A 229400-nucleotide genomic window follows, 5' to 3' on the forward strand; every position below is an offset into this window, starting at 1 on the left:
TTCGACGGCCCGGTGGCCATAGCGGCCGGGAACCACCTGATCCCATCCCGAACTCAGAAGTGAAACCTGCCTGCGCCGATGGTACTTTGTCTTAAGGCACGGGAGAGTAGGTCACCGCCGGGCCTTCTAAACACAGCAAGCATATTCCCTAATCACACAAAACATCCAACGCCGCCTCACATCATGATGCGGCGTTATCTATTTAACCCACCGGTTATAATACACCCTGACGCGGGGTGGAGCAGCCCGGTAGCTCGTCAGGCTCATAACCTGAAGGTCGTAGGTTCAAATCCTGCCCCCGCAACCAACTTTAAAAAAGCCTGCCCTCGTGGCGGGCTTTTTTAATGTTCGTTTGCCAGGTGGATGTGGATTGGAAGATCGCAAACAGGCCAATGCCTGTTTGAAAGGTTATTTGCGAAGCTGGCGAAGCCCCAAGGGCGGAGACTGATCCTGCCAACGTAACCAATAAAAAGACCCTGTCACCTTCGGCGACAGGGTTTTTTCTTGCCCGCTGGAACAGTCCTGGGTTTACGCCAGCAGCCGTATTTCGCGTATTTCGTCCTGCGCAGTCTGGGCGCGTAGGCTACCCGCCCGTGGTGGCACGGGCGGATGGATCAGACCTTCATGCCGAACAGTTTTTCCGCATTTCGGAACGCAATTTTTTCCTTGGCTTCACGGGGCAGATCGACTGCGCGAAACCAGTCGGTGCCCTGCTTCATGTCTGCAAACGGATAATCGGTTCCAAACATCACGCGGTCCACGCTGATGTATCTCAGCAAAAGATGAAGCAGTTCATCCTGGAAGAATGCGCTGGTCGTGTACCAGAAATTGTCATTGAAATACTGCCCGATGGGCTTGTTGAGTGAGCGCTCGGTCGTATCGCCCAAATCTCCGACGATACGCTCGTAATAGAACGGAAGGCCTTCTCCCATGTGGCCGATGATCATCTGCAGTTTGGGGAATCTGTCGAACACCCCGGTCATGATCAGTCGAAGGCATTGCGTAAGCACTTCCTGATGCCAGCCATATCCTGAACCACTGAGAATGTAGTCCTGATATTCGTCATTATATCCCGGTTGCATGATGCGGTAATAAATGTCGAAGACTTCCTTGGGCGGGAAACCCGGATGCAGGTATATCGGCACGCCCAGTGCCTCGGCACGGGCCAGAAGGGGCTCGAAATCGGGATGGTCGAGAAACTTTTTGCCAATGAAGCCGTTGGTCATGGCACCGACAAAGCCATCCTCGCGAACGGCGCGTTCCAGTTCGTCTGCTGATGCCGCCGGGTCCTGCAGCGGCAGGGTTGCATAGGCCCGGAACCGCCCCGGATAGGTGACCATCGGGCCCGTGGCAATCATCCTGTTGAGGCGATAGGCAAAATCGATGCCTTCCTGACCCGCAAGATCCTGCACGCCCGGCGTGTGTGCAGAAAGGATCTGAACATTGATCCCCGCCTGATCCATGGCACCGATGCGGCCAGGGCCGAGTTCGGCAAGACCGGTTTCCTTAAGGTATTCCACGTGATCATCGTTAATCGCGTTGAGCGCGATCAGTTCGTCGGTGGTATAGGTCTCTTCGGTGGCGATAAAGGGCAGGTCGTGGTCTCGCAACGCGATGATCGAAGACGTCTCTGTCGCGGCCGCGCGGGTGATAATGGCGGGTGCGGCCAATCCGGTACCAACACCAAGTGCCGCCGCGCCACCCAGAAAGCTGCGGCGTCCGATTGTGAGGCTATGTTGGGGTTTTTCGGTCGGTTTCATGTCAATTTCTAATCCGCTATTGTTGTGGTGAGCAGTTCGGGTATTGCTTTCGTCATCATGGCGGCGGGAAGGGGGGCGTTCGCCCCCGCCCCAGACATCGGATCAGCGGGCAAAAGAGATGCTCCTTCGGGGGATTGGCACAGATCGCAAGGCCGCAAGGTGGATACAGGGCGGGATAAAAGACAGGACATCTATCCGCCGCTATCAACCGCCCAGCCGCCCAGTCGTTTCAGGCCAAACAGGCTAAACCGGGACACCCTGTTGAGGCTCGACAGCTAGGGCAGATAGATCAGCGGTGTCAGCCATCCCTCATCCTGCATCAGCTTGATGCCTTCAAATATCGGTCCGGCCACCAGAAACCACATCGCATCGCGTGTTGTGGATAAAAACAGTGCCGGTTTGCACAGCAGGTTTTCCTCATCCCGCCAGCGAAACCAGGTCGGGCGAAAGCGCGGGACGGTATTCTGATAGCGCCGGAATGCCTTGCCAAAACGTTCCGAGAGCAATGCCTCCTCGTGCGCGACAACATTGCGAAACACCATCCAGCACAGGCCGGCAAACAAACAGCCAAGCACGATGCTGCCGGTCTGTGCCCCGACACCGAACGCGCCGATCATGTTGAAGACATAAAGCGGATTTCGGCAGCTGGAATAAGGCCCGGTAGTGACAAGCTCTGTTTTCTTGCGCCCGCCGATATAAAGCGAGCACCAGCCACGCCCAAAGATGCAGACGCCAATCGCAAACAGCCCGGTGGCTTCGATCATGTCGTGAAGCTCGCTCTGGCGCTCCGCCATCGCCCGGCTTCCGGCCACAAGAACCAGAAGCACGACAACGCCAATGCGAAGAACACGTTTTCGTCGGCGCTGTATGGTGCGCAGAGCCGCGCCATCGGGAAGCACCCCCGGCGTCTGGTCTGATGGGTCTTTACGGGCGGAACGGAGTTCGGCCGAACGCGACATGAAATTCACTCCTGCAAGATCAAGCCACAGAAGTCATATCGTCAGGGGTCTGGTTCTGGCGTCCGATACTGCATATCCGGTCGTTCGGATGGCCCTCCCGGACATATGGCCGCCGACCATATGCCTGGGCGGGTGCCCGCGGCCCTTTCCGGCTGCATACAAATTTTCTTCAAAAAGTTCTTGATTTGTTCTTTTATTTATGGCATAAAAGAAAAGTCAACGGGAGAAAACCGCCCGGACCGAAACCCGCGAGGCCTTGAGCCTCGCGGGTTTTTGCGTTTGGGGCCGAATCAAAGAGGTGATCAGGATGCAGCGGCAAAGACACGGATATAGACACGGGCAGGGCAGCAGGGCACTCCGCAGGGTATTGATCGGCGGATGGCGGAGCCATTACGGTGGCATTCTGTCCGAGGATTAAGGGGATTAACCCGGTCATTTGTCATGACGGGAGAGGTGCGTCTTGTTGAGAAGGGATGAGTTTAAATCTGCCGGGAGCGGCAGCGATGGCAGCAGCGGGCAGCGGTGATCTGTGACCCGTCGATGGTGGAGGCCGTGCGCCCGAAGTGTGTCCGGACCTCGGCGGTTAGCGGAAAGTGCCGCCATTGCCGAAGGTGACCGGAGCGAGGGGTGAGCCCGCAGGCCGTCTGTTGGCAAGACTGGCGGAGGCTTGAGGTTTATCCGGACTTCATCGGTTGCCGGAAGTGTCGACATTGCCGGGAGTGATCGGAGTGGGCCGTAAGACCGAAGGCCGTCTGTTGGTGAAGCTGGCGGAAGCCGGAGGTTTGTTCGGGCTTCAGTGGTTGCGGGAAAGTCCGGTTTTGGGTGGGGGGCTCTGCCGTCCCATCGGTCACGCGGTCCTAACCATTGTCGCTTTGTCAGGGAAAGGCCATCGCGCTCAGGCTGAAGCCTTTGTAAGACCACAGGTGCTGTCATCGAGGAAGGTGGTTATATCCCTTCGACTGATATCACCCGAATGCTAGAACGCCTTGGAGTGGTCACGACCAGCACTGCCGAGGGATTTTACAGCACGCTATGCCATGGAAGAGCTTGTCGTCGAACTCGGCGCTGCCTTCCTGTGCGGCGATCTCGGTCTGTCATCCGAGTCCGGTATCGGTCACGCCTAGTACATCAAGAATTGGCTGGCCGTCTTGAGTTTCGACAAGACGGCGGTCGTCACGGTGGCCGCCAAAGCCAACAGCTGGCTGATATCTCTGGCATCTCGCTATCGTCATATCGCGGATGCACCTTAGGCCTCTTTGCCAGTTACGATAGGCAAAGTCATCAGGTGCTTGTCGATGGTCTGGGCAACGTCCTTGTGCATGGGGAGGTTTGCCTTCTCGGTCTCCCATCGCTCCATAAACAGCGAGACGGTTTCCTTGGCCGTGTCGATGACGAGTTTGCGGGGGAGGGTGGCTTTCGCCGACAGGTGAGCCAGTTCGTCGATTGTAAACCCTGTGAACTCCTTCGTCCGGCTGAATGTCAGCGCAGAGTTGTCGTTCGCGATGTACGGGATGGTCGACACGAAATCATACGCTGGAGACAGGCGGGCGTTTCGGCGATCAGGATAGATCAAAGACCAGTTTTTCAGGTGCATATCGCCATTGCCGATCAGGACGTTGAACGTTAGACGACGAATGAATTCGGCCACATCATCTTGATCAGATTCCGTGGCGACCACCGATATAAGTCTGCGGTAACTGGCCTTCTTGTACTTGTCCTCAGGGTAGACGTCAAAGACCTGAGCAAAATCCTCGATATGCGTCACGTTTCCATCATCATTGCGGTCAAAGCGTTCAATGACGAAGGCCTTTTGCCCGAGCTTCTCAACGCCGTCCGGCAGATTGCTGATCGAGCGGATATCGATAAGCTCGATTGCAGGCACGTCGATCCCGACCATCTTGGCAAGGCTCATCATCGAGAATTCGTTTTCCGGGACATGTGCGAACTCCCGAGAGGGGAGTTTGACGATCCGATTGCCCCCGACACCGCTTGTTGGGATGGTCAGGCCGCCGCTGGCACTTTCTACCGCTGAGAATTTGAGCTGCACGCCAGCCAAGGAAAACCGCATGGCATCCTCTGCAGCTTCTTTCGCGGCTTCGCCTTCAAGGACGTTATGTGCCTCATCTGGCCATTCTTCGTCGTCAGCCGGGGCGACGGTGATCGCACCGGGTAGGTCCTGCCCAAGCACCCACAGGAGAAAGAACTCTCGGTCAATATGTATGTCTGCCTTCTCGGCGAGATACCGGCGCAAATGACCCTCCGGCAGGAGGTTTGAGAAGTAGGGCATCAGCTTGATTTTGTATGGCCTGAAATCCGTAATCAGCTCGCCAAAACCATCCTTGAATCTTAGGCCGAGTGTCGGTCTTTCAGGGTTTTCAGCATAGGCTTCGTTGAAGGCGAAAAGCGTCTTTTCGGCTCCCACATAGGTGATCGTACCGATTTCCTCGCCATGCAGGCGCACGCTTAATACGGAGACATCAGGCATCATCGTCCTCCTCGTCTAATGAGTAGGCTGGACGATTGGCGATGCGTTGCCCGGTTGTCGGCTCGGAATGTGCAATCTGATTGCGGAGCGCCTTTATGCTTTTGGCCGCGTCCAATATTCCCTTCCACTGGCCCGTCATTTTGGCGCGTTCAATGGTTTGGCGTAGGGAGCGGAGATTGTCCAAGAATCGCGTGTCTATCGGCAGGCGCTGGATTGAAGTTATGGCTTTGCGCAGTTCATCCAGTTCCGAGAGCGTCGGCGCATCAATTTGAATTGCCCGGATGGCTTTGTGCAGTTGTTGCATTTCTTTGCCAATGGAGGGCGGTTGAACCACCGTGCGATCAGTCGTTTGGCGGATGATTGATTTGACTGCAGGCACTGCCTTGCGCGGCACCAAAGCAATCTCCAGATCAAGCGTGCTGGCGATTGCAACGAGGCTCGACAGGCGTAGATCGACGCTATTGGATTCGATCCGCGAAATCTGTGCTTGCGGGACGCCAGCCAACTGGCTCAGCTCGCGTTGGCTGAGCTGTCTGGATTCTCTGGCTTCGCGCAGTCGATTCGCGATTTCCCGGGTTTCGTATTTCATCGATGTTCATTTCTGCATCATTTTTATTATTCGATGTTTTTTAAGATATCAAATTTTTGAAGTTGATGCAATTTGATGTCGAAAAAGATATCTAATTTATTTTTTGATGCATTATTCTATATCATTTATTAGTGCTGCAACATGACACGCGGGGCGCTTGGCCTGTCGGACGGTTTGGCATCAGCTATCTGGCGTGCTGCTGCATGGTGCGGATGTCTGTCATTCACTATCGCAGTGAATTAACTGATATGGTGCCCCATAGGGGCAACTACTTTTGTGATCGTCTTCGTTATCCGCCCTTAAGAAAACACCCCCAGCCTCACGACCGGGGGTGTTTCTCGTTCAGAGCCCGAAAGCTCCAATCCAGATCATCTCAAAGGCACGCTGCCCTTACGCGGCGAGGTCGAACCGGTCTGCGTTCATCACCTTGGTCCAGGCTGCGACGAAGTCCTTGACGAACTTCTCGTGGTTGTCGTCCTGGGCGTAGACTTCGGCATAGGCGCGCAGGATGGCGTTTGAGCCGAATACGAGGTCAACGCGGGTTGCTGTCCATTTGGTCTGGCCGGTTTTGCGATCAACGATGTTGTAAAGGTTGTCGCCCGCCGGTTTCCAGCTATAGGCCATGTCGGTCAGGTTGACGAAGAAGTCGGTCGTCAGTTTGCCGACACGGTCGGTAAAGACGCCGTGTTTGGTGCCGCCATGGTTGGTGCCAAGAACGCGCATGCCACCGACCAGTGCGGTCATTTCCGGTGCGGTCAGGCCCATGAGCTGGGTACGGTCCAGCATCATTTCTTCGGGCGAGACCACATAATCGTCTTTCAGCCAGTTGCGATAGCCATCGGCCAGCGGTTCGAGCGGCTCGAAACTTGCGGCATCGGTCATTTCGGCCGTCGCATCGCCGCGGCCCGGTGCGAACGGGACGGTGATGTTGACACCGGCATCCTTCGCGGCCTTTTCAACGGCTGCCGTACCACCGAGCACGATCAGATCGGCAAGGCTGACTTTCTTGGCAAGACCCGCCTGAATGCCTTCAAGGGTTTTGAGAACCTTGGCAAGGCGTTCGGGCTCGTTCCCCGCCCAGTCCTTTTGCGGGGCCAGACGGATGCGCGCCCCATTGGCACCGCCACGCATGTCCGATCCGCGATAGGTCCGCGCACTGTCCCAAGCGGTGTTGATCAGTTCGGCACTGGTCAGGCCGCTATTGAGAAGTTTGGACTTGAGATCGGCGATTTCGGCGTCCGAGAGGGTGTAATCGACGCTTGGGATCGGGTCCTGCCAGATCAGGTCTTCCTTGGGCACGTCCGGGCCGACATAGCGGACCTTCGGGCCCATGTCGCGATGGGTCAGTTTGAACCATGCACGGGCAAAGGTTTCGGAGAAATATTCCGGGTCCTTCATGAATTTCTGGCAGATGGCGTTATAGGTCGGGTCGACCTTCATCGCCATATCGGCATCGGTCATGATCGGTTTGCAGCGGATCGAGGGGTCTTCGACATCGACCGGCATGTCTTCTTCCTTGATGTCGGTCGGTTCCCACTGCCATGCGCCAGCCGGGCTTTTCTTCAGCTCCCACTCGTGGCCGAACAGCATATCGAACCAGCCCATATCCCATTTGGTCGGGTTGGTGGTCCATGCGCCTTCGATGCCCGAAACCATGGTATCGCGGCCAATGCCACGGCCATTGGTTTTCATCCAGCCGATGCCCTGATATTCGACGTCGGCGGCTTCGGGTTCGGGGCTGAGGTCCGACGGCGAGCCATTGCCGTGCGATTTGCCGATGGTGTGGCCGCCTGCGGTCAGGGCCGCGGTTTCCTCGTCATCCATCGCCATGCGGGCGAAGGTTTCGCGGACCTGGGCGGCGGTTTTCATCGGGTCTGGCTGCCCGTTCACGCCTTCCGGGTTCACATAGATCAGGCCCATCTGCACGGCGGCCAGCGGGTTTTGCATGGTGTCGGGGCGGGTGATGTCTTCATAACGGCTGTCGCTTGGTGCCAGCCATTCCTTTTCCGCACCCCAATAGGTGTCCTTTTCCGGGTGCCAGACATCTTCGCGGCCAAAGGCGAAGCCATAGGTTTTAAGGCCGGCGACTTCATAGGCAATCGTGCCGGCCAGGATCATCAGATCGGCCCAGGAGATTTTGTTGCCATATTTGCGCTTGATCGGCCAGAGAAGACGGCGGCCCTTGTCGGTGTTGACGTTATCAGGCCAGGAGTTGAGCGGGGCGAAACGCTGGTTCCCGGTACCACCACCCCCACGGCCATCGGCCAGACGGTAGGAACCGGCGGAATGCCATGCGACACGGGCGAACATGCCAACGTAGCTTCCCCAGTCGGCGGGCCACCATTCCTGGCTTTCATTCATCAGCGCGCGGAGGTCATTTTTAAGACCTTCGACGTCGAGCTTTTTAAGCTCTTCGCGGTAGTTGAAATCCTTGCCCAGCGGGTTGGTTTTGATGTCGTGCTGATGCAGGATGTCGAAGTTAAGAGCGTTCGGCCACCAATCCATAACCGTGGTGCCCAGTGCGGTCATACCGCCATGCATGACCGGGCATTTGCCTGTTGTCTGTTTTCCGTCCATTTCTCTCTCCCGTAATGGCTGGCTGTTCTTGCTTTCCTGATCCGGTCAGGTTTTACCCAAGGCGATATCTGCGGATTGCGGCATGATGGGGCATCCCCAATTCGCGGTCTTGTATCGACTTCTGGTTTCTCTCTCCCGCCGGGTCGTGAGTCGGTCATATTGACCGCAGGAATATTTGAACATTCTGGTGAACATTTCGGCGTGATGCTTCCCTGTTCAAGGTAATGTCGAAACTTGTGATCGCAACAAGACGAGATTGTTAAATCATTGGGCGTCATGTCAGGCGATGCTGTCAAGCAGGCTAACGCGTTTTGAGTACATAGGTTAAATAGTTATTTTTGAATTTTTTGATAGATTTTACCGATTTATGATCGGACCGATCCGGGGGATCGAGGTCACAAAACCGCCATGGCGCATTTGCATGCTTTTCAAGCGCGCGTGATTGGCGTTAGGCTTGCGCGTACAAACATCAAAACATCATTGGGGAAGTTGTGCGACATGGACGGGTCCGATCAGGCGATGCCCGATATCGCCTATAGCCCGATGCCCGACGAAGCAGGCATCCGTGACTTCATAGCCACATGCGACCGGTTTTATCCGCCCGATGCGGTTGCCGCCGATATTGCGCAGCAACGCAAATGGTATGGCGCCCTTTGTGATGCCTTTGCCTATCCCTATCCGCCGGGGCTTCTGACCTGTGATGATCATATTGCCGGGGTGGCGGTCAGGATTTATCGCCCGGCCAAAATCAGAACGACGCGGAAGCTTTTATACCTGCATGGTGGCGGGTTTATCGTCGGGTCGCTGGATAGCCATGATGCGATCTGTGCCGAGATTGCCGAGGCGGCGGGCGCGGAAATGATTTCGGTCGATTACCGGTTGGCCCCCGAACATATCTGGCCGGCCGCGCATCAGGATGCGTTTGCGGTTGCGCGCGATGTGCTGTCGCACGGTGCGGAGGTCGTGCTTGTTGGCGATAGTGCCGGGGCGACATTGGCCGGCGGGCTTGCGATCCGGGCGCGCGATGAGGGGCTTGGTCCGGGTGTTGTGGGGCAGGTCCTGATTTATCCGGCCCTTGGCGGTGATCTTGGCTGGCCATCCTATGGGCAGATGGCATCCGCCCCCGGTTTAAGCACCGATGATGTGATTTATTATCGCGATGTCCTGAAGGCGCCGATGGATGATCCGGTGGCCTATCCGTTATCGGCAGAGGATCTGCGGGGATTGCCGCCGACCTATATCACCGCGGCCTACTTTGATCCGCTGCGCGATGACGGGCGGGAATATACCGCGCGCCTTGCCCGGGCGGGGATTGATGTGACATATCGCGAGGAACCGCAAATGATCCATGGCTGGCTGCGTGCGCGTCATAAGAGCGACGGGGCGGCGGACGGATTTAAATTCCTGTGTGATGCGATAAGGCGCATGGCGGCAGAATAATTCTGCGGCATAATAATGTGCCGGATATTGCCGCGAATTTTTGCACAATATGAAATGATCCGGATTTAATGGGTCCGGTAAATCGCCGGAATTATTTGGCGGTTTCTTTGGGTTGATTGTCGCGGTCTGGTATCTGTATTCATCTGTTGCGGGAAATCCGCCGGTGATGAGTGTTTTGATAATTTCCTGTTCTGGTGATAGTCTTTGTCGCCTCATCTGTTTCGAAGGTGTGTTTTGCCCGTTAGGGCACCCGTAGAACGGAGGCAGGGAATGTATCGCAAGATCATGATACCCGTGGATCTGACGCATATCGACAAGCTGGAAAAGGCGCTTTCGACGGCGGCGGATCTGGCAAAGCATTATGATGCCAAAATCTGCTTTTTCGGGGTTGGAACCAATACCCCATCCCCGATTGCGCATACGCCAGCAGAATATGATCGCAAAATGGCGGCCTTTGCCGAAGAGCAGGCCAAGAAGACCGGTATCGAATGTTCGGGCATGACCCGCATTTCACACGATCCGGCGATTGATCTGAGCGAAATCATTGTTGATGCGGCAACAGAGGCCAAGGCGGATGTGATCGTCATGGCGTCGCATGTGCCGGGTATTGCCGATCATATTTTTGCATCCCACGGCGGATATGTTGCATCGCACTGGGATCATTCCGTGTTTCTGGTGCGTTAATAGCAGGCAAACCGGACAGATGCGGCCAGGGGTGGCCGCAAAATTGCTTTTCAAGGGAGATTTTCATGGGATCGAATGCCGAGACGGGCATTGAAAGCCCGGATGGTGCGGCCAATCCGATCGATACCGAATATGAAATCGGACAGGATAACATCACCACACAGATCGGGCCGTTTGGCCTTGATATTCATAACCCGGTATTCCTGATTTCGGGGTTATCGATTGTTGCATTCGTGTTTTTCACACTGGCCTTTCAGGAAAGTGTCGGGCCGATGTTCAATGACCTTCGGGGCTGGCTGACATCGACCTTTGACTGGTTCTTCCTGTCGGTGGCGAATGTTTTCGTTTTGCTGTGTCTGTTTCTGATTGTCTCGCCGCTGGGCAAGGTCCGGCTGGGCGGGCAGGATGCGACACCGGATTATTCCTATAGCGGCTGGTTTGCCATGCTGTTTGCGGCCGGGATGGGGATCGGCCTTATGTTTTATGGCGTGTCCGAGCCGATTTCGCACTTTACCACATCGATGGGCGGTGCGACGGTCGGTGATGGCGGGGCGCGCACGGACTGGGCACCGCTTGGCGGGGCGATGGGCAATGCGGACGCGGCCTTTGACCTTGGCATGGCGGCGACGATTTTCCACTGGGGACTTCACCCGTGGGCGATCTATGCCACGGTGGCGCTGGCCCTGGCGCTGTTTTCGTTTAACAAGGGCCTGCCGCTTACCATGCGGTCGGTGTTTTATCCGATCTTTGGCGAGCGTGTCTGGGGCTGGACCGGGCATGTGATTGATATTCTGGCGGTGTTTGCCACCCTGTTCGGGCTTGCAACCTCGCTTGGCTTTGGCGCGGAGCAGGCGAATGCCGGGCTTGAATTCCTGTTTGGCATTCCGGTTACGGACGGATCGAAGGTTGTCCTGATTATCGCGATTACCGGGGTTGCGCTGATTTCGGTTCTGGCCGGGCTTGATGCCGGGGTCAAACGGCTTTCGGAAATCAATATGGTTCTGGCGGCATTGCTTTTGCTGTTTGTCGTGCTGGTCGGGCCGACCATGGATATCATCAAGGGCTTTTTCACAAGTCTTGTCGCCTATGTCGAATATCTTCCAGCACTTTCGAACCCGGTCGGGCGTGAGGATACCAATTTCAGCCAGGGCTGGACCTCGTTCTATTGGGCGTGGTGGATTTCCTGGTCACCGTTTGTCGGCATGTTCATTGCGCGCGTGTCGCGTGGCCGGACGGTGCGGGAATTCATTACCTGTGTCCTGATCATTCCGTCGCTGGTTTGCGTGCTGTGGATGACCGCATTTGGCGGCACGGCGGTGCATATGGTCAATGAAGGCGTTCAGGCGATTGCCGATGCGGCGCTTCCGATCAAGCTGTTTAGCATGCTTGAAGCCCTGCCGTTGCATGCGATCACGTCCTTTATCGGGATTGTTCTGGTGATCGTGTTCTTTGTGACCTCGTCCGATTCCGGGTCGCTGGTGATCGATACCATCACCGCGGGCGGCAAGGTTGATGCGCCGGTGCCCCAGCGGGTTTTCTGGTGCACGTTTGAGGGGCTGGTGGCGATTGCGCTGCTGCTGGGTGGGGGGCTTGGCTCCCTGCAGGCGATGGCGGTTTCAACCGGGTTCCCGTTTGCCATCGTGCTTCTTCTGGCGTGTTATTCCATCATTCAGGGATTGCGCAGCGAACCGCGATAATCCGGGCGATAATCCCGCGACAGACCAACGCAAAAGGGGCGCAGTGATCTGCGCCCCTTTTTTACGGGTTCGTGTTATCCCTGTCCTGCCTATGGCTGGATCGGTTCGAACGTCATGATGGATTTGGCGCTGCCATCCACCAGCATCAGGTCGCCGTCCTGTACTTTCCAGCCCTTTACATCTGCCATGGCGGCGATAAAGGCATCCTCGATCTCCATCGCGTCTTCCATGCACATCATTTTGGTGCTGCCGAGCGGGGAGACATCAAGGGCGGTGTCCTTGCGGGTGTAACTGCCGAAATAGCGGTTGCAGCCGGTTGATCCGGCAATTTTCCCGTCATTGGTAAAGTTGACGCTGGCCAGAATCGGGGTCATCGGGGTCAGGCTTTTGTCTTTCGCCTCAATTCGCATCAGCTGCCAGTCGCGACCGGCGATGGCCGACCAGTCGGCGGGTGATTTTTCCTCGGCCGGTTTGGTTGTGGCAGCACAACCGGCAAGCCACAGGCTGCTGGCGATGCCAAATGCCGCGAAGGTTAATGAGGTTACTTTGCGCATTCGAAATATCCTGTGTTTGGAATCTGTCTCGGTCTGACTGCCGCGTTTCGGGCAGCGTGAACCGTGGCGGGATACTCATACGACTTTGCGGCGAAATTTTAGCATATTCGAGCGCCGGTTTTATAGTGCAGTCGTAGGGGTTTTGCCGAATGGTTTTGCAGGGTTGCGGTGCACAAGACCTTTGCGTCGGGGCATTCGCGGGGCTAATGTAGCCGGGCCCGCCACCATTATCTTCCCGCCACTATCTTAAGGTCACCATGATGAAGCTTGCCCTGTCTGACGCACATGCGCTTGTGTGCAATACCCTGCTGCGCTGCAACGTTGATCCCGACAATGCCGGATCGGTTGCGACCGCCCTGGTCACGGCCGAAGCCGCAGGACAGGGCGGGCATGGTTTGCGCCGCGTTCCGGCCTATGCCGCGCAGGCGCGTGCCGGCAAGGTTGACGGGCATGCCAAGCCGGTGGCCGATCAGCCGTTTCCGGCCGTGTTGCGGATTGATGCGCAGTTCGGTTTTGCCTATCCGGCCCTTGATCTGATGATCGAACGATTGCCCGATATTGCGCGTAGCCAAGGGATTGCGGTTGCGGCAATCCATAAATCGCACCATGCCGGGGTGATGGGACTTACGGTGGAAAAGCTGGCCGAGGCGGGGCTGGCTGCGATGATGTTTGCCAATGCGCCAGCCGCAATGGCGCCGTGGGGTGGCCGCCGTCCGATGTTTGGCACCAACCCGATTGCCTTTGCCACCCCGATTGGCGATGGCGATCCGATCGTGATTGATCTGGCACTATCGAAGGTCGCGCGCGGCAAGATCATGGCGGCCAAGCAAAAGGGCGTTCCGATCCCCGATGACTGGGCATTGGATGTTGACGGCAATCCGACGACGGATGCCGTCAGGGCGCTTGAAGGCACGATGGTCCCGGCAGGCGGGGTCAAGGGGGCGGCCCTTGCCATGATGGTTGAAATGCTGGCCGCCGGGTTGACCGGCGCACAATTCGGGCATCAGTCATCGTCGCTGTTTGATGACAAGGGTGCGCCACCGGCATTGGGTCAGATGGTGATTGTGATTGATCCGGTTGCGATCGGCGGGACGGGGATCATTGATCATTTGCGTTATATTGCAGATGAAATCGCGCTTGAGGAAACCGTGCGGTTGCCGGGGCGGCGCGGGCAGAATGCGCGCCGGGATGCGGAAATTCAGGGGCTTGATATCGAAGATGATGTCGTCGCCGCGATTGAGGCGATCAAGTAAATCGATCCGCGATCAGGCGCAATACAAGGCCCCGGCAGTTTCTTTCTGTCGGGGTTTTTCGTTTTTTGGCCCGTCCATATCCATATTTGTGAACGCGGTCACAAGTAATAATTGAATTATTACATTGTTATTTATTGGTGGTTCGATTTTTTATTTGATTGATATCTTGATGTATAGACAAGTTTGATTGTTGTCGGTGAAATGAAGGCGTCGTAATCATCGAACTGTAACATCACCGTCACCATAGAGTCGCGGATTGTGCGTAGCTTCTTGACCAGCGAAACACAAGCAGGCGGACTTTAATGCTGGTCGTAGACATATCCGGACTGAACAAGAGCTTCTCGCGCGATAAGCGGGCATTGAACAATGTCAGTTTACAGGTTCGCGAGGGCGAGATGGTCGCGCTGATCGGTGCGTCCGGTTCGGGCAAATCCACCCTTATCCGTCATATTGCCGGTTTGCTGCGCGGGGATCGCGATGGCGGCAAGATCGAGGTATTCGGTGAAGTCATCCAGCAGAACGGTCGTATTGCCCGGGGTGCGCGCAAGGTGCGTGCCGATATCGGCGTTGTGTTTCAGCAATTCAATCTGGTCAGCCGCCTGACGGTTCTGACCAATGTTCTGACCGGGATGCTGGGCCGGGTGCCTGCGTGGCGCGGATCATTATGCCTGTTTACCAAGGCTGAGCGCATGCGGGCGATGACGGCGTTAAAACGCGTCGGTATCGATAGCCATGCGACAAAGAAGGCCCGCAATCTTTCGGGTGGGCAGCAGCAGCGTGCGGCGATTGCACGCACGATTACGCAGGGCGCACGCCTTATTCTGGCGGACGAGCCGATTGCATCCCTTGACCCGGCGTCATCGCGCAAGGTGATGAATACGCTGGATCGGGTGAACCGCGAAGACAATGTCACCGTGATCGTGTCGCTGCATCAGGTCGATTATGCCCGTGATTATTGCGCACGCACCATTGCGATGCGCGATGGCGCGGTCGTGTTTGACGGGCCATCCACTGAACTTACGCCGGAGTTCCTGCGCGAACTTTACGGCGAATATTCTTCCGAGCTTTTCGCGTCTGCCCCGGATGACGTTCCGGCAAAGAGCAGGGTCGCGGAGAAGGATCTGGCTTTCGTTTCAAGCTAGATCAGGACGATTTCTCTCTGCCTTACATCTCTTTTTATTTCACCTCTACCAACCAACCTGACGGGGGACTTCCCATGATCCGTAAAACAATTGCATCCGCAGCCCTTGCTGCCAGCATGCTGGCTTCGGGCTTTGCCCATGCCGATGTCGAATTCAAGCCGCTTGAAAAAGATCCGGAAACCATCGTGTTCGGCTTTATCTCGACTGAATCCAGCTCGAACCTGAAAGCCCAGTGGCAGCCGTTGATCGAGGATATGGAAGAAGCCCTTGGCAAGGATGTCGAGGCGTTCTTCGCGCCGGATTATGCCGGCATCATCGAAGGCATGCGTTTTGGCAAGGTTCACGTTGGCTGGTTCGGTAACAAGTCGGCCATGGAAGCCGTTGACCGTGCGGGCGGCGAAGTTTTCGTCCAGACGTCCAAAAGCGACGGCACGAACGGCTATTATTCCCACATCATCACCCAGGCCGATAACGACAAGCTCAACACGCTTGCCGACATGCTGAAATGTGATGGTTCGCTTAATTTCGGTATCGGTGATCCGAACTCGACCTCGGGCTTCCTGGTTCCGACCTATTACGTCTTTGCGCAGAACGGCGTTGATCCGAAAAACTGCTTCAAGACCGTTCGCAATGCCAACCACGAAACCAACCTGATGGCGACCGCCAACAATCAGGTTGATGTTGCTGCCAACAACTCCGAACAGCTTGCCCGCACCCAGATGGTCAAGCCGGAAATCACCGACAAGGTCAAGGTTATCTGGACCTCGCCGCTGATCCCGTCTGATCCGATGGTTTATCGCAAGGATATGTCGCGCGAACTGAAATCCGAGATCAAGGCGTTCTTCCTTGGTTACGGTCGTCTGGGCGATGTTGAAGAAGCCAACAAGGTTCTTGGCGGCATTCAGGATGGCATGGGCAAATTCATGGAAAGCAGCAATGCGCAGCTTTACCCGATCCGTCAGCTTGAACTGTATAAAGACAAGCTGAAAATCGAGAACACCGCCGAACTGTCTGCCGACGAGAAAGCAAAACGCGTTTCTGAAATCGACAAGCAGCTCGCAGAACTCGATATCCTGGTTTCTTACGAGTAACCGGCATCCGAACGGGGAGCCCAGTATCAGGGCTCCCCGTTTGTTTTTATTTCCCGGGAAAAGAACATGAACAGCAGCCTTTCGACATCTGCCGTAACCGCCGCAGAACTTCCGCCGCGCGATCTGAAACGTTCAGGCGCAAGTTTCCTTCTTTGGGCGTTCATTCTGGCCATTCTGGCCCTGTCCTGGGAGGGGGCCGACATGCGGCCCATGGCCCTGATTGAAAACAGTGGCAACATGGTCGATTTCGCGGACGGGTTTTTCCCGCCGGATTTCCTGATGTGGAAAACCTATGTCAGCGAAATGTGGATCACCATCCAGATTGCGATCTGGGGTACGGCGCTTGCGATTGTCTGTTCGATCCCGTTTGGCATTCTGTGTTCTGAAAACATTGTTCCGTTCTGGGTTTACCAGCCGGTACGCCGCCTGATGGATTCCTTCCGCGCGATCAATGAAATGGTTTTTGCCATGCTGTTCGTTGTTGCGGTTGGTCTTGGTCCGTTTGCCGGTGTGCTTGCGCTTTGGATTCATACCACCGGCGTTCTGGCAAAGCTGTTTTCAGAAGCCGTCGAGGCGATTGATCCCGAACCGGTCGAAGGCATCCGGGCCACCGGTGCCAACGGGTTGCAGGAGGTCATCTTTGGGGTGATCCCGCAGGTTCTTCCGCTTTGGATTTCCTATTCGCTGTACCGGTTTGAAAGCAATGTGCGGTCGGCTACCGTTCTTGGCATTGTCGGTGCGGGTGGCATTGGCATGGTTTTGTGGGAATATATCCGCGCATTTTATTACGCGGAAACCGCCGCGGTCATGATCATCATCATCCTGTCGGTCAGCCTGCTTGATGTGATTTCGCAGCGTCTGCGCAAATTGGTGACCTGATCCATGACGTTCAAGATTACGCAGGCCAAACCGGCAATGAAACAATTGTCGGAGGCCCCGACGATTGACCCGAGTGCGGTTGTTGTTGATTGCGAGTTTGGTGTCTGGACCGAAATTGGTGCGCGCACCAGCATTCGCGAAAGCGTGATGGGTGATTATTCCTATGTCGTCAATGACAGCGAGATCATCTATTCCGATATCGGCAAATTCGTAAATATCGCGGCCCATACAAGGATCAATCCGGGGCAGCATCCGATGGACCGGGCATCGATGCATCATTTCCAGTACCGGTCGAGTGCCTATGAGCTTGGCGATGATGATCCGGCGTTTTTTGACTGGCGCCGCGAAAAGCGGGTGAAGCTTGATCATGATGTCTGGATCGGGCATGGCGCGATTGTTCAGGGCGGGGTAACCATCGGGATCGGGTCGGTTGTCGGTTCGGGTGCGGTGGTGACCAAGGATGTGCCGCCCTACACCATCGTCACGGGCATTCCGGCCACCCCGCTTCGCCCGCGATTTGATGCGGAAATTATCGATGCGCTGCTTCGTATTTGCTGGTGGGACTGGGATCATGCAACATTGGCAGAACGGCTTGACGATTTTCGGCGTCTGCCGGTACGGGATTTCTGTCTGAAATACGATCTGCGATAAATCGAAAGCCAGTTCGAGGCCACATGACCGACTATCAGCGTTATGCTGTTTACTATGCACCGAAAGCCGACAGTGATCTGGCGGCTTTTGGCAATGCCTGGCTGGGGCGTGATCCGGTCACCGGGCGGGAAATCGCGTGCCCGGATGTTGCGGGACTTGATCGTGACGAGATCGCATCGATCACCGTTTCCCCGTCGCGATACGGGTTTCATGGCACCCTGAAACCGCCCTTCGCCTTAAAGGACGGGCAGACGCGCGTGCAGCTTGAACGTGCGATTGCCGACTATTGTGCGGCAGCTTCTTCGGTGACGTGTGGCCCGCTTTTGCTGAAATCGATTGGCAGTTTTATCGCCTTGATCCCGACTGCGCCGACCGATCAGCTTGGTGCGCTGGCGTCTGGTCTTGTGCAGGCGCTTGACGGTTTTCGGCAGCCCGAAGACGAGGCCGCGATGAACAAACGCCGTGCATCGGGGTTAAGTGATCGACAGGAAGAATATCTGCTCAGATGGGGATATCCCTATGTGATGGAAGAATTCCGTTTTCACCTGACGCTGACAGACAAGCTTGACCCGGACCGGATGATGCGGGTGCGTGATGCGGTGGCCCCGATTGTTGCACCCTTGTGCGAGGCACCATTTACGATCAGCGATGTCTGTCTTTTCGGTGATCCGGGTGATGGAAAGCCGTTTGATTTGTTGGGTCGCTTTGCGCTTCGATGACGGGTGATTGCGCCGTAGGAATTAAAAAAATGCTGCAGTGGTTTGCTGCAGCATTTTTTGTTCAGACTACCCGGTTTCCGGGCGCTTGGTCCGTGTGTGCCGGGCGGTGGAAAATGGCATCAATGAAGCGGCCAATACCGGTTTCAAGGTCATTGTCATTTTCAACGGCGATCACGTTGGGACCATCGACCTGATAGGCCGATGCGCGCCGCAGGCGTTGTTCGATATCGTCGGAACTTTCGCGGCCACGGGCCACAAGGCGTTGGCGAAGGGCATCTTCGTGCGCCCGGATACTGATGACCCGGACATGATCGGAACCCAGAAGATCGCGGGCATCGTCAATCACGCTGCGTGATGCGTTGACGACAACGGTTTTGCCGTTGGCGACGTCGTTCTGGACATGATTGGGAATGCCGTAACAAAGATTGTGCGCCCGCCAGCTCAGCAGGAAGGCACCCTGCTTTGCCATGGATGCGAAATCTTCGGCGCGGACCGGAATATGGATTTCGCCAACCGATCCGGCCGGGCGGGTAATGCAGCGACGGGGAAACAGGATGGTTTCATCGTCATGCAAACGCGCCCGTGCCGCATCCAATAGGGTATCCTTGCCAACCCCGCTGGGGCCGACGACAAGAATCAGTAATCCATTTTCCGAAGCGCCATGATGGATGTCATGGCGCGCGGTCATGACACGCGGCTTCCCAGACGCCACACACCGCGCACAATCGGATGATGCGGTGAATGATGCACACGGATCAGATCGCCGCGTTTGCCGACCGCAATCTCGCCCCGGTCATCAAGGCCGACCTGTTTTGCGGGGGTCAGGGTCGCGGTGCGCACCGCACGCGGAAGATCATAGGCGTCGAAATCATCAAACAGCTTCATGACACCGTGCAGCAGGCTGTGCGGGACATAGTCGCTTGAAATAATGTCGAGATAGCCATGCTTTGCCAGATCGCCCGCCGCGACATTGCCGCTGTGCGAGCCGCCGCGCACAAGGTTTGGCCCGCCCATCATCACGCCAAGACCGCCTTCGTGCGATGCCTTGGCAGCCGCCAGTGTCGTCGGGAATTCGGCCACCGTCATTTTATCGGCGACGGCTTCGGCGACATGGGCTTCGGTTGCGTCATCGTGGCTTGCAAGTGCCAGATTTTTTTGGTGGGCAAGTTCGACGACGTGACGGCGATGTTTGACGGAATAAAGTTCGGAATCACGTTTGCGGCTGGCGACGAATTTGCGCATTTCCTCGTCCGAGAGACCGTATTTGCCCTGATAATAGGTGTAATAGGCATCCAGGCTGACGAATTGGCGTTGGCCCGGCGTGTGATCCATCACCGAGAGCATCTTGACCAGAGGCAGATCAACCAGATTATCGAGTGCCTCGACCAGGCCGCCATAGGACGTTTCACAGCGCAGATGCAGTTTGTGATCTGCACGCAAAAGGTTGTTCTCGAGCGCATGCTGAAGGGCGGTCACCGATTCAACCAGTCGTTCGATCCGTTCTGATCCGTCTGAGACGTCGCCGACAGAGATGGCATCAAAGACCGTTGTGATGCCGGCACTGGCGACCTGATTGTCGTGCGCGATGACGGCGGCGGTGGCGGGCCAGCGGGTTTTGGGGCGCGGGGTCAGGTGCTTTTCGAGATTGTCGGTATGCAGTTCGACCAGTCCGGGCATCAGGTAATCGCCGCCCATGTCTTCTGCACCCGGCAGATTGGACGGGCGGTCCGAGATGTCGGTGATCAGTCCGTCCCTGATCTGAACGGCACCCTCGATGACATCATTGGCGAGGACAATTTTGGCATTGGTAAAAATCTGTTCAGTCATTGGCCCCAACTTTAAACGAAGTCACATCAAATGATCCCGTGCAGACCGCATCGCGGGTTTCGTGATCATGGAAAATACCGGCAATGGCAGCGCCGCGTGCCTTGGCTTCTTCAATCAATGCCAGAACCGTGGCACGATTTTGGGTGTCAAGCGATGCGGTCGGTTCATCAAGCAGCATGATCGGATAATCGGCGATAAAACCGCGCGCGATATTCACGCGCTGCTGTTCGCCCCCGGAAAAGGTCAGGGGTGAAAGTTGCCACAGACGTTCGGGGATGCGCAAGCGGGTCAAAAGGTCGCGGGCCTTTTCCATCGCCGTTTCACGCGCCGTGCCCAGCGCGATCAGCGGTTCGGCGACGATTTCCAGTGTCGGAACACGCGGAATGACGCGCAGGAACTGGCTGACATAGCCCATGGTGCGTTTGCGCATATCAAGGATCGCATGCGGGCTTGCGGTGGTGATATCAAGCCAGTCGCCATCGTGCAGCACGCTGATCGAGCCGCTTGAACAGGTGTAATTGGCATAAAGCATGCGCATGAAGGTACTTTTTCCCGATCCGGATTCACCGGTCAGCGCAATGCATTCACCGGCATTGAGGCGGAATTCGACCCCTTCGAATACCGGGATCGTGACGCTGCCCTGAGTATGGAGGGTAAAGCCCTTGGCGACGTTTTTGGCGTGAAGCATTTCAGACATTTCAATCGCCCTAATTTTGCAGGATGGAAGAAACAAGCAGCTGGGTATAGGCGTGCTGCGGATCGTCCAGCACCTGATCGGTCAGGCCGCTTTCGATCACTTCGCCGCGCTGCATGACCATCAGGCGATGGGATAACAGGCGGGCGACCGCCAGATCGTGGGTGACGATGATCACCGCCAGATTAAGGTCGTGAACCAGCCCGCGCAGCAGATCGAGCAGGCGGGCCTGAACCGAGACGTCCAGACCACCCGTGGGTTCGTCCATGAAAACGAGACGCGGGCTGGTTACGAGGTTACGGGCAATCTGCAGGCGTTGCTGCATGCCACCCGAAAAGGTTGAGGGCAGATCATCAAGGCGTTCGGTGGCAATTTCGACTTTGCCAAGCCAGTTTTCGGCGGCACTTCGGATATTGCCGTAATGACGATCACCGACCGCCATCAGGCGTTCGCCGATATTGGCCCCGGCACTGACATTCATGCGCAATCCATCGCGGGCATTCTGGTGGACAAACGCCCAGTCGGTGCGCATCAGCAATCGACGTTGCGCTTCGGACATCTGATAGACATCGCGGATGCCATCAATGCGGGTATGGTATTCAACCGTGCCCTTGGTCGGTTCCTGCTGGGCGGAAATGCTGCGCAGCAAAGTTGATTTTCCGGAGCCGGATTCACCAACGATGCCAAGCACTTCGCCGGGGCGGAGCTCGAAGCTGACATTGCGGCACCCGACCCGGTCGCCATACATCATGGTCAGGTCGGTAACGCGCAGAAGCGGTTCATTTGAACGGGTCATTATTCTGCGGCCTTTCCGTTGCTGTGGCTGGTGCCAAGGGGTTGATCATGATGTTGCGGGCCGCGATGGCCGGCGTCCTGCCGTTCGCTGCAATAATCGGTGTCCGAGCAGACAAACATCCGATTGCCCCTGTCATCGAGGATGACTTCGTCAAGGTAGCTGTCGGTTGCACCGCACATGCCGCATTCGTCCTTCCAGCTTTGCACCTCGAACGGGTGATCTTCGAAATCGAGGCTTTTGACCTTGGTGTAAGGTGGCAGGGCATAGATGCGCTTTTCACGGCCGGCGCCGAAAAGTTGCAGGGCGGCCATCATGTCCATTTTCGGATTGTCGAATTTCGGTGTCGGCGACGGATCCATGACATAGCGATCATCGACCATCACCGGATAGGCATAGGTGGTGGCGATATGGCCGTGACGCGAAATGTCCTCATAAAGCTTCACATGCATCAGCCCGTATTCTTCGAGCGCGTGCATCTTGCGCGTTTCGGTTTCGCGGGGTTCCAGGAAGCGAAGCGGTTCGGGGATCGGCACCTGATAGACAAGGATCTGATCTTCGCGCAGTTCCTTTTCGGGAATGCGGTGGCGGGTCTGGATGATTGATGCCTCGGCGGTTTTTTCCGTGGTCGCCACATTGGCGGTCTTGGCAAAGAACTGCCGGATCGAAACGGCGTTGGTGGTGTCGTCCGCGCCCTGATCGATGACCTTAAGCGTATCGTCCGGGCCGATGACGGCGGCCGTGACCTGCACCCCGCCGGTGCCCCAGCCATAGGGCATGGGCATTTCGCGACCGGCAAACGGCACCTGATATCCGGGGATGGCAACGGCCTTTAGCAACGCGCGCCGGATCATGCGTTTGGTTTGTTCGTCAAGATAGGCAAAATTATAGGCCGAAGATGCTTCTGGCGGATTATTTACGGTCTGTTCCATATTGGTTACTCCGCGGCTTCGGGTTGTGATCTGGCATTTTTGGCATCGGCTGCATCCGACTTTGCCAGACGTTCCAGCACTTCGGCACGCATGCGTCGGACAAGTTCAAGTTCGCCCTGGAAATCGACATAGTGGGGCAGCTTGATATGTTCGACAAAGCCGGTTGCCTGCACATTGTCGCTATGTTCCATGACGAATTCCTCGTCCTGGGCCGGGCCCATGACCTGTTCGCCCATTTCGCGCGCGCGCATCGCACGATCCACCAGTGCCATCGAAATCGACTTGCGTTCGTTCTGGCCAAAAACAAGCCCGTAGCCACGGGTGAATTGCGGCAGCTTGGTTTTGGAGCCCTTGAACTTGTTGACGGTTTCGCATTCGGTCAGCTCGATATCGCCGATATCGATGGCAAAGCCGAGTTCTTCGGGTTCGATTTCGACCGCGACGCTGCCATAGCGGATTTCACCGACAAAGGCGTGGCTGTTGGCGTAGCCGCGCTGAGTGGAATAACCAAGGGCCAGAACAAAACCCTCGTCCCCGCGGGCGAGGTTTTGCAGGCGAAGATCACGATCCGCCGGGAATTTGACGGCTTCGCGCGTCAGATCTGCGACCGGGGCGTCATCATTGGTCGGGTTCGGTTCGTCCTGTATCAGGCCCTCGTAATTCAGAAGGTCATCAAGAACGCGCGGCATGGTTTCATCCACGGGATGGTCGGCGGTGTGGGCGGTTGCCGGTTCCTCGCCATTGGCCATCAGGGTGAAATCAAGCAGGCGGTGGGTGTAATCAAATGTCGGGCCGAGAATCTGCCCGCCCGGCAAATCCTTGAAGGTTGCCGAAATGCGGCGTGCGATATCCATTTCGGCGGTTTTGACCGGCTTGGAAAAGGCAAAACGCGGCAATGTGGTGCGATAGGCCCGCATCAGGAAGATCGCCTCGATCAGGTCCCCGCGGCCCTGCTTGATGGCAAGGGCGGCCAGATCGCGGTCATAAAGCGATCCTTCGGCCATGACGCGGGTGACCGAAAGCGACAATTGCTGTTCGATCTGGCTGGTCTCGATTTCGGCAACGTCCCGGTCGCCGCGGCGTTTTTCGGCCAGAAGCCGGTGGGCGTTGTTGATGGCGCGTTCGCCACCTTTGACGGCTACATACATTTTATCTGACCTCGATCCGGGTGGTGCGCGGAAGGGCGGCGATTTTGCGATCCGCGGCAAAGATGACATCGACACCGCAGGGGAACAGATGATGGTTTTCCGCGCGCCATGCGTGGAAGGCTGCGGGCAGGCCGGGCACGGAAAGGTTCTGGCTGTCCTTGATGCCCGGGCCTTGCAGGATCATGTCGGCCTTGTCCGATATGTCTTCGACCATCAGGATCAGGGTTGCCGACTGATCAGGATATTCGGCATTGCCGATGGGCAGCTCCTTGATGAAGGCGAGATCGCCATCAAGGCGGGCAACGGCAAAATCGGCGGTGCATGCGTTGCTGCTGATCGGGCTGCCGCAATGGAATTTCAGATGGGCGTTTGCCGCGTCCGATGCGCAATCAGGTGACAGCCAGATTGTCGTATCCATATCGGCCATGGCCAGCAGGAACGCGGTTGCGGACTTGTTCAGGCCGGCCGGTGCGGGGACATCAAGCGGCAGATCGTAAATGCGGCCGGGATGGGCCATGGCATCCAGAAGGGTGCGGAAAACGGCATTGGAATCAAAGGCAGCATTTTCAAAACCGCGCAGCAGGTCGGCTGTCCGGGGTTGCGGGATCATTCGTCTTCTCCTCGGACCAGGGTAAAGAAATCGACCTTGGTGGCGGCGACCTTGCGGGCGTTTTCGCGTTTTGCCTCGGCCTGCTGGTGGGCCAGCATGTCGATGAAATCGGATGCGGTGTCGTCGCGCTGCATGATGGCATCAAACAGGGCGGCATATTGCGCCTGTATGCGGTCGCGACCCTTGACATAGGCATGACCGACCGTGCCATCGGACAGGGTGATCGCGCAGCGTGTGACCGTCATTTCGCCAAGGTTGAAGCGCTGCCCGGCCCCACCGGCACGGCCACGCACCATGACCATGCCGATTTGCGGTTCGCGCAGGTGGCTCCATTGCTCATCGGCAAAATGGTCGTGCCATTCCTGTTCTAGAATTGCGCGGTCTGTGCGTGCCAGTACCGCCATCCAGCGCTGGCGGGCCTGTGTGGCGGGATCGATGATTGATCCCTGGTCTGATCCGGATTGCGGGGCGGGTTGCGCCGTCATCTGTATGATCCTTCTATGCGGGTATCGACAAATTCAAAATTTGTCTAGACGTCTATACATATTCACGTTATAAGACGATTACGCGCGCTTGGCAAAGGTCTTGCGGTGAAAGTTTTGTGAATGGGGATTTCGATGGATTGGGAAGCCGGGCTATCTATCTGGAAGCAAATCGAAAAACAGCTTCTTGCCGATATTGCCAGCGGGGTCTTTGCCCCCGGTGACAAAATGCCGACCGAGATGGAACTGGTTCGCAGATTCGGTGTTAATCGGCATACGGTGCGACGCGCGATGTCAGCCCTTGTCGATGCCAATGTCGTGCGTGTCGAACAGGGGCGGGGGGCGTTTGTGCAGGAACAGATCCTTGATTATCCGCTTGGCAGCAAGACACGTTTTTCCCAGATCGTATCGGGGCGCCATCGTTTGCCCGACAAACGGCTGATTTCATCTGAAATCCTGAAAGCCAGCGCGACCATCGCCCAGTTTCTCGATGTCAAACCGGGCACACGGGTTGTCGAACTGTTTTCAGTATCCGAGGCCGATGGCATTCCGCTGGCGGTGGCGACAAGCTACCTTCCGGTTGCCCGGTTCGAGGGGATTGTCGAGATATTCACCCAGACAAAATCCCTGACCGAGGCGTTCAAGCATTTCGGGATTGATGATTACAGCCGCAAAACCACGCGCATCAGCGCCCAACTGCCATCATCACGGGTTGCCAGCCTGCTGAAACAGGCCAAAAACCGGCCGGTGATATCCACAGAAAGTGTTGACGTGGACGCAGCCGGTGTCCCCATCGAATACGGGATCACCGCCTTTTCCAGCGACCGGGTTCAGTTGATTGTCGAGTAGCCTGCTTAGTTTTTGGGTTTACGGCACCAGAACTGATACATGTTGGTAAAGGTGTTAGGGAACTCGTGTTCGAATTTGTTCCACGGAACAAGGCGTTCATTGCCCTTGAGCTTGCTATTGATCTCGGTGCGCTTCGCGGTGAAATGATGTTGCGGGCGTAGTTCAAAATCGATGAATTCCAGACCCAGCTCATCAAGGCATTCCCGGATTTGCAGTAGGTTGAAACGGTGCTCCTGCACGTGGAATATCAGGTCGCGGCAGGCACTCAGGCTATAGAAATCCGACCGAATACCCGGTTTGAAGGCAAGTTCTTCGTCGCCGGACAGAATATCCTGTCGGCATTGCCGGATGTCGTCCGCACCCGGGCCATAGCCTTTTTGCGCGATATATTCCCGCGCGGCCACGATATCCTCGCGCGCCAGTTCGCTATAAAGGCCGATGCGCATAAGCCCGCCGGGCCGTAAAATACGTTCCAGAACGCGCCAGCCTGCCATCGGGTCATCCATGTGATGGAGCACACCCGAACATTCGACAACATCGAATGTCCTGTTCATGTTTTCCAGTTGCAGGATATCGGCCTGCCCGAATTCGATATTGCGAATGCCAAGATTTTCGGTCTGGCGTTGCGCATACGCAAGGCTGGCAAGGCTGAGATCGACGGCAAGTACGCGAACGTCGGCAAACCGGGTTGCAGTATGCAGGCTGTGCTGTCCGGTGCCGCAACCGGCAACAAGAATTTCCGGCTTTTTAGGTGTGACATAGTCACCCAGATCCATCAGCAACGGATTGCCACGCAGCAAGTCACCAACCGGGCGCCCTGTTTTGCTGATACCGGCGTGAATCCAGCGCGGATAAGGGTTTTCCTCGTATTGGGCGCGGACAATTTGCGAAATCTTGTCGTCGATGCCGGTGAGGTTGGGGATTTTTGTGCGCAGTTCGCGTTCCTGCAGCGGTTCGTCAAGCTGGCGACGGATGACGTCGGCCATTTCGTCGGGCCAGGTTGTCGTTTCAAGGCCCGTGGCCCAGTCATAATCGATCAGTGCGTGATAGCAGCACAGAACGGCAACTTCTTCCGGTGCGGGATTTTTGCCTTCCGCCAGATTGTCCTGAATGGCCTGCTCGCGTTTTGTAAGCGCAGCCCTTTCGTCCTGATCAAGGACATAGACATATTCATTGTTAAAGCATTGTGCTGCCAGTGCCGCGAGGAATGGCAGATAGTCGGCAAGGGCTGTGGGCGGAGGATCAAGCAGCAAGGCCCGCCGGATGGCGGTCAGGGCAAATTCGAACTGCGCATTGGCAATCGGAACAATATGAAGCATGCGCAGGAAAAGTGGTTCGCGCTGCAAAGCCGCAATGTCATCGGCATCAACCTGATCGGGCCGGTTTTGCCAGTCGGCATAGTGCCTGATTACGGCTTGGAACGCTTCCTTTAACATCAGCACGGACAATACCGGTATCGCAAGCCCGCCCGGGGTGATCTCGTCAGAGGCCAGCATCCGCATCAGGATGTCTTCAAACTCGGCGCTGCTGGTTTGAGTCTGGTAGCCCTCAATCGTATTAGCTAGGGCAAAGAAATGCCGGTTCTCGCCTTTTTCCAGCCGCAACGCATTTGTGTGATGCCGGATGGCGTCCTCTACCCGGCCAAGGAGTTTCAGGGCAATCGCGGTGTCGGTCTGCAAATCTGCATCGTGTGGATTAAGCTTCAAGGCAGCCTTATAGTGATTAAGGGCTTCGGTCGGCCTGTTTTGCCCTGCCAATGCATTTCCCAACCCCTTGTGTGCGGCGAAATGCATCGGATTATGTTTCAGGGCAATCTTGTAATGTTCGACTGCCTCGGCAAAACCCTGCCGGTTGCCGAGAAGGGCGGCAAGGTTGCTGTGTGCTTCTGTATAGGACGGATTGATCCGGATTGAGGTGCGATAATGTTCTTCGGCTGCTTTGGGATCGTTTAACGCCGCCAGCGAAACGGCAAGATTGTTATGCACCACCGGATTGTAGGCAGCACCCTTTAACGACTTGCGCATCAATTCGATGGCTTTGCGATAATTGCCCTTCTGATGGTGGCAAAGGCCCATCAGATGCAGGGCTTCGGGCTGGTTGGGGATCATCTTCAGGATTTTTTGATAAAGGATAATCGCATCGGAAATGCGCCCGGCACGCTGATGGTTCAGCCCCATCTGCAAAACCTGCTCCAGCGTTATATTGCCTGTGCCATTACCCTTTGCCATCGTTGCTCCGTTCCCCCGAAATGAATTTCATGCTGATCCTTACCGCATTTTGCGCGGCAAGCGTTTGTATGGCGTTAATATTCCCGCCCCGGGCGGGCCTTGTAAACCGGGAAGCTTAGTTTGAAGCGTATGGCGCTGGCGCGCAGGGCGAAGGAGCACAGGAAGGCGATCAGGGCGACCGGGGCACGCGGAAGCGACAGGATATCGGTGCCGATCACATAGATTGATGCGCCGAGGAGCGCGCAGGTGATGTAAATTTCCGGGCGCAGGATCAGCGGGATTTCGTTACACACCACATCACGCACCATGCCGCCAAATGTTGCGGTGATGGTACCAAGGATGATCGCGACCAGCGGCGATACGCCAAGGTTAAGGCCGATAGCCGCCCCCGTCACGCCAAACATCGCAAGCCCAAGCGCATCAAGCCAGATCAGTGCGACATAGCGCCGTTCGACCAGATGGGCGGTGAAATAGGTGAAGACCGCACTGCCGATACAGGTGATGACCCAGGCCGGATCCCTGATCCAGAAAACCGGAGTGGCGCCGGTGATCACGTCGCGCACCGTGCCGCCGCCAATGCCGGTAAAGGTCGCGATCAGCACGAAGCCGACAATATCCATCTGTCGGCGGGATGCTTCCAGCGCGCCGGTCACGGCAAAAACCGCAACGCCGGTCAGTTCAAGCCAGTAGATGATTTGCGTAATGGTCATAATGTCGTTTCATCACTGTTTCGATTGCGGATCAAGTCTGGTGTAACCTTTGCGTGCCCGGCTTAAAAGAGTTTTGGAACTGCCGATTTTTCAATATGTTGGAAATAACCCGGCCAAACGGAAGGACATCCTGAAAAATGTTTTCATGGTCGGGCTTAAAATGGTCTGTGCGATATCTTATATTTTGCGCAAGACAAGATAAGCCGCATTCCAAAAAACAGCGGCATACAAACAGGGCAACCAACAAACGTGCTGCCCTATGGGAAGTGTGAGGATTGACTGTGAAAAGCCTTTCGCGGGTGGGTATTCGTATCCAGATCGCGCTGGCCACGGCGGTGCTTGTCGCTGCTTTGGCAGGCGTTATGAGTTATGTTGTCGGCAAAAGATCGGCAGAAGATCTGACCAGGCAGATCGGTACCGGTGTTTCCGATCTTGCCCTGCAAATGGCCGACGAACTCGACCGGACGATGTGGACCCATCGCGGTGAAGTTGCGGTTCTGAGCACCCTTCGCGCCCTTCGCAACCTTGACGACATCGAACAGGCCAGCGCGCTGATCAACCGGCTGCAACATGAATTGCCGATTTTCACCTGGATCGGGGTTCTTGACGCGGGAGGTACCGTGGTTGCGGCAACCGGGGATATTCTGGTCGGCAAGGATATTTCCGCGCGTCCCGTCTATGAATTTGGCAGCAAGGGGATGTTCATCGGGGATGTTCATGATGCCAAGCTGCTGGCCGAAAAATTTCCAAGCCCCACGGGCGAGCCAATCCAGTTTGTCGATATCGCTGTTCCCCTGCTGAACGATGCCGGAAATCTCAATGGTGTTCTGGCTACACATCTGAGCTGGGAATGGGCGGACACGGTGCGGCGTAACCTGTTTGCCGGGCAGGGCCTGCATCGCAATGTCGATATTTTTGTCATCGGTGCGAACGGGACGATCCTGCTGGCGCCAGATTTCGCGATGACCGGGCAGAAGCTTGAACTTCAACTGGAGAAAGGGTCGCACAGGTCAGACATTGGATGGGAAATCGCGAAATGGCCGGATGGCCATGATTATCTGACCGGTTTTGCTCCGGCAGACGGGCATTTCGACTATCCGGGGCTTGGCTGGTCGGTGCTGGTCCGTCAGCCGATAGAAGCCGCCCTGATAACCGTTCACGATTTGCAGTCCGATATTCTGGCCCTTGGCCTTAGTCTTGCCGTGCTGTTTAGTGTTTTTGCCTGGTGGGGGGCCGGTTTCATCGTCGGTCCGCTGGTCACGATCGCGAATGCCGCAGGAGAGCTTAAACGTGGCGAGATCGAGAGCCTGCCGCAGGTTTCCGGTGCGCGTGAAATCAACACGCTGTCAAACAGCCTGAACAGTCTGGTCGCCAAGCTGACCGAGAAGGATAGGGCGCTGGGCAAGATGAAGCATATTGCGCATCACGATCCCCTGACCGGGCTTGGCAACCGTCTGGCACTGGACGTTTATTTCGAACATGCCTTGGCACAGGCCAAGCGCCAGCACAGTCAGCTTGGCGTTCTTGCCCTTGATCTGGATGATTTCAAACCGGTTAATGACCGGCTGGGACATGCGGCGGGGGATGAGGTCCTGTGCGAAGTGGCCCGTCGGCTGCGTCGCTGCGTGCGGGGTGGGGATCTGGTTGCCCGCACGGGCGGGGACGAGATGGTCATTGTTTCGCATCTGGGTGAGAACGGTGTGTCCGAAGCCCGCGCATTGGCCGAAAGAATCCTTAATGACATTCTGATGCCGTTCATCACCGGCGGAAAACGGATATCGATCAATATCAGCATCGGTATTGCCGTTTATCCCGATCATGACACCCGCCCGGAGACGCTTCTGGAGCAGGCCGATCAGGCGCTGTATGTGGCCAAAAGCAAGGGCAAGCATCGTTACGTCATTTATGGTGAGGAAAACCGCCAGCAGAATTCCGGCTCACGCGCCTGAAATCGGGTCAGACATGACCATCCAATGGCTTGACTTGGTGGTGATTGCTAAGCATTAAGCAATCCATGACCATTTCATCAGAAACCGAACTTGAACATCTGCGCCGTATTGGACGCATCTGTGCGCGTGCGCGCGACGTGATGGGGGCTGCCGCCGTTGCCGGCATGACCACCGCCGAACTTGATGCCATTGGCCGCAAGGTTCTTGAGGATGCCGGGGCGGTTTCAGCACCCGAAAGCGAATATGATTTTCCCGGTGCGACCTGCATCAGTGTGAATGAAGAAGTCGCGCACGGCATTCCGGGGGACCGGGTTCTGGCGGATGGTGATCTTGTGAATATCGATGTTTCCGCGTCGCTGGATGGCTATTTTTCCGATACCGGTGCCAGCTTTATCGTCGGGACCCCGCGCCCGGAAATCGAAAAGCTGTGTGCGGATGGCAAAAAAGCAATGTGGGCCGGGATCAAGGTCGTGCGCGACAAGGCCCCGATCCGCGAAATCGGCCTTCGGATCGAAAACTTTGCCCGAAAGGGCGGTTACAGCCTGATTAAAAACCTTGCCAGTCACGGGATCGGCAAATCATTGCACGAGGCACCGCAAACCATCCCGACATGGGATGACCCGCGCGAACGCCGGACGCTTAAAAAGGGTCAGGTCATTACCATCGAGCCGTTCCTGTCGCGGGGGGCGAACTGGGCGCTTGACGGGGATGATGGCTGGACGCTCTATGCCGATACCGGTGCACCCACCGTGCAGTATGAACATACGCTGGTGGTGACCCAGAATGGCTATGAAATCATGACGTTGGGCGGATAAGCCCCACGGACTTATATTGCGCAGCATGATGGATATGAAAAGGGCCGCCCGATATGTTTCGGGCGGCCTTTTTAGTGCGGTATTGGCGGCTTTAGGCGCCGTATTTTGCCTTGGCTTCGCGGCGACGTGCATGCAGGACCGGCTCGGTATAGCCATTGGGCTGTTCGCGGCCTTTGAACACCAGATCACAGGCGGCGGCAAAGGCAACACTGTCATCAAAGTTCGGTGCCATGTTGCGATATTCGGGATCGCCTTCGTTCTGTTTATCAACGACGGCGGCCATGCGTTTCATGGTTTCCATCACCTGATCGCTGGTGCAAAGACCGTGATGGAGCCAGTTGGCGATATGCTGGCTGGAGATACGCAATGTTGCGCGGTCTTCCATCAGGCCGACATCATTGATATCGGGCACCTTGGAACAGCCAACCCCGGCATCGATCCAGCGGACAACATAGCCAAGGATACCCTGTGCGTTGTTATCAAGTTCTTCCTGGATTTCGCTGGGCATCGGGTTGATATCGCCAAGGCGCGGGATCGAGAGGATATCATCAAGGCTGGCGCGTTCGCGTTTGCCGACTTCATCCTGTACGGCACGGACATCGATCTGATGATAATGCATGGCATGCAGGGTTGCCGCGGTGGGGGATGGAACCCATGCGCAGTTTGCCCCGGCCTTCGGATGGCCGATTTTTGCGGTCATCATTTCCGCCATGCGATCGGGTTTGGCCCACATGCCCTTGCCGATCTGGGCAATGCCTTTCATGCCGCATTCAAGGCCGACATCGACATTCCAGTTTTCATAGGCCGAAATCCAGTACTGGTCTTTCATCGCTTCCTTGCGAACGACCGGGCCTGCTTCCATGCTGGTGTGGATTTCATCGCCGGTGCGGTCAAGGAAGCCGGTATTGATGAAAACAACACGATCCTGCGCGGCACGAATGCATTCCTTGAGGTTCACCGTCGTGCGGCGTTCCTCGTCCATGATGCCGACCTTAAGGGTGTTTTCCGGCAGGTCGATTTCACGTTCGACGAAGGCAAACAGATCATTGGTCAGGGCCACTTCTTCGGGGCCGTGCATCTTCGGCTTTACGATATAGACACTGCCATGGCGCGAGTTTGAGACGCTGCTGTTGCCATCAATATCGTGTTTGGCGATCAGGCTGGTGAACATCGCATCAAGGAAACCTTCGGGGACTTCGTTGCCATTGGCATCAAGGACCGCGTCGCTGGTCATCAGATGGCCGACATTGCGCACCAGCATCAGGCTGCGACCGGGCAGAACAACGTCATTGCCATCAAAGCCCTGATAGGAACGGTCCGGGTTGAGGCGGCGGGTAACGGTTTTGCCACCCTTTTCGAAGCTTTCTTCCAGCGTGCCTTTCATCAGGCCAAGCCAGTTGCGATAGACAACGACCTTGTCTTCGGCATCGACGGCGGCAACGGAATCCTCGCAATCCTGAATGGTGGTCAGGGCGGATTCCATGATCACATCGCACACGCCCGCAGCATGGGTTTTGCCAATCGGGTGCGTGGGATCAATCCGGATTTCCAGATGCAGACCATGATTGCGCAAAAGGACTTCGGAAAGCGCGCCGTCTTTTTCATTGTAGCCGATGAACTGCGATGGCTGTGCCAGCGATGTTTCGCTGCCGTCTGACAGGGTTATTGCCAAAGTCCACCATCCAGAGCCGTCTTCGCGGACTTCGTATTTGGTGGCGTCGGCATGTTTGCCATTGGCCAGCGGGACGGCCTGATCAAGGAATTTTGCGGCATAGGCAACAACCGCGGCCCCGCGCTTGGCATTGAAGCCCTTGGTCTTTTCCTTGCCATCGGCATCGTCAATGACATCGGTGCCATAGAGCGCGTCATAAAGGCTGCCCCAGCGGGCATTGGCCGCGTTGAGGGCGTAGCGCGCATTCATCACCGGCACGACAAGCTGCGGACCGGCGACGCGCGCGATTTCCGGATCGACATTGGTGGTCGAGATATAGAAATCGTCGCCTTCGGGCAGAAGATAGCCGATTTCCTTGAGGAATTCCTTGTAGGCCAGCGGATCGCGGGCCTGATCCTGACGGGACAGGTGCCATTCGTCGATCTTGGCCTGCAATTCATCGCGCTTGGCCAGAAGCGAACGGTTCCGGGGGCCAAGCTCGTTCACGAGCTTTTCGAACGATGCCCAGAACTGATCGGAGGAGACACCGGTGCCCGGGGTGATTTCGTTGGCAACCAGATCATGCAGAACGGTTGCAATCTTAAGGCCGCCTTTGGTGATACGTTGGGTCATGTTTCCTCTCGACAGGCTTGAAGTCTTGCGCAAGGCCGGATGTGACCGATGCATATGTTTGTCACAACATATGGGCTGTATGCGGGCAGGGTCCACAGCCGGTTTCACTTTCGTGGGATGTTTTCCGTATTGTGGAAACGATACCGAAAGTTGCGAAACAATACCTGTGCGGGCGACTTTGCGGCAAAGCCGCGGGTTTACTGTCTGCCGGTATTCTGATCGGCTTCCGGTGCCGTTTCCGCAGCTGTTTCTTCTGTGCTGCGAGGGGCGACATCCTCGCCCCTGTCTGCGGCGTGTGAACCGCTTCCGTCTTCTTCCTCGACGATGTCATCGGTGATCGGGGAAAGTTCAAGTGCCATGGGCGTGGTGCGCGGTACCGCAACAAACTGGCCCTGTTCCTCGATCGAGATGCGGCGACCGAAACCGGCACGATAGATGGCAAAGCTTGCGACCAGTATGCCGACAATCGCAAACAGAACCGGCATGCCCCAGGGACCAAAATGCCCGATGGCAAGCGATCCGATGATTGGCCCGGTTGCAGCAGACCCACCATAAATGATCAAAAGGCCACCGGATGCCGAAACGATCTGATCGGGTTGCAGATAGTCATTCACATAGGCGACCGACAGGCCATAAACCGGCATGATGAAGATGCCGATGATAGCACCCCAGACAGTCAGATTCCCGCGGACAAGTTCGGGCGCGACCAGCGGGAACAATCCGCAGATTGCAAGCCCGATCAGCACGGCGATCATGACATACTGGCGGGGAACCATGTCCGACAGACGGCCAATCGGCCACTGCATGATCATGCCGCCCAGAATGACAAAGGCCATGAAGTTCGCGACGTCATTGGTTGCAAGGCCCAGATTGGACGCAAAGATCGGGCCGACACCGTAGATCGCACCGGAAAGAACGCCACTGCCGGCTGCGGCGACAAAACCCAGCGGCGAAATGGCGTATAATTCGCGGAATTTCATGCGCGCGCCACTGACCGCGGCGGGCGGGGGTTGCCGGGTCAGGGCAATCGGCACCAGAGAAAGTGACAGCAGGACCGATGCCACGGTGAACAGTTCGAAGCTGCCAATCGGTGACACGTTCAGCAACAACTGCCCGATGGCAAGACCCGCGAGAGATACGGTCATATAGGACGCGATCATGCCGCCGCGCGATGTGTTGTCGACCTGTTCGTTCAGCCAGCTTTCGATCACCAGATACAGGGCCGAAATGCACAGGCCCGTCATGGCGCGGAACAGCGACCAGGTAATCGGATCAACAAACACGGCATGCAAAAGCGTAATCGCCGATCCGGTCGATGCCAGTGCGGCAAAGGTCCGGATATGCCCCACACGGTTGACAAGCCCGGCCCCCCAGATGATCCCGCCGATAAACCCGGCATAATAGGATGCCATGATGATACCGGTATAGATCGGTGCAAAGCCCTCGGACGAGGCGCGCAAAGCCAGCAACGAGGATTGCAGCGAAGCCCCGGTATTGAGCGTGAAGGCTGCAAACAATGTCGCAGACAATGCGATGATCAGTGCGACCGGCGAACGCGGCATCGGATCCTCTGGTGGTAATGGCGCTTGCAGGTGTTACCCTGCGCGATGGTCGGGAACCCTGTCAATCTTTACAAGGCGCTGATCTGAAAGGTCTTGTCGATCCTGTCGGGTGTGTGATGGATCGAACGTTACGGCACATACGATGTTCCGCAGAATTTCACGGATTGCATTAAAGCCGAAGCCCTGCCGCGAACAGTACCGGTTTTGCGCAACTGCCATGTGAAAATGGGGTAAACTTGCACCGGTGAAGGTTACCTTTGACGAATAACCGGCTTGACCTTCGCCCCTTTGATGCGCTCTATGACTTGCAATTGGATACAATTTGCCAAAATCGGCCCGCTTCGGGGCGGGTTTTTGCGTTGATCGCCACTATTGGCCCGATCCGTACCCAAGTTCGGTATTTGCAAACCGACCGGTGCCCGGGTTCTGCAAGGGGAGGAAACCTTGAACATTCTTCGTACAATCGGCGCAATCGCGACCGGTATTGTTGCCCTGTCAGCGGTAAGTGCCGCCCAGGCAGAAACCCGCGTTACGTTCAAATCGGCCAAGGCCGCGTCGTCCTATTATCAGATGGCCGCCCAGTTTGCCGAAGCAATCAAGACCGGTACGGACGGCGAGATCATCGTCACGGTCGAGGAAAGCCAGGGATCGGTTCAGAACGTGATGGAAGCGTCGGTTCGCCCGGGCAATTACGTTTTCACAAGCCCGCCGGCACTTGTTGGCCTTGCACAGGCTGGCAAGGGTGCCTTTGAAGGACGTCCGACCGAGAAGTTCAACGAGGTCCGGGCCCTGTTCCCGATTCCGTCGCTGACCATGCATTTCGTGATGCGTGCTGATGCCGGTGTGACCGACTTTGCCGGGCTTGAAGGCAAGACCATCCTTCTGGGTAAAGGATCGTTCGGGGCGACCGAGGGTGAAAAGTACCTTGAGCTGTTTGGCCTGACTGACAAGGTCAAATTGTCCGAAGCGGAACTTTCGAACGCCGTGGCCGCCCTTAAAAACGGTCAGATTGACGGCTTTGTCACGGCCGGTTCCTGGCCCGCGCCGAACGTGATCGAGGCGGCGGCAGGCACGGATGTCAATATCCTGTCGCTTTCAGATGAGCAGCTTGCGATGACCAAGCGCGATCTGACGGTGATCCCGGCCGGGACCTATAACGGGCAGAAGGATGATATCCGCACCTCTTCGCTGTCGGTGGTTGCCTATGCCACGACCCAGATGGATGACGAAACCGCCTATCAGCTGACCAAGACCTATTGGGATCAGAAATCCGCCATGAGCTCGAACGCGTCATGGTGGAAGGGTGTGACCCAGGAGATGCTGGCCAATATCAAGGGTAAAATCCACCCCGGCGCACTTCGTTATTACGCCGAAGCCGGTTTCCCGGTGCGCGACGATCAGAATTGATCGCCGCATTGAAATAATGTGATGACAGGCCCGGCCGCCAAAGCCGGGCCGTTCTTTATCGGACGTATCAGGATTACGATGTCTGCTGTTTCCCGCCCTTTCTGGATTGCGCTTGGCGCGGTATCCATCTTTTTTCATCTTTGGCTGATTTTTTCGGGGCTTGTCCCCAATCTGGTCAGTCGGCCGTTGCATATGGCTTTGGCCCTGCCCTGGGCGTTAGTGTTTGTTGCCAAAACGCCGTGGCAGAAAATCAGCGGGTTGATCCTGACGGTGGTGGGGCTTGCTGCGTGTTTGTGGGTGGCGTTCAATCACGGCATGCTGGGCGATCAATACGGGTTCCTGGTCGGGAATTTGCAGATCGTCATATCATTTGCCCTGCTGGGTATCGTTCTTGAAATGGCACGTCGGGCGATTGGATGGCCGTTACCGAGTGTGGCGGCGATTGCGCTGCTTTATGGGTTCTTTGGCGAATATATTCCCGGTGAATTTGGCCATGGCGGGCTTCCGATTGAGAGCATGCTGGGCACGCTGACCATTGCCGAGGGCGGCCTTTGGGGCAGCCTGACCGGGGTTTCGGTCAGCATCGTTGCGATATTTGTGATTTTTGGCGCGATCCTGAATGGCGGCGAAGCCGGGCAGGGTTTCATGAATGTTGCCGGTGCGGCAGCCGGGCGGCTGCGCGGTGGGGCAGCCAAGGTTTCGGTGATTTCGTCGGCCCTGTTTGGATCGATTTCGGGGTCGGCGTCGGCCAATGTGGCATCGACGGGGGCGATTACCCTTCCGGCCATGACCAAGCTTGGCTATCCCAAAAGACTGGCCGCCGCGGTCGAGGCGGTGGCATCGTCGGGCGGGCAGATCATGCCGCCATTGATGGGGGCCGGGGCGTTTGTCATGGTCGAACTGACCGGGCGGCCCTATGTCGAGATCATGGTGGCCGCCATTCTGCCGGCAATCCTTTATTTTCTGGCGGTCTGGGTCGGGATCAATGCCTTTGCGCTGCGCTATGATTTGCCCGGCGTGCCGGAAAAAGACCGGCCTGATACGCGGGCGGTGATTGTGACGTCGGCATTCTTCCTTGTGCCGTTTGCGATCCTGCTTTGGGGCATGTTCGGGGGCGGTTACACACCGCAATATGCCGCCTGCCTTGCGATGATTGCCGGTGCGGCGTTGCTGTTTTTGGATGGCAATCTGAAATTCAGCCTGGCCCGTACGGGCGAAAGATTTACCGAGGTTTGCCTGAGTGCCGGGCGGCAGGTATCGATGATTGCCGCGATCATTTTGTGTGCATCGATTGTGATCGGTGTTCTGGGCCTGACCGGGCTTGGCGTGAAGATCACGTCGCTTCTGCTGTCGGGGTCCGGCGGGATGCTTTGGCCTGCCTTGCTTCTGACGGCGATTGCATGTCTGATCCTTGGCATGGAAGTGCCGACCACGGCGGCTTATGTGATCTGCGTTTCGGTGGCGGGACCTGCCCTGACCGAGCTTGGGCTTGATCCGTTGCAGGCGCATCTGTTCGTGTTCTGGTTTGCCCTGCTGTCGACGATTACCCCGCCGGTTTGCGGTGCGGTGTTCATCGCCGCGGGCATGGTCGAGGAAAACTGGCTTAAGGTTGCCGGAACGGCAATGGCGCTGGGGATTGGCCTTTATATCGTACCACTTGCGATGATCGCGAACGGGTCACTGATTGATCTTGCCGCCAATCCGGTTTGGGCGATTGCGGCGGCACTTAAGGTTGCGATTGGCCTGACGGCAATTTCATATGGCATTATTTCGCCGCGACATATTGCGGTGCGCGCAGCGCTTGTCGCGGTTGGATTGCTTGCGATTTTTGTTGTCGGCATATGACGAAAAACGGGCCGACACAAAATGTCGGCCCGTAAAAATTCAAATATCAGGATACGTTTTTAAACCCGGCCACTGCGTGGTCCGGCAAAGAACCATATAATCAGGCCAATAACCGGCAGGACGAGAATCAGGATCGTCCAGATGATTTTCGAACCGGTGCTGGCACCGCTGCCCATGACATTGATGATGGCCCAGATATCGGCAATCAGAATGATCAGTCCGAGAATTCCACCATATTCCATAACCCAACCTCATTTTTCTGTGTCAGCAGACAGGAAGGCTGTCGGCTGTTCTTGAAAATCAAACGATTGGCAAGGGAAGTTGTTCCCGCGGACTATTTTACGACCAAATGGGGAAATTACCTAGACGACTTGTCCAGCCGACCATCCCGATGACCAGGCCCACTGGAAATTGAAGCCGCCCAGATGGCCGGTAACGTCGACGACTTCGCCGATGAAATAAAGACCGGGGACATCGCGACATTCCATGGTTTTCGATGACAGTGCGTTGGTATCGACCCCGCCCAATGTGACCTCGGCCGTGCGGTATCCTTCTGATCCTTGCGGCATGACCGACCATTGATTGACATCGGTTGCAAGCAGACGAAGCGCCTTGTCACCGGTTTCGCCAATCGGGCGATCCAGCCCGTGGCGGGCGGTGATCATCTGGGCCAGACGGTTTGGCAGAATGCGCGACAGCACATTATGCACGGCCTGTTTCGGGCTTTCGGCCTTGGCCGATTTCAGAAGATCAAAGGCGTCTTCTTCGGGGTTCAGATTGACCGTGATGGCATCACCTTCGTCCCAATAGGATGAAATCTGCAGGATGGACGGGCCGCTTAGCCCACGGTGGGTAAACAGCAATCCTTCGCGGAACTGTTTCTTGTTGCACTGGACAATCGCGTCGACCGAAATGCCGGAAAGCTGACCCATATCGGCCCGCATATCCGGATCAAAGGTCAGGGGCACGAGGGCGGCACGGGTCGGAACGATGTCGATGCCAAACTGACGGGCAATCTGATAGCCAAAGCCGGTTGCCCCGATTTTGGGAATGGACAGACCACCACAGGCGACGACAAGCGACTGGCAGGTCCATTGCGCGCCAGTGCGTGTGGTGACATCGAACCCGGCATCATCGCGGCGGATGATGTTGCTGATTTCGGTGTTCAGGCGAAGCTCGACATTGGCGGCATCGCATTCATCGAGCAGCATGTCGATGATCTGGAACGAGGATTCATCGCAGAAAAGCTGACCCAGCGTCTTTTCGTGCCAGGCAATGTCATAACGATTGACCAGATCGATGAAGTCAAACTGGGTATAGCGTTTAAGCGCCGAGACACAGAAACGCTTGTTTTGCGAAATGAAGTTTTCCGGGCTGGCATGCAGATTGGTGAAGTTGCAACGACCGCCCCCAGAAATCCGGATTTTTTCGGCCGGTTTTGCCGAATGATCGACAATTACAACCGAACGGCCGCGTTTCCCGGCTTCGATTGCACACATAAGGCCGGCGGCACCGGCACCAATCACAAGGACATCAATCTTCTTCACGTCGCAGGCCAATCTATCGAAACAAACGACCTGCCTTATACGGGCAAATTGGCACCCTGTCAGTGCCCGTCAGGCGCAACGCTGCTTTTTGGGTTCGGGCGCGGCGATATCCAGTGTCCGGATTACCTTGTTCCCGTCGGTGATCTGGCGTTCGGTCGCGACCCGGTTACGGCCCTTGGCCTTGGCCAGATAAAGCGCCTGATCGGCCCGTTCGATGAAACGGGCAAGCGGTTCGCCAAATTCAAACGTGCTGACGCCGATTGACACCGTGACCTTGCCCAGTTCCTGATGGCGGGTGCGGCTGATGATGGTGCGGGTTTCGACATTGTGGCGGATATGTTCGGCCAACTGGCGCGCGCAGCCAAGCCCGGTCATCGGCAGGATGACGGCAAATTCCTCGCCACCATAGCGCGCGGCGGTGTCGCGGCCCTTGACGTTCTGCTGAAGGGTCTGGGCCATCAGTCGAATGACCTGATCACCGGCCTGATGGCCGTGGGTATCGTTGAATGTCTTGAAATAGTCGATATCGATCAGAAGCAGGCTAAGTGGTTTACCGGTTTCCATCGACTGCATGGCACAATCGCGCAATTGCAGATCAAACGCCTTGCGGTTGGCAATGCCGGTCAGACAATCTGTCATGGCCTCGCGCTTCATGTCTTCGAGGTCGCGGCGCAGTTTGGAAATTTCGGTCGATGTATTATCCAGCCGGGTTTCGAGAATGCGATTTACGCCTTCGATCTCGCGTGTGGCGCCCAGAAGCGTTTTCAGCGCCTGTTCCAGATTGGTGAAATCCTTGTCACCGATATATTCGCAGAAATGATCAAGGGCCTCGCCATAGGCGCGGGTATCAATCCCGGCATTGCGGACGGTTTCGAGAACCGACGTCAACTGATTGCGCAAATCATCGGTAATGCGGGAGACGATTTCACGTTCCCGTACGGTGTCAAAAAAACGGGTGAAAAGATCGCGGCATTGCAATTCATCGAATTCGCGATGATTGCTGCGCAGGATATTGATCGTCTGTTTAAGATCGGGCTCTTCACCGGACAGGTAATTGAAAAAGATCGTATAATTGTTCGGATGCGCGGCAACACCCAGTTCCGCCATCATGGCAAGGGCCGCGTTTGACAATTGCTGTGCCCGATCCGGGTCGGTGTCGTATTCAATCATCGATACCTGCGCGATTTTCCAAAAAATGTATGTTTTGGCAAGGGCAATATACCGTTACAGTCCAAGCATAACGTTGATTTGGATCATGGTCGTAGCCGGGTTACAAAGGCGCATGGACAAAACCGATCCATTAAAAAAGAAACAGGGAAGCAGCAGGAAATGACGTTAAGGTTTGAACGGATTGTCGCGGGTCTCCTCATGACGATGGCGGTGTTTGTGACGTCGCCGGTCCCGGCGCAGGAAGGCATGGGGGCGGCCCCCGCCACATCTGAAACCTCGTCTGGCGAGACTCTGCCGCCTGTTGATTTCCGTCCGCTTGAAGCGGGTGAGCGCACCAATATGCCGCCGCTGATGGAACGCTATGTGCTGGACGAGTTGAAGGCATTGCGGACCGAAATGCAGGGCATGCGTGCCGAATTGCTGCGCGAGGTCGTCAATCGCCAGCTTGAAGCCATCGACAAGGCGATTTCCTATTCTTCGAACACGGTGACCTATTTCTTCTATTTCGTGGCCGCGGTCGGTGCGCTTCTGACCATGCTGGGCTGGCAGTCTTTGCGCGAGCTTAAATCAAGTGTGCGCAACCTTGCCGATACGGAATTGCGCCGCCTGTCGGAGGAATTTGAAACACGTCTGAGCGCGCTTGAAGAAGAACTGCGTCAGAAAAGCATGGTGATCAACGATCATCAGGAAGAAATCGAACGCACCCAGACCATTCATGCCTTCTGGCTGCAGGCCAACAAGGTGACCAATCCGCGCTCCAAGATCGAGATTTACGACAAGATCCTTGAACTGTCGCCGGGTGACCCGGAAGTCATGGCCTATAAGGCTGATGCCGCCCTTCAGCTTGGTGATCGTGACTGGGCGCTTAGCCTGTGCAACCGGCTTCTGGCCGAGGCACCGGATAATGCCAATGGCTATTATCAGCGGGCATGTGCCAATGCCGGGCTGGGGTACAAGGAAGCCGCCCTTGCCGATCTGCAGCGTGCGGTGGCGTTATCCGATGCCATGCGCCAACCGGCCTGGACCGAGGTCGAGTTCGAGCCGCTTCGCGATCTGCCGGAATTCACCGAAATCCTTGGTAATCCGGAACAATCTTCACCCGCCGAGTAGGAAGCTTTCCATCATCCATCATCTCCCGGAGCTGTGCTCTGGGACTATCCCTTGGCGCTTTCCCCTGAGGCTGCCCCTCGGTGATGCCTGTCTGCGATTTTAAAATTGACGAGACGTCTCGTCTCGTTCAAGATTGGTGTTCATCAGCGGGAAGGGGCACCATGCGGCGTTCAGCGACAAAACATCGGGCGATCCTTGATGCAGCGGGCAGACTTGTTGTTGCGCAAGGTTACCATTCGACCAGCATCGATGCGGTTGCCGCCGAAGCGGGCAGTGGCAAACAGACCATCTATCGCTGGTGGCCATCCAAGGCTGATCTGTTTGTCGAGGTCTATGACGATCTGGTCGACCGCGATGTTTTGGCAAAAGCGTTCCATCGTCATGAAGCATCACTTGAAGCCGGTTTGACGGCACTTCTTGAACAGCTTTTCCGTTTTTACGAGACGACACCGGCTGGTCGGATTCTGTCAGGCCTGATTGGTGAAGCCGCACAGAATGAACCGATCCGGAATGCGCTTCGCACCGGACTTGTGATCGGCCGGGCACCAATCTTGGTCGATCTGGTGAGCGCATTCATAGCTGCCAATACCGGGCAGGGAACTGTTTCGGCGGTGGTTGTGAATGAGATGATTGTTGCACTGGTCTGGAAGCGGCTGATGATGCACGAAGTGCTGGACAGCGATGCCGCGCACGAGATCGCATGCCTTGCCGTTGTCGCCGGTCGGGATGGAGGGGGCCGTGAAAGGTGACATCGTTTTTGACGGTTATCGACCGGGTGTGATCGGCCAGATCATTGATCTGCACATGCAATATTATACGCCGCACTGGAATTTCGGGTTGCAGTTCGAAGCTGGCCTGGCCCGTGATATGGGCGCGTTTTTTCCCCGGTTTGATGCAAAACGTGATTTCTTTGTCGCGGCATATGACAGCACGGGCAATCTTGCCGGTGCCATCGCGCTTGACGGTATTGATCTTGCGACATCGGGTGCGCATTTGCAGTGGTTCATCACCTCGGACGCCATGCGTGGGAGGGGGCTGGGCCGTGAGCTTATGAAACGGGCCGACACTTTTCTGAGCGAAAACGGCTATGACAAGGTCTGGCTTACGACCTTTGCCGGACTGGATGCTGCCCGCAAGCTTTATGAGGATTTCGGCTTCAGGCTGACTGTGGAGGAGGCGTCTGATCCCTGGTCCGGTACGGTCGGCCTGCAACGGTTCGAACGCGGCTGATAAAAGAAAAACCCCCGGCAGTCGCACTGCCGGGGGTTTGCATATCCGTTGATTTGTGACCTTAACCGGCCAGTTCATTCCAAAGCGGATGAATCGGCGCGACATCGTTTTCGATTTCGCTGAACCGGGCGTCGCAATCAAAGAAGTAGTTGTCGGCAAGGTCATCATTGACCTGTGATACTTCGCCGACGATCACCGGGCCTTTGCCTTCTTCGCCATAGAAGCGATGCACAAGCGTGCGCGGCAGGGTGACGCTTTGACCGGGTTCCAGAACAACCTTGCCACCGGCCGGAAGGATATTGAGTTTGCCATCGGTGCGGACATGTACGTCATTGACCATGTCCATTTTGCCATCTTCGGTCAGGTTGGTCAGTTCGATCACCAGATTGCCGCCGCCGCGTACAATGATGTCTTCCATTTTGACCTTGTGGTAATGCCACGGGCATTCCTGATTTTCGCCGACAATCATGATTTTTTCGGCATAGGGGACTTCGCCCGGCTGGCGCAGGATGCCATTGCGCAGGCAAAACAGGATCAGGCCGCGACGGGCAAAATCGCCTTCGCCGTAATCGGTTACGTCCCAACCCATCTGATGGGCACGGCACCATTTCGCCAGATCAGGCTCGGCATCCCACTGCGCCGGGGAATAATGGCCCCAGAAGGGCAGCTTGAAGGAAATGGACTCGAACAGTTCCTTGGCATGCGTGATATGAGCATTGATATCGGAACGGCGCATGGACGACCTCGTAAAGCTTTTGCATGTTTGAATGGATTGGCCGCGCGAAGCGCAGGCGTTGCTGGCTTTTAGCATGTTCGGATACGGATTGCGACCCAATTTGAATGCATTCAAATGTCCGGTGTCTGATTTCGCAAACCTGCAAAATGACTGCCCTGATTTTGTCGATTTTGTTCCGTCTGATAAGGTCTTTGAAGCAAAATTTATGCGTCCAGCGGAACAACAATAATCAAGGAAACACGGGCATGTCTTCTTCTTCGGGATTTGCAAAATTCGTTGCCGCAATCGTGGTCAGTGCCGGTATTGCCGGTGCCGGCTGGCTGGTCGGCAAGGGGCTGTCGGACATGCGGTCGCTTGACCGGTTTGTGACCGTCAAGGGGCTGGCAGAACGCGATGTCGTGGCGGATCGCGCGGTGTGGCCGATTACCTATGTTGCGACCGATGATGTTTTGCAAAACGCGCAGGCCAAGATCGAAAGCGATACGACCGCACTTCTGGCGTTTCTTGAAACGCATGGCATCACCAAGGACATGACCGAACTGCAAAGCCTTCAGGTTACCGACCAGCTTGCGCAATCCTATCGTTCCGGCCCGATTGAAAGCCGTTATATCGTCAGTCAGACCATTCAGGTCCGGACCGACAATGTCGATGCCGTCGTGGGGGCAACACAGGATATCGGCAAGCTGCTTCAGGGCGGGATTGTTCTGGGCGGGCAGGGTTATAACCCCGGCCCGAGTTTCATGTTCACCAAGCTTAACGACATCAAACCGGAAATGATTGCGGCTGCAACCGCCAATGCCCGCGATGCGGCACAGCAGTTTGCAACCGATTCCGGTGGCCGTCTGGGCGGTATTCGCCGCGCAACGCAGGGATTGTTCCAAATCCTTCCGGCCGATGGTGCGCCAAACAGCACGGAAAGCCAGCAGATCAACAAAACCGTGCGCGTTGTTACCACCATGGAATATCTGATCGAGGATTGATCACGTTCGGCTAGACTGGTCGACTTGCCCGGTTGACTTGCCCAGTTGACTTGTTTGGCAAAAATGGTTCTATGCGGCGCATGGCGCAGCTGATCCTTTTTAACAAGCCGTATGGCGTTCTGACCCAGTTTACCGATCGTGAAAACGGTCGGGCGACGTTGGCTGATTATATCGATCTGCCCGGTGTCTATGCCGCCGGGCGGCTGGATCGCGATAGCGAAGGGTTGCTGCTGCTGACCGATAACGGGCCATTGAATGCCCAGATCGCCCATCCGAAATTCAAAAAACCGAAAACCTATTGGGTGCAGGTCGAGGGCGAGCCGACCGAGGAAGCCCTTGCGGCCCTTCGTAACGGGGTCGAGTTGAAAGACGGCATGACCCGCCCGGCGGGTGCGCGCCTGATGGGGGAGCCCGAAAATCTTTGGCCGCGTGATCCGCCCGTGCGGTTTCGCAAATCGGTGCCGACAAGCTGGATCGAACTTAGCATCACCGAAGGCCGCAACCGGCAGGTCCGCCGCATGACGGCGGCTGTCGGGTTTCCGACCCTGCGTCTGATCCGCTATGCTATCGGTGACTGGACGCTGGATGATCTTGCGCCCGGTGACTGGCAGGCCATCGAGGTCAGTGCACCGGAAGCGGCCCCGATACAGGTCAAGCCCCTGCCCGGGAAGATGCAGGCCAACCGGCGGCCCCGCACCGAGGGTGACGGCAAAAGCACATTCCGGCCCGCACGACCGCAAAAATCGCGCAACCATAAACAGTCACGCGGCGGCAAGCCGCGCGCACCCAAAGGATAAAGGCAATGCTCAGCTATCTGCACGGCTTTCACGCGGGCAACTTTGCCGATATTCACAAGCATGCCGCGATGCGGATGATCCTTGATTATCTGTGCAAAAAGGAAAAACCGTTTTGCGTGATTGATACCCATGCCGGTTCGGGCTGGTACGATCTTGGCAGTGCCCAGTCGGCGAAAACCGGTGAATGGAAAAACGGCATCGCCGCCGCCCAGCAAAAAGGAAATGCCCCCAAACAGATGCAGCCCTTCCTTGATCAGATCGCGGCATTTGATCCGATTGCCAAGGGGCGCGATTACGGCGTGTTTGAAGATGATGACCTTAAGGGGCCGTTTTATCCGGGATCGCCGTTTATCATGCGCGAATTGCTGCGCGATCATGATGAAATGATCCTGATGGAATTGCATCCACGCGAATATGACCTGCTGGAATACAGTGTTGAACGCGATCCGCGTATTCACCTGCACAAGCGCGATGGGTATGAGGGACTGGTTGGCATGATGCCACCGACTATTCGGCGCGGTCTGGTTCTGATGGATCCCAGTTACGACGTGAAACAGGATTATCAGAAGGCGGCGAGTTCGATCAAACGTGCCTGGGAACGGTGGGAAAACGGCATTTTCATGCTGTGGTATCCAATCCTTGAGGCCGGATTTGATGCTGAACTGCGTGAAAACTTTGCCCGGATCAAAGCCAAGGGTGGCGTGCTTTGTGCGGAGCTTTCGACCAATCAGGGCGGGGCAAAGGGACGCATGCGCGGCACGGGACTTATGATCATCAACCCGCCTTATGGCTTTGATCAGCAGTTTGATGAAATCGGCCAGTGGCTTTGCGATGCGGTCAAATTGCCCGGTCCGGCAACGCACCGGACCCATTGGCTGGTGCCGTCGCAATAGGTCCGCGGGCGAGACGGCGCAGGATTCAAATTAAAAGGCCGCGGACATCGGTGTGTCCGCGGTCTTTCTGCGTTGGGACGCAGTTTGACTTATATGCCGATGAAGGGCTGCAACAGTTTGGGCAGCAGACGGTTGAACTTCATCGGGGCATCCGTGGCAATCAGACAGATGCATTCCTCGGCGGTGTCGGCAATCGGCTGATGATCGACATCGTTGCCAAGATCGGCGACGTCACCGGCACGGAACCGGCCGATTTCATCGATATAGGACCCTTTAAGCAACAGGGTCATTTCATGACCGTGATGCCCGTGATCAGGGATCGAGACGCCCGGTGCGATTTTCATCAAACGCACGGTGCCTTTGCTTTCGATAGATTTAAGCTGGTAATGCTTCACACCCGGTGCCAGCGACTTCCACGGAATGTCTTCGAGGGAAAGAACATTATCAGGCAAAAGATCGGCCAACGGGCGCGGGACGGACGGAATGGCTGATCCGGTGATGCTTTCCCCGACGGCGACGCGCCGGGTGGACGGCATTTCGCGGAAGACGACATTTTCGTTGGCGGTTTCACGTTCGATCATGGCCATGACATGGTCAAGCGCATGGGCATCCATCGACATGACATTTGCCGTTTCAAGCGCCGCACCACCAAGGGTCTCGAATTCCGCGACCTTTTCACGGCATTTCGGGCACAGTGTCATATGCGTTGCCACGAGCAGTTCCATCGCCTGCGACAGCTTGCCACTGGCGTAATCCATCAATGTCTGGTCTGTCGGGTGGTGTTTGATATTCATGCTACACCCTCCAATCCACCACGAAGTTTGGTTAAGGCCAATCGCAACCGCGATTTGACGGTGCCCAGCGGAATATCAAGCTGTTCGGCAATTTCGCTGTGCGAGAGATCTTCAAAAAACGACAATTCAACAACCACTTTCTGATCGGCGGGCAATTCTTCCATCGCGGATTTGACGAGAACGGCATGTTCATCCCGGTCTACGATTTCGTCGGCAAGCGGGCTATCATCAATAATCAGCGTCGGATCGGAATCATCCACCTCGATATGTTTGCGTTGCCGGAAACGATCAATGCGAAGGTTTCGGGCGATTGTAAAAATCCATGTACTGGCGGCGGCCTTTTGCGGATCAAACAGATGCGCCTTGCGCCAGACCTGCATCATGGCTTCCTGTGCGAGTTCTTCGGCATTTTCGGAATTGCCGCCAAACCGGAACATGTAGGCTTTGACGCGGGGGGCAAAATGGGCAAACAGCTGTGCAAATGCCTCACGGTCCTGCGTCGCCGCAACCGCAACAATCCAGCTGGCACATCGCTTGGCCTCGGCGGGGTCAGCCGGTCCGGGCCTTGTTCTTGTCGTGCCGCTCATTTTCGTTTCTGGTCCCCTTCGGGGCCGCGTCATGATGGTGTTCATGGATCATCATACGTCGGCCGGAAAATTTTGGATCAAACGAATTTGTACGTTTTCTGCCAATTACTTACAATTATCAGCATTCGTTGTTATGCAGTGATCCGCAACTTGCTGTCATGCGTAATCATATGTAGTTCAAACAATAACACTGCAAGCAGGCGCGGCACATATGACGCTTCGATCATCGGGGAAACTCAATATAGCTGTTGTTGGTTCGGGTATTTCCGGCCTGTCGGCGGCCTGGTTGCTCAGCCAGTCCCACACTGTCACGCTTTATGAAAAGGATGACCGTCCCGGCGGGCATTCCAATACCGTGGATGCAGGGCAAACACCGGTTGATACCGGTTTCATTGTCTATAACACCCGTTGTTATCCCAATCTTTGCGCGCTTTTTGATCATCTTGGTGTGCAAACGGCTGCGACCGATATGTCCTTTGCCGCGTCGATGGACAGGGGCGGACTGGAATATGGCGGATCTGATCTGGCATCGTTGATCGCGCAGAAACGCAATATTTTCCGTCCGCGCTTCTGGCGGATGGTACGTGATATTCTGCGATTTTATCGTGAAGCGCCGCTTGCGCTTGAAACCGGGCAGGCGGAAACGCAGAGCCTTGGTGATTATCTGACGGCCAATCGTTATTCGAAATCCTTTATCAATGATCATCTGTTGCCGATGGGGGCCGCGATCTGGTCCACCCCTGTCGATACGATGATGGATTATCCGTTGGCGGCGTTTGTCCGGTTCTGTCAGAACCACGGGCTTTTGCAGATCAAGGACCGGCCGCAATGGCGCACGGTTGTTGGTGGATCGCGCCAGTATGTCGGCAGGATGATCAGGGATATTTCCGGTGGTGTTATCCTTGATAGCGCCATTGCCCGGGTCGGACCGAATGGCAAGGGGGGCGTATTCATCGAAAACCGTTACGGTGAGCGGACGGACTACGACCATGTTGTTCTGGCGTGTCATGGTGATCAGGCCCTTTCGCTTCAGGCCAATCCGGCGCCCGCGGTGCGCGATCTTTTGTCGGCGTTTCAGTATGAACGCAACCTGGCGATCCTGCATGATGATGACAGCCTGATGCCCCGGACGCGCAAGGTCTGGTCAAGCTGGAACTACCTTGCCGAGGAGCATGACGGGGAACAGAAAGTCTGTGTGACTTACTGGATGAACCGGTTGCAGCATTTGGACGAAGGGCAACCGCTTTTTGTGACCCTGAACCCGGCACGCCCGCCGCGCGAGGGCAGTGTTATTCGATCCTTCCTGTATGACCACCCGGTTTTTGATGCGGCGGCAATGGATGCCCAGAAACGGCTTTGGTCGATCCAGGGGCAGGATAACATCTGGTATTGCGGCAGTTATTTTGGATATGGCTTCCACGAAGACGGTATTCAGTCGGGCCTTGCGGTGGCAGAAGCACTGGGCAATGTCCGGCGGCCATGGAACGTTGAAAATGAAAGCGGTCGTATTCATCTGGGGCCTATCAATATCGCGCAAAAAGAAGCTGCCGAATGACAGGTACATGGACATCCGCCCTGTTTGAAGGATCGGTGATGCATCATCGCCTTCGCCCGCGCGATCACAAATTGCGCTATCGGGTGTTTTCCTTTTTGTTCGATCTTGATGAAATCGATGGCTTGGCCGGGTCGCTGAAACTGTTCAGCCGCAACCGGTTCAACCTGTTTTCATTTCATGACCGCGATCATGCGGACCGCGATCATGGGGATATCCGCACACGCATCGAAGATATCCTGAATAAGCACGATCTGGGCGATTGTGCGCACAGGATCGAATTGCTGTGTTATCCGCGGATTCTGGGCTTCGTTTTCAATCCGCTGTCGGTTTATTTCTGCCATCGTGCCGATGGGTCGGTGGGGGCGGTCCTGTATGAGGTGTCCAATACATTCGGGGATCGGCACAGTTATCTGATCCCGGTCCGCCCGGATGCCATTGATGAAAAAGGCGTGTTGCGCCAGAGCTGCGCGAAGGGATTTTACGTTTCGCCCTTCATCGATATGCAGGCCGACTATCATTTCCGCATTTGCATGCCAGACGAAAAGGTCGCGGTGGCCATCCGTGAAACCGACAGGGACGGTGCATTTCTGAATGCGGCCTTTGTCGGTGATCGAACCGCGCTTTCTGATCGTAATCTGTTTATGGCCTTTGTTCGCTATCCGCTGATGACGATTAAGGTGGTGGCGGGCATTCATTACGAGGCGCTGCATCTGTGGCGCAAAGGCATGAAGTTCCATAAACGTCCAAAGCCGCCAGCACATGATGTGACTTACGTGTTCGCAGCCAATAGCCAGACGGCCGAAGCCGCAAAAAGGTAATCAGGAAATGCCGGAACGCAATCGATCCTCTTCGACCATTGTTCGCCCGTTTCGTGACCGGTTCCTGCCCGTTATTGGTGGCATGACCGGAAGTCGCAATGTGCTGAAAATCATGCTGAAACGCATTCTGGCGCATTTGCATTATGGCCGGCTGACGATTGTTTTGCCCGATGGGGATACGTTGCAGTTTACCGGCGAGGAACAGACCGAAATCCGGGCCGTTTTGCATATCCATGACTGGAAGGCGATCCGCAGGCTTGCCACGGGTGGCGATGTTGCCTTTGCCGAGGCCTATATGGATGGGGCCTGGAGCAGCCCGGACCTGACCAAGGTGATGCGGGTGGCGATGCTGAACGAAAATATCGTTCGTGCCCGGCTGGCGGGTGGCATGATTTCGCGCGTGATTGCCCGGATCGGGCATCTTCGGAATGCCAATACGGTCGAAGGATCAAAACGCAATATTGCCTATCACTATGACCTTGGGAACCGGTTCTATCAGGAATGGCTTGATCCGGGGATGACCTATTCATCGGGTCTTTATCGTCGCAAGGACATGACACTTGAAGCCGCACAGGATGCCAAGTACCGCCGGATTTGCGACCTTGCATCGCTGCAGCCGGGTGAACGGGTTCTGGAAGTCGGGTGTGGCTGGGGCGGTTTTGCCGAAATGGCGGCAGGCCAGCATCGTTGCCATGTTACGGGGTTGACGCTTTCGCGCGAACAGCATGCCTTTGCACGCAATCGCCTACTGACACTTGGCCTTTCGGATCGCACCCAGATCGAGCTTCGCGATTATCGCCATCAGGACGGGCAGTTCGACAAGATCGTTTCGATTGAAATGTTCGAGGCGGTTGGCGAGGAACACTGGCCGATCTATTTCGATATGATCCGCAAGCGGCTGAAACCCGGCGGCAAGGCGGTTTTGCAAATCATCACCATCGATCATGACCGGTTCGAGGATTATCGCAAGGGTGCCGATTTTATCCAGCGCTATATCTTTCCGGGTGGTTTGCTGCCCTCGCCGGAGGCGCTTGGCAAGGCCATCGACAAGGCCGGTCTTTCGCTGCGGCATTCCGAATTTTTCGGCAAATCCTATGCCCGCACACTGGCCGAATGGCAGCGCCGTTTCCAGCATGGCTGGGACAGCATTGCCGAGCAGGGGTTTGATATCCGTTTCAAACGGATGTGGGAATATTACCTGTCCTATTGCGAAACCGGGTTTGACGAAGGGTCGATCAATGTCGGGTTCTTTGTGATCGAACATCCCGAAAATGCCGCAACCTGATCGCGCCCGCAAAACCGCCATTTACTATGCACTGCCAACGATGGCAGCTGCGGTGCCGACGATTCCCGCCTATGTCCTGTTGCCCAGTTATTATGGCGATGACCTTGGCCTTGGGCTTGCCCTTACGGGGGCGATCCTTCTGGCGGTGCGGATTATCGATATGCTGACCGATCCGTTGGCCGGATGGCTTTCGGATTATACGGGACGGCGCAAAATCTGGGTCGGGTTCGGGGCGGTGATTGCCGGGATCGGGATCTGGCTGCTTTTTGTGCCGCCCGATCAGCCGGGTGGCTGGCATCTTTTCATGTCGGCAAGCATCCTTTTCCTTGGCTGGACGCTGTTTCAGGTGCCCTATCTGGCGTGGGGAGCGGACCTTTCGGGGGATTACCGGGAACGGACATTGATCACGTCCTTGCGCGAGGGGGCGGGGCTGATTGGTATTGTCATTGCCGGGGCGATCCCGGTTGTGATGATGAATGCATCCCGGGCCGATGAAATCCGGTCCCTTGCGGTCATGACCATCATTGCCGGGGCGGTTTTCATTACCCTGCTGATCATCAAGGTCCCCGATAGTGCGACCCGTAACGGGCGGCGCGACATCGCCAACCAAACAGGGATTTCCCTTCGTACCCGGTTTGGCCAGTCACTGCGCAGCCTGCGTCAGAACCGGTTGTTCGTGCGGTTGCTTGCGGCATGGATGATCAATGGCCTTGCCGGTGGATTGCCCGCCGTCTGCTTCCCGCTTTTTGTGCGCTATTACCTGAAGCTTGATACCGATGCCGAAAACGCGCTGATCCTTTTGTATTTTGTTGCCGCGATTGCCGCCATTCCGCTTTGGGTGTTGCTGGCCGGGCGAACCAGCAAGCACCGCGTCTGGTGCATGGCGATGATCATGGCGGTGTCAGCATTCGCGTTCGTGCCGTTTCTGTCGACTGGCGACTGGATCGGGTTTGCGGTGATCTGTGTGGTTACCGGCGCGGCATTGGGGGCGGATCTGGCGATACCACCGGCGATTCAGGCCGATGTCGATGACTGGGACCGGTACCGGTTTCATGCCAGCCGGACCGGTGTTCTGTTTGCGCTTTGGAACATGACCAACAAGCTTGCGATGGCGTTGGCGGCGGGAATTGCCCTGCCGATTTTGGGGGCTTTTGGCCTTACCGATGGGGGCACTGAAAATTCCGCGGCTTTGATCGCACTTGTCATGATCTATGCGGTGCTGCCCATCGTATTGAAAGCAGGAGCAATCGGGATGATGTGGCGTTTTCCGCTGGATCGCGTGCATCAGGTTGCCATTCGTCGGCGTCTGGCTCGCCGCACCTTCTGATCCTTGTATCCTTTGCGGGAGAAAGCTGATGCTGCGATCTTTTACGGCGCTTGTGATGGTTTTGATACTTACCGGGTGTGGGTCAATGAAACCGCAGGATTTTGCGCAAAAAGAGCCCCGCTTCGATGTGTTTGAATACTTCGAAGGCAATAGTCGGGCCTGGGGAATTTTCGAGGACCGGTTCGGAAAACTGCGCCGTCAGTTCACGGTCGATATCACCGGGACCATCAATGATGGCGTTTTGACGCTGGAAGAAGATTTTCTGTATGACGATGGTGAACAGGACCGCCGTGTGTGGACAATCCGAAAAACTGGCGAGCACAGCCTGAGCGGGGAGGCCGATGATATCATCGGCACGGCCGCGGGCGTGCAGTATGGCAATGCACTGAACTGGAGCTATGAAATGGACCTGAAGGTCGGTGATGGTAGCTGGCGGGTCAGTTTCGATGACTGGATGTTTTTGCAGGGCGACGGGGTTCTTGTGAACCGGGCACGTGTGCGCAAATGGGGGTTCGAGATCGGTGAGGTCACCCTGTTCTTTACGAAACAGCCATCCGTGCTGCGAGCCGCCGAATAAACCAGCCCAACACCGGAATGCGCGCATAAAAGGCCATCCCGGAATCCCAGTGATCGACGTGGGATGAAATGCGCGTGCCGTCATCGGAAAATGTCACGGCCGACATGCCGGTGACATCCCAGTTCCCCAGGACCGAAATGCCGGCTGTAAAGCGCCAGCGCAGAAAACCGAGATCGTTATCAACCGCGTGATGGGTGACGATGAATTGCGGATTTTCGGTATCGCGAAACATCTTGTCGAGATAGGCACAGACCCGATCCGGGCCGTTGATGGTGTTGAACGGATCGGTAAAGCTGTAATCCGGTGTGACGTGATGATGCAGGTTATCAACCGTTTCCGGGCCCAGATTGGCAAAATAATCGCCATAGGCTTTCAGCGTTTCAAGTTTGGCTGATTGCACATCATCCATCGGATTTTCCCATCACTTTGCGGATCAGTTTGAAATAAAGCCCATAGGGCAGAATGCGGGCAAGTTTTAGCTGCCGCACAAAGGGCGGCGGAAAGGCGATTTCAAATCCGTTGCCACGCTTCAGGCCGCGATAAACAAAGCCCGCGGCCTGTTCCGGTGTTTGCAGATAGGGCATGTCGAAATCGTTTTTGTCGGTCAGACGCGTTTTCACAAAGCCCGGATTGATCACCCGAAGGCAGACACCGGTTTCCCCCAGTTCGCCGCGCAGGGTTTCGCACAGATTGATCAGGGCGGCCTTGGTCGGGCCATAGGCCCCGGCCTTTGGCAGGCCCCGATATCCGGCGACCGAGGCGACAACCGCGATTTCGCCCGAGCCGCGTTTGCGCATTTTCGGGATCAGGATTTCAAGGCAGTTGACCGTGCCAAAATAGTTGACGTCGAAATGGTCGCGGATGGTTTTGGCGGAAAATTCATCAACCGGCATCGGCGAATAGATCCCGGCGGCCAGAACGACCAGATCAGGCAGACCAAACCGGTCTTCGATCAGGGCAATCGCATCGCGAACCGCGTCGGGTTTGGTCACATCAAGCGGTACGGCATGGATGTTTTTAGACGATGCCGCCAGATCGGAAAGGGCATCGGCGGAACGGGCCGATGCGATAATCGTCGTGCCTGCATCGGTATCGGATTTGGCGAATTTTTCGACAAGTGCCGCCCCGATCCCGGCCGATGCGCCGACGATCCAGATGGTTCTGAAATGTTTGGTCATCCGCGATGGTCCTTTTGGGCATTGTCGGTCTGGCAGCTTGTGCAGCGATAGGTGATTTCCGAGCCATCCCGCGCCTTGAAGCGCAATCCGACCCAGCGACCATCGGCATCGTACCATGCATTGGTTTGAAGCTCGCCGTCATAGGTGAAGTGGGTCGCGTTGATCATGCCGTTGCCGACAGCCAGACGTTCGCCCCCCGCCTGGGATATGGTGACCGCGTTGGGATTGCCGGTCAGCGTATTAAGGACCTGGGTGGTTTGCAAAACACCGCAATGCCAGTGATCGGTGGGGAAAATTCCGGGCGGCAGGGACTTCTGACCATCGGGGCCATCAACGACAAGCTGATCGTTTTCGCGCCGTGCCGAAATGCTGGTCTGATCACCGTCATCATCGACCTTGACCGATAGCGTCGATAATTGACCATCCTGCCAGATGCTTTCGGAGCGGTAGCGGAAGCTATAGGCGTTAAAGCCCAGAAACGAGATATCGATATTGCTTTGGGCGACGACCTGCAGGCCGTCCTGGCCGCGATTGAAGCGCACGATATGCTGCCCGACCGGGGCATCATTGCGGCGGATCTGAAACACCAGTTCATTGCCGTATCGCGCAATCGGATCGAAGTTTCGGCAGGCGCTGCTGCGGTCAAGGCCATCGGATTGAGCGGGGGTAAGGGCCGATAATTCGCCGTTCTCCGCGAAGGCCGAACCGGCATTCTGGGCCGTCAGAATGGCAAGGGTGGCAAGCAGATATTTAAAAGGTTTCGGGCGTGGCATGTGATGGCGTACCCTGCTTTTGGCCCCGGCGAACAAAGCGCGTCAAAGCCAGATTGCGAAGAATGAATTCTGTGTTTCCTTACGCAGATGATTGCCGTCTGGATCAGGTTTGGGGGTGGGGCCGGTTGCTGCGCGATTGCAGCATGTGTGGCTTTGCGGTAAAGCAGGGCCAACAATGAAAGGCCGACCATGCCCCATCCGATAGCCGAAGACCTGATCGCAAGCGTTCTGCATCGCGATTCAAATGTCATCATTCTGAACAAGCCGCCGGGATTGGCGTCGCATGGCGGACCGAAAACCTATTTTCATGTCGATGCCTATCTGCCCGACCTTAAATTCGGTATTCAGCCCGAACCGACCTTGGCCCACAGACTGGACCGCGATACGGCGGGGTGCCTGTTGCTGTGCCGGCATCCGAAATCATCGAAAAAGATCACCCGCCTGTTTACCGAAAAGCTGATCGGGAAAACCTATTGGGCGGTGGTGCGTGGTGCGGTTGCCGATGATCACGGCTTTATCGATGCACCGATTGGCAAGACCAATGATGAAAGCGGCTGGCGGATGCTGGTCCATGAAGACGGGCAGCCATCAAAGACCGAATATCAGGTGCTGGGGCGCGGCAAGAACGAAGCGGGCGATGATATCACCTGGCTTGCGTTAACGCCCCATACGGGCCGCACGCACCAGCTTCGCGTGCATCTGGATCATATCGGTCATCCGGTGCTGGGCGATCCGTTTTATGGTCGGGGGGATGAACCACCCCTGTTCGGGCAGCCGCCGACCCTGATGCTGCTGTCACGCCAGATCATCGTGCCGTTCCATGCCGACCGGGATCCGGTGGTAGTCGATGCACCGCCGCCAGAACTGATGCGGCCGGGGCTTTCGGCATGCGGGTATGCGGGCGACTATGCCCCGCATGCGGCGTCAGTTGATGCTCAGTATGGCGGCGATGGCAGCGATGCTGAAGGCGGACAGGAGAGTTTCGAGGGTGATGATTGAGGCCATGGCCTCCGGATCGCCATTAAGCTGCCGGGCGAGGATATAGGCGTTCCCCGCGCAGGGCATCCCGGCATAAAGCACCCCCATGGCGAGCACCATGCCCTCCACCCCGGCCAGATGCAGCGCAATGCCGGTGATGACCGGCAGGATCGCAAGCTTGATCGTGGTTGAAAGCGCGATGGCACCCAATGCCTGTTTGCTCAGGATAAAGCGCAGTCCGGCCCCGACCGACAGCAGGCTGAGCGGCAGGGCCGCGGTTTTGAAAAGGGCGGCGGTATTTTCAATCGGCAGCGGCACGTGAATGTTGCTGATATTAAGCACCGCACCGGCCCCGGCGGCGATGATGATCGGGTTTTGCGCAAGCCCGATCATGATGCGTTTAAAGCTGCCCTTGCCACCCGCAAAGGCATTCAGGACCACGACGCCCAGCATGTTGGTCGCAATCACCATCACCGCGACAAAGACAATCGCCAGTGCCAGGCCTTCGCTGCCATAAAGCGCATCGGCAACGGCAAGCAGCACATAGCTGTTATAACGAACCGATCCCTGAAAGATCGAGGTAAAGAGCGGTGTGTTGCTGGTGATCAGCGGCCGCAACAGTAGGAGTGCCGCCGCAAGGAAAAGGGTCGCGCCCAAGGTGACCATGACGGCAGTGCCCGCATGCCCGGAACTGAAATCGGCACGGTAAATTTCCACCATCAGAAGCGATGGCAGCAGCAGATAATAGGTCAGCCGATCAATCCCGGCCCAGATGTCAGAACCGGTGATCAGATAACGTTTGAGTGCCGCACCGACCAGAATGGCAGCGAAGATCGGAAAGATGGCGGCGATCAGGTCATAGGCGAGTTGCATGGGGCGGTCGCATCAGTTTGATGTGGGGTGGGCCCAGAGCGGGCCGGGGGATGTCTCAAACCTTGCGGTTCTGGTATTCGGCAAAAACCTGTTCGGGGGAATGGCCGCGATATTGTTCGCAGATTTCCTCGAATTTCGGGTTGCTGATCAGAAGGTCGGCGGTGCTGCGGTTGCATGCAATCGGCACTTCATACATGTTGGCCAGCCGGATCAGGGCCCGGACATCAACATCGTGGGGCTGGGGCGTCATCGGGTCGGTAAAGAAAAACATCGCCTGCAATTCGCCATGCGCAATCATCGAGCCAAGCTGCTGATCGCCGCCGAACGGGCCGCTTTTAAGGGCTACGATATCAAGATCGGGGAAGCGTTCCTGAAGCACACGGCCGGTGGTGCCGGTGGCGAAAATCCGGGTGCCGGAAAACTGTGATTTGTGGGTTTCCAGCCAATCGGCCATTTCGCGTTTGCGACGGTCGTGGGCGACAAGTCCGATCGAAAGCGTCATGGGTGGTTTCTCCTGCGTCTTGATCCGGGCAATCCCGGCGGGTGATCTTAGCGGACCGGTCCTTCATATCGCAATATGATGGCATAGTTTATTGAAAATAAACGAGAATTTTTGCCGGAACCGGACGGCGAAAATTTTTGCAAAATGTTCTTGATTTGTTCTTTTATTTGTGGCATAAAGATAAAGTCAACAGGACAAATGGGTCCGGAGACATAACCCGCCAGGCGTGATGCGCTTTGGCGGGTTTTTGCGTTTCCGGGGCGGATTGTTTGTCAAAAGCAGGGGATGACGTGATGAAAAAGCGACGATGTTGAGTGGTTGAATAGCAGGTGGTTTCCGCCAAGCGCGGAAGATCCGTGTGGGGTAAAATCATTACGGCAGGAGTGCGTCCGGGCATTGAAACGGTCCGGGAAACGGCGGCGTAAAGTTTGACAAACCGGAAAGGCAGAACGGGAGAGGTGCGCCTGCCGGGAAGGGCGCGGGCCAGATTTGGGCCGATGCGGGGCCGGATGCGGATCGAGCCGACGATTGGGCAGATCAGCAGCGGAGCAGGGGCGGTTGGGGTGCGATATCATCACGCCAGTGCCGGGATCGGAGCGTGGGTCAAGACGCGACAGTTCCGTTCAGGCCGCACCATTTGTCGAGAGCGGGAGAAGGAGCGATCAGCGAGTAGCCCCGTCGCTATCGGTGGGGAAGGTGAGCATCAGCATTCGTACGGTCCGGTTGGTGTCAGTGGCACCGGCGGCGAGAGCGAAGCTATCGTGCTCCGTCCGACTTGGAATTCGGCTTGGACCTTGGGGACGTGCTGCGCCTTGTGGGCAAGGCAGGCTTCGGTTTGGTGTCGGGCTGGAGCGTTGCCGCTGGCGGGTCGTTTTCGATCCGGGCTTTGGTCCGGTGTCCGGGGCAGGAGCCTGTCCGATGTCACCCTTGGGGCTGTTTTGCATGCCGGAGGCAGCGGACAGTGGCGGAGCACGGCAGGGCCGAATGGGGCAGCGACGAAACGAGGCTTTGGTAAGTGGGGCAGCACCGGCAGGAAGCATGGTAGACCCGAGGCGGGGCAAGGCCAAGACCGGCTGGGTCAGTCGGTCATAGGATCGCAAGTCAAACCAGGGCGAGAGCCTGTTGGGCGGGGCAGCAGAAACAATTTTTCGTCACACCCGCGAAGGCGGGTGTCCATGTTTCGGCGGGTTGGGTGTTCCGGGATCGGATAGGGGCGCGTCTCCCGGTGGTCGGTGCCTGCGGGACGGCTGTCTGGATTCCCGCCTTCGCGGGAATGACGGTGGGGAAGGCGCTGGGGCGAGGGGACGATAAAGGGAGTAAACCGCACAAAAACAAAACGGCCGCCCCAAGGGAGCGGCCGTTTCACGGATCGGGTTGCCCCGGATCGTATTACATGTGGATCGCGCGTTTGTCGGCGTCCAGGGCGGCTTCCTTGACGGATTCGCCAAGGGCCGGGTGGGCGTGGCAGGTGCGCGCGATGTCTTCGGCAGAGGCGCCGTATTCCATCGCAAGAACCACTTCGGCAATCAGATCGCCCGCAGCCGGGCCGACAATATGCGCGCCGACAACACGGTGCGTTTTATTGTCTTCGATGATCTTAACAAAGCCCTCGGTGCTTTCCATTGCCTTGGCGCGACCGTTGGCGGTGAAGGGGAATTTGCCGACCTTGTAGTCTGCGCCTTCTTCCTTCAGCTGTTCTTCGGTCTTGCCGACAGCGGCAACTTCCGGCCAGGTGTAAACAACACCCGGGACCTTGCCGTAATCGACATGGCCTTCTTCGCCTGCGAGCATTTCAGCAAGGGCGACACCGTCTTCCTCGGCCTTGTGGGCGAGCATCGGACCGGCAATCGCATCGCCAATCGCAAAGATGCCCTGCACGTTGGTCTGGAAGTGTTCGTCGGTTTTAACGCGACCGCGTTCGTCAAGTTCGACGCCCGCCTTGTCAAGGCCAAGGCCGGTGACAAACGGACGGCGACCAATGGCGACCAGAACGACGTCAGCCTTGATTTCCTCGGCATCGCCGCCCTTGGACGGTTCAACCGTAAGGGTCACGCCAGACTTGCCCGATTTCGCGCCGGTAACCTTGTGGCCCAGTTTGAATTCGAGGCCCTGTTTGGCGAAGATGCGCTGGGTCTGTTTGACCAGTTCGCCATCCATGCCCGGCAGGATACGGTCGAGATATTCGATCACGGTGACTTCGGAACCAAGCCGACGCCAGACCGAACCGAGTTCGAGACCGATCACGCCTGCGCCAATGACGACCATCTTTTTCGGCACTTTCGGAAGAACCAGTGCGCCGGTCGAGGAGACGATGTTTTTTTCGTCAATTTCGACACCCGGCAGCGGGGAGACTTCCGAACCCGTGGCGATCACGATGTTCTTGGCAGTGATGGTTTCTTCGCCGCCATCCAGAAGGGCAACCTTGACCGTGGTCGGCGAAGTGATTTCGCCGGCACCCTTGACATAGGTGACCTTGTTCTTCTTGAACAGGAATTCAATGCCCTTGACGTTGCTGTCAACGACCTTGTCCTTGCGGGCCATCATCTTTTCGAGATTGACCTTCGGCTTGGAGACTTCGATGCCGTGGGTATCGAAATGCTCGGTCGCCTCTTCGAAGAGGTGGGACGAATGAAGCAGGGCCTTGGACGGGATGCAGCCTACATTGAGGCAGGTACCGCCAAGGGTGCCGCGTTTTTCAACGCAGGCAACCTTGAGACCAAGCTGTGCGGCGCGGATGGCGCAAACGTAACCGCCAGGACCGCCACCGATCACGACAACGTCGTAGTTCTCACTCATGAGTTCTTTGATCCTTTTGTCTGATCAGATGTCGAGCAGGATGCGTTCCGGGTTCTCGATGCATTCCTTGACGCGTACCAGGAAGGAAACGGCTTCGCGGCCGTCAATGATACGGTGGTCATAGGACAGCGCCAGATACATCATCGGACGGATTTCGACCTTGCCGTCGATCGCGACCGGGCGCATCTGGGTTTTGTGCATGCCGAGGATACCGGACTGCGGCGCATTCAGGATCGGGGAGGACAGAAGGGAGCCAAACACGCCACCATTCGAAATGGTGAACGAGCCGCCGGTCATTTCATCCATGCCCAGTTTGCCGTCACGTGCACGTTTGCCGAAATCGACAATGGTGCTTTCGAGGTCGGCAAAGGTTTTCTTTTCAGCCGAACGGATGACCGGAACAACCAGACCCTGCGGGGTACCAACGGCAACGCCGATATCGCAGTAGTTCTTGTAGATGAAGCTGTTGCCATCAATCTCGGCATTGACCGCCGGCCATTCATTAAGCGCGGTGGTGCAGGCCTTGATGAAGAAGGACATGAAGCCGAGCTTCACGCCGTGTTTCTTTTCAAAGCCGTCCTTGTACTGGTTACGGCAGGCCAGAAGGTTGGTCATGTCCACTTCGTTATAAGTGGTCAGCATGGCCGCGGTGTTCTGGGCTTCTTTCAGGCGGCGCGCGATGGTCTGGCGCAGCTTGGACATCTTGACGCGTTCTTCGCCTTCGCGCAGTTCGCGTTCCGGCTTCGGAGCAGCAGGTGCTGCTGGTGCAGCAGCCGCCGCGCGCGGAGCCGATCCGCCACCTTCGAGGAAGTTCAGAACATCGCCCTTGGTCAGGCGGCCGTCTTTGCCGGTTGCCGGAATTTTCGACGGATCGAGATTTTTGTCTTCGACCAGTTTGCGAACGGCAGGCGGCAGCGGATGATCGGTATTGGCCGAGGTCGAAGCCGCCGGTGCGCTTGCTGCCGGGGCAGCAGCCGGTTTGGCTTCTTCTTTTTTCGGCTCTTCTTTCTTTGGTTCTTCCTTGGCTTCGGCTTTTTCTTCCTTGGCCGGAGCAGCGCCTTCGGCACCTTCCTTGATCATGGCGATCAGGGCGCCGACTTCGACTTCGTCACCTTCGCCGGCAACCAGTTCGACAATCGCACCAGCGACCGGTGCGTTGACTTCGACGGTGACCTTGTCGGTTTCAAGTTCGACAATCGGTTCATCGGCTGCAACCGCATCACCGACTTTTTTGTACCATTTCGCAATTGTTGCTTCGGTAACAGACTCGCCCAGCGTGGGAACTTTAACTTCAGTCGCCATTTTTTCCTCGACCGTTTTTTCTATCAGACAGTTTGGGCCTGCCCGAATACGAATGAATTCTGAATGTGCGGGTCGGACGGGCGGTTTCCCGCCCGTCCGGTAAAGTTATTTTACGCTCAGCGCGGCATCGACCAGTTCGGCCTGTTCGCGCAGGTGAGCCTTGAGCAAGCCCGTTGCCGGGGACGCGGCAGCCTTGCGACCGACATAGATCGGGCGACCGGCCTTGTGTTTGATCTCGGACAGCACGCCTTCGATACGACGATCGACGAAGTACCACGAACCCATGTTTTCGGGTTCTTCCTGACACCAGACCACGTCGGCATTCGGATATTTGGCAAGTTCTTCTGCCAGTTCCTTGGCCGGCCACGGATAAAGCTGTTCGACGCGCACCAGGGCAACATTGTCGATCCCGCGGTTTTCACGTTCTGCCAGCAGATCGTAATAGACCTTGCCCGCAGACAGGACGACGCGTTTGACCTTTTTGGCATCGGTCAGTTTGGCGGTTTCGCTGATCACCGACTTGAAGGTGGTACCCGGTCCGAATTCGGACAGGCTGGATACCGCCTGCTTGTGGCGCAGAAGCGATTTCGGCGTCATCAGAACCAGCGGCTTACGGAACGAGCGGCGGATCTGGCGACGCAGGATGTGGTAATAGTTTGCAGGGGTCGTGACGTTGGCCACCTGCATGTTGTTTTCACCACAAAGCTGCAGATACCGTTCCAGACGGGCGGAGCTGTGTTCCGGACCCTGACCTTCGTAACCGTGCGGCAGCAGCATCACCAGACCGGACATGCGCAGCCATTTGGCTTCGCCGGAGCTGATGAACTGGTCGATGATGACCTGTGCACCGTTGGCAAAATCACCGAACTGGGCTTCCCATAGAACCAGCGAATGCGGTTCGGCAAGGGTGATGCCGTATTCGAAGCCCAGAACACCGGCTTCGGACAGGGGCGAGTTGAGGACTTCAAGCTCGGCCTGGCCGGTACGGATGTTGTTGAGCGGGGTGTATTTTGCCTCGGTGGTCTGATCGACCAGTTTTGCGTGGCGCTGCGAGAAGGTGCCGCGCTGGCAATCCTGACCGGACAGACGCACCGGAGTGCCTTCGCACATCAGGGTGCCGAATGCGAGAGCCTCGCCGGTTGCCCAGTCAATGCCTTCGCCGGTTTCGAACATCTTGGCCTTGGCCTTGAGCTGGCGCAGGATTTTCTTGTTGATGTCATAGTCGCTGGGCGGGGTCGAAAGAGCCCGGCCAACTTCCTGCAACAAGTCATCATCCACACCGGTCTGACCGGTCCAGTCCGCATCTTCGCCGTGCGAGGAGGCGAGGCCCGACCATTTGCCTTCGAGCCAGTCTGCCTTGTTCGGGCGGTAGGCTTCGGACGCCTTGAATTCGTCGTCAAGGTAGCTCTGGAATTTCTGATCCAGTTCCTTGACGCGTTCTTCGGTCAGAAGACCTTCCTTGACCAGTTTCTGCGCATAGATGTCCTTGGTGGTCGGGTGTTTGCCGATCACGTCATACATCTTGGGCTGGGTGAAGGCCGGTTCGTCGCTTTCGTTGTGACCAAAGCGGCGATAGCAGAACATGTCGATCACGACGTCCTGTTTGAATTCCTGACGGAATTCGGTCGCGATGCGTGCGGCGTGAACCACGGCTTCGGGGTCGTCACCATTGACATGGATGATCGGCGCCTGAACGACCTTGGCAATATCCGAGCAGTAAGGCGAGGAACGGCTATCGGACGGTTTGGTGGTGAAACCGATCTGGTTGTTGACGACGAAGTGGATCGTACCGCCGGTACGATAGCCTTTGAGGTGCGACAGATCGAAGGTTTCAGCAACAAGACCCTGACCGGCAAAGGCCGCATCCCCGTGAAGGAGGATACCCATGACCTGTTCGCGGTTGGTGTCCTTGCGCTGTGCCTGTTTGGCGCGGACCTTACCCAGAACGACGGTGTTTACCGCTTCGAGGTGGGACGGGTTCGCGGTCAGCGACAGGTGAACAACGTTGCCGTCAAATTCACGGTCAGCGGACGTTCCAAGGTGATATTTAACGTCACCCGAGCCCATCACGTCGTCCGGCTTGGACGGGTTGCCCATGAATTCCGAGAAGATCGCCTGGAACGGTTTGTTCAGGACGTTCGCCAGAACGTTCAGGCGGCCACGGTGCGGCATGCCGAACACGACCTCGCGGATGCCAAGCTGGCTGCCGCGTTTGAGGATCTGTTCGAGAGCCGGCATCAGGGCTTCGCCACCATCAATACCGAAACGCTTGGTGCCGACATATTTGGTGTGCAGGTAGTTTTCGAAACCTTCGGCTTCGACCAGGCGCTCAAGGATGGCTTCCTTGCCGCGCGCAGTGAACTGCGTCTGGTTGCCGATGCTTTCGATACGCTGCTGAATCCATGACTTCTGTTCAGGTTCCTGAATATGCATGAATTCGATACCGATCGAGCCGCAATAGGTTTTGCGGGCCAGCGATACGATCTGACGAATGGTAGCAGTTTCAAGGCCAAGAACGTTGGCGATATGGATCGGGCGATCCATGTCGGCCTCGGTGAAGCCATAGGTTTTCGGATCAAGTTCCGGATGCGGATCACGCGGGGCAAGGCCCAGCGGATCAAGGTTCGCTTCGAGATGGCCACGCACGCGATATGAGCGGATCAGCATCAGGGCGCGAATGGAATCATGTGCCGCGGCACGGATGGCGTTGGAGCTGACCGGCGCACCCTGTGGTGCCGCATGAGCCGCCGGTGCGTAACCGCCATTGGCGGGACGTTCGGCGTGACCCTGGGAGACGTCGTAACCTTCCATACCGCCAACAACCTTGGTTTCCCGCGGCTGCCAGCTGGGTCCCTGCATTTCGGCAAGGAGATCGGAAGCGTCGTCCTGCAACCCGTCAAAAAACTCAGCCCAGCTCTGATCAACCGCAGACGGGTTGTTCTGATACCGGGCATAAAGTTCAGCGATATAAGTTGCGTTCGACTCGTTCAGAATCGTGTCGATATCTTGAGGTTTCATTTGTGGTCTTGGAAGGCATGGTCCCGAAAGAGACCACGCCTCCCCCTGCCTTTCCTCTGACTACCCTGATTACCCTTTCAAAGCCTTGAGCATGGTCGAGCCAAGGCTTGCCGGGGAATCGGCAACAAGAATACCAGCGCTGCGCATTGCTTCCATTTTCGCATCCGCAGTGCCCTTACCGCCGGAGATGATCGCACCGGCATGGCCCATGCGTTTACCCGGAGGCGCGGTTACACCAGCAATAAAGCCGGCAACCGGTTTTTTGACTTTGGAAGCCTGCAGGAATTCACATGCTTCTTCTTCGGCAGAACCACCGATCTCACCGATCATGATGATGCCTTCGGTTTCCGGATCCTTCAGGAACAGGTCGAGGCAATCGATGAAGTTGGTGCCGTTGACCGGGTCACCACCGATACCGATACAGGTCGACTGACCCAGGCCAGCGGCGGTGGTCTGTGCGACTGCTTCGTAGGTCAGCGTACCGGAACGGGAAACGATGCCGATCTTGCCGCGACGGTGAATGTGGCCCGGCATGATGCCGATCTTGCATTCGTCAGGCGTGATGACGCCCGGGCAGTTCGGACCGATCAGACGGGTTTTCGAACCCGAAAGGGCGCGCTTGACGCGAACCATGTCGGCAACCGGAATGCCTTCGGTGATGCAGACAGCCAGTTCGACCTTGGCGTCGATGGCCTCAAGGATGGCATCAGCCGCGAAGGGCGGCGGAACATAGATGACCGATGCATTGGCACCGGTCACATGGACCGCTTCGTCAACGGTGTTGAAGACCGGCAGGTCAAGGTGCTTGGTGCCGCCTTTACCCGGGGTTACGCCGCCAACCATTTTGGTGCCATAGGCAATTGCCTGTTCGCTGTGGAAGGTACCCTGCGAACCGGTGAAACCCTGGCAGATAACTTTGGTGTTTTTATCGACGAGAACAGCCATAGTTACGCGGCCTCCTTCACAGCTTTGACCACCTTTTCGGCGGCATCGGCAAGGTTGTCGGCCGAAACAATCGGCAGACCCGATTCTTCGAGGATTTTCTTGCCAAGTTCGACATTGGTGCCTTCGAGGCGAACGACCAGCGGAACGTTCAGGCTGACTTCGCGGGCTGCTGCCACAACGCCGTCTGCGATCACGTCACAACGCATGATGCCGCCAAAGATGTTGACCAGGATACCTTCGACATTCGGGTCAGACAGGATCAGCTTGAACGCGGTCGTAACGCGTTCCTTGGTGGCCCCGCCGCCAACGTCGAGGAAGTTTGCCGGTGCGCCGCCATAAAGCTTGATGATGTCCATGGTTGCCATGGCAAGGCCTGCGCCGTTGACCATGCAGCCGATGGTGCCATCGAGCTTGATGTAGTTGAGGCTGTGTTTTGCAGCTTCGAGCTCGGCCGGGTTTTCTTCGTCTTCGTCGCGCAGTTCTTCGATGTCCGGATGACGGAACAGCGCGTTGTCGTCGAAGTTCATTTTGCAATCGAGCGCGATGATGTCGCCATCACCGGTCACGACCAGCGGGTTGATTTCAACCATCGCCGCATCGGTTTCGAGGAAGCAGTTATACATGGCGGTCATGAATTTGACGGCCTTGGAAACCTGTTTGCCTTCGAGACCCAGCGCGAATGCCAGTTTGCGACCATGGAAGCCCGAGAAGCCGGCAGCCGGATCGATGTCAACGGTGACGATCTTTTCCGGGGTTGCTTCGGCAACTTCTTCGATGTCCATGCCGCCTTCGGTGGAGGCCATGAAGATCACGCGCGAAGTGGCACGGTCAACAAGCAGCGAAAGATAGAGTTCGCGTGCGATGTCGCAGCCTTCTTCGATATAGACGCGTTTGACTTCCTTGCCATCCGGGCCGGTCTGGTGGGTGACCAGAGTGGCGCCGAGCATCTGACCGGCATTGGTGCCGACTTCCTCGACGCTTTTGACGACGCGAACGCCGCCTTTATCGCCAGCGGTTGCTTCCTTGAAGGTGCCTTTGCCGCGGCCGCCTGCATGGATCTGGGATTTCACCACGTAAACCGGACCAGCCAAGGACTGGGCAGCTTCGGTGGCTTCCTGAGCGGTGTAGGCAACCTTGCCGTTCGGCACGGTCACACCGTATTTGCGAAGAATTTCTTTCGCCTGGTACTCATGAATATTCATGTTCGGTCGCTTTCTTGCCTTCCGTACGATTTCCTGTGGGTCAGAAATCGTGGTTTCAATGTCCCTGTCAAAAAGGGGACGTTGTTGCGAGGCCCGCGTTCATTGACGTTATAATAACGACAATGAATGAAAAACGGGCCGGTCACTGACCAGCCCGCTTCGCGATCTTAGAGCATGCCCTTGGCAGCTTCGACGAGGCCGCGAACAGCGTTCACGGAATTGTCGAAGTTTGCCTTTTCGGACTCGTCGAGATTAATCTCGACGATGCGTTCAACACCGCCTGCGCCCAGAACAACCGGGACGCCGACATAAAGGCCGTCAACGCCGTATTCGCCGCTAAGGTAGGCGGCAACCGGCATGACGCGTTTCTGGTCTTTCAGGTAGCTTTCCGCCATCGCGATTGCCGAAGCAGCCGGGGCGTAGAAAGCGGAACCGGTTTTCAGAAGAGCGACGATCTCGGCACCACCGTCACGGGTGCGCTGAACGATCTGGTCGATCTTTTCCTGGGTGGTCCAGCCCATTTTGATCAGGTCGGGAACCGGGATGCCGGCAACGGTCGAATAACGGATCGACGGGACCATGGTATCGCCGTGACCGCCAAGAACGAAGGCGGTGACATCCTTGACCGATACATTGAATTCTTCGGCGAGGAAGTAACGGAAGCGGGCAGAGTCCAGAACGCCAGCCATGCCGACAACTTTCTTCGGATCGAAGCCGGTTGCCTGCTGCATCACCCAGACCATCGCATCAAGCGGGTTGGTGATGACGATGACGAATGCGTCCGGGGCATGTTCCTTGATGCCCTGACCAACCTGGGTCATGACCTTGGTATTGATGCCGATGAGGTCATCACGGCTCATACCCGGTTTGCGGGCCACACCGGCAGTCACGATAACGACATCAGCGCCTGCGATGTCCTTATAGTCACTGGTGCCCTTGAGGTCGGCATCAAACATGTCGACGGGGGAGGATTCAGCAATGTCGAGAGACTTGCCCTGTGGCATGCCATCAACGATGTCGAAAAGGACGACGTCGCCAAGCTCTTTCAGGCCGACCAGGTGGGCCAGAGTACCACCAATATTGCCGGCACCGACGAGCGCGATCTTGTTGCGGGCCATTCCGTTACCTTCTTCCCTATTGCGCTTCCGAGGCGTCGAAACTCAACTTGGGAGCGCGATTGAAAATTTAAACCTGCGAACGCGAAAGAATCGTTCGTAAACACCGAGTGTCGTAAACTGATTCGGCCGCTTTTACAAGGGGAAACGCCGCTGTTTTCACGAGGAAAACCGCCGGTTCCCGGTTTGTTGCAACTATTGTCTAAACGCTTAAAAACCGATCATGTTGCAGATGCGAATAAATGCAAATCGGCAGCAAAACCAAAGCCTGTTTGCGCCTTGGCGCTGCCTAAAGGAAAGGCACAACACGCTTTTGCCGCGAATTGATGCGCATGATCTTATCTTCTGGCGTCCAGCCTTGCAGGAAACGGCCATCTGCCATGCGGCAGGCGGGGCATGGGGAAAAGCCCGTGGAAGCAGATTCTGCATTTTCGCAAAGCCAATTGCACGCCAGACGCAAGAATCGGCATGCCAACCATCACCTGATGGTGATTTTTTGTGCCGAAATTAAACCTGTGTGGGTGGAGTCGTTTTTGAGGCGTTCAAATTCGCCCGAAGCGTGCCCCGTTCGGGTGTTACGTCAGATGCGGCATGTCGAGATATTCCTGACTGCGCATTTCGGTCAGGCGCGACACGGTGCGCTGGAATTCAAATGAATAATCGCCGTCGGTATAGATTTCCGACGGATCGCATTCAATCGCACAGATCAGCTTGGTTTTATGTTCATACATCGCATCGACCAGGGTTCCGAACCGTTTGGCCCAGTCTCGGCGCGAGTCCGGCAGTTTCGGGATCAGGTCAATGACGATGGTGTGGAAATGGGTGGCAATCGCGATGTAATCGCCCGGTCCGAGCGGCTTGGTGCAAAGTTCATCAAACGTGAAGCGCGCCACACCGGCCCCGGCGGCGGAAATTTCGATCTTGCGGCCCTTGTTGGTCAGGCTGTCAGGCGCAACGCGTGCGCCTTCGGTGACGGTTGCGAACATCTCGTCAATTTTCGCCTTCGCATCCGGTCCCGCCGGGAACAGGAAGACATCGGCCGCCGTCAGATTGCGCATGCGGTAATCGGTCGGGCTTGCCAGTTCGAGCACATCAAGTTTCTGTTTGATCATGTTGATGAAGGGCAGGAAGTTCTGGCGTTGCAGGCCGTCCTTGTAAAGATCATCGGGCATGCGGTTGGATGTGGTGACAATCACCACGCCATGATCAAAAAGCTGTTCGAACAGGCGGCCCAAGATCATCGCATCGGTGATGTCGGTGACCTGCATTTCATCAAAACACAAAAGCCACGCGTCCTTGGCCAGATCCCTGGCAATTGGCGGGATCGGGTCGGCGTCGTCCTTTGACTTGGTTTTGCGGAAACGGTGCATGCGGTCATGCACATCCTGCATGAAATCGTGGAAATGCACCCGGCGTTTGCGATCGACCGCGACGGTTTCGTAAAACAGATCCATCAGCATGGATTTGCCGCGCCCGACCTCGCCGTAAATATAAAGGCCCTGCGGTGGTTCGGGTTCTTCGCGGCGGCGCGTCAGGCCAAACCGTTCGCGCCAGCCGCCCGAACCGGTATGCGGTTCGTAATGGTTCAGCGCCTTGAACAGGCTTTGCAGTTTTTCCGCACAGAGTTCCTGCATCGGATCATGGGACAGTTCGCCCGCTGTGATTTTCGCGCGGTAACGTGAAAGCGGGCCGTCGGTCATCAAGGATCTCGTCATGCAGTGAAGGTGAATAAGGGCGGATGGTCAAAGTCATAGCGCCAAGCTGCTTTGCAATGCAACAAGGCTGTGTCGCATGGCTTGATTGCATCATGTGCAAAAGACCGGGTGGCTCAGAGGGTTCATCAGCGGGTTCAGACCAGGCGCATCTTTTTGAACAGCCAGATTTCAAAGACGACGATGACGGCGAGAATGATGGAAACGCCGATAAAGCCAAACGGGTTTTCAGCCGCCGGAACCCCGCCGACATTGATGCCCAGAAGCCCGGTCACGAAACTGATCGGCAGGAACAGACCGGCAATCACCGTCAGCCAGTACATGGTGCGGTTCATGCGTTCGGTTTCCAGCGCCATCATGTTTTCATTGACGATCTGGATGCGTTCGCGAAGGGAATCAAATTCTTCGACCAGACGGATGGTTTTATCGGTCAGCGTTCGCGCACGCCGTTTGTAGCGTTTATCAAGCCATGCGGTTTTCTGTTCGACATATTGCCCCAGCGCATCACGTTGCGGGGACAGATGACGGCGCAGGCGCGAAAGCTGATTACGGACATCCGAACAGCGGCGGCGCAATGACAGGGTTTTGTTTTCCGGGGTGTCTTCCTGATCGTCTTCGATGGTGTCGACGTTTTCTTCAAGCCCGCGCACGACATTATCGACCCGGAAAACCAGCCGTTCGGCAACGGTCAGGACAAAATCATCGGGATTGCGCGGTGCGTTGTCTTGCGCAATCGCGCTTCGGATATCGTCAAACGCCTTTAGCGACTGATTGCGGAGCGTGATGACCATATTGCCCGATACCCAGAAGCGCACCGAAATCATGTCGGCGGGATCATTTTCGGCATTCAGGTTTACCCCGCGCAAATTCATCGAATAGCCATGATCGTAAAAGAAGACGGATGGCCGGGTGCCGCGAGTGGACAGGCCGTCGGCGATGGTGGGATCGAGCCCGACAATATCGATCAGCCAGCGCCGGACACCTTCCGCCATCCAGTCGAGATGCACCCATAGAAACTGGTTTTCGCCTGTCTGGGGAAGGGATTTGACGATGTCCTGCCATTCAAGGGAGGTTCCCTTGCCGTCACTATCGAGGATGAAAGCATTGATCAGGGCGGATGAGGACATCGGGCGGGCTCCGTCTGGTGCGCTACTTTGCGGGCCGGAAAGGCCGGGACAGGCATGGTACCGGTTCGGGAACGAAACGGTACGTGATTCGTTATCGCGGACAGTGTAACCTGTTTGCAAATCAGGAAAAACGGGTTTCGGTCACCGGCCCGACAGGGATCAGCATGGAATATCTATCATGACGACAGTTCGTCCTATTTTGTTTTGGATTATGGCGACAATAATGTCGGCCTTCCTGATCGGCGGCAGCGCGAGTGCGCAGGATGTCCCGCAGGAAAAAACCCAGAAAATCGAACTGGAAAAAAGCCAGAAACTGATATCGGGCTGGAATGACCGTCTGGACGAGGTCGATACGGCCCTGAATTCCGACGAGATTACCGGGCGGCTGTTGAATGAAAGCCGGTCGACGGTTGAAGAAGTGACCGAAGGGGCCGCGACCCTGCAATCGAGTGCGGCAGACCGGTTGAACCGGTTGAATACCGCCCTTGGCAAACTGGGAGAACCCCCGGCCGAGGGCAAAACCGAAGCCCCCGCCGTTGCCGAGGAACGCGAACGGTTGAACAAGGATATCGCCGAGATCAGCGGCGTGATCAAACAGGGTGAACTGGTTGATTTCCGTGCGACCGAAATTTCCGACCGGCTGGCGCAGATTTCACGCGAGAGATTTACCCGCCGCATTCTGGGCCGGGTTGATGTGCCGTGGGACGCGGAAAGCTGGGGGCAGGTGTGGTCTGGTGCCATCGAACTGCCTGACATGGTGCGCAGCCGGTATGCCGACCTTGATCTTGAAGGGCCGATTGGCGACCAGTTGAGTGAAATTGCGCCGGGTCTTGTGTTGCTGACCTTTGTGGTGATGGCGGCCCTGATCGGGGGCGAGGTTGTTGTCCTGCGCTGGTTGCCGGAACGATGGCGCAATGCGCCCAAGGAAGACCGGGTGTCGCTGATATCGGGAACGCGGTTCGTGTTTACCGCACTGGTGCCCGGGGTGGCGTTGCTGGTGGCCTATCAGATGGTGGACCGGCAGCCGGACCTTCTGGTCGGCAGTATGGGCGATTTTGTCTATCAGTGTTTTGCTGCCCTTTTGTTCCTGCTGTTTGTCGGGGCGGCGATCCGCAGCATCTATTCCCCGTTTTCACCGGGCATGCGGCGCGCCGGAACGACGGAAACCGGATCGCGGGTTATCGGGATACTGTCGTTGTTTGCGGCGGTGATTTACGCATCCGATCTGGTGTTGCTGCAAGGCGCAACCACGCTTGGCACGTCGCTTGAAATCGCGCTGGTGCAGAGTGTTTCCAACGTCTTCCTGATTTCGATCATCCTGTTTGTCAGTTCGCTTGGCGTGTTCTGGGAACATGGCGGGCCGGACCGGCATGAATTATGGGCCAAGGTTGAAAGACGTTTGCGCCGCGGATTGCGGAGCATTTCGATCCTGCTGCCGGTGCTTAGTGTTCTGGGTTATGTCGCACTTGCGCGCTTTATCCTTGAAAACCTGATGATGGCGATGGCGTTCGTCACCAGTTACTGGCTGTTGCGTGGCTATGCGCGCGCGCTTGTTCATACCTATCTGGTGCGGCCGTCGTCCCCTGATGATGACGGGACCAGTGATGCGGTGCATGGCACGCTTTATTTCTGGTTGCGCGTGACGATTGATGTCGTGATGTTCACGATTGCCGTGCCTTTGGCGGTTCTGATCTTTACCGATATCGCGTGGGCGGACCTGCTTGATGCCGCCGAAAAGGCATTTATCGGGATACAGGTGGGTGGGATCAATTTCTCGCTCCGCGCCATTCTGATCGCGATTTTGCTGTTCCTTGCGGTTCTGGGCGTGATGCGGTTTTTCCAGCGGATGCTCAACACAAGGGTTCTGCCCAATACCAAGCTTGATCAGGGCTTGCAGCATTCGGTTTCGGCGATTTTCGGTTATGTCGGGATCTGCCTTGCGGTGTTGCTGGCGATTTCGGCGGCGGGCATGGATTTGTCCAACCTTGCGATCATTGCCGGTGCGATTTCGGTCGGTATCGGTTTTGGCATGCAAAGTATCGTGAGTAACTTTGTGTCGGGCCTGATCCTTCTGATCGAACGGCCGATCAAGGTGGGGGACTGGATCGTGGTCGGGGCCGATCAGGGACTGGTCAAGGATATCCGGGTGCGCGCGACCGAGATCGAAACCTTTGACCGGTCATCGGTGGTGATCCCGAACTCCGAACTGATTTCCAACCGGGTGATGAACTGGACGCTTAAGGACCGCAGCGGACGCGGGATTATCCGGATCGGGGTGTCGTATGGATCGGATGCCAACAAGGTGCGGGAAATCCTGCTTGAGATCGCGGACAAGCGCCGCGAGATTCTCAGCTATCCGGCACCGCAGGTGGTGTTTATCGATTTCGGGGCCAGTTCGCTTGATTTCGAATTGCGCTATTTCCTGCGCGATATCGGTGATGTTCTGGCAGTGGGCAGCGCGGTACGGTTCGAAATTCTTGAACGGTTCCGGGCCGAGGGCGTTGAAATCCCGTTCCCGCAGCAGGACGTGCATTTCCGCGATATCGAGAAACTGGCGGCCGCCATCCGCGATGCCGGGCATGGCAACCCCAAACCGGTGATCGAGGCGAAGGATGATATCCCTGATGCGAGTGAGGGCGATGGCACCGACCCGGCCGCACCGCCATCTGTCGCCAAGGACGAAAACCGCGACAAGGATGCGGCTGCGCGCAGCATCCCCGATGCCGGGGGTGACCCGGACGCGGATGGACCGCGATAAGCAGGTAATCGGGCGGTATTAAATATCGAAAAGGGCTGCCGTGATCTTTTGGCCCATCGGGGCCATCAGGTGACGGTCGCGCTGCGATAGCCAGCGCATTTCGGCGATTTCGCGTGATGGGGTCAGAGTGCCGGTAAAGCGGGCGGCAAAGCATTGCATGCGGACAATGACCCCAGATGGCTGGTTATGGCCGCGACCGGCATAAAGCCCAAGCGGACGAATGGATTTTTCGATCAGCTTCACGCCGAGTTCTTCGCGGATTTCACGGATCAGGGCTTCGATGGCGGTTTCATCCGCATCGATCTTGCCACCGGGCAGGTAAAACCGGTCGCGCCCGTGGCTGCGCACCGACAGGACTTTGCCGCCATCGCGGAAAATCCAGTTGGCGGTTTCGACAAGTTTGGGGGCCGGTCTGATAGCGTTCATCGTGATCAGACCCGGTCAGAGAATGGCGACATCCAGCCCGATATCGACCGCCGGGGCCGATTGGGTGATGCGCCCGACCGAAACATAATCAACACCCGTGGCGGCAATCGCACCGATGGTTTGCAGGTTCACACCACCCGATGCCTCTGTCTTGCAGCGACCCGCGACAATCGCGACGGCCTGGCGGAGCATATCGGGCCCCATGTTATCGAGCAGGATGATATCGGCACCGGCATCGGTGGCTTCACGCACCTGATCGAGCGTGTCGCATTCGACTTCGATTTTCGGCAGGTTGGCCGCACGTGCGGATTTCACGCATTCAGTGATCGAACCGACCACACCGATATGGTTGTCCTTGATCATCACGCCGTCATAAAGACCCATGCGGTGGTTCTGAGCGCCGCCCATGCGGGTGGCGTATTTTTCCATCTTGCGCCAGCCCGGAAGGGTTTTGCGGGTATCAAGCAATTTAGCCGTCGTATCGCCCATCGCAGTGACATAGGTGCGCGTGGTGGTGGCGATTCCCGACAGATGTTGCAGGGTATTTAGCGCGGTGCGTTCCGCAGTCAGGATGCCGCGCGCATTGCCTTCGACAACGGCAAGCACGTCCTTGGCGGCAATCGCATCGCCGTCCTCGCAATGCTTGGTGATTTTGGCATCGGGGACCAGTTTGCGGAAACATTCAAGGGCAATGTCCAGACCGGCAACCACGATGTCCTCCCGCGTTTCAAGCGCGACGCGCAGGCGCGCATCGGCGGGGATGACATTGTCCGATGTGATATCGCCGGTGCCGATATCCTCGGCAAAGGCGCGGTCGATGAATTCGGAAATTTCAGCCGGGGTCAGGACGGTCATGGTGGGGCCGCATTCTTTGTGGGATGGGGATGGAAAACAGCCCCGCAAGTTGCTGCGGGGCTGCTGATCGGGTGGGCCTTAGGCCGCGTGATCCTTTTTGAGCGGAATGCCTTTTGACATTTCCAGCATCCGTTCAAGCGGTTTGACGGCGGCAACACGCAGATCTTCGGGCATGATGATCTGCGGGCCGTTATTGACCAGACACAGATAGAGTTTTTCCAGCGTGTTCAGTTCCATGAACGGGCAATTGTTGCACGCACACGAGCCATCGGCACCGGGCACCGGAATGAATTCCTTGTGCGGGGCGGCTTTTTCCATCTGGTGGATGATGTGGGGTTCGGTCGCGATCAGGTATTTCTGATCCGGGCCGTTGATCACATATTCCAGAATGGCGCGCGTCGAGCCGATGTGATCGGCATGTTTCAGAATGCCGTCATGGCATTCCGGGTGTGCGGCGATTTTCGCATCCGGGTTCTGGGTTTTCAGGCGGATCAGTTCGCGTTCGGAAAACTGTTCATGCACGATGCACGAGCCGTTCCACAGCGTCATGTCACGGCCGGTTTTTTTCGCCAGATAGCTGCCAAGATGGCGGTCCGGTGCCCACAGGATCGGTTTATCAAGCGGGATCTGATCGATGATTTCGGCAGCGTTCGACGAGGTCACGATGATATCGGATGCGGCCTTTACCTCGGCCGAGCAGTTGATATAGGTGACCGATACGTGGTCGGGATGCTGTTCGCGGAATTTGCGGAACGGTTCGGGCTGGCACGAATCTTCGAGCGAGCAGCCGGCCTTTGAGTCGGGCAGCAGGACGGTTTTGTTCGGGCTGAGGATTTTGGCCACCTCGGCCATAAAGCGGACACCGCAGAACACGATGACATCGGCATCGGTTTCGGCGGCCTTGCGCGAAAGATCAAGGCTGTCGCCGACAAAGTCGGCCAGGTCCTGAATTTCGCCGTCCTGATAATAATGGGCCAGAATGATCGCGTTTTTCTCTTTCTTCAGGCGGGCAATTTCCGCCTCAAGATCAAGGGTGGGATCAATCTGCATCTCGGACATTGCGCCGGGCTTCGCCTCGGCGATGGTGGCAATCTGGTTCATGGCGTCGTCTCATCTCGCCTGTTGCAAGCCGGAGATAAGCAGCGGGTCCCGGCATTGCAAGTTAATGACAGTTTGAAACCTGAATATCGCCATTGGGCCGGTATGGCAAGGAATTGGGCGGCGATGAAGGGCAGCCATGCGTTCGCGAGGGCATTTGTGAATACGCGATCATCAGTTTGCGGCGGTTATGGTATTCTTGTTGCGGGACAATTTGCCACAGATCGCCAGAGAGGGGACCGGGCATGAAATCGTATCGGGGATATGGGGTTTGGCTGCTGCTGTGTGTTTTGCTGCCATTTGCGGGCAAGGCCGCCAGTGCCGCGGAATTGCAGGTGACGACGCCCACGGGCGCGGTTTCGGTTTATCAGACCGATGAATTGTTAAGCCACGCGGCGGCACGCGAGATCACGGTGGCCGATGACGCGGCCTATGGGCGCGATATGACCTATCGCGCGGTGCCGGTTGCGTCCCTGATCGGGGATGCGGGTGCGGTGGACCGCGAGACGGGGCTTGAGGTCATCGCCCTTGACGGGTTTGTCGCCAATATTCCCCTGCCGCTTGTGTTGCTTGAGGACGATGAAACGGCGCAGGCGTGGATCGCCATTGAACCCGAAGATGCGCCCTGGCCGAACCTGCCGGGCAAGGAGGTTTCGGCCGGGCCATTTTCATTGGTGTGGGTCGATGCGGCAGTATCGCATATCCGGTCGGAACAATGGCCCTATCAGGTGGCGAAAATCGGTTATGCCGCCTTTCCGGCGGCACGGTGGCCGCAGTTGGCGCTTGGTGACGATGTTCCGCAAGATGCCAAACGCGGACAGGCGGTTTTCATTGATCAGTGTTTTGCCTGCCACCGGATGAACGGGGCGGGGATTACCGAACTGGGGCCGGATCTTAACCTGCCGATGAGCCCGGTGGATTATTTCAAGCCCGATGCACTTGTGATGCTGATCCGTGATCCGGCATCGGTGCGCCATTGGCCCGATATGCAGATGCATGGATTTACGACTGATCAGCTTTCGGATGCGGAAATCCGCGATGTGATCGCCTATTTGCAGGCAATGGCGGGCAGGAAGGCCGAATAGGAATCCGGCGCGCCAAACCAGCCGGGACGGATGGTACATATCAGCGTTGCAGAACGCGAAGTGTGCATTTGCGCAGGATGCGGCCATAACCCACTGATCTGATGCACTAGGAAGTCTTTGATATGGATTGGGTTCCGTTCGTTTTCGGTACGATCAAGGTTGTCGCGTTGGGCACGGGCATGTTCTTTGCCATCAAGTGGCATTACGATCAGGGCAAGAAGATCGGCATGCGGGCTGTCCTTCGCGCCAGCGCCAAGATGGTCGCGATTTTCGTGCTGGCGGTTGTTATCCTTGGGGCGGTGACCTTCGGGCTTGGCAGTATGCTTGGTCTGGATCTGAGCTACTGATCATCGCCGGGCTAAAGAGCCGGATAAATAAATCGCAAAATAAAATCGGATTGCTACGCGCCGGATTATTTTCGGTGCGATGGTTTTATGTATCTATTCAAGGCGATATAAAAATAAAAAATATGTTCGTTGTATAAAATCAAAAAATATTCATATGATCAGACTTGGATATTTATTTCCAAATTTCATGGTCATTTCAATTTTTGTTTGAAATCAAACGTGGCAATGCGGGTTCGATCAGGAATTCGCAGGCGTCTCGCGTGAGGAAAACAAAAGCTGAAAAGCTGGCCACGGGAATGATCCCGTTGATTTTCCCGGATCAACGCGCCCTTGCGCGGTAGGAGCACTTTTTTGACAAACCGTACCACATCGAAAATCCTGAATTTTGCGCGGCCGTTCAGTCTGCGTGGGCTTGCGGAAGTTCTGCCAGCCGGGGCCTATAAGGTGATTACCGAAGAGATGCTTCCGGAAAACGTGACCTATCCGACCTATCAGTGGGTTTCGACCAAGATGCATCTGCATGCCAATGCGGACCGTGCGGGCGACATCCGCATGATGAATGTCGATCCCCGCGATCTTGAAGTCGCCCATCTGCGCGATCAGAAAATGATGGATTCCCGCCCGCGGGTCGCGTTCTCCGCGCACAAATCCAACAACCGCGCCAAACGCGTCTTCTGATTCTGGTCCCCGGTCAGGAAAGCCTGACCGGCACACCGGCCCCATCATTCAGACCGAAAACCCGTAATATTCCCATTCGGCCGCACTGACCTTGAGTGCCATATGTTCGTATTCTGCCTGCTTTATGCGGGTAAATGCGGTGAGGAAGCGTTCGCCAAGGGTGCGTTTGTTGAAATCGGAGGCACCGAAGCGGTCGATGGCGTCAAGCCAATGGCGCGGCAGGTCGTTCGGGGCTTTGTCATGGCCGATTTCATCGGTGCTTGGTTTGCCGGGATCTGTTTTGTGTTCGATGCCGTCAAGGGCCGCCCCTAATGTCACGGCAGCGACCAGATAGGGATTGGCGTCAACACCCGCGATGCGGTGTTCGAAATGCCGGGTCTTGCCCGGCGTGCCCGGCACACGAAGCGCCACGGTGCGGTTTTCAACACCCCAATCATCAGATGCCGGGGAATACATGGCCGATGCAAAGCGGCGCCATGAATTCATGAACGGGGCCAAGATCAGCATGGTTTCACCGATGGTGCCGCGAATGCCGCCGATGGCGTTGAGCATCAGGGGGCTCAAGCTCCCGTCCGGCTGATCGGCAAACAGGTTATTGCCGTTTTCGTCCGCCAGCGAGAGGTGCAGATGCATGCCAGAACCGGCTTCGTTGCCGAACGGTTTGGGCATGAAGACGGCCTCCATCCCGAAACGGCGGGCCGCGGTGCGGATCAGGCGTTTGGCGATGATGACATCATCGGCCGCGCGCATCAGATCGCGATAGCGGATGGTCATTTCATACTGGCCCGGACCATATTCGGAAATCAGGGTTTCAAGCGTCAGATCAAGATGTTTGGCGCCCTTATAAACCGCATCAAAAAGCGGCGACATTTCATCGATTTCATCGACCGACATGGTGTTGCGCAGCAGCGAGCGGCGTTTGGTCATCGCGTAGGATGCCGGGTGATAAAGCCCGCCCGCGTCAGCATTGCGGTCCACCAGATAGAATTCCAGTTCGAACGCGCCCATCGGGGCAAAGCCAAGGGTATTGGCACGCTTGACCTGATTGACGAACACATTGCGCGGGTCGACATCGTGTGGGGTTGCGTCTTCGTTATACATGCTGATCAGAAGCTGGCCCCGGCCCGTGTGGGGCAGATAGCCCAATGTTCCCGGCACGGGCCAGCACCGGCCATCGCCGCCGCCGCCGGTCTGCACCAGCCCACAATCATCAACATCCTCGCCCGTGACATCCTGGCCAAAGATCGAGGTTGGCAATCCACGCCCCGATTTATAGATGCCTTCAAGCTCGTGACGGCGGATCATCTTGCCGCGTCCGATGCCGTGAAAATCGGTCAGGATGATGTCGATGGCCTCGACATCCGGGTATTTGGCAAGGAATGCCTCGGCCTCGGAAAGGGTTGAACCACTGGGGGACGAGGCGGCCGGGGTGGGTGCATTGGACACGGACGGGATTCCTGATGAGGGGCGGTTTCTGGTTTTAGCCCTGATAACGGCGGAAGAAATAGCGATCCTGCGGGACGCCTTCGGGAAGCGGTTCGGCGATGGTGCCGGGCACGTCGATTTTCTGATCGGATGCGACAATCGCGCCCTTGATCAGGGCCGCAGGCAGGGTCTTGCCGATGAAGGATGCGATTTTGGCATTGAGTTCCTCGTCCCCGGTGCCGACATCGGAATGGACCAGTGCGACCTTGCCGGCAAAGCGTTCAACCGCCATCGGCAGGGTTTCGAAAATGTCGCCCAGAAACAGGTGATCATCATCGGGGATGCATTTGGGGTGGGCGGCGATTTGACGATCAAAGACGAAGATTTCACGATCCGGCATGATTTCACGCAAGTGATCGAAGGTGCGGCCATTGCCAAGCCCGATTTCAAGAACAATACCGTCATGGTCCTTGATCATTTCGGCGGCGGCATTCAGGCAGTCGCGCTGGGCCTGCAGGCGGCGGATGACGCTGTTAAGGCGGGACATTTATTCGTGTTCTCCGGACGGTGAATGTGAAATCGCGATGTAATCCGAAAGCGGCCCGGTGCAAGCAGGATTAAGCCGCACCGGGGCGTAAGTCCTATCAGCCCTTGAAAATTGTGGCGTCAAAGGCCGGGACGCGCGCACGGAAGGCATCAAGCCATGTAACGAGGGCGCCGTAAGTTTCGCGCCATCTGCCATCAAAACGCAGATCAAGATAGCCCAGTGCACAGGCAAGGGCGACATGGCCGATGGTCAGGTCACCGGCAAGCGACGGCGGGTTGGCGTCAAGGTGATCCATGGCGCGTTTGACCTTGTCGGACTGATAGGAAAGCCAGTCGGATGAACGTTTTTCTTCGGGGCGCATGCGGTGTTCGTAGACCTGCAGGATCGAGGCATCGATGATGCCATCGCCAAGCGCCTGAAGGGTGAGGGCTTCCCACCGGGCGTCGCTTTCGGTCGGGTGCAGGGTGATGCCATCGACCTGCGCGTCAAGATATTCGCAGATCACGCGGCTATCGAAAATCTTGCGGTCATCATCAAGGATCAGGATCGGGATTTTGCCCAGCGGGTTCTGTTTGCGCAGGGTGTCTTCCGGATCGTTGGTATTGGACATTTCGATGGTGAGCTGATCGTAAATGCCAAGAATTTTGGCGACGATTTTGACCTTGCGGCCAAAGGGTGACGGGTCGCTGGAGCGCAGGATCATGGGGTTCCTCCGATGAATTTCAACAAGTTGCCCGCAGTGTAAGGGGGAAATGCCGTTTCGAAGAACCCCAAATTTCGCGATTGTGGAAATCCTGCCGGGAAAGGGAGATCAGCCCCGGCGGTAATCAGGGGAATTGCCGGGCTCCATGACGGCCTCGCCCAGCCTGGCAAGATGCAGTTCACGGGCAAGCCGGATGGTAGGCCGCAGGGCAAAACACACCGACCCGATGATGAAAAGCCAGGTTCCGGCTTTCATCAGGTCGTCATAGAGGAACATGATGCTGCCGATGGTGAACAGCACCGCGGCCAGCCAGTCGACCGAGGTATAGGCGATTTCATAGGCGCTATAGACCTGGCGGTGGCGTGAGGATGCGTCAAAGCGGCGGCTTCGGAAAAGCTTCATGGCGGACTCCCGTTTATGATGGGTTGCTTTGTCCGTAACGCATGAAGGCGGCAAACGTTCTTGAATATCTGGACTAACGCCGTGCGCGGGGATGGGTCCCCTGATAGACAGCCATCAGGCGTTCGGTATCGACCGAGGTATAGCGTTGGGTGGTCGAAAGCGAGGCGTGACCGAGCAGATCCTGAATGGTGCGCAGATCACCGCCACCGGCCAGAAGGTGGGTGGCAAAGGAATGGCGCATGGCGTGGGGGGTGGCGGTATCGGGCAGGTTCAGAAGGCCACGGATTTTGCGCATTTCGCGTTGGGCGACCTGTGCGACCAGCCGCCCGCCGCGTGCGCCAACAAAGAGCGGCTCATTGCCGTTCGGGGCATAGGGGCAGGTGTGGACATAATCCTCGATCGCATCGCGCACGATCTGCAATACCGGGACAAGGCGCTGTTTGTTGCCCTTGCCGGTGATGACCATCGAATCGCCCGTCGGGCGTTGATTGGCGTTAAGGTCCAGTGCCTCGGATATGCGTAACCCGCAGCCATATAGCAGGGTGAAAAGGGCAAGGTTGCGTTTGGCAAGCCACGGTTCATCCTGCCGCGCGCCAGCGTTATCAAGGACGGCGATGGCATCCTGCGGGCTAAGTGGTTTGGGGACGGATTGTGGCAGTTTCGGATTGCGGATCGAATTGACCGCAGCATTTTGCCCGCGCCCGGTGCGATCCAGAAAGCGATAGAAATTGCGCAGCGACGATAGGGCGCGCGCGGTGGAGCTTTTGGCCATGCCATCCATGCTGCGCCGCGCCAGCCAGCTTCGGAAGTCGCGCGGGTTAAGCGCCAGAAGATCGGCAATATCGGGTGTATCACCGCGATGTTCCCGGACGAAACCAAGGAAAGCATACAGATCGGCAAGATAATTTTCGGTGGTGTGGTCGGAAGCGCGGCGTTCGGCAGACAGCCATTGCCGCCAGTCGGCAATGGCATCGCGCACGTCTTCGGGCAGGGTCAGGGCAGCAAGCCCCTTATTCATTGCGGCGCTGTCAGCCATCGGCGGGCACCAAATTCGATCACGGAGGCCAGGAACATGATCAGGTCATGGGCCTGTGCCGGGCTGAAATAATCGGGTTCGGCCACACCGAATGCGACAAGCCCGACCGGGTCGCCATAAAACGGTGCGAGACGGACAATGGCGGCGGACCGGATGTTATCGGCCTGCGGGCCAAAAATCGCCTCGTCCCCGGCATTGTCGGGCAGAAGCCAGACGTCGTTTTCCTCGCCCAGAACCTGATCAACCGCACCAGTTGTCAGGCGACGAACACGGCCGCCGCAACGCGGCACGGGGGCATCTTCGCTTTCTTCAAAGCACAATGCGATGGCATCAAGGTCAAGCAGTTCGGGCACAAGATCCTGCAGGGCTTCGACGAAGACCTCGAACCCGCGGGCATTGAGCAGGGCCAGAACCGCACGATGGATGCGGCTTTGGGTTTCGAGGTTGGATTTGGAAATATTAATCAGCTCGCTTGTCGCGCCGCGCAGCTTTTCGCGTTCATCGCGCAGACGGGCGACGACATATTGCTGCATGTCGGCCACGCCCGAACCGAGTTCGCGCACCGGCATGTCCAGACTGTCGAGAAGGTCCGGCCGGTTGGCAAAAAAGTCGGGATGTTCGGCGAGGTAGGCCGCGACGTCGTCGGCGCGCAATGCTGTCTTTTCCATCTGATCCGGTAATTTGCAGTGAAATGAAAAACCCGGCAGCCACAATGCGGGCTGCCGGGTTAAATGCGTGTTAAGGACCGGTGATAAAACCGATCAAAAGCCGGGTTTTCGACCTTAGAGGATCGACTGGCCGGTTTTCGCCCAGTCGGCGACGAAGGTTTCAAGACCCTTGTCGGTCAGCGGGTGTTTGAAGAGCTGGCCAAGAACCTGCGGCGGGATGGTGACGACGTCGGCACCGAGACGGGCCGAATCGACAACATGCTGCGGGCCGCGAGCGGACGCGACGAGGATTTCGGTCTGCCAGTTCGGGTAGTTGTTATAAACTTCGGCGATGTCGGCAATCAGCTGCATGCCATCGGACGAGATATCGTCAAGGCGGCCAACGAACGGCGACACATAGGTCGCACCGGCTTTGGCGGCCAGAATGGCCTGACCGACCGAGAAGCAAAGGGTGACGTTGGTCTGAATGCCTTCGTCGGTGAAGGTGCGGCAGGCTTTGAGCCCATCCGGGGTCAGCGGCAGTTTGACGACGACATTGTCGGCGATTTTCGCAAGTTTGCGGCCTTCGGCAACCATGGTTTCATAGTCGGTCGCAGCAACTTCGGCGCTGACCGGGCCGTCAACCACGTCACAGATTTCCTTGATCAGATCGAGGAACGAACGGCCGGTTTTGGCAACCAGCGACGGGTTGGTGGTCACGCCATCAACGAGGCCGGATTTGGCGATTTCGCGGATTGCGTCGATGTCGGCGGTGTCGATGAAAAACTTCATTGGATTTCCTGCTCAGGAGCTTTTGAAGATCGTTGTTCGATGATGCGGTTAGCTGATAGGGTCCGGTTCCATTCAAATGACGGTACCAGACGCCCTGTGCTGTGGGACCGTTTTCTTTTGTGCCACAAGCCGGTTATGCATAATCATGCGACCAACCCAGAGGCATCCTGACGGGGTTTATAATATATGAGCGCCGCAAAGGCCATATCGGGAAATCTGTTTGATGATGATCCAGCCTTTCAGGTAACGGGTGAAACGATCAGTGTTCTGCCGCCGCTGCCATTGGCGGGCCCGTATGATTATCTAGTCCCCGAAGGCCTGAACGTTCAGCCCGGCGACTTTGTCGAAATTCCACTGGGCCGTCAGACCCAGCGCGGCGTCGTCTGGGGTAAGGCCAGGGGCGACGTCGATCCGGCCAAGCTGCGCGAAATTTATGGCGTTTTGCAGGCACCGCCGATGGCCGATGTGACGCGAAAATTCGTCGATTGGGTGTCTGCCTATACCATGGCGCCGCAGGGGGCGGTGCTGCGCATGGCGATGAGCGTTTCTGATGCGCTGGAGCCGCCCAAGCCGATTTTCCGATTTACCCTTGCCGATCCGGCAGATGGCGAAGGCGATGGCAGCCTTCGCATGACGCCGCCGCGCAAGCGGGTGATGGCGTTTTTGCGCGACCATCCGCCGATGGAACAGGCCGATATCATGCGCGAAACCGGTGCCGGGGCCAGTGTGATCAAGGGGTTGGTCGAGGCAGGCGTTGTCCGGCGTTTGATGGTGACGCCACCATCGCCGTTTGAAGCCCCCGACCTTGATATCCCGCGCCCGCATCTGTCGGATGCGCAGGAACGTGCGGCGGATATGCTGTGTGCCAAGGTGGCGGAAGATGGATTTTCGGTAACGTTGCTGGATGGTGTGACCGGGTCGGGCAAGACCGAGGTTTATTTCGAGGCGATCCGCACCGCGTTGGAAAGCGGGAAACAGGTGGTGGTCCTGTTGCCGGAAATCGCCCTTTCGGCGCAGTGGTTGCAGCGGTTTCGCGACCGATTCGGCGTCGAGCCGGCGCTTTGGCATTCCGAAGTCGGGCAGGCGCGGCGGCGCGACACATGGCGGGCGGTGGCCGATGGGTCGGCAAAGCTTGTGGTCGGGGCAAGGTCGGCGCTGTTTCTGCCCTATGCCAATCTCGGCCTGATTGTGGTCGATGAAGAACATGAACATGCCTTCAAGCAGGAAGATGGCGTGATTTATCATGCGCGCGATATGGCGGTTGCACGCGCACATCTGGGCGGGATTCCGGCCATTCTGGCATCCGCCACCCCGTCGCTTGAGACTTTGGCGAATGTGGAAGCCGGACGGTATGAGCGGGTCGAGCTTTCGGAGCGGCACGGCATGGCGGTTTTGCCAAGTGTCGAAATCGTCGATATCCGGCAGGACAAGCCGGAACGGCAACGCTGGATCACGCCGACCCTGAAAAAACGGCTGGCGGAGACATTTGCCGCCGGGGAACAGGCGATGCTGTTCCTGAACCGGCGCGGTTATGCGCCGTTGACCCTTTGTCGGGCCTGCGGGCACCGGTTCCAGTGCCCGAATTGTACCGCATGGCTGGTCGAGCATCGGGCGTGGGGCAAATTGCAATGTCATCATTGTGGTTATCAGGCAAAAGCCCCCGATAGCTGCCCGGCCTGCGGGGCGGAGGAAAAGCTTGCGGCATGCGGGCCCGGGGTGGAACGGCTGTATGAGGAAGCGGTCGAGACATTCCCGCAAATCCGGATCGAGGTCGCAACATCGGACAATATCGCCGGGCCGAAGGCCGCGGCCGAGCTGGTCAACCGGGTGCATAACCATGAGGTTGACCTTCTGATCGGGACGCAGATTTTGGCCAAGGGCTATCATTTTCCGATGCTGACCCTGGTGGGGGTTGTTGATGCCGATCTTGGCCTTGCGGGCGGGGATTTGCGCGCGGCTGAACGCAGTTATCAGTTGATGACACAGGTGGCGGGGCGTGCCGGGCGTGGCGAGCGACCGGGCACGGTTTTGCTGCAAACAGCGGACCCGTCAAACCGGGTGATCAAGGCGATTGCAGCGGGCGACCGCGATGCGTTTAACGAGGTTGAATTATCCCAGCGCATGACGCATGGCATGCCGCCGCATGGAAGGTTGGCGGCCCTGATCATTTCGGGGAAAAAGGAAAACGAGGTTGACGAAGCCGCATGGCGGATCGGGCGGGCAGCCCCAAGGGGCGATGGCATCGTCGTTCTGGGACCGGCACCGGCCCCGTTATCGTTGCTGCGCGGGCGGTATCGCAGACGGTTCCTTATTCGCACCGATAAGCAGGTCCGGTTGCAGGCGATGATCCATGACTGGTTATCGAAGGTGAAAACGCCGGGCAGTGTCCGGGTGCAGATCGATATCGATCCTTACAGCTTCATGTAGGATCAGTTCTGATATTGGGATTGCCACCAGTCCAGACCATCGGGACCAAGGTAATCCTGAAAGATGGAGGCAAGGCGGCCATCATTGCGCATGGTGCTGATGATCTGGTCATAGCGTTTCAGAAACGCGTCCTTGTCCGGATAGTCGGATGCCTTTGAGAACACATTATAATAGGGCGCACGGCGTAGCGGCGGATAGATGAAGGCGATTTTTTCGCGCTGCCCGTTGCGCAGGGTTTCGTAAAGCGTGCTGAGGTAATTGACCGGCACGACATCAAAGCGGTTTTCCAGCAGCATCGGGATCAGCAGATCGTTCTTGGCGACGACTTCGATATCAAGCCCGGACCGCCAGAAGGTATCGGTATAGGAATATTCCGCCGCCGCCCCCACGCGATGACGGGCGAGATCGGAAAAATCATTAAAGGTGATCCGGTCGCGGTCCTCGGCCCGGACGGCAAAGCGCCAATCAAGCAGAAGATGGGCTTCTTCGGGGTAGTTCAGATACTGGCTGCGTTCGCTGTTTTGCGACAGGGTCAGGACGATATCACTGTTGCCGGTCTGGGCATTATGCAGAAGACGACGGCCATTATCGACAAGCTGAAACCGGTAATCGGTGATGCCCATGTCGTTCAGGACTTCGGTCATGATGTCGATATCAATCCCGCGCGGGTCGCCATCGACCATCCATTTCAGCGGGGCTTCGGACAGGCCTTCGATGATCAGGGTTCTGGCATGTGAGACGGTGGAAAAGGTGACTGCGCATAGTGCAACAATCAGCGTAAAATATGCAGCCATGCAGGATTTGAATGATCCGGCGGTCTGCACGAACTCCCACTGTCGTGCCATATGTTGTCTCCCGTCGTGATTGCGGGTTATGGATATCCCGAGTTTTGCCGGAATTACGGATAAGATTTGATGACGAATGTTAAAAATTCAACAAACATGAGCGAAAGCCAGCAAAGCATATGTGACTGGGCCGAGGGAATTTTTGGCCCGGTTGCCGATCCGCGGGCGCTTGTCGAACGTGCGATGCTGGAAATGAAAGAGCTTGATGAGGCGGTGGCGGACCGGGATATTTCGGAAATCGGTCGTGAGGCGGCAGACGTTTTGATTTTGCTGTATCGTCTGGCCGATCAGTTCGGGCTCGACCTTGATGGCGAAGTGCAGGGGAAAATGGCGATCAACCGGGCGCGCAAATGGTCCGCCAAGGGCGATGGCACCGGATCGCATGTCTGATGATGTATCTCATATTGGGCAGGCGGACGGATCGGGCCACCGGTAGGGTGACCCGATGCGATGATATCAGTTGGCGCTGTAGACCCTGCTGGACTTGCTGGTAAGCCAGGCCGGGATGGATTGCTTGTTCGGGCCGACGGTGGTGCTGCTGAAATTGTCGGCTTCGAGATAGGCATGCGTCGGGTTGATGCCCTCGGCACTCATCCAGCTATCGGATGGCACGTCTTCGGCCGGGATTTCCGACAGCGGGGCGGTGACCGCGTCGCAGGTGATTTTATAAACCGTGGTCTTGCCGCCAAAAACATTGCGGCGGCTGTCGGCCATGGCTTTGAAGTCAGCCGATGTCAGATCGACAAAAACGGAAATGGCGGTGCCGGGTTCATCCTGATCGTCGTAATAGGCGCGCGAGGCCGATGGTACGAAGGGGCTTGCGGTGCCGGTTTCGACAAAACGGAAATAGCCGCTGCTGCATGCAAAGGCGTTGATCGGTGCCAGCAGGGTGGCACCAGCGACCAGCAGGCTGATCATTCGGGGCAGTTTCATTTAAATCTCCTGAGCGATGACATGAAGGCTCGTGATCGACGTCTGAAGGGCCCGAATGTGATGTCGATTACACTTTTTGATCGCAAAAGAAGGTTATCGACCCGCGGTTGCACGGCAGCGTTTGAAGAAAAAAGCGGGGATTCGTCCGTTAAAGTCGATTTCACCAAACCGAAATCCGCCTGTGGCGGGAAAACCGGTATTATTAAATAGTTGTAAAAAGCCTCGAAAAGTAAGCAATCCGGCCCGGTTTTGCCCCAACTTTAGGCAAGAATGAAAAAGACTGCCGAAATGGCGTTGCGCGGGGGTTGCCCCTGTCATGGACATATGATACCAAACGCTCGCTTCTCGGCGGGAACACCTTCCGAGAGACCATTTTTTTATACGTATCCGAGTCGTTCTCATAACCAGAATTGAGGGCTTTCACCGGTGTCCCAAAATACTGCCGCGACCGGGCTTCAAGGGCGTTACGCCACAGCATTATTCGAATTGGCCCAATCGGCCGATGCGCTTGATGCTGTCAAAAGCGATCTTGAATTGCTCGACCAGGCCATCGTCGAAAGCGATGACCTGCGGAATGTGCTCCGTAGTCCCGTGATTTCCCGGGATGTGCAGGCCAAGGCAATGGCGGCCCTTCTGGACAAGCTTGGCGTTTCCGAGTTGACCAAGAAGACCGTCGGCGTTCTGTGTCAGAAGCGCCGCCTGTTCGTTCTGCCGGATGTTATCAGTTCCTACCTTTCCATGCTCTCAGCTTTCAAAGGCGAAGTGACCGCACAGGTGACCTCGGCTTCCGAGCTGAAAAAAGAGCAAATCGAAGCCGTTACCGGCGCTCTTAAAGAAGTTGTTGGCGCCACTGTCAAAGTGGACCTGAATGTCGATCCGGCGGTTCTTGGCGGCCTTGTCGTCAAGGTCGGTTCCCGGGTTTTTGATGCCTCGCTTCGTACCAAATTGCAGAAGCTCGAGCTCGCTATGAAAGGGGTTGCGTGATGGAAATCCGCGCCGCGGAAATCTCCGCTATTCTTAAGGATCAGATTGCCAATTTTGGCGCTGAAGCCGAAGTTGCCGAAGTCGGTCAGGTTCTTTCTGTCGGTGACGGTATCGCCCGTGTTCATGGTCTTGACAATGTTCAGGCCGGTGAACTGGTCGACTTCCCGGGTGGCATCAAGGGCATGGCCCTGAACCTTGAGGAAGACAATGTCGGTATCGTTATTTTCGGTTCTGACCGTAACATCAAAGAAGGCGACCAGGTCAAGCGTACCGGTGCCATCGTTGACGTGCCGGTTGGCAAAGAGCTGCTGGGCCGCGTTGTTGACGCGCTTGGCAACCCGATCGACGGTAAAGGTGATCTGGGTGCAAAAGAACGTCGCCTTGCCGACGTCAAGGCACCAGGCATCATCCCGCGTAAATCGGTTCACGAGCCGGTACAGACCGGTATCAAGTCGATTGACTCGCTGATCCCGATTGGCCGTGGCCAGCGCGAGCTGATCATTGGTGACCGTCAGACCGGTAAAACCGCGATCATCATCGACACCATTCTGAACCAGAAGCCGGTGAACGATGCAGCGAAATCCGACAGCGACAAGATGTTCTGCATCTATGTTGCGGTTGGTCAGAAACGTTCGACCGTTGCACAGGTTGTGAAGGTCCTTGAAGAACGTGGCGCGATGGAAAACACCATCGTTGTTGCCGCGACCGCGTCCGACCCGGCGCCGATGCAGTTCCTGGCACCGTTCGTTGCCTGCGCAATGGGTGAATATTTCCGCGACAATGGCATGCATGCCACCATCTTCTATGATGATCTGTCGAAACAGGCTGTTGCCTATCGCCAGATGTCGCTGCTTCTTCGCCGCCCGCCGGGACGTGAAGCTTTCCCGGGTGACGTTTTCTATCTGCACTCCCGTCTGCTGGAACGTGCTGCGAAAATGAATGACGAAAACGGCGCTGGCTCGCTGACCGCTCTGCCGGTTATCGAAACCCAGGGTAACGACGTTTCGGCGTTTATTCCGACCAACGTGATTTCGATCACCGACGGTCAGATCTTCCTTGAAACCGACCTGTTCTATAAGGGTGTTCGCCCGGCCGTGAACGTTGGTCTGTCGGTTTCGCGTGTGGGTTCGTCCGCTCAGATCAAGGCAATGAAACAGGTTGCCGGTTCGATCAAGCTGGAACTTGCCCAGTATCGTGAAATGGAAGCCTTCGCACAGTTCGCATCGGATCTTGATCCGGCAACCCAGAAACTGCTGGCACGTGGCGCACGTCTGACGGAACTGCTCAAGCAGCCGCAGTATTCGCCGCTGAAAGTGGAAGAGCAGGTTGTTGTGATCTATGCCGGTGTTAAGGGTTACCTTGACGGTGTGGCAGTAGGCAAAATTCGTGCTTTCGAAGAACAGTTCCTGAGCGACATCCGTTCGTCGGGTGCCGACATTCTTGATGCGATCCGCACCGAGAAGGTTCTTTCGGAAGCCACCGAAACGAAGCTCAAAGCGTTCCTCGACAAGTTCGCGAAAACCTTCGCGTAAGTCTGAACTTTAGGCGAAGGAGGAAACGCAATGGCAAGTTTGAAGGATCTGCGCTCGCGCATTGCCAGCGTCAAGTCGACGAAGAAAATTACTTCGGCGATGAAGATGGTGGCAGCCTCCAAGCTCCGCCGTTCGCAGGATGCAGCGGAAGCAGCCCGTCCCTATGCAGATCGCATGGGGACGATGCTGGGCCGTCTTGCAGCCGCGGTTGGTGGATCACAGGGGGCACCGAAGCTTCTGGCAGGTACCGGCAAGGATGATGTGCATCTGCTCGTCGTCTTTACCGCGGACCGTGGCCTTTGCGGCGGTTTCAACGCATCGATCATCAAAGCGACCCGTATCAAGATCCGCGCCCTTCGCGCGGCTGGCAAAACGGTGAAGCTGATCTGTGTTGGCCGCAAGGGTGCCGATGCGCTCAAGCGTGAATTTGGTGACGCGATTGTCGCCCGGTATACCGGCGTCGAAGGCAAGAAGGGGATTGATTTCTCTGCTGCTACCGACGTTGCCGACAAAATTCTGGCGCTGTATGACGAAGGCGAATTTGACGTCTGCTCGATCTTCTATAACAAGTTCGTGTCAGCAATTTCGCAGGTCGTCACCGAACAGCAGCTGGTGCCGTTCGCGGTGCCGGAAGCCGACGGGCAGGAAGAAGCTACCGGTTCTTCTGCGGTTTATGAATATGAACCGTCTGAAGAAGCCATTCTGGCTGATCTGCTGCCGCGTAACGTCGGGGTCCAGATTTTCGGTGCGATGCTGGAAAGCAGTGCATCCGAACACGGTGCGCGTATGTCCGCGATGGATAACGCAACCCGCAATGCCGGCGATATGATCGACCGACTGAGCATCCAGTACAACCGCTCACGTCAGGCCCAGATCACCAACGAACTGATTGAAATCATTTCCGGCGCCGAGGCTTTGTAAGCGGGTCGCAGGAACTAACGGATAGTTTTGTCCGAGCAGGAGACAATACCTATGGCGAACAAGAAGGCGGGGAAAATTTCCCAGGTTATGGGCGCCGTCGTCGACGTTAAATTCGACGGCGATCTGCCTCCCATTCTGAACGCGCTGCATGTTGACAACAACGGTCAGCGTCTGGTTCTCGAAGTTGCACAGCACCTTGGTGAGAATGCCGTCCGTACCATCGCGATGGACACCACCGAAGGTCTGCGTCGTGGTCAGGAAGTCATCGATACCGGTGACGCGATCTCGGTTCCGGTTGGTCCGGAAACCCTTGGTCGTATCCTGAACGTCATCGGCGAGCCGGTTGACGAACGTGGTCCGGTCAATGCGAAAATGACCTCCCCGATCCACCGTGAAGCTCCGTCGTTTACCGATCAGGCAACCGACACCGAAATCCTGGTTACCGGCATCAAGGTCATCGACCTGATCGCGCCGTACACCAAGGGTGGTAAAATCGGTCTGTTCGGCGGTGCGGGCGTGGGTAAAACCGTTCTCATCATGGAACTGATCAACAACGTGGCAAAAGGCCACGGTGGTTATTCGGTTTTCGCAGGTGTTGGTGAACGTACCCGTGAAGGTAACGACCTCTATCACGAGATGATGGAATCTGGCGTTATCAATCCGGAAGGTGCATCCAAAGCCGCACTGGTTTATGGCCAGATGAACGAACCCCCGGGAGCCCGTGCACGTGTTGCTCTGACCGGTCTGACGATTGCGGAATATTTCCGTGATGAAGAAGGCCAGGACGTTCTGTTCTTCGTCGATAACATCTTCCGCTTCACCCAGGCGGGTTCGGAAGTGTCGGCACTTCTCGGTCGTATCCCGTCTGCCGTGGGTTATCAGCCGACGCTGGCAACCGACATGGGTGCACTTCAGGAACGTATTACCTCGACCAAAAAAGGTTCCATTACCTCGGTCCAGGCCATTTACGTCCCTGCCGATGACTTGACCGACCCGGCGCCGGCAACCTCGTTTGCCCACCTTGACGCGACCACGACGCTCAACCGTCAGATTGCCGAGCTTGGCATCTATCCGGCTGTTGACCCGCTCGACAGTACCTCGCGTGCGCTTGATCCGGGCGTTATCGGCAAGGAACATTACGAGACTGCCCGTGAAGTGCAGCGTGTTCTTCAGACCTACAAAGGTCTTCAGGACATCATCGCAATTCTCGGCATGGACGAGCTTTCGGAAGAAGACAAACTGGTCGTGGCCCGTGCCCGTAAGATCCAGCGTTTCCTTTCGCAGCCATTCCACGTTGCAGAAGTCTTTACCGGTACTCCGGGCGTGTTCGTTCAGCTCGAAGACACCATCAAGGCGTTCAAGGCAATCTGCGCTGGTGAATATGACCATATGCCCGAACAGGCATTCTACATGGTCGGCACCATCGAAGAAGCCATCGAGAAAGCCAAGAAGATGGCCGAAGCTGCCTAAGGCAGCTTCGGACCCCCTTCCCATACGGGAGAGAGGACTGTCATGACTGATACGACTGTACTGGAACTTGTTTCGCCGTCTGCCCTGCTCAAATCCGAGCCGGTCGAGATGGTCGTTGTTCCGGGCACGGACGGGAATTTTGGCGTGCTGCCGAAGCATGCGCCGATGATCTCGACCATTCGTCCGGGTGTCATCGACATCTATGCAGGTGGCAAGGTTTCCGAACGTATCTTCGTCGCTGGTGGCGTCGCCGAGGTTAACCCCGAGCGTTGCACCATTCTGGCCGAAGAAGCCGTTCCGGTTGCCGATATCAAGGCCGATGAAGCCCAGGCACGTCTTGAGACCGCCGAGGCGGATCTGAAGGCGGCAACGACAGCACATGACAAGGCGAATGCCGAACGTGCGCTTGAAATTGCCCGTGCGCAGATTGCTGCACTGTCCAACTGATCATCGATCTTTGATCTTCGATTTTGAAAAGGCCGCTGTTTGATACAGCGGCCTTTTTTCTTGCCGATGTGCCAGACGGGATGATCGGGGCAGCGTGGGCGTACATCATTCAGATATCGCGTAAGGCGACGGAGTGTGGGCGCCAGTCCCCAGTCCCCAGTCCCGGGGTTGGTGTGCCGGGTTCAGGTCGCTGGGAACAATGTATTGGAGCCATGGGAACCGACAGGGGATTGCCGACTGTCAGGGGCAAGGGCCGGGCAGCATGATCCGCGCGTTGCGATCAGGGGGACGGGGTCAGGGCGAGGCCCAGCCAGAATGATTCGATCATTTTCATCAGATCGATAAATTCCGTCACATCAACCGGCTTGCGCAGATAGCAGTTGGCCCCGGCGGCATAGCACAGATCGACATCATGTTCGGCACCCGATGTGGTCAGAACGATCACGGGGATCGAGGCGGATGACGGGTCATTGCGGATTTCGCGCAGCATTTCCCGGCCATCCTTGCGCGGCATGTTGAGATCAAGCAGGATCAGGCGCGGTTTGGGCGCGTTGCGATAGGGGCCGTCCTGTTGCAGGAACTGGCGCGCGGTCATCGCGTCCTTGACGTGATGCAACTGAACCGGGTGGGTGAATTCGCGCAGGGCTTCCTGAACCAATCTGGCGTCGCCCGGATTGTCTTCTATCAGCAGCAAATTGCTTACGGTCCCGTTGGCACCGGCGATCATGCGATGTCCTTATTCTTTTGGGTGGGGGATTTTGCCATGCTCCCCTTTTGATGGGTAAGAACTATAATCAATCTTTGTCACGAAATGAAGAAAAAGAGAGAATAATTTCAATATTATAGATGAAATTGTTGTTTTTCTGAACCTTGTTCATTTTTTGCCGGAGGGAATTTTTAGCAAACAGAATGACAAATCAATAGGATGCAGGCGAAAGTTTTAGCAGAAATACTATTCTTGCGTATGGTTCGTAACGGGTGCGTTCCATCCGGATACAGAAAAACGCACCGTGATTTTTCACGGTGCGTTCGACTCTGGCAGGGGATGGCGACCATAACCGTGAGGGTCGGTGCCTAATCCCCGGGAATACCAAGTTCGTCCGCGAGACCGGCAAAGCGGGTCAGAAGCGCGGTATCGCTCGCAAATTCCTGGCGGGCGGTATCGTAGGCCTGCTTTGCCTGATCAGGTTGACCGATCACCATATAGGCGCGCATCAGACGTGCCCAGCCTTCGGGGTCTTGGGGATTTTCCGCCAGTTTGTCGGCCAGTTGCGACACCATGCCAAGGATCATTTCCTGGCGTTCTTCGGGGGTCATTTCGGCGGCGGCTTCCATATCCTCGCGGGATGGTCCGCCGGGGGCATTTGATGCCATGGGCGGGGTAACCGTGATCCGGCCGGTAATATCGATGCCCTGGGCAAGAGCGGCCTCTTCGATCCGGGCCAGCACCATCGGCAGCCAGCCGGCATCAGACGGCGCGCCATTGACCAAGGCGATCCAGCGGTCGACAGCGGCGGCGACATTGCCGTTCTGCGCATCGGCAAGGCCCAGGAAATACTGGATACGCGGGTCCGTGCTGCCGGATTTTGCGGCTTCTTCCAGCGCGCCGCGCGCGATTGTGTTGACCTGCCCATTGTTGGTGCGGATGACGCTTTCGGCATACATCGCGAGGTAATCACCATCCCGACCGGATTGCTTGACCGCTTCGAGATAGGCGGTCTGGGCTTCTTCGGGGCGACCAAGGGCCATCAGGCTGGCGCCGAGAAGTTCCCAGCCCTTGAGGTCATCGGGATTTTCTAGCAGGCGGTTTGACAGGTCCTGTACCGCGCGGTTAAGGGCGGCGTTGCGGTTGGCGTCATTGTCGCTGGCCTGACGGGCGGCCATGATTTCATCCGTACGGCTGGCGATGGGCCGGTCGCGAAGGTCGGGACGGCCAAGGTCAAGATAAAGACCGACGCCGCCAGCAAACAGAAGCAGGGTAAAGATCGCAACCGCGGGGCGCAGGCGTGACACGCGGTTTGCCGCCTCGCCGGACTGGTGGCGTTTGGCGATCCGCTGATCGGTGGCAAGGATGCGGCGCTGGACCTCGGTGCGGGCGGCGTCAGCCTGTCCTTCGGTCAGAACGCCGCGTTCGATATCGCGGCCGATTTCGGCAAGCTGGTCACGGTAAACCGCAAGATCGCGTTGCAGTTCGTCTTCGTCCATGTCGGCAAGGCGATCTTCGTTCGTATCCGCATCAGCCGAACGCGCATTTCGCAGGATCGGCCAGAGGACATAACCCGCCACCAGAGCCGTCAAGGCGCCAAGAACAATCCAGATGGTCATTGATAATCCTATTCGGCGGGTACGGTCTGAGCCGTTTTGGTGGAGCGGGTGGGAGCACCCACGCGATAGCGACGGTCAGACAGGGACATAAGCCCCCCCAGCACCATGATGATGCCACCGGCCCACATCCACGGGATCATGGGTTTGACATAGAAACGCGTCACCCATTTGCCGCTGGCGTCCTCGTCACCAATCACCGCATAGATATCACCGGTGAATCCGGACCGGATTCCGGCCTCGGTCGTGGGCATGCCTTCAACCGTGTAGACACGCTTTTCCGGGGTCAGGGTGATGGTGCGTTCGCCCGGGGTTGCGATGGTGATGGTGGCCTCGCGGGCAAAGAAGTTCGGCCCCTGATATTCGCGAAGGCCGCTGAGTGTAAAGGTGTGACCCGAAACAACCGTGCTTTCACCGATGGCAAGGGACTGAACCGATTCCTCGGTCCAGGCCTGTGATCCGGTGATGCCGGCGACAACAATCGCCATCCCGGCATGGGCCAGCATGGTGCCGTGAGCAGAGCGCGGCAGATTGCGCATGCGGCGGAAGCTATTGGCCAAGGGTTCGCGGAAAAGCTTGATCCGGCCCGCCCATTCAAGGATCGATCCGACAAACAGCCAGACAGCGAGACCCATGCCAAACAGGGCAAAGGCCGGGCCACCGGCCAGCCAGTAGGTGACGATCAGAACCATGATCACGGCGGCAATCGCGATTTTGAGCTTGCCCAGAACCGCAAACAGATCGGCGCGTTTCCATGGCATCAGCGGACCAAAAGCCATGGCAATGATCAGGGGCGTCATGATTGGCACGAAGGTGGAATTAAAGAACGGTGCGCCAACCGAGATTTTTTCGCCGGTCACGGTTTCGAGCAGCAGGGGATAAAGGGTCCCCAGCAGCACCATGGCCGCCGCAATCGAAAGCAGCACATTGTTAAACACAAGTGCGCCTTCGCGCGAGATCGGCTGAAACAGTCCGCCGCCCTTCAATGTCGGGGCGCGCCAGGCATAAAGGGCCAGCGATCCGCCCACCGTCAGGCACAGCAGGAGCAGGATGAACACCCCGCGGGTCGGGTCGGTGGCAAAGGCATGAACCGATGTCAGCGCGCCGGACCGCACCAGGAAGGTGCCGAGCAGCGAGAAGGAGAAAGCCAGGATCGAGAGGAAGATCGTCCAGCTTTTGAGCGCGTCGCGTTTTTCGACAACAATCGCCGAATGCAAAAGGGCGGTTCCGGCCAGCCACGGCATGAAGGATGCGTTTTCCACCGGATCCCAGAACCACCAGCCACCCCAGCCGAGTTCGTAATAGGCCCACCAGGAACCAAGCCCGATCCCGGCGGTCAGGAACATCCATGCGGCCAGGGTCCATGGTCGGACCCAGCGCGCCCATGCCGGGTCAACCCGGCCTTCGATCAGGGCGGCGACGGCAAAGGCAAAGGCCACGGAAAAGCCGACATAGCCGAGATAGAGGAACGGCGGATGAATGGCGATGCCGGGATCCTGCAGCAGCGGGTTCATACCTTCGCCGTTCAGCGGCGGGTTGATCACGCGCTCGAACGGGTTGGACGTCAGCAGGATGAACAGAAGGAAGCCGAGCGCAATCAACCCCATCACGCCAACAACACGTGCCAGCAGGCTTGGCGGCAGGTTCTGGCCAAAGGCGGCGACGGCGGCAGAAAACAGGGTCAGGATCATGACCCAGAGCAGCATCGAGCCTTCGTGGTTGGCCCAGACCCCGGTGATTTTATAGATCAGCGGTTTGGATGTGTGGCTGTTGGCCAGCACATTCAGGACCGAGAAATCGGACGTGACATAGGCATATGTCAGGGCGGCGAAGCTTGTACCGACCAGCGCAAAGCAGGCAATGGACAGGCGTGGCGCGATTTTCAGAAGGGCGACATCACGCCGGGATGCGGCCATGAACGGGATGGTCGACTGTGCCAATGCCACCACGAGTGACAGCACCAGGGCATAATGTCCGATTTCAACAATCATAAGTGGGCCTGTTGTTTGCTCTTATCCGCCTGCGGGGCTGATATAGTCGCTTCGATCAGGTTTGAAAACCTTGCGGAATATCAAATATGCGCTATTTGCTGCACAGGCGACGGTCAAAATATGGCAATAGTCATTACATATTACGCCAATTCACGATATAAAACCGCAATCAGCGAGCGGAAATTGAAGACCAAAGGTCTGTAGAACATGAGTCAATGTCCTGTCATTGACATCGCGCAAAGGGAAATGTGGGCACGTCGGGCAACGACGGCCTCTATTGTCATTGCTGCGACGCTGATTGCGATCAAGGCGGTCGGGTGGTTCCTGACCGATTCGGTCAGTCTGTTATCCTCGATGGTTGACAGTATGCTTGATGTCGGTACCGCTGTCGTCAACTTCATGGCGGTCCGCAGTGCATGGCGTCCGGCAGACCATGACCACCGGTTTGGTCATGGCAAGGCTGAACCGCTGGCGGGGCTTTTCCAGTGTGCCTTCATGATCGGTGCCGCGATATTCGTGGTGGCCGAGGCCGCATCACGCGTCTTCGAGCCGCAACCGCTTCGTTTCGCGACGGAGGGTGTGTGGCTGATGGTCGTGTCGCTGGTGATGACATTTGGGCTGGTGCTGCTGCAACGAAAGGCGGCGCGCATGTCGGGTTCCGTCGCGGTCGAGGCCGATTCCCTGCAATATACCAGCGATATCCTTGCCAATGTTGCCGTCATCGTCGCATTGATGATGGGGATGTCGGGCTTCCTGTGGGCTGACCCGGTGATTGGCGGGATTGTTGCGATCTTCCTTGTTGCGTCCGCGGTCAAGGTCGGGCGGCAGTCGGTTACGGTTCTTATGGATGCCGAATTGCCGGAATCGGACAGCCAGCGGATCATCGAACTGACGATGAAAAACGCATCGGTGATCGGCATTCACCGTCTGCGCACCCGTTCATCAGGCGTGCATCGCTTTGCCGAGATCGAACTGATCATGGATGGCGGGATGCTGATGCGGGAATCGCACACCATCTGCCATCAGGTGATGGACAGCATCCGGGCGGAATATCCCGATCTGGATATCACGATCCATCCCGAACCGCCCGAAGACATCCATCTCGACGAGTTTAGCGGTTATACCGAAGACCCGGAATTCTGGCATACGGGCCGGGCGCGCAAGGCCGGTCAGGACAGTATTCCGGCGTCAAATGGCGAGCTGGCGACGGGTCGCTAGGTTTCGGGTGTCGGGTGTTTTCCAACAATTGACATTACCCGCATAACTTGTAACCCTGCAATTGATCACCTGGGGAGCCCCGACAAGGGGCTGAGAAACTGCTGGCTTTGCAGCGCAGTGACCCTTTGAACCTGATCCAGTTCATACTGGCGTAGGGATGGTGCGGATGTCGGCATATTTACCTGTTTTGACATATGGGGTGCGCCCTTTTTGTCATGGCGGTCTACTCATTACCGGTCGGCATTTTTCATCAGCAGCCTCTCGCAGAACTGGGTCTCCATTGCCTTGATTGCAAAGGGGCCTTTTATGTCTGTTCCATCTACCAAAACCGATATCACCAGCGATGTCACAACCGGGGCATTGCCCGCATCGCGCAAAATCCACATTGCCGGATCGCACTTTCCCGATATTCGCGTGCCGATGCGCGAAATTGCGGTGCATCCCACGGCGGGCGAACCACCGATCAAGGTTTATGACCCGTCGGGGCCTTATACCGACCCGGATGTCACGATTGATATTGCCAAGGGTTTGCCAAGACTGCGCCGAAGCTGGATCGCGGTGCGTTCCGATACCGAACGATATGCCGGGCGCGATATCAAACCCGAAGATAACGGCTTTGTCGGAAGTGAAAGTCATGCGGTTCCGGTATTTCCGCAACGTCATGCACCGTTGCGCGCGATTGGCGGGCGGGCGGTAACACAGCTGGCCTATGCCCGGGCCGGGATCATTACCGCAGAAATGGAATATGTCGCGATCCGTGAAAATCTGGGCCGGGCGGAAATGCGGGCCAATGCCAAGCGCGACGGCGAGGCATTCGGCGCGGTGATCCCCGATAATGTAACGCCCGAATTTGTGCGGGATGAAATTGCACGGGGGCGGGCGATCATCCCGGCCAATATCAACCATCCCGAAGCCGAACCGATGATCATCGGGCGGAATTTCCTGGTGAAGATCAACGCCAATATCGGCAATTCGGCGGTGACATCATCAATGGCTGAAGAGGTCGAAAAGATGGTCTGGGCGACGCGATGGGGGGCAGATACGGTCATGGATCTGTCGACCGGGCGCAATATCCACAATATCCGCGACTGGATCATCCGCAATTCGCCCGTGCCCATCGGGACGGTTCCGATCTATCAGGCGCTGGAAAAGGTCGGCGGTATTGCCGAGGACCTGACATGGGAAATATTCCGCGACACATTGATCGAGCAGGCCGAACAGGGGGTGGATTATTTCACCATCCATGCCGGATTGCGGTTACATCACATCCCGTTAACCGTGGATCGGGTGACCGGCATCGTTTCGCGCGGTGGGTCGATCATGGCGAAATGGTGCCTGCATCATCATCGGGAAAGTTTCCTGTATGAGAATTTCGCCGAGATTTGCGACATCTGCCGGGCCTATGACGTCTCCTTTTCGCTGGGCGATGGATTGCGGCCGGGATCAATTGCCGATGCCAATGATGCCGCACAGTTTGCCGAACTCGAAACGCTTGGTGAATTGACCCGTATCGCATGGGGTCACGATTGCCAGGTGATGATCGAGGGGCCGGGCCATGTACCGATGCATAAGATCCGTGAAAACATGGATAAGCAGTTGTCGATTTGCGGCGAAGCGCCGTTTTATACGCTTGGGCCGCTAACCACCGATGTTGCGCCGGGTTATGATCACATTACATCGGGGATCGGGGCGGCGATGATCGGCTGGTTCGGGACGGCGATGCTGTGTTACGTGACGCCCAAGGAACATCTGGGCCTGCCGGACCGGGATGATGTTAAGACCGGGGTGATTACCTATAAGATCGCGGCCCACGCCGCTGATCTTGCCAAGGGGCACCCGGCGGCGAAGGCACGCGATGATGCGCTTTCGCGTGCGCGGTTTGAATTCCGCTGGGAAGATCAGTTCAACCTGTCGCTGGACCCGGAAACGGCGCGGTCCTTCCACGATGAAACCCTGCCAAAAGAGGCGCACAAGGTCGCGCATTTCTGTTCGATGTGCGGACCGAAATTCTGTTCGATGCGGATATCGCATGAAATCCGGGCCGATGTGCAGAAGGAAGGTATGGCAGCGATGGCGGAGAAATACCGTGACGGCGGTGATCTTTACATGACGCTTGATCAAGGCGATTAAACCACGAAAATGGCGGGCCCGGTGACGGACCCGCCTTCTTCTTTTAGTTTGCCGTGCCGAAAGGTTAAAGGACGGTCAGCATGCTGGCGACCAGCGGATGACGGACGATGTCCTTGTCCACGAGTTTGACGCAGGCGATGTCTTCGACATTTTCAAGACGGTCCGACATTTCAGACAGACCGGACATTTCCGGCAGAAGGTCGGTCTGATCCGGGTCGCCGGTCAGGATCATGGTTGAATTCCAGCCAAGGCGGGTGACCAGCATCTTGAGCTGCCCATAGGTGCAGTTCTGCGCCTCGTCTATTACGACGAAGGCATTGTTGAGCGTGCGGCCACGCATATAGCCGATTGGTGCGATTTCAATCGTGCCGTCCGACAGATACTGCCGCAGGCGTTTGGCGCCGAGGCGGTCATTGAGCGCGTCATAAAGCGGGCGAAGGTAGGGGGCCATTTTGGCTTCGACGTCGCCGGGCAGGAAGCCGATATTTTCCCCGGCCTCGACCGCGGGACGGGCCAGAACGATGCGGCCGATTTCGCCGTTATCAAGGGCTTCGACGGCTTTGGAAACTGCGATAAAGGTTTTCCCGGTTCCAGCCGGGCCGAGTGCAAGGATGAGGTTGAAGGCGTCGATTGCTTCCATCAGGGCCGCCTGATTTTCGCTTTTGGGGCGAATGTGGCGGCGGAAGCTTTGATCGCGTTGGCCGTTCTGGGGGGCGTCACCCTGACCGTTCAGGGGATGCCAGTTTGACTTGTCACCGTCAAACAGCTCGTGAACGTTGGTATCTGCCTGCTGCGGACGGCTACGACGGCGTGCTGCGCGCTTACCCATAAGTCACCTCATCAATTGTGCCAATAAAGCAAAACGCGCCATTCCATCATGGAAAGGCGCGCATTCAATTTTCATCTTGCGATGGAAGTGGCGGGTGGGTTCTCCGCCGTTCGCAGCAGCATGTTGCATCTGCGATCCGGGGGGCGAAAAATTCCGTTTTACAACGTGCTCTCGCGTCACTCGGGAACCCCTCCTTCGGTCCAGTTCTTGACCGTACTTTGGAATCGTACCCCTACATCCTGTGTTTTGTCACTGTTTTTTATCGGATTAAATTTAAGTGAAATCGGAAACTGAGTCTTTTCAGCGATTTATCCCGCATCTGCGAGATAACTTTTTTCTAATGCAGCCGCTAAGACGTTGCTGATTGGTGTTTTGGCAGGCCAAAACTGATTATCCAGCCGATCAGAAGGAACGCCGCCGAGACCACCAGACAGCCGACCAGACCCCCATACATATAGGACAGTCCCGACAGGATGGTGCCGGTCAGTCGCCCGACGGCATTGGACATATAATAGAACCCGACATTCATCGCGACCCTGTCCCCATCGGCATAGGCAAGGATCAGATAGGAATGCAGTGACGAATTGACCGCAAAGACCAGTCCGAAGACCATCAAACCGCCCAGAACGGCGATTTCGGGCGAGATATCAAACTGCACGGCAGCCGCAATGCCCGCCGTTACGATGATCAGGGCGAAAATCCACAGACGCGCACTTTGACCATCGGGGTTGCCATTGGGGGTGCGTGTGCCTGCGCGCAGGATTTTCGGCGCAATCGTCTGGATGAAGCCATAACCGATCACCCAAAGCGCCATATAGGTGCCGACCTCGATATGGCCCCATCCAAGGTGCGTCACCAGAAAGACCGGAAGCCCGACGACAAACCAGATATCGCGCGACCCGAACAGGAACATGCGGGCGGCCGAGAGCACATTGATCTTGCGATCTCTGGAAAAGACTTCGCGGAATTTGGGTTTTGCCTTGTTGGCGGGGGCGGCCATTTCCGGACCGATGGAAAGCGCAACCGCAATCAGGATGATGGTCAGTCCGGTTGCCATGGCAAGCAACGCCCCGCCAAAGCCAAGCCACGCCAGAAGTGCGCCCCCCATGAAAAACCCGGCCCCTTTAAGCGCGTTTTTCGATCCGGTCAGAAGGGCGACCCAGCGAAACAGCGCGCCGTTTGCATTTTCGGGCACCAGAACCCTGATCGCCGACTTGCTCGACATTTTGGTGAGATCCTTGGCGACACCCGATGCGGCCTGCAGGCCCATGACATAGGCAACCGATATCCATGGCAGCCAGTTTTCATTGGTCAGGGACAGGGCGGAAAGGGCCGCGATCTGGGTGATCAGGCCGGCAAACAGGGTAAAGCGCAGGCCGCGCGCCTGTGCCAGCCAGCCGCCAACCAGATTGGTGACGATCCCGGCACATTCATAAAGGACAAACAGAAGGGCGATTTCAAAGGCCGAATATCCCAGATCATTGAAATGCAGCAGGACCAGCATGCGCAAAGCCCCGTCCGTCAGGGTGAAACCCCAATAGGCGGATGTGACAAGGGCATAGTTGCGAATGGCGGATGACATGAAAAAGAACCCTACAGGCTTTGCGCGACCTTGGCGGCGAGATCAACCATCCGGCAGACATAGCCCCATTCATTGTCATACCAGGCGAGGATTTTGACCTGCCGTTTGTCGATCACCATGGTTGATCCGGCATCAATGATCGAAGATCTGGGATCGTTCAGATAATCGCAACTGACCAGCGGGCGATCCTCGTATCCGAGAATCCCGGCAAGATAGGTTTCCGAGGCGGTGCGCAGCAGGTTATTGACCGTTTCGACATCGGTGTCGCAGGCGACCTCGAACACGCAATCGGTCAGTGATGCGTTGAGCAACGGCACGCGCACGGCAATCCCGTTCAGCTTTCCCATCAGTTCCGGATAGATCATGGTGATGGCGGTGGCCGAGCCGGTGCTGGTGGGGATCAGCGATTGCAGGCTGGACCGGGCGCGACGCAGATCCTTGTGCGGCAGGTCAACCACGGTTTGCGTGTTGGTCACATCATGAATGGTGGTGATTGACCCATGCACGATGCCGAGTTTTTCGTGGATGACCCTGACCACCGGGGCCAGGCAGTTTGTCGTGCAGCTTGCCGCGGTCAGCAGGTGATGGATCGCCGGATCATATAGATCGTCATTCACGCCATAAACAATGTTAAGCGCGCCTTCCTTGACCGGGGCGGCGACGATGACCTTTTTTACGCCCTGATCAAAATAGGGCTGAAGCGTTTCGGGGGTTTTGAATTTGCCAGTGCATTCCAGAACGATGTCGCAGCCCAGCCCGACCCAGTCGGTATCGCCCGGTGTGGCATTTTCGGAAAAGGTCAGGGTGGTTTGGCCATCAATGACGACCGCATCATCAATACAGGTCACCGGATGATCCCAGCGCCCATGCACGGAATCGAATTCCAGCAGGTGGGCAGCGGTTTTGGCCCCGCCGCTGATTTCGTTGATATGGACAAATTCAAGGTCGGGATGGCCCCAGCCCGCGCGAAGGGCAAGGCGACCCATTCGGCCAAAGCCGTTGATGCCGATACGGATTTTGCGGCTCATTTCGAGGTCTCCGGGATGCGGGTGATATCAGAGGCCGGAAACCAGTGGCGCGACCGGTTGGCAATCGCCACCAGTGAGAGCATGACAGGGACTTCGACCAGAACGCCGACAACGGTGGCAAGGGCCGCACCCGATGAAAAACCAAACAGACCAATCGCGGTGGCGACCGCTAGTTCAAAGAAATTCGATGCCCCGATCATCGCCGACGGGGCAGCAATGCGATGTTCAACGCCCAGAAACTTGTTCGCACCATAGGCAATGGCGGCAATGAAATAGGTTTGCAGAATGATCGGCACGGCCAGCATGGCAATGATCAGCGGCTGGGCGATGATCTGTTTGCCCTGAAAGGCAAACAGCAGCACGAGTGTCGCCAGAAGGGCCGTCATGGAAACCGGGGCCAGTTTGGCCTCGAACCGTTTCAGGTGATCAGCACCACCCTGTAAAATGCGGTTGCGGATTGCCTGACCAGCGATAAGCGGAATGACGATAAAGGCAATCACCGAAATCGTCAGGGTTTCCCACGGCACGGTAATCGCGGAAATGCCCAGCAGCAAAGCGACAATCGGCGCAAAGGCGAAAATCATCACCGTATCGTTAAGCGCGACCTGGCTTAGCGTGAAATTCGCATCGCCGCGTGTCAGATGCGACCAGACAAAGACCATCGCGGTGCAGGGGGCCGCTCCCAGCAGGATCAGGCCGGCGATATAGCTTTCGATCTCGGTTTCGGGCAGGAACGGGCGAAAAACGATGCCGATAAACAGCCAGCCAAGGGCCGCCATGGTAAATGGCTTGATCAGCCAGTTGACGCCGAGCGTCACACCGATGCCGCGCCATTGGCGGCCGACTTCGTGCAGGGCATGAAAATCGACCTTCATCAGCATTGGCACGATCATAAGCCAGATCAGAACCGTGACCGGCAGATTGATTTCATAGGCCGTCAGGCCGCCGATCATCTGAAAGATATCGGGGAACAGTTCGCCAAGACCGATGCCGACGATGATGCTGGCGGCAACCCAGATCGTCAGATAGCGTTCAAAAATTCCCATCGGGGCGGTGTCGGCTTCGGTCGTCATCTTCAGGCACTTTCGCTTTCTGGCAGTCCGGTTTTGCCGATATCGTCGAGTTTGCGTTGCAGCGACATCCGGTCAAGGGACGCAAAAGGCAGGCTTGTGAAAATCGAAATCCGGTTGCGCAGCATGCGATAGGCATCGGCAAAGGCGAGGCGGATTTCGGCCTCGGTTCCGGTGGCACCTGCCGGGTCGGGCACGCCCCAATGGGCTGTCATCGGCGAGCCGGGGAAAATCGGGCAGCTTTCCTTTGCCGTCTGGTCGCAGACCGTGAAGACGAAATCAAATTTGATCGCGTCCTGCCCGGAATAGACTTCCATCGGTTTGGATGAAAAGACCGACGGATCATGGCCGAGGCTTTTAAGAAGGTCGATCGTATAGGGATGCAGATGGCCACGCGGATGCGCCCCGGCGCTAAAGCCATGGAAATGGTCCGCGCCTTCGCGGTTCAGGATGGCCTCGGCCATGATGGACCGCGCCGAATTTCCCTGACACAGGAAGAGGATATTATAGGTACCGCCAGCCATAATGATGTCTCCGTCCGGTTATGCCGGTTTGGCGTTTCAGCAACAGGTCGAGGTCGATGTTTTGCCGGGAACCGTGATTCCGCACAGTTCCGGGCGGCCCTGACAGCAATCATCGGCAAGAAACCCCAGAAGATCGCGCATAACGTCGGGGACGATCCGGTAGATGATCGACCGGCCATTGCGTTGCGACGTGATCAGTCCGGCCTGGCTTAGAACCGACAGATGGGTCGACATGGTGTTGTGCGGGACCGCAAGGCTGCGCGCGAGATCACCTGCTGCCATGCCGTCCTCGCCCACGCGCACCAGAAGCCTGAATGCTGCCAGACGATGTTCCTGTGCCAGTGCGCCAAGGGCGCTGATTGCTGTATTTATTTCCATATGTCGGGAAATATCGACGTATTGTGTCGAAGTCAAATGACAAGTTTGCGACATCCGTTTCACCGACCAGGAATTCAGAAAAAAGATGACAAAACTAGTTTTATAGTTATATGGTTTTCCCCATGAGAGACACCGACAATATTGCAACGGCGTTTGCCGCCCTTGGTCATTCTGCCCGGCTGCGGATTTTCCGCCTACTGGTGCGGGCTGGTGCGACGGGCCTGAACATAGGCGAGATTGGCCGACATACCGGATTGCCGGCATCGACATTGGCACATCATCTTGGTTCGCTAGTGCAGGCCGGTCTGGTCTGGCAGGAACGCCACGGGCGCGAAACGGTCAATCATGCGGATGTCGTGGCGATTCGCGACGTGCTTGATGCGCTGGTTGCGGAATGTTGCATCGGTGTGGATGCCGAAGAAAAAGAGGACGCGGTCTAGTCGGCTCTTTTTTTAAGCCAACATAACTATTATTCTAGGGATATAGATATGACTGAAATTTCACTGGCACTGCGCCGTGTCGCCAGGTCGGGCAAATCCCTTGACCGTGTCTGGATCAGCGTTGGCGCGATCCTGCTGGCGATTGGCATTTTTGTGCCTGATCAGCTTGGGCCGAGTATCGGCTTTACCATTGATCAGCTTCTGTCGGTTGCGCCGTTCCTGATGGCCTCGGTTGTGATTGCGGCATGGGCCGGTGCGACCGGGGCGGATAGCCTGATTGCGCGCGCCTTTACCGGGCAGCCGGTTGCGATGGTGATGATGGCGTCCGCGTTTGGTGCGCTGTCGCCGTTTTGTTCCTGCGGGGTCATTCCGCTGATTGCGGCCTTGCTGTCGATGGGGGTGCCGTTGGCGCCGGTCATGGCCTTCTGGCTGGCATCACCGGTGATTGATCCGGGGATGTTTGCATTGACCGCAGGCACCATCGGGGTGGATTTTGCCATCGGCAAGACCATTGCTGCAATCGGGATCGGCCTTATGGGCGGGTTTGCAACATTGTGGTTGTCGCGAATGGGATTCCTGACCGATCCGTTACGCGATGGTGTGGGCAATGGCGGTTGCGGCGGGGCCAAAATGCGGGCGCCCAAACCGCCGGTATGGGCTTTCTGGCGGGAAAGCGACCGTGTGACGAAATTTCGCCGCGACGGGGTTAAAACCGCGGTGTTTCTTGGCAAATGGCTGGTTCTGGCCTTTTTGCTTGAAAGCCTGATGCTGATTTATGTTCCGGCTGAAACGGTGTCGGCTGCGGTCGGCGGGGAAGGCATCCTGCCGATCCTGATTGCAACATTTGTCGGGGTTCCTGCCTATTTGAACGGTTACGCCGCCCTGCCGCTGGTCGGGGGATTGATCGGGCAGGGGATGCAACCCGGTGCTGGCATGGCGTTTCTGGTGGCGGGCGGTGTGTCATCGCTGCCTGCGGCGATTGCGGTTTTTGCGCTGGTCAAGAAACCGGTTTTTGCCCTGTATCTTGCCTATGCCCTGATCGGATCGTTTGCTGCGGGGCTGGTCTTCCAGCTTGTGATATGAAACCGGACGTTCTTGTCCGTTCATGTCCGATATGACGATTTCGGGATGGCGCGCGCTGTAAAAATCAGTACAGTGCGCGCCAACCCGAAATCATGATCAATGGATGAACCATGCCGACGATCGACGAGCAGGTATCGCGCCGCCGTACCTTTGCCATCATTGCCCACCCGGATGCGGGTAAAACGACGCTGACCGAAAAGCTGCTGCTTTTCGGGGGTGCCATTCAGATGGCCGGTGCGGTGAAGGCGAAAAAGGAACAGCGTGGCGCGCGTTCGGACTTCATGAAGATCGAACAGGATCGCGGTATTTCGGTTTCGTCGGCCGTCATGACGTTCGAGTTCGAAAAAAACATCTTCAACCTGCTTGATACGCCGGGCCACGAAGACTTTTCCGAAGATACCTATCGCGTTCTGACTGCGGTTGATTCCGCCGTCATGGTGATTGACGGTGCGAAGGGGATCGAGGCCCAGACGCGCAAGCTGTTTGAGGTCTGCCGCCTGCGTGACGTGCCGATCACGACCTTTGTTAACAAGCTTGACCGTGAGGCACGTGATTCGTTCGAACTGATTGATCAGATCGAACAGGATCTTGCCCTTGATGTATCGCCGGTGACATGGCCGATCGGGTCGGGCCGTGATTTCCATGGCTGTTACGATCTGGTCAATGATCAGCTTCTGTTCATGGAAAAAGGCGGCAATGTTGCCAAGGAAGCCATTCCGATCAAGGGGCTTGATGATCCGAAGCTTGATGAGCTGATCCCGGATTACCTTCTGGAAAAACTTCGTGAAGAAGTCGAAATGGTGCGTGAAATCTGCCCGCCATTTGATTTGCAAAGCTATCGCGAGGGGCATCTGACGCCGGTTTTCTTTGGGTCGGCGGTCAATAACTTTGGCGTGCGTGAATTGCTGCGCGGAATTGGCGATATCGCGCCAACCCCGCGCCCGCAGGAAGCGGCAACGCGTCTGGTCGAGGCGGCCGAGCCAAAGGTTTCGGGCTTTGTGTTCAAGGTGCAGGCCAATATCGACCCCAACCATCGCGACCGCATCGCCTTCATCCGCCTGTGTTCCGGCCATTTCAAACGTGGCATGAAATTGAAGCATGTGCGCGCAGGCAAACAGATGGCGGTGCATAACCCGATGCTGTTCTTTGCCAATGAACGCGACATTGCCGAAGAAGCATGGCCGGGCGATATCATCGGCATTCCGAACCACGGCACATTGCGCATCGGTGATACCCTGACCGAGGGCGAAGACCTTCGTTTCCGGGGTGTTCCGGCCTTTGCCCCGGAATTGCTGCAGAAGGTACGCCTTGATGATCCGCTGAAGGGTAAACATCTTCAGCGCGCGCTGGAGCAGCTTGCCGAAGAAGGCGCATCACAGGTGTTCAAGCCGATGATGGGCGCAGACTGGATCGTTGGTGTGGTCGGGCAGCTTCAGTTCGAGGTTCTGAAAGAACGCATTTCTGCCGAATACGGCATCAAGGTGCATTTCGAACCGACCCCGGCCTATGCCGCGCGCTGGGTGATTGGCAGCGATCCGCTGGAAATCAAGAAATTCCGCGATGCCAACCAGTCAGCCCTGTTCGAGGATCACGACGAAACGCTGGTCTTTATCGCGCGCAATGCCTGGCATCTTGAAACCACGCAACGCGATTGGCCGAACCTGAAATTCGAAGCAACGCGTGAACAGAATATGATTGCGGCTTAAAGCCACCCGCAATCAGGATTTAAAAAGGCCGCCCTGAAAATTCCGGGCGGCCTTTTTGTTTGTGTGTCGAGATGGGCACGCTCAGCCGAGGAAATAACGCCCCGCCGCGACAAGAAGCATACCGGCGACCATCGCGGCAAACAGGTTGCGCACGAAGATCATGGTGATGACGGTGGCGGCGGCACCGGCGATGCCGATTGCTCCCGCCGACAGGGCACTTGGCACCCAGACGGAAATCAGAACTGCGCCCGGCAGGCGTTCAAGCACATGCGCCCAGCGGCCCTGTTGCGGCAGGCGGTCGGCCATCAGAAGGCCGCCAAGGCGCATGCCATAAGTGACAATCGCCATGCCAAGAATGGTCAGGACCGAGGCGGTGCTGAAAGTGGTCAGATCGGGGAAGCTCATCATTTGCCGGCCTCCGTCGAATAGGTGCCTTCGGGGGCGCCAAAGGTATCTGCTGCTATTTCAGGTTCGGGTGCGGTGTCGTCCATGTCTTCGCGCCATGTCAGGGCGGCAACCACAACCCCGGCCCCGGCACCGGCAAGGATCGACCATGTGCCGGGCAAGGTGTAATGCCCGATCAGAGATCCGATGGCAGCCGCCAGCCACGGCAGAAGATCAACCCGGCCCTTCCACATGCCGACCGTGAGTGCGGCAAAGACGGCGGTAAAGGCGAAATCAAGCGCGTAGACATTCGGGTCGGGTATGCCGCCGCCCAGCAGATATCCGATGGTGTTGCCCGTCGCCCAGACAATGCCAAGGAAAATCCCGCCACCCAGCAGGAAGCCCGGATTGGCAAGGTTTTCCTGTGTCATGGTGACGGCCCAGTTTTCATCGGCAACCATATGCATGCCGCAGATTTTGACCCAGAGCGGACGGCCACGAAACACCGGGCGCAGGGATGCGCCGATCAGGACATAGCGCAGATTGATCACCGCCGTTGCGACAATGATGGTGGCAGCAGGGATGGTTTCGCGCCACAGATCGACGGAAACAAACTGTGCCGATCCGGCAAAGACCGTGAGGCTCATGAACAGAAGTTCACCCAGCGACAGGCCGCGCTGGGTGGCAAGCACGCCCAGCACTGCACCAAAGATCATGGTGCTGGGCAACAGGGGCAGACAGGCGATGGCACCGCGTCTTATGGTGTCGGCATCAAAATGCCGGGTCGGGGCGGATTGGGGGCGAGACATCTTGTGCGTTTCCGTTTCAGTCTTTTCATTTTGATCGCTGGTGGCGACGGGCGGCGACTGGTGGTGGGCGAGGAGCCTGCCCGTAATTTAAGACAGTTCCAAACAGGAATATTGGACGATATTGCTATTTCGCAATCGTGGCTAGGTCGGTTCCCGGGTGAAGCAGGGCCTAGCGGGATTTTTTGGCCGCCGGGGCAAGGCCTGCGATGAAGGCGCCGGGGCTGACACCCCACATGGTTTTGAAATGCCGGTTCAGGTGACTTTGATCGGCATAGCCGGTGGCCGCCGCGACATCGGCAATGCCAAAGCCGTCAAACAGCATGCGTTTTGCGCGGCGCAGACGCATATGATTGAAATAGGTATGCGGTGGCAATCCGGTGGCGTGACGGAAAACGCGTAGCAGGTGAAAGCGGCTTAGCCCGGTCAGGCTTGCCAGTTCATCAAGCGATATATTGGCATCAAGGTGGTCGGCCATATAGTCGATGACAGCGCGCACACGTTTGTCTTCGGAGCCCGGTTGATAGGAAAAGGGCGGTGCATCGGCATGGCGGAGCGCAAGCCGCGCGGCACTGTATAAAAGCTGGCTGTCGCGTTCGAGCTGGCCGGTCGTCTGGTGAAGATCGGGGCGGAACATGCGGTGCAGGGATTGCAGTTGCAGATGCAGTTCCGGGTCATCGACCACATGATTGCCAAAAAACGGCAGGCCGGTGCTGTTGGGGGACAGTTCAGCCACCAGATCGCCAAAGATTTCGGGCGCGATGAACATGATCTGATACTGGTAGCCGTCATCACAGGCCGGGCCGCCGTCATGGACCTGCATCGGGTTCATCATCAGCAACTGACCTCGCCGGGCGACATAGTTGGTGCCGCCGGTCATGAATTGTTCGGCCCCGTTCAGGATGGTGCCGAACGCATAATAATCATGGCTGTGTTTGGGAAAGGAAAAGCGTTTGTAGTCGGCTTCGAACAAATCAATACCGTCCGCCGCGCGCCAGTGGCGGGCGATTTCCCGATGGCGGTCGGATACCGGTGCGCGGCGCGCAGGATTATGTCGAACTGCATTGGCCATGGGGCAAGTATAATCACTCGGTTGCGGTTCGGCTTGCATATTCTTGCTGTTTAATAGGGTGGTTTTTCGGGGCCGCGTGCCTTACGTGCGAATCGATAAACAGGTCACGGATTCTGCCGTTTTTGGCCTCTGACATACGCATAGGGCCAGCTTGTGCAATGGTATAAGGCGGGTTCGGTTTGCTTATTTTGCAACGCAGCAAATGTTCGAATGAACATTCGAACGTCCTCATCTGTGCGAATTCGAATAGACAAATGGGGATTTCATCTAACTGTTACAAAAACGACGCGAAAGCCGGGTTATTGATCGCGGAAATGTCCCACATTCCGGATCATTGGAGATCCCATGTTTCTCGACCGTATTCGCATTGGCTATCGCATTTTTGCGGGCTTTCTTGTGCTTGTCGTCATGCTGCTAGGGTTAAGCGCCCTGTCATCCTGGTATCTGCTGGGCTTTGGCGGGCATGCCGATCGTATTGCAAAAAGCACCCAGCTTGTCGGGCTTGCAAACGAATATGCATTGAAGCTTGAACGTCTGTCGAACCAGGTTCTTCTGTTTGCGCAGACGGTTGACCCGATGGATCGCGAGGGTATTTCGACCATCCGCGAAAGTGCCGAAGCCAGTGGTGCGGCTCTGATCAATCAGCTTCGTGCCGAGGGTGACAGCGAAAAGGCAGACGCGCTTGAGAGCCTTAATGCGGAATATATCGCAACGCTTGAGCCGCTTGTCCTGCGGGCGGAAAACCTGACGGCGGCGTCCGACACCATGCTTCTTGGAGCCCATCAGCTTGGCAAATCGGCGGGCGAACTGGTTGATTTCATCACCAAACGCGATCCGGCACTTGCCGAAAAATATGCCGACAAGCTTGGTTCGGCGAACCTCAGTGCCATCGTCAACAGCCTGCAATATGCGATCCTGCGCACCCCGGAATCGCTTGATGCGGCACGCACGGAAACCTCGACCCTGACCGACCTTCAGGAAGAAATCAAAAATTCGGTCGATGGGTTGAAACGCGCGGACAAGAAGCTGTTTTCCTATGCGGTGCGCGACAATGACCTGTTGAAGCAGGGAGCGAACCAGCTTGAGGGATCAATCGGTGGCTTCCGCCAATCAATGGATGATTTCAAGTCGGCCGTCCGCGAAGTGCAGGCGATCACCCAGAATATCCGCGAGGAAGCCGTGGCGGGCCAGAACATGCTGGTCGAGGCAGCACATGGTGAATCCGAAAACAAGGCGATCACCAATATGGTGGTGGCCGGGATAGGTGCGCTGATCGCGTTTGGTCTGGCGATTACGATTGCGCTTAGCATCCTGCGTCCGTTGCGCCGGGTGAATGGCGATATGACACGGTTAAGCGAAAACAACACCGATATCGATCTGGTCGATTTCAATCGCGGCGATGAATTTGGCGCGATGTCGCGAACCGTGGCGATCTTCCGCGAAAATGCGCTTAAGATCGAACAGATGGCCGAGGAACGCATTGCCCTTCAGCGCGAGGAAGAAGAAAAACGCCGCGCATCCCTGGGGGCGATGGCCGAAACCATTGAAGGCGAAACCGCAGGTCTTGTGCAATCGGTTACCCATCAGGTGACCCGGATGCGCGAAGCGGTGGGCGAGGTTGCCGCCGCCGCCGAACGTGTGACCGGCCAGACCGAAATGGCGACCAATGCGGCCGAACAAAGCCAGTCGCACGCCCATTCGATCAGCGAGGCGGCAACGCGGCTTTCCGATGCCATCGGGTCGATTGCTAACCGTGTTGACCGGCAGCGCGCCATTGCCCAGAACGCGGTGGGATCGACCCAGCAATCCGCCGAGGCGGTCGATGACCTTCGCGAAGTGGCGACCAGTATCGAGCAGATTGTCGATCTGATCCGTGGGATTGCAGGGCAGACCAACCTTCTGGCGCTTAACGCGACCATCGAGGCGGCACGCGCAGGCGAAGCGGGCAAAGGCTTTGCCGTGGTCGCAGCCGAGGTCAAGAACCTTGCAGGTCAAACCGCGCAGGCAACCGAGCAGATCACAGCCCATGTGAGTGCGATGGGCAATGTGACGGATCGTTGTGTTCGGTCGATGGAAGATGTCGGTGTGACCGTGCGCGACATGATGTCGATTTCCGAAGAAGTGGCAGGTGATGTTGAACATCAGCGCCGCGAGACCGAGGAAATCAGCCTTGCGATTGCATCGGCCAGTGATGCGGCGCTTCATGTCAGCAATGCCATCCACGAGGTATCGCGCGATATCGAGGTGACGCGGAAACTGAGCATTGATCTGACACGTCGGGCGGACGAGGTTGATCGTAATGTGACCGAGCTTTCCGGGTCGCTTGACCGGGCGGTGGAATCCGCCGCGAGTGATGAAAGTCGTGCTGATGGGGATGATGGTGAGATGGACGAGGCGTCAAATCTTGTTGATTTCCCGGCGCAATATATTCGCGGGGCTGCCTGATCCGGCTTTTTCGCTGATTTTGGTCATTTAACCAGCCAAAAGCCTGTGCAGCATTGCACGGGCTTTTGTGCTTTTGGGGCTGTGCGGGTGATCCGGATCGGCCGATTGAACCTATTACCTGATGAGTACAAGTTGCGACATTTCTGATACAATTTTCCGGTCGCTGCCTTCGGGGAACTAACGTAAGGTCTATGATACTGACTTTAAGACATTTTCAGCGATGTCTTTGCATGATTCCAGAACACACGAGAACGGGCATTCGATGTCACGCACAGGTAGGCTAGTCGTATTTCTGTTGGTTATTGCCGCGGCCGGTGGCGGCTGGTTTGCCTATGACAAAGGGATGTTGCCTTTTGTCGGGGCAGGAAGCGTTGCCGGGGGCGATGGCGCAAGCCGTTCGGGCAACCCCGCCCTGCCGGTGATTGCCGAATATGCCAGCATCATGGAAGAAAAGACGGTTGTCGAGGCGGTCGGAACCGGTCGGTCGACACTGGGCGTTTCGATTTATCCGGCAGTTTCGGGCGAAGTCAGTGATGTTCTTTTTCATGCCGGTGAAACGGTTTCACGCGGGCAGGTTCTTTTGATCCTTGATTCCGATCGGGAACGGCTGGCGCGTGATCTGGCATCGGTGCAGGTCAAGGATGCAAGCCAGCTTCTGGACCGGTACGAGCAGGCCCGTCCGCTTGGCGCGGTATCGGCAAGCGAGGTGGATGCGGCACGCACCGCCCTTGCCGAGGCGCGCATTCGGCTGGACCAGGCCGAGGTTGACCTTGCGGACCGCACCATTCTGGCCCCGTTCAATGGCACGGTTGGCATTCCGCAGGTGGAGCCGGGCGACCGTGTGGACAGTTCCACATTGATCGCGACACTTGATAATGTCGAAAGCGTTCTGGTCGATTTTGAAGTTTCCGAAACCCGGTTTGACAATGTGAAAATCGGGCAGTCGCTTCGGGTGGAAACCTGGAGCCTGCCGGGGGAATGGTTTGAGGGGACGGTTGATTCAATCGCCAGCCGTATTGATCCCGAAAGCCGCACATTCAATGTCCGCGCGCGTATTCCCAACCCGACCGGAAGACTTCTTTCGGGGATGTCCTTTGCTGTTTATGTCGATATCGAAGGCCAGACTTATCCGTCGGTTCCGGAAATTTCGGTTTTGTGGGGCGATGGTGGCACCTATGTCTGGCGGATCAAGGATGACAAGGTCGAACGGGTTCCGGTCCGTGTCGTAAAGCGGACACAGGGGCGCATCCTGCTTGACGGGCCGATTGCCAAGGGTGATCTGGTGGTGGTTGAGGGCGTGCTGCGCCTGCGGCCGGGTCGAGATGTGGCGGCGACCATTCGCAGCGGCGATGAAACCGGTGTTGCCCAGCGCAACGGCACCGGCGAAGGGTCGTAACATGCAGGACGGGAATCAGAACGAAAACCAGAATGATCTGGCGTCACTCAGCATCCGTCGCCCTGTTCTTATTTCCGTGGTGTCGCTTTTGATCATTCTGGCGGGTCTTGCCGCCATGCTGGGTGTTGAAATCCGCGAGCTGCCCAACGTTGATCAGCCGACGGTCACGGTTTATGCGACCTATGACGGGGCCTCGCCCGAAACGGTTGATGCCGAGGTCACAAGCCTTCTTGAAGGGGCAGCGTCGCGCGTCAGTGGTGTCAAACGCATCAGTTCAAACAGCGAAGAAGGCACGTCGCGGGTTCGCGTCGAATTTTATCCCGATATTGAAATCAATGATGCGGCCAATGACATTCGCGAGGCGGTCAGCCGCGCGTCAAGAACCCTTCCCGACGAGGTCGAGGATGTCCGCGTGGTCAAGGCCGATGCGGATGCCAGTGCGATCATGCGGCTTGCGGTGGTCAGCAATCGGCTGACCGAGGAAGAGCTCGCCAATATCGTTGATGACCAGATCAGCCCGGCGCTGCTTTCCGTGCCCGGTGTGGCCGAAATCACGATCAATGGCGAACGCGAAAAGGTTCTGCATGTCCGGGTCGATCCGCTGCGACTGGCCAGTTACGGCTTTTCGGTTCAGGACGTTGCCGATGTTCTGAGAACCGCCAAGTTCGACATTCCCGCCGGCAGTTTTGATTCCAGTGATCAGAAGCTTTTTGTCCGGGCGGATGCGTCGGTCTGGGAGGTCGAGGACGTCAAACAGATGTTCATCCGCAATCAGGTGCGGCTGGGTGATGTGGCGGATGTCTATTACGGGCCCGATGATGCAACGTCCTATGTGCGCCTTGATGGCCGGACCGTGATCGGGCTTGGCGTTGTCAGGCAGGCGCAGTCAAACACGATTGCGATATCGGATGGCATTCGAGAGGTGGCTGAACGGCTGAACAGCCAGTACGACGATATCGACGTGTTCGTGAACTCGGACGATGCGGTGTTTATCGAAGGCGCGCTTTGGGAGGTTCTGAACAGTCTGGCGCTGGCGATCATTATCGTGATCGGGGTGCTTTATCTGTTCCTGCGGTCCTTTACCGCGACGCTGATCCCGACAGTGACCATTCCGATCGCGCTTGTCGGGACGGTGGCCGCGATCTGGATGATGGGTTTTTCGATCAATATCCTGACGTTGCTGGCGCTTGTTCTGGCGACGGGGATGATTGTTGATGATGCGATTGTGGTGCTGGAAAACATCCAGCGACGCCGTCATCAGGGATTGGGATCGATGGCGGCCGCGGTTCTGGGAACGCGGCAGGTGTTTTTTGCGGTAATTGCCACCACACTGACGCTGGTATCGGTGTTTGTGCCGATTTCGTTTTTGCCCAGCACGGCGGGCCGCCTTTTCCGGGAATTTGGTTTCGTGCTGGCATTTTCGGTTGCGGTGTCGTCGTTTGTGGCGCTTTCGCTGTGTCCGATGCTGGCATCGCGGTTAAAGCATATCGACCCGCATGACGGGCAAAAGGATGCCAAGCCCAACTTCCTTGAACGGATCGGCCTCTATTGTTCGGGTGTTTACAAATACATTCTGGAATGGGTTTTGCGGTTCCCGCTGATTACCCTGATCGTATCGATTTTTGCCGGGGTGCTGGCATTTGGGGTCTATAACACGGTCACACAGGAACTTCTGCCCGACGAGGATCGCGGACGTATTCTTGTATCGCTGCGCGGGCCGGACGGGGTTGGCATCGATTACATGGACCGGCAGGTCGAAACGGTTGAAAACATCCTGCGTCCGATTGTCGAGGCCGGTGATGCCTATAACATCTATACCATTGTCGGGCTTTGGGATCCGAACCGTGCGCTTGTGATTGCACCACTGGTACCGTGGAACGAGCGCAGCCGCAGCCAGCAGGATATCAGCAATTCGATCCGTGGAAGTCTTGAGGCATTGCCCGGTGTTCAGGCCTTTGTCTATCAGCCCAACAGCCTTGGTTTGCGTGGCGGTACCGGCGAGGGATTTGAATTTGCCCTTACGGGGACGAATTACCGCACACTGGCGGCGAATGCGCGCGCCATGCAGCAGGAGCTTGAGGCGAATTATCCGCAGTTTGTCGGCCTTCGGGTTTCCTATCAGACGACCCAGCCGCAATTGCTGGTGAATATTGATCGGCAGCGGGCCTTTGACCTTGGCATTCCGATTGAAAGCCTTGATACGACCCTTCGCACGATGATCGAGGGATATGAAGTTACCGAGATCACGGTGGATGATGAAAACATCCCGGTGAAGCTGCGCAGCAGTGCGGGCAGCATCAATGATCCATCTGATCTTGAGAACCTGTTTGTCAGCAATGGCGAGGGGCGTATTTTGCCGCTGTCATCGGTCATCAGCCTGACCGAAGAAGCCGTTGCATCCGAACTTGAACGCGAAGGGCAGCAGCGTGCGGTCAAGATTTCGGGCAATCTTGCGCCGGGTTATACCCTGCAGCAGGCGGTTGTCGATATTGACGAGGTTGCAGACAGGGTGCTGCCGCCGGGCATGAGCGTCCTGTTCCTTGGCGATGCGGCGACACTTGGCGAAACATCGCATGATGTGCAGATCACGTTCCTGATTGCGGTGCTTGTCGTGTTGCTGGTGCTTGCCGCACAGTTCGAAAGCTTCATGTCGGCCCTTGTGGTTGTCCTGACCGTTCCGTTCGGGTTGGCAGCGGCAATTTATGCGCTGGGCCTTAGCGGCACATCGATCAATATCTATAGCCAGATCGGGTTGGTGATGCTGGTCGGGCTTATGGCCAAGAACGGCATTCTGGTGGTGGAATTTGCCGATCAGTTGCGCGATGCCGGGAAATCCGTGCGCGAAGCGGTTCATGATGCGGCGATGATCCGCCTGCGGCCGATCATGATGACGATGATTTCGACCGTGCTTGGCGGGTTGCCGCTTGTGCTTGGCACCGGAGCCGGGGCCGAGGCGCGTGCGGCGATTGGCTGGGTCGTTTTTGGCGGGCTTGGTTTTGCGACGGTCTTTACTCTGTTCCTGACACCGGTTCTTTACCTTCTGCTGGCGCCGCTGGTTTCGGCCCGTGCCGATGGGGGCAAGAAACTGCAAAGCCAGTTGCGATCTGCGGAAAGCATTCCCGACAAGGGCGAGATTGAAGGAAGTACCAGCTAGAATGTCTGTAAAACGTCTGTCAATCTGTTGTGCCCTGCCGCTTCTGATCGGACTTTCGGCCTGCCAGACGGTCGGGCCGGATTATGTTGCGCCGAAATTTGATCTTGTCGGGGCCTATACCCCGCCGGTGCCGGTAATTGCGGCCAATCAGGCCGACCATGGCCGTTGGTGGGAAAGCACCAGTGATCCGGTTTTGCGCGATCTGATCGCGCTTGGTCTTGCCAATAACCTTGATTTGCGGATCGCGGCCAGCCGGATCGAGGAAGCCCGTGCGGTGGCGCGCGGGGTATCGGGGGCAAATGGCATTGAGGTCGGTGCCAGTGTTAATGGTGATGCCGAACGCGGCACATCATCGCGCGAACGCGGCGATCAGACGACGGATCTCGGATTTGGGGCCGGCATCGATTTTTCATGGACGGCGGATGTCTGGGGCGGGCAGCAGCGTGAAGACGAAGTGGCGCTGGCGGATTATCTGGAACAGGTTTACCTGCGCGAGGACGTTTATCTGACGGTGATTGCCGATATCGTGCGCAACTATATCGAGCTGCGCGGTACGCAGAAGCGCCAGGAATTGCTGCGCAGTTCGCTTGATCTGCAACGCCAGACCAGCAATATCGTGCAGGTCCGGATGCAGACGGGGCTGGCGTCCGAGCTTGATCTTTCGCGTGCCCGTGCCGAGGTTTCCGATATCGAGGCGACATTGCCAACATTGCAGACCGATATTGACCGGTCGATCAATGCGATTGCCATCCTTCTGGGCGCGCAGCCGGGAACCTATCGCGACCGTCTGGTGGATGTGCAGCCGCTGCCGGAATTTGACAGTGCGCCGCCGATTGGTATACCGGCCGATCTTTTGCGCCGTCGCCCCGATGTTAGGGCGGCCGAGCTTTCATTGATTTCCGCCACCGCCGAAATCGGGGTTCAGACCGCTGATCTTTATCCCGAATTGACGCTGGACGGGTCACTCGCGCTTGGAGCCACGGGGTATGGCACGGGGCCGATTGTCCGTACCGCGATGGCCGCCATCGGGGCGGTGATTGATGCGACGCTTTATGATGGTGGGGCACGACAGGCCGATATTGATGTTGCCGAACAACAGGCGCAGCAGGCATTTTACAGCTATCAGCAGACGCTTCTGGTCGCCATTCAGGATGTTGAAAGTGCGATTTACGGATATGTCGGGGCGGTTCAGCAACGCGATTCCCTGATTTCGTCGGTGCGCTATCATCGTCAGGCGTTTGAACAGTCCCGTGTCCGGTACGTTCAGGGGCTTTCAAACTTCCTTGATGTGCTTGATTCGCAGCGCACCCTGACGCAGTCGCAGCAGGACCTTGCGGATGCGGAAACCGATCTCGAACTCGAAACCATCAATCTTTATTCCGCCGTCGGGCTGAGCGTTGAAGATGTTGAACGTTATGCCGACAAGGCCGGGATTGACATGAATAATGGTTAGCAGGTCCTTCCGGCAGAGACCTTCATTACACAAGCGTCTGTATTAACGCCGATTTCCATAAGCTGTTGCTTGTTTTCATCGACGGTTCGTCCTAGGTCTTGGATATCTTGAACCGGGGATAAAAATGACGGGCGATCTGTTTGCCAATGAACCACCACACAATCTGCTGCCCTTTGACGGGGAGGCATTGCTGCTGCGTGAGGTCATGGCGGCAAGTGATGCGGATCGCGCGTTTGAACGGCTGTTAAGCGGCATTGTCTGGCAGCAGGAAATTGCCAAGCTGATGGGGCGCGAGATTGCCGTGCCGCGATTGACGGCATGGTATGGCGATGTGGCCTATCGTTATAGCGGTGTCTATCACCCGGCATCGCCTTTTCCGAAAATCGTCGCCCCACTTCGCGATCTGGCGGAAGAAAAATCCGGTGCGTCGTTTAACACGGTTCTTCTGAACCATTATCGTGACGGGCGCGACAGTGTTTCGTGGCATGCCGATGACGAGGATGTGCTGGGCGAAAATCCGGTGATTGCCAGCCTGTCATTTGGTGAGGAACGGCGTTTCCATTTCCGGCACAAGAAAACCGGGGACCGGGTCAGTGTCGATCTGCCGCATAATTCGTTGCTGATCATGCGGGGTGCGACACAGCATCACTGGTTGCATCAGATTCCCAAAACCGCGCGCCAGATCGGACCGCGGATTAATCTGACATTCCGTCATACCGCGCCGGAAAACAAGGTACGCGGTCGATGAGTTCGGAGGGCTGTGAAAAAAGCCGCCCCGGTCAGGGCGGCTTGAAGTCAGCAATTCGAGATTGCCGGGAAAACCGTCAACACCAGGGTGCAAACGGACAAACGCATAGGCTGTTGTGCAATCGGTGCGTGCAAGAATGAATCGATTCAATGAATGCAGTGTGGCGGTTCAGAAGGGGTTCTGTCAATATCGGGATGAACCGATTCAAAAAAATGTCACGGGATGACCGGTTAATCCAAAAGCCGGGGTGAATAAAGGGGAGACATCGCAAGGATGGCAAAACGGGTACGTCTTCTGGATGTGGCCAAGGCAGCCGGGGTATCGCAGGGCACGGCATCAAATGCCTTTGGCAAGCCGGATCTGGTACGCAAGGAAGTCCGGGAGCGCATTCTGGAAGTTGCCAGGGAGCTTGGCTATCGCGGGCCGCATGTGATGGCGCGCATGTTGCGGACCGGCAAGGCCGGGGCGCTTGGCGTGGTGTTTCCCGATAACCTTGAATATGCCTTCAGCGACCCGGTGGCGATTGAACTTCTGCGCGGTGTCGGGCGGGAATGTGCCCGGCAGGCGGTCAATATGATGATCATTTCGGCCGAAAACCCCGAACAGGCGATTACCGCGATCAACAATGCCGCCGTCGATGCGTTTCTGGTGCATTGTTATTCCGACGATAACGACATCATTTCCGCCATTCAGCGCCGCAACCAGCCGCTGGTGTGCATTGATACCGATATCGCCGGGGCGGCGGGCACCGTGGTGCTTGATGATTTTGCCGGGGCGCAAATGGCGGCCCAGCATTTGATTGATTGCGGGGCGCGCAAATTCGCCATCCTGTCCCTGCAGGCCAATAAGGCGGAAAATTTCGGCCCGATGAATGCCAAACGTCGCGGTGCAGTCAGCCACCGTGTGGTGCGCGAGCGGCTTGGCGGGTATCACGCAGCCCTTAAAAAGGCGGGGATCGCGATTGAGGATATCGTTCATATCGAATGCGAAAACATGTCATCGCACAGTGCCGAAATGGTCGAAACCATGTTGCGCGATCACCCGGAAATCGACGGTGTTCTGGCGATGTCCGATGTGATTGCCATCGGTGCACTTGATGGCGCGCGCGCAAGTGGCCGCAAAGTCCCCGATGATCTTAAGGTCATCGGCTTTGATGGTATTGCGGAGGGCGAACGCACCGACCCGCCATTATCGAGCATCCGACAGGATTCCGTTGAAAAGGGGCGGCTGGCGGCCGAAATGGCGCTTGGCGAGGCGGAAAGCGACAGCCGCGTTCTTGAAACCAGCCTGCTTGTGCGGGGATCGACGGCCTAAGCCGATTTACCCGAAAGGACCGCGTAGCAGTGACAATCGGTGGTGTGGTCCATCACAAGGCCGGTGGCCTGCATGAAGGAATACATGATCGTGGTGCCGACAAATTTCATGCCGCGTTTTTTGAGGTCCTTGGACAGGGCATCGCTAAGTGCTGTGGATACGGGCACGTCAGACATGGCTTTCCAGTGGTTGATGACCGGTTTGCCGCCGACGAAATCCCAGATATAGGCATCAAAACTGCCAAATTCCTTCTGGATTTCGATGAAGGCGTTGGCATTAAGGATGCTTGCCGCGACCTTGGCCCGGTTGCGGATGATGCCCGGATCGGCCAGAAGCGATTGTTGTTTGGCTTCGTCATATTTCGCGATCTTCTGGACATCGAAATTATCGTAAGCCGCGCGATAGGTATCGCGCCGCGCAAGGATCGTCAGCCAGCTTAAACCCGCCTGCGCACCTTCGAGGATCAGCATTTCGAAAAAATGCCGGTCATCATGGACCGGAACGCCCCATTCCTGATCGTGGTAGTCGACGTAAAACGGCTTGTCGAGATGGGTTTCGGCCCATTTACAACGGGGAAGCGTATTCGTCGACATGATCGGTCCTTCTTTGTCGTTTGATGGCTGCGCATTTTTGGATGGGATCGGTGGGCCTGGCAAGCTTGATGACTTTATCCTGACATTTCTCCTGACAGAAACTGTCGGAAGGGGGCTTTGACTGAACATTTTTGCGAAATGGTAGGCCCCGGAATGCGCAATGTCTGGTGAAGCAAGTCACATGATGCAGAAAACTTGATCAAAGCTTCGCAAATTAGGCGCTCTGTGCTTGCGCCCGGGGCCAAGGCCGACTAGGTTTTGCAGCGTGTTAACACAATTCCGATCAGATCGGCCCGATCTGGACCGACTGCAAGAAGGAGCGGCGATGCTGGCGATTTTTTGGCTTATTGACACCGTTATTGGTATCTACATTTTCATGCTGATTGCTTCGGCAATCCTTTCATGGCTTGTGGCATTTGACGTGATCAATTCCAGCAACCGGTTCGTTTATATGGTTGGCGATTTCCTGTACCGGATTACCGAACCGGCATTGCGACCGATCCGCCGGATCATTCCGAATCTGGGTGGGATCGATATTTCGCCGATCATCCTGATCCTGATCCTGCAATTCGCCAACATGCTGATTCAGACAGACGTGCGCGCAGCCGTGATGGGTTACTAAACCGGCGGGATGGAAAAACCGTTCTGCGATACCTTGGCGGATGGATCGGGTATCCGGCTGTTTTTACGCCTGACACCAAAGGCTTCGCGAAATGCGATTGCCGGGGTGGGCGTTAATGGCAACGGGCAGCAGCAGATCAGGGCAGTGGTTACAGCCGTGCCCGAAAACGGCAAGGCGAACATCGCCCTGATAAAGCTTTTGGCAAAAGCGGCCAAATGGCCTAAATCGTCAGTCGAAATTGTTGCCGGGCATACGGACCGCAACAAGGTTCTGGAAATTTCAGGCGATCCGGACGCACTCATCGCGCAACTTCATGAACTGACGGGCGGACAAGACATATGAGCAACGCAAAAATCATCGACGGCAAAGCATTCGCGGCCAAATTGCGCGGCGACATCGCAGCAGAAGTGGCCAAGCTTAAAGATGCGCACGGCATCACGCCGGGTCTTGCAGTTATTCTGGTCGGTGAAGACCCGGCAAGCCAGGTTTATGTCCGCAACAAGGGCAAGCAGACCATCGAATGCGGCATGAATTCATATGAGCACAAGCTTTCGGCTGATACGTCGCAGGAAGATCTTCTGGCGCTGATCGCAAAGCTGAATGCCGATCCCAAGGTTCATGGCATCCTGTGCCAGTTGCCGGTGCCCAAACATATCGACGATCAGGCGATCCTTGCCGCGATTGACCCGGCCAAGGATGTTGACGGTTTTCATGTCGTCAATGCCGGTGCGCTGGCAACAGGGGGCGAGGGGTTTGCGCCTTGTACGCCTTATGGTTGCCTGATGCTTCTTAAAGATACCCTTGGCGATCTTTCGGGGATGCGGGCGGTGGTTGTCGGCCGGTCCAACATCGTTGGCAAGCCGATGGCGCAGTTGCTTCTGAAGGAAAGCTGCACGGTGACCATCGCGCATTCGCGCACCCGTGATCTGCCCGAAGAAGTCCGCCGTGCCGATATCGTCGTTGCCGCGGTGGGCCGCCCGAACATGATCAAGGGCGACTGGATCGCACCAGGTGCCACCGTGATTGATGTTGGCATCAACCGCGTTGAAGGGGCCGAGGGCAAGATGAAACTTGTAGGTGATGTCGAATTTGAAACTGCATCGAAAATCGCCGGTGCGATTACCCCGGTTCCGGGCGGTGTTGGCCCGATGACGATTGCCTGCCTGTTGAACAATACCCTGATTTCGGCGTGTCGCGCCAATGGCCTTGCGGTACCTAACCTTGGCTTTGATAGCTAAGAGTACGGTTTCTAAGCGGAATGTGCGAGAAGGCGGTCCATTGGACCGCTTTTTTGTTTGGTGGCTCTATAGGGGCCAACGTCTTCACAATAACTACTAGGCCGGTTTAAATTGGTAGCTTAATTTTCTTTGATCGTTCAAGCGAAGCTATTCAGAGCTAATCAATAAAAAAGATATTTCTCTTCTCTCTGAATCGTTTGAGAGCATTAATGTATAATATTCTCAATTCATTGGAGAAAAATTGTGGCAAAAAATAGCGGATACGAAATTCTCCCTATAGCATTTGGGGGGATTATTTCGGGCGTCATTCTAAGTGGTGTGATTGGTACGACAATTTCAGAAGATAGTTTTATTTCGTGGGTTAAGCAATTTCAGACCTTAATAGCTGGATTGATCGCACTAGCAGGTGCGCTTCTTACTGTGGTTGCTATACAGCGACAAATAATCTCATCTGAGAGAAACCACGAAGATTTACTAGAAAGAAATCTTATCGCAGCCCGAAGTTTGCTGCCAACGGCACTTTCTGAATTGGTAGCCTACGGTGAAAATTGCTTATCAATTTCTTTTCGGATGGCTCAAGGATACACGATAGATTCTGTTCAAGATTTGTCCGGAAGTCATAATGATATTTTTCGCGAAGTCATTAAGTACTCTCCTAGAGAACGTCAAGAACAGATGGCGGAATTGTTGGCTCATTTACAGGTTCAAATATCTCGTATCAAGCGTGAGGTTGCGACTTATAGGCCAATGGATAATGCGGAACGCCTCTATCAAAATAGAGTCGGAGATCAAGACGACAGCAAGCGCGAAAATATACTTGATGCAGCAAAGGTTATTTTTCAGGCGGAGGATCTATTTTGTTTTGCAAGGAGACAACAAGAGCAACTTGAAAGAACTGGAATACAAAGATTTCGTGGTTTGTTCGTTCGGATGCAGCTTGATGCCGAAGATTGGCCAAATTTGCTTGAAGCGGCAGCTCGGCGTTTTCCTTAGAAAAATACACTCAAACTTTCCCCAAGTTTCATTGCTACCTTTCCAACATAACAATTCGCTAGCACCAAATCATAACGGCCAGACCCACAGAAGCATAGGCACGCCTACCGCCACGACGATGATTTCGATGGGCAGGCCGAGCCGCCAGTAATCGCCAAAGCGGAAGCCGCCGGGGCCGAGGATCAGGGTGTTGTTCTGGTGGCCGATAGGCGTCAGGAAGGCACAGGATGCGCCGATAGCGACCGCCATCAGGAAGGCGTCGGGATTGACGTCCAGATGGCCGGCACTGCCAATCGCAATCGGGCACATGACGGCCGCAGTGGCAGCATTGTTCATGAAATCCGAGAGCGTCATGGTGATGATCAGGATCAGGCCAAGGGCGATGATGGCGTTTCCCTGTGCGACCCAGTTTAACAGGAAGCGGGCGAGAAGATCGGCCGTACCGGTTGTTTCCATGGCGGTTGCTACCGGGATCAGGGCAGCGAGCAGGACAATCACCGGCCAGTCAACCGCGTCATAGACATTGCGCGGGGCGACGACGCGGGTCACCATGGCGAGCAGAACCCCAATGGCAAAGGCAACCGCGGCCGGCATGACACCGAATGCCGCAGCCCCGATGGCAGCGGCCATGATGGCCGATGCCTTGAGCGCCTGAGCATTATCCGGGATGCGTAGCGAACGTTGGGCAAGCGGCACACAGCCAAGACGTGATGCGAAATCCTGAATGGCGGCGGGTGGTCCCTGCATCAGAAGGACGTCACCAGCCTTCATCGACATGGTGCGAAGGCGCGCCATGGAGCGTTGACCCTGTCGCGATACGGCCAGCAGGTTCACGCCATAACGGGTGCGCAGATTGATGTCGGTTGCCGATCTGCCGATAAAGCCGGAGTTCGGCAAAATCGCCAGTTCCATGAGCGCGATATCATCGGACTGGATCGCGGCACGGCGGCTGTTATCCGGGTTTTCCGCATCTGTTTCGGGTGTTTTTGCATGTTTTTCGGCCTTTGAAGACGCTGTGGCTGCAGATTTTGCGTCAGAATCGGCTTTTTTATCCGATTTTTCGGATTTTTCGAGCTGTTTAGCTTCCTTTTCCTGCGCTTCGAGGTCGCGCAATTCTTCTTCGAGTTTCAGATCAAGGGCGGAAAGAGCGACGGCAAGTGCTTCGGGGTCGGCTTCGATGATCAGGATGTCGTTTTCATGCAGTTCGCGGTACGGGTTGGGGGCGGGGATGCGTTTTTCATTGCGGATCAGCCCGATGACCTGCGCGTCGCCTTTTTCAAGTTCGCGGTTCACATCGCGCAGCATCATGCCGATTGCCTTGCTGCCCGCGGCAATGCGTGCCTCGGTCAGGTAGGAGCCGGTTTCAAAGCCCTCTGCCCCGGCGCGTTCGCGGGTGGGGACAAGCCAGCGGCCAAACACCATGACGAAAATCAGACCGGCGGCGGCCACAACAATCCCGACCGGGGTGTAGTCAAACATCGTAAAGCCGCCTTCGCCCGCCTCGGCGCGGAAACCGGCGACGATCAGGTTGGGCGGGGTCCCGATCAGGGTGGTCATGCCACCCAAGATCGATCCGAAGGCCAGAGGCATCAGGATTTTGCCCGGTGGCAGGTTCTGTTTGGCGGCAATTTGTAGGGCGACGGGCATCAGAAGGGCCAGCGCGCCAACATTGTTCATGAAGGCCGACAGGATGGCCGCCAGCAGGCTGAGGGTGGCCATGGTGACGACCGGCCCGGCGGATTGCGGTAGAACCATACGGGTCAGGTTATCGACCGCGCCTGATTGCTGAAGTGCCGATGACAGGATCAGGATACAGGCAACCGTGATCACCGCCGGATGACCGAAACCCTGAAAGGCCCCATCAACCGGCACTAGCCCCGCGACCACGCAACATAGCAGGGATGCCATCGCAACCATGTCATGACGCCAGCGGCCCCACAGGAACATCACGACCGTTCCGACAAGAATGGCAAGGATCAGAATTTGTTCGAGTTCCATGGATGCCTGTCTGGTTGCTTCATCGGGTTGAAAACATGGTCAGGATCAAAGATGGCAGAAACATAGATGCCACAGGGAATAGAAACCGCAGGGAATAGAAACCGGCCATAGGAAACGATCCAACCCACCGAAATGTTCCTGCAACCTCCTGACATAATTGTCAGGAGGTTATGATACCATCACACTGTTTTTCTTTGCGATTTTTCAAAGGCCACCATGATTAACGACAAAGCCGAGATTTCCGTATCCGCCCGGCAGGCGCGCAATCTGGCCCTTGCCGCGCAGGGGTTTGATCAGGACGATAGCCGCCCGGTGACCAAACGCCGGATCATGAAAGCCATTCGCCAGACCGGCATGTTACAGGTCGACAGTGTCAATGTTCTGACGCGCGCGCATTACATGCCGGTTTTTTCCCGGCTTGGCGTTTATGACCCGGCCGATCTTGATCAACTGAGCTGGGGCAACGCCCGGCAGCGGCGGTTGTTTGAATATTGGGGCCATGAGGCATCGATGATCCCGGTCGAGGATTACGGGTTTTATCGCTGGCGCATGGCGGATGCCGCCGAGGGCAAAGGTACCTGGGGGCAGATCGCCAAAATGATCCGTGATCATCCTGAATTTGTGCGCAGCATTCTGGATCGGATCGAAAGGGAAGGGGCACTTGCCGCCAGTGATCTGGAACAGGAAGGCGCATCAAGTTCGAAATGGTGGGGATGGTCGAAAACCAAAACCGCGATGGAATTCCTGTTCTGGAGCGGGCAGGTGATGGCGCGCAAACGGCGCACCAGTTTCGAGCGGGTCTATGATCTGCCCGAACGGATCATCGGGCCGGAGGCGCTTAAACCGCCAATGCCGCGCGCAGAGGCCCAGCGTGCCCTGATCCGCAACGGAATTGCCGCAATGGGGATTGCGACCGAGGCTGATCTTCGAAAATATTTCCGCCTGCCGACAGAGGATGCCAAGGCACGGGTTGCCGAAATGGTCGAAGACGGCGCGTTGTTGCAGGCGGATGTCGAGGGCTGGAAGCAGCCGGGATATTTGTGCCCGCATGTTAATCCGCGCTGCCGTGCCAAACCGACCGCCTTGATGGTACCGTTTGATCCGATCATGTGGGAACGCGACCGGGTGGAACGGATTTTCGGTTTCCATTACCGGATCGAAATTTATGTCCCGGCGGAAAAACGGCAATATGGCTATTACGTTCTGCCGTTCATGCAGGATGGGAAATTTGTTGCGCGTGTTGATCTGAAAGCGGATCGGCAGGAAGGGGTTCTTCGGGTGCAGAGCGCGCATCTGGAAGACGCTTGTGATGCGGCCACCGTTGCGGGCGATCTAATGGTGCATCTGTCGCGACTGGCGCGGTTTTTGGGGCTTTCGGGTGTCGTGGTTGTCCCGTGCAATCCGTTTTCGGTGTATCTTGGCCGACAATATCAAGGCTGAAAAGGTGAACGGGGCGTAGGTCCCACAACCACGCCCCGTTCCACCACGGTCCTGACCTGATCGCAGAAGCTTCAGGACAATGCGATCAACAGTTTTACCTGTGCCTTACCAGCAGGTATAACCCCCATCAGCCAGGACAATGGAGCCGGTCATCAGGCTGGACGCGTCGGATGCCAGGAACAGCACGACCGATCCGATTTCCTCGGTCAGGCCAAGGCGGGCCATCGGGGTGCCGTTGATCCAGGCGTCATACATGTCCGGCTTGGATTTCACGAATTCATTTAGCGGTGTTGCGATATAGGTCGGTGCAACAGCATTGACACGAACACCACGCCCGCCCCACTCGGCGGCAAGAGACTTGGTCAGGTGATGCACGGCGGCCTTGGATGCGTTGTAATAGGCCTGTTCCTGCGGCTTGTTGACGATGAAGCCCGACATGGAGCCGACATTGACGATCACGCCGTTTTTCTTGGCCAGCATCTGTTTGCCAAATTCGCGGCAGCACCAGAAGGTGCCGTTCAGGTTGACGTCAATGACGTTAAGCCAATGTTCGTCGGTCACGGTTTCAGCCGGGGTTTCCGAACGCGCGATACCGGCATTGTTGACCAGAATGTCAACGCCGCCTTCACGTGCCATTTTTTCGGCACTGGTACGGACCTGATCGGTGTTGGTGACGTCCATGATGTCGATATCGGCGGTGTAGCCCTTCGACTTCAGGTAATCACGGCCTTCTTCGGCTACACCTTCGCTGATGTCACCGATAATGACATGCGCGCCTGCTTCTGCCAGTGCCTCGCAGCATGACAGGCCAATTGCGCGACCGCCCCCGGTGACATAGGCGCGGCGTCCGGTAAGATCGAACTTCTTAAGGTACATTTTGGTCTCACATTCTTGTGGTGGTAAGGCGGGACCGCATGGCGTGTGGGGCAATGCGGCCCGGTTGTTTGGAATTCTTAAAGTTTGCCCAGTGCGATGCCGTTCGCGTCAAAGCGATGGATGCGGTCCTGTTCCGGGGTCAGCCAGATCTTGTCATGCTCGCCCAGCGGGACTTCGCCGGTTGCGCGCACTGTCATCGGGCCAAAGCCCTCTGCATTGACGTGCAGATAGGTTTCGGCACCAAGATGTTCGGCAATCTTGACGGTTGCGGGAAGGTCGCCGCTTTCGGTGCTGACCGCGACATGTTCGGGGCGAATGCCGATTTCGTGGCAGTCGTGCTTTTTGGCGTAATCGCCGCCGATGAAGTTCATTTTCGGCGATCCGATGAAGCCCGCGACAAACTTGTTGGCCGGATTGTTATAAAGGTCCATCGGCTTGCCGACCTGTTCCACACGGCCTGCCTGCAACACGACGATCTTGTCGGCCATGGTCATGGCTTCGACCTGATCGTGAGTCACATAGATCATCGTGGTTTTCAGTTCCTGATGAAGGCCGGTGATTTCAAGGCGCATATTGACGCGAAGGGCTGCATCAAGGTTCGAGAGCGGTTCATCAAACAGGAAGGCGGCCGGGTTGCGCACAATCGCGCGACCGATTGCAACACGCTGGCGCTGACCACCGGAAAGCGCGCCGGGGCGGCGTTCCAGATAATCGGTCAGGTTCAGGATTTTGGCCGCGTTCTGGACCTTTTCATCGATGACAGTCTTGCTTTCGCCAGCCATTTTCAGGCCAAAGGCGATGTTGTTATAGACCGTCATATGCGGGTAAAGCGCATAGGACTGAAACACCATCGAAAGGCCGCGTTTGGCCGGTGCCTCGTTCGCGACATCGACCCCGTTGATCAGGATCTTGCCGTCGGTAACGTCTTCAAGACCGGCGATCAGGCGAAGAAGGGTGGATTTGCCGCAGCCCGACGGGCCGACAAAGACGACGAATTCACCATCATTGATGTCAAGGTCCACACCCGGAATAACATCCAGTGTCCCGAAGGTTTTCTTGACTTTTTCCAGTCGGATAGCACCCATTTCGGTGTTCCTTCTTGTTGAATTTCGATCAGGCAGCGGCTACTTGACCGCGCCAAATGTCAGGCCACGTACAAGCTGTTTCTGCGAGAACCAGCCGATGATAAGGATCGGAGCGACCGCCAGCGTCGAGGCCGCCGAAAGCTTGGACCAGAACAACCCTTCCGGACTGGAATAGGATGCAATGAAAGCGGTCAGCGGTGCGGCATCAGCGGTGGTCAGGTTCAGGGTCCAGAAAGCTTCGTTCCAGGCCAGGATGATGTTGAGCAGCATGGTCGATGCAATGCCCGGCACCGCCATTGGCAACAGCACAAAGATGATTTCCTTGGGCAGGGTTGCGCCATCCATGCGGGCGGCTTCAAGGATGTCGCTCGGGATTTCCTTGAAATAGGTGTAAAGCATCCAGACCATGATCGGCAGGTTCATCAGGAACAGAACCATGATCAGACCGAACCGGGTATCAAGCAGGCCCCAGTCGCGGAACACCAGATAGATCGGTACCAGCACGCCAACCGGTGGCATCATCTTGGTCGACAGCATCCAGAGAAGGGCGTCTTTGGTTCGTTTGGTCGGGTTGAAAGCCATGGCCCATGCGCAGGGCACCGCAAAAAGCAGACCCACCAGAGTTGAGCCGACCGACAGGATGACCGAATTCATGGCAAACCGGAAATAATCGGACCGTGCCTGAACCTCGGCATAGTTTTCCAGCGTCCAGTCAAACGAAATGAAGCTTGGCGGTATCGATACGGCTTCAAGTTCGGTCTTGAAGCTGGTCAGGACCATCCAGAAAATCGGGAAGAAGATCAGAAGGCCAACAATCCAGGCAAAGATCGAAAAACCGATATGGCCAAGGGGTGTTTGTTTGTTTTCCATCTCGTGTCCCTTACCTGTCCAGGTTCTTGCCAATGAGGCGGATCAGGAAGATCGCCACGATATTTGCCAGAACGACTGCAACAATGCCGCCCGCCGATGCGCCGCCAACGTCGTATTGCAGCAAAGCCTGCGTATAGACGAGGAAGGCAATGTTCGTCGTTGCCAGACCCGGGCCACCACCGGTGGTCACGAAAATTTCGGCAAAGACGGTCAGCAGGAAGATCGTTTCGATCAGCACGACGACCGTGATCGCACGGCTGAGATGGGGCAGCGTGATATAGAAGAAAATCGAAACCGGACCGGCGCCATCCATCTGGGCGGCTTCCTTCTGATCGCGGTCAAGCGACTGAAGGGCGGTCAGCAGGATCAGAACGGCAAAGGGCAGCCATTGCCATGACACCATGATGATGATCGCGGTCAGCGGTGCCTCGGAAAACCAGTCGATGGACTGGAAGCCAAGCGAGTTCGCGATCCAGGCAAACATGCCCGATACCGGATGCATCAGAAGGTTTTTCCAAACCAGCGCATTCACGGTCGGCATGATAAAGAAGGGGGCAATCACCAGCAGACGCAGGATGCCGCGACCAAAGATCGGCTGATCAAGCATCAGGCCCAGCAAAACGCCGCCGACCACCGTGATCACAAGAACCGATCCCACCAGCAGAAGCGTATTGGCGAGCGACGCAAAGAATGCCGGGTCGGTCAGGAAGAATTCATAGTTCAGCGTGCCGACCCACTCTTCCATACCGGGAGAGAGCAGGTTGTAACGCAGGAACGAAAAATAAATTGTCATGCCCAACGGCACGATCATCCACAAGAACAGCGCGATGATCGACGGTGCAGACATAATGCGCCCGGTCAGGGTAGAGGACCGTGTCGACATGATGTGCTCCCTGTTTGAAGTCCCTGTTGCCTCGATCCGGATGGAAAGAGGGTGGCGGTCAGAAGTGCCGCCACCCCAAGTTCATCAGGTCAAGGAGGCACAGGCCAGAACTCATTGCACGGAGCGGAGCACTGGCCTGTCATGCATCAGTAGTAACCAGCCTTGCGCATGGTGCGGTCGGTGCCTGACTGAGCGGCTGCTAGCGCATCTTCAACAGTCGAGGAACCGGCCAGTGCGGCAGAGAACTGCTGGCCTACTGTGGTGCCGATACCCTGGAATTCAGGAATAGCGGCAAACTGAACACCGACATAAGGTTTCGGCTTCATGGTCGAATTGATCGGATCGGCACTGTCGATGGCGAGAAGGGTCTCGTCAGCAAACGGTGCGGCTTCCAGATATTTCGGGTTTTCGTACAGGGACATACGGGTACCCGGCGGTACGTTGGCCCACCCTTCCTTGGAGGCTACGAGTTCCAGATAGTCTTTCGAGGTTGCCCATGCAATGAATTTCTGGGCGGCTTCGACTTTCTGGGAGCCGGTCGGGATGCCAAGGTTCCATGCCCAGAGCCAGTTGGCACCAGTGCAGGTTTCGGCACATGGGGCTTCGGTGAAGCCAACCTTGTCGGCAACGGTCGATTCTTTCGGGTTGCTGACAAAGGATGCTGCAACGGTTGCATCAATCCACATGCCGCATTTGCCCGAGTTGAACAGCGAAAGGTTTTCGTTAAAGCCGTTCGAGGTTGCGCCCGGAGGACCATATTTGCCGAGAATTTCGACATACATGTCGAGTGCGTTTTTCCATTCGGCGCTGTCGAAGGTCGGGTTCCAGTTCTCGTCAAACAGGCGCGCGCCATAGGCATTGCCCATGGTGGTGATCAGCGCCATGTTTTCGCCCCAGCCGGCCTTGCCGCGCAGGCAGATGCCATAAACACCGTTATCCGGATCATGAAGCTTTTTGGCAATGTCGAGCGTCTGGTCCCAGGTCAGGCGACCATTGATGGTGATGCCTGCTTTTTCAAACAGATCGGTGCGGTACATCATCATCGAGCTTTCGGCATAGAAAGGTGCCGCATAAAGCTTGCCATCGTTGCTTACGGCGGAACGGATGGCGGGCATGATGTCATCGGTATCGTAATCGGCACCAAGGTTATCGAGCGGTGCCAGCCAGCCCTTTTCGGCCCAGATCGGAACCTCGTAGGTGCCGATCGTCATGATGTCATACTGACCGCCCTTGGTGGCGATGTCGGTGGTGACACGCTGACGCAGGGTGTTTTCTTCGAGCGTAACCCATTCAAGGGAAATGTCGGGGTTTTTGGAGGTGAAGTCATCCGTCAGCTTCTGCATGCGGATCATGTCACCGTTGTTCACGGTAGCAATGGTAAGTTTTGTTTCGGCATTGGCGGAGAATGCGACACCGCCTGCCAACAGCGCGCAAAGCGCTGCTCCCGTTACGCGTTTCATAGTTCCTCCCAAAGGACTGTGTACCCGATGGGCAAATTATCTTGCCCGTTTGATCATTTGTTCAGGTAATGAGCATTCACTCAATTTGAGGGGTGTTTGTCAAACGAAATCGTTTTTGCGCTGCAACAAGAAAACCCCGCCAAAACTTTTGACGGGGTTGTTCTTTATCTTGATTCAAAAGGCGTTTTGCGGCGGTTATGCGCACAGCAAAGCTTCGGCAGTGGCTTCGTCGGTGATCAATGTGGTGATCAGTTTGCCGCGCATCGCCCCGCGAATCGCGGCGACTTTTTTCGCACCCTTGGCGACAGCAATCGTATTTTGCGCCGGAATATGGATCGGTGCACTGGTGACGCGGTGATTGACATCATGGTCAAGGATCACGCCATTTTCATCGAATGACCAACTGACGACCTCGCCGATGCCGCCGTTCTTTTGAAGCGACCGCAATTCATCCTTGCTGATGAAGCCATCAATATAAAGCGGTGCGTCGGCGCCAAGATCACCAACCCCGACAAAGCGCACATCGGCCTTGGCTGCCAGATGCATGATGTTATCCATGGGTGGCTGTTGCTGCATCTGGGCGCGCACATTGGCACTTTCGACAATCACCGGGATCGGTAAGGGATAGTGCGGCGCGCGGGTCCGGTCGGCCAGATCGGTGACCGCATCATAAAAACTTGCCGCACCGTCATGGGCAATCGTCCCGACCAGCGATACGATCTTGTGATGGCGGGCATCGACGCGTTGAACTTCGTCGACCATGCCACGCATGGCGCGCCCCGTGCCCACCGCGATGATCTTGGGATCAGGAGATTGTAGAACGCGTTCAAGATAGGTCGCAGCCGTCTGCGTCATGCCAAACATGGCATCGGGAGCGGCCGGATCGGTTGGCACCACATCACAATTGGCAAGACCGTATTCCTTGCACAGCGAAGCGGCCAGTTCCATGCAGCGCGCAATCGGATGATCAAGGCGAACCTTGACCAGCCCTTCGCTAATGGCGGCAGACACCAGACGCTGTGCGGTCGGACGCGAAACGCCAAGTTTGGTGGCGATTTCGTCCTGCGTGTTGCCAGCGCAGTAATACAGCCAGCCCGCGCGGGCGGCTTCGTCAAGCCTTGCAGCTTCTTTGCGTGTTCGTTTAACCATCCCTGTCCTCGATTTATTTTTCTTTATGGATCGCAACACTGATGGCGCGTGCGTTGATCAGTCTATCCTAAATTCCCTATCGTTTTTTTGCGGCTCTGACCAGCGGGAATGATCCGGGCAAAAAGAAACCCGCCGGGATCGGCGGGTTTCGAAGACCTTCATTGCGGTTGCGATTATTTCTTTGGCAGATATTCCGCGACCAGCATTTCGGCGATCTGGACTGCGTTAAGGGCAGCCCCTTTCCGCAGGTTGTCGCCAACACACCAAAGCGAAAGACCGTTTTCGACCGTCGGGTCCTTGCGCACACGTGAGACAAAGACATTATCTTCGCCCTGGACTTCCTGAGGGGTGACATATCCCTCGTCCTGGCGGTAATCGACAACGGAGACGCCGGGGAAATCCTTCATTGCCTTACGGGCTTCTTCGACTGTGACGGGCTGTTCGAATTCGATATTCACCGCTTCGGCATGGCCGACAAAGACCGGAACGCGAACGCAGGTCGCATGAACCGCGATATCCGGATCAAGGATTTTGCGGGTTTCGGCGGTCATTTTCCATTCTTCGCGGGTTGAACCGTCATCCATGAATTCGTCGATATGCGGAATGACGTTAAAGGCGATCTGTTTGGTGAATTGTTCCTTGACCGGCAGATCGTTGACGTAAATGCCCTTGGTCTGGTTGAACAGCTCATCCATCGCCAACCGACCGGCACCGGAAACTGACTGATAGGTTGACACCACAACACGTTTGATCGGTTGCAGGTTATGCAGGGGTTTAAGCGCCATGACCATCTGAATGGTCGAGCAGTTCGGGTTGGCGATGATGTTTTTCTTGGCGTAGCCAGCCAGTGCGGCACCATTTACTTCGGGTACGACAAGCGGTACGCCCGGTTCCATGCGCCAGTAGCTGGAATTGTCGATGACAACGCAGCCCGCTGCAGCAGCCTTGGGCGCAAGCGTTTTGGCCGTTGCGCCACCAGCTGAGAACAGTGCGATATCGACCTTTGAAAAGTCGAAGGTTGCGGCATCCAGGACCTTGAGTTCCTTGTCACCGTAATCTAGTTCGCGGCCGACCGAACGTGAGGAGGCGAGTGCGAAAATTTCGTCAGCCGGGAATGCGCGTTCTTCAAGGGTGTTGAGCATCTCGCGCCCGACATTTCCGGTCGCGCCGACAACGGCGATTCTATAGCCCATCAGGAGCCTCTTTCAGTCATTCTGGCAGTGCCCATACACTTTGCCCTTCTTTGGTAGAGGACAGTCGCGTTTTGCATATGCCTGTGGATAATCGTCTGTACAGTATGACGCGAGATGTAAGGTTTTATCGAGGTGCACGCAAGGAGATCATTGGCTATTACCTCTTGAGATTGCAAAAAAATCTGGCAGAATTATCCATGGGGTTCGAGTACCGAACCCTAAATCAGAATCGTTCGGCCCCGGCTTTGAGTTTTCTGTTTTCACTGTCTGCGGGTGCGCGGCCTATCGAATAGCCGTTTCCGCATTTCCTTTTCGAACGATTGACCAGACGATCCTGATTTAGGGTCCGGTACTTATGTGAAATCCGGCAACGGGTTTTACGTGGGGCGATGGCATTTCCGGCTTAAAAAGGACGGCAGATGACGTACCCGATGACACTGGACTGGACACAAAAAAAGGTTCTCGATTTTTTCCGGGAACATGTCACGCGCGGAACACTGGTATTCCGGGCGGACGATAGACACGAGATTGTTCTGGGGGATGGCAGCGATCCCAGGGCAACAATGACTGTACCGAACTGGAGCGACACATTGAAAATGGCGCTAAGTCCTGATCCGGGATTTGGCGAATCCTATATGCGTGGCGGTTTCGATGTTGTTTCCGGCGAGATGGAAGATCTGATAAGGGTCTTGCGGCTTAATTTCGAAGGCGGCCATTCGGCAAACGGATTTGGCCTTTTTATCGAAAAGCTGCAGGCGCTTAAATTCCAGATCGCGCAATTTACCTCGGTCAAGGCCGCGTCACGGCGCGTGCGCCATCATTATGATATCGGCAATGACCTTTATACCCGGTTCCTTGATCCGGAAATGCAGTATTCCTGTGCCTTCTGGGATGATGGTGCCCAAACGCTGGAAGAAGCGCAAAACCGCAAAATGAGCCTGACGACCCAGCGTCTGAAGATCGATCAGCCCGATCTTCGGGTGGTTGATATTGGCTGTGGCTGGGGCGGGCTTAGCCGCTTTATCCGGCGCACGACCGGGGCGGAGGTGCACGGTATTACGCTTTCGACCGAGCAATATAACTGGGCGCTGGAACGCAAAGAGGAACTGCCTGATAACTTCCACGAAGGTCTTGGATATCATCTTCTGGATTACCGGCTGTTTGCCGATGCGAATGAAGGGAAGTACGACCGGGTTGTTTCGGTCGGCATGTTCGAGCATGTCGGGCGGCCGCAGTTCAAAACCTATTTCGAGAAGGTCGGCAAATTGCTGAAAGCCGGGGGCCGGGCGGTGATCCATACGATCATCAAGCCGCGTCCGGATTTCACATCGCCCTGGATTGATCGATACATCTTCCCGGGGGGATATATTCCGGCTGTGCACGAAGTTATCGAGGCCGCCGAAAATGCCGACCTTAAAGTCGAAGCATCGCACTTTCACGCGGGACTGAACTATGCCCGAACCCTGATCGCATGGCGCGACCGGTTCCGCGAGATTGCCGATCAGCTTGACCCGGAAAAATACGACACCGAGTTTAAACGGATGTGGGAATTTTATCTGGCGGGCTGCATCAATGCCTTTGACGAGCGCGAAGGCGGCGGTGGCATGCGGGTTGGGCAGTTTGTTTTCACCAAACCCGGTTATCGTTTTACGTAAAAACGCGTCGGTCGGGCTGTCGTTTTGCGATGGCCCGACCCATATATAACCAATGTTCAAACGGGCCGCAGAGTCCGAACTTCGATAATGTGTGTCGTGGGTCAACCGGCACGGCGCGCGGTGTTCATACCCGGTTGTTCCTTCGGGAGGAAACAACATGCTGAACATGACACACCGGGATAACCCGGTTACACGTGCATATTCCACCCAGATCACCCACCGTACCGGACCGCATATCGGCCGCGTTGATGATTATGTCCGTGCGCTTAAATCCATTGAGATATCCAGTTGCGAACGCGATATGCTTCGCGCCCATGCCAAGGCACCGGGGCGGGAAATTACGGGCAATCAACTGGCAAATACGATTGGTCATTTCGGGTCCCGGATCGGGAACAAGAAATACGGCAAACTGGCCCGCAAGATTGCGGTAGCGGCCGAATTGCCGACCTGCAAATCCGATGTCAGCGATTATTTGGCAGCGGTTTTCACATTGGCCGATGGTGCGCAGCAAAACAGCGAAGACTGGCATTGGGTCATGCATGAAGAAGTTGTCGAAGCCCTGAAAAAGACCCGCATCGTATAGAATTTCGGGCGTTATAAAGTTTTTTGGCCGGATATGTAACGCGGCTCAAAGCTGTTTCGTCCTGATTGCAGAGGGGATTTCCCCCGGTTTGCAATCACGGAGAAACATGATGAGCCGTTTTGACGTTCCGAAATCGAGCCCGAAAATTTTTGAAGCGATGCTGGGTCTTGCCAGCAGCCTTGAAGATAACTCGCAGATCCCGCGTGTCCTGCGTGATCTGGTGGAATGCCGGGTGTCGCAAATCAATGGATGTTCGCATTGCCTGCGCATGCATTCCAAAAGCCATGCCGACCACGGCGGTGATGCGATCAAGGTGACCATGCTGGCGGTCTGGCGTGCGGCCAAAGGGTATGACGAAGCCGAACGGGCAGCACTTGATTGGGCGGAATGCCTGACAGAGGCCGTTGATCAGGATCGTATTTCGCAAAGCTATCGCAATCTTGTCGATCATTTCGAAAAAGACGCCATTTCCGAGCTTACCTGCATCATTTCAACAATGAATGCCTGGAACCGTCTTGGTATCGCGCAGCATGAGTTTGCCTGATCGCAATCCCCGATCCGATAGGGTCTTTGCTTCGTCAGACCTATCGGGCAGGATGACCACCAAATCGGCGATGCGGGCTTGTCCCGTATCGCTTCATGTGTTTGACGGGGATCGCATGGCAGATCAGGTTTTCGAAACCCATCGCGGGCGGCTGCATGCCCTGGCCTATCGCATGCTGGGCAGTCATGCCGATGCCGAAGATGCCGTGCAGGATGTCTGGTTGCGCTGGCGGGCGACAGCAAAGGATGACATCCGCGATGCCACGGCGTGGCTGGTGCGGGTATGCAGCAATATCTGCCTTGATGTTCTGAAATCGGCCCGTCGTCAGCGTGAAAATTATGTAGGGCAGTGGTTGCCCGAACCCTGGGCGCCTGTGATTGAGGCGGAAGCCGAAAACAACCTGATTGAACGGGATGGTCTGGGGCAGGCCTATGTGATGATGCTTGAACGCTTGGGACCGGTCGAACGGGTTGCCCTTGTCCTGCATGATGTTTTTGACTGGTCACACGAGGAAATTGCCCCGGTGATCGAGCGGACCGAAAACAATACCCGCCAGATCCTGTTTCGCGCGCGCCGCAAGGTGAACCGCGAACATGACCGCGACCCAACACCGGTTCCCGATAGTGAAGCCGCCGATAAGGGGCAGGTTGCCGCCTTTGTCGATGCCCTGATCGGCGGGGATTTGCAAGCCCTGATCGGGCAGTTGGCACCCAATGTGATCATGCATTCCGATAGTGGCGGCAAGGCCCCGGCGGCGGCAAATCCGATTTATGGTGCGGAAAAGGTTGCGCGCTTCTTTACCGGTGTCTGGCGCAAAAAGGCCGAGAACGCGGTGGAAAGCATTGTGTTTGACGGAACAGATTACTGGCTGCTGCTGCATGAAGGCGACAGCCTTGTCTCCGCCGTTGGATTTGCACAGAAAGACGGTGCGGTGGTGGATATTTTTGTTCACCGGAACCCGGACAAGCTTGTTTTCCTGCAACATCTGGGACGGGCATAGAAAAAGGCCGGATCAATGATCCGGCCTTTGTTCTTTGAGGCGTGATCAGAAAGATCAGGCGATCTTGTCGAGTTCGTTGATCAGCGATTCACCCATGACGGTGGTCGAAACCTTTGCCATGCCCGGCTGCATGATGTCAGCGGTGCGCAGTCCGCCTTTCAGAACGTTCTGAACCGCGGTTTCGATCAGGGTGGCATCATCGCCCATGTCGAACGAGTAACGCAGCATCATGGCAAATGAGAGGATGGTTGCCAGCGGGTTGGCGATATCCTGGCCAGCGATGTCCGGGGCGGAGCCGTGTACCGGCTCGTAAAGCGCCTTGCGCGCACCGTTTTCATCGGCAGCACCCAGCGATGCGGACGGCAGCATACCGAGCGACCCGGTCAGCATGGCGGCACAATCGGAAAGGATGTCGCCAAACATGTTGGTGGTGACCATTACGTCAAACTGTTTCGGATTACGGACCAGCTGCATGGAGGCGTTATCAACATACATGTGGCTGACTTCGACTTCCGGGAAGTCCTTGGCAACGCGTTCAACAACTTCGCGCCACAGGACGGTCGATTCCAGAACGTTGGCCTTATCAACCGAACACAGGCGTTTGTTGCGCTTCATGGCCATGTCAAAGGCGACACGGGCGATACGTTCAACTTCCGGCTCGGAATAAACCAGCGTGTTGAAGCCAAAACGTACACCGTCGCGTTCTTCGATGCCGCGCGGCTGACCGAAATAGATGCCACCGGTCAGTTCGCGCAGGATCATGATATCCAGACCCTTGACGATGTCTTCCTTCAGCGTCGAGGCACCGACAAGCGCATCAAACACAAGTGCCGGACGCAGGTTGGCAAACAGGCCCATTTCCTTGCGGATTTTCAGAAGGCCGCGTTCCGGTTTGATTTCAAACGGAAGGTTATCCCATTTCGGACCACCAACAGCACCGAGCAGAACCGCATCGGCCGCCATGGCATCGGCAAGCGTTTCATCGGTCAGCGGATTGTTGTGCGCATCAATCGACGCGCCACCGATCAGACCTTCGGTGATTTCGAAATTGACGTTACGCTTCTTGGCCATCCAGTCCATGACGCGCTGAACCTGACGCATGACTTCGGGGCCAATGCCGTCGCCGGGCAGCATCAGAACTTTTTTGGTGGTGCTCATCAAACAATCCTTCCCAGATATTATCGGGGCCGCTCACCCCGTATCGACAAAAAGGGCGGCAAACCCGAACGGTCTGCCGCCTCTTTGAATTACAGCGACAGCCAGGGCTGCGACGCAGCGCGCTTGGCTTCGAAATCGTTGATCGCATCGCCCTTCTGAAGGGTCAGACCGATGTCATCAAGGCCGTTCAACAGGCAATGTTTGCGGAACGGTTCGACATCAAACTTGATGCAGCCGCCATCCGGACCATGGATTTCCTGTTTTTCAAGATCGATGGTGATGGTGGCGTTTTCGCCGCGTTCGGCGTCATCCATCAGCTTGTCGACATCTTCCTGCGGCAGACGGATCGGCAGTATGCCGTTCTTGAAGCAGTTGTTATAGAAAATGTCGGCAAAGCTTGGCGCGATGATGCAGCGAATGCCGAAATCAAGCAGCGACCAGGGCGCATGTTCGCGCGACGAACCACAGCCAAAGTTGTCACCCGATACGATGATCTTGGCGTTGCGATAGGCTGGCTTGTTCAGGACGAAATCCGGGATTTCGTTGCCCTTGTCGTCGTAACGCATTTCATCAAACAGGTTCTTGCCAAGGCCCGAACGCTTGATGGTTTTCAGGAACTGTTTCGGGATGATCATGTCGGTATCGACATTGATCATCGGCAGCGGTGCTGCCACACCGGTGAGGGTCGTGAACTTATCCATTAATCTTATCCCTTGCTTCCAGTTTCCCAGGCAAGACCGAGTGCCTCGATCAGTTCCTCGGTTGCGTCGATATCCTTCGCAACGAATTCGGGCAGGTTGATCCCGGTCAGCTGCGGAAGCAGCTGTTCAAGGATCGGGGCCCGGCCGCAGCGCGCCGCGCCATCACGGAAACTGATGAATGACTGTTCTGCCATGGGTTTCTGCCTTAACCGAGTTTGCGGACGTCAGTCAGATGACCGGTGACTGCCGCTGCCACGGCCATCGCCGGGCTGAGCAGGTGGGTACGGCCACCACGGCCCTGACGGCCTTCGAAGTTACGGTTCGAGGTCGATGCGCAACGTTCGCCCGGTTCCAATCGGTCCGGGTTCATCGCAAGGCACATCGAGCAGCCCGGTTCACGCCATTCAAAACCGGCTTCGAGGAATATCTCGTGCAGGCCTTCGGCTTCTGCCTGTTCCTTGACCAGACCGGAACCCGGAACGACCATGGCACTGACATGATCGGCAACCTTGCGACCCTTGGCGATAACCGCTGCGGCGCGCAGGTCTTCGATGCGGCCATTGGTGCAGGAACCGATAAAGACGCGATCAATCCTGATGTCTTCGATATTGGTGCCAGCGGTCAGGCCCATATATTCGAGCGAACGGGCGATGGCTTTCTGTTTGCCGGGGTCTTTGGCGTCGGACGGTGCCGGCACTTTGCCGTTAACCGGTACGACGTCTTCCGGGCTGGTGCCCCAGGTGACCTGCGGGATGATGTCGGCAGCATCGATTTCGACGATCTTGTCGTAATGCGCGCCTTCGTCAGACGGAAGGGTCTTCCAGTATTCGACAGCCTGTTCGAATGCGGCCCCTTTGGGTGCCATCGGGCGGCCCTTGATATATTCAAAGGTTTTTTCGTCCGGTGCGATCAGGCCCGCGCGTGCGCCGCCTTCGATCGACATGTTGCAGACGGTCATGCGGCCTTCCATCGACAGCGACCGAATGGCCGAACCGGCATATTCGATCACATAGCCGGTGCCACCGGCCGTGCCGATGCGCCCGATGATGGCAAGGGTCACGTCCTTGGCGGTAACGCCCGGATGCAGATCGCCTTCTACCTTGACCAGCATGTTTTTTGCCGGTTTCTGAACCAGCGTCTGGGTGGCCAGAACATGTTCGACTTCGGACGTGCCGATACCGAATGCCAGGGTGCCGAATGCGCCGTGGGTCGAGGTGTGCGAGTCGCCGCAGACCATGGTAATACCCGGCAAGGTGAAACCTTCTTCGGGGCCGACAATGTGAACGATGCCCTGGCGCAGGTCATTCATCGGGAAGTAATGGATGCCGGTATCCTTGGCGTTCTGGTCAAGGGTGTTGACCTGGATACGGCTGTCTTCTTCCTTGATGCCTTCGGAACGGTCCGTGGTCGGAACGTTATGATCCGGAACGGCAAGGGTGAGTTCCGGGTGGCGCACTTTGCGGCCGGCATTGCGAAGGCCTTCGAAAGCCTGCGGGCTGGTCACTTCATGAACGAGATGGCGGTCAATATAAATCAGGCAGGTACCATCATCCTGCGTATCGACCACGTGACTTTCCCAAATCTTGTCAAAAAGGGTTTTAGGCGCACCCATCTCGACCTCCTCTTAAAATCGATCTTGTATGCAGCGACGACCAGACAGTTGTGCCGGCAATGGACGTTAAACCGGGGATGTTTTTTACGACGGCAATCCCTGGATTGCGATGTCATGCGGCGCACTGTGTCGCCTGTTCCTCCGGGCATCCGGGTTTGTCCCGATATGCGAAATTTTATTATCCAGAACCGCACGGACTTGATCGTTTTTGCCGCGGGAGTGCCTTTATACACTCAAGCTTCCAAATCGCAAGCAACCGGGCGCGTGTTTTTTTACGCAATTACATCCCAAAGTAGATTCAGAGAAAATTGGGCATCCTGTAGTAGCCAAAACAACCAGATTCCAGGGGGATGCGGCCAAAGCAGGGATAGCTGATATAAAATAAAGTTATATGTTATTCGCAAGGTTTCCGCGCGTTACATCAATCGGGCACGAAAACCGGCGATTCGATATGATGCACGTATAAAGTGTATTTTGGGGTTCTTTGTCGCCCGGAACACAGGCAAAAGAAATAGCCCAAAAGAAACGAGCCCACCCGAAGGTGAGCCCGCTGATAATTCCGACGATACGGAACGCAGATTATTTCTTGCGTTCTGCAGCGGTCAGTTTGCCTTTGTGACCGGTGGTCTGTTCGGCGATACGTGCCGATTTACCGGTACGGCCACGCAGGTAGTAAAGTTTTGCGCGACGAACGTCACCGCGACGAACGACTTCGATTTTGTCGATCGCCGGGGAGTAGTTCTGGAAGATACGCTCGACACCTTCGCCCGATGCGATTTTACGCAGGGTGAAGGACGAGTTCAGGCCGCGGTTTTTCTTGGCGATGCAGACGCCTTCGAACTGCTGGATACGCTCGCGGGTGCCTTCAACGACTTTCAGGTGAACACGGACGGTGTCGCCTGCGTCGAATTCCGGAACTTCGCGTTTTGCAGCGATTTTATCGAGCTGATCTTTTTCGATCTGCTGGATGATTGCGTTGGTCATGGTTTAACCCTCTTTGATGTGCCCGCGTGCGACATACTGATCCCAAAGGTCAGGACGCCGAGCACGGGTAATTTCTTCTGCCTGAGCATGCCGCCAGGCTTGTACCTTGGCATGATGTCCGGAAAGCAAGATCTCCGGCACGTCACGCCCGTTCCAATTGGCCGGGCGCGTGTAATGCGGATATTCAAGCAACCCGGTTTCAAAGCTTTCCTCGTCGACGGATTCGGTCTTGTTGACCACACCTTCGATAAGGCGAATGCACGATTCAATCAGGACCATGGCCGGCAGTTCGCCGCCCATGAGGATGTAATCGCCAATGCTGATTTCCTCGACCGCGTGTTCATCAAGTACGCGCTGGTCGATACCTTCGTAACGACCGCACAACAGGATGGCACCCGGTCCGGCTGCCAATTCGCGGCAACGTTTCTGGTTCAGCATTTTCCCGCGCGGGCTGAGATAAATCAGCGGCAATTGCGGAGCTTCCGCACGCAATTCACGCAGGGTGGCGTCGACAATATCCGGGCGCATGACCATACCGGCCCCACCCCCGAAAGGATTGTCGTCAACAGTGCGGTGACGGTCGGTTGCATGATCACGGATGTCTTTGACATCCAGCGACCAGATCCCGTTTTCCAGTGCCCGTCCGGCCAGAGACTGGCCGAGCGCGCCCGGGAACATTTCCGGGAACAGGGTTGCAACCTTGGCCTGCCACACAGACATCGATCAGGCCTCCTTTCCGCTGCCGGTCGCAGTTTCTGCGCCTACTGCATCGGCAGTGACGGCATCAGAATCGCGGTCGGCCTGAGAGTCCTTGCGGGAGTTGCCCGGACGACGGGTACGATTGCCCGGTCCTTCTTCTTCCTGCAAAAGCCCCTCGGGCGGATTTACCACCAGCTTGCGTTCCGAAAGCACCACATCGGGCACGACTTCCTTGGTAAACGGCAGAACGACGACTTTGCCACGGACTTCTTCCAGAGCGATTTCGATCACATCGCCCGCGCCAAAATCAGCCACACCCCGTACGGTCCCGAACAGCGAACCATCAACATGATGGGCTTTCAGGCCGACAAGATCGGCAAGATAAAATTCGTCTTCGTCTTCCGTTTCCGGCAGGGCCGTCCGCGGTACATAAAGCTTGGTACCCCGCAGCCGTTCGGCCGCGTCCCGGTCGTTCACACCATCGATCTTGGCGATCAGCTGGTCGCGAACATGTCCGACAGGAGACAGTTTGAATTTCGCCTGTCCCTTGGCGTCGAACAACGGGCCGTAACCGACAAGGTTATCCGGATCGACGGTATAGCTTTTGACGCGCACGGCACCACGCACCCCGTGCGGGGCGGTGATCATGCCGACGCAGACAAATGCATCGTCGGTTTTGGATTTGCGGGTATCAGCCATTTCGGTTCACAAATTTCCGGTATCTGATCAAAGCGTGCGAAAAGCTTATTCTTCGCTGGCAGCTTCTTCAGCAGGAGCCGCAGCAGCTTCGGCAGCTGCAGCAGCAGCGGCTTCGGCTTTTTCAGCTTTTTCGCGAAGACGTTCCTGGGCTTTCGCCTTCGGAGCAGACTTCTGCGGCTGTTCGGTCGGTTTGAACGCTTCGGCCAGGCCAGCTTTGCCCAGGAAACGTGCAACACGATCGGTCGGCTGTGCGCCAACGCCCAGCCAGTATTTGATGCGCTCTTCTTTGAAGGTTACGCGGTTTTCAGCATCCTTCGGGAGCATCGGATCATAGGTACCGACTTTCTCGATGAAGCTGCCGTCACGCGGGGCACGGGCATCTGCAACTACGATACGGTAGTACGGACGCTTTTTGGCACCGCCACGGGAAAGACGAATCTTGACAGCCATTCGGATAAGTTCCTTTCAGCTTGGGTTTGTAGTCTTCAAGTTACGATCCCGAGGGATCAATTCATTCCGGTTGAGTGAACCGGGGTGTTTTGGTTCTTTCGAAAAATCTTGAGAACCGGGGGCTTGGCTATTTCTTTTTACCGAACCCCGGAAATCCCGGCGGCAAACCACCGCCGCCCAATCCCGGAAGCCCGGGCGGCAAGCCGCCCCCGGCACCGGGAAATCCTTTTGGCAACTTGCTCATATCGGGCATGTCACCCCCCTCGAACACCGAGGGATCCATTTTCGGCATGCCGCCGAACAGACCTTTTTTGCCCATTTTGCCCATTTTCTTGATCATGGTGGCCATGGTCTGATGCTGTTTGAGCAGCTTGTTCACATCCTGAACCGAAAGACCGCAGCCTGCGGCAATACGCTTTTTGCGCGATGCCTTGATCAGGGCCGGGTTTTCACGTTCCTTGGGCGTCATCGACAGGATGATCGCTTCCTGATGCGTCAGAAGTTTGGGATCAAGCTTGGTCTGCGACATCTGTTTTTTCAGCGCGCCCATGCCCGGCAGCATCCCCATGATACCGGAAAGATCACCCATTTTCTGAAGCTGCTTGAGCTGGGAAAGAAGATCGTTCAGGTCAAACTGACCCTTTGCGAGCTTCTTCGCCATTTTCTCGGCGTCTTCCTGTTTGATCGTCTCGGCAGCCTTTTCAACAAGGCTGACGACATCGCCCATACCGAGGATACGGTTGGCGATACGATCCGGATGGAAGGCTTCCATCTCGTCGATTTTTTCACCGGTACCGAGCATCTTGATCGGGCAGCCGGTGATCTGGCGCATCGAAAGAGCCGCACCACCGCGTGCATCGCCGTCGATACGGGTCAGAACGATACCGGTGATGCCGACCTTTTCGGCAAATTCCTTGGCCACATTGACCGAGTCCTGACCGGTCATCGCATCGGTGACCAGAAGGGTTTCGGCCGGGTTGACCGCGTCACGGACCTGGGCGACCTCGCTCATCAGTTCCATATCGATATGCAGGCGACCTGCAGTATCGAGGATGACGGCGTCGTAGCCTTCCTTGCGGCCGGTATCCATCGCACGTTTTGCAATCGAAACCGGCTTTTCGCCCATGACGATCGGCAGAACGTTCAGGCCGTTGCTATCAGCCAGAATTTTAAGCTGCTGCTGTGCGGCCGGCCGATAGATATCAAGCGACGCCAGAAGCACCTTCTTGTTGCGCTTTTTGGTCAGATGCAGTGCGATCTTGGCGGAGCTCGTGGTTTTACCCGAACCCTGCAGACCGACCATCAGGATCGGAACCGGCGGAGTGGCAGCAAGGTTGATATCCTCGCCCTCGCCCAGCATGTTTTTCAGTTCGTCATGGACGATCTTGACGACCATCTGTCCCGGCGTCACTGAACGCAGGACATCCTGACCAACCGCACGTTCGGTTGCATTGGTGATAAAGGATTTAACAACCGGCAGCGCCACGTCAGCCTCAAGCAGGGCGACGCGTACTTCGCGCATGGCTTCCTTGACGTCGGATTCTTTCAGCGCGCCACGTTTGCGCAGCTTGTCAAGAACACCGCCAAGGCGATCGCTTAGTCCTTCAAACATTCCAAATCCCGTCTGTGTTTCCGGTGTTTCCACCATGTACGCACAAAAAACTAAAACCCAGTGCTCGACAACTCGAGGACTGGGGGAGTCACCCCTTGGGCGACCTTTGTTGCGCAGGGTTTATGCGATAGGGGGTGGAGAGTCAAGCGCAATCAGGCTCAAAAGCGCGATGTTCTGCGCTTTTGATACCGATTTCATCGCAATCGGCGATTCGTCCCGGCCAGCCCGTTGTTTAACCCGCGATATTGGCCGGTTTGATGGCGTGATTGTCAATCAGGCGGGCTTTACCAAGATGAGCGGCGACAAAGACGCGGCTGGGACCTGTGACGCGTTCGGTGACCAGTTCAAGCGTATTGGCATCCCGGATTTCAAGGTAATCGATCGGGCTGAACCCCGCGCGCAGGATGTCTTCGCGTCCCTTGGTCAGCAGAGGGGCGATATCCTGCCCTGTTGCTGCGGCCCGGGTGATATCGGCCAGAACGCGGTTAAGCGTTGGGGCGACCACGCGTTCGGCCAGGGTCAGATAGCGGTTGCGCGATGACATTGCCAATCCGTCTTCCTCACGCAGGATCGGTGCACCGATGATTTCGACCGGTATGTTCAGGTCGGTGCTGAAACGCCGGATGACCATCAGCTGCTGATAGTCTTTCTGGCCGAATATCGCGCAATCTGGCAGGGCCTGCAGCAAAAGTTTGGTTACGATCTGGGCGACGCCGTCAAAATGGCCGGGCCGGGCGGCACCGCACAGCACGTTGGTCAGGGATCCGTCAACGCTGACGCGGGTGGCAAAGCCTTCTGGATACATTTCCTCGACCGAGGGGGCAAAGCACAGGTCCACCCCGGCAGCATCAAGCATCTTCTGATCATCGGGCAAGGTGCGCGGATAGGCACCGAAATCCTCGTTGGGGCCAAACTGCGTCGGATTGACGAAAATGCTGACAACAACACGATCAGCGTGATTGCGGATATGCTCCGTCAGGCTGATATGCCCGGCATGAAGGGCCCCCATTGTGGGAACCAGTCCGACGCGCAAACCTTCTGCGCGCCATTGGGCAATAACCGCGCGCAGTTCTGCAACGCTGTGAACGGTTTTAAGCGTCATTGTCGTGTTGTCGATCGTCTGTTGGGCGTATGCGGTGCTGCTATTTTACAGCGCGCAATTTGCCGGGTTTGGTTACGCCAAAGCAATGATCATCGGTCGGAAACTGACGTGTCCGGACTTCGGTGGCGTAGCTTTCAACCGCCTTGGAAATCTGATCGCCGAGATTGGCATAGCGTTTGACAAATTTCGGGGTGAAATCGGAAAACATTCCGAGGATATCTTCGGTCACCAATACCTGTCCGTCGCAGGCGACAGATGCGCCAATGCCGATGGTCGGAATATCGATTTCCGTGGTGATGCGTCGTGCCACGGCTTCGACCGTGCCTTCGACAACAACCGAAAATGCACCGGCTTGGGCAACGGCTTTTGCATCGGCAAGCACCTTGGCAGCAGCGTCGTCACCACGGCCCTGACTTTTGAAGCCGCCCATGATGTTGACCTGCTGAGGCATCAGGCCGATATGGGCCATGACGGGAATACCGCGCTGGCTCAGAAACGCGATGGTGTCGGCCAACTCGGTGCCACCTTCAAGTTTCACACCTGCGCAACCGGTTTCGGCCAGAATGCGTGATGCGGTGCGGAACGCCTGTTCCTTGGATTCCTGATAGCTTCCGAATGGCAGATCAACGATCACACAGGCGTTCGAGCTGCCGCGCATGACGGCCTTGCCGTGGTTGATCATCATGTCGACGGTGACGGCAAGGGTGCTTTCCATGCCGTAAACAACCATGCCCAATGAATCACCGACCAGAAGAAGGTCGCAGTGTTCATCCAGGCGTTGTGCCATCGGCGTGGTATAGGCCGTAAGGCAGACAACCGGTTCTGCACCCTTGCGGGCACGAATTTCAGGAACCGTGATGCGGCCCTGTTTTCTTGTGGTGGCACTCATGACGTTTCTCCCCCGGTATAACCGGATTTGGCTGCCCGATCTGTGTCAGGCGTGCCGTCATGTTTACAATATGATGACCATTTGCGGGAACTGTTTTTTCGCAATCGCGAAACAGGCTTTTGGTCGAATAGCCTTTAACAGGACGGGTCCCCGTTATTGCAGTCGCAGGATATTCAGTCCATTTCGCGATTTGTTGTGCATTTGCACAACGCAATCACAAACCTTCGGCAAGGTCTTCGAGCATATCAATGCCGACCGCTTCGATATGACGGTTATCCCTTAGAGTAATCGTCGCTTCCTTGCGCAACTGCGTCAGGGTTCGTGACACCGTTTCAATGGTCAGCCCAAGATAATCGGCGATGTCGGAACGGCTCATCGGTACCTGGATCGTGTCACTTTCCTCGCCGCGATGTTCCTGACGGCGGGCCAGCATCAGAAGGAAGGATGCGACTTTTTCCTTGGCGGTCTTGCGACCGAGCAGCAGCATCTGGTCCTGTGCGGCGGCCAGTTCGTCAACCGCCATGCCCAGCATGCGTTTTTCAAGACGCGGGAATTCGTCAAACAGCTTTTCAAGCTTTTCACGCGGGAAGCGGCAGGCGGTTACCGGCTCGATTGCTTCGGCGGTGTAGCTGTATGTGGTGTTCAGCGCCAGACCAAGAAAATCACCGGGGAAAAGGAAACCGGTGATCTGTCGGCGGCCATCACCCAGAAGTTTGTAAAGCTTTACCGAACCCGATGTGACGTTGAAAACGTAATCGGCATCTTCGGCTTCATGGAAAATCGTGCTGTGCGGATCAAACTGAACATGAGTCAGCATCTGGCGCAGACGGTCATGCTCCGTACCCTGCAAAGAAGAGCAGAAGGTCAAGTCCTTGATTCCGCAGGCCTCACAAAGCTGGGAACGCACAGACATGGCAAACTCCGGAGCTACATTTATTAAGGTGTTGAATTGGAATTAATCTATTCGATCAGATAGGGGCAGTTCAAGCGATACTAACGTTTCATTCAGTTGTTTTTCGTATGGCTGTCCTGCGGTTCCTGATCGTCGTCATCAAAAAGGATGCGATTGGCGGCCCCTTCCATATCATCGAACTGCCCGGATTTAAGCGACCACAGAAATGCCGCCAGCCCGAGAAGTCCCAGAAACAGGGCGATTGGTATCAGAAGTAATAGGTTGCTCATACTGACGGAGCTCCTGCCTCTTGGGCACGTACGGGGAGGGGCGCGCGATCTTCGATTATCGGTTTGTCACTTCCTGATCGCAGACGCAATGCGTTGGCGATCACAATCAAAGATGATGAAGACATCGCAATGGCGGCCACCAGTGGGGTGACCATGCCCGAAACCGCCAATGGAATCGTAATCAGGTTATAGCCAAATGAAAGCATGAAATTCTGCCGCACAAGCCGGTCGGATTTTTTGGCAACATCGATGGTCTCTATCACGGCTGAAAGACGATCTCCCTGAAACACGATATCGGCGACATTCTGGCTGATCTCGGCGGCACTGGCTGGTGACATGGATGCGTGAGCCGCGGCAAGTGCAGGCGCATCATTAATGCCGTCACCGACCATAAGGTCGCATTTTCCGTCTTCTGCGCGACGGGCGATTTCGTTTGCCTTGTCCGCCGGAGATAGTTGTGCCTTCCAGTCGCGGATGCCAAGCGTTTCGGCAAGCTGCGATACCGTCACCGGCCGATCTCCCGACAGAAGGGAAATATCAAATCCGCGTGCAGACAGCGTTTCGATAACCTGTTCTGCATCATGACGGGGGGCATCGCGGAAAACAAACCGAACGGCTGCCCGTCCCGGTTCCCGCAACCATATTTCGGGGCCCGCAACGTGGCTGGACAGGTCAGCATTTTCAGCAATGCCGCAAAATGCACGACTTCCTAGCCGAACCCTGCCACCGGGCAGTTCCGCAGACAATCCCTGCCCTGGATGTTCGGAGACGTTGGTGATTGGCGTTACATTTCCGGCGGCCCGAACCAGGGCACGGGATAGTGGATGGGTGCTATTGGCAGCGATGGAAGCTGCAAGTTCAAGCGACCCTTCATTTTCGGTATTGCTTATCAATTCGGGCTTGCCGGTGGTTAATGTACCGGTTTTATCAAAAATGACGCCGCGAATACTGGTCAGTCTTTCCAGTGCGGTGGCCGATTTGACAAGAATACCCGCACGCAACAGCCGCCCGGTTGCAATCACCTGAACGACCGGCACGGCGAGTGCCAGCGCGCAGGGGCAAGTGATGATCAGAACGGCAATCGCATTCATCAGGGCATCCTGCCAGCCAATCCCGCCAATCAGCCACCAACCCAGAAATGTCGTGCCTGAAAGAATATGGACTACGGGGGCATAGGATTTTGCCACCCTGTCGGCAAGGGCCACATATTTGGCACGTCCCTGTTCGGCATTTTCCATCAACCGGACAATTTCCGCCAAAAGCGTGGTTTGACCGGTTGCGGTAACACGTATGCGCAAGGGGGCTGAAATATTGGTTGTTCCGGCAAAAACGGTCGCGCCCGGTTTGGCAATGCCGGGGATGCTTTCACCCGTGATCAGGCTGGTGTCGATATCCGACTGCCCGTCGAGGATTTCACCATCAATGCCGATCCGTTCGCCTGCGGCCACCATAACAATCATGCCCGGCTTTGCCTTGTCAGGAGCGATCAGTCGGCGGGTGCCATCGTCATCGAGGACCGTGACCGACCGGGCATTTAGCGACAGCAAATGTTCGGCCGCCGATCGGGCCTGACCGCGAGCACGGCTGTCAAGATAACGACCGACCAGCAGGAAGAACAGAAGTGTTATCGCCGAATCAAAATAGGCATGAGGGCCGCCGCGCATGGTTTCGGCCAAGCTCATGCCAAGGGCAAGAATAACGCCGAGGCTGATCGGGACATCCATATTGACCCGGCGATTGCGGATCGCACCCCATGCGGATCGGTAAAACGGGATGCCGGCATAGGCCGCCGCCGGAAGAGCAATCAGGGCCGATATCCAGTGGAAAAGATCGCGGGTTGCCCCGCCCATGCCCTGAAAATACCCGGCCCAGACGGACACCGAAAGCAGCATGACATTGCCTGCGGCAAATCCGGCGACTGCCAGGCAGCGGAGCAATTCGCTGTTGCGGGCCTGTGTCGCCTGTTCGAGCGCTGCGGGATCAAACGGAATCAGCCGATATCCCATTTGCAGAACCGGTTTAACCAGCTCATCGACATCGGCAATGTTGCCGTTCCATGCCATCCTTAGGCGGCGGGTGGTCATGTTGACGCGCGCATGCAGGACGGACGGATTTTTTTGCAAAAGGGTTTCGATCAGCCAGACACAGGCAGCACAATGAATGCCGTCTACCATCAGGTTCAGATGATGAATGCCTTTGTCGTCGGTACTGACAAGGTCGGTGAAATTAATCGCTGCGATTTCATCCGTATCGGGGCGCAAAGGTCTGGTTTTTGGATCAATGCTTCGACGGCTGTAATAGGATTTCAGCCCAAGATCACCCAGAAGCGCGAACGCACCTGCACAGCCCCGACAGCAGAAATCGGGTCCCGCCGGTGACATGGATGTCACCGGATCTCCACAATGGTGACAGGTGTTCGGGGTTGTCATGGTTTTACAAGAACGGTCTCGACGGTTTGGTAATCATCACCAAGAGCGCGTGCAACGGTCCGGATTTCCCAGCGTCCATAAACCGGGAAGGCGGCACTGGCACGATATTCCCCCGGGGCGATTTCGGCCAGCCGGACAGTCTGGTCAAGGTCATCACGATCCGAACGGCGCAGAACGATTTCCATTTCTGCACCGCTGATCGGTTGGGAATCACGATCCCGGAACAGGACCGTAACCGTCGCGGACTGATTGATCAGGCCATCGACGGACAGTTTGCTGCGCCATCCCAGTTCTGCCTGGCGTTGCGCGCCTGACATTGCGGCATTGTAATTATTGCCTTCTTCAAAGGCGTGTTTGGTGACAAGGCCATTCCAGCTGGTCATTGAAAACGTGATCAGCGAGATATTGGCAATCAGCATGATCGCGAAACCACCGACGAAATACCACGGGATCAGACGATCCGATTTGCGCGGGCCGGTGCCAGAAGCCTGTGATGTTGTGGTCTGGATCGTCATAATCTTTTCTCCTGCCCGGTGGCACGTGATCGGCGGCCGGATCATCAAGCCGGTCCGGTTATTTCGGACCGGCAAATACCGTATCATAAGTTTCGCGAACATTATCCTCCGGATCTGTCACGCTGAACTCGAAGGGTGTTGATTCACTGCTTAATGTTTCCGGATTTGCCGCAACAAAGACGCGGAAACTGCCGACGCGATCAGGTGCGACATCCAGACTGAATGTGCCATCCTGGTTCGGTGTCAGACCGATCACCTGAAAATCGCTGGCATCAAGGCCTTCGATCTGAAGGATATAGGTTTTCTCAGCCTGTTCCTTGTTCAGGACTTTCAGCGTATAGCCGTTTCTGACGTCGCCATCTGACAACGTGACAAAGATCGGGTTACGGTCACGCAGGACGTTGACCTCAAGCGTTGTGCGGTTCAGAAGCCCAAAAGCCATTACCGAGGCAACAAGCACGAGAATGACCGAATAGAAAATCGTGCGCGGGCGGACGATGCGGATTTTGGTTGCCTTGCCATGGGCACGAAGCTGGCTGTTTTGCACGGAATCGAACCGCACCAGATCGCGCGGGAAGCCGACTTTGTCCATCATCTCGTTGCAGGCATCAATGCACAGGCCACAGCCGATACATTCCATCTGCAATCCGTCACGGATATCGATCCCCGTTGGGCACACGTTAAAGCAGGCATAGCAATCAATGCAGTGACCGACTTCCGGAACTTCGCCGCGGACAAGGTTCTTGCGTTTGATCGGGCCGCGGGGCTCGCCGCGCCAGCCTTCATAGGTGACGATCATCGACTCGTCATCAAGCATCGCCGACTGGAAACGCGGCCACGGGCACATATAGGTGCAAACCTGTTCGCGGGCCCAACCCGCCAGCAAATAGGTCGAAAATGTCAGAAACGCGATGGTGACATAAACGCCCAGTGACGCTTCGCCGGTAAAGATATCAACCATTACCGTGGGTGCATCGTTGAAATACAGCACGAAGGCACCACCGGTTGCGGCGGCAATCACCAGCCACGAAAGGTGGGTGGCACCGATTTTCCAGATTTTTTCATAGGTCCAAGGTGATTTGTCTAGGCGCATGCGGGCATTGCGATCCCCCTGAATATGGCGTTCGACAAGCATGAAAAGATCGGTCCACACCGTTTGCGGGCAGCCATAACCGCACCAGATGCGACCAAACAGGGATGTCGCCAGAAAAAGACCGATTGCCGCCAGGATCAGAAGGCCGGTGATGTAATAGACTTCCTGCGGCCAGATTTCGATAAAGAAGAAATAGGCGCGTCCCATATCCATATCGATCAGAACCGCCTGATCCGGCGCCGATGCGCCACGATCCCAGCGCAGCCAAGGCACGATCCAGTAAATCGCAAGCAGGGTACTCAGGGCGAACCATTTCAGGTTACGGAAATACCCCGACACCCGTTTCGGATAGACCTTGTCGCGGGTTTTATATAAAGGCTGGTCACGATCATCTTCCGGCAGCGTGTCATTTTGCGGGACGGGATGTGCGGGATCGGGCTGTTGCAAATGGGGCATGGCCATTGTCGCTACCTGACTGTTGTGCCGCATCGCCGATAACTGCTCTCTTGTGGTTTTGGGCCACCAGTCACCGGCACATCACGCGACGTTGGCATGCGGCATGCCAAGCCGGATTAGGATTATTCAAATTGCAGTGCCAACATACGAAAAACCCGCCGCACCCCACCATGATACAAATCAATTTTTGATCAGATCACAGTGCAGAAAGGTGCGGCGGGCAGAAGATTTTAAAGGTTACTGACCGCCACCAAGCGAGTGGACGTAAACCGTCAGCATTTTGATGGTTTCTTCGTCAAGACGACCACCCCAAGCAGGCATCACGCCACCGCGTGAATTGTTTACGGTTTCGGTGATGTTGGCAGCATCGCCGCCATACAGCCAGATTGCATCGGTCAGGTTGGGCGCGCCCAGTTCCTGAACACCCTTGGCGTCTTCGCCGTGGCAGGATGCGCAGTTATCGGCGAACACTTCGGCCCCGCGATTGGCAGCTGCCTTGTCGGTTTCGCGACCGGTAAAGGCCAGGACATACTGAACGACATCATTGATGTCTTCGCGTTCAAGTATCTCGTCACGACCAAAGGCGGGCATATCGTTGAACCGCGTGTCTTCGCTTGCATCCCAGCGGACGCCGACATGAACCGTTTCATTGACAGCCTCAAGCGTTCCGCCCCACAGCCAGTCATCATCCTGCAAGGAAGGGAAGCCCGGATTGCCCGAGCCGCCCGTGCCGTGACACGGTGCGCAGTTCTCGGCGAATACCGCCTTGCCGCCTGCCATCGAGAAGTTCAGCAGTTCGCTGTCATTGACGATTTCATCCAGATCCAGTGCTGCCAGACGCTCCATATAGGGGGCGCGTTCGGCAGCAACATTGGCCATGGTTTCGTGCAGCTGTGTACGGTTGGTGGTTTCAAACATACCGGTCAGGTAGCTTGTTGCGGTTGGCCAGGACGGATAAACCACCCAATAGCCGACCGACCAGATGATTGTGGCCCAGAAGACATACACCCACCAGGAAGGCAGCGGTGTGTTCAGCTCCTTGATGCCATCCCATTCATGACCGGTGGTTTCGTGGCCAGAAACCTGGTCTTTTTCGACATGTGTCGACATAGCTCGGTTCTCCCCCTAATCCTGATCCCGAAGCGGAATCCGGGCATGCGCATCCATATCTTCGCGGCGTTTCTTGCTGGGCCACATGACCCACGCAATGATCGATCCGAAAAGCAGCATCAGCCACAGACCCCACAAGGGGCGGAAAAAGTCAGCGAGTTGCGTAAAGAATTCCATGACGTTCCCCTTCGCCTTAGCGCAGGTTCAGCTGCGGGTTGTAACTGGTGAAATCAACCATCCGGCCCAGGACCTGCAGATACGCGACAAGCGCATCCATTTCGGTCAGTTTTGCCGGATTGCCATCAAAGTCACCGGTTGCCGCATTCGGATAGCGTGCAAGGAGTTCTTCGTAATCCTCGTCCGCCATTGCCTGCAGATACAGGTCAGCCTTGGCATTCTCGATCTGCTCGTCGGTGTAAGGAACACCGACCATTTTCAGCGTTTCAAGGTGTGCCTGGGCGTCATCGAACTTCAATTCGCGTTCCGCCAGGAACGGGTAGCCCGGCATGATCGATTCCGGCACGACCGCGCGCGGATCAATCAGGTGGGCAACATGCCAGTCGTTGGAATATTTGCCACCAACACGGGCAAGATCCGGGCCGGTACGTTTCGATCCCCACTGGAACGGATGGTCGTACATCGATTCCGCGGCAAGGCTGTAATGGCCATAACGTTCGACCTCGTCACGGAACGGACGGATCTGCTGGGAATGGCAGTTATAGCAGCCTTCGCGGAGATAGATGTTACGTCCCGCCTGTTCGAGCGGTGAATAGGGACGTACTCCTTCTACCTTCTCGATGGTCTGTTCCATCGTGAACAAGGGCACGATTTCAACAATACCACCGATGATGATGGTCAGGAAAATCCCGAGGACGAGAACAAAGACGTTCTTTTCAACAATATGGTGTTTTTTCAGAAGCATTTTCCCATCCCCCTTATTCGGCGGCCACGGTGGCAGGTGTGCCGATCGGTGCTTCGCGACGCAGATCACCCCTGATCGTCTTGTAGACGTTCCAGACCATGATCAGCGACCCCAGCACGAACAGCAGACCGCCCGTTGCACGAATGATATAGTAGGGGTGCATGGCTTCTACGGTTTCGATGAAGGAATACTGCAGGAAGCCCAGATCGTCATAGGCACGCCACATCAGACCCTGCATGATCCCCGATACCCACATCGACGTGATGTAAAGAACGATACCGATAGTGCCGAGCCAGAAGTGATGGGCCACCAGACGCATTGAATACAGGCGTTCACGGTGCCACAGGACCGGGATCAGGTGATAGATCGCGCCAAACGATACGAATGCCACCCAGCCAAGTGCGCCGGAATGAACGTGACCAATGGTCCAGTCGGTATAGTGTGACAGGCCGTTGACTGCCTTGATCGACATGACCGGACCTTCGAAGGTCGACATGCCATAGAAACCGACAGCCGCCACCATGAAACGCAGGACCGGGTCGGTGCGCAGTTTGTCCCATGCACCCGAAAGCGTCATCAGGCCGTTGATCATCCCACCCCAGGACGGCATCCACAGCATGATCGAGAAAGTCATGCCAAGTGTCTGCGCCCAATCCGGAAGTGCGGTATAGTGCAGGTGGTGCGGACCGGCCCAGATATATAAGAAGATCAGCGCCCAGAAGTGGATGATCGACAGGCGATACGAATAAACCGGACGTTCAGCACGCTTCGGAATGAAATAGTACATCATGCCGAGGAAGCCTGCCGTCAGGAAGAAGCCCACCGCGTTGTGGCCATACCACCACTGCGTCAGCGCATCCTGAACACCCGAGAACATCGAATAGGATTTGGCACCCGTGAACGAAACCGGTATCGCCAGGTTGTTGCCCAGATGCAGCATCGCAATCGTGACGATGAAGGCCAGATAGAACCAGTTCGCCACATAGATATGCGGTTCCGTACGTTTAAGCAGCGTACCGACGAAAACGGCAAGATACGCGACCCAGACCACGGTCAGCCAGATATCGACGAACCATTCCGGTTCAGCATATTCACGGCCCTGGGTAACCCCCGTGACATAGCCGATTGCGGCCATCACGATGAACAATTGGTAGCCCCAGAAAACAAACGACGGAAGCGCCTTGCCACCATAAAGTGACGTTCGGCAGGTTCGTTGCACCACATAGAACGACGTCGCCAGAAGGGCGTTGCCGCCAAAGGCAAAAATCACTGCCGATGTATGCAGCGGGCGCAGACGTCCGAAGTTCAGGAATTCGTTATCAAAGTTAAGCGCCGGAAACGCGAGCTGCCAGGCAATTAAATCGCCCGCCAGAAATCCGACGACGCCCCAAAATACAGTCGCCAGTGCGCCCCAGCGCACAACGTCCATATTGTAATCAACAGCAACTGGCGTTGATGCTGTCTGTGCCATGCTCCCCTGGCTCATGCTTGACTCCCGTTCAAGGTGTTCGGGTGAGTTGTCCCCAATCCGATCGGTCAACTCCATCAGTCCCGGCGGTGACCGGGTGCGACACATGCCATCCCCTTGCCACCTGCACCAAAAGCCCCACCGCTGCGGTGATGCGCTATTTGCGGCATCACATGCAAAACGGACGAGGCTTTTGAATGTCTGATGATTATGCGGGCAGGAGCCGCCGACGCCATTGATCCACGTCAATATCGGCGTGCAAAAGCCCCGTGTCTTTCAATCTTCAGGCAAAGCTCGCCCGCGTTGCGGGACAATTGATTGCTAAGTGTGTTTATGCGCGTTCGGGCCTGCAAAGGTGTTGATACAGGTCAAGGTGGCCCCGAATTCTTTGCGGCATGATCGCCAAAATTCCCGGGAAGAGCAGCAATCATGTCAACAACCTATCAGGCACGGCCCTTAACACATCACACGGCGGATATGACCTTTCCGCTCGTACAGATGATGCAAACCGGCCTTACGGTGGAACGCTGGCGCGAGTTTGTTGCCGAGTTCTGTGCGGATCGCGGCAACAGCGTGATCGGTGCCGGATGCGACGATATTCTGTGGCAGCGCCCGCGCGGCATCATCGTGATCGCCAATGAGCGGGGGTATATCCATGGTCTGTTTTCCTATCAGGTGCGTGACGACATTGCCGAGGGCCTTGTCCTGCATGTCGACAACATCATGGCGGTCGAAATCGTTTCCAGGCCCTATGTGCTTGATGCGATGCGCAATGCGATGAACCGTCTGGGTCGTGAACATCATTGTGCGGCGGTTCATGTTTCGGTCGGCGAAATGGAAGAACGCCTGCGCGATTATTTCAGCGGAGCCGGCTTTGTGCCGCGCAAAATCCGTTACTGCGCACCGGCAGCACAGCATTGATCGCATTGAGTTTGGTGGACGGCATCCGCTGACACCGTTATAAGGCGGTTATGAACGGTATTCCTTTTGTCAAAATGCATGGTCTGGGAAATGATTTCGTTGTCTTTGACGGACGACGCGATCCCGCCGTGCTTGATCTTGATAACGCGACCGCGGCCCGCATCGCGGATCGCAAGACCGGAGTCGGTTGCGACCAGTTGATCGTGATCGAACCGGCGCGAGACGAGCTTGCAGATGCCTTCATGCGCATTCGCAATAATGACGGCGGCGAGGTCGAGGCCTGCGGCAATGCCACGCGCTGTGTCGCAAACATTGTCATGGGTGAACTTGGTCGCAAGGATGTCATTATTGAAACCGTTGTCGGTTTGCTTGATGCCAATGGACTGGCCGATGGCCGTGTCACCGTTGATATGGGGCAGGTGAGGCTGGACTGGCGCGATATTCCGCTGGGTCAGGCGGTGGATACCAACCATATTCCGTTGTCTCTGGGCAGCCTGTCGGATGCGGTCGGTGTTAATGTTGGCAATCCGCACGCCGTGTTCTTTGTCGATGATGCCGAGTCGATTGATATCGAAAAGCTTGGTCCCGTCCTAGAACATCACGAGATGTTCCCCGAACGCGCGAATATCGAGGTATGCAGCATCATCGGCGAAAACCGGATTCGCATGCGGGTCTGGGAACGCGGTGTTGGTGTGACGCGCGCATGTGGCACGGGTGCCTGTGCTGCCGGTGTTGCGGCTGCGCGCCGTGGTTTGACGGGCCGGAAAACTGAAATCATTCTGGATGGCGGTCCGCTGACCATCGAATGGCTGCCCGATGATCATGTCCTGATGACCGGGCCGGTTGCGACCAGCTTCTCGGGCTTTTTGCACGGATCCCTTCTGGGACAGCATTGATTGGATTTATGGTGCCGACCCCGCGGGCAACATGACGGGTCGGTGTCGTTATGAACGGGTTCTCCGTTCACCCCATGTCGGGACGCCCCCTCCCGTCTTTTGTTAAACTCAAAAGCAGGTTCAGATAATGGCTGACTTCAATACGCTTGACGGTGTCAATGTCGCTGGCAAGCGCGTTTTGCTGCGCGCTGATCTTAACGTTCCGATGAAAGATGGCGTTGTGGGCGATACCACCCGCATCGAACGCACGGTTCCGGGGCTGATCGAACTGGCAGATGCCGGTGCGAAACTGGTTGTGATTACCCATTTTGGCCGCCCCAAGGGCGAACGCGTTGCCGAAATGTCGCTTAAGCCGGTTGCCGATGCTCTTGCCAAACAGCTTGGTCGTCCGGTGAAATTTGCCGATGACTGCATTGGTGTAGCGGCGGCAGACGTGGTGAACAGCCTTAAGGACGGCGAAATCGCGGTTCTGGAAAACCTTCGCTATCACGCGGCAGAAGAAAAGAATGACCCGGCCTTTGTTGCTGAACTAGCAAAGCTTGGCGATATTTACGTCAATGATGCCTTTTCCTGCGCGCACCGTGCGCACGCCTCGACCGAGGGACTGGCGCGCAAGCTTCCGGCCTATGCCGGTCGTCTGATGCAGGCCGAACTCGAAGCGCTTGGCAATGCGCTTGAAGCACCGAAACATCCGGTGATGGCAATCGTTGGCGGTGCCAAGATTTCAACCAAGCTGGACCTTCTGGGCAATCTGGTTGCCAAGGTTGATCAGCTGGTTATTGGCGGTGGCATGGCCAATACCTTCCTTGCGGCCAAGGGGGTCAATGTTGGCAAGTCGCTGTGCGAGCATGACCTTCTGGAAACCGCGCGCGAAATCTTTGCCAAGGCCGAAGCCGCCAATTGTGAAATCGTTCTGCCGGTTGATGGTCTGGTCGCCAAGGAATTTAAAGCGCATGCCGATCACACGGTTTCCGACATCAATAATGTCGAAGCCGATGGCATGATCCTTGATGCCGGGCCGAAAACCATTGTCGATCTGAACAAACGCCTTGAGACATGCGAAACGCTGGTCTGGAACGGTCCGCTGGGGGCGTTTGAAATCGCACCGTTCGATACGGCGACGGTTTCCGTTGCACAGCAGGCGGCAAAACTGACCAAAGCCGGTAAACTTTTGTCGGTTGCGGGTGGTGGGGATACGGTTGCGGCCCTTCGTCATGCCGATGCCGATCAGGATTTCTCCTATGTCTCGACGGCGGGCGGTGCCTTCCTCGAATGGCTTGAAGGCAAAGAGCTGCCGGGGGTTGCTGCCCTGCGTGGCTGATCCGCAATCTGCCGGTTCTTAAATGCAAAACCCCGCCGATTGGCGGGGTTTTTGTTATCCGGGCAGGCTGTTGTTTGCTGTTTGGGCGATGATTGTATCGCGATCTTTCAGGAAGGCTGCGTAACCATTATCCATCATTGCACTGGCCAGTTCGATATAGACGGCAAACAGGCGTGACAGGGTATCGGTTTCTTCCGGGTCCAGGATCGCCAGAAGTTCGGCCGACCGGGCTTGTCCGGTTTCAAAATGTTCCCACGCGCGTTCCAGAAGGATGGTGCCCAACCGGTCCAGATCATCATATTTCTTCTGTCCGATGGCATTTCGGATTTCGCCAAGCGTTATATCGGCGGCAATCAGGATTTCGGCGGGTATCGTCACCAACCTGTCGGGGCCTTTGATATCGTCTGGCAGGTCACGCAGGATATGCACCACATAGCAGAAAATCGCCATGTCGCGCGCGTGATAGAGCGGCGGATTGGTCAGGGGCGATGTATATCCGATCTCGTTATCGAATCGTGCCGAAAGCAGATAGACAAAAATCGATGCCGGGGCCGCCGTTGCCCCCTCGCAATAGGCAATGAAATCGTCCCATTCATCCATCGGGTCTTCGGCAACATCGCGGCGCAATGCATCGGCCAGATCAACCCACGGATCAACTTCCAGGTCGCTGCGTCCCAGTGTCAGACGCAGGGCATCGAAAACCCGCTGGTTGAGCGGGCCGCTTTCGGGATGTGGATTGTCGTTATCCTTCTTGGCTGCTTCGATTTGTTGCTGCCACTGGTCAATCGCGATCAGGGTATCTTCGCGGGCATAGTCCCGTTCATGATCGGTCAGTTCAAGGAACCCGTCATCGACGATATCATCAATCACCCGCATCGACGCATAGGCGGCCAGAAAGAAACGTTGCCGTTCCGGACCAAGGCGCATGGCCGCACGATACAGATTGGCATTTTTGGCTGCGGCAAGGTCGTTGCAGGCGGAAAAGGCGTCGGCATTCGGCCCGTTTATCGGTGTTGGCGTGGTGGTCATGCTTCGCGTCGTCTTTCCCTAATGAGTCCTGACCCTAGGAGTCATACAGCCTCGTTCGGGCTGACAAAAGGGTAATTGAGTATCGCGTGCAGGATTGGTTCAAAGCGGGCTCAGAATTCCAGACGATAACCCGCCGTCAGGCCAAGCATTGCATCGAACCGGTCGGGTTCTGCTGTATTGGGGCCTGATGAAAGGTCGCTGGTTACACGGCCGTGCAATCCGATCCAGATATCCTGGAACGGCATGTAGGACAGGCTTGCCGCAATGCCTGCATCATCTGTTCCCGCAGGATTGCTTGAAAAGTTCTGACTGTACACGCCACCGGGACGATGCGTTGGTGTCACATCGTAATCATTGCCCGATCCGATGCTGGCACTTTGCCCAATCGGGCCATTCAATTCGAAAACCGGGCCGAAGGCAAAGCCAAGATCGGGACGTGGCGCAAAACCGATTCCAATCTGGGCGGCAATACCGTTGCTTGATGTTGGTTGGCTGTCCATTTCAAGCCAGAAAAGGGACAGGTCACCCTCGGAATCGCTGGCGGGATTGCCCAGCACGATCCCGCGATTGCCTCGCGTGGAAAAATAGTTGCGCATGCCACCCGGGGATGCGGGCGGTAAAATACCGGGAACCAGCGAATTGGGGGAGCCATCGATTTTGGGCAAACCAATCGTTACACCGGTTCCATCTGGCGTGGCAGTTAGTGTCGACTGTGCTTGGGCCGTTTGCGAAAACCCGCTTGCCATCACAGCAATTGCAAGGCTTGCAATCGGCCACATTATTGGACGTGATACATTCATGCCTCGTATCCCGACAGCCTGATCCCAGTTGATGCACATCCCCTTGTGCGAACAAATACTGGATGTTTCCGGTCCCGGCTTTATCAGTCGGTGAGGAACGCCTTGATGGCTTTTATCTGTTCCTCGTCATTCAAGTGGGGTGCGTGACCACAATTTGCCACTGTTAAAACCGGCATTTCCGGTTTTTGTTCCCGCATTTTTTTTACGATAGCGGGCGGGATCAGATCAGATTTCGCACCACTGATCAGCATTACGGGGCATGGAAGGGCGTTGAATTGATCCCAGGCATCAAAGGAATCAATATGTTCGGCAAAAACGCGCATCACTTCGGGATCGTAATGCATCATGAAATTTCCGTTGGGCATGCGCCGGACGGAACGCGCAGAAATAAATGACCATGTGGCTTCGTCAGTGATTCCGAACGGCGCATAGACCAGTTTGACGATTTCCTCGACATCATGAATTGTTTCGAACTCGGGCGTTGTGCCGACATATGACTTGATGCGGGCAACGGCGTTCGGATCAAGTTCCGGGCCGATATCGTTTAAAACCAGCTTTTCGATCCATCCGGCAGCTTCGGCTGTAACGGCAAGCCCGATCAGCCCGCCCATCGATGTGCCGATCCATTTGCAGCTTGAAATTTTGAAATATTCAAGCATTTCAAACGTCTGTGCGACGTAGAAAGGCAGGGTATATTCGCTGTCGGGATTCCTGGCCCACCCGGAAAGCCCGCGTCCGATCATGGATGGGCACAGGACGAAATAGGAATCCGTGAAATGCGGGGCGACATGATCGAAATCATCGGCCAGCCGCGCCAGACCGTGGCTCATGACAAGGGCCGGTTTATCCGGTGTGCCCCATGTCCGGGCATGAACTTCATAACCGCAGCAGGGAATAAAATGATCACGAAAGGCGGGCATGGATTGCTCCTTCGGATGCCCGCCAATAAAGCGGCGTGTCGGACTTAGGCGTCGCGTTTGCGGGCAATCATGAATAACCGGTTGAACGGAAACAGGGTGATGCCATCTTCACGCGGGGGATAGACCTGTTTCAAGCGGGTTTTGTATTTTTCGCAAAATGCGGCGCGCGCATCATCGTCGGGCAGGGCGGCCAGAACCGGCCGCAAGGCGGTTGACGAGGTCCAGTCAAACACCGGGTCTTCACCATGCAAGACATGGCAATACTGGGTCTGCCAAAGATCAATGGCATCACAGTCCGGGGAAAGAACATCGAAATAGTCGCCTGGCCGCATGATCCGGATTTGCTGGGTTGCTTCGGCAACTGCGTCGCGCCATTCAATTCCGGCTTCGCCAATTAGCTGATGACTGGGGGCCAGGAAATTGTTCGGCACCTGAATGGCCAACAAGCCGCCGGGTCGTAAAAATCGTGTCAGCCGCGGGAACAGTTTTGCATGTTCGGGAACCCATTGCAGGGCGGCATTGGAAAACAGGATATCGATTGGCTCGTCAGGCTCCCATTGCGCGATATCAGCCTGTTGCCATTCTATATTTTCATCGCATGTGCTGGCGGTTTCGAGCATTTCCGATGATGAATCAATCCCGACAATACGGACATCGGGATTTTCTGGTGTCCGATACGCCTGATCTAGCAATGCGGTGATTGAACCCGGTCCGCAGCCAAGGTCGACAATGTGACGCGGTACAAAGCCATCCGCCGGCTTGGGCAGGCGGGCGATCAAATCTTTGGCCGGGCGGCGGCGTTCATCGCCAAACAGGCCGTAGCGAACGGGGTCCCAGTGTGTATTGGTCATACCCTGATCCATACCGCGCATGGTCCTGAAAGAAAACCTTTAAGGCGATGCGAACCGTTTCGGCGTTACTTATGGGAGTCCTTTTCCTGCTGGTCATAATGTCCCTTGATCAACTGGAACATGAACAGCACCGCCCCGATGAACAGTGCCAGACCAACAAAATACGAGTAGCCGTCAAGCGAACCCGAGGCATAGAACAGGCCAAAAAGACCTACCACGATCGTCAGAACACCGAAGATCAAGCGATCCGCACCCATCTTAGAACTCCTCTAAACTTATGATGTATCTTGATTTTCTGCAATCTAGCGCTTTGCGCGCAGTGATCAAGAAATAACGTGGCGTCTTATGCCGTCCCCGAATTTCGAATTCTTTGAGGTACATCACGAAAGATTTCGACCAGTTGCAAATAAACCGGTCTTTTGAACGGCACGATCAGATCGGGCAAAGTTCCGAAATCGGTCCAGCGCCACGCGTCGAATTCGGGATGAGGCACATCGATTTTGATATGTTTTTCCTTGCCGGTAAAGCGCATGGCGAACCATTTCTGCTTCTGGCCACGATATTTGCCTCCAAATGCCTTGCCGATCAGATGGTCGGGCAGGTCATAGGTGAGCCAGTCGGGGGTTTCGGCAATGATTTCTGCCCTGTCGGTTCCGATTTCCTCGGACAGCTCGCGCCGTGCGGCCTGTTCTGCGGTTTCGCCGTCGTCGATGCCGCCCTGCGGCAATTGCCATGCTCCTTCAAATCCGATCCGGTTGCCGATCCAGACCTGTCCGTCATCATTGAACAGCGCAATCCCGACGCATGGACGATAAGGTAAATCTTCCGCTGTCAGGCCAGCTCCGCTGGTACTTTCGATCGGCTGATCCTTGTCCGGCTTGGCAGCTTTCTTCGACTTGCTACCTGGTTTCTTGGCCATTTTTACCCCCTTGTCCGCGTTTACGCGTCAGCTATGCCGTCAATTCTCGATTGTTTCATTTGCGCCGTCGCTGGTATCTTCCGGGGCGGCATTCTGCTGCGCACGTTCTTCGGCCAGTGCTGCTTCACGCCGGGCGGCTTCCGCCTCGACCGCAGATTGCGGTGTGACCTGCATCTTTGCAAGGGCCGAAACCGGTGCAAGCTGAACCCCTTGACGCGCAAGCCGTGCCGACCAGTTGCGAAGGCGCTGAATGGTGACCGGATAGGATTGCGCGATCCCGATGGCGACACCATTGCTTTTTGCCTGCTCAACCAGATCGTTCAGGCGGGCGTCAATTTGCCGTCGGCTTGGTATTTCGTCGATCATGATATTGCCTATGGCATTCGGGGTGTCGGCATTCGATGCCAGTTGTGCGCCAAGACTGATCGATCCTGAATTCGTGCCTTCAACATACATCAGGCCCGTCCGGTCGATGAACTCGATAACCGGGCGGATGGCACTGTCAAGGCTGCCAAACTTTGATCCAAGATAACTGACCACACCAGCATAGCCGGGGAATCGCGCCAGCAACCATTCCAGCCTGACAAGGTTTTCACCTTCCGGAAGGCTCGTCAGAAGCGCACGCGGACCGGGATCGGACAGCGGGAAGTCGATTGGCTCCATCGGCAACTGCAAGAATACTTCGTGACCCATCGCCCGAGCATTGGCCGCGACCTCGGGCAGATTGTTCGAATAGGGTGACAGCGCCAGCGAAATGTTCAGCGGCAAATCTTCGATTGCGGCCTGTGTTCTGTCACTATTCAGGCCGATACCGGTTACAATGATACCGACATAGGGTTGGCCTTCAACCACGGCAAACGGGCGTTTATAAGCATCAAACGGTGTCGTGCCATCATCGGCAATTCGCGGAATGCGCCCAAAGCTGCCTTCCTCATCCAGACCGGGAATGGGGGCCGGGCGCAAGGGATCTGGCTCTATGGGCTGATCAAGTGCGCCTTCCTCGGCAAGGGCGGCAAGTTCTTCGGGGGTCGGTGTTGTGCTGCCGTCGGTCGTGCCATCCTGTCCCGGTGTTCCAACCAGATCGGCAACGCCTTCAAGCTGTTTGGCAATGTCTTCTGCATTTTGCGGTTCGCCGGACTGGTTGGTGCCGGCATTAGCAAGGGCCTCCTGCTCGGCACGGGTGCGTTCTTCAACGTCACGCACGCCCTTGGCGATTTCTTCCTGAAGTTCGCGTTCGGAACCGGGAACAGCAGCGATTGTTTTCGGGCTGCCCAGATGGAACAGCCGCCATCCGGTTTCTGGATCAAGGATCGGGATCAGGCCAATTGCCGCGGCCCCGATGGGACTTAGAAACAGGGCAACGATCAGGAGCTTGGACAACCACCAGCGCCGCGATGGCGGACGCTTGGGCAGGCGTTCCCACTGGACCTCAATCGGCAGCTCGTTAAAGGGAAGATCCTCGTCAGACAGGGTGTTTGAAACATCATCTGTTTCTTCATCGCCCATGTCATCGAGAGGATCCCGTTCCTTCTTTCGGCCAAACCGCAAGGATTTTATGAGTTTCCTGATCACGAAAGGTCAGTCTCTTTCGGTATTCGGTTCGCACCTCACCCTTGCGGGCGGGGTGCGAACAGGGCAATGCCCCGGATCATGTCAAGTGCACGTGACAACTGATAATCCTCCAGCGCGATTTCCTCGGCGGCACTGCGGCGATCATTTGCATCGCTTTGAGCATTGCTGATGGTTTCGTCCTCGTTGCGCAAGGCACCGTTAAGGTCGGCTTCGGACCGGCGCTGGGCGGCTTCGATGCTCTCTACACGTGCCTGTGGTACGATGATATCAGGCACAATGCCGACTTCCTGGATCGATTTTCCCGACGGCGTGTAATAGCGCGCTGTGGTCAGGCGAAGTGCCACGTTGCCCGGCATCGGCAGGATGGTCTGAACCGATCCCTTGCCAAAGCTGCGCGTTCCCATGATGACCGCCCGGCGGTGATCCTGAAGGGCACCGGCAACGATTTCCGATGCGGATGCCGAACCATCATTGACCAGTACAATCATCGGAAGCCCGTCGGCAAGATCACCTGGACGGGCGTTGTAACGTTCGGTGTTTTCGGTATCGCGCGGACGGGTTGATACGATTTCACCCTTGTCCAGGAACGCGTCCGAAACCGAAATCGCCTGATCAAGCAATCCACCCGGATTGTTGCGCAGATCAATCACGAGGCCCTTCATTTCCGGGCCGATCTGATCGCGCATATCGGTGATCGCACGTTGCAGGCCGCTATAGGTCTGTTCGTTGAATTTGGTGATGCGGATATATCCGACATCGTCTTTTGCTTCGGAGCGGACCGACTGGATTTTGATCACGGCCCGGGTCAGCGTCACGTCAAACGGTGCGGCTTCGCCCTTGCGCATGATGGTCAGGCGGATATCGGTATTGACCTTGCCGCGCATCATCTCGACTGCCTCGTTCAGGCCAAGGCCCCGGATCGGTGTGCCGTCGATATGGGTGATGTAATCGCCCGGCTGCAAACCGGCTTTTTCGGCTGGCGTGTCATAAATCGGGGAAATGACTTTGACAAAGCCCTCTTCCATGGTGACTTCGATGCCAAGCCCGCCAAACTCGCCGCGGGTATCAACCTGCATTTCCTCGAAATTATCCATATTCAGATATGAGGAATGCGGATCAAGCGATGTGAGCATGCCGTTGATAGCAGCTTCGATAAGCTGCTTGTCATCGACTTCCTCGACATATTTCGATTTCACCTGTTCAAACACATCGCCAAACAGGTTCAGCAGCCGATAGGTTTCGGCCGAAGTTGTTGGTGAAGATTGCGCCAGCGCGGGCGAAGCAAGGCCCAAGGTCATGCCGGTAGCGAGTGCGAATACTGCCAATCGAGAGGTTTTCATCCACTTACCTTGCCGTTTTTCGAGGCCAGCCAGGGAAGCGGATTGACCGCTTCGCCGTCATGGCGCATCTCCAGATAGAGTTTAGGCGATATTTCACCCATTATTCCAACAGGTTCGCCCGCCAACAAATACTGTCCTACCACACTGTCGAGCCGATCAAAACCGGCGATAAGACTATGGTATCCTTCGCCGTGTTCGATAATCAAGAGGCGGCCATAGCCACGGAACGGCCCGGCGAATACAACTTTGCCGTCAAAGGGGGATACGACTTGCGCGTTTGGGCGCGTATCGATCTCGATCCCTTTGGAATGTGTAACCGCCAACCCGTCCGGTCCGCGGGACCGTTCGCCAAACAGTGTAACGACCTTCCCGCTTGCAGGCATACGCAATTGTCCGTGTGCCTGCGTGATCGAACTGCCAACGGCCATTTCTTCATCGGGGGCGGTTGACGGTTTGCTTGCCGGGGCCGTCTTTTCGGCAGGTGGGGCGGGTGGTTCGTTTCTGGCAATGGTCGATGGGGGCGGGGCAGGTTTGGGCTCTTCACGTTTGGCAATCTGGCGTTCCGGTTTCATGCGGGGTTCGGGAACGCCTTCTGCCCGCTTTTTCAGGCTTTCCAGAAGATCGCCCAGTGATTTTGCCTCGGTCGCCAGTTCATTGACGGCGCGCGATGCCATTTTGGCCTCGGCCTCGGTTTCCGAACGCAGTTTGCGCTTTTCGTTAAGCAGGGCGGCCAATGACTGGCGTTCTGCCTGTAATTCTTCGGTGGCGGATGCCATTTCGCTGCTGCGCGTGCGGATGTCTTCGCGAAGGGTGCCGATTTTTTCAAGTTCGGCCCGCAGATCACGAGCATGCTGTTCGACGCCGGGCAAGGCGGCCTTCAGAAGGATCGCGGAGCGCAACGTATCCTGGGGGCTGGTCGGAAGGGCGATCACGGCTTCTGGCGGAGTGGTCGACAGCCGCTGCAGGGCCATCAGGATGCGGGCATATTGCCCGGCTTTGTCTTCAAGGCTGGTGGCGGCGCGCTTTTCGCGGATTTCAAGTTCGGCAAGCTGGTCTTCAAGCTCGGTCAGCTTTGTCTCAAGGCGTTGGGCACGTCTGGCAACCGAAATGGCTTCGGATTGAAGCGCCTGTTCCTCGGTCCAGAGCTCTCGCGATTTGCGTGACAGGAATTCTTCCTGTTTCTGTTGTTCGGACAACTGGCTTTCAAGTTTATCAAGCTGGCTGTCGACCTTGCGCAGCGACTGCGCAAAAGAGGGCGCAGCCCCGCCCGCAATCATGGCTGCAAGCACAGCCAGCGCAGGCAGGGCGGTCTTGGAACGCAGATCAGCTCGCAAGAAGCGCATCATTCCCTTTCAAGCCCTTGATCAACGGTTTGCCGGTCATTTCCTTGGGCTGCGGCAGGCCGAGAAGCTGAAGCAACGTTGGCGCCACGTCGGCAAGGCGGCCATTTTCCAGTGTGACACCTTCTGGCCCGTTTACCAGAATGGTCGGCACCAGATTAAGCGTATGTGCGGTGTGCGGTTCACCGGTTTCCGGATCGACCATCATCTCACAATTACCGTGATCAGCGGTAACGAACATCACACCGCCCACTGATTTAACCGCATCAACAACCTGCCCAAGGCAGGTATCAACTGCTTCAGCGGCTTTCATGGCGGCTGAAAGAATGCCGCTATGGCCGACCATGTCGGGATTGGCAAAGTTCAGAATGATCGCGTCATAGGTTTCTGCCCTGATAGCAGCCACCAGCTTTTCGGTTACTTCCGGGGCCGACATTTCGGGCTGGAGATCATAGGTCGCAACCTTGGGCGAGGGGACTAGAATACGGTCTTCGCCTTCGAAAACCTGTTCTTCGCCGCCGTTAAAGAAGAAGGATACATGCGGATATTTTTCGGTTTCCGCAATGCGCAACTGTTTCATGCCCGCCCTGGAAACAACTTCGCCAAAGATATTTGGCAACACCTGCGGCGGATAGATCGCATCCATATATTTCGCATGGTCGGACGAATATTCGACCATGCCGGCCTGTACGGCGAATTTGATCGGGGTGCCACGGTCAAAGCCGTCAAAGTCCGGTGCGCAAATGGCGGCCAGAATTTCGCGTGCGCGGTCGGCGCGGAAATTGGTCATCAAAAGCCCGTCGCCATCTTTCATGCCGTCATAATCGCCAATTACGGTCGGCAGAACGAATTCATCCGTGGTATCGGCATCATAGGCCGCCTTGATCGCGGCTTCGGCACTTTCGGCGGTGCGGCCATCGGCGTAATTCTTGCCCTGCACCATCGTGAAGTAGGCTTGGCTGACACGTTCCCAGCGGTTGTCGCGATCCATCGCGTAATAACGCCCGGTGACGGTCACGATTTCAACATTGGCATCGCCAATCAGGGAGTGGAATTTTTCAAGGAATTTGGCTGCACTTTTGGGCGCGGTATCGCGGCCATCCAGATAGGCATGGATTTTTACCGGCACACCTGCTGATGCGATGATTTTGGCAAGGGCTGCCATATGGGCCTGATGGGAATGCACCCCACCTTCGGACAGAAGCCCTGCGATATGACAAATACCACCACTTTCTTTAAGCTTGGCGATGACTTTTTTGACCGTGTCGGTTTCGGCAATCAAACCGGTTTTGACCGCGTCATCAATTTTCGGCAGTTCCTGCATCACAACCCGACCGGCACCCAGATTCATATGGCCGACTTCCGAATTGCCCATCTGCCCTTCGGGCAGGCCGACATCCAGACCGCAAGCCTTTAAAAAGCCTGTCGGATTATTGGCATAAAGCGCGTCCCAAACAGGGGTATTGGCCAATGCAACCGCATTGTCCTTGCTTTCCTCGCGATAACCCCAGCCATCCAGAATGCACAGCACCACCGGACGCGGGCGCTTTACGGTATTTGATACAGTCACAATCATAATCCCACGAAGTAAGGTACACGAAATAAGGTAAAAGGCTGAATTACCGGTAAAGATGGTTATTTTCCGGTAATTTCACCATCCGTACAATGACGTCGGGCGCGGTGGGTCCGCCATCAGACGCTGCCAATCATAGCATTTTCAACGCGCAATCTATCATGAATGGAAGCATTGAACAGCCTTCCGGCCGGGTATTTTTTGTGCGGTTGCAAAGCTGCTTTTTGACAAGGCTTGCCACCTGCCTGTAATCTGGCATGCAACGGTGATACCTCGAATAACCGCGATGGGAGAGCCCGCTTTGATCCCGTGATCAGATCGGCGCCGAAGGAGCAATAGCCCCGAAAACTCTCAGGCAGATGGACCGTTGCGGATTGAGGCTCTGGAGAGAGAAAGCGGTACGGGGCCAACGCCCGGCACCATATTTCCACCGAAGGATGAAGCCATGTTGTCAAAGGCGGTTGTTTTTGGTGGCAGGGCGCACAATCTCAGGTCAAGGGACAGAGGGGGCAAGACACCGGTTCTATAACGTCGTGCGGCATTTTTCCGCATGACAAAGAGCCGTGGGAGGCCCTTTTGACCGAAGAAAACAAACAACGTCCGCAAGACGTTAACCTTTCCGTTGTCGATCTTTATACCATTGGGATCGGGCCATCGAGTTCGCATACCGTCGGTCCGATGCGGGCAGGCTATCGGTTCTGTCTGGAACTCGAAGCCCGGAACATTTTGGAAAAAATCGGCTCGGTAATTGTTGATCTTTACGGATCACTTGCCCTGACCGGCAAAGGGCACGCCACCGATACCGCGGTGATCATGGGGCTTTCGGGGGAACGGCCGCGTTCTGTTGATCCCGACCGGATCGCACCGACGATGGATGCGATTGACCGGGACCGCGAATTACAGCTTTACGGTCGCCATCCGGTTTCCTTTAACCGCGATACCAATCTTGTGTTTCACATGGCCGAAAGCCTGCCCGAACATCCCAATGGTATGCGGATCACCGCCTTCGACCATGATGGTGTTGTTTTGCACAAACAGGAATATTTCTCGGTCGGAGGTGGATTTATCGTCTCGGGAGATGATCGTGGGGCGGAATATTCCGGCGACAACATAACGCTGCCTTATCCTTTTTCCTCGGCCGACGAATTGATGGCGATCTGCAAACAGGAAAAGCTGTCTATTGCCGAAGTCATGGCCGAAAATGAAAAAAGCTGGCGCGAACCCGCCGAGACCGAGGAATTCGTTGATCGCGTGCATCGCGCGATGATGGATTGCATCGAACGGGGCTGCAAGTCGGATGGCATCCTGCCCGGCGGGCTGAATGTCAAACGGCGCGCGCGTAAACTTTACCTTGAACTGACCGAACGGCCCGAAGCGGGGCTTAAGGATCCGTTGACCGTGATCGACTGGGTCAATCTTTATGCCCTTGCGGTGAACGAAGAAAATGCTGCGGGTTCGCGCGTGGTTACGGCGCCGACCAACGGGGCAGCAGGCGTCATTCCCGCCGTGCTGCGCTATTACGAACGGTTCGGGGCCAATGTCACACAGGGAAAAATACGCGAATTCCTGTTAACCGCGGCGGCCATTGGTTCGATTTATAAAAAACGCGCCTCGATATCGGCTGCCGAAGTCGGTTGTCAGGGTGAGGTTGGTGTCGCCTGTTCGATGGCAGCCGGTGCCCTTTGTGCGGTTATGGGCGGCACGCCAGAACAGGTTGAAAACGCCGCCGAGATTGGTATGGAACATAACCTTGGCCTGACCTGTGATCCGATTGGCGGTCTGGTGCAGGTGCCTTGCATCGAACGCAACACCATGGGGGCGGTCAAGGCGATCAATGCCGCCCGTCTGGCGATGCGCGGTGATGGTCAGCATACAGTGTCACTCGACAAGGTGATCGAAACCATGCGCCAGACCGGTATCGACATGCAAAGCAAATACAAGGAAACCAGCCAGGGCGGGCTTGCGGTTAATGTCAACGTCGTTGAATGCTGATTTGCCTGTCGAAATGACCCTCACACACCTCCGAAACCATTGTTTTGGAGGTGTTTTTCGTCCGGCCCGATTCTTGCCACCTTGGATCTGTATTCTGATATGCTCAAGTAATTGATAACGGGGCAAAGACCCCGAACAGGTTGGGCAAAGCATGAAAAAGAAACTGTTCCGCATCTATATTGCGGTCAGTCTGGATGGCTATATCGCGCGCACCAATGGTGCGGTTGACTGGCTCGATGATTTCGATCCGGCCGAGTTCGATTTTGAGGGCTTTCTGGGCACCGTGGGAACACTGATCATTGGGCGAAAAACCTTTGATCAGGTGATGGAATTTGGTGAATGGCCTTATGAGGATCGCCGCACGATTGTTCTGACATCGCGCGATTTACCCGATAAACGTCCGGCCAATACAGAGGCCTATGGCGGCAGTCTTGTCGAACTGGCAAGACTGCTTCGCGATGACAGATCGGATACCGGCGATGTCTGGATCGTCGGCGGGGCCAGTGTCGTGACCCAGTTTCTGTTTGGCGGTCTTGTCGATCAGCTTGAAATGTTCATCATTCCGGAAATTCTGGGCGATGGCATCCGGCTGTTTGGCCGGGATGCTGCGGGCACAACACCGAAACTGATTGCGTCACAAAGCTATAAGTCCGGTGTCGTGCGCATGCAGTATGATTTGCGTTAAGCGACTGGTAGCTAAAGTTTACGAGCTAATTCGAGCAAATCTTGTTCCAGCTTTCCCTTGCTGTAACACTTTACGCCATCATTAGAGGTTCCGGTCTCCTTGGTTGCGAAGGTTATGCTGTGATTAATTGAGGTATGGTGATTGAGTGTTAAGCCGTTCTCAACAACCGATATGTCCAAGACATATCTTGCATTTGCTCGAACAAGGGTTACACCATTTTCTGTTGGTGCGATGTAAATATTCGCCCTGCCGTTTAAGGTCGTATCTCTTTTTCGCTCAATGACATGATTGGTCCCGTCTACTCCATACCAAGTGTTGGAATCCGCGGCTACCTCGTAGTTGAACGTTTCCGTGCCTTTTGCTGGGTGGCTGGATGTGAGTTTAGTTCGTCCACAGTTAATGTATTCTTGAGGGGGGCTCGCAGAAAAAGACACGTTTATAAGGCGGCTTTCTTTGGAGATATTGTTTATTACAAAGAAACTCTCGGATAGTGACGCTACGTATCCGTCCCAAACAGAGTTAAAGTCCCTTGATATTGTTGTTTCTGTGGAAAATTGGTTTGGCTGATTTGGTTCGAAGTAATCAAATTTACTGCTTGCACATGCAGCTAATGATGATACCAAAGTCAGAGCTAGCAATACTCGTGTGATTTTTGTTTGCATCAAAATCTTCCCCCGAAGCTTGAATTTGTCTGATTTCTCAGGATAGTGCTTTCGGGGTGACTTTAAACCTGTGCTTGTGAGTAGGTGGTTTGGCGGATTATTCCCGGTGATAGGGATGATTGGTCTGGATCGCGTGGGCGCGGAAAAGCTGTTCGGCAATCAGGGCGCGCACCAGCATATGGGGCCATGTCGCCTTGCCAAGTGACCAGAGCGTATTGGCGCGTGATTTGATGGCGTCCCCATGCCCATCGGCCCCACCAATGGCAAAGGCGATATTTCCGGCATATTGATCAATCCAGCCTTCAAGTTTTGCTGCAAAATCGATGGAACCGTATTCGTGCCCGCGCTCGTCAAGTGCGATCAGAAAGGCATTATCGGGAATGACGCCCAGCAAAAGCTCCGCCTCGCGGTCTTTGAGCTGATTGGGCGGAAGCTTTTTCTTTTCTTCGACTTCCCGCACGACAAAGGGCCAGCGCAGGCGCGCCGCGTAATGGTCAAAAAGATCTTTTTCGGGGCCGTTCTTCATCCGGCCCACTGCAGCAAGGGTAATTTGCATCTTTCCGATCCGGCTTTGGTCCGCATGGGGACCACCGATAGCCGATCCCCGCGGTGGTCAGGGCAAACCGGGGCGGACTGTATTAATACAGCCGCGCCGCCTGCTGTTTAAGCGCCGGGTTTTCAACGCCCCACATCTGTTCGATGTTGTAAAAAGCGCGAACTTCCGGACGGAACAGGTGAACGATGACATCGCCGGCATCAACCAGAACCCAGTCACCCTGTTCCTTGCCTTCGGCCATTGCACGGCCCTGGCCAGCATCTTTCAGCTTTTCGACAATATGTTCTGCCATTGACGCGACCCTGCGAGAGGACGAGCCGGTTGCAATGATCATATGATCGGCAAGGGAGGTTTTATCGGTCAGATCAATGGTGACAAGGTCTTCGGCCTTGTCGTCTTCGAGCGTGCTCTGGATAAGGGCAAGGAGCTCGCCCGGGGTCAGAGTCTTTTTTGCGGTACCTATGGTCGCCACCTCAATTTACGCGAGAAATCCCGATCCAATTCGGATTCGGGAAATTCCCGCCGGTCAAACCTGCCATCTGCCTTCGGCGCGGATTGCGGTCGAAGAGGCCGGATGGCGCTTTATTGGCAGGTAAACCCAGGCCGGAACATCGAGATCGGCCAGCAAACCCGCCCTGTCCGATGGGATGCGCCAGCGTTCCATACGCTTGGCCGCCGTCCCGGACAATGCCTTGTTAGAATACCCCTCACGGTCAAGGACCGCAATGGGAGCGCGCAAAATCAACCTGTCCCACCATTTCCATTTATGAAACTGGGCCAGATTGTCCGCCCCCATCAGCCATACGAACCGCGTTCGGGTAAAACGACGCTGCAAGGCTGCGAGAGTGTCGGCCGTATAGCGGGTTCCAAGTTCTGATTCAATTGCAGAAACAACAATGCGGGGATGCTTTGCCATCATCAATGCCGAATCGAACCGGTCGGCAAGGTCTGCCATGCCCTGCGTCGGCTTTAGCGGGTTTTGCGGTGACACCAGCCACCAGACCGCATCAAGACGCAGGCTTTTCAACGCTTCAAGCGATATATGCAAGTGCCCTTCATGTGCCGGATTAAAGGACCCGCCCAGCAATCCGACGCGGGGCGGGGCACTATGGCTTCTGGGCGTAGAAAAGCTCATGGGCGGGTCTGGCCGGTGCCGCGCACGATGTATTTATAGCTGGTCAGCTGTTCGACTCCGACCGGACCGCGTGCATGCAGCTTGCCCGTCGAAATGCCGATTTCCGCCCCCATGCCAAATTCGCCGCCATCGGCAAACTGGGTCGATGCGTTGACGATCACGATGCCGGAATCAACACCGTTCAGGAAAGTCGCGGTCGCATCGGCATCCTCGGCCAGAATCGCATCGGTATGGTGCGATCCATATGTGTTGATATGGCTGACTGCCTCATTGACTCCGTTGATGACCTTGATCGACACAATCGCATCAAGATATTCGGTGACCCAATCCTCGTCCGTTGCAGGCAGGATGCGCGCATCCACCTTCTGCGCGAGGGCATCGCCGCGCAATTCGCAACCCTTGTCGGCAAGGGCGGTGGCAATTTTCGGCAACAGATTATCGGCAACCGCCTGATCGATCAGGATGGTTTCGGTCGCGCCGCAAATGCCGGTCCGACGCATTTTGGCATTCACCACGATATCAACGACTTTGGTGACATCCGCACTGGCATGGATATAGGTATGGCAAAGCCCTTCCAGATGCTTGAACAACGGAATGCGGCTTTCATCGGTTATCCGAGAAATTAGCGATTTGCCACCGCGCGGGACGATGACATCAATATAATCGGACAGTTTCAGCATCTCGCCAACCGCGACGCGATCCGTAACCGGGATCATCTGAAGCGCATGTTCAGGCAAACCGGCATCGAGAATACCGGCAAGCATGCAATCGAATATCGCACGTGATGAATGGAAGCTTTCCGAACCGCCGCGCAGGATCGCGGCATTGCCCGATTTAATGCACATGGCACCGGCATCGGCGGTCACATTCGGGCGGCTTTCATAAATGATACCGATCACGCCAAGCGGTACCGATACGCGTGCGATATCAAGCCCGTTGCGCTCCGGGCTCCAGCGGGCCAGTTCGCGGCCAACCGGGTCGGCAAGGTCCGCAACCGCCTCGACACCGGCTGCCATGCTTTCGATGCGCGTGGGATCAAGCGCGAGGCGGTCCAGCAGTGCGGGCGTCAGACCCTTGGCGCGACCTGCTTCCATGTCGCGTGCATTGGCGGCCAGAATGACATCGGCATTTTCGCGCAATTTGCGTGCGGCCGATTTAAGGGCATCGGTTTTTGGTTCGGACGGGACCTGTGCCAGTTTCAGCGAAGCTTCACGGGCATTGATGCCCATGTCGCGCATTAATGCCGCGATGTTCTGGTTTTCGATGCTGGCAAGTGCCGTCATGGTCCTGGTTCCGTTCCTTGAAGATGTCCCGCGGGCCGGAATTGCCGGGGCGGGCTTATCGCAATTTTATCGACAATTTGACAAAATATCCCTCTGACCGCGCAACTGCAATCGTCTAGCGTCGATAAATCAATGTTTTGCGAACTATCCCGTAGACGGCAAGACACGCTTTCTTGTCCGGCTTGCTTGCCAAATCATTGATTACGGGCCATCTGTTGTTTTGGGAAAGCGGGACGTCAATCAGAAAGTCGGGGCTGTGTCGGACACGCCACATCATGCCCACCAGGGGATAAGAACGTGAAAAATATGGGTGATAACCAGCCATCAGCCCGCGCTGAATTTGGTGTTGTTAAAACTTTTCTGCCGTATCTGTGGCCGCGTGGCGAGTTCGAGCTCAAGACCCGTGTGGTGATCGCCCTGCTGTTTCTGGTCGGGGCGAAGATCGCCAACGTTTATGTCCCGGTTCTGTATAAATACGCGGTTGATGCCCTTGGCGGCGGCAAAGCCGGTGCCAGCTCCGCAGGGGGGGACACGACATCCCTGATCATTGTGCCAGTGGGGATGATCGTCGCTTACGGACTTGTGCGTGTTTTATCCTCGGCCTTCGGGGAATTGCGCGATGCTGTTTTTGCCAAGGTCGCGCAACGCGCCATTCGGACATCCGCCCTTGGTGTTTTTGAACATCTGCATGCCCTGTCGCTGCGGTTCCATCTGGATCGCCAGATGGGCGGGCTTTCGCGCGCGATTGAACGCGGGGTCAAGGGGATCGAATTCCTTTTATCCTTCATGCTGTTCAACATCCTGCCGACCCTGCTTGAAATCTTCATGGTCTCGGGCATTCTTTGGGTGCTGTATGATTTCTGGTTCGCGCTGATCACGTTTGTCACCATCGTGATCTATATCGCCTTTACCCTGATCGTCACCGAATGGCGAATGAAGTTCCGCCGCGAAATGAACCAGCGCGATGACGAGGCCAACACCAAGGCCATCGACAGTCTGATCAACTATGAAACGGTCAAGTATTTCAATAACGAGGATCACGAATCCCGTCGTTATGACAATGCCCTGCGCGGCTATGAAACGGCGGCGGTGAAGTCACAGGAATCCCTGTCCAAACTCAATATCGGGCAGGGTGCGATCATTGCAGTCGGTCTGGTTCTGAACATGCTTCTGGCGGCAAGTGGCGTTAAAAACGGCAATATGACCGTTGGTGACTTTGTGCTGGTGAATACCTATCTTTTGCAGCTTTATATGCCGCTGAACTTCCTTGGTTTTGTCTATCGCCAGATCAAGCAGTCGCTGACTGACATGGAACGCATGTTTTCGTTACTCGACGTTGAAAAAGAAGTCGAAGACAAGATTGGCGCACCGGTATTGGCGTGCGGCGAGGCGGCAATCCGGTTCGAGGATGTCAAATTCGCCTATAATCCTGACCGCCAGATACTGAAAGGTGTCAGTTTCGAGGTTCCGGCGGGCAAAACCGTTGCTGTCGTCGGGCCAAGCGGGGCGGGAAAATCGACCCTGACCCGTCTGATGTTCCGTTTCTATGATGTATCATCGGGCCGGATCACGATTGACGGGCAGGATATCCGCGATGTGTCGCAGACATCCCTGCGTCGCTCGATTGGTATCGTCCCGCAGGATACGGTCCTGTTTAACGATACGATCGCCTATAACATCGCCTATGGCCGACCCGGAGCGGAGGAGGCCGAAATCACCAATGCTGCCAAACTTGCCAGTATCGATGGTTTTATCGCCGGTTTGCCGCAGGGCTTTAAAACCATGGTCGGTGAACGCGGGCTTAAACTTTCCGGCGGAGAAAAACAGCGTGTGTCGATTGCGCGTATGTTGCTGAAACGTCCGAAAGTCATGATCTTTGACGAGGCAACATCGGCCCTTGATACCCGTACCGAAAAAGACATCCAGCAGGCACTTCGCGATGTGTCGCGCGGGCATACGACGCTGGTGATTGCGCACCGGCTTTCGACCGTGATCGATGCCGATGAAATCATCGTGTTGCGTGACGGGCAGGTCGCGGAACGTGGTCGCCATCAGGACCTTTTGGAACAGGACGGCCTTTATGCCGAAATGTGGGCCCAGCAGCAGGAAATCCGGGAGGCCGAAGAAATCCTTGCCCATGCCGGGGAGGCGACCACTTAGGACGTTTTTTTAGTGGAATCCTCCCGTTTCAATCCCCACTATAAAATCGGATGGCATTGGGTGCCGTTCGGTCGGGGGAAGAAACCGGGGGAACAGTAATGACACTAAAAGGCCGACATGATCATCAAGGTCATGATCACCATCATCCTCATCCTCATCCTCATCACGATCATGAGGTGGATGAAGGCGTTTATCGCGGTAATCACGCACCCGAAATTGACCGGATGCGTCGCAATATGCTGGTCGGGCTTGGCATGTTGCCGCTCGCGGCTATGGTACTTAACCCGGTGCGGCAGGCCTGGGCGATCAGCAATGAGGTCAATATCCGCGAAGACGGGCAATATCGTTACATCCGCTCCAACGCGATCCCGGATCACGCGACCGGCAGCTTCCCCAATCGTCACAATCCTAACAGCATCAAGGCACAGTCGCTTGAATTTCGTCTGCCGGTCAATCCGCAAAGAACCGGGCGCTTCATACCCAACACCCACGGTCTGTTCGGGATTGCGGTCAATGGGGTGCCGTTTGACCCTTTCACCGCTGAATACTGGCAGCGTGATCGACAATCCGGATGGCGGTACGAGGCGATATCGCCCACGCTTGATCTTGGTCTTGATGAAAACAACGCCCATGTGCAGCCCGATGGCACGTATCACTATCACGGCATGCCAAAGGGTTTGATCAAAAGCTGGTCACCGGAACAGCATTCAATCCGCATCGGTTTCGCCGCAGATGGTTTCCCGATCTATGCCCTGTTTGGCTATCACGATCCTGAGAGACCTGATGCCGGGGTTAAGGCGCTGAGTAGTTCGTGGCGCGTGAAAAAAGGTGTGCGTCCGGGCGGGCCGGGTGGCAGTTATGATGGCACCTTTGGCGAAGATTATGAATTTGTCACGGGCCTTGGTGACCTTGACGAAGCCAATGGCCGTGAAACCGTTACCCCGGAATACCCCGGCGGTACCTATGCCTATTTCGTGACAGAAAGTTTCCCCTTCATTCCGCGCTTTCTTGCGGGCCAATCCGATCCAAGCTTTGCCCGGGGGCCGGGTGGTCTTGGACCGGGCGGTGGACCAGGTGGCGGACCGGGCGGCCAACGACCCGGCGGTGGTTTTGGCGGGCCAAAAGGCTTTCCGGGGGATCGTCCTCCTCCGCCGCCATTCGGCCGTAACGGTGGTCGCGGGCCGGGTGGTTAAGCCCACTTAGGGCATGGGCCCGAAGACCTGCGTGATATCAAGAAGCCAAAGTGCCGTTGAAATGGTGATGAAGGATAGCAATGTTGCAACCATAAGCGATGCGGCACACAATCCTTCATGGCCATAACGTTGCCCAAAGATGGCGTAGATGCTCAGCATCGGAGAACAGGCGAAACTGACTGCCGCAATCTGTAAAACCGGTTCCATTGGCGGCAGTATCCAGACCAGAGTGAATACGGCAACCGGATGCAGGACCAGCTTGCCGAAGACAATGCGGGCCATGTCAATCCGCATGCCTTTCAGCTTCAACCCGACCAATCCCGCACCGATGACAAACAGGGCCACCGGGCCGGATGCCATGGCCAGCATATCGATTGCCTTCAGGGCCGGACCGGGCAAGTTGATTCCTGTAAGGGCAAGACAAAGCCCAATAAAAATCGCAATGATGATTGGTGTCTTGCACAGGCTTTTTATCGCATTTCCAAGAACGTGAAGGCGTCCGTGGCCGTTGTTATTGGCACTGTCACCAAGAACAAGAACAAGCGGCATCATTACCAGTGTTTCGATCATTACACATAGTGCAAGCGCGATTGCTGCCGGTGGCCCAAGCACCTGTACTGCCACCGGATAACCGATAAAGCCGCTATTGGAAAAAGACATGCCAAGACCCTGTAGGGTCGCATTGGCAAAGGATTTCCGCGCAATAAAGCGTGTATAGGCGATGCCCAGCGTCAACATGATCAGCGACCCGCCGCCATAAGCGATCAGAAATTCGCCGTGAATGATTTCGGCCGGTTCGCGCCCCGATAGCGTCTTGATCAGAAGGGCAGGCAGGGCAAAATTCATCACGAACGCGCCCATGCCGCGCGCCACATCCTGCGATATGATATTTTGCCGGACCGCGAAATAGCCCAAGGCGATGATCAGAAAGATGGGGCTGGTGATGGCCAGAACGTCAAGCATATGATGGCATGTCCCGAAATCGGCGTGGGTATCTGATCAACAGATCGCGCATGCGCCAAAAATATTTGATTTCATTACATATCCCGTGCAATGGCAGACGGGTCAAGAAATGGAATGGATTTATCAATGAACCAAGCGGTAATGGATTGGTCCGAAAGCCTCATGCCCGATGCCTTTCGCGGTCTTGATGTTTTGCGATCCGTTTCCGCGCGTGGTCAAAAGGCCGCCGGTCTGCTTTTACAGCATGGCATCTGGAATGAACTTGCCGGGTTTGATCCCATTGTCGCCGGAACTTTTCCGATAAATCTTGATATCGTCGGATCAGATGTCGATATTTTGTGCTATTGCCCGGATGCTGACGGTTTCGAAGCCCGGGTGCAGACGTCGTTTGGTTATCTTGATGGTTTTGGGTTGCATCACCGTCCAGCGAGGCAGCATGCTGGTTCGGCCATTGTCGTGCGGTTTGTTCTGGATGACCTTCCGGTCGAAATTTTTGCCACAGGCAAGCCATCGCAAAGCCAGTTCGGCTTTCGCCATATGCTGGTCGAGGCGCGCGTGATCGCTCTTCTGGGCGAACGCTTTGCATCAGATATCCGGCAATTGAAACGGGGCGGAGTTAAAACCGAGCCTGCCTTTGCCCGCCTGCTGAAGCTTGGCGGGGACCCCTATATCGCCCTTGATGGATTATACGAACTAGGGCCTGATGCCCTTCGTGATCGGGTTATGGCCGCGATCAATCCTTAAGATCGTCGAGACTGCCAAATGTATCAAGCGCACGATAACGCACGGTATCACGTCCGCTTTCCTTGGCCTCATAAAGGGCTTCGTCGGCAATTCTAAGGATGTCGTGAGGCTCGTACTGTCCCGTTGATTCATTGGATATCCAGGTCGCCCCGACACTGACCGTGATCGGAACGGGATTGCCGTTCATATCGCTGACCCGGCATTGATCACGCACCGTATCGCACAGCTTGTAACCCAGATACATGGTCTGTTCGAGGCGAAGCCCGGGCAGGATACAGACAAATTCCTCGCCACCGAACCGGCCGACAATGTCATGATCGCGCAGGCTGGATGACATGATCGCGGCAATCCCTTGTATCACCTTGTCACCGATCAGATGGCCATAGCTGTCATTGACCTTTTTGAAATGGTCGATATCGAGCATGAAGATACCCGCCGAACCCCCTTTTATCCGCGAACTCGACATTTCGCGCGCCAGCAATTCCTCAAGCCCGCGGCGGTTCCACACCCCGGTCAGGCTGTCGATCATCACATCGCGATGGGCGGCATCAAGGTCGGCCAGAAGCTGTTTCTGGCTGCGTTCGGTATAGCGCAGCGCCAGAACGGTTTCGACCCAGTGGGCGAGATCCTTCAGGGTTTCGATTTCGCTATCTGAGAAATTGCGTGTTTTTGAATCGATAATGCAAAGTGTACCAAGCTTGAAACCTTCCGCGTTCGAAAGCGGAACACCGACATAAGACCGGATATGAGGGGCACCCGCCACTAGCGGATTGTCGCTGAAACGCTCGTCATTGATTGCATTGCCAACGACAAGCGGCGCGTCATGCATGATGGCATGACCGCAGAACGAAATATCGCGCGATGTTTCGGACGCGCTCAGATTGACCCGGGATTTGAAAAACTGCCGATCGCCATCAAGCAGCGAAATTGCTGTAAACTCGGTCTTGAAAATGCGTTCGGCCAAGCGCGTGATCCGGTCAAGCTCCGGGTCGCGAGGTGTCGACAGAATACCCATGCTTTCAAGCGATTTCTGCCGTTCGCTTTCGTTTTCCGGTATCGGTGCAACTTTCAAGCTGAATCTCCTGTGACGACATTGATCTATTTTAGGTAGAATCTAGTGTCGTTCAAGTAGTCCTTTGGTGCGGTCTTTCAGCGGTTCAGCATTGAAGACAACCCTGTCACGGCCGCTGTATTTTGCGCTATAAAGTGCCTCGTCCGCCGTTTCAAAAACGGCCTTTCGGTTGATCGGGCCCATAACGGGCGAAAGCCACGTCGCCCCGATGGAGATTGTTAGATCAAGTGTTTTACCTTCGCTCGTTTCAATCGGGGTATTGCGTAGGATATCGCATAGTTTCTGGGCGATTTTCGGTGTCATGTCACGCGTCATGCCGGGAATGACACAGACAAATTCCTCGCCGCCGACACGGGCAATGATGTCGTTTTCCCGCAGATGATTTTTGAGCATTCCCGCAATGCTGATGATCACCTCATCGCCGATCAGATGCCCGTGAGTATCATTGACCGCTTTGAAGTGATCGATATCGCACAACAGAACGCCACAGGGTTCGGGGACCGGTGCGCCATCCGGAGCCAGCTCGCGATCAAGGATTTCGTCAAGTCCGCGCCGGTTCCACAGCCCGGTCATCGGGTCCATCATGCTTTGGCGCACCGCATCATCAAGGTTCTGCAAAAGGCGTTTCTGGCTGAATTGTGCGAACCGTAGCAGCAAAACCATCTCGACCAGATAGGCAAGGTCCTTGAGGTTATCGATATCGCGTTCGCTCATCTCGCGCGGTTTGTTGTCAAAGATGCAAAGCGTTCCGATCGGATAACCCTCGTGATGATGCACAGGCATTCCGGCGTAAAAAATGATCGGTTCGTTACACGCCACCAACGGATTGTCGCGAAATCGCTGGTCGGCACGCGCATCGTTGATCACCATTGGTCCGGTTCGGGTGATTGCATGTCCGCAGAACGAAATATCACGGCTGCTTTCGAGTTTTTCGAAATTTGCCCGTGATTTGAAAATCTGCCGGTCATGGTCCAGAACCGTCACCGTGGCCGATTTGACGTCAAAGATACGCTTGGCAAGCGACGTGATACGATCCAGTTCCGGTTCTGCATCAAAGGTTGCGATGCGCATTCGCGTAATGACGGCCTGACGTTCGGCTTCGTTATGCGGTATTGGAGCAAGTTCCATTCTTTCCCCCGACCATGCTTCTGCCTTTTAAGTGGGAAGCCGACAGGGGATTTCCAGATGGAACGCAGTACCGGTCAGACAGAAACAACCGCGTCCCCAACGCGGATTGCACCGGGTTCGATGGTGCGGCACGTAACACCACCCCGCCAATCGGGGGAAAGCGCCTTTTCAAGGCCTGCGGCGGCTTCTTCCATCCGGTTACAGGGATCGGTTTCGCCGGTGACTTCAAGGACCAGATCACCGATCCGGATACGTGCCCCACGCGTTCGTGGCAGTTTTATCCCCCGCACCAGCAAATTGGCCCTGCGCGTGGTCCATGGCAAGTCCGCGCGGTTAATCTCGGCACAGGCCGCCAGCCAGTCTTCTTCGGCCAGAACCGTGATCTGGCGTTTGCGAAGCCTGCCGCGATAATCGCCATCAACACCGAGATCAAGACTGACATTAACCCTGTCCAGTGTTTCCATCGGTGCACGGGACCGGGTCTTGCGGGCGATACCTATCAGGGTGGCGGTCATGGCTGTTTCTCCGATCAGGTTTTCCATTGGCCAGATACGACCCAGCGGCCGGCAAAGTTTTCGGGCACCAGAATGGTCTGGCGCGGGGTGGCGCTGTCATCGCGTTCCGGGTAATCGGTGGTGTAATGCAGACCGCGGCTTTCATGGCGCCACAATGCCGACTGGATGATCAGCTTGGCAACCACCGACAGGTTGCGCAATTCAAGCAAGTCATTGGTGACACGGAAATTGCCGTAATACTCGTCGATTTCTGATAACAGCAGATCAATGCGATGCTGCGCACGTTGCAGACGCTTGGTGGTGCGCACAATGCCAACAAAGTCCCACATCACGTTACGCAACTGTTCCCAGTTATGGGCAACGATGACTTCCTCGTCGGAATCGGTAATTCCGGTTTCGTCCCAGTCCGGCAGGTCATTGAAGCGGTCATCAACCGGAAGGGCTTCGACAATGTCGCGTGCCGCCGCCTCGCCAAATACCAGACATTCCAGAAGCGAGTTCGACGCCAGCCGGTTCGCACCATGAAGGCCCGTTCCCGCACATTCGCCAATCGCATAAAGCCCGGTCAGATCGGTGCGCCCGCGAAGGTCTGTCAAAACCCCGCCGCAGGTATAATGCGCTGCCGGAACAACCGGGATCGGCTGTTTGGTCATGTCGATGCCATATGTCAGGCAGGTTTCATGGATGGTGGGGAAATGCTCGCGGATGAAATCCTCGCCCTTGTGCGTGATATCAAGGTAAACGCAATCCGCACCCAGCCGCTTCATTTCATGGTCAATCGCGCGCGCGACAATATCACGCGGGGCCAGTTCGCCGCGTTCGTCAAACCGGTCCATGAAACGCGTACCATCGGCCAGCAGCAATTTGCCACCTTCGCCCCTAACGGCCTCGGTAATCAGGAATGATTTGGCCTGCGGATGATACAGGCAGGTTGGGTGAAACTGGCTGAATTCCATATTCATCACCCGGCAACCAGCACGCCATGCCATGGCAATGCCATCGCCTGTTGATCCGTCGGGGTTGGACGTAAACCGGTAAACCTTGCTCGCCCCCCCGGTGGCAAGCACCACGGTGCGCGCATTGAACGACCGGACCTTGCCGGTTGTCAGATCAAGCGCATATGCACCGATGCATCGGCGGCCTTCGCCGCCAAGCTTGCGGTCTGTCACCAGATCAATCGCAAGGTAATTCTCAAAAATCTTGATGTTCGGGTGTTTGACCGCCTCGCCCTGCAGGGTGGTTTGCACCGCGCGCCCGGTGGCGTCGGCGGCATGAACGATGCGGCGATGGCTGTGCCCGCCTTCCCGTGTCAGGTGAAAGGGCTGGTCATTGCCGCCTTCCGGATCACGGGTCAACTGAATGCCAAGTTCATCAAGCCATTTGATGGCATTGGGGGCATTGCGCGCTACAAATTCGACGGTATCGCGTTTGCACAGTCCGGCACCGGCAATCAGGGTATCTTCGACATGGCTTTCGATGCTGTCGGCGGCATCAAGAACGGCGGCAATCCCGCCCTGCGCCCAGTTGGTTGAACCATCGTCAATCTTGCCCTTCGATAGAACGGCTACCTTTACATGCGGGGCGAGTTTCAGTGCGGTGGATAAACCGGCAGCACCGCTGCCGATGACAAGCACATCATAATGGAAGGACAGATCGGTCATGATATCCCATCGCTTGTGAGGCAAGGCGGCGGATGGCATCTGGCGCGGTGGCGTCATCATCCGGGGCCCGAACAGAAGCGGCAGAATAGGACTGCTTGTGACGAAGCTCAAACATTATCGTCGCAATTTTGCCAGCAATTACATTGATATTGTAACATGTCATGCTTGCATGACATGCATCATCGCCCAGATACTGGGAAACGGAATTTGATCAGAAGGGGAAGGTAGATGAACGCATCGATACCATCCGGGAAAGTTCATGCTGGCGGCTGCCATTGCGGCGAAGTCCGTTATGAAGTGCACGGCAAATTGCATGATACCAAGATGTGTCACTGCAAACTGTGCCGCAAACTGCATGGCCATGTCAGTTCATATGCCCGGGTGGAAAAGGATGCCCTGCATCTGATCCGCGAAGAAGGATTGCGCTGGTATCGCCTTTCCGATCAAAGTGACCGGGGCTTTTGCAAGGAATGCGGATCATCCCTGTTCTGGCGACCGGTCCGTTCGCAGGAAGTTGCGATTACACCCGGAACGCTTGATGGTGCTTCGGGCATATCGACATCTGCCCAGATGTTTTGCAAGGACAAGGGCGACTATTACCCGATTGATCCGGCGATCCCCGCCTATGACGGGGATGACGAAGCCTGATTGGACGAGTTGATGCGCAGTCAGTCCTGATCGGTCACGCCGGGGACCTTCATCCAGGTCAGTTCGTGCTTGTTGTTGTAAAGATGCACGACCTTTGATCCGGGAATGTCGGCAAACTGGGTAATTGCAGAATAATCAGTGTTGCCCTGCAGCTTGATGGTGCAGATGAAATTGGTTGCCATCCCGGCATCCATCCACTGATTGACCAGCTGGAACAACCGGTCCGGATAACAGATCACATCCGAACAGAGCCAGTCGATATAACCGATTTCGTCAGGATTGAGACCGAACGCGCTTTCCTGCCGGAAATCGACACGCGGTAATTTGGCGATCTTGGGATCAAGACGCGCCTTGTCGATGCTAATCACATCGGTGCCAAATTCATGCAAAACCCATGTCCAGCCGCCGGGGCTACCGCCCAGATCCATGGTACGATCACCGGCTTGCGGTGTTACCCCAAGCCGCGTAAAGGCTTCCCACAGTTTCAGATAGGCGCGGTTGGGCGGGGTGGTCTTGTCTTCTTCAAACTCGACCTCGCCGTTTTTCCATGGGCTGGAACAATCCATCGACGCGATGATCGTATCGGGATCGGTCAATGTCCATGAACCCAGTGGCGCGGTCGGGGCCGGTTCCCCAAAAACCTGCCGTTTGGCCGATACATGCGGCAGGTTGGCCTCGATCAGTTTCGCACGCGAAAAATGATCGAACTTGAACATGGCCCAGTTGCGCTGATTGAATTTCAGGATCTTGGCCGCACCCTTGATCGACGGGATTGCCATACGCACCGGGTTGCGCCAGACATTCTGTGCCCAGAAAACCCGGCGTTCAGGGCCGGGTGCAAACATCAGCCGGTCGTGGCTTTCGATCACGTCGCCAAGTTCGGCGCGCAACTGATCTTCAAAGCCGACAGGGGCGAGATAGCCGGTCGCACCCATCGGTTCGATGACCGCATCGATACCGTCGGGGATGTCAAAAGTCCGGGTGGTGTGTGTCTGATCGTTTTTCATGGGCCGCTTTTACGCTGATTTCGCCCAATAAAAAAGCGGGAAAGCCGCATAACAGCTTTCCCGCTTCGTCAGGTGCCGGGATTACCGATCAGAACTTGTCGGCCTGAACCAGACCGTCGATCAGAAGTACCTTGGTGGCATCACCCTTGATGCCGAAATCGTTGTCATTGATCAGGGCGAGCGCACCGTCACCCATAACCGCAAGACCTTCGATCTTGGTCGGGGCCATCGGATAATCGGCACTGTCAAAACGAAGGGTTTTAAAAACTGCCTTCAGGTCAAGCTTTGACAGGTCGTTTTCCTGTTCAAGCGACGGGCTGGTCGACATGTCGTCCCAGCGCGATGCCAGAATGTTCGATGCACCATCAAGTTTGACTTCATGCAGTTTGGTGGTGCCATCGGTCCGTTCCAGAACCAGCAGGCGGTCATCGCCAAGGCCAAGGACCTCGGAAATGCGCGGAGCATTCTGTTTATCGGACGGATCGTTGCGGAAGGTCTGCGGATCATCAAGCTGATAGATATATTCGCCTGCAAGCTCGCCCTTTACGCGGTCATAGACAAACAGACGGGTATTCTTGGCGGTTTTGTAAGCATCGGCATTCGGGTTCGCCAGCGGGTTCTGCACCATGAAATACAGTTTGCTCTCATCGGGTGACACTGCCATCGATTCAATGCCGCGGTTGGTCTGGCGGGTGACAAGGATCGCCGGAAGGCCTCCGCTAACCTTATAGGCAGCACCTTCGAAGTCCTTTTCCGAGCCGGCCGGAACAATACGTTCATTAACCGTGCCATCAGCAGCGACATGCAGGATCGACGGGCCATTTTCTTCACCGATCCAGTACGAACCATCCGACAGGCGAATGATACCTTCGGCATCGATCGACGAAACCGACTGTGCCAGTTCCTTGCCATTGGCATCGACCGGCTTTTCGGTTTTGGCAACTGACAGTTTGTTGGTCAAACCGGTCAGCGGCACACCATTCTGGTCTTTCAGCGCAATGACATCCTTGACGTCAAAGCTGCCGTCATCATTCAGGAAGATGGTGTAGATCGACGGCGAATAATCCGGGGTCGGATAGACGCGAACCTTGCGGCCCTGGCAAACGACATCTTCGGAAACGCCAAGCACGTCCTGCACGTCATCGCAAACAAAGTTCGGACCGCGATCCGATACCGCATAAAACATATTGGCCGGATCACCCGGACGGCGATAGGCACCCGAACCGAAACCGACGGTCAGGTCGCGTGCCTTGCCACCATCTACCATGACGGTCGACAGATTGTTAATTGCACTTTTGGTTTCGAAAACCTTGACGTCACCCGCCATTGCCGTTGTCGCAAGAAGCATGGCCGCAATACCGGCAAAACCGGCTGCAATCGTCCGTTTCATGGTGTGATCCCCCACATCGTGTAATGCATACGAAGAAACGCCCGAACCCGGTTATGCATCGGTTCAGGCGCAAGTGATGGAGTTCACATTAGAATTTTACTGTGACAGTTTGTTTGCGGTTGTGCGTCGTTTCCGTGAAACAACAGAAAGTCGTAATTTATCGTCGTGAACCGGCGGGGCAGTTACCAGAAATCCTCGCGCCGGACGGTAAAGGTTTCCGCAACACTGGCATATTCGTGATAGCCCAGTCGTGCCAGTGGCTCGAACAGGGTGACATCGACCATGCCGTCACGAATGATTGCATCATCGATATGCAAACCGACCACTGTACCGATCACCATCGCGTTTTTGCTTTGCGGGGTGGGGCCAGGCAGATTGACAATCTGGAATACCTTGCATTCCATATGGATCGGCACCCCCTTGATCCGATGGGCGGCGACCGTTTGACCCGGTTCCTTTTCAAGACCGGCATAATCAAATTCGTCCTGTTCGGGCGGAAGCGGTGCCGAACAGAAATTGATTTCGCGCAGCATCGCACGCGGGGCGACGGCGGCAATAAACTCGCCAGTTTCACGGGCATTGTTCAGACTGTCAATTGATCCGCCGGATGCAAACATGACCATTGGCGGATTACCACAGACCGCATTGAAAAATGAATAGGGGGCCAGATTGGCGTGCCCCTGTTTATCGACCGTCGAAATCCAGCCAATCGGACGTGGCGCGACACAGGCCTTGAAAGGATCATGCGGCAGGTTATGGGGTGTTTTTCCGGGTTCGTAAAACATGATGTTTCCGCTATTCCTGTTGATCGCCCGAACGGGGGGCATAATCATCGCCGCGCAGTGTTTCTGGCCGTTCCGAAAGATGCAGGCGGGTTTGCTGCAACGGGGTTTCGGCGATGATGTTGCCACGCCGGATGACATAAAGCCGGTTGGCGCGCAGCCGGATGGCTTCGATCGTATCGCGGGCCTGCAACACGACGAAATCGGCATTGTTGCCAACCGCAATCCCGTATCCTTCAAGCCCCATGATTTTTGCCGGTTCGGTTGTTACCGCGTCAAAACACGCCCGGATATCATCACGTGATGTCATCTGCGCCACATGAAGCCCCATCGATGCGACTTCAAGCATATCGCCCGATCCCATCGAATACCACGGGTCCATCACGCAATCATGGCCGAATGCCACGGTAAGACCCGCCTTGCGCAATTCGGGTACGCGGGTCATGCCGCGACGTTTTGGATATGTATCGTGGCGTCCCTGAAGGGTGATGTTGATCAGCGGATTGGCAATCGCGCTGACCTCAGCCTCGGTCATCAGGGCGATCAGTTTCGATACATAATAATTATCCATCGAATGCATCGATGTCAGATGCGAACCGGCGACCCGCCCCTGAAGGCCAAGGCGCTGCGTTTCATAGGCCAGCATTTCGATATGACGGGACAGCGGGTCGTCGGTTTCATCGCAATGCATATCAACCCGAAGGTCCCGGTTGGCCGCCATTTCGCAAAGTTCGGTGATGCTTTGCGCGCCGTCCGCCATGGTGCGCTCGAAATGCGGAATGCCGCCAACAACATCGACACCTTTATCAAGTGCGCGAATGACATTCTGCTTGGCCGTCGGGCTGCGCAGATAACCGTCCTGTGGAAACGCCACCAGTTGCAGATCGATATAGGGGGCGACCTGTTTTTTGACATCCAGCAACGCATCGACCGCAAGCAGACGGTCATCACAGACATCGACATGGCTTCGAATGGCAAGCAGGCCCTTGGACACTGCCAGATCGCAATAACGAAGCGCACGTTCGATCACTGCCTCTATCGTTAAAAGCGGCTTAAGCTCGCCCCAAAGTGCGATGCCTTCCAGCAGCGTACCTGACTCATTCATCCTTGGCAGGCCCAGCGACAGGGTCGCATCCATATGGAAATGGCTATCGACGAAGGGCGGGCTGACTAGCATTCCGTCGCAATCGATTTCCTCGGCCGCCAGGATCGGCAATTGCGGCCCGATTTCGATGATCTTGCCATCCTTGCATGCGATATCAATGCCGGTACGACCATCGGGCAGATTGGCATTTTTCAGGATCAGATCGGCTTGCATGACGGCATCCTTCGAAAGTGGGGCGTGTAAATCATCAGACTCTTGGGTAAAGGCAGCGATGCAAGTCAACGCTGTCCCTTAAACCATGGCACCAGCAATGCCTTGGGATAGTCGGCCTTGCGCGCGACAATGATCAGGGCGGCAATCGATAACAGATAAGGCATCATCAGGAAAACCTGCGATGGCAGGAACGCACCGACCTCGGTTTGCAGGCGGACCTGAAATGCATCAAACGCGCCAAACAGTAACGCCCCCAGCAACGCCTTGCCGGGTCGCCAGCTTGCAAACACCGTCAGGGCAATACAAACCCAGCCACGGCCATTGATCATGCCAAAGAAAAATGCATCAAACGCCGACATGGTCAGAAACGCACCGCCCATAGCCATCAGGCTTGATCCGGCAACCACGGCCCCGATGCGTAGTGCATAAACCGATAACCCTTGCGCCTCTACCGAGGACGGATTATCGCCAACCGCCCGGATCGCAAGGCCAAGCGGGGTGCGATACAAAACCCAGCCGGTGACAAACACCATGACAAGCGCCAGCATCGTAAGGGCTGTTTGAGAAAAGAGTGCTGGGCCGATAAACGGCAAATCCGACAGGATTGGAATATCAAGCGGCTGGAACGGGATAATCCGCGGCGGGGACGACACATCGGGTAATGCCGTGCGATAGGTGAAATACGACAGACTGGTCGCCAGCAACGTGACCCCGATCCCCGAAACATGTTGCGACAGGCCAAGCGGCACGGTCAGGATCGCGTGGATCAGGCCGAAAAAGCCCCCGGCCAGGGCGGCGACCAGAACGCCACCCCATAATCCGGCACCCAGCCAGACAGCCATCCATCCTGCCATCGCCCCGGCGGTGAAAATGCCTTCGATGCCAAGGTTAAGAACTCCGGCGCGTTCACAAATCAGCGCGCCCAGCACCCCGAAAATCAGCGGTGTTGCAATACGAAGGGCTGCGGCCCAGAAATTTGCGGTCAAAAGGATATCGATGATTTCCATGGTCTTTCCCCTTAACCCGCCGATTTCTGGCGTTCGAAATGGACCTTGAACCGGGTCAGAAACCCGCCGATCAAAACGCACAGCAACGCCATCGCAACAATCAGATCGGCCAGATAGCTTGAAACGCCAATCGCGCGGCTCATGGAATCTGCACCGACAAAAACCGACGCCACAAACAAAGCAGAAATGATCACGCCAATCGGTGACAGCCGGGCCAGCATGGCAACGACGATCCCGGCATAGCCATAACCCGGCGACAGATCGGTCGCGAGGTAGCCACGGGTTCCCGCCACTTCCGATACACCGGCAAGTCCGGCCAAACCACCAGACAGCATCGCGACCAGCACCATGGTTTTGGTCACCGAAATGCCGGAAAACCTGGCTGCGGCGGCATTTTCACCAACAGCGCGGATTTCAAATCCCCAGACGGTGCGCTTGACGAAAATCGCCAAAGCCACGGCACATATCAGCGCGACCAGAAGCCCCATATGCACCCGCATCCGATCAATCAGCGGCGGTAGGACGGCGCTATCAATCACCGGTTCGGACTGGGGCCACCCCATCGACATCGGGTCTTTCAGCGCACCTTCCAGCATCATCTGCACAAACAGAATGACGATGAAGTTCAGAAGCAAGGTGGTCACGACCTCGTCCACCCCCAGCCGCGTTTTCAAAAGCGTCGGCCCGATCAGCATCACCGCCCCAGCAGCAGCCCCGGCAATCAGCACCACCGGGATCATGATATAGCTTGGCCCGTCAATGACGCCTGATCCGATGGCAACGGCGGCCATGGCCCCCATGTAAAGCTGCCCCTCGGCCCCGATATTCCAAAGCTTGGCCCGAAATGCGATGGCAGCGGCCAAGCCGGTCAGGATCAGCGGTGTCGCACGTGTCAGCATTTCCGAAATTGAAAACATCGATCCGAACGCGCCGCTAATCATCAGGCCATACGCCTTGATGATTGGTGCCCCGGCCAGCGCAAGGGGGATCGCCGCCAGAAGAATGGCGATAATTGCCGCCATGACGGGGACGCCATAAACCATGATTGCGGATGGATTGGTGCGGGGTTCAAACCGGATCACGCCGGGTCTCCTGATCTTGGGGCATTTTCATCGGTTTTTTCGCGGGGCTTTGTGCTGGACTCAAAATTATCGGGCCCGAAATCGGTATCGCCTTTTTTCTGTCCGGCCATCATCAGGCCAAGCTCGGACCGGTCGATATCATGTGCCGCAATTGCTGCCGATACATGACCGGCATGAATCACCGCAATCTGATCGGACAGGGTCAGAAGTTCATCGAGATCCTCGGATATCAGAACCACCGCCGCCCCGCTTTCGCGTGCCTCAAGAAGCCGCCTGTGGACTTCGGATTGCGCACCAACGTCAAGTCCGCGTGATGGCTGGTTGGCGAGGATCAGTTTTGGTGATTTTTCCAGTACTCGAGCAAGGATAAGTTTTTGAATATTCCCGCCAGATAATAGGCGTGCAGGGGCATCCGGGCCCGGGCAGCGCACATCATAATCTAAAATTGCATGTTCGGCCCGTTTGCGGATTGCCTCGAAGTCAAGAAAGCCAAATTTCTGGTAATCGCGGGACCGGACATCTTCAATGGCGATGTTTTCCGCCACCGTCATCGATCCGACCATGCCGTCATGATGGCGGTCTTCGGGAATGCGAGCGATGCCATTCTGGGCGAACTGATGGGCATCGAATTTCGTGACTTTTTCACCAAAAATCTCGACTGAACCAACATCGGGACGATCCAGTCCGGCAATCAATTGTGCCAACGCCGCCTGCCCGTTACCCGATACCCCGGCAATGCCAAGAATTTCGCCTTCACGCGCCATAAGGTTCACCCCATGAAGGGAACGTCTGGCATCGCCACGATCAATCGTAACATCCCGAAGTCCTATGACCGGTTTGCCCGGTGCGCGTTCGCTGCGTCGGCTGACCGGAACATCGCGGCCAACCATCAATTCGGCAATTGATCGCCGGTCGGCCTGATCGGTTGCCATTTCGCCAACCTTTTTGCCGCCGCGCAGAACCGCGATGCGATGGGAAACGGCCAGAACCTCGGCCAGTTTATGGGCAATGATAATGACCGAAAGCCCGGTCGCGGCAAGCTGGCGAAGGGTTGCAAAAAGGCTGTCTGCCTCCTGCGGCGTCAGAACCGCGGTCGGTTCGTCAAGCACCAGCAAACGGGCATCGCGATAAAGGGCTTTAAGGATTTCAACGCGCTGCTTTTCGCCGACGGTCAGTTTATGAACCGGCTGATCAAGATCGACGTTAAGACCCGATCCCGCCATCAGCTTCGTCAGTTTGGCCCGTGCACCGGTGCGGTCGCGGTGCAGGCGGAAAATCGGTTCCGTACCAAGGACAATATTATCAAGGCCGCTTAGATTTTCGGCCAGCGTGAAATGCTGATGAACCATGCCGATGCCGGCATCAAGGGCCGCCTGCGGTGCACCGGGTTCAAGCGGGGCAAGGATGCCATCCGCACCCGCGACCATCACGGTTCCCCCGTCGGCGACATAATGGCCAAACAGGATGTTCATCAGGGTGGTTTTGCCCGCACCGTTTTCGCCAAGCAGGGCAACGATTTCGCCCTTGTGCACATCAAGGTCGATGGCGTGATTGGCGATCAGGGGGCCAAATTTCTTGGTGATTGCAGCCAGTTGCAGCAGCAATTGCGGGGACGTTTCCAAAGATGGGTTGGCAGCAGATGACATCCGGCTGATCCGTTAATTTTTATGTGTCACGCCTTGGCCGTATTGCGATAGCGGCGGGGGTGTTCCCCGAAAACGAAAGGCAGTCCGATGTTTAAACCGGACTGCCCGCAAAGTGGAAGAAATCTTACATGGAAGATTTCGGTTCTTCGTCATTTACGTTGACGGTAAAGCTGCCATCAAGAATTTCAGCCTGCTTGGCTTCAACTTCGGCAACGGTTCCATTGGGCAGAAGGGCGGCATCCAGAACGACGGTGCCGCCACCCGGTGCCATATAGCTGAACTTGCCGTAATCTTCGGCCTTGAATTCTCCCGCTTTGACGGCGGCAATAGCGTGATCAACGGTCGGTTCCATATGCCAGAGTGCCGAACCCAGAATGGTGCCCGGATAATCGGCTGCGGTATCAATCACGTTGCCAACCGCAAGAACACCGCGTTCCTTGGCAGCATCCGAAACGCCAAAGCGTTCGGCATACATGACGTCGGCACCCTTATCGATCATCGCAAACGCGGCTTCTTTTGCCTTGGGCGGGTCATACCAGCTATTGATGAAGGTCACGGTGAATTCGACATCCGGATTGACCGATTTGGCACCTTCCATAAAGGCATTCATCAGGCGGTTGACTTCCGGAATGGCAAAGCCCCCGACCATGCCGATCTTGTTCGATTTGGTCGCCTTGCCAGCCGCCATGCCGACCAGATAGCTTGGTTCATGGATGTAGTTGTCAAAGACCGAGAAATTGTCGCCTTCGGGGCCGAAGCTCGAACCCATCAGAAACGCGGTTTCGGGATAATCGGCGGCAACCTTCCGAGCCGCGCGTTCAACACCGAAAACTTCGCCCAGAATAAGGGCGGAGCCATTTTCGGCATATTCACGCATCACGCGCTCATAGTCGGTATTGGCGACGTTTTCGGAAAATTCATAGGTGATGTCGCCACGTTCCTGGGCCGCATTCAGCGCCTTGTGGATACGTGAAACCCATTGCTGTTCGACCGGAACGGTGTAGATCGCCGAAACCTTGATCGGGTCGGCGGCCATTGCCGGTGCGCCAAGGCCAAAAGATACCACCGCGGCTACTGCGGCCATGGCCGACAGCATTGCGCGACGGGAAAGATGGAAAGTACCAGACTTCATGATGTCCCCCTGCAGGTTATTGCCAATCTTGGAAATTCTACTTTTCTGCGTATTTGATATGCAGATTGTATACATGATCAGAAGAAGGGCAAATACAGAGTTGTCCAAATGGTCAAATTGCCGTTTTCGGCTAAATTGCTGTAATCAAATTCACATCAGGATGTATTGAATTACGTGGATTTACGGATGCGTGAATTCAGAACCAGCGAATGCGCATGGCATGTCGGCCCACATCAATCCGGTCAGACCAGAATAAAACATGGAGTCCGACGATAATATCCGGGGTTTTGGGCTGTTGATGTCGGGGACGAAAATCTTCCTGTTTTTGAGCCGAACCGGTTAAGATTGTCTAAACGGCTGAAATTACTTTGAAACTGTCGCGACTCCTTGGAAATTTTCGGAGTCTATTAACTTTTTGCGGTGATGCTTTCCTCAAGAAATATGGGGGAACCTGGAACGCATCATGACAAAGAAGACATCCTTACCGCTTGATCAGGTTATGGTCGGGGACTGCATCGAACTGATGAACAGCCTGCCGGAAAAGTCGGTCGATCTGATTTTTGCCGATCCGCCCTATAACCTGCAGCTGGGTGGTGATCTGCTGCGCCCTAATAATTCCAAGGTCGACGCAGTTGACGATCACTGGGACCAGTTTGACAGTTTCCGTCACTATGACGATTTCACCCGTGACTGGCTGACCGCCGCGCGCCGTATCCTTAAGGATACCGGTGCGATCTGGGTGATCGGTTCGTATCACAACATTTATCGTGTCGGCACGGTGATGCAGGATATCGGTTACTGGATCCTGAACGACATCGTGTGGCGCAAAACCAACCCGATGCCGAATTTCCGTGGCAAACGTTTCTGCAACGCGCATGAAACCCTGCTGTGGTGTTCGAAAAACGCCGAGCAAAAGGCGATCACTTTCAATTATGAAGCGATGAAGCAGCTTAACGAAGGATTGCAGATGCGATCCGACTGGCTGCTGCCGATCTGTTCCGGGTCCGAGCGCCTGAAGAATGAAAAGGGTAAAAAGGTCCATCCGACCCAGAAACCCGAAGCATTGTTGCAGCGCGTTCTTCTGGCAACGACCCGTCAGGGCGACGTTGTGCTTGATCCATTCTTTGGTACCGGCACCACCGGTGCGGCAGCGCGCCGCCTTGGCCGTCATTTTATCGGTCTTGAACGCGAAGAAGATTACGCAAAGGCCGCCAAGGAACGCATTGCCAAGGTTCAGATGCTTGATGGCGAGAGCCTCGAGATGACGGAGTCGAAGCGGTCGCTTCCGCGTATTCCGTTTGGTGCGGTCATCGAACGCGGTCTTCTGGCGCCGGGCGACAAGATTTATGACAACCGCGGCAATGTTGCAGCGCTTGTTCGTGCCGATGGCTCAATCAGTCACAAGGACAATGCCGGTTCGATCCATCAGATCGGGGCCCATGTTCAGGGCGCACAGGCTTGCAATGGTTGGACTTACTGGCACTACAAGTGTGATGGGCGTCTGGTTGTGATCGACAATCTGCGCAGTCAGCTTCGCAAGGAAATGGGACAGGTTTCCGCCTGATTTTTTGCGGCGCAGCACGCGTAAAATGATCTGATTTGGAAGGCCGGACGGTTGTGAAACCGTCCGGCCTTTTGCATTTGACGGCAATTCTTGTTATATCTTGGGTCTTGGAATTATCCGTAAGGATAGATGGAGAGCCCCATGCAGGTTGGCGCAACAGGTAGTGCCGCTTACGCACCGAACCCGGTCCAGATTCAGCAGGCAACTGCGCCGATCGCCGAAACAGGTGGTAACGATCTTCAGTCACCGCCGACCCAACGGGTCGATCAGGTGGCAGAAACCGAAACATCGCAACAATCGGCCCCGCCTAGCAGTACGGGCCGTGGACAGGTCATTGATATCTACGCCTGATCGGTCGAATACAGAATTTAAAAGGCCCGCGCCAGAATGGCAGCGGGCCTTTTTGTGTTTTGACAGATGGGTTGAAGCAGCGGTGGTCAGCGATATTTCAGTGCGTGACGCACGATTTTTTTCATCACCGTCGGCAGGGCAAATTCCGATAACCCGTCAATTGTTGTCCAGCTGCCATCAAGCTTCGCGGCATCGCTTTCAGATATGCTGGCGGCAAGAACCGTCACATCGAGATGGAAATGGGTGAAAGTGTGCCCGACAGTGCCATCCAGTGCCGTCCAGTTGGCCTTGATCGGGGCTTCGGACAGCATCACGTCGTCCGGGGCATCAATCGCACGCCAGTCACTACCGGGGACTTCGTAAAGTCCGCCCAGCAATCCTTTTTCCGGGCGTCGGCGGACCAGGATCTTCCCGTCATCGCGCCGTATCCAGAAGGCATATCCGACCCGGGTCGGTTTGGCAGGCTTTTTGCGTTTTCTCGGCAGTTCCGGGGCGATGCCCGATTTGCGGCCCTCGCAGGAGGCCTGCCACGGACAAATGCCGCATGCGGGATTACGCGGCGTACAGATGGTTGCCCCCAAATCCATGAGTGCCTGTGCGTAGTCGCCCGGCCGGTCGGCCGGGGTCAGGGTCGCCGACTTTTCCTTGATTTCAGGTTTGACGTCGGGCAACGGGGTTTCAAGGGCAAAAAGACGGGAAATGACTCGCTCGATATTGCCATCGACCGGGCTTGAATGGCGGTTAAAGGCGATGGCTGCAACTGCTGCGGCGGTATAGGGACCGATGCCGGGCAGCTTCAGAAGGTCTTCCTCGGTATCAGGGAACCGGCCGCCATACTCATCGGCAATAACCTTGGCACATTTATGCAGGTTACGCGCACGTGCGTAATATCCCAGCCCCTGCCAGGAATGCAGAACTTCGTCGAGATCGGCATTGGCAAGATCGGTTACGGTCGGCCAGCGTTGCAGGAATGCTGCGAAATAGGGACCGACCGTAATCACGGTGGTCTGTTGGAGCATGATTTCGCTCAGCCAGACGCGATAAGGGTCCTGTGCGTCGCCCGGTTCTGCGCGCCATGGAAGGGTGCGATGATGACGGTCGTACCAGTCCAGCATGGTCCGGCCGAGGTGATGGATTTCGTCGTTGGTGAAATGCACGGCGTTCCCGTGTTATGTTGCGGGGATGAAAACGGGTAATTACGTTTAGGTTCTTTTAGCAGACCCTACGAAAGAAGCGGGCGTGAGCAAGCAAAAAGATATGACCGATACGCCGACACATAGCACGCCCGATCAGCGTGCCGATATGGTCGCGGCAAAAAATGCGGTCAAAAAGAAACAGAAAATTACTCCGATGGGCAGCTCGGAACGCCGGATGGGCCTGCGTAATATCGCTGCCATGGTTGGCAATCTGACGCGCCCACTGGTGCGCAAACGAGGTTTCTTTCAGGCCGAAATTATTTTGCACTGGGCGGAAATTGTCGGTCGTGACCTTGAACAATTCACCATGCCGGTCAAATACAACCCGCCACGGGGTGAAAATGCCGGGGGTGGGACGCTTGTGATCCGGGTGACCGGGCCGGTGGCGATTGAATTGCAGCATCGCATGCCGCAGATCATCGACCGGGTGAATACCTATTTCGGGTATCGCGCGGTGGAACGCATCAAGATGATGCAGGGCGATATTTCCCGCCCCGAACGCAAGGTCAAACGACCGGAAAACGTGCCCGAAGGCCCAATCCGCGAAACCAGCGAAGTCGATATCGCCAAAATTGAAGACCCGCATCTGCGCGAAGTGCTGACCCGACTTGGACGTCGCATTTCGGGGGATGTCCATTCGCGCGGGCAACCGGGACAGAAGAAATAGCCGGTGAAATTGTATTTTAAATCACGTGTAAGTCATTTGCCAATCAGGGGCCCAAAGCCTTATTCCGGTGCGGGCCGGATCGAATCATTTTCCCATAATGTGTGATCACGGAGTTGCCGCATTTCCAAACGATGTTGGCGACTCGTTGGCTCATTAGCGCTTTTGGGGGGCGTGTTGACTCCCGCGCTGCAACAGGCTTGTAATCACAAAATATTGTTTTAACGGAGGTTTCCTTGCTGAAGGCAGTTAAGTTTTTTGCGGTCGCATTCGCGTTTGCGATTGGTGTTGTCGGGGCGCAGCAGGCCAAGGCTGTGGAATATAAGGAACATGTGCTTGGTAATCCGGATGCGCCGGTGACGATCATTGAATATGCGTCGCTGACCTGCCCGCATTGCGCCGCGTTCCACAATGAAACCCTGCCGGAAATCAAGAAATCGCTGATCGATACCGGTAAGGCGAAACTGATCTTCCGCGATTATCCGCTGGATGGTGTTGCTGTGCGCGCCGCTGCTGTTGCGCAATGTGCCGGGGATGATCGTTATTTCGGTGTTCTGGGGATGCTGTTCAAATCGCAGATGACCTGGGCACGTGCATCTGACCCGATCGAAGGGATCAAACAGGTGGTCCGTTTTGCCGGTATGGATAGCGATGCGGTTGATGCCTGCATGGCGGACGAGGCCCTGATTGACGGGATCGTTGCATCGCGCATGCGCGGTGAACAGGAATTCAAGGTCAATTCAACGCCGAGCTTCGTTATCGATGGCGAAACCTTTGCCGGTTCGCGCGATCTGAAGTTCTTCGAAGACAAGGTCGAAGAACTGACCAACTGATAAATGTGATCTTGCCAGATGCCGCAAATGCGGCATCTGGCAATCAGGGGAAGGGACGGACCGGGGGCATGATTGGTCCAGTTTAAATCGCTACGGCTGACGGGGTTCAAATCCTTCGTCGATTCAACCGAATTGCTGGTGGAAGACGGGCTGACAGGGGTTGTCGGTCCGAACGGCTGTGGCAAATCCAATCTTGTCGAAGCGCTGCGCTGGGTCATGGGGGAAACCTCGGCCAAGCAGATGCGCGGCTCGGACATGTCCGACGTTATTTTTGGCGGAACATCGTCCCGTCCTGCACGAAATGTTGCCGAGGTTACTGTCGTTCTGGACAATGCGGAACGTAAAGCCCCGGCAATGTTCAACGATCACGAGACACTTGAAGTTGTTCGACGCATCGAACGCAGTGGTGGCTCGAATTACAAGGTTAACGGCAAGGATGTCCGCGCGCGCGACGTCCAACTGCTGTTTGCCGATGCGGCAACCGGGGCGCGGTCAAACGCCATGGTGTCGCAGGGCAAGATCGGGGCCCTGATCGGGGCGAAGCCAAGCCAGCGCAGGCTTGTTCTGGAAGAAGCCGCCGGGATCACCGGCCTTCATTCGCGCCGCCACGAGGCCGAGCTTCGGCTTAAAAATGCCGAACAGAATATGGAACGTCTTGAAGACGTTCTGGTGACGCTTGATAGCCAGATCGCGTCTCTGCAAAAGCAGGCCCGACAGGCCGAACGGTATCGCAAACTTTCCGAAAGTATTCGCCAGACCGAAGCATTGCTGTTCCACATCCGCTGGACAGATGCCGACAAACGGCAGGCAGATGCCCGTGAATTGCTGGTACTTGGTGAAAGTGCCGTGCGTGACCTGACCGGTCAGGTGACCGAGGCCACCACCATTCAGGCCCATATCGCGGCAAGCCTTCCCGAACTTCGCAAAAAGGAAAGCGATGCGGCAGCGGCCCTGCAGCGCATGCTGATCGAGCGCGAAGGGCTGGACAAGGACAAGGCCCAGATCGAAACCCAGATGTCGCAGCTTCGCGCGCGCATTCAGCAGATTGATGCCGATCTTGCACGTGAAGCCGAACTGGCAAGTGACGCCGAAGGTGCCCTGAACAAGCTTAAAAATGAACGCGAAGAACTGCGCGAGGCGCAGGGCGGCGAGGATGATGAGCTTGACGAGGCAAAGGAACGCGCCGTCGAGCAGGCCGCAAGGGTCGAGACGTTGGAAGGGCAGGTTGACGAGCTGACCAGCCGGGCCGCGGCCGAGGAAGCCCGACTTAAAAGCGTTCAGCAGCGGCTAAGCGAACTTTCCGCCCGCCGGTCGCGTCTGACAGAACGCTATGACGAGGCGGTTGCCCGCCTTGATGATATCCGGGTTGAAGCCGATTTTACCGATGCCCTTGAAGAAGCCGGTCTGGCGCTTGAGGAATGCGAGGAACTTTGCGAGCAGCGCAAGCTTGCCATCGAAGAAGCCGAGATGCGCCTTGCCGAATTGCGGGATCGTGAAGACAGCCTGAAAACAGCCGAAACCGCATCGCGCGATGCGCTTCGTGATGTTGAAAGCCGCAAGGCACGGCTTGTGGCCGAAATCGAAGCACTTGAAAGTCTGGTCAAGGGAAGTGCCGATCAGCAATTCCCGGCGGTGATCGAAAAGCTTTCGGTGACCAGCGGTCTTGAAATGGCGATGGCTGCGGCACTTGGCGAAGACCTTGATGCACCCGATACCGAAGATGCGCCGATGCACTGGTCGGCGGTCGATCCCGGCGCGGATGACCCGGCCCTGCCCGAAGGGGTTCAGGCGCTGGCAAAATTTGTTGAAGGTCCGGCATTGCTTAACCGCCGTCTTTGGCAGATCGGGGTTGTCGATGACGAGGCAACCGGGAACTGGCTGGCCAAAACGCTGAAAACCGGGCAACGGCTGGTGTCGCGCGAAGGTGCGCTTTGGCGGTGGGACGGTTATCGCATCAAGGTTGGTGCGGAGCTTCCGGCTGCGGCACGGTTGAGACAACGTAATCGACTTGAAGAATTACGCCTTGAGCTTGAGGAAGTCGACGAAGCGGTCGAACTTGCGGTCGAAAAGGCCGATACGGCACGTGAAAATGTCGAACGTCTTGAAGAAGATATCGAAGCCGCGCGCAATGGCGAACAGGAAGCCCACCGCGCCCTTCGCGAGGCGGAGGGATCTTTGGCCCGCGCGCGTGAGGAAATTGCCAATATCAAACGTGACGCCAGCGCCATTGAAGGTCGTCTGCAACATGCTGAAGAAGCCGAAAAGCGCGCCAAGCAGGATCTGGACGAACTGATCGCCGAGCAGGAAGAGCTTGCCGCAACGCCCGAGGAATCGAGCGAAGGCCTGATGGAAATCAAGGCAGAGTTGATTGAAAAACGTGCCGAGCTTTCGGATGCGCGTGCCGATCAGATGGAAGCGCGAAGCCAGCTTGAACGGATGCAGCGTGACGCATCAGGCCGTCGCAAGCGCCTTGAATTTGTCGAAAGCGAAATCGCATCCTGGAATGATCGCGCATCGGGGGCGGGTGAACGTGTGGCCCAGCTTCGCGAGCGTCAGGAAGAAGCGCGGATGGAGATCGAGGAGCTTGAGCTTAAGCCCGACGAGATCGAGGAACGCCGTGCGATCCTTTCGGACCGGATCGAAATAGCCGACCAGGCGCGCAAGGATGCGGCTGATGAATTGGCACGTGCCGAAAATGCGCAGCGCGAAGCAGATCACAACCTGAAAGAAGCGGAACAGAAACTTGCCGAGGCCCGCGAAGGCCGGGTTAGGTGTGAAGCACTTCTGGAACAGGCAGAACAGCACCGCCGAGATTTGATTGAACGCATTCGCGAACGGGTTAATGCCACCCCCGATCAGCTTGTTGAACTGGCCGAAATCGACCAGACCAAGGAATTGCCTTCCGAAGACGATATCGAAGCCCGTTTGCAACGTCAGTCGCGCGAACGCGAAAACCTTGGTGCGGTCAACCTGCGCGCCGAGGTCGAACTGGCCGAGATGGAAGAACAGAAAGACACGCTGGTTTCCGAACGCGATGACCTGATTGCAGCGATTGATAAATTGCGCAACGGCATCAACCAGCTGAACCGGGAAGCGCGAAACCGTCTGAAGGCCGCATTTGACGAAGTCGACAAGCATTTCCAACAGCTGTTTGTTAGGCTGTTTGGCGGTGGTGGCGCGCATCTGATGCTGACCGACGCGGATGACCCGCTTGAAGCCGGTCTTGAGATCATGGCATCTCCGCCGGGCAAGAAATTGCAGCACCTTTCATTGCTCTCGGGGGGCGAGCAGGCATTGACCGCTGTTGCGCTTCTTTTTGCGGTGTTCCTGACCAACCCGGCCCCGATCTGCGTGCTTGACGAAGTTGATGCACCGCTTGACGACGCCAACGTGGACCGGTTCTGCAAGCTGCTTGAAGCGATTGGTCGCCACGCCAATACGCGCTTCCTTGTGATTACCCACCATCGCATGACCATGGCCCGCATGAACCGCCTATTTGGTGTGACCATGGCGGAACGAGGCGTTTCCTCGCTGGTGTCGGTGGATCTGCGTCAGGCAGAGGTTTATTCCCAGAAAGAGCAAAAAGAGCTCGATTTCACCAACTGATCATTTTTCCCGTATTGGGGTTTCGTTAGGATCTGTCTTTAGGTTAAGAGGGAGCCTTGACGAGACACTCCAACCGGGAAAAGTGTGCAGAATGTCCAAAGAAGTCCGCGCGTTATACGAACAGTTTCCTTATCCGATGCGCGACCCGCAGGAGGAAAAGGACCGGTTGCTGATGCCGCCGATGGATACTCTTTCCCGGGTCAATCATTATGGTTTTGGTGGCCGCAAAAAGATTGATGCCGGTTTTCACGCACTTGTTGCCGGCGGGGGAACCGGAGACAGTCTTGTCTGGCTGGCGGAACAACTGCGCGATTGCGGCGGGCAGGTCACCTATCTTGAACCATCAAGCGCCAGCACGAGGGTGGCGCGTGCGCGCGTCGAGGCACGCGGTTTAACCAATGTCACCTATGTAAATGCGACGATTGGCGAGTTCGCCGCGACTGCACCGAAAAAGTTCGATTACATCAATTGTGCAGGTGTGCTGCATCACCTTCAAGTTCCGGAAGAGGGCCTTCGTGATCTGGTTGCGGTCCTTGCCGATGACGGGTGCATCGGTGCGATGCTGTATGGGGAACATGGCCGCTTTGCCGTGACCGAGTGGCGCAAGATGGTTGCGCCGCTTCTGCCGGGCAAGACACTTGACGAACAGCTCGCCATGACGCGGAGCCTGCTTTCGACCCTACCCGAAGGCAACATGCTGCTAAAAATGGGTGGTGGTCCGGGCTTTATCAAAGGATTGCTTGAAAACGATCCCGAGATTGTCGATCTGCTGCTGCATCCGGTTGAATGTGCCTATGACGTGCATGGTGTTTATGACTTTGCGGCGTCAGCCGGGCTTGAAGTTGCAGCCTTTACCGGCTTTTTCGGCTTTGGCGGCACCGGCAAGGCGCATTACAGCATTGATAACCAAATTACCGATCCGAAAATCCTGCGCGATCTGATGTCTTTGCCGCTTCGTGATCAGCAGGCGTTTTGTGAACTTTACAGTGGTGCGATGCCGCTGCATGCCTTCTATCTTGTGCATTCGGATGTGAAACGTGAGGCGGCCCCAGCCGTAATGCCGGATCGCGATTTATGCCCGTGGTTCTTTGTTGCACCGTCCGACAACTTCTTTGACGATCTGGTGCACAATGCGGGCAGGCCGATTGTCCTTGCAGATGGTACTGGCAATGCGGTTGACCTCACAGGTGGACCAGATCTGGCACGGCTTTTGGCGTTGTTTGATGGCAAGACGTCCTTTGAGGATATATCGGCCCGGTTGCGCGACGAAATCCTGCATAAACAGCCAATCGACATGAACCAGATAGCAGACAATACATTGGCAGCGGTCTGGGGGCTATTTCATAAGTTTGACTGGATGCTGGCATCGTCATCCGAAAGCGGCTGGCAGCAGCAGGACGGACAGCGCCGCCTATCGGTCGATTTGCCGAAGTAATCGCGGATCGGTGTTTCTGTTGGTAACGATGCGAGCGGATTTGCGATGAATCGGCCAGGTAGGTGGTGCCCCTTTGTGACCGGTGTCGGGACACCATTGCGATATTGGGCCCAAACCGCGCGGCAAAAGGTTGAAATCGATAAAAAGCGATTGAATTCACACTCGTTACACAGAAGGCCAGTTCTGCGGTTCAAAGGGGCAGGAACCAAGGGAAACCGCCGGTTGCGCGACGGGCTTTGGGTAAATCTCCGGTAAATGCGGGTGCGACTATCGCCTAACGTCAAATGTGAATGATAGCACATTTCGACAATAAAATTTTTATAAAACAAATGGTTAAATGCAATTGCATCCCCCCGACAAGGCAGGGTTTTACGGCTTGACAGCCTATGGGGCGCTAAGTATGTTGCCCGCGCATTTCCTTGCGACGTTTGCAAGGCTGCCACAGCGGGGTTCACGACAATGAGCGATGATAAAGATCGCGCTTCATTAGCAGAGCTTGAAAGCAAGTTGGCGGCTGTGGCAAGCAAGCGTGAAGAAACGCATAGCCCGAACCGGGCGACCGGCAAGCCATCCCAAGGGATGGCATTAGGAATGAGAATTTCGGCGGAAATGATAGCTGCGGTTCTTGTTGGACTATTGATTGGCTGGGCGCTGGATCGGGTGCTTGATACGACGCCCTGGTTGCTTGTTCTGTTTGTATTTCTCGGAGCAGGTGCCGGTGGTCTTAACGCTTATCGGGTGGCCAAGGGATTTGACAGTGCTGTCGGACTTGGACGCGCGATGGGGGAGCGCAAGCAGGGGGACAAGGATTAGCCTTGGCCCTCAAAAGATTGAGCGAGGATTACGGTGGCTGGACCGCTAGAGCAGTTTGAAATCAAGCCCTTGGCCGAGCTTTCGGTTGCTGGCGTTGATGTTTCCTTCACCAACTCCGCACTTTGGATGGTGATCGCAGCCGTTCTCGTAACGGGCTTCATGACGCTCAGCATGCGTCGCGGGGCATTGGTACCTGGCCGTTGGCAGGGTGCCGCCGAGGTGATGTATGAATTCGTCGCCAATATGTTGAAAGATAACGTGGGAACTGCGGGTCGCAAGTACTTCCCGTTCGTTTTCACCCTGTTTATGTTTGTTCTGTTCGGGAACCTGCTTGGCATGATCCCGCACAGCTTTACGTTTACGAGCCATATCGCTGTTACCTTTGCGATGGCTCTGGTGATCTTTATCGGTGTGACCATTATTGGCTTCGTTCGCCACGGTACGCATTATTTCCGGATGTTCTTCCCGGAAGGTGCGCCGATCGCAACGGCCTTCATTCTGATCCCGATTGAAGTCATCTCCTATTTCTCTCGTCCGTTCAGCTTGGCGATCCGACTGTTTGCGAACATGACCGTCGGACACATCATGCTGAAAGTGATTGGCGGGTTCGTCGGCCTGATCGGCATCTTCGGCGTCCTTCCGTTCGCTCTTCTGACGGGGATTACGGTTCTGGAGTTCGGCATTGCTGCGCTTCAGGCTTATGTCTACACCATTCTCACCTGCATCTATCTCCATGATGCAATCCACATGCACTAATGCTAGTGGACCGGTGTGATCTCTTCTGATTGCCTTTAAGAAATTCGAAAGGGTGAAGTTATGGAACTCGATGCTGCTAAGATGATCGGTGCTGGCCTGGCTGCTATTGGCATGATTGGTGCCGGTATCGGGGTTGGTAACATCTGGTCGAGCCTGATTGCGACTGTTGGCCGTAACCCGGCTGCAAAAGGCGACGTTGAACTGTATGGCTGGATCGGCTTTGCCGTTACCGAAGCTATTGCACTGTTCGCACTCGTCGTTGCGCTGATCGTTCTGTTCGGCTAATCGGCGCCTTTTGCGCGAATACTCGGCCCGGCGAGGATACCCCTCGCCGGTGTCGTTGAATTCGGGAGTAGGCTATGCCGCAGTTTGATATTGCGACGTTCTCGGAACAGATTTTCTGGCTGTTCGTTATTTTTGGCATCCTGTATTTCCTGATGTCGAAGATCGCGCTGCCGAAGGTTGGCGAAGTTCTGGAACGCCGTCACAAAACCATTGAAGACAACCTTGGCAAGGCCCGGGCGTTGAAAGACGAAACCGATGCCGCCATCGCGAAATACGAGGCTGCCTTGGCAGAAGCTCGTGATGCCGCACAGGCAGATATTCGCGAAGCAACGGAAAAAGCAGCTGCAGAGCATGCTGCGAAAACCGAAGCGCTGGTCAAGAAACTGTCGAAAAAGACCGCTGATGCCGAGAAGGCCATTGCCGGTGCGAAAGACGACGCGATGAAAGGTGTGGCAGAAGCCGCATCCGAAATCGCCCGTGAAGCAACCGACAAGCTTATCGGTGTCAAGGTTCAGGCCAAAACTGCCGACAAGGCTGTTTCGGCGATCGTAGGAGAGTAAGAAGATGGCAACCCCGCACGAGGTTACGTTCCTTACCGATCCCTATACCTGGACCACGCTTTCCTTCTTGCTGGTTGCCGGTTTCGGCGGCTTCAAGGCTGTTAAGGGTATTTCCGGCGCACTCGACAAGCGTGCGCAGAAAATTTCCGAGGAGCTTGATGAAGCACAGCGCCTGCGTGAAGAAGCTCAGGAGCTTCTGGCCAAATATCAGGCCAAACAGCGCGAAGCATTGAAGGAAGCGGATGAAATCCGTGCTCATGCCAAGGCGGAAGCCGACCGCATGCTGGAGAACGCCCAGGCTGAACTGAAAGCGTCGCTCAAGCGTCGTGAACAGCAGGCCATGGACCGTATTGCCAATCTCGAAACCCAGGCCATTGCCGAAGTTCGTGCCCGTGTGGCCGAAATCGCGGCACAGGCAACGTTTGCACTGGTTTCCGAAAAGGTTACCGCTGCAAAGGCAGACGAGCTTGTCGATAATGCGATCGCGGAAATCAAAGGTCGCCTGAACTAAGAATTTCCGGTTTTCCGGAACGCAAAACCCCCGCAGAATTTCTGCGGGGTTTTTTGTTTTGAGATCTGTTCGCCATGCAGTGCTCAAGCCCGGTGGGGATACCTAAATGGCGAACTGTTTATCCCGGCCATGTGGCTGATCAAGAACAAGAACTGGTCCCTTGGGCACGATACCCGTTGGGTTGATCATCAGGTGGCTTTCGTAATAGTGCCCCTTGATGTGATCAAAGAATACGGTCTGTTGGATGCCGGGGACCTGATAAAGCTCGCGTGTATAGGCCCAAAGATTCGGGTAATCCTTCAGCATTTTCAGATTGCATTTGAAATGCCCGTGATAGACCGGATCGAAACGGATCAGGGTGGTGAATAGCCGCCAGTCAGCCTCGGTCAATCGATCACCGGCCAGATAGCGATTGGATGTCAGACGGTCTTCGAGCCAGTTCAGCGTGCCAAAAAGCGTCGTTACCGCATCTGCATAGGCATCCTGTGCCGTAGCAAAGCCGGATTTGTAGACACCGTTATTTACATCATTATAGACGCGGTCATTGATCGCATCGATTTCGGTGCGCAAATCTTCGGGATAATAATTACCTGGTTTGGCACCCAGATCATCAAAGGCGGTGTTGAGCATCCGGATGATGTCAGCAGACTCATTGCTGACAATCCGGTTGGTTTTCTTGTCCCACAGTACCGGCACCGTAACGCGCCCGGTGTAGTCGGGTTTTGCTGCTGTATAAATCTGATGCATGAAACGGTGATTACCAAGATGATCGGGCAATCCTTCATCGGGGGAAAATTCCCAACCGTTTTCAAGCATGCGCCAATGTACAACCGACACCGAAATCAAATCTTCCAGTCCTTTGAGGGCGCGAAAGATCAGTGTGCGATGCGCCCACGGGCAGGCATACGAAACATATAGATGATAGCGACCGGCTTCGGCTGGAAATTCTGCGCCACTGTCTTTCGACAGCCAGTTTCGGAATGCGGAATCCTGACGCTTGAACTTACCGCCGGTCGATTTCGTGTCGTACCATTGGTCTTTCCATTCACCATCGACCAAAAGGCCCATAATCGTATCCTCCGGCTTTTTGTTGGTCCCGTGATATGCCGATTACGTGCGGCCGGGATGGTTGTTCCCATCATCGTCATTTCCCCGTTGAACGCAATCAGGGGATATGACATTAATTTGTTTCCAAATGGGCAACAATTGCGCGGCAGTGATATAGCAGTGACGCAGCAGGGCGGGGAGCAGGGTGATGCTGATCGGCAATCTGGACGGAATGACGGTTTTTGCCCGTGTTGTGGAGGAGCAAAGCTTCTCCGGTGCCGCGCGCAAGCTTGCCATGTCCAAATCTGCAGTCAGCAAGCATGTCACCAAGCTTGAAGACAGTCTTGGCATCCGACTGCTTAATCGCACGACACGCCGGTTGAGTCTGACCGACGCAGGGGCAACTTTTTATCAGCATTGCGCGCGCGTGGTTGAGGAAATCGAAACAGCCGAACATGCCCTGACCGATTTGCGCGGTACGCCGCGCGGCACACTTCGGATTTCGGCACCTCTGACATTCGGGCAGCGTTACATGCCCGATCTGGTGTCGGAATTTATGGGTCTGCATCCGGGATTGCATGTCGACATTCATCTGGCCGATCATATGGTTGATCTTGTTGCCGAAGGGTTCGATATGGCAATCCGCATCACGCGGTTGAAAGATTCCAGCCTAATTGCCCGCAAGCTTGCCGATTTTAACGGTTACGTTGTGGCGTCGCCGGGCTATATCGCCGAACATGGGGAACCCCTACACCCGACCGAATTGGCGAACCACAGGACGCTTGCCTATACCAATCTGGCGAACCCGAATGTATGGGAGTTTGAAGGTCCGGAAGGCCAGATCAATGTCCGCGTCAATCCGGTCATGTCGTGCAACAATGGCGATTTCACTTCGTTCGCGGCCATCCGGGGGCTTGGTATTGCACGCGAACCGGAATTTATCGTTGCCGAGGCACTTCAAAAAGGATCACTGGTCTCAATCCTGAATGAATATAATTCACTGGCCAGCGGCGGGATTTACGCAGTGTATCCGGAACGGCGTCATCTGCCGACCAAGGTACGTATCTTTATCGATTTTCTGGTTGAAAAGTTTCGTGGCGGATTGTGCAATTTCCACAAAACAATGTTTCCGTCCGATTAGGACTACTTGCTTTCGATCCGCCAGCCAATCAGGCACATAAGCCCGAGTAAAACAGCAACGACCGGCAACGGCAAAAGATTGGTAATGCCACCGATCACGGTACGATAGCTTTCTGTTTCCATCAGACCAGCCCAGTTGGTACCGTTCCAGATACGGTCATCCTCTACCCGGTGGAAATCGGGAAGTCCTTTTTCGATACGGTCGATATATCCGCCATTGGCTAGAACCAGATCCCGTAAAAGATCGGGCGTAGAATTGGTGTTGCGGCGTTCACTGGTCAAAACATCCCGGTCAACATGCAGGGCTGATTGGGTGCTACCTTCGCGATCAAGTGTTTGAACGCGAATCAGGCCCCGTTCCGCAATCGGTAAAGTAGCCTTCCAAGTCTGGTCTGACTGCCGTTCAAAGGTGGTGCGGACAATCTCGCCGGTTTCCGGATTGGCGCCGGTTGCGGTTGTTGGTTCCGCCCCGATCTTTCGCCAGGTCAGGGTCAGGCTTTTGCCATCGGCACTGCGTTCCGTGGTGATGGTGTTTTCATCAAGCGCCGGTTCCTTCATTAGCCAGTGCGACAATCGGCGCAGCATTTCAGCAATCGGTCCACCACCATCATGGCCGCGCTGCCAAAGCCACATCTGATCCGAGCTCAGCATGGCCGCCCGACCTTCTTCGATCCGGCGCAAGGACAGCAATGGCAATTGATCCGCGCCAGTCAGAAGGGTCATGACATTGTTGTCGGCTTCGCGGGTTTCAATCTGACGGTACCAGTGCCCCCATTTGGGCGGTGTATTGACCGATCCTGCGATCGGGGCCGTAACCGGGTGAATGCGCCCGGCGGTGTTTACCTGCGGGACAAAGGGTTGTTCAATGAGGCGGCCGGTGACCCGAACCGGCATTAAATCACCCAGGACCGTATTTGAAAGTCCTTCAGGGCCCAAATATTCCGGCCCGGCGACGACAAGTGCGGCACCGCCCCATTTTACATAATCCACGACCTTTTCAAGATAATGCGGCGGAAGGACGCCACGCATCTGATAGCGATCAAAAATGATCAGGTCGAACTGGCGAAGGCGAACCTCAAACAGATCCCGGATCGGAAACGGGATGAGGGCCAATTCGTTGATCGGTGTATCGTCGCCTTTTTCCGGCGGGCGCAGGATGGTGAAATGCACCAGATCAACACCCGGGTCGGCACGCAGAAGGTTACGCCAGGCCCGTTCGCCAGGGTGTGGTTCCCCCGAAAGCAGCAGAACGCGCAGCCGGTCGCGCACACCGGTCGTTTCAAGGATCAGCCGGTTGTTTGTCTGATCGGTTTCGTTCGGGCTTTCTTCCATTCGCAATTCTGCGATGACAGGTCCGGCGTGCGGAACGGGAATAGTTACGCGATGCGGTTCATTTGCGGGTAGTGTGAGATTACGTTCGCTTCCGTCTTCATGTAGCATTCGAACCGATACGGGGCTTCCGGTGGCAAGGCTGTGATCAATGGCTTCGACCATAAAATCCGCATTCTTGCCAACGATGCCGTAATCGGCTGTCTGGCGGATTTGCAAACGCCGGTCGCGTTCGTCTTCGCGTCCGGTGATGAGGGCATGAAGCGGTGCGCCCAAATCCAGATTCGCCGGAATGTCGTGAATCTGGCCGTCGGTGATCATCACGACACCGCCCAGTCTTTCGCGCGGGATACCGCCAAGAAGCCGGTCAAGGGCGGAAAACATACGGGTGTCCGTTTCGCCCGGAACGTCCTCAATACGTAGCTCGATACTGGGATCGTCGGCAAAACGGTTACGTATCTGCGAAATAGCGGCATCGGTTTGGTCCATACGACTGCCGATATTCTGGCTGCTGGAGCGGTCAACCAGCACCAGGACAATGTCGCTCAGTTTTTCGCGGTTCTGATCGGTAAATTGCGGGGCAATCAGGGCAAGCAACATGATCGCCATTACGATTGCCCGCCAGATCGTGCCACGCAGACGAAACACGGCAAACAGCAGGATTGCAGCGACGCAGATTACCGCAAGGATCTGAAGTAGTCCGATATCAAGTAACGGTGCGATCTGGAAGTCCTGCCAGTTTCGGTTCATCGGCCAAGCCTTTCAAGGATCGCAGGCAAATGAACCTGATCCCCCTTGTAGCTGCCGGTCAGCGCGTACATCACCAGATTGACACCGAAGCGCCATGCCATTTCGCGCTGCCGCGGGGAAATATCATCCGTGCGGTTCTCAGCTGTGCGGCCTTCTTCCAGCATCCAGGCGGATGCCCAGTCATTACCGCCAAACAAAACAGATGCAACACCATCCAGCCGTTGATCCGGACGGGCATCAAGCCAAAGCGGTGCCGCGAAACGCCCATAGGCATGATCAAGCAGATAGAAGCTGCGAAAAAGGATGTGATCGCCGGGTGCCTTGTCCAGTATCGGAATTTCAAGCCCGGCAAGCAGGCGGCGCAGTCGGGCTGGTTCAACTTCCTGATCACGACTGTCGATCAGTATCATTCCTCCGCTGTCGAGATACCGGTTGATACGCGTCTGGGCAAATTCCGAAAACGGCTGTTGCCCGTCAACCAGCGGCCAGTAGATCAGCGGATAAAAACTAAGATCATCTGCTTCAGGGTTAATCGCATCTGCCGGTGCCAGATCGGCGGCACTGCGCCGGCGCAGAATTTCGGTCAGGCCCGCAAGTCCCGATTGGCTGAGGCGGTCGATCGGGGCAACGTCGGTCTTAAGATAGGCCAGACGCGGTTGTAATGCGGCGGCCTGCGTTTCGACAGCTTGGGCGCTGTTACTGGTGCCAACAGTCATTGCTGTTGCCGCAGTGCCAATAAATGCAATCATAAGCACAGAGGTAAGAGCATCACTGCGCCGGGAGCGTCTTAAACTGACATGGTGAACCAGTATCAATGCAACCCCGTCAAAGATCAGAAGCAGCATCGCTATCATCAGGCACATCGCAGCGAGATCAATCTGGTCCTGATTGGTGATCTGCCGCATTGTTACGTCAGAAGGCCAGCGAATCTGATGATCCAGATTTTCAAGGGATGAACCAAGGTTAAAGGCAACAGCCTGGCCATTTTCCCCATATATGCCAGGTGGGTGCCGTGGGCCGGGAACCGGTAGTGGCATCCGCAATGGGAGGATCGTCGCATCGGGCTGATGGGCACGCCCGAAGCCGTCAAGGATGGACTGAGGGGGGAGGCTTGTTTGCAGTTCCGCGTCCGAACGATCACTTGGGCTGGCAAGAGGCAAAAGGCGCTGCCAGATTTCGACGAACAAACCCGACATCGGCAGATTGGACCAGTCCGCCCACGGGGTTACATGGAACAGAACAATTCGCCCGGCATTCCTCGTTGCGCTGGTAACAAGCGGGGTACCATCGGTCAGACGCGCCCAGGTCTTGGCAACAATATCCGGATCAGGTTCGGCAAGAAGTTGTCGGTTTACAGTAATTTCCTCGGGAATGGTGATCCCGGAAAACGGGCTGGTTTCAGGAAATGCCAGAAGACGTTTCGGTTTCTCCCATGACATCGATCCACCGAAATCACGATTACCCAAGCGAAGGGTTACAGGCAGGAATTCCGGTTCGACTTCGGTTGTGCTGTCACCAGCAAACCTCACCAACATGCCACCATCCCTGAGCCAACGTTCAAGGGCGTTATACTGGCTCCCGAGGCCCGAAATCGGACCGGCCACAACCAGAATATCCATCCCGCCTTCAAGCAGTTTTCCAAGCGGTGCATAGGTCACATCTGCATAGGGTGAAATTGCGCGATCAAGGAAGAAATATCGATCTGACAGGAGGACCGGACTGTCGCCGGAGCTTACAATCACACCAACCTTGCGCTGCTGCCAGCGGGCACCGGTCTGAAAGACGGTGGCCGCGGATTCAATGCCTTCAATCCCGATCGACTGGATCGAATTGGTGATATCACTGGGCAGGGGGATTTCGGCTTCGGTACGATTTGTGGCCGGGGCAATTTTTACCTTGTGCCGCAATAGAACCCGGCCACGTTCATTTCGGGCCAGAAGGACAATTTCGTGCGGAGCATCAATATTCTGATGGGTCAGCGTGATGCCAAGTCCGGTCCGGTTACGGATCAGCGACTGCACAGCAATCCGGTTATCCCGATCAGGTTCAAGTACGGTAATCGGGGCGATTGTTGCCAGATCATTGGCAAGATCGGCTTTGCCGGATTGTTCCATATTGTCGGTCAGCCACAAAATGCTGCCTATGGAATTGGCCATATACTGATGATCGGCAATCTGATTGGACAAAACCGCATAATCCGGTGCCCAAGGCCGAGGATGCAGACGATCAATGAAGCGTTCGGCCTCATGCGGGGATACCGGGCCGATGATGTCGGGGAGGCGGGTTGTGGTTGCCCCCGAAGCTTCCGGCGCGGTTTGCGCGATATAGATGCTGCGCAGGTCAAGTCGCGCCTGATTTATAATCTGACGCAGACCTGTCCGATATTCCGTCCAGTTTGCTGCGGATGACCAGCTATTGTCGGCAATGACAAGAAGGGCCCCTTCGTTTTGCGAAAACTCTGTCCGGTTCAGAACCGGTCGGGAGGCCGCCAAAATCAGCATGGTGAGGATCAGGCAACGCAATATCGTCTGCCAGATAGGTGCGCGTTGCATGTCGCGCCGGTTGGCACGCAGCCCCCGCAATAGCCGGGCCGCCGGAAACACGATTTGTTTCGGGGCCCTGGGCGCTGAGCGGATAATAAGCCAGACAATCGGCAAAACCAGCAAACCGGCAAGCATTGCAGGATATAAAAACGTTATCGCCGCAAGGTTCATCGCGGCCTCGTCGTGCTATTGCGGTTCATCGCCGGACGCCCGCGCCCGTTCGATCCACTTTGGCTCTGGCGTTCGCTCAGATGCTGATAAAGTGCGAGCAGCGTAGGGCTTGCACTTTCCGATGTCACATGCCGATCGCAAAGCCAGTCATTTTCGCGTGCAGCATCTCGAATGTCGGCACGCCATGTTTTGGCACGTTGCCGGAAACCTTCCCGAAGGTCTTCGAACCTTTCGCTGCGGTAAATCATCTGATCGTCGGTATCCATGAAATTGACCCGTCCGGTAAAGGGGGGCTCGATCTCAGCGGGATCAAGGACATGTACCAGCGCGCCGTCATTCTGATACTGGCCAAGGGTTTTGATCGCGCGAACCGGTGACTGGTTACTGTCCACGAACTCCAGAAAGTCACCAAGTACCAGAACCGAATGTTTGCGACCGGCATGCATCGCACCGGCATGAGCGGCGATGTTGCCCGGACTTGCCAGCATGGCATGAGCCAGTTTTTCAAGATGTTCGGCAGATGTGATGCGGGTTCGTTCGGCATCGAACGTTCCGACCGTTTCCCCGTTGCGCAGCAGCAAATCAGCGAGTGCGATGGAAATGATCAGGGTACGTTCGGCCTTGAACGGGATGTCCCGTGCCGATGACCAGTACATGGACGGGGATAGAACCGGCCAGATCCAGTAATTGTGGCTTGCCTGCCACTCGGTCTGGCGGATGAAGGTATGATCACTGCGCGCGGAACGGCGCCAGTCGATCTGGTTGGTGGGGTCACCGGTGATATAGGGGCGGAATTGCCAGAAATCGCTGCCGGGACCAACCTTGCGGTTGCCATGAAGGCCACTTCGCAGGCTGATCGCCATGCGTCGGCTTTCATCGATCAGTTGCGGCAATCGGGCCGCCAGTGCCCGCGCGGCTGCAACATGATCGTGGACCGCGGCCAATGCCAATTCCTATTTCTCCTGCAGATAATCCAGCGTGTTGGTAATCAGGCCCCGTGCGGTAAAGCCCTCGGCCCGGGCCCCGTAAGTCAATCCGAAGCGATGGCGCAGAACCGGAACAGCAAGGGCTTCTATATCCTCGATTGAGGGTGCGAAACGCCCAAACAGCATTGCTCGCGCACGACAGGCAAGTGACAGCGCCTGTGCCGCGCGTGTGCCGGGACCCCAGGCAACATTATCGCGTATATCGGCCATATGCGTGCTTTCGGGGCGACATTCGCGGCAAAGGGCGATGATGGTATCAAGCACCCGGTCAGGCATCGGCAGGCGACGGACAAAATCCTGCGCCTCGGCGAGATCGTCCGCCTGAAGAACCTGCCTTGGGCGCACCGGATAGCGTCCGGTGGTTTCGGTCACGATGCGGCGTTCTTCATCCTGATCGGGATAACCTAGCCGGACTTCCAGAAGAAAGCGGTCAAGCTGTGCTTCGGGCAGGGGATAGGTGCCTTCCTGTTCCAGCGGGTTCTGGGTGGCCAGAACGTGGAACGGTTCAGGAAGTTTGTGGCTGTAACCGGCGACGGATACCTCGCGTTCCTGCATGGCCTGCAACAGGGCGGACTGGGTGCGTGGGCTGGCGCGGTTGATCTCGTCGGCCAGTAGCAACTGGCAGAATACCGGCCCCTTGATGAACCGGAATGCGCGTTTGCCATCCGCGCCTTCTTCCAGGACTTCGGAGCCAAGGATATCTGCTGGCATCAGGTCGGGGGTAAACTGAACGCGTTTATCGAGAAGGCCAAGGACCTTGCCCAATGTGTGTGCAAGTAATGACTTTCCAAGGCCGGGTGCACCGACCATCAGGACGTGACCACCAGATAAAATGCCGATAAGTGTTTGCTCTACGGCCTCATTCTGCCCAAATATAACAGATGAAACCATCTTGCGGGCTTCGTCCAAACGGCAAACACAGGCGTCAAGTCGCGCTGCGTCGCGTTCAAGGCTGCTGTCTTGTGAGAGTCCCATTTCTTCGGGAAAACGTGGCGCGTTTGTCATGACAGGAAACTTTGCTTCCTCTGTTGTGCCGGTAATGGATGCCGGTTACCCAAGAAGGATGGTATCAGCGTAGAACAGGTGCGCAATCTTTTGGTTCCGGACTCAAGTGTATAGCATGAGCAAAAACGAAAAAACCGTCGATCTCGCTGAAAAGCTTTGGACCCGTCTGCGCGCCGGAAAACCGGCAGGCGGACGCCATCCGCAGATTTGTGGCGACATACCCATGTCTATAAGTCGGGATGGAACATGGTTCTATCAAGGTGGTCCGATTGGCAGGATCGAACTTGTCAAACTTTTCTCATCCGTATTGCAACGTGACGAAGAAGGCGGTCATTGGCTTGTGACTCCGGCCGAAATGGCACGAATCAAGGTCGAAGACGTTGCGTTTATCGCAGTCGAGATGGAAAAAAACGGCAAGGGGGAGGCATCGGTCATTCGGTTCAGAACCAATATCGATCAGTGGGTTGAGCTTGATGAAAGCCACGGTTTGCGGGTGGAGCACGATCCCGAAACCGCTGAGCCATCGCCTTATGTGCAGCTTGATCGCGGGCTTGAAGCACGGCTGAACCGGGCGGTATTCTACCAGCTTGTGGACATGGCGGATGAGATTATGGAACCGGAGACCGGCAAAGTGCGTATCGGTGTTTACAGTCATAATAAGTTCTTCGAGATCGGAACCTTGGAGGAGGCCGACCAATGACACCGGCCCAGATCATTGCGGCGCTGAACGCACCGCGCGGCGATATCCTGCAGCGGCGCGGAGATCATGCGGTCGATTATCCCGGTTCGAAATCAAGGGCACGTGCCTTCGCCGAAGGAGAACTGATAGCCCGCCCGGCTGCGGTTCTGGTGCCACTGGTGCAGCGCGATGAAGGTTTGCATGTCATTCTGACACGCCGCACCGACCATCTTAGCGATCATGCCGGCCAGATCAGTTTCCCTGGTGGCCGTCAGGAAGACCATGACAATACGCTGGAAGAAACGGCACTGCGCGAGACCGAGGAAGAAATAGGACTGGCGCGTGTACATATCGAACTGGTCGGCCGTCTTGATGATTATTATACCGTAACCGGTTATCAGGTTACGCCGGTTGTCGGATTGATCACGCCGCCTTTCGATCTTGCGCCAGATGCACATGAAGTGGCAGAAGTATTTGAAGTACCGTTGGAATTCATCCTTGAGCCTCGAAACCAGAAACTGCAGACCGTGACCTTTGAAGGGGCGAAACGCCGTTATTTCGCCATTCCGTACTGTGAATATTACATTTGGGGGGCAACGGCGGGGATGCTGGTGAATTTCAGCGAAGTCCTGAAAGCCAGCGCAGAGCGATAATGATTGGAGACCATTGGTAATGTTGCGACAGATTATCCAGATCGTCCTGCCCGTTATCCTGCCGTTTCTGGTTTATGGTCTGTGGCTTAAATGGGCACGGGCGAAGGCCATTCGGGAAGGCCATGATGTGATCCCGCCTTGGGACAAAGGGCCATGGCTTTTGCTGCTTGGTATCGGTGTAGCATTGGCGGCGGCAATCCTGATTGTGACGGCACTTGGGACTGGCGCATCACCTGATTCCATCTATCATGCGCCGACATTGAAGGATGGTGTCGTTCAACCTGGATATTTCGAACCCAAGGAATAATCCGGAACAAGCCATCTGCTTGCAAGGTTTCAGGCCAGCAAAGATTTACCGATGACCGCACTGACAGCAACAGGCCATTTGCAGCCTTACGGGGTCATGACCCATCCCGATACGGCACGCGTGTTTGACGCAATTGCAGCACACGGCGGCAAGGCACGTTTTGTTGGTGGCCTTGTGAGGGACGCGCTTTTGAAGCGCGATCTGGTCGATGTGGATATTGCCTGCGATCTGAGACCGGAAGAAACGGTTGTCGCCCTTGAAAAGGCAGGACTGAAAGTTGTCCCGACCGGGCTTAAACATGGTACGGTGACAGCGGTCACCGATACGGCTGCCTATGAAATCACGACGCTGCGCATTGATGTGACAACCGATGGCCGCCATGCCGAGGTTGCCTTCACCGATAGCTGGCTTGGCGATGCCAAACGTCGCGATTTCACCTTCAATGCAATTTATTGCGATCCAGACGGGACGATTTACGACCCGTTTGATGGAGAAACCGATTTGCGCGAAGGGCGGGTGCGCTTCATTGGCATTGCCGAGGATCGCATCGCAGAGGATTACCTGCGTATTTTACGGTTCTTCCGTTTCCATGCGTGGTTCGGGCGACCTCCGCTTGATCCGATCGGTGCCGAAGCATGCCGCAAGGGGGCTCATGGGCTTCGAAGTATTTCCCCGGAACGTCTTCGTGACGAAATGCTGAAACTGCTGCGTTCCCGCAGTCCTGCGGCCACGATCAAGGACATGATCGGTTTTAAAGTCCTGCCCGTTATATTGCCGGATCTGGCAGATACGTCGCGGCTTCGCATGATGGAATGGCTTGACAGTTCCGCCCTTGCCGATCCAGCGATTATGCCCGATCCGTTGCGTCGCCTGGCAGCCCTTTATCGTGCGCCGGAAAACACCGATGATGATTTTCTGGCAGCAACCGATTTTGGTAAGGCATTGCGATTATCAAACGATGAAACCGAACGTTTCGCTGCGATGATTTCCAATGCCAGCCTGATCAGCGTAGATATGTCTGAGGAAACAACCCGCCGTGATCTTTATCGTTTGGGGGCCGACGCATTTCGTGACGCGGTTCTGATTGCCTGGGCCACCCGGGCTTCGGTCCCGCCTCGTCCCGGAAGTGTTGAAAATAAGCAATGGCAGGGTTTGTTGCAGGCGGCAACCGATTGGACACCCGCGACACTGCCAATACAGGGGCGTGATATTCTGGCGGCTGGTCTTGCACCTGCTGGACCGCAAATGGGGCGGTTGTTAAAGCTTGCCGAGGAATATTGGCTTGCCAATGCCTTTGTGCCGGAGCGCGACGAATTGATGGCCTATCTGGCGGCGCAAAGTGCCGCAAAGTTGCAGGAGTAATTATGGCCGAAGGTGTTACAGGTCATCGCATTTGCTGTTTTGGTGACAGTCTGGTCAATGGCGTGCGCGATAGCAAAAAGGGGGGCTGGCCAATGCGGTTGGGCCGCCGTTTGCTGGACGAGGCGAAGCGCGAAACGACGATCTATAATCTGGGCATTCGTGCTGAAACCAGTGACGGGCTTAAAGCCCGCTGGAAATTCGAGGCAGAGCTTCGCATGGTGCAGGAATTCCCCACCATCCTGATGTTCAGCTTTGGCGTAAATGATGCCAATCATGCCGAAGACCGTGGCGAAGAAACCACGATGCGGGTTTCCCCTGGCAAATCGGCAGCCAATGCTGCCGATATCATTGGCGAGGCATCAAAACTGGCACCGACATTGTGGATCGGGCCGCAGGCGGTGATTGACGGCAGCAAGTCGAGTAGGGAAATCAACGAACGTCTTGAGGGGCTTAATCAGATATATGCCGAAACGGCACGTGGGTTTGATGTGCCTTATCTTGATTTGCATGCCACAACCCTTGCCGATCAGGATTGGCAGCGTGCGCTTCGTCGCGGGGATGGATATCATCCTGACCGCGCTGGTTATGACCGGGTTGCAGAACTGATCTGGAACTGGGATGGCTGGAGACGCGCAATCGGGCTTTAAGTCCGTGATATTGCAGTCTTACTAGACATAGAAATCAACCAGACTGCCGCGGTTGCTGGATGCGTTGATGAAACTGCCGTTAGACTGTCCTTTGGCGCCATAACCGTTCGCGGCATCTTCTGACTGTTTGTTTTCCAGCGTCAGGGGATTCTGCCCTTCCTGAAACCGGCGTTCATTGCGAGCTGTTTCCGCCGCACGCTGAACACGTTCGATTTCGTCGTCCGAAAGATGGATCGAATTTGCGACTTGCTCTACGGATTGTTTCTGCTGTTCGTGTTGGGCCTCGGACGTGCGCGGAGAAACCGGGCTCGCAGGGCGAACCGGGATCGGCGGCAGAATTTCAGACGTGCTGGTAACGCTGATCATAATGGCGGGATGGCTCGATACGTTTGTTGTTACGGGCAGCATAAAAGGCATGCTGCGATAATCCGGATTTTAGCGTCAGCGATTTTAAAGAAAAGTCTTATTTGCAACGATAAGGCGAACCACGCAGGTTATCCGGCTTCTGGTTGCGTCGATGTGGCGGTATCGGTGGCATCATAATGACCGCTGGCAAACCGGGTCGGGCTGTTTTTGGCGACTGCCTTCAGCTTGGCTGCCTCGATTGATATGTGATCAAGGGTGATATCCGTACGCTCCGGCGGGATACGAACCAATGCGGCACTTACGGTCATAAGTGGAAATTCGCTTGTTTCACCGTTGCGTCCTTTGCCAATCAGATAACCCTGATCGCGGGTTTTGGCATCATAGAAGCTTTTGATCTGTTCATCGAACATGTATTGGGCACGTTGTACCGCGTTGACAGCATCCTCGAAATCAATCGACTGAACATAGGCAAAGAAATCATCGCCACCGATATGGCCAACAAACCAGTCATTCTGGCTAAGTGCTTTGCCAAGTATGTCCTTGAAAAGCAGAATGGCGCGATCCCCCTGCCGGAAACCGTATAGATCGTTGAAGGGTTTGAAATTGTCGAAATCAAAATAGACAGCAAATCGACGGCGACGCGGTTTGGCGAGTGCATTTGCGGCATATCGATAAATGGCACTGTTCCCCGGGAGGCGCGTCAGCGGATTTTCATCGCGGGCATTAAGCGTGTTGCGTTCATTGACAGCGCGTAACAGTGCACTTTGATCCAGAACCCCAAGATAAAGTCCGTTCTCGGTCAGGATCACACCGTCAAGCGAGTCTGCTGCCACAAAAGTTTCAAGCAGTTCTGAGAGACTGGTATTGATGTCTGCAATGGGACAACGGCGTAAAAACCGGCTGATATTGGTTCGGTTCGCCGGATTTTGCAAAAGCTCGCGCCCGAACGGGGTATAGATGAATGCCTTGAAATCAGAGTCCCGGATAACCCCAAGCGGTTCGCCTTGCCGGTTGATAACCGGTGCGATGGCAATGTCGGTATTTTTCTGGAAATAGGATAGAATCTCGACCGGGTTGATATTGTTTTCGATTGGTGGTGTTTCAAGAAGATATGACCGCAACACATCACCATCACGTTCAACACCGCGCCGGTTTTCCAGTGAAACACCGGAAATGGCAGGCACAATATCGGTACGTTCTGGTAAATCGACAGACGGCCGCGCGATGAAAAAACCCTGAACCAGATCGCACCCGATCCGGCGACAGCACAGAAATTCCTCTCGGGTTTCAACGCCTTCGGCGACAACCTGTGCGGCAATCATGTGCGCGAAAGCGGTGATCTGCGATACAAACAGTTCCTTGCGCCGGTCGCGATCAATGCCGTCGATGAAAAACCTGTCAATCTTGATAATGTCGGGTTCGCATTCATACAGGGCGCGCAACTGGGCAAAGCCACTGCCGTAATCATCAATTGCTACCTTGAAACCCTGACTGCGATATCGCAGCAGGATATCCTGAAGGTACTGAGCGTTGCTGATGTCGTGCCGTTCGGAAATTTCAAGAAAGATGGTGTCGCGTTCAAGTCCGGCATTGCGCAGGAGTTCTGCTGTGCGACCGGGCTGATAATCCCGGGTGCGGACAACGCGACTGTCAAAATTGTAGAAAAGTTTTAAACGACGGGCTTCGGGCAGACGCGCGAATTTTGCAATCGCCTTCTCGCGCAGCATCATATCAACACCGTGCAGGTTTCCGGTTTCCCAGGCGGTATCGAAAAGAGACTGGATAGAGCTAAAGCCACTGTCTTCCCAGCGACGCAGCAAGGCTTCATATCCGAAAACATGACCGGTATGCGGATTGACGATGGGCTGAAAGGCAAAGTCGACTTTCTCGACGATTTGCTTCCAGTTTCGAAGGCGAATAGCTGGCCCCTCCGATCTGTCAGCAGTCAGTTCGTCCTCCGCATCAAATGCCAAGGCTGTTCCCCGATCTTGAAAAATTTTACCGACCCTTTGGTTAGCAAAGCATCATGAATGATGTACCGCTCCTATCGCAGGATCGGCAACAACCTGATGACAGTACAGTTACGAGTATGTGACATCCGCAGAAAACCGACATTTTTTGCGGGATTTGGTCGAGTATTCTTATACGGAAAGCTAGACAAATTTGGCGATCCGGGTGGATCGTGATCAACCGCGCAGCAATTGCGCCAGCGGATGATGTTCTTGCACAAGGCCGCGCAATCGCGATTCGAGAACATGCGTATAGATTTGTGTCGTCGAAATATCGGAATGACCTAGCATCTGTTGCAGACTGCGCAGATCAGCACCGTTTGCCAGAAGGTGACTGGCAAACGAGTGACGCAAGACGTGCGGTGATACCCGTGACGGGGAGATTCCGGCTTCGGCGGCTAGGTCTTTGACCATATTCAGAAACATTTGCCGCGTCAGATGACCGGACTTCCCGCGCGACGGAAACAGATAGGGTGAGTGGGCGGGTTGTTTTGCCTTTGTCATTGGAATGAAAGAGTCCCGGATTTCAAGGTAGTTTCGTAAAGCATCACGTGCCGGATCGGACAACGGCACGAGGCGCTCCTTGCTTCCTTTGCCGCGCACGATCAACATTTGCGGATCGCGCGCTGCGGCGGAAAAAGGCAGCTCAACCAGTTCCGAAACGCGCATGCCTGTGGCATACATCAGTTCCACCATTGCCAGAAGCCGCTTGCCTTTGATGCCGTCATGGCGGGTTGCGGTGATAATCAGCCGATCAATTTCATCAATTGTCAGAAACTTGGGCAGTGTATTGCCCTGCCTGGGGCTGTCTATATGGGCGGATGGATCGTCATTGCGATATCCGTCGGCATAAAGGAATTTGTGAAACTGCCTTAAGGCTGAAAGACGCCGGGCCTGGGTACGCGGCGCCAGACCGGCATCGCCAAGTGATGCCATGTATTTTCGAACATGTATGTCCTGTGCCCCGACAAGGTCTGATTTCTGCCCGGTCAGACTGGCAACATAATCTTCGAGATCGCGGCGATACGCATCGAGCGTATGAATACTCGCACCGCGTTCTGCCGCCATCATTTCCAGAAAGGCAGCGACCAGATTACTGTTAAGCGGCTGGGCCACAATTCATATCCGTTACTGGCTGCGTGCCATCAGTATTTCGACGGCAAGGCGACGTGCTTCTTGTGTCAGTCCGATATGGTTGAGTGCGGCAACCGCATCCGAGAGGTCCTTTGGGTCCCCATCCGGAGCGCCGGCAATCTGCTGTGCCTGAATGGCCAGGGCAACCGTCTTGCCACGTTGCATATTCATTGCTGCGGTTTCAAGATGATGGCTGACAGCCGTGCTGATGGTCTGGCGCGTGTCAAGATAGGGGGCGGTCAGAAGCACATTCCAAAGTGCGACCGGTACTTCGATCCCGAATCCGTCAAAAAGGCTGAAGATCAGTTCTGCATCACGTTTTGCCTGTATCTGATCGCCACGCGCCGCGTCCATTTCCTGCCATTCGGTCATACGGGCACGATGTTTGGCTTGCGCGTCGCTCATCGGGGCGGATGTCGTCGCTGGCGGGGTAAGTGTCACAGCACCGCCAAGTCCATATCGCACCGGTGTCGTGGCCGTATCATCGGGCAGATTAACCGTAACGCTGCCGTTGGACGCGTCGTCATCGGCCTCGGTCATCATCGAGGCACCTGTATCCTCCAGCCCGGCAAGTGCAAGAACCGGATATAGAAGGATCAGACGGGATTCGATATCGTTCCCCGGATTGGCGTTATTCTTGGCGGTTTGCAGCCAGCCAGACGCACGTTCCATATTGTCTGCGGCGACCGAGGCTTTGAGCGCATCAATTGCGAACCAGGAAAAATCGCCATTCACGGGGATATCGGCCAGAAGATCAGATGTCAGACGCGATGCCTGTGCAAAATCACCATTTATGATTGCATTGTCGTAAAGAGCTGCGAGGATTTCCGCACGTACCGCCGGAACGTCACTTTTGCCCGCCGCCTGATAAAGTTTGGCATACTGACGGGCCGGGACGGCTTCTGGGGCAGCATCAAGGGCGTTGATAAGTGTATCGGCATCAAATGACACTGCGCCATATACGTTGCGCAACCGGGTAGTATCAATCAGGCCCAGACTTTCAGCTTTCCGTGCGGCTTCAAGCCGGATATCGGTCGATGTTGCCGACGCATTGACCAATCCAAGAATGGCAGAGGGATTGCCGGTCTCAAGTTGACTGGTCGGGATGTTTTGTTTGGCGATTTCAAGCAGGGCGATGTCAATCGGTCGCAGATTGACCAGAATGTCCGAAGATGCGGCGGCACCGTTCCTGATGGCGGCAACCAGACCAAAGAACGTC

Annotated in this window: 212 protein-coding genes, 1 tRNA gene, 1 rRNA gene and 3 riboswitches (1 of these 217 running past the window's edge); of the genes, 86 read left to right on the forward strand and 128 right to left on the reverse strand. The window is 56.0% G+C overall.

The window, feature by feature from the left end; translation table 11 throughout:
• Positions 1-8 precede the first annotated feature (8 nt).
• Both rrf and J7395_RS06985 read left to right on the forward strand, forming a co-directional pair.
• Positions 9-123: ribosomal RNA gene (rrf, locus tag J7395_RS06980) — 5S ribosomal RNA — on the forward strand.
• Between the two features lie 107 nt (positions 124-230).
• Positions 231-307, forward strand: a tRNA-Met gene (locus J7395_RS06985).
• Positions 308-614: 307 nt separating this feature from the next.
• Here J7395_RS06985 and J7395_RS06990 read toward each other — a convergent pair.
• The 5 genes from J7395_RS06990 to katG all read right to left on the reverse strand — a co-directional run bounded on the left by J7395_RS06990 (position 615) and on the right by katG (position 8370).
• Positions 615-1760, reverse strand: a complete 1146-nt coding sequence (locus J7395_RS06990) for an amidohydrolase family protein (protein ID WP_209221032.1) — start codon at positions 1758-1760, stop codon at positions 615-617.
• Positions 1761-2035: 275 nt separating this feature from the next.
• On the reverse strand, positions 2036-2719 hold the full coding sequence (locus J7395_RS06995; RefSeq protein ID WP_062959404.1) for an isoprenylcysteine carboxylmethyltransferase family protein: 684 nt from the start codon (positions 2717-2719) through the stop codon (positions 2036-2038).
• Positions 2720-3965: 1246 nt separating this feature from the next.
• The gene (locus J7395_RS07005; protein ID WP_209221034.1) at positions 3966-5207 is read right to left on the reverse strand and encodes a type II toxin-antitoxin system HipA family toxin; all 1242 of its coding nucleotides are present in this window, start codon (positions 5205-5207) and stop codon (positions 3966-3968) included.
• The gene (locus J7395_RS07010; RefSeq protein ID WP_209221035.1) at positions 5197-5793 is read right to left on the reverse strand and encodes a helix-turn-helix transcriptional regulator; all 597 of its coding nucleotides are present in this window, start codon (positions 5791-5793) and stop codon (positions 5197-5199) included. Before J7395_RS07010 ends, J7395_RS07005 begins: the two co-directional genes overlap by 11 nt.
• A gap of 390 nt (positions 5794-6183) precedes the next feature.
• On the reverse strand, positions 6184-8370 hold the full coding sequence (gene katG, locus J7395_RS07015; protein ID WP_209221036.1) for a catalase/peroxidase HPI: 2187 nt from the start codon (positions 8368-8370) through the stop codon (positions 6184-6186).
• 498 nt (positions 8371-8868) lie between these two features.
• Between katG and J7395_RS07020 the strand changes: the two genes are divergently transcribed.
• From J7395_RS07020 to J7395_RS07030, 3 genes are all read left to right on the forward strand, one after another.
• Positions 8869-9810, forward strand: coding sequence for an alpha/beta hydrolase (locus J7395_RS07020; protein ID WP_209221037.1), 942 nt, complete (start codon positions 8869-8871; stop codon positions 9808-9810).
• 270 nt (positions 9811-10080) lie between these two features.
• Entirely contained in the window at positions 10081-10494 is a 414-nt protein-coding gene (locus J7395_RS07025; protein ID WP_209221038.1) for a universal stress protein, read from the forward strand.
• A 65-nt stretch (positions 10495-10559) separates the two neighbouring features.
• The gene (locus J7395_RS07030; protein WP_062959395.1) at positions 10560-12191 is read left to right on the forward strand and encodes a BCCT family transporter; all 1632 of its coding nucleotides are present in this window, start codon (positions 10560-10562) and stop codon (positions 12189-12191) included.
• Positions 12192-12280: 89 nt separating this feature from the next.
• Here the strand turns inward: J7395_RS07030 and J7395_RS07035 are convergent, their stop codons facing one another.
• A complete protein-coding gene (locus J7395_RS07035; protein ID WP_062953153.1) occupies positions 12281-12745 on the reverse strand; it encodes an META domain-containing protein in 465 nt (154 codons plus the stop codon).
• A gap of 257 nt (positions 12746-13002) precedes the next feature.
• On the opposite strand from J7395_RS07035, the gene J7395_RS07040 reads away from it, so the two are divergent.
• The 6 genes from J7395_RS07040 (at position 13003) to J7395_RS07065 (ending at position 18480) form a co-directional block, all read left to right on the forward strand.
• Positions 13003-13998: an Ldh family oxidoreductase gene (locus tag J7395_RS07040; RefSeq protein WP_209221039.1), complete on the forward strand. Its 996-nt coding sequence runs from the start codon at positions 13003-13005 to the stop codon at positions 13996-13998.
• Positions 13999-14300: 302 nt separating this feature from the next.
• Positions 14301-15140 carry a phosphonate ABC transporter ATP-binding protein gene (gene phnC, locus J7395_RS07045; protein WP_062953154.1) on the forward strand — a complete coding sequence of 280 codons (840 nt, stop codon included), beginning with the start codon at positions 14301-14303 and terminating at the stop codon, positions 15138-15140.
• A gap of 74 nt (positions 15141-15214) precedes the next feature.
• On the forward strand, positions 15215-16231 hold the full coding sequence (phnD, locus tag J7395_RS07050) for a phosphonate ABC transporter substrate-binding protein (protein ID WP_062953155.1): 1017 nt from the start codon (positions 15215-15217) through the stop codon (positions 16229-16231).
• A gap of 66 nt (positions 16232-16297) precedes the next feature.
• A complete protein-coding gene (gene phnE, locus J7395_RS07055; RefSeq protein WP_062953156.1) occupies positions 16298-17110 on the forward strand; it encodes a phosphonate ABC transporter, permease protein PhnE in 813 nt (270 codons plus the stop codon).
• Positions 17111-17113: 3 nt separating this feature from the next.
• Complete coding sequence (locus tag J7395_RS07060) at positions 17114-17761, forward strand: chloramphenicol acetyltransferase (RefSeq protein ID WP_209221040.1); 648 nt, start codon at positions 17114-17116, stop codon at positions 17759-17761.
• A 23-nt stretch (positions 17762-17784) separates the two neighbouring features.
• The gene (locus J7395_RS07065) at positions 17785-18480 is read left to right on the forward strand and encodes a DUF1045 domain-containing protein (protein ID WP_209221041.1); all 696 of its coding nucleotides are present in this window, start codon (positions 17785-17787) and stop codon (positions 18478-18480) included.
• 61 nt (positions 18481-18541) lie between these two features.
• On the opposite strand, the gene phnN is transcribed toward J7395_RS07065, so the two are convergent.
• The 8 genes from phnN to phnG are packed head-to-tail and all read right to left on the reverse strand — an operon-like array spanning position 18542 to position 24969.
• Positions 18542-19168 (reverse strand): phosphonate metabolism protein/1,5-bisphosphokinase (PRPP-forming) PhnN, encoded by a 627-nt coding sequence (phnN, locus tag J7395_RS07070; RefSeq protein WP_209221042.1) that lies wholly within the window; start codon positions 19166-19168, stop codon positions 18542-18544.
• The gene (locus J7395_RS07075) at positions 19165-20307 is read right to left on the reverse strand and encodes an alpha-D-ribose 1-methylphosphonate 5-triphosphate diphosphatase (RefSeq protein WP_209221043.1); all 1143 of its coding nucleotides are present in this window, start codon (positions 20305-20307) and stop codon (positions 19165-19167) included. Before J7395_RS07075 ends, phnN begins: the two co-directional genes overlap by 4 nt.
• Entirely contained in the window at positions 20300-21004 is a 705-nt protein-coding gene (gene phnL / locus J7395_RS07080; RefSeq protein WP_114111155.1) for a phosphonate C-P lyase system protein PhnL, read from the reverse strand. Before phnL ends, J7395_RS07075 begins: the two co-directional genes overlap by 8 nt.
• A 10-nt stretch (positions 21005-21014) precedes the next feature.
• Positions 21015-21797, reverse strand: coding sequence for a phosphonate C-P lyase system protein PhnK (gene phnK, locus J7395_RS07085; RefSeq protein ID WP_209221044.1), 783 nt, complete (start codon positions 21795-21797; stop codon positions 21015-21017).
• Complete coding sequence (locus J7395_RS07090) at positions 21797-22726, reverse strand: alpha-D-ribose 1-methylphosphonate 5-phosphate C-P-lyase PhnJ (RefSeq protein WP_007089247.1); 930 nt, start codon at positions 22724-22726, stop codon at positions 21797-21799. The genes phnK and J7395_RS07090 overlap by 1 nt, the downstream gene beginning before the upstream one ends.
• A gap of 5 nt (positions 22727-22731) precedes the next feature.
• The gene (locus J7395_RS07095) at positions 22732-23874 is read right to left on the reverse strand and encodes a carbon-phosphorus lyase complex subunit PhnI (protein WP_209221045.1); all 1143 of its coding nucleotides are present in this window, start codon (positions 23872-23874) and stop codon (positions 22732-22734) included.
• Between the two features lies 1 nt (position 23875).
• Entirely contained in the window at positions 23876-24484 is a 609-nt protein-coding gene (gene phnH, locus J7395_RS07100) for a phosphonate C-P lyase system protein PhnH (protein WP_209221046.1), read from the reverse strand.
• Positions 24481-24969, reverse strand: a complete 489-nt coding sequence (gene phnG, locus J7395_RS07105; protein ID WP_209221047.1) for a phosphonate C-P lyase system protein PhnG — start codon at positions 24967-24969, stop codon at positions 24481-24483. Before phnG ends, phnH begins: the two co-directional genes overlap by 4 nt.
• A gap of 132 nt (positions 24970-25101) precedes the next feature.
• Between phnG and phnF the strand changes: the two genes are divergently transcribed.
• Positions 25102-25815: a phosphonate metabolism transcriptional regulator PhnF gene (gene phnF / locus J7395_RS07110; RefSeq protein ID WP_247742056.1), complete on the forward strand. Its 714-nt coding sequence runs from the start codon at positions 25102-25104 to the stop codon at positions 25813-25815.
• 5 nt (positions 25816-25820) lie between these two features.
• On the opposite strand, the gene J7395_RS07115 is transcribed toward phnF, so the two are convergent.
• Positions 25821-28043 carry a class I SAM-dependent methyltransferase gene (locus J7395_RS07115; RefSeq protein ID WP_209221049.1) on the reverse strand — a complete coding sequence of 741 codons (2223 nt, stop codon included), beginning with the start codon at positions 28041-28043 and terminating at the stop codon, positions 25821-25823.
• A 74-nt stretch (positions 28044-28117) separates the two neighbouring features.
• Positions 28118-28753, reverse strand: a complete 636-nt coding sequence (locus J7395_RS07120) for a trimeric intracellular cation channel family protein (protein WP_062953168.1) — start codon at positions 28751-28753, stop codon at positions 28118-28120.
• Between the two features lie 281 nt (positions 28754-29034).
• Here J7395_RS07120 and J7395_RS07125 point away from each other — a divergent pair, with 281 nt between their 5' ends.
• Positions 29035-30702 carry a sensor domain-containing diguanylate cyclase gene (locus J7395_RS07125; RefSeq protein ID WP_209221050.1) on the forward strand — a complete coding sequence of 556 codons (1668 nt, stop codon included), beginning with the start codon at positions 29035-29037 and terminating at the stop codon, positions 30700-30702.
• Between the two features lie 65 nt (positions 30703-30767).
• The gene (gene map / locus J7395_RS07130) at positions 30768-31517 is read left to right on the forward strand and encodes a type I methionyl aminopeptidase (protein ID WP_114111161.1); all 750 of its coding nucleotides are present in this window, start codon (positions 30768-30770) and stop codon (positions 31515-31517) included.
• A 91-nt stretch (positions 31518-31608) separates the two neighbouring features.
• Here the strand turns inward: map and J7395_RS07135 are convergent, their stop codons facing one another.
• Positions 31609-33801: a malate synthase G gene (locus J7395_RS07135; protein WP_209221051.1), complete on the reverse strand. Its 2193-nt coding sequence runs from the start codon at positions 33799-33801 to the stop codon at positions 31609-31611.
• Positions 33802-33998: 197 nt separating this feature from the next.
• The gene (locus J7395_RS07140) at positions 33999-35363 is read right to left on the reverse strand and encodes an MFS transporter (protein WP_062953173.1); all 1365 of its coding nucleotides are present in this window, start codon (positions 35361-35363) and stop codon (positions 33999-34001) included.
• A gap of 444 nt (positions 35364-35807) precedes the next feature.
• Here J7395_RS07140 and J7395_RS07145 point away from each other — a divergent pair, with 444 nt between their 5' ends.
• Both J7395_RS07145 and J7395_RS07150 read left to right on the forward strand, forming a co-directional pair.
• The gene (locus J7395_RS07145; protein ID WP_085642474.1) at positions 35808-36770 is read left to right on the forward strand and encodes a TAXI family TRAP transporter solute-binding subunit; all 963 of its coding nucleotides are present in this window, start codon (positions 35808-35810) and stop codon (positions 36768-36770) included.
• 21 nt (positions 36771-36791) lie between these two features.
• Positions 36792-38615, forward strand: coding sequence for a TRAP transporter fused permease subunit (locus tag J7395_RS07150; protein ID WP_247742057.1), 1824 nt, complete (start codon positions 36792-36794; stop codon positions 38613-38615).
• 59 nt (positions 38616-38674) lie between these two features.
• Here the strand turns inward: J7395_RS07150 and J7395_RS07155 are convergent, their stop codons facing one another.
• The 3 genes from J7395_RS07155 to J7395_RS07165 form a co-directional block, all read right to left on the reverse strand.
• Positions 38675-38857: a PLD nuclease N-terminal domain-containing protein gene (locus J7395_RS07155; RefSeq protein ID WP_062953175.1), complete on the reverse strand. Its 183-nt coding sequence runs from the start codon at positions 38855-38857 to the stop codon at positions 38675-38677.
• A 120-nt stretch (positions 38858-38977) separates the two neighbouring features.
• Positions 38978-40162, reverse strand: a complete 1185-nt coding sequence (locus J7395_RS07160) for an NAD(P)/FAD-dependent oxidoreductase (protein WP_062953236.1) — start codon at positions 40160-40162, stop codon at positions 38978-38980.
• Between the two features lie 69 nt (positions 40163-40231).
• Positions 40232-41332, reverse strand: a complete 1101-nt coding sequence (locus J7395_RS07165) for a GGDEF domain-containing protein (protein WP_209221053.1) — start codon at positions 41330-41332, stop codon at positions 40232-40234.
• Positions 41333-41491: 159 nt separating this feature from the next.
• On the opposite strand from J7395_RS07165, the gene J7395_RS07170 reads away from it, so the two are divergent.
• From J7395_RS07170 to J7395_RS07180, 3 genes are all read left to right on the forward strand, one after another.
• Complete coding sequence (locus J7395_RS07170) at positions 41492-42442, forward strand: tetratricopeptide repeat protein (RefSeq protein WP_209221054.1); 951 nt, start codon at positions 41492-41494, stop codon at positions 42440-42442.
• A 161-nt stretch (positions 42443-42603) separates the two neighbouring features.
• Positions 42604-43191: a TetR/AcrR family transcriptional regulator gene (locus tag J7395_RS07175; protein WP_209221055.1), complete on the forward strand. Its 588-nt coding sequence runs from the start codon at positions 42604-42606 to the stop codon at positions 43189-43191.
• Positions 43181-43672 (forward strand): GNAT family N-acetyltransferase, encoded by a 492-nt coding sequence (locus J7395_RS07180; protein ID WP_209221056.1) that lies wholly within the window; start codon positions 43181-43183, stop codon positions 43670-43672. Before J7395_RS07175 ends, J7395_RS07180 begins: the two co-directional genes overlap by 11 nt.
• Positions 43673-43733: 61 nt before the next feature.
• Here J7395_RS07180 and J7395_RS07185 read toward each other — a convergent pair whose 3' ends face one another.
• Complete coding sequence (locus J7395_RS07185) at positions 43734-44408, reverse strand: D-lyxose/D-mannose family sugar isomerase (protein ID WP_097051376.1); 675 nt, start codon at positions 44406-44408, stop codon at positions 43734-43736.
• Positions 44409-44439: 31 nt separating this feature from the next.
• Between J7395_RS07185 and J7395_RS07190 the strand changes: the two genes are divergently transcribed.
• The 4 genes from J7395_RS07190 (at position 44440) to rlmJ (ending at position 47078) form a co-directional block, all read left to right on the forward strand.
• Positions 44440-44637, forward strand: a complete 198-nt coding sequence (locus J7395_RS07190) for a hypothetical protein (RefSeq protein ID WP_085642359.1) — start codon at positions 44440-44442, stop codon at positions 44635-44637.
• A 16-nt stretch (positions 44638-44653) separates the two neighbouring features.
• Positions 44654-45388, forward strand: a complete 735-nt coding sequence (locus J7395_RS07195) for an SIMPL domain-containing protein (RefSeq protein ID WP_062953182.1) — start codon at positions 44654-44656, stop codon at positions 45386-45388.
• Between the two features lie 80 nt (positions 45389-45468).
• Positions 45469-46185: an rRNA large subunit pseudouridine synthase E gene (locus tag J7395_RS07200; RefSeq protein WP_247742058.1), complete on the forward strand. Its 717-nt coding sequence runs from the start codon at positions 45469-45471 to the stop codon at positions 46183-46185.
• A 5-nt stretch (positions 46186-46190) separates the two neighbouring features.
• Positions 46191-47078: a 23S rRNA (adenine(2030)-N(6))-methyltransferase RlmJ gene (gene rlmJ, locus J7395_RS07205; protein WP_209221058.1), complete on the forward strand. Its 888-nt coding sequence runs from the start codon at positions 46191-46193 to the stop codon at positions 47076-47078.
• Positions 47079-47167: 89 nt separating this feature from the next.
• Here rlmJ and J7395_RS07210 read toward each other — a convergent pair whose 3' ends face one another.
• Positions 47168-47872 carry a ChrR family anti-sigma-E factor gene (locus J7395_RS07210; RefSeq protein ID WP_062953184.1) on the reverse strand — a complete coding sequence of 235 codons (705 nt, stop codon included), beginning with the start codon at positions 47870-47872 and terminating at the stop codon, positions 47168-47170.
• A complete protein-coding gene (locus J7395_RS07215) occupies positions 47869-48459 on the reverse strand; it encodes a sigma-70 family RNA polymerase sigma factor (protein WP_231858353.1) in 591 nt (196 codons plus the stop codon). Before J7395_RS07215 ends, J7395_RS07210 begins: the two co-directional genes overlap by 4 nt.
• A 211-nt stretch (positions 48460-48670) precedes the next feature.
• Here J7395_RS07215 and J7395_RS07220 point away from each other — a divergent pair, with 211 nt between their 5' ends.
• The 5 genes from J7395_RS07220 (at position 48671) to J7395_RS07240 (ending at position 54021) form a co-directional block, all read left to right on the forward strand.
• Positions 48671-50014 carry an FAD-dependent oxidoreductase gene (locus J7395_RS07220; protein WP_209221059.1) on the forward strand — a complete coding sequence of 448 codons (1344 nt, stop codon included), beginning with the start codon at positions 48671-48673 and terminating at the stop codon, positions 50012-50014.
• Entirely contained in the window at positions 50011-50832 is an 822-nt protein-coding gene (locus tag J7395_RS07225) for a DUF1365 family protein (protein WP_209221060.1), read from the forward strand. Before J7395_RS07220 ends, J7395_RS07225 begins: the two co-directional genes overlap by 4 nt.
• A gap of 7 nt (positions 50833-50839) precedes the next feature.
• Entirely contained in the window at positions 50840-52117 is a 1278-nt protein-coding gene (locus J7395_RS07230) for a cyclopropane-fatty-acyl-phospholipid synthase family protein (RefSeq protein WP_082824856.1), read from the forward strand.
• On the forward strand, positions 52104-53444 hold the full coding sequence (locus tag J7395_RS07235) for an MFS transporter (protein WP_209221061.1): 1341 nt from the start codon (positions 52104-52106) through the stop codon (positions 53442-53444). Before J7395_RS07230 ends, J7395_RS07235 begins: the two co-directional genes overlap by 14 nt.
• Positions 53445-53529: 85 nt before the next feature.
• Entirely contained in the window at positions 53530-54021 is a 492-nt protein-coding gene (locus J7395_RS07240) for a DUF3833 domain-containing protein (RefSeq protein WP_247742059.1), read from the forward strand.
• Here the strand turns inward: J7395_RS07240 and J7395_RS07245 are convergent.
• From J7395_RS07245 to J7395_RS07255, 3 genes are read right to left on the reverse strand one after another with little or no spacing between them, the layout of a single operon-like run.
• Positions 53984-54430, reverse strand: coding sequence for a nuclear transport factor 2 family protein (locus tag J7395_RS07245; RefSeq protein ID WP_114111171.1), 447 nt, complete (start codon positions 54428-54430; stop codon positions 53984-53986). The two genes, J7395_RS07240 and J7395_RS07245, sit on opposite strands and share 38 nt — an antisense overlap.
• A complete protein-coding gene (locus tag J7395_RS07250) occupies positions 54423-55199 on the reverse strand; it encodes an SDR family NAD(P)-dependent oxidoreductase (RefSeq protein ID WP_209221062.1) in 777 nt (258 codons plus the stop codon). Before J7395_RS07250 ends, J7395_RS07245 begins: the two co-directional genes overlap by 8 nt.
• Positions 55196-55972, reverse strand: a complete 777-nt coding sequence (locus J7395_RS07255; protein WP_209221063.1) for a DUF6134 family protein — start codon at positions 55970-55972, stop codon at positions 55196-55198. Before J7395_RS07255 ends, J7395_RS07250 begins: the two co-directional genes overlap by 4 nt.
• Before the next feature lie 189 nt (positions 55973-56161).
• Between J7395_RS07255 and J7395_RS07260 the strand changes: the two genes are divergently transcribed.
• Complete coding sequence (locus J7395_RS07260; RefSeq protein WP_209221064.1) at positions 56162-56971, forward strand: RluA family pseudouridine synthase; 810 nt, start codon at positions 56162-56164, stop codon at positions 56969-56971.
• On the opposite strand, the gene J7395_RS07265 is transcribed toward J7395_RS07260, so the two are convergent.
• From J7395_RS07265 to J7395_RS07310, 10 genes are all read right to left on the reverse strand, one after another.
• Positions 56897-57823, reverse strand: a complete 927-nt coding sequence (locus J7395_RS07265; RefSeq protein WP_062959366.1) for an AEC family transporter — start codon at positions 57821-57823, stop codon at positions 56897-56899. The genes J7395_RS07260 and J7395_RS07265 overlap by 75 nt on opposite strands.
• A gap of 55 nt (positions 57824-57878) precedes the next feature.
• Positions 57879-58325: a methylglyoxal synthase gene (locus J7395_RS07270; protein ID WP_007089211.1), complete on the reverse strand. Its 447-nt coding sequence runs from the start codon at positions 58323-58325 to the stop codon at positions 57879-57881.
• Positions 58326-59714: 1389 nt separating this feature from the next.
• Entirely contained in the window at positions 59715-61121 is a 1407-nt protein-coding gene (lpdA, locus tag J7395_RS07275; protein WP_209221065.1) for a dihydrolipoyl dehydrogenase, read from the reverse strand.
• Between the two features lie 24 nt (positions 61122-61145).
• A complete protein-coding gene (gene odhB / locus J7395_RS07280) occupies positions 61146-62423 on the reverse strand; it encodes a 2-oxoglutarate dehydrogenase complex dihydrolipoyllysine-residue succinyltransferase (RefSeq protein WP_062953196.1) in 1278 nt (425 codons plus the stop codon).
• A 105-nt stretch (positions 62424-62528) separates the two neighbouring features.
• Positions 62529-65441: a 2-oxoglutarate dehydrogenase E1 component gene (locus tag J7395_RS07285; protein ID WP_209221066.1), complete on the reverse strand. Its 2913-nt coding sequence runs from the start codon at positions 65439-65441 to the stop codon at positions 62529-62531.
• A gap of 69 nt (positions 65442-65510) precedes the next feature.
• Positions 65511-66386, reverse strand: a complete 876-nt coding sequence (gene sucD, locus J7395_RS07290) for a succinate--CoA ligase subunit alpha (RefSeq protein ID WP_097051357.1) — start codon at positions 66384-66386, stop codon at positions 65511-65513.
• Positions 66387-66388: 2 nt separating this feature from the next.
• Positions 66389-67618 carry an ADP-forming succinate--CoA ligase subunit beta gene (gene sucC, locus J7395_RS07295; protein ID WP_258547382.1) on the reverse strand — a complete coding sequence of 410 codons (1230 nt, stop codon included), beginning with the start codon at positions 67616-67618 and terminating at the stop codon, positions 66389-66391.
• A gap of 137 nt (positions 67619-67755) precedes the next feature.
• Positions 67756-68706, reverse strand: a complete 951-nt coding sequence (mdh, locus tag J7395_RS07300) for a malate dehydrogenase (RefSeq protein ID WP_007089203.1) — start codon at positions 68704-68706, stop codon at positions 67756-67758.
• 572 nt (positions 68707-69278) lie between these two features.
• Positions 69279-70403, reverse strand: coding sequence for a cell division protein ZapE (zapE, locus tag J7395_RS07305; protein WP_209221067.1), 1125 nt, complete (start codon positions 70401-70403; stop codon positions 69279-69281).
• Between the two features lie 149 nt (positions 70404-70552).
• A complete protein-coding gene (locus tag J7395_RS07310) occupies positions 70553-71542 on the reverse strand; it encodes a CorA family divalent cation transporter (protein WP_062953200.1) in 990 nt (329 codons plus the stop codon).
• A gap of 223 nt (positions 71543-71765) precedes the next feature.
• On the opposite strand from J7395_RS07310, the gene J7395_RS07315 reads away from it, so the two are divergent.
• Positions 71766-74300: a DUF3772 domain-containing protein gene (locus J7395_RS07315; RefSeq protein WP_062959363.1), complete on the forward strand. Its 2535-nt coding sequence runs from the start codon at positions 71766-71768 to the stop codon at positions 74298-74300.
• 18 nt (positions 74301-74318) lie between these two features.
• Here the strand turns inward: J7395_RS07315 and J7395_RS07320 are convergent, their stop codons facing one another.
• From J7395_RS07320 to nadA, 3 genes are all read right to left on the reverse strand, one after another.
• Positions 74319-74726 (reverse strand): NUDIX domain-containing protein, encoded by a 408-nt coding sequence (locus J7395_RS07320; protein WP_209221068.1) that lies wholly within the window; start codon positions 74724-74726, stop codon positions 74319-74321.
• Positions 74727-74741: 15 nt separating this feature from the next.
• Positions 74742-75581, reverse strand: a complete 840-nt coding sequence (gene nadC, locus J7395_RS07325; protein WP_209221069.1) for a carboxylating nicotinate-nucleotide diphosphorylase — start codon at positions 75579-75581, stop codon at positions 74742-74744.
• A gap of 78 nt (positions 75582-75659) precedes the next feature.
• The gene (nadA, locus tag J7395_RS07330; protein ID WP_097051352.1) at positions 75660-76682 is read right to left on the reverse strand and encodes a quinolinate synthase NadA; all 1023 of its coding nucleotides are present in this window, start codon (positions 76680-76682) and stop codon (positions 75660-75662) included.
• A gap of 242 nt (positions 76683-76924) precedes the next feature.
• Here nadA and J7395_RS07335 point away from each other — a divergent pair, with 242 nt between their 5' ends.
• The 3 genes from J7395_RS07335 (at position 76925) to J7395_RS07345 (ending at position 78789) form a co-directional block, all read left to right on the forward strand.
• A complete protein-coding gene (locus tag J7395_RS07335) occupies positions 76925-77764 on the forward strand; it encodes a cytochrome c (protein WP_247742060.1) in 840 nt (279 codons plus the stop codon).
• A 122-nt stretch (positions 77765-77886) separates the two neighbouring features.
• Positions 77887-78111 (forward strand): hypothetical protein, encoded by a 225-nt coding sequence (locus J7395_RS07340; protein ID WP_062953205.1) that lies wholly within the window; start codon positions 77887-77889, stop codon positions 78109-78111.
• A 351-nt stretch (positions 78112-78462) separates the two neighbouring features.
• Entirely contained in the window at positions 78463-78789 is a 327-nt protein-coding gene (locus J7395_RS07345; protein ID WP_062959359.1) for a hypothetical protein, read from the forward strand.
• Positions 78790-78837: 48 nt separating this feature from the next.
• On the opposite strand, the gene J7395_RS07350 is transcribed toward J7395_RS07345, so the two are convergent.
• From J7395_RS07350 to fsa, 7 genes are all read right to left on the reverse strand, one after another.
• The gene (locus J7395_RS07350) at positions 78838-80235 is read right to left on the reverse strand and encodes a glutamine synthetase family protein (protein ID WP_209221070.1); all 1398 of its coding nucleotides are present in this window, start codon (positions 80233-80235) and stop codon (positions 78838-78840) included.
• 34 nt (positions 80236-80269) lie between these two features.
• On the reverse strand, positions 80270-80761 hold the full coding sequence (locus tag J7395_RS07355; RefSeq protein WP_097051349.1) for a class I SAM-dependent methyltransferase: 492 nt from the start codon (positions 80759-80761) through the stop codon (positions 80270-80272).
• Between the two features lie 97 nt (positions 80762-80858).
• Positions 80859-81464, reverse strand: a complete 606-nt coding sequence (locus tag J7395_RS07360) for a glutathione S-transferase N-terminal domain-containing protein (RefSeq protein WP_209221071.1) — start codon at positions 81462-81464, stop codon at positions 80859-80861.
• A gap of 108 nt (positions 81465-81572) precedes the next feature.
• Positions 81573-81866: a YrhK family protein gene (locus J7395_RS07365; RefSeq protein WP_062953210.1), complete on the reverse strand. Its 294-nt coding sequence runs from the start codon at positions 81864-81866 to the stop codon at positions 81573-81575.
• Between the two features lie 73 nt (positions 81867-81939).
• Positions 81940-82902: a tyrosine recombinase XerC gene (locus J7395_RS07370; RefSeq protein ID WP_209221072.1), complete on the reverse strand. Its 963-nt coding sequence runs from the start codon at positions 82900-82902 to the stop codon at positions 81940-81942.
• Positions 82881-83570, reverse strand: coding sequence for a DUF484 family protein (locus J7395_RS07375; RefSeq protein ID WP_097051346.1), 690 nt, complete (start codon positions 83568-83570; stop codon positions 82881-82883). The genes J7395_RS07370 and J7395_RS07375 overlap by 22 nt, the downstream gene beginning before the upstream one ends.
• A gap of 114 nt (positions 83571-83684) precedes the next feature.
• Positions 83685-84341, reverse strand: coding sequence for a fructose-6-phosphate aldolase (gene fsa, locus J7395_RS07380; protein WP_037990470.1), 657 nt, complete (start codon positions 84339-84341; stop codon positions 83685-83687).
• Between the two features lie 186 nt (positions 84342-84527).
• Between fsa and J7395_RS07385 the strand changes: the two genes are divergently transcribed.
• Positions 84528-86768: a primosomal protein N' gene (locus J7395_RS07385; RefSeq protein ID WP_209221073.1), complete on the forward strand. Its 2241-nt coding sequence runs from the start codon at positions 84528-84530 to the stop codon at positions 86766-86768.
• A gap of 2 nt (positions 86769-86770) precedes the next feature.
• Here the strand turns inward: J7395_RS07385 and J7395_RS07390 are convergent, their stop codons facing one another.
• Complete coding sequence (locus J7395_RS07390; RefSeq protein WP_209221074.1) at positions 86771-87613, reverse strand: ABC transporter substrate-binding protein; 843 nt, start codon at positions 87611-87613, stop codon at positions 86771-86773.
• A gap of 69 nt (positions 87614-87682) precedes the next feature.
• Here J7395_RS07390 and J7395_RS07395 point away from each other — a divergent pair, with 69 nt between their 5' ends.
• A complete protein-coding gene (locus J7395_RS07395; RefSeq protein ID WP_209221075.1) occupies positions 87683-88003 on the forward strand; it encodes a nucleotide pyrophosphohydrolase in 321 nt (106 codons plus the stop codon).
• Positions 88004-88069: 66 nt separating this feature from the next.
• On the opposite strand, the gene J7395_RS07400 is transcribed toward J7395_RS07395, so the two are convergent.
• A complete protein-coding gene (locus J7395_RS07400; RefSeq protein ID WP_209221076.1) occupies positions 88070-88546 on the reverse strand; it encodes a hypothetical protein in 477 nt (158 codons plus the stop codon).
• A gap of 426 nt (positions 88547-88972) precedes the next feature.
• Here J7395_RS07400 and J7395_RS07405 point away from each other — a divergent pair, with 426 nt between their 5' ends.
• The 5 genes from J7395_RS07405 to atpC are packed head-to-tail and all read left to right on the forward strand — an operon-like array spanning position 88973 to position 93900.
• Positions 88973-89530, forward strand: a complete 558-nt coding sequence (locus J7395_RS07405; protein ID WP_007089181.1) for a F0F1 ATP synthase subunit delta — start codon at positions 88973-88975, stop codon at positions 89528-89530.
• Complete coding sequence (atpA, locus tag J7395_RS07410; RefSeq protein WP_114111192.1) at positions 89530-91062, forward strand: F0F1 ATP synthase subunit alpha; 1533 nt, start codon at positions 89530-89532, stop codon at positions 91060-91062. Before J7395_RS07405 ends, atpA begins: the two co-directional genes overlap by 1 nt.
• Positions 91063-91092: 30 nt before the next feature.
• Positions 91093-91983 (forward strand): F0F1 ATP synthase subunit gamma, encoded by an 891-nt coding sequence (locus J7395_RS07415; RefSeq protein WP_062953218.1) that lies wholly within the window; start codon positions 91093-91095, stop codon positions 91981-91983.
• A gap of 51 nt (positions 91984-92034) precedes the next feature.
• A complete protein-coding gene (atpD, locus tag J7395_RS07420) occupies positions 92035-93453 on the forward strand; it encodes a F0F1 ATP synthase subunit beta (RefSeq protein ID WP_062953219.1) in 1419 nt (472 codons plus the stop codon).
• A 42-nt stretch (positions 93454-93495) separates the two neighbouring features.
• Complete coding sequence (atpC, locus tag J7395_RS07425; protein ID WP_062953220.1) at positions 93496-93900, forward strand: ATP synthase F1 subunit epsilon; 405 nt, start codon at positions 93496-93498, stop codon at positions 93898-93900.
• A gap of 280 nt (positions 93901-94180) precedes the next feature.
• Here the strand turns inward: atpC and J7395_RS07430 are convergent, their stop codons facing one another.
• The 3 genes from J7395_RS07430 to J7395_RS07440 form a co-directional block, all read right to left on the reverse strand.
• Complete coding sequence (locus J7395_RS07430; RefSeq protein WP_062953221.1) at positions 94181-94627, reverse strand: response regulator; 447 nt, start codon at positions 94625-94627, stop codon at positions 94181-94183.
• A gap of 347 nt (positions 94628-94974) precedes the next feature.
• Entirely contained in the window at positions 94975-96225 is a 1251-nt protein-coding gene (gene ccmI, locus J7395_RS07435) for a c-type cytochrome biogenesis protein CcmI (RefSeq protein ID WP_209221077.1), read from the reverse strand.
• Between the two features lie 8 nt (positions 96226-96233).
• Positions 96234-98213 carry a heme lyase CcmF/NrfE family subunit gene (locus tag J7395_RS07440; RefSeq protein ID WP_062959342.1) on the reverse strand — a complete coding sequence of 660 codons (1980 nt, stop codon included), beginning with the start codon at positions 98211-98213 and terminating at the stop codon, positions 96234-96236.
• A gap of 207 nt (positions 98214-98420) precedes the next feature.
• On the opposite strand from J7395_RS07440, the gene J7395_RS07445 reads away from it, so the two are divergent.
• Positions 98421-99431: a cation diffusion facilitator family transporter gene (locus J7395_RS07445; protein ID WP_209221078.1), complete on the forward strand. Its 1011-nt coding sequence runs from the start codon at positions 98421-98423 to the stop codon at positions 99429-99431.
• Positions 99432-99491: 60 nt separating this feature from the next.
• Positions 99492-99607: riboswitch (TPP riboswitch) on the forward strand.
• A 130-nt stretch (positions 99608-99737) separates the two neighbouring features.
• On the forward strand, positions 99738-101561 hold the full coding sequence (gene thiC, locus J7395_RS07450) for a phosphomethylpyrimidine synthase ThiC (protein ID WP_209221079.1): 1824 nt from the start codon (positions 99738-99740) through the stop codon (positions 101559-101561).
• 64 nt (positions 101562-101625) lie between these two features.
• Here the strand turns inward: thiC and J7395_RS07455 are convergent, their stop codons facing one another.
• The 6 genes from J7395_RS07455 to J7395_RS07480 form a co-directional block, all read right to left on the reverse strand.
• The gene (locus J7395_RS07455) at positions 101626-102390 is read right to left on the reverse strand and encodes a PhoH family protein (RefSeq protein ID WP_209221080.1); all 765 of its coding nucleotides are present in this window, start codon (positions 102388-102390) and stop codon (positions 101626-101628) included.
• 349 nt (positions 102391-102739) lie between these two features.
• On the reverse strand, positions 102740-103972 hold the full coding sequence (arsJ, locus tag J7395_RS07460) for an organoarsenical effux MFS transporter ArsJ (RefSeq protein WP_209221081.1): 1233 nt from the start codon (positions 103970-103972) through the stop codon (positions 102740-102742).
• An 11-nt stretch (positions 103973-103983) separates the two neighbouring features.
• The gene (locus J7395_RS07465; RefSeq protein WP_209221082.1) at positions 103984-105000 is read right to left on the reverse strand and encodes an ArsJ-associated glyceraldehyde-3-phosphate dehydrogenase; all 1017 of its coding nucleotides are present in this window, start codon (positions 104998-105000) and stop codon (positions 103984-103986) included.
• Complete coding sequence (arsB, locus tag J7395_RS07470) at positions 104997-106073, reverse strand: ACR3 family arsenite efflux transporter (protein WP_247742061.1); 1077 nt, start codon at positions 106071-106073, stop codon at positions 104997-104999. The genes J7395_RS07465 and arsB overlap by 4 nt, the downstream gene beginning before the upstream one ends.
• A 2-nt stretch (positions 106074-106075) precedes the next feature.
• Complete coding sequence (locus tag J7395_RS07475; RefSeq protein WP_062959338.1) at positions 106076-106594, reverse strand: arsenate reductase ArsC; 519 nt, start codon at positions 106592-106594, stop codon at positions 106076-106078.
• Positions 106595-106630: 36 nt separating this feature from the next.
• Positions 106631-106972: a metalloregulator ArsR/SmtB family transcription factor gene (locus tag J7395_RS07480; RefSeq protein ID WP_062953230.1), complete on the reverse strand. Its 342-nt coding sequence runs from the start codon at positions 106970-106972 to the stop codon at positions 106631-106633.
• A 122-nt stretch (positions 106973-107094) separates the two neighbouring features.
• Between J7395_RS07480 and J7395_RS07485 the strand changes: the two genes are divergently transcribed.
• The 3 genes from J7395_RS07485 (at position 107095) to J7395_RS07495 (ending at position 110201) form a co-directional block, all read left to right on the forward strand.
• Entirely contained in the window at positions 107095-107412 is a 318-nt protein-coding gene (locus J7395_RS07485) for a helix-turn-helix domain-containing protein (protein WP_209221083.1), read from the forward strand.
• 48 nt (positions 107413-107460) lie between these two features.
• On the forward strand, positions 107461-108495 hold the full coding sequence (locus J7395_RS07490) for a permease (protein ID WP_209221084.1): 1035 nt from the start codon (positions 107461-107463) through the stop codon (positions 108493-108495).
• Between the two features lie 110 nt (positions 108496-108605).
• Positions 108606-110201 (forward strand): peptide chain release factor 3, encoded by a 1596-nt coding sequence (locus J7395_RS07495; RefSeq protein WP_062951652.1) that lies wholly within the window; start codon positions 108606-108608, stop codon positions 110199-110201.
• 81 nt (positions 110202-110282) lie between these two features.
• Here the strand turns inward: J7395_RS07495 and J7395_RS07500 are convergent, their stop codons facing one another.
• The 3 genes from J7395_RS07500 to J7395_RS07510 all read right to left on the reverse strand — a co-directional run bounded on the left by J7395_RS07500 (position 110283) and on the right by J7395_RS07510 (position 112463).
• Entirely contained in the window at positions 110283-110609 is a 327-nt protein-coding gene (locus J7395_RS07500; protein WP_062958820.1) for an AzlD domain-containing protein, read from the reverse strand.
• Positions 110606-111394: an AzlC family ABC transporter permease gene (locus J7395_RS07505; protein WP_097051336.1), complete on the reverse strand. Its 789-nt coding sequence runs from the start codon at positions 111392-111394 to the stop codon at positions 110606-110608. Before J7395_RS07505 ends, J7395_RS07500 begins: the two co-directional genes overlap by 4 nt.
• Positions 111395-111563: 169 nt before the next feature.
• Complete coding sequence (locus J7395_RS07510; protein ID WP_209221085.1) at positions 111564-112463, reverse strand: AraC family transcriptional regulator; 900 nt, start codon at positions 112461-112463, stop codon at positions 111564-111566.
• 345 nt (positions 112464-112808) lie between these two features.
• On the opposite strand from J7395_RS07510, the gene J7395_RS07515 reads away from it, so the two are divergent.
• The 6 genes from J7395_RS07515 to J7395_RS07540 all read left to right on the forward strand — a co-directional run bounded on the left by J7395_RS07515 (position 112809) and on the right by J7395_RS07540 (position 122973).
• Positions 112809-114908 carry a methyl-accepting chemotaxis protein gene (locus J7395_RS07515; RefSeq protein ID WP_209221086.1) on the forward strand — a complete coding sequence of 700 codons (2100 nt, stop codon included), beginning with the start codon at positions 112809-112811 and terminating at the stop codon, positions 114906-114908.
• Between the two features lie 262 nt (positions 114909-115170).
• The gene (locus tag J7395_RS07520) at positions 115171-116304 is read left to right on the forward strand and encodes an efflux RND transporter periplasmic adaptor subunit (RefSeq protein WP_062951644.1); all 1134 of its coding nucleotides are present in this window, start codon (positions 115171-115173) and stop codon (positions 116302-116304) included.
• 1 nt (position 116305) lies between these two features.
• On the forward strand, positions 116306-119458 hold the full coding sequence (locus J7395_RS07525; RefSeq protein ID WP_062951643.1) for an efflux RND transporter permease subunit: 3153 nt from the start codon (positions 116306-116308) through the stop codon (positions 119456-119458).
• A 1-nt stretch (position 119459) separates the two neighbouring features.
• Positions 119460-120911 (forward strand): efflux transporter outer membrane subunit, encoded by a 1452-nt coding sequence (locus J7395_RS07530; RefSeq protein ID WP_209221087.1) that lies wholly within the window; start codon positions 119460-119462, stop codon positions 120909-120911.
• A 124-nt stretch (positions 120912-121035) separates the two neighbouring features.
• Positions 121036-121659 carry an alpha-ketoglutarate-dependent dioxygenase AlkB gene (locus J7395_RS07535; protein ID WP_062958814.1) on the forward strand — a complete coding sequence of 208 codons (624 nt, stop codon included), beginning with the start codon at positions 121036-121038 and terminating at the stop codon, positions 121657-121659.
• A gap of 273 nt (positions 121660-121932) precedes the next feature.
• On the forward strand, positions 121933-122973 hold the full coding sequence (locus J7395_RS07540; protein ID WP_209221088.1) for a LacI family DNA-binding transcriptional regulator: 1041 nt from the start codon (positions 121933-121935) through the stop codon (positions 122971-122973).
• Here J7395_RS07540 and J7395_RS07545 read toward each other — a convergent pair.
• Positions 122970-123566 (reverse strand): DNA-3-methyladenine glycosylase I, encoded by a 597-nt coding sequence (locus tag J7395_RS07545; protein ID WP_209221089.1) that lies wholly within the window; start codon positions 123564-123566, stop codon positions 122970-122972. The two genes, J7395_RS07540 and J7395_RS07545, sit on opposite strands and share 4 nt — an antisense overlap.
• Before the next feature lie 325 nt (positions 123567-123891).
• On the opposite strand from J7395_RS07545, the gene J7395_RS07550 reads away from it, so the two are divergent.
• The 4 genes from J7395_RS07550 (at position 123892) to J7395_RS07565 (ending at position 126419) form a co-directional block, all read left to right on the forward strand.
• Complete coding sequence (locus J7395_RS07550) at positions 123892-124188, forward strand: YggT family protein (RefSeq protein ID WP_062951638.1); 297 nt, start codon at positions 123892-123894, stop codon at positions 124186-124188.
• A gap of 9 nt (positions 124189-124197) precedes the next feature.
• Complete coding sequence (locus tag J7395_RS07555; protein WP_209221090.1) at positions 124198-124530, forward strand: DUF167 family protein; 333 nt, start codon at positions 124198-124200, stop codon at positions 124528-124530.
• The gene (gene folD / locus J7395_RS07560; RefSeq protein ID WP_209221091.1) at positions 124527-125426 is read left to right on the forward strand and encodes a bifunctional methylenetetrahydrofolate dehydrogenase/methenyltetrahydrofolate cyclohydrolase FolD; all 900 of its coding nucleotides are present in this window, start codon (positions 124527-124529) and stop codon (positions 125424-125426) included. The genes J7395_RS07555 and folD overlap by 4 nt, the downstream gene beginning before the upstream one ends.
• Before the next feature lie 243 nt (positions 125427-125669).
• Positions 125670-126419 carry a hypothetical protein gene (locus J7395_RS07565; protein ID WP_209221092.1) on the forward strand — a complete coding sequence of 250 codons (750 nt, stop codon included), beginning with the start codon at positions 125670-125672 and terminating at the stop codon, positions 126417-126419.
• Positions 126420-126488: 69 nt separating this feature from the next.
• On the opposite strand, the gene J7395_RS07570 is transcribed toward J7395_RS07565, so the two are convergent.
• A complete protein-coding gene (locus tag J7395_RS07570) occupies positions 126489-128417 on the reverse strand; it encodes an SLC13 family permease (protein WP_209221093.1) in 1929 nt (642 codons plus the stop codon).
• 216 nt (positions 128418-128633) lie between these two features.
• On the opposite strand from J7395_RS07570, the gene J7395_RS07575 reads away from it, so the two are divergent.
• Complete coding sequence (locus J7395_RS07575; protein ID WP_209221094.1) at positions 128634-129857, forward strand: crosslink repair DNA glycosylase YcaQ family protein; 1224 nt, start codon at positions 128634-128636, stop codon at positions 129855-129857.
• A gap of 105 nt (positions 129858-129962) precedes the next feature.
• Here J7395_RS07575 and J7395_RS07580 read toward each other — a convergent pair whose 3' ends face one another.
• The 7 genes from J7395_RS07580 to J7395_RS07610 all read right to left on the reverse strand — a co-directional run bounded on the left by J7395_RS07580 (position 129963) and on the right by J7395_RS07610 (position 137373).
• Positions 129963-130733, reverse strand: coding sequence for an SDR family oxidoreductase (locus J7395_RS07580; RefSeq protein WP_062958805.1), 771 nt, complete (start codon positions 130731-130733; stop codon positions 129963-129965).
• Positions 130734-130810: 77 nt separating this feature from the next.
• Positions 130811-131818 (reverse strand): ABC transporter ATP-binding protein, encoded by a 1008-nt coding sequence (locus J7395_RS07585; protein ID WP_209221095.1) that lies wholly within the window; start codon positions 131816-131818, stop codon positions 130811-130813.
• 39 nt (positions 131819-131857) lie between these two features.
• The gene (locus J7395_RS07590; protein WP_062951632.1) at positions 131858-132688 is read right to left on the reverse strand and encodes a carbohydrate ABC transporter permease; all 831 of its coding nucleotides are present in this window, start codon (positions 132686-132688) and stop codon (positions 131858-131860) included.
• Positions 132689-132698: 10 nt separating this feature from the next.
• On the reverse strand, positions 132699-133571 hold the full coding sequence (locus J7395_RS07595; protein WP_062951631.1) for a sugar ABC transporter permease: 873 nt from the start codon (positions 133569-133571) through the stop codon (positions 132699-132701).
• A 146-nt stretch (positions 133572-133717) separates the two neighbouring features.
• Positions 133718-135031 (reverse strand): sugar ABC transporter substrate-binding protein, encoded by a 1314-nt coding sequence (locus J7395_RS07600; RefSeq protein WP_062951630.1) that lies wholly within the window; start codon positions 135029-135031, stop codon positions 133718-133720.
• 195 nt (positions 135032-135226) lie between these two features.
• Complete coding sequence (locus tag J7395_RS07605; RefSeq protein ID WP_209221096.1) at positions 135227-136180, reverse strand: sugar-binding transcriptional regulator; 954 nt, start codon at positions 136178-136180, stop codon at positions 135227-135229.
• A 173-nt stretch (positions 136181-136353) separates the two neighbouring features.
• Positions 136354-137373, reverse strand: coding sequence for an aspartate-semialdehyde dehydrogenase (locus J7395_RS07610; RefSeq protein ID WP_209221097.1), 1020 nt, complete (start codon positions 137371-137373; stop codon positions 136354-136356).
• Positions 137374-137792: 419 nt separating this feature from the next.
• Here J7395_RS07610 and J7395_RS07615 point away from each other — a divergent pair, with 419 nt between their 5' ends.
• The 4 genes from J7395_RS07615 (at position 137793) to sigJ (ending at position 141155) form a co-directional block, all read left to right on the forward strand.
• Positions 137793-139028 carry a cyclopropane-fatty-acyl-phospholipid synthase family protein gene (locus tag J7395_RS07615; protein WP_231858241.1) on the forward strand — a complete coding sequence of 412 codons (1236 nt, stop codon included), beginning with the start codon at positions 137793-137795 and terminating at the stop codon, positions 139026-139028.
• Between the two features lie 157 nt (positions 139029-139185).
• Positions 139186-139611, forward strand: a complete 426-nt coding sequence (locus J7395_RS07620; RefSeq protein WP_209221098.1) for a hypothetical protein — start codon at positions 139186-139188, stop codon at positions 139609-139611.
• A 109-nt stretch (positions 139612-139720) separates the two neighbouring features.
• The gene (locus J7395_RS07625; RefSeq protein ID WP_209221099.1) at positions 139721-140155 is read left to right on the forward strand and encodes a carboxymuconolactone decarboxylase family protein; all 435 of its coding nucleotides are present in this window, start codon (positions 139721-139723) and stop codon (positions 140153-140155) included.
• 52 nt (positions 140156-140207) lie between these two features.
• A complete protein-coding gene (gene sigJ / locus J7395_RS07630) occupies positions 140208-141155 on the forward strand; it encodes an RNA polymerase sigma factor SigJ (protein WP_209221100.1) in 948 nt (315 codons plus the stop codon).
• Positions 141156-141209: 54 nt separating this feature from the next.
• On the opposite strand, the gene leuB is transcribed toward sigJ, so the two are convergent.
• The 20 genes from leuB to ccoN all read right to left on the reverse strand — a co-directional run bounded on the left by leuB (position 141210) and on the right by ccoN (position 160239).
• Positions 141210-142313, reverse strand: a complete 1104-nt coding sequence (leuB, locus tag J7395_RS07635; RefSeq protein ID WP_062951624.1) for a 3-isopropylmalate dehydrogenase — start codon at positions 142311-142313, stop codon at positions 141210-141212.
• A gap of 89 nt (positions 142314-142402) precedes the next feature.
• Positions 142403-143014, reverse strand: coding sequence for a 3-isopropylmalate dehydratase small subunit (leuD, locus tag J7395_RS07640; RefSeq protein WP_062951623.1), 612 nt, complete (start codon positions 143012-143014; stop codon positions 142403-142405).
• Between the two features lie 5 nt (positions 143015-143019).
• Positions 143020-143208, reverse strand: a complete 189-nt coding sequence (locus tag J7395_RS07645) for a hypothetical protein (protein WP_062951622.1) — start codon at positions 143206-143208, stop codon at positions 143020-143022.
• Between the two features lie 11 nt (positions 143209-143219).
• The gene (leuC, locus tag J7395_RS07650; protein WP_097051317.1) at positions 143220-144626 is read right to left on the reverse strand and encodes a 3-isopropylmalate dehydratase large subunit; all 1407 of its coding nucleotides are present in this window, start codon (positions 144624-144626) and stop codon (positions 143220-143222) included.
• A 579-nt stretch (positions 144627-145205) separates the two neighbouring features.
• Positions 145206-145610, reverse strand: coding sequence for a 50S ribosomal protein L19 (gene rplS / locus J7395_RS07655; protein WP_007089127.1), 405 nt, complete (start codon positions 145608-145610; stop codon positions 145206-145208).
• Between the two features lie 3 nt (positions 145611-145613).
• Entirely contained in the window at positions 145614-146330 is a 717-nt protein-coding gene (gene trmD / locus J7395_RS07660) for a tRNA (guanosine(37)-N1)-methyltransferase TrmD (RefSeq protein ID WP_062951620.1), read from the reverse strand.
• Positions 146331-146333: 3 nt separating this feature from the next.
• The gene (gene rimM / locus J7395_RS07665; RefSeq protein ID WP_114111216.1) at positions 146334-147008 is read right to left on the reverse strand and encodes a ribosome maturation factor RimM; all 675 of its coding nucleotides are present in this window, start codon (positions 147006-147008) and stop codon (positions 146334-146336) included.
• Positions 147009-147053: 45 nt separating this feature from the next.
• Complete coding sequence (gene rpsP, locus J7395_RS07670) at positions 147054-147458, reverse strand: 30S ribosomal protein S16 (RefSeq protein WP_062958792.1); 405 nt, start codon at positions 147456-147458, stop codon at positions 147054-147056.
• Positions 147459-147585: 127 nt separating this feature from the next.
• A complete protein-coding gene (ffh, locus tag J7395_RS07675; RefSeq protein ID WP_209221101.1) occupies positions 147586-149070 on the reverse strand; it encodes a signal recognition particle protein in 1485 nt (494 codons plus the stop codon).
• A 232-nt stretch (positions 149071-149302) separates the two neighbouring features.
• A complete protein-coding gene (gene panC / locus J7395_RS07680) occupies positions 149303-150172 on the reverse strand; it encodes a pantoate--beta-alanine ligase (protein ID WP_209221102.1) in 870 nt (289 codons plus the stop codon).
• 40 nt (positions 150173-150212) lie between these two features.
• Complete coding sequence (gene panB / locus J7395_RS07685; RefSeq protein ID WP_209221103.1) at positions 150213-151061, reverse strand: 3-methyl-2-oxobutanoate hydroxymethyltransferase; 849 nt, start codon at positions 151059-151061, stop codon at positions 150213-150215.
• Between the two features lie 214 nt (positions 151062-151275).
• On the reverse strand, positions 151276-151974 hold the full coding sequence (locus J7395_RS07690; RefSeq protein ID WP_062951615.1) for a cyclic nucleotide-binding domain-containing protein: 699 nt from the start codon (positions 151972-151974) through the stop codon (positions 151276-151278).
• 92 nt (positions 151975-152066) lie between these two features.
• Entirely contained in the window at positions 152067-152243 is a 177-nt protein-coding gene (gene ccoS / locus J7395_RS07695; protein WP_062951614.1) for a cbb3-type cytochrome oxidase assembly protein CcoS, read from the reverse strand.
• The gene (locus J7395_RS07700) at positions 152240-154672 is read right to left on the reverse strand and encodes a heavy metal translocating P-type ATPase metal-binding domain-containing protein (protein WP_209221104.1); all 2433 of its coding nucleotides are present in this window, start codon (positions 154670-154672) and stop codon (positions 152240-152242) included. The genes ccoS and J7395_RS07700 overlap by 4 nt, the downstream gene beginning before the upstream one ends.
• Positions 154669-155187 (reverse strand): FixH family protein, encoded by a 519-nt coding sequence (locus tag J7395_RS07705; protein ID WP_062958787.1) that lies wholly within the window; start codon positions 155185-155187, stop codon positions 154669-154671. The genes J7395_RS07700 and J7395_RS07705 overlap by 4 nt, the downstream gene beginning before the upstream one ends.
• A 58-nt stretch (positions 155188-155245) precedes the next feature.
• Positions 155246-156742, reverse strand: coding sequence for a cytochrome c oxidase accessory protein CcoG (ccoG, locus tag J7395_RS07710; RefSeq protein ID WP_209221105.1), 1497 nt, complete (start codon positions 156740-156742; stop codon positions 155246-155248).
• A 231-nt stretch (positions 156743-156973) separates the two neighbouring features.
• Entirely contained in the window at positions 156974-157846 is an 873-nt protein-coding gene (gene ccoP, locus J7395_RS07715) for a cytochrome-c oxidase, cbb3-type subunit III (RefSeq protein WP_209221106.1), read from the reverse strand.
• A gap of 15 nt (positions 157847-157861) precedes the next feature.
• Positions 157862-158023, reverse strand: a complete 162-nt coding sequence (locus J7395_RS07720) for a cbb3-type cytochrome c oxidase subunit 3 (RefSeq protein WP_082824732.1) — start codon at positions 158021-158023, stop codon at positions 157862-157864.
• A gap of 16 nt (positions 158024-158039) precedes the next feature.
• Positions 158040-158768 carry a cytochrome-c oxidase, cbb3-type subunit II gene (gene ccoO, locus J7395_RS07725; protein WP_062951609.1) on the reverse strand — a complete coding sequence of 243 codons (729 nt, stop codon included), beginning with the start codon at positions 158766-158768 and terminating at the stop codon, positions 158040-158042.
• A 13-nt stretch (positions 158769-158781) separates the two neighbouring features.
• Positions 158782-160239, reverse strand: coding sequence for a cytochrome-c oxidase, cbb3-type subunit I (gene ccoN, locus J7395_RS07730; RefSeq protein WP_062951674.1), 1458 nt, complete (start codon positions 160237-160239; stop codon positions 158782-158784).
• A 426-nt stretch (positions 160240-160665) separates the two neighbouring features.
• On the opposite strand from ccoN, the gene J7395_RS07735 reads away from it, so the two are divergent.
• From J7395_RS07735 to J7395_RS07745, 3 genes are all read left to right on the forward strand, one after another.
• Complete coding sequence (locus J7395_RS07735) at positions 160666-161157, forward strand: hypothetical protein (protein WP_231886887.1); 492 nt, start codon at positions 160666-160668, stop codon at positions 161155-161157.
• A gap of 50 nt (positions 161158-161207) precedes the next feature.
• Positions 161208-162053 (forward strand): diaminopimelate epimerase, encoded by an 846-nt coding sequence (gene dapF / locus J7395_RS07740; RefSeq protein WP_209221107.1) that lies wholly within the window; start codon positions 161208-161210, stop codon positions 162051-162053.
• A gap of 127 nt (positions 162054-162180) precedes the next feature.
• Complete coding sequence (locus J7395_RS07745; RefSeq protein ID WP_062958783.1) at positions 162181-163374, forward strand: phosphoglycerate kinase; 1194 nt, start codon at positions 162181-162183, stop codon at positions 163372-163374.
• Between the two features lie 54 nt (positions 163375-163428).
• Here J7395_RS07745 and J7395_RS07750 read toward each other — a convergent pair whose 3' ends face one another.
• The 10 genes from J7395_RS07750 to gpmI form a co-directional block, all read right to left on the reverse strand.
• Positions 163429-164403 (reverse strand): squalene/phytoene synthase family protein, encoded by a 975-nt coding sequence (locus J7395_RS07750; RefSeq protein ID WP_209221108.1) that lies wholly within the window; start codon positions 164401-164403, stop codon positions 163429-163431.
• Positions 164404-164513: 110 nt separating this feature from the next.
• Entirely contained in the window at positions 164514-165203 is a 690-nt protein-coding gene (locus J7395_RS07755; protein WP_209221109.1) for a hypothetical protein, read from the reverse strand.
• A gap of 83 nt (positions 165204-165286) precedes the next feature.
• The gene (locus J7395_RS07760) at positions 165287-166123 is read right to left on the reverse strand and encodes an alpha/beta hydrolase (protein ID WP_209221110.1); all 837 of its coding nucleotides are present in this window, start codon (positions 166121-166123) and stop codon (positions 165287-165289) included.
• Positions 166124-166167: 44 nt separating this feature from the next.
• Positions 166168-166974 carry a methyltransferase domain-containing protein gene (locus J7395_RS07765; RefSeq protein ID WP_209221111.1) on the reverse strand — a complete coding sequence of 269 codons (807 nt, stop codon included), beginning with the start codon at positions 166972-166974 and terminating at the stop codon, positions 166168-166170.
• A 65-nt stretch (positions 166975-167039) separates the two neighbouring features.
• On the reverse strand, positions 167040-167231 hold the full coding sequence (locus tag J7395_RS07770) for a hypothetical protein (protein WP_062951603.1): 192 nt from the start codon (positions 167229-167231) through the stop codon (positions 167040-167042).
• Between the two features lie 86 nt (positions 167232-167317).
• Complete coding sequence (locus J7395_RS07775; protein WP_247742063.1) at positions 167318-167893, reverse strand: RNA pyrophosphohydrolase; 576 nt, start codon at positions 167891-167893, stop codon at positions 167318-167320.
• Between the two features lie 39 nt (positions 167894-167932).
• Positions 167933-169399: a divergent polysaccharide deacetylase family protein gene (locus J7395_RS07780; protein WP_209221112.1), complete on the reverse strand. Its 1467-nt coding sequence runs from the start codon at positions 169397-169399 to the stop codon at positions 167933-167935.
• Between the two features lie 101 nt (positions 169400-169500).
• The gene (locus tag J7395_RS07785; protein WP_247742126.1) at positions 169501-170763 is read right to left on the reverse strand and encodes a S41 family peptidase; all 1263 of its coding nucleotides are present in this window, start codon (positions 170761-170763) and stop codon (positions 169501-169503) included.
• A 38-nt stretch (positions 170764-170801) separates the two neighbouring features.
• Positions 170802-172148: a peptidoglycan DD-metalloendopeptidase family protein gene (locus J7395_RS07790; protein ID WP_209221812.1), complete on the reverse strand. Its 1347-nt coding sequence runs from the start codon at positions 172146-172148 to the stop codon at positions 170802-170804.
• Positions 172129-173721 carry a 2,3-bisphosphoglycerate-independent phosphoglycerate mutase gene (gene gpmI / locus J7395_RS07795; RefSeq protein ID WP_209221114.1) on the reverse strand — a complete coding sequence of 531 codons (1593 nt, stop codon included), beginning with the start codon at positions 173719-173721 and terminating at the stop codon, positions 172129-172131. The genes J7395_RS07790 and gpmI overlap by 20 nt, the downstream gene beginning before the upstream one ends.
• 274 nt (positions 173722-173995) lie before the next feature.
• Positions 173996-174095: riboswitch (glycine riboswitch) on the forward strand.
• A gap of 3 nt (positions 174096-174098) precedes the next feature.
• A riboswitch (glycine riboswitch) is annotated at positions 174099-174224 on the forward strand.
• A gap of 70 nt (positions 174225-174294) precedes the next feature.
• Between gpmI and J7395_RS07800 the strand changes: the two genes are divergently transcribed.
• A complete protein-coding gene (locus tag J7395_RS07800) occupies positions 174295-175710 on the forward strand; it encodes an L-serine ammonia-lyase (protein WP_209221115.1) in 1416 nt (471 codons plus the stop codon).
• 151 nt (positions 175711-175861) lie between these two features.
• Entirely contained in the window at positions 175862-176395 is a 534-nt protein-coding gene (locus J7395_RS07805; protein WP_209221116.1) for a dihydrofolate reductase family protein, read from the forward strand.
• Between the two features lie 11 nt (positions 176396-176406).
• On the opposite strand, the gene J7395_RS07810 is transcribed toward J7395_RS07805, so the two are convergent.
• The 5 genes from J7395_RS07810 to J7395_RS07830 form a co-directional block, all read right to left on the reverse strand.
• Positions 176407-177057 carry a hypothetical protein gene (locus J7395_RS07810; protein ID WP_209221117.1) on the reverse strand — a complete coding sequence of 217 codons (651 nt, stop codon included), beginning with the start codon at positions 177055-177057 and terminating at the stop codon, positions 176407-176409.
• 97 nt (positions 177058-177154) lie between these two features.
• On the reverse strand, positions 177155-177613 hold the full coding sequence (rlmH, locus tag J7395_RS07815; RefSeq protein WP_209221118.1) for a 23S rRNA (pseudouridine(1915)-N(3))-methyltransferase RlmH: 459 nt from the start codon (positions 177611-177613) through the stop codon (positions 177155-177157).
• 82 nt (positions 177614-177695) lie between these two features.
• Positions 177696-178085, reverse strand: a complete 390-nt coding sequence (gene rsfS, locus J7395_RS07820; protein WP_062951594.1) for a ribosome silencing factor — start codon at positions 178083-178085, stop codon at positions 177696-177698.
• Between the two features lie 54 nt (positions 178086-178139).
• Entirely contained in the window at positions 178140-178748 is a 609-nt protein-coding gene (locus J7395_RS07825; RefSeq protein ID WP_062958771.1) for a nicotinate-nucleotide adenylyltransferase, read from the reverse strand.
• Positions 178745-180031, reverse strand: coding sequence for a glutamate-5-semialdehyde dehydrogenase (locus tag J7395_RS07830; protein WP_209221119.1), 1287 nt, complete (start codon positions 180029-180031; stop codon positions 178745-178747). Before J7395_RS07830 ends, J7395_RS07825 begins: the two co-directional genes overlap by 4 nt.
• Positions 180032-180337: 306 nt before the next feature.
• On the opposite strand from J7395_RS07830, the gene J7395_RS07835 reads away from it, so the two are divergent.
• On the forward strand, positions 180338-182191 hold the full coding sequence (locus tag J7395_RS07835; protein WP_209221813.1) for an ABC transporter ATP-binding protein/permease: 1854 nt from the start codon (positions 180338-180340) through the stop codon (positions 182189-182191).
• A gap of 98 nt (positions 182192-182289) precedes the next feature.
• On the forward strand, positions 182290-183384 hold the full coding sequence (locus J7395_RS07840) for a YHYH protein (protein WP_209221120.1): 1095 nt from the start codon (positions 182290-182292) through the stop codon (positions 183382-183384).
• A 6-nt stretch (positions 183385-183390) separates the two neighbouring features.
• Here the strand turns inward: J7395_RS07840 and J7395_RS07845 are convergent, their stop codons facing one another.
• Positions 183391-184347, reverse strand: a complete 957-nt coding sequence (locus J7395_RS07845; RefSeq protein ID WP_114111239.1) for an AEC family transporter — start codon at positions 184345-184347, stop codon at positions 183391-183393.
• A gap of 126 nt (positions 184348-184473) precedes the next feature.
• Between J7395_RS07845 and J7395_RS07850 the strand changes: the two genes are divergently transcribed.
• Positions 184474-185091: a DUF4269 domain-containing protein gene (locus J7395_RS07850; protein ID WP_209221121.1), complete on the forward strand. Its 618-nt coding sequence runs from the start codon at positions 184474-184476 to the stop codon at positions 185089-185091.
• Here J7395_RS07850 and J7395_RS07855 read toward each other — a convergent pair.
• From J7395_RS07855 to nadB, 4 genes are all read right to left on the reverse strand, one after another.
• A complete protein-coding gene (locus J7395_RS07855) occupies positions 185081-186163 on the reverse strand; it encodes a sensor domain-containing diguanylate cyclase (protein WP_114111241.1) in 1083 nt (360 codons plus the stop codon). The two genes, J7395_RS07850 and J7395_RS07855, sit on opposite strands and share 11 nt — an antisense overlap.
• 42 nt (positions 186164-186205) lie before the next feature.
• Positions 186206-187291 carry a sensor domain-containing diguanylate cyclase gene (locus J7395_RS07860; RefSeq protein ID WP_209221122.1) on the reverse strand — a complete coding sequence of 362 codons (1086 nt, stop codon included), beginning with the start codon at positions 187289-187291 and terminating at the stop codon, positions 186206-186208.
• Between the two features lie 74 nt (positions 187292-187365).
• Positions 187366-187806, reverse strand: a complete 441-nt coding sequence (locus tag J7395_RS07865; protein ID WP_209221123.1) for an MOSC domain-containing protein — start codon at positions 187804-187806, stop codon at positions 187366-187368.
• 14 nt (positions 187807-187820) lie between these two features.
• Positions 187821-189467: an L-aspartate oxidase gene (gene nadB / locus J7395_RS07870; RefSeq protein WP_181850029.1), complete on the reverse strand. Its 1647-nt coding sequence runs from the start codon at positions 189465-189467 to the stop codon at positions 187821-187823.
• 228 nt (positions 189468-189695) lie between these two features.
• Between nadB and J7395_RS07875 the strand changes: the two genes are divergently transcribed.
• Positions 189696-190115, forward strand: coding sequence for a GFA family protein (locus tag J7395_RS07875; RefSeq protein WP_114111243.1), 420 nt, complete (start codon positions 189696-189698; stop codon positions 190113-190115).
• Between the two features lie 20 nt (positions 190116-190135).
• Here the strand turns inward: J7395_RS07875 and J7395_RS07880 are convergent, their stop codons facing one another.
• The 8 genes from J7395_RS07880 to J7395_RS07915 form a co-directional block, all read right to left on the reverse strand.
• Positions 190136-191122, reverse strand: a complete 987-nt coding sequence (locus J7395_RS07880; RefSeq protein ID WP_209221124.1) for an SAM-dependent methyltransferase — start codon at positions 191120-191122, stop codon at positions 190136-190138.
• Between the two features lie 88 nt (positions 191123-191210).
• Positions 191211-192512: an esterase-like activity of phytase family protein gene (locus J7395_RS07885; RefSeq protein ID WP_209221125.1), complete on the reverse strand. Its 1302-nt coding sequence runs from the start codon at positions 192510-192512 to the stop codon at positions 191211-191213.
• Positions 192513-192694: 182 nt separating this feature from the next.
• Positions 192695-193297 (reverse strand): flavin reductase family protein, encoded by a 603-nt coding sequence (locus J7395_RS07890; RefSeq protein WP_209221126.1) that lies wholly within the window; start codon positions 193295-193297, stop codon positions 192695-192697.
• A 10-nt stretch (positions 193298-193307) separates the two neighbouring features.
• A complete protein-coding gene (locus J7395_RS07895) occupies positions 193308-194612 on the reverse strand; it encodes an amidohydrolase family protein (RefSeq protein ID WP_209221127.1) in 1305 nt (434 codons plus the stop codon).
• Positions 194613-194677: 65 nt separating this feature from the next.
• A complete protein-coding gene (locus J7395_RS07900; RefSeq protein ID WP_209221128.1) occupies positions 194678-195619 on the reverse strand; it encodes an ABC transporter permease in 942 nt (313 codons plus the stop codon).
• Positions 195620-195630: 11 nt separating this feature from the next.
• A complete protein-coding gene (locus J7395_RS07905) occupies positions 195631-196701 on the reverse strand; it encodes an ABC transporter permease (protein WP_209221129.1) in 1071 nt (356 codons plus the stop codon).
• Positions 196698-198347, reverse strand: a complete 1650-nt coding sequence (locus J7395_RS07910) for an ABC transporter ATP-binding protein (protein WP_209221130.1) — start codon at positions 198345-198347, stop codon at positions 196698-196700. Before J7395_RS07910 ends, J7395_RS07905 begins: the two co-directional genes overlap by 4 nt.
• Positions 198348-198471: 124 nt before the next feature.
• Positions 198472-199479: a BMP family protein gene (locus J7395_RS07915; RefSeq protein ID WP_209221131.1), complete on the reverse strand. Its 1008-nt coding sequence runs from the start codon at positions 199477-199479 to the stop codon at positions 198472-198474.
• Positions 199480-199942: 463 nt separating this feature from the next.
• On the opposite strand from J7395_RS07915, the gene J7395_RS07920 reads away from it, so the two are divergent.
• Together J7395_RS07920 and J7395_RS07925 are read left to right on the forward strand one after the other, a co-directional pair.
• Positions 199943-201043 carry a site-specific DNA-methyltransferase gene (locus J7395_RS07920; protein WP_209221132.1) on the forward strand — a complete coding sequence of 367 codons (1101 nt, stop codon included), beginning with the start codon at positions 199943-199945 and terminating at the stop codon, positions 201041-201043.
• A gap of 141 nt (positions 201044-201184) precedes the next feature.
• Positions 201185-201394 carry a hypothetical protein gene (locus J7395_RS07925; protein WP_114111251.1) on the forward strand — a complete coding sequence of 70 codons (210 nt, stop codon included), beginning with the start codon at positions 201185-201187 and terminating at the stop codon, positions 201392-201394.
• 86 nt (positions 201395-201480) lie between these two features.
• Here J7395_RS07925 and mutY read toward each other — a convergent pair whose 3' ends face one another.
• Complete coding sequence (gene mutY / locus J7395_RS07930) at positions 201481-202551, reverse strand: A/G-specific adenine glycosylase (RefSeq protein ID WP_209221133.1); 1071 nt, start codon at positions 202549-202551, stop codon at positions 201481-201483.
• A gap of 82 nt (positions 202552-202633) precedes the next feature.
• On the opposite strand from mutY, the gene J7395_RS07935 reads away from it, so the two are divergent.
• The 9 genes from J7395_RS07935 to J7395_RS07975 all read left to right on the forward strand — a co-directional run bounded on the left by J7395_RS07935 (position 202634) and on the right by J7395_RS07975 (position 212053).
• Positions 202634-203257, forward strand: coding sequence for a DciA family protein (locus tag J7395_RS07935; RefSeq protein ID WP_114111253.1), 624 nt, complete (start codon positions 202634-202636; stop codon positions 203255-203257).
• 233 nt (positions 203258-203490) lie between these two features.
• Positions 203491-204087, forward strand: a complete 597-nt coding sequence (locus tag J7395_RS07940; protein ID WP_209221134.1) for a thioredoxin domain-containing protein — start codon at positions 203491-203493, stop codon at positions 204085-204087.
• A 72-nt stretch (positions 204088-204159) separates the two neighbouring features.
• On the forward strand, positions 204160-207693 hold the full coding sequence (gene smc, locus J7395_RS07945) for a chromosome segregation protein SMC (RefSeq protein WP_209221135.1): 3534 nt from the start codon (positions 204160-204162) through the stop codon (positions 207691-207693).
• Between the two features lie 91 nt (positions 207694-207784).
• Positions 207785-209128, forward strand: a complete 1344-nt coding sequence (locus J7395_RS07950) for a class I SAM-dependent methyltransferase (RefSeq protein ID WP_209221136.1) — start codon at positions 207785-207787, stop codon at positions 209126-209128.
• 459 nt (positions 209129-209587) lie between these two features.
• On the forward strand, positions 209588-209941 hold the full coding sequence (locus J7395_RS20865) for an AtpZ/AtpI family protein (RefSeq protein WP_244204898.1): 354 nt from the start codon (positions 209588-209590) through the stop codon (positions 209939-209941).
• 33 nt (positions 209942-209974) lie between these two features.
• Entirely contained in the window at positions 209975-210697 is a 723-nt protein-coding gene (locus J7395_RS07960; RefSeq protein ID WP_062951574.1) for a F0F1 ATP synthase subunit A, read from the forward strand.
• A gap of 60 nt (positions 210698-210757) precedes the next feature.
• A complete protein-coding gene (locus J7395_RS07965; RefSeq protein WP_007089066.1) occupies positions 210758-210982 on the forward strand; it encodes an ATP synthase subunit C family protein in 225 nt (74 codons plus the stop codon).
• Positions 210983-211056: 74 nt separating this feature from the next.
• Complete coding sequence (locus J7395_RS07970) at positions 211057-211542, forward strand: hypothetical protein (RefSeq protein WP_062951573.1); 486 nt, start codon at positions 211057-211059, stop codon at positions 211540-211542.
• 4 nt (positions 211543-211546) lie between these two features.
• Positions 211547-212053, forward strand: coding sequence for a F0F1 ATP synthase subunit B (locus J7395_RS07975; protein ID WP_209221137.1), 507 nt, complete (start codon positions 211547-211549; stop codon positions 212051-212053).
• A gap of 102 nt (positions 212054-212155) precedes the next feature.
• Here the strand turns inward: J7395_RS07975 and J7395_RS07980 are convergent, their stop codons facing one another.
• Positions 212156-213121 (reverse strand): glutathione S-transferase family protein, encoded by a 966-nt coding sequence (locus J7395_RS07980; protein WP_209221138.1) that lies wholly within the window; start codon positions 213119-213121, stop codon positions 212156-212158.
• Between the two features lie 187 nt (positions 213122-213308).
• Here J7395_RS07980 and J7395_RS07985 point away from each other — a divergent pair, with 187 nt between their 5' ends.
• Entirely contained in the window at positions 213309-214241 is a 933-nt protein-coding gene (locus J7395_RS07985; protein ID WP_209221139.1) for a LysR family transcriptional regulator, read from the forward strand.
• A 2-nt stretch (positions 214242-214243) separates the two neighbouring features.
• Here J7395_RS07985 and J7395_RS07990 read toward each other — a convergent pair whose 3' ends face one another.
• Genes J7395_RS07990 through J7395_RS08005 form a run of 4 tightly spaced genes read right to left on the reverse strand, consistent with a single transcriptional unit; the run spans position 214244 to position 221024 of the window.
• Positions 214244-216319, reverse strand: coding sequence for a hypothetical protein (locus J7395_RS07990; protein WP_209221140.1), 2076 nt, complete (start codon positions 216317-216319; stop codon positions 214244-214246).
• Complete coding sequence (locus J7395_RS07995; protein WP_209221141.1) at positions 216316-219033, reverse strand: DUF4159 domain-containing protein; 2718 nt, start codon at positions 219031-219033, stop codon at positions 216316-216318. Before J7395_RS07995 ends, J7395_RS07990 begins: the two co-directional genes overlap by 4 nt.
• Positions 219030-219983, reverse strand: a complete 954-nt coding sequence (locus tag J7395_RS08000; protein ID WP_209221142.1) for a DUF58 domain-containing protein — start codon at positions 219981-219983, stop codon at positions 219030-219032. Before J7395_RS08000 ends, J7395_RS07995 begins: the two co-directional genes overlap by 4 nt.
• A gap of 3 nt (positions 219984-219986) precedes the next feature.
• Complete coding sequence (locus tag J7395_RS08005) at positions 219987-221024, reverse strand: MoxR family ATPase (protein ID WP_209221143.1); 1038 nt, start codon at positions 221022-221024, stop codon at positions 219987-219989.
• Positions 221025-221139: 115 nt separating this feature from the next.
• Between J7395_RS08005 and J7395_RS08010 the strand changes: the two genes are divergently transcribed.
• Genes J7395_RS08010 through J7395_RS08030 form a run of 5 tightly spaced genes read left to right on the forward strand, consistent with a single transcriptional unit; the run spans position 221140 to position 224672 of the window.
• Positions 221140-221724 carry a DUF1285 domain-containing protein gene (locus J7395_RS08010; RefSeq protein ID WP_209221144.1) on the forward strand — a complete coding sequence of 195 codons (585 nt, stop codon included), beginning with the start codon at positions 221140-221142 and terminating at the stop codon, positions 221722-221724.
• Positions 221721-222356 (forward strand): CoA pyrophosphatase, encoded by a 636-nt coding sequence (locus J7395_RS08015; RefSeq protein ID WP_209221145.1) that lies wholly within the window; start codon positions 221721-221723, stop codon positions 222354-222356. Before J7395_RS08010 ends, J7395_RS08015 begins: the two co-directional genes overlap by 4 nt.
• Before the next feature lie 19 nt (positions 222357-222375).
• On the forward strand, positions 222376-222663 hold the full coding sequence (locus J7395_RS08020; RefSeq protein WP_062951563.1) for a hypothetical protein: 288 nt from the start codon (positions 222376-222378) through the stop codon (positions 222661-222663).
• 51 nt (positions 222664-222714) lie between these two features.
• Complete coding sequence (locus tag J7395_RS08025; protein ID WP_209221146.1) at positions 222715-224025, forward strand: CCA tRNA nucleotidyltransferase; 1311 nt, start codon at positions 222715-222717, stop codon at positions 224023-224025.
• 2 nt (positions 224026-224027) lie between these two features.
• Complete coding sequence (locus tag J7395_RS08030; RefSeq protein WP_209221147.1) at positions 224028-224672, forward strand: GDSL-type esterase/lipase family protein; 645 nt, start codon at positions 224028-224030, stop codon at positions 224670-224672.
• 21 nt (positions 224673-224693) lie between these two features.
• Here J7395_RS08030 and J7395_RS08035 read toward each other — a convergent pair whose 3' ends face one another.
• From J7395_RS08035 to J7395_RS08050, 4 genes are all read right to left on the reverse strand, one after another.
• Complete coding sequence (locus J7395_RS08035; protein WP_209221148.1) at positions 224694-225089, reverse strand: hypothetical protein; 396 nt, start codon at positions 225087-225089, stop codon at positions 224694-224696.
• 77 nt (positions 225090-225166) lie between these two features.
• Positions 225167-227011, reverse strand: coding sequence for a GGDEF domain-containing protein (locus tag J7395_RS08040; protein ID WP_209221149.1), 1845 nt, complete (start codon positions 227009-227011; stop codon positions 225167-225169).
• A 213-nt stretch (positions 227012-227224) separates the two neighbouring features.
• The gene (gene xerD / locus J7395_RS08045; protein ID WP_209221150.1) at positions 227225-228163 is read right to left on the reverse strand and encodes a site-specific tyrosine recombinase XerD; all 939 of its coding nucleotides are present in this window, start codon (positions 228161-228163) and stop codon (positions 227225-227227) included.
• Between the two features lie 12 nt (positions 228164-228175).
• Positions 228176-229400, reverse strand: the 3' portion of a protein-coding gene (locus tag J7395_RS08050; protein ID WP_247742064.1) for an antifreeze glycopeptide. 761 nt of this gene lie beyond the right edge of the window; 1225 of the gene's 1986 nt are visible here — the last part of the coding sequence; its start codon lies off the right edge, out of view; the stop codon is at positions 228176-228178.

Origin of the sequence: Thalassospira sp. A3_1 (genome assembly GCF_017744215.1) — a bacterium.
Classification (GTDB): domain Bacteria; phylum Pseudomonadota; class Alphaproteobacteria; order Rhodospirillales; family Thalassospiraceae; genus Thalassospira; species Thalassospira lucentensis_A.

Excerpts from the sequence above, each read along its gene's own strand:
- J7395_RS06990 (WP_209221032.1), bottom strand. The coding sequence starts at position 1,760 with ATGAAACCGACCGAAAAACCCCAACATAGCCTCACAATCGGACGCCGC.
- J7395_RS06995 (WP_062959404.1), bottom strand. The coding sequence starts at position 2,719 with ATGTCGCGTTCGGCCGAACTCCGTTCCGCCCGTAAAGACCCATCAGAC.
- J7395_RS07005 (WP_209221034.1), bottom strand. The coding sequence starts at position 5,207 with ATGATGCCTGATGTCTCCGTATTAAGCGTGCGCCTGCATGGCGAGGAA.
- J7395_RS07010 (WP_209221035.1), bottom strand. The coding sequence starts at position 5,793 with ATGAAATACGAAACCCGGGAAATCGCGAATCGACTGCGCGAAGCCAGA.
- katG (WP_209221036.1), bottom strand. The coding sequence starts at position 8,370 with ATGGACGGAAAACAGACAACAGGCAAATGCCCGGTCATGCATGGCGGT.
- J7395_RS07020 (WP_209221037.1), top strand. The coding sequence starts at position 8,869 with ATGGACGGGTCCGATCAGGCGATGCCCGATATCGCCTATAGCCCGATG.
- J7395_RS07025 (WP_209221038.1), top strand. The coding sequence starts at position 10,081 with ATGTATCGCAAGATCATGATACCCGTGGATCTGACGCATATCGACAAG.
- J7395_RS07030 (WP_062959395.1), top strand. The coding sequence starts at position 10,560 with ATGGGATCGAATGCCGAGACGGGCATTGAAAGCCCGGATGGTGCGGCC.
- J7395_RS07035 (WP_062953153.1), bottom strand. The coding sequence starts at position 12,745 with ATGCGCAAAGTAACCTCATTAACCTTCGCGGCATTTGGCATCGCCAGC.
- J7395_RS07040 (WP_209221039.1), top strand. The coding sequence starts at position 13,003 with ATGATGAAGCTTGCCCTGTCTGACGCACATGCGCTTGTGTGCAATACC.
- phnC (WP_062953154.1), top strand. The coding sequence starts at position 14,301 with ATGCTGGTCGTAGACATATCCGGACTGAACAAGAGCTTCTCGCGCGAT.
- phnD (WP_062953155.1), top strand. The coding sequence starts at position 15,215 with ATGATCCGTAAAACAATTGCATCCGCAGCCCTTGCTGCCAGCATGCTG.
- phnE (WP_062953156.1), top strand. The coding sequence starts at position 16,298 with ATGAACAGCAGCCTTTCGACATCTGCCGTAACCGCCGCAGAACTTCCG.
- J7395_RS07060 (WP_209221040.1), top strand. The coding sequence starts at position 17,114 with ATGACGTTCAAGATTACGCAGGCCAAACCGGCAATGAAACAATTGTCG.
- J7395_RS07065 (WP_209221041.1), top strand. The coding sequence starts at position 17,785 with ATGACCGACTATCAGCGTTATGCTGTTTACTATGCACCGAAAGCCGAC.
- phnN (WP_209221042.1), bottom strand. The coding sequence starts at position 19,168 with ATGACCGCGCGCCATGACATCCATCATGGCGCTTCGGAAAATGGATTA.
- J7395_RS07075 (WP_209221043.1), bottom strand. The coding sequence starts at position 20,307 with ATGACTGAACAGATTTTTACCAATGCCAAAATTGTCCTCGCCAATGAT.
- phnL (WP_114111155.1), bottom strand. The coding sequence starts at position 21,004 with ATGTCTGAAATGCTTCACGCCAAAAACGTCGCCAAGGGCTTTACCCTC.
- phnK (WP_209221044.1), bottom strand. The coding sequence starts at position 21,797 with ATGACCCGTTCAAATGAACCGCTTCTGCGCGTTACCGACCTGACCATG.
- J7395_RS07090 (WP_007089247.1), bottom strand. The coding sequence starts at position 22,726 with ATGGAACAGACCGTAAATAATCCGCCAGAAGCATCTTCGGCCTATAAT.
- J7395_RS07095 (WP_209221045.1), bottom strand. The coding sequence starts at position 23,874 with ATGTATGTAGCCGTCAAAGGTGGCGAACGCGCCATCAACAACGCCCAC.
- phnH (WP_209221046.1), bottom strand. The coding sequence starts at position 24,484 with ATGATCCCGCAACCCCGGACAGCCGACCTGCTGCGCGGTTTTGAAAAT.
- phnG (WP_209221047.1), bottom strand. The coding sequence starts at position 24,969 with ATGACGGCGCAACCCGCCCCGCAATCCGGATCAGACCAGGGATCAATC.
- phnF (WP_247742056.1), top strand. The coding sequence starts at position 25,102 with ATGGATTGGGAAGCCGGGCTATCTATCTGGAAGCAAATCGAAAAACAG.
- J7395_RS07115 (WP_209221049.1), bottom strand. The coding sequence starts at position 28,043 with ATGGCAAAGGGTAATGGCACAGGCAATATAACGCTGGAGCAGGTTTTG.
- J7395_RS07120 (WP_062953168.1), bottom strand. The coding sequence starts at position 28,753 with ATGACCATTACGCAAATCATCTACTGGCTTGAACTGACCGGCGTTGCG.
- map (WP_114111161.1), top strand. The coding sequence starts at position 30,768 with ATGACCATTTCATCAGAAACCGAACTTGAACATCTGCGCCGTATTGGA.
- J7395_RS07135 (WP_209221051.1), bottom strand. The coding sequence starts at position 33,801 with ATGACCCAACGTATCACCAAAGGCGGCCTTAAGATTGCAACCGTTCTG.
- J7395_RS07140 (WP_062953173.1), bottom strand. The coding sequence starts at position 35,363 with ATGCCGCGTTCGCCGGTCGCACTGATCATCGCATTGTCTGCGACATTG.
- J7395_RS07150 (WP_247742057.1), top strand. The coding sequence starts at position 36,792 with ATGACAGGCCCGGCCGCCAAAGCCGGGCCGTTCTTTATCGGACGTATC.
- J7395_RS07155 (WP_062953175.1), bottom strand. The coding sequence starts at position 38,857 with ATGGAATATGGTGGAATTCTCGGACTGATCATTCTGATTGCCGATATC.
- J7395_RS07165 (WP_209221053.1), bottom strand. The coding sequence starts at position 41,332 with ATGATTGAATACGACACCGACCCGGATCGGGCACAGCAATTGTCAAAC.
- J7395_RS07170 (WP_209221054.1), top strand. The coding sequence starts at position 41,492 with ATGACGTTAAGGTTTGAACGGATTGTCGCGGGTCTCCTCATGACGATG.
- J7395_RS07175 (WP_209221055.1), top strand. The coding sequence starts at position 42,604 with ATGCGGCGTTCAGCGACAAAACATCGGGCGATCCTTGATGCAGCGGGC.
- J7395_RS07185 (WP_097051376.1), bottom strand. The coding sequence starts at position 44,408 with ATGCGCCGTTCCGATATCAATGCTCATATCACGCATGCCAAGGAACTG.
- J7395_RS07190 (WP_085642359.1), top strand. The coding sequence starts at position 44,440 with ATGGATTGGCCGCGCGAAGCGCAGGCGTTGCTGGCTTTTAGCATGTTC.
- J7395_RS07195 (WP_062953182.1), top strand. The coding sequence starts at position 44,654 with ATGTCTTCTTCTTCGGGATTTGCAAAATTCGTTGCCGCAATCGTGGTC.
- J7395_RS07200 (WP_247742058.1), top strand. The coding sequence starts at position 45,469 with ATGGCGCAGCTGATCCTTTTTAACAAGCCGTATGGCGTTCTGACCCAG.
- rlmJ (WP_209221058.1), top strand. The coding sequence starts at position 46,191 with ATGCTCAGCTATCTGCACGGCTTTCACGCGGGCAACTTTGCCGATATT.
- J7395_RS07210 (WP_062953184.1), bottom strand. The coding sequence starts at position 47,872 with ATGAATATCAAACACCACCCGACAGACCAGACATTGATGGATTACGCC.
- J7395_RS07215 (WP_231858353.1), bottom strand. The coding sequence starts at position 48,459 with ATGAGCGGCACGACAAGAACAAGGCCCGGACCGGCTGACCCCGCCGAG.
- J7395_RS07220 (WP_209221059.1), top strand. The coding sequence starts at position 48,671 with ATGACGCTTCGATCATCGGGGAAACTCAATATAGCTGTTGTTGGTTCG.
- J7395_RS07225 (WP_209221060.1), top strand. The coding sequence starts at position 50,011 with ATGACAGGTACATGGACATCCGCCCTGTTTGAAGGATCGGTGATGCAT.
- J7395_RS07230 (WP_082824856.1), top strand. The coding sequence starts at position 50,840 with ATGCCGGAACGCAATCGATCCTCTTCGACCATTGTTCGCCCGTTTCGT.
- J7395_RS07235 (WP_209221061.1), top strand. The coding sequence starts at position 52,104 with ATGCCGCAACCTGATCGCGCCCGCAAAACCGCCATTTACTATGCACTG.
- J7395_RS07240 (WP_247742059.1), top strand. The coding sequence starts at position 53,530 with ATGAAACCGCAGGATTTTGCGCAAAAAGAGCCCCGCTTCGATGTGTTT.
- J7395_RS07245 (WP_114111171.1), bottom strand. The coding sequence starts at position 54,430 with ATGGATGATGTGCAATCAGCCAAACTTGAAACGCTGAAAGCCTATGGC.
- J7395_RS07250 (WP_209221062.1), bottom strand. The coding sequence starts at position 55,199 with ATGACCAAACATTTCAGAACCATCTGGATCGTCGGCGCATCGGCCGGG.
- J7395_RS07255 (WP_209221063.1), bottom strand. The coding sequence starts at position 55,972 with ATGCCACGCCCGAAACCTTTTAAATATCTGCTTGCCACCCTTGCCATT.
- J7395_RS07260 (WP_209221064.1), top strand. The coding sequence starts at position 56,162 with ATGCCCCATCCGATAGCCGAAGACCTGATCGCAAGCGTTCTGCATCGC.
- J7395_RS07265 (WP_062959366.1), bottom strand. The coding sequence starts at position 57,823 with ATGCAACTCGCCTATGACCTGATCGCCGCCATCTTTCCGATCTTCGCT.
- J7395_RS07270 (WP_007089211.1), bottom strand. The coding sequence starts at position 58,325 with ATGACGCTTTCGATCGGACTTGTCGCCCACGACCGTCGCAAACGCGAA.
- lpdA (WP_209221065.1), bottom strand. The coding sequence starts at position 61,121 with ATGAGTGAGAACTACGACGTTGTCGTGATCGGTGGCGGTCCTGGCGGT.
- odhB (WP_062953196.1), bottom strand. The coding sequence starts at position 62,423 with ATGGCGACTGAAGTTAAAGTTCCCACGCTGGGCGAGTCTGTTACCGAA.
- J7395_RS07285 (WP_209221066.1), bottom strand. The coding sequence starts at position 65,441 with ATGAAACCTCAAGATATCGACACGATTCTGAACGAGTCGAACGCAACT.
- sucD (WP_097051357.1), bottom strand. The coding sequence starts at position 66,386 with ATGGCTGTTCTCGTCGATAAAAACACCAAAGTTATCTGCCAGGGTTTC.
- mdh (WP_007089203.1), bottom strand. The coding sequence starts at position 68,706 with ATGGCCCGCAACAAGATCGCGCTCGTCGGTGCCGGCAATATTGGTGGT.
- zapE (WP_209221067.1), bottom strand. The coding sequence starts at position 70,403 with ATGACCGACGGCCCGCTTTCACGTTACCGCGCGAAAATCACAGCGGGC.
- J7395_RS07310 (WP_062953200.1), bottom strand. The coding sequence starts at position 71,542 with ATGTCCTCATCCGCCCTGATCAATGCTTTCATCCTCGATAGTGACGGC.
- J7395_RS07315 (WP_062959363.1), top strand. The coding sequence starts at position 71,766 with ATGTCGGCCTTCCTGATCGGCGGCAGCGCGAGTGCGCAGGATGTCCCG.
- J7395_RS07320 (WP_209221068.1), bottom strand. The coding sequence starts at position 74,726 with ATGAACGCTATCAGACCGGCCCCCAAACTTGTCGAAACCGCCAACTGG.
- nadC (WP_209221069.1), bottom strand. The coding sequence starts at position 75,581 with ATGACCGTCCTGACCCCGGCTGAAATTTCCGAATTCATCGACCGCGCC.
- nadA (WP_097051352.1), bottom strand. The coding sequence starts at position 76,682 with ATGAACCAGATTGCCACCATCGCCGAGGCGAAGCCCGGCGCAATGTCC.
- J7395_RS07335 (WP_247742060.1), top strand. The coding sequence starts at position 76,925 with ATGAAATCGTATCGGGGATATGGGGTTTGGCTGCTGCTGTGTGTTTTG.
- J7395_RS07340 (WP_062953205.1), top strand. The coding sequence starts at position 77,887 with ATGGATTGGGTTCCGTTCGTTTTCGGTACGATCAAGGTTGTCGCGTTG.
- J7395_RS07355 (WP_097051349.1), bottom strand. The coding sequence starts at position 80,761 with ATGTCCCGCCTTAACAGCGTCATCCGCCGCCTGCAGGCCCAGCGCGAC.
- J7395_RS07360 (WP_209221071.1), bottom strand. The coding sequence starts at position 81,464 with ATGATCCTGCGCTCCAGCGACCCGTCACCCTTTGGCCGCAAGGTCAAA.
- J7395_RS07365 (WP_062953210.1), bottom strand. The coding sequence starts at position 81,866 with ATGAAGCTTTTCCGAAGCCGCCGCTTTGACGCATCCTCACGCCACCGC.
- J7395_RS07370 (WP_209221072.1), bottom strand. The coding sequence starts at position 82,902 with ATGGCTGACAGCGCCGCAATGAATAAGGGGCTTGCTGCCCTGACCCTG.
- J7395_RS07375 (WP_097051346.1), bottom strand. The coding sequence starts at position 83,570 with ATGGAAAAGACAGCATTGCGCGCCGACGACGTCGCGGCCTACCTCGCC.
- fsa (WP_037990470.1), bottom strand. The coding sequence starts at position 84,341 with ATGAAGTTTTTCATCGACACCGCCGACATCGACGCAATCCGCGAAATC.
- J7395_RS07385 (WP_209221073.1), top strand. The coding sequence starts at position 84,528 with ATGAGCGCCGCAAAGGCCATATCGGGAAATCTGTTTGATGATGATCCA.
- J7395_RS07390 (WP_209221074.1), bottom strand. The coding sequence starts at position 87,613 with ATGGCACGACAGTGGGAGTTCGTGCAGACCGCCGGATCATTCAAATCC.
- J7395_RS07395 (WP_209221075.1), top strand. The coding sequence starts at position 87,683 with ATGACGAATGTTAAAAATTCAACAAACATGAGCGAAAGCCAGCAAAGC.
- J7395_RS07400 (WP_209221076.1), bottom strand. The coding sequence starts at position 88,546 with ATGAAACTGCCCCGAATGATCAGCCTGCTGGTCGCTGGTGCCACCCTG.
- atpA (WP_114111192.1), top strand. The coding sequence starts at position 89,530 with ATGGAAATCCGCGCCGCGGAAATCTCCGCTATTCTTAAGGATCAGATT.
- J7395_RS07415 (WP_062953218.1), top strand. The coding sequence starts at position 91,093 with ATGGCAAGTTTGAAGGATCTGCGCTCGCGCATTGCCAGCGTCAAGTCG.
- atpD (WP_062953219.1), top strand. The coding sequence starts at position 92,035 with ATGGCGAACAAGAAGGCGGGGAAAATTTCCCAGGTTATGGGCGCCGTC.
- atpC (WP_062953220.1), top strand. The coding sequence starts at position 93,496 with ATGACTGATACGACTGTACTGGAACTTGTTTCGCCGTCTGCCCTGCTC.
- J7395_RS07430 (WP_062953221.1), bottom strand. The coding sequence starts at position 94,627 with ATGATCGCCGGTGCCAACGGGACCGTAAGCAATTTGCTGCTGATAGAA.
- ccmI (WP_209221077.1), bottom strand. The coding sequence starts at position 96,225 with ATGACCATCTGGATTGTTCTTGGCGCCTTGACGGCTCTGGTGGCGGGT.
- J7395_RS07440 (WP_062959342.1), bottom strand. The coding sequence starts at position 98,213 with ATGATTGTTGAAATCGGACATTATGCCCTGGTGCTGTCACTCGTGGTG.
- J7395_RS07445 (WP_209221078.1), top strand. The coding sequence starts at position 98,421 with ATGAGTCAATGTCCTGTCATTGACATCGCGCAAAGGGAAATGTGGGCA.
- thiC (WP_209221079.1), top strand. The coding sequence starts at position 99,738 with ATGTCTGTTCCATCTACCAAAACCGATATCACCAGCGATGTCACAACC.
- J7395_RS07455 (WP_209221080.1), bottom strand. The coding sequence starts at position 102,390 with ATGGGTAAGCGCGCAGCACGCCGTCGTAGCCGTCCGCAGCAGGCAGAT.
- arsJ (WP_209221081.1), bottom strand. The coding sequence starts at position 103,972 with ATGTCATCCGCCATTCGCAACTATGCCCTTGTCACATCCGCCTATTGG.
- J7395_RS07465 (WP_209221082.1), bottom strand. The coding sequence starts at position 105,000 with ATGAGCCGCAAAATCCGTATCGGCATCAACGGCTTTGGCCGAATGGGT.
- arsB (WP_247742061.1), bottom strand. The coding sequence starts at position 106,073 with ATGACGACCGAAGCCGACACCGCCCCGATGGGAATTTTTGAACGCTAT.
- J7395_RS07475 (WP_062959338.1), bottom strand. The coding sequence starts at position 106,594 with ATGGCTGGCGGTACCTATAATATCCTCTTCCTGTGTCAGGGAAATTCG.
- J7395_RS07480 (WP_062953230.1), bottom strand. The coding sequence starts at position 106,972 with ATGGAAATAAATACAGCAATCAGCGCCCTTGGCGCACTGGCACAGGAA.
- J7395_RS07485 (WP_209221083.1), top strand. The coding sequence starts at position 107,095 with ATGAGAGACACCGACAATATTGCAACGGCGTTTGCCGCCCTTGGTCAT.
- J7395_RS07490 (WP_209221084.1), top strand. The coding sequence starts at position 107,461 with ATGACTGAAATTTCACTGGCACTGCGCCGTGTCGCCAGGTCGGGCAAA.
- J7395_RS07495 (WP_062951652.1), top strand. The coding sequence starts at position 108,606 with ATGCCGACGATCGACGAGCAGGTATCGCGCCGCCGTACCTTTGCCATC.
- J7395_RS07500 (WP_062958820.1), bottom strand. The coding sequence starts at position 110,609 with ATGATGAGCTTCCCCGATCTGACCACTTTCAGCACCGCCTCGGTCCTG.
- J7395_RS07505 (WP_097051336.1), bottom strand. The coding sequence starts at position 111,394 with ATGTCTCGCCCCCAATCCGCCCCGACCCGGCATTTTGATGCCGACACC.
- J7395_RS07510 (WP_209221085.1), bottom strand. The coding sequence starts at position 112,463 with ATGGCCAATGCAGTTCGACATAATCCTGCGCGCCGCGCACCGGTATCC.
- J7395_RS07515 (WP_209221086.1), top strand. The coding sequence starts at position 112,809 with ATGTTTCTCGACCGTATTCGCATTGGCTATCGCATTTTTGCGGGCTTT.
- J7395_RS07520 (WP_062951644.1), top strand. The coding sequence starts at position 115,171 with ATGTCACGCACAGGTAGGCTAGTCGTATTTCTGTTGGTTATTGCCGCG.
- J7395_RS07525 (WP_062951643.1), top strand. The coding sequence starts at position 116,306 with ATGCAGGACGGGAATCAGAACGAAAACCAGAATGATCTGGCGTCACTC.
- J7395_RS07530 (WP_209221087.1), top strand. The coding sequence starts at position 119,460 with ATGTCTGTAAAACGTCTGTCAATCTGTTGTGCCCTGCCGCTTCTGATC.
- J7395_RS07535 (WP_062958814.1), top strand. The coding sequence starts at position 121,036 with ATGACGGGCGATCTGTTTGCCAATGAACCACCACACAATCTGCTGCCC.
- J7395_RS07540 (WP_209221088.1), top strand. The coding sequence starts at position 121,933 with ATGGCAAAACGGGTACGTCTTCTGGATGTGGCCAAGGCAGCCGGGGTA.
- J7395_RS07545 (WP_209221089.1), bottom strand. The coding sequence starts at position 123,566 with ATGTCGACGAATACGCTTCCCCGTTGTAAATGGGCCGAAACCCATCTC.
- J7395_RS07550 (WP_062951638.1), top strand. The coding sequence starts at position 123,892 with ATGCTGGCGATTTTTTGGCTTATTGACACCGTTATTGGTATCTACATT.
- J7395_RS07555 (WP_209221090.1), top strand. The coding sequence starts at position 124,198 with ATGGAAAAACCGTTCTGCGATACCTTGGCGGATGGATCGGGTATCCGG.
- folD (WP_209221091.1), top strand. The coding sequence starts at position 124,527 with ATGAGCAACGCAAAAATCATCGACGGCAAAGCATTCGCGGCCAAATTG.
- J7395_RS07570 (WP_209221093.1), bottom strand. The coding sequence starts at position 128,417 with ATGGAACTCGAACAAATTCTGATCCTTGCCATTCTTGTCGGAACGGTC.
- J7395_RS07575 (WP_209221094.1), top strand. The coding sequence starts at position 128,634 with ATGATTAACGACAAAGCCGAGATTTCCGTATCCGCCCGGCAGGCGCGC.
- J7395_RS07580 (WP_062958805.1), bottom strand. The coding sequence starts at position 130,733 with ATGTACCTTAAGAAGTTCGATCTTACCGGACGCCGCGCCTATGTCACC.
- J7395_RS07585 (WP_209221095.1), bottom strand. The coding sequence starts at position 131,818 with ATGGGTGCTATCCGACTGGAAAAAGTCAAGAAAACCTTCGGGACACTG.
- J7395_RS07590 (WP_062951632.1), bottom strand. The coding sequence starts at position 132,688 with ATGGAAAACAAACAAACACCCCTTGGCCATATCGGTTTTTCGATCTTT.
- J7395_RS07595 (WP_062951631.1), bottom strand. The coding sequence starts at position 133,571 with ATGTCGACACGGTCCTCTACCCTGACCGGGCGCATTATGTCTGCACCG.
- J7395_RS07600 (WP_062951630.1), bottom strand. The coding sequence starts at position 135,031 with ATGAAACGCGTAACGGGAGCAGCGCTTTGCGCGCTGTTGGCAGGCGGT.
- J7395_RS07605 (WP_209221096.1), bottom strand. The coding sequence starts at position 136,180 with ATGGTTAAACGAACACGCAAAGAAGCTGCAAGGCTTGACGAAGCCGCC.
- J7395_RS07610 (WP_209221097.1), bottom strand. The coding sequence starts at position 137,373 with ATGGGCTATAGAATCGCCGTTGTCGGCGCGACCGGAAATGTCGGGCGC.
- J7395_RS07615 (WP_231858241.1), top strand. The coding sequence starts at position 137,793 with ATGACGTACCCGATGACACTGGACTGGACACAAAAAAAGGTTCTCGAT.
- J7395_RS07620 (WP_209221098.1), top strand. The coding sequence starts at position 139,186 with ATGCTGAACATGACACACCGGGATAACCCGGTTACACGTGCATATTCC.
- J7395_RS07625 (WP_209221099.1), top strand. The coding sequence starts at position 139,721 with ATGAGCCGTTTTGACGTTCCGAAATCGAGCCCGAAAATTTTTGAAGCG.
- sigJ (WP_209221100.1), top strand. The coding sequence starts at position 140,208 with ATGACCACCAAATCGGCGATGCGGGCTTGTCCCGTATCGCTTCATGTG.
- leuB (WP_062951624.1), bottom strand. The coding sequence starts at position 142,313 with ATGAGCACCACCAAAAAAGTTCTGATGCTGCCCGGCGACGGCATTGGC.
- leuD (WP_062951623.1), bottom strand. The coding sequence starts at position 143,014 with ATGGATAAGTTCACGACCCTCACCGGTGTGGCAGCACCGCTGCCGATG.
- J7395_RS07645 (WP_062951622.1), bottom strand. The coding sequence starts at position 143,208 with ATGGCAGAACAGTCATTCATCAGTTTCCGTGATGGCGCGGCGCGCTGC.
- leuC (WP_097051317.1), bottom strand. The coding sequence starts at position 144,626 with ATGGGTGCGCCTAAAACCCTTTTTGACAAGATTTGGGAAAGTCACGTG.
- rplS (WP_007089127.1), bottom strand. The coding sequence starts at position 145,610 with ATGACCAACGCAATCATCCAGCAGATCGAAAAAGATCAGCTCGATAAA.
- trmD (WP_062951620.1), bottom strand. The coding sequence starts at position 146,330 with ATGTCTGTGTGGCAGGCCAAGGTTGCAACCCTGTTCCCGGAAATGTTC.
- rimM (WP_114111216.1), bottom strand. The coding sequence starts at position 147,008 with ATGGCTGATACCCGCAAATCCAAAACCGACGATGCATTTGTCTGCGTC.
- rpsP (WP_062958792.1), bottom strand. The coding sequence starts at position 147,458 with ATGGCTGTCAAGATTCGTCTTTCCCGTGGCGGTGCCAAAAAGCGTCCG.
- ffh (WP_209221101.1), bottom strand. The coding sequence starts at position 149,070 with ATGTTTGAAGGACTAAGCGATCGCCTTGGCGGTGTTCTTGACAAGCTG.
- panC (WP_209221102.1), bottom strand. The coding sequence starts at position 150,172 with ATGACGCTTAAAACCGTTCACAGCGTTGCAGAACTGCGCGCGGTTATT.
- panB (WP_209221103.1), bottom strand. The coding sequence starts at position 151,061 with ATGAGTGCCACCACAAGAAAACAGGGCCGCATCACGGTTCCTGAAATT.
- J7395_RS07690 (WP_062951615.1), bottom strand. The coding sequence starts at position 151,974 with ATGTCTGTGCGTTCCCAGCTTTGTGAGGCCTGCGGAATCAAGGACTTG.
- ccoS (WP_062951614.1), bottom strand. The coding sequence starts at position 152,243 with ATGAGCAACCTATTACTTCTGATACCAATCGCCCTGTTTCTGGGACTT.
- J7395_RS07700 (WP_209221104.1), bottom strand. The coding sequence starts at position 154,672 with ATGACAACCCCGAACACCTGTCACCATTGTGGAGATCCGGTGACATCC.
- J7395_RS07705 (WP_062958787.1), bottom strand. The coding sequence starts at position 155,187 with ATGACGATCCAGACCACAACATCACAGGCTTCTGGCACCGGCCCGCGC.
- ccoG (WP_209221105.1), bottom strand. The coding sequence starts at position 156,742 with ATGGCCATGCCCCATTTGCAACAGCCCGATCCCGCACATCCCGTCCCG.
- ccoP (WP_209221106.1), bottom strand. The coding sequence starts at position 157,846 with ATGTCGACACATGTCGAAAAAGACCAGGTTTCTGGCCACGAAACCACC.
- J7395_RS07720 (WP_082824732.1), bottom strand. The coding sequence starts at position 158,023 with ATGGAATTCTTTACGCAACTCGCTGACTTTTTCCGCCCCTTGTGGGGT.
- ccoO (WP_062951609.1), bottom strand. The coding sequence starts at position 158,768 with ATGCTTCTGAAAAAACACCATATTGTTGAAAAGAACGTCTTTGTTCTC.
- ccoN (WP_062951674.1), bottom strand. The coding sequence starts at position 160,239 with ATGGCACAGACAGCATCAACGCCAGTTGCTGTTGATTACAATATGGAC.
- J7395_RS07735 (WP_231886887.1), top strand. The coding sequence starts at position 160,666 with ATGTCAACAACCTATCAGGCACGGCCCTTAACACATCACACGGCGGAT.
- dapF (WP_209221107.1), top strand. The coding sequence starts at position 161,208 with ATGAACGGTATTCCTTTTGTCAAAATGCATGGTCTGGGAAATGATTTC.
- J7395_RS07745 (WP_062958783.1), top strand. The coding sequence starts at position 162,181 with ATGGCTGACTTCAATACGCTTGACGGTGTCAATGTCGCTGGCAAGCGC.
- J7395_RS07750 (WP_209221108.1), bottom strand. The coding sequence starts at position 164,403 with ATGACCACCACGCCAACACCGATAAACGGGCCGAATGCCGACGCCTTT.
- J7395_RS07755 (WP_209221109.1), bottom strand. The coding sequence starts at position 165,203 with ATGAATGTATCACGTCCAATAATGTGGCCGATTGCAAGCCTTGCAATT.
- J7395_RS07760 (WP_209221110.1), bottom strand. The coding sequence starts at position 166,123 with ATGCCCGCCTTTCGTGATCATTTTATTCCCTGCTGCGGTTATGAAGTT.
- J7395_RS07765 (WP_209221111.1), bottom strand. The coding sequence starts at position 166,974 with ATGACCAATACACACTGGGACCCCGTTCGCTACGGCCTGTTTGGCGAT.
- J7395_RS07770 (WP_062951603.1), bottom strand. The coding sequence starts at position 167,231 with ATGGGTGCGGATCGCTTGATCTTCGGTGTTCTGACGATCGTGGTAGGT.
- J7395_RS07775 (WP_247742063.1), bottom strand. The coding sequence starts at position 167,893 with ATGGCCAAGAAACCAGGTAGCAAGTCGAAGAAAGCTGCCAAGCCGGAC.
- J7395_RS07780 (WP_209221112.1), bottom strand. The coding sequence starts at position 169,399 with ATGGGCGATGAAGAAACAGATGATGTTTCAAACACCCTGTCTGACGAG.
- J7395_RS07785 (WP_247742126.1), bottom strand. The coding sequence starts at position 170,763 with ATGACCTTGGGCCTTGCTTCGCCCGCGCTGGCGCAATCTTCACCAACA.
- J7395_RS07790 (WP_209221812.1), bottom strand. The coding sequence starts at position 172,148 with ATGCGCTTCTTGCGAGCTGATCTGCGTTCCAAGACCGCCCTGCCTGCG.
- gpmI (WP_209221114.1), bottom strand. The coding sequence starts at position 173,721 with ATGATTGTGACTGTATCAAATACCGTAAAGCGCCCGCGTCCGGTGGTG.
- J7395_RS07805 (WP_209221116.1), top strand. The coding sequence starts at position 175,862 with ATGAAAAAGAAACTGTTCCGCATCTATATTGCGGTCAGTCTGGATGGC.
- J7395_RS07810 (WP_209221117.1), bottom strand. The coding sequence starts at position 177,057 with ATGCAAACAAAAATCACACGAGTATTGCTAGCTCTGACTTTGGTATCA.
- rlmH (WP_209221118.1), bottom strand. The coding sequence starts at position 177,613 with ATGCAAATTACCCTTGCTGCAGTGGGCCGGATGAAGAACGGCCCCGAA.
- J7395_RS07825 (WP_062958771.1), bottom strand. The coding sequence starts at position 178,748 with ATGAGCTTTTCTACGCCCAGAAGCCATAGTGCCCCGCCCCGCGTCGGA.
- J7395_RS07830 (WP_209221119.1), bottom strand. The coding sequence starts at position 180,031 with ATGACGGCACTTGCCAGCATCGAAAACCAGAACATCGCGGCATTAATG.
- J7395_RS07835 (WP_209221813.1), top strand. The coding sequence starts at position 180,338 with ATGGGTGATAACCAGCCATCAGCCCGCGCTGAATTTGGTGTTGTTAAA.
- J7395_RS07840 (WP_209221120.1), top strand. The coding sequence starts at position 182,290 with ATGACACTAAAAGGCCGACATGATCATCAAGGTCATGATCACCATCAT.
- J7395_RS07845 (WP_114111239.1), bottom strand. The coding sequence starts at position 184,347 with ATGCTTGACGTTCTGGCCATCACCAGCCCCATCTTTCTGATCATCGCC.
- J7395_RS07850 (WP_209221121.1), top strand. The coding sequence starts at position 184,474 with ATGAACCAAGCGGTAATGGATTGGTCCGAAAGCCTCATGCCCGATGCC.
- J7395_RS07860 (WP_209221122.1), bottom strand. The coding sequence starts at position 187,291 with ATGGAACTTGCTCCAATACCGCATAACGAAGCCGAACGTCAGGCCGTC.
- J7395_RS07865 (WP_209221123.1), bottom strand. The coding sequence starts at position 187,806 with ATGACCGCCACCCTGATAGGTATCGCCCGCAAGACCCGGTCCCGTGCA.
- nadB (WP_181850029.1), bottom strand. The coding sequence starts at position 189,467 with ATGACCGATCTGTCCTTCCATTATGATGTGCTTGTCATCGGCAGCGGT.
- J7395_RS07875 (WP_114111243.1), top strand. The coding sequence starts at position 189,696 with ATGAACGCATCGATACCATCCGGGAAAGTTCATGCTGGCGGCTGCCAT.
- J7395_RS07880 (WP_209221124.1), bottom strand. The coding sequence starts at position 191,122 with ATGAAAAACGATCAGACACACACCACCCGGACTTTTGACATCCCCGAC.
- J7395_RS07885 (WP_209221125.1), bottom strand. The coding sequence starts at position 192,512 with ATGAAACGGACGATTGCAGCCGGTTTTGCCGGTATTGCGGCCATGCTT.
- J7395_RS07890 (WP_209221126.1), bottom strand. The coding sequence starts at position 193,297 with ATGTTTTACGAACCCGGAAAAACACCCCATAACCTGCCGCATGATCCT.
- J7395_RS07895 (WP_209221127.1), bottom strand. The coding sequence starts at position 194,612 with ATGCAAGCCGATCTGATCCTGAAAAATGCCAATCTGCCCGATGGTCGT.
- J7395_RS07900 (WP_209221128.1), bottom strand. The coding sequence starts at position 195,619 with ATGGAAATCATCGATATCCTTTTGACCGCAAATTTCTGGGCCGCAGCC.
- J7395_RS07910 (WP_209221130.1), bottom strand. The coding sequence starts at position 198,347 with ATGTCATCTGCTGCCAACCCATCTTTGGAAACGTCCCCGCAATTGCTG.
- J7395_RS07915 (WP_209221131.1), bottom strand. The coding sequence starts at position 199,479 with ATGAAGTCTGGTACTTTCCATCTTTCCCGTCGCGCAATGCTGTCGGCC.
- J7395_RS07920 (WP_209221132.1), top strand. The coding sequence starts at position 199,943 with ATGACAAAGAAGACATCCTTACCGCTTGATCAGGTTATGGTCGGGGAC.
- J7395_RS07925 (WP_114111251.1), top strand. The coding sequence starts at position 201,185 with ATGCAGGTTGGCGCAACAGGTAGTGCCGCTTACGCACCGAACCCGGTC.
- J7395_RS07950 (WP_209221136.1), top strand. The coding sequence starts at position 207,785 with ATGTCCAAAGAAGTCCGCGCGTTATACGAACAGTTTCCTTATCCGATG.
- J7395_RS20865 (WP_244204898.1), top strand. The coding sequence starts at position 209,588 with ATGAGCGATGATAAAGATCGCGCTTCATTAGCAGAGCTTGAAAGCAAG.
- J7395_RS07965 (WP_007089066.1), top strand. The coding sequence starts at position 210,758 with ATGGAACTCGATGCTGCTAAGATGATCGGTGCTGGCCTGGCTGCTATT.
- J7395_RS07970 (WP_062951573.1), top strand. The coding sequence starts at position 211,057 with ATGCCGCAGTTTGATATTGCGACGTTCTCGGAACAGATTTTCTGGCTG.
- J7395_RS07975 (WP_209221137.1), top strand. The coding sequence starts at position 211,547 with ATGGCAACCCCGCACGAGGTTACGTTCCTTACCGATCCCTATACCTGG.
- J7395_RS07980 (WP_209221138.1), bottom strand. The coding sequence starts at position 213,121 with ATGGGCCTTTTGGTCGATGGTGAATGGAAAGACCAATGGTACGACACG.
- J7395_RS07985 (WP_209221139.1), top strand. The coding sequence starts at position 213,309 with ATGCTGATCGGCAATCTGGACGGAATGACGGTTTTTGCCCGTGTTGTG.
- J7395_RS07990 (WP_209221140.1), bottom strand. The coding sequence starts at position 216,319 with ATGAACCGAAACTGGCAGGACTTCCAGATCGCACCGTTACTTGATATC.
- J7395_RS07995 (WP_209221141.1), bottom strand. The coding sequence starts at position 219,033 with ATGAACCTTGCGGCGATAACGTTTTTATATCCTGCAATGCTTGCCGGT.
- J7395_RS08005 (WP_209221143.1), bottom strand. The coding sequence starts at position 221,024 with ATGACAAACGCGCCACGTTTTCCCGAAGAAATGGGACTCTCACAAGAC.
- J7395_RS08010 (WP_209221144.1), top strand. The coding sequence starts at position 221,140 with ATGAGCAAAAACGAAAAAACCGTCGATCTCGCTGAAAAGCTTTGGACC.
- J7395_RS08015 (WP_209221145.1), top strand. The coding sequence starts at position 221,721 with ATGACACCGGCCCAGATCATTGCGGCGCTGAACGCACCGCGCGGCGAT.
- J7395_RS08020 (WP_062951563.1), top strand. The coding sequence starts at position 222,376 with ATGTTGCGACAGATTATCCAGATCGTCCTGCCCGTTATCCTGCCGTTT.
- J7395_RS08025 (WP_209221146.1), top strand. The coding sequence starts at position 222,715 with ATGACCGCACTGACAGCAACAGGCCATTTGCAGCCTTACGGGGTCATG.
- J7395_RS08030 (WP_209221147.1), top strand. The coding sequence starts at position 224,028 with ATGGCCGAAGGTGTTACAGGTCATCGCATTTGCTGTTTTGGTGACAGT.
- J7395_RS08035 (WP_209221148.1), bottom strand. The coding sequence starts at position 225,089 with ATGCCTTTTATGCTGCCCGTAACAACAAACGTATCGAGCCATCCCGCC.